The sequence below is a fragment of the Streptomyces sp. NPDC048172 genome (assembly GCF_043202595.1).
Classification (GTDB): Bacteria; Actinomycetota; Actinomycetes; order Streptomycetales; family Streptomycetaceae; genus Streptomyces.
On the sequence record NZ_JBIDAT010000007.1, the window covers coordinates 341,963 to 537,885 of the forward strand.

General features: G+C 72.6%; 155 protein-coding genes, 4 tRNA genes and 2 pseudogenes. 82 read left to right on the forward strand and 79 right to left on the reverse strand.

All coding sequences use genetic code 11. From position 1 onward, the window contains the following. Window positions 1-144 precede the first annotated feature (144 nt). The 5 genes from ACGF3A_RS30985 to ACGF3A_RS31005 form a co-directional block, all read right to left on the reverse strand. Window positions 145-1,224, reverse strand: a complete 1,080-nt coding sequence (locus ACGF3A_RS30985; RefSeq protein WP_393733692.1) for a hypothetical protein — start codon at window positions 1,222-1,224, stop codon at window positions 145-147. 89 nt (window positions 1,225-1,313) lie between these two features. Then, window positions 1,314-1,553: a hypothetical protein gene (locus ACGF3A_RS30990; RefSeq protein WP_393733693.1), complete on the reverse strand. Its 240-nt coding sequence runs from the start codon at window positions 1,551-1,553 to the stop codon at window positions 1,314-1,316. 49 nt (window positions 1,554-1,602) lie between these two features. Then, window positions 1,603-3,276: an alpha-L-fucosidase gene (locus tag ACGF3A_RS30995; protein ID WP_393733694.1), complete on the reverse strand. Its 1,674-nt coding sequence runs from the start codon at window positions 3,274-3,276 to the stop codon at window positions 1,603-1,605. Window positions 3,277-3,375: 99 nt separating this feature from the next. After that, the gene (gene malQ / locus ACGF3A_RS31000; protein ID WP_393733695.1) at window positions 3,376-5,532 is read right to left on the reverse strand and encodes a 4-alpha-glucanotransferase; all 2,157 of its coding nucleotides are present in this window, start codon (window positions 5,530-5,532) and stop codon (window positions 3,376-3,378) included. Beyond that, window positions 5,532-5,813, reverse strand: a complete 282-nt coding sequence (locus ACGF3A_RS31005; protein ID WP_393733696.1) for a hypothetical protein — start codon at window positions 5,811-5,813, stop codon at window positions 5,532-5,534. The genes malQ and ACGF3A_RS31005 overlap by 1 nt, the downstream gene beginning before the upstream one ends. Window positions 5,814-6,307: 494 nt before the next feature. Between ACGF3A_RS31005 and ACGF3A_RS31010 the strand changes: the two genes are divergently transcribed. Further along, window positions 6,308-9,754, forward strand: coding sequence for a beta-N-acetylglucosaminidase domain-containing protein (locus tag ACGF3A_RS31010; protein ID WP_393733855.1), 3,447 nt, complete (start codon window positions 6,308-6,310; stop codon window positions 9,752-9,754). Window positions 9,755-9,800: 46 nt separating this feature from the next. Here the strand turns inward: ACGF3A_RS31010 and ACGF3A_RS31015 are convergent, their stop codons facing one another. Continuing rightward, a complete protein-coding gene (locus tag ACGF3A_RS31015; protein WP_344531857.1) occupies window positions 9,801-10,340 on the reverse strand; it encodes an HNH endonuclease in 540 nt (179 codons plus the stop codon). Between the two features lie 274 nt (window positions 10,341-10,614). Here ACGF3A_RS31015 and ACGF3A_RS31020 point away from each other — a divergent pair, with 274 nt between their 5' ends. The 7 genes from ACGF3A_RS31020 (at window position 10,615) to ACGF3A_RS31050 (ending at window position 18,520) form a co-directional block, all read left to right on the forward strand. Beyond that, complete coding sequence (locus tag ACGF3A_RS31020) at window positions 10,615-11,640, forward strand: mechanosensitive ion channel family protein (RefSeq protein ID WP_393733697.1); 1,026 nt, start codon at window positions 10,615-10,617, stop codon at window positions 11,638-11,640. 126 nt (window positions 11,641-11,766) lie between these two features. After that, window positions 11,767-13,008, forward strand: coding sequence for an ROK family transcriptional regulator (locus tag ACGF3A_RS31025; RefSeq protein WP_393733856.1), 1,242 nt, complete (start codon window positions 11,767-11,769; stop codon window positions 13,006-13,008). A gap of 63 nt (window positions 13,009-13,071) precedes the next feature. Continuing rightward, entirely contained in the window at window positions 13,072-14,421 is a 1,350-nt protein-coding gene (locus ACGF3A_RS31030) for an ABC transporter substrate-binding protein (RefSeq protein ID WP_393733698.1), read from the forward strand. Beyond that, entirely contained in the window at window positions 14,418-15,365 is a 948-nt protein-coding gene (locus ACGF3A_RS31035; RefSeq protein ID WP_393733699.1) for a carbohydrate ABC transporter permease, read from the forward strand. Before ACGF3A_RS31030 ends, ACGF3A_RS31035 begins: the two co-directional genes overlap by 4 nt. Before the next feature lie 7 nt (window positions 15,366-15,372). Then, the gene (locus ACGF3A_RS31040; RefSeq protein ID WP_393733700.1) at window positions 15,373-16,257 is read left to right on the forward strand and encodes a carbohydrate ABC transporter permease; all 885 of its coding nucleotides are present in this window, start codon (window positions 15,373-15,375) and stop codon (window positions 16,255-16,257) included. Next, entirely contained in the window at window positions 16,254-17,522 is a 1,269-nt protein-coding gene (locus tag ACGF3A_RS31045) for a 6-phospho-beta-glucosidase (protein WP_393733701.1), read from the forward strand. Before ACGF3A_RS31040 ends, ACGF3A_RS31045 begins: the two co-directional genes overlap by 4 nt. Then, window positions 17,513-18,520 carry an N-acetylglucosamine kinase gene (locus ACGF3A_RS31050; RefSeq protein ID WP_393733702.1) on the forward strand — a complete coding sequence of 336 codons (1,008 nt, stop codon included), beginning with the start codon at window positions 17,513-17,515 and terminating at the stop codon, window positions 18,518-18,520. The genes ACGF3A_RS31045 and ACGF3A_RS31050 overlap by 10 nt, the downstream gene beginning before the upstream one ends. Window positions 18,521-18,595: 75 nt before the next feature. Here ACGF3A_RS31050 and ACGF3A_RS31055 read toward each other — a convergent pair whose 3' ends face one another. The 8 genes from ACGF3A_RS31055 to ACGF3A_RS31090 all read right to left on the reverse strand — a co-directional run bounded on the left by ACGF3A_RS31055 (window position 18,596) and on the right by ACGF3A_RS31090 (window position 30,673). After that, window positions 18,596-19,849 carry an FHA domain-containing protein gene (locus tag ACGF3A_RS31055; protein WP_393733703.1) on the reverse strand — a complete coding sequence of 418 codons (1,254 nt, stop codon included), beginning with the start codon at window positions 19,847-19,849 and terminating at the stop codon, window positions 18,596-18,598. Window positions 19,850-19,901: 52 nt separating this feature from the next. Then, window positions 19,902-21,260, reverse strand: a complete 1,359-nt coding sequence (locus ACGF3A_RS31060; RefSeq protein ID WP_393733704.1) for a VWA domain-containing protein — start codon at window positions 21,258-21,260, stop codon at window positions 19,902-19,904. A gap of 106 nt (window positions 21,261-21,366) precedes the next feature. Further along, on the reverse strand, window positions 21,367-22,821 hold the full coding sequence (locus ACGF3A_RS31065) for a protein phosphatase 2C domain-containing protein (protein ID WP_393733857.1): 1,455 nt from the start codon (window positions 22,819-22,821) through the stop codon (window positions 21,367-21,369). 2 nt (window positions 22,822-22,823) lie between these two features. Continuing rightward, complete coding sequence (locus ACGF3A_RS31070; protein ID WP_393733858.1) at window positions 22,824-25,508, reverse strand: tetratricopeptide repeat protein; 2,685 nt, start codon at window positions 25,506-25,508, stop codon at window positions 22,824-22,826. Window positions 25,509-25,554: 46 nt separating this feature from the next. Further along, window positions 25,555-26,871: a hypothetical protein gene (locus ACGF3A_RS31075; protein ID WP_393733705.1), complete on the reverse strand. Its 1,317-nt coding sequence runs from the start codon at window positions 26,869-26,871 to the stop codon at window positions 25,555-25,557. Window positions 26,872-26,963: 92 nt separating this feature from the next. Beyond that, window positions 26,964-28,058: a glutamate ABC transporter substrate-binding protein gene (locus ACGF3A_RS31080; RefSeq protein WP_393733706.1), complete on the reverse strand. Its 1,095-nt coding sequence runs from the start codon at window positions 28,056-28,058 to the stop codon at window positions 26,964-26,966. A 14-nt stretch (window positions 28,059-28,072) separates the two neighbouring features. Next, on the reverse strand, window positions 28,073-29,515 hold the full coding sequence (locus ACGF3A_RS31085) for a hypothetical protein (RefSeq protein WP_393733707.1): 1,443 nt from the start codon (window positions 29,513-29,515) through the stop codon (window positions 28,073-28,075). 171 nt (window positions 29,516-29,686) lie between these two features. Further along, complete coding sequence (locus tag ACGF3A_RS31090; RefSeq protein WP_393733708.1) at window positions 29,687-30,673, reverse strand: methyltransferase domain-containing protein; 987 nt, start codon at window positions 30,671-30,673, stop codon at window positions 29,687-29,689. Window positions 30,674-30,744: 71 nt separating this feature from the next. Between ACGF3A_RS31090 and ACGF3A_RS31095 the strand changes: the two genes are divergently transcribed. The 6 genes from ACGF3A_RS31095 (at window position 30,745) to ACGF3A_RS31120 (ending at window position 40,510) form a co-directional block, all read left to right on the forward strand. Continuing rightward, window positions 30,745-31,473 (forward strand): ABC transporter ATP-binding protein, encoded by a 729-nt coding sequence (locus tag ACGF3A_RS31095; RefSeq protein ID WP_393733709.1) that lies wholly within the window; start codon window positions 30,745-30,747, stop codon window positions 31,471-31,473. Further along, the gene (locus ACGF3A_RS31100) at window positions 31,470-32,549 is read left to right on the forward strand and encodes an ABC transporter permease (RefSeq protein WP_393733710.1); all 1,080 of its coding nucleotides are present in this window, start codon (window positions 31,470-31,472) and stop codon (window positions 32,547-32,549) included. The genes ACGF3A_RS31095 and ACGF3A_RS31100 overlap by 4 nt, the downstream gene beginning before the upstream one ends. A 71-nt stretch (window positions 32,550-32,620) precedes the next feature. Beyond that, on the forward strand, window positions 32,621-33,022 hold the full coding sequence (locus tag ACGF3A_RS31105; protein WP_393733711.1) for a globin: 402 nt from the start codon (window positions 32,621-32,623) through the stop codon (window positions 33,020-33,022). A 97-nt stretch (window positions 33,023-33,119) separates the two neighbouring features. Next, a complete protein-coding gene (locus ACGF3A_RS31110) occupies window positions 33,120-36,590 on the forward strand; it encodes an FtsX-like permease family protein (protein WP_393733712.1) in 3,471 nt (1,156 codons plus the stop codon). 3 nt (window positions 36,591-36,593) lie between these two features. Next, window positions 36,594-39,431, forward strand: coding sequence for an FtsX-like permease family protein (locus ACGF3A_RS31115; protein ID WP_393733713.1), 2,838 nt, complete (start codon window positions 36,594-36,596; stop codon window positions 39,429-39,431). Then, window positions 39,428-40,510 carry an ATP-binding cassette domain-containing protein gene (locus tag ACGF3A_RS31120; protein WP_393733714.1) on the forward strand — a complete coding sequence of 361 codons (1,083 nt, stop codon included), beginning with the start codon at window positions 39,428-39,430 and terminating at the stop codon, window positions 40,508-40,510. The genes ACGF3A_RS31115 and ACGF3A_RS31120 overlap by 4 nt, the downstream gene beginning before the upstream one ends. Before the next feature lie 21 nt (window positions 40,511-40,531). Here the strand turns inward: ACGF3A_RS31120 and ACGF3A_RS31125 are convergent, their stop codons facing one another. From ACGF3A_RS31125 to ACGF3A_RS31155, 7 genes are all read right to left on the reverse strand, one after another. Continuing rightward, complete coding sequence (locus tag ACGF3A_RS31125; protein ID WP_393733715.1) at window positions 40,532-41,209, reverse strand: hypothetical protein; 678 nt, start codon at window positions 41,207-41,209, stop codon at window positions 40,532-40,534. Next, a complete protein-coding gene (locus ACGF3A_RS31130; RefSeq protein WP_393733716.1) occupies window positions 41,190-41,630 on the reverse strand; it encodes an acyl-CoA thioesterase in 441 nt (146 codons plus the stop codon). Before ACGF3A_RS31130 ends, ACGF3A_RS31125 begins: the two co-directional genes overlap by 20 nt. Before the next feature lie 5 nt (window positions 41,631-41,635). After that, window positions 41,636-43,300, reverse strand: a complete 1,665-nt coding sequence (gene ettA, locus ACGF3A_RS31135) for an energy-dependent translational throttle protein EttA (protein WP_393733717.1) — start codon at window positions 43,298-43,300, stop codon at window positions 41,636-41,638. 308 nt (window positions 43,301-43,608) lie between these two features. Beyond that, window positions 43,609-45,036 (reverse strand): TQXA domain-containing protein, encoded by a 1,428-nt coding sequence (locus ACGF3A_RS31140; RefSeq protein ID WP_393733718.1) that lies wholly within the window; start codon window positions 45,034-45,036, stop codon window positions 43,609-43,611. Window positions 45,037-45,247: 211 nt separating this feature from the next. Further along, window positions 45,248-45,733 carry a single-stranded DNA-binding protein gene (locus ACGF3A_RS31145; protein ID WP_393733719.1) on the reverse strand — a complete coding sequence of 162 codons (486 nt, stop codon included), beginning with the start codon at window positions 45,731-45,733 and terminating at the stop codon, window positions 45,248-45,250. 140 nt (window positions 45,734-45,873) lie between these two features. After that, a complete protein-coding gene (locus ACGF3A_RS31150; protein ID WP_393733720.1) occupies window positions 45,874-47,907 on the reverse strand; it encodes a GTPase in 2,034 nt (677 codons plus the stop codon). A gap of 320 nt (window positions 47,908-48,227) precedes the next feature. After that, window positions 48,228-50,000 (reverse strand): dynamin family protein, encoded by a 1,773-nt coding sequence (locus tag ACGF3A_RS31155; RefSeq protein ID WP_393733859.1) that lies wholly within the window; start codon window positions 49,998-50,000, stop codon window positions 48,228-48,230. Window positions 50,001-50,339: 339 nt separating this feature from the next. On the opposite strand from ACGF3A_RS31155, the gene ACGF3A_RS31160 reads away from it, so the two are divergent. Together ACGF3A_RS31160 and ACGF3A_RS31165 are read left to right on the forward strand one after the other, a co-directional pair. Continuing rightward, window positions 50,340-50,412 (forward strand) — tRNA-Arg (locus ACGF3A_RS31160). A 61-nt stretch (window positions 50,413-50,473) separates the two neighbouring features. Further along, a complete protein-coding gene (locus ACGF3A_RS31165; RefSeq protein ID WP_393733721.1) occupies window positions 50,474-51,241 on the forward strand; it encodes a TMEM175 family protein in 768 nt (255 codons plus the stop codon). Window positions 51,242-51,246: 5 nt separating this feature from the next. Here ACGF3A_RS31165 and ACGF3A_RS31170 read toward each other — a convergent pair whose 3' ends face one another. Next, on the reverse strand, window positions 51,247-51,993 hold the full coding sequence (locus ACGF3A_RS31170; protein ID WP_393733860.1) for a phosphotransferase family protein: 747 nt from the start codon (window positions 51,991-51,993) through the stop codon (window positions 51,247-51,249). A 144-nt stretch (window positions 51,994-52,137) separates the two neighbouring features. On the opposite strand from ACGF3A_RS31170, the gene ACGF3A_RS31175 reads away from it, so the two are divergent. Further along, window positions 52,138-52,647, forward strand: coding sequence for a hypothetical protein (locus ACGF3A_RS31175; RefSeq protein ID WP_393733722.1), 510 nt, complete (start codon window positions 52,138-52,140; stop codon window positions 52,645-52,647). Between the two features lie 12 nt (window positions 52,648-52,659). On the opposite strand, the gene ACGF3A_RS31180 is transcribed toward ACGF3A_RS31175, so the two are convergent. Then, window positions 52,660-53,595, reverse strand: coding sequence for a zinc-binding dehydrogenase (locus ACGF3A_RS31180; protein WP_393733723.1), 936 nt, complete (start codon window positions 53,593-53,595; stop codon window positions 52,660-52,662). 118 nt (window positions 53,596-53,713) lie between these two features. On the opposite strand from ACGF3A_RS31180, the gene ACGF3A_RS31185 reads away from it, so the two are divergent. Further along, the gene (locus ACGF3A_RS31185) at window positions 53,714-54,382 is read left to right on the forward strand and encodes a TetR/AcrR family transcriptional regulator (RefSeq protein WP_393733724.1); all 669 of its coding nucleotides are present in this window, start codon (window positions 53,714-53,716) and stop codon (window positions 54,380-54,382) included. Window positions 54,383-54,393: 11 nt separating this feature from the next. Here the strand turns inward: ACGF3A_RS31185 and ACGF3A_RS31190 are convergent, their stop codons facing one another. The 3 genes from ACGF3A_RS31190 to ACGF3A_RS31200 all read right to left on the reverse strand — a co-directional run bounded on the left by ACGF3A_RS31190 (window position 54,394) and on the right by ACGF3A_RS31200 (window position 56,523). Further along, complete coding sequence (locus ACGF3A_RS31190) at window positions 54,394-54,996, reverse strand: carboxymuconolactone decarboxylase family protein (RefSeq protein ID WP_393733725.1); 603 nt, start codon at window positions 54,994-54,996, stop codon at window positions 54,394-54,396. Between the two features lie 124 nt (window positions 54,997-55,120). Further along, on the reverse strand, window positions 55,121-55,963 hold the full coding sequence (locus tag ACGF3A_RS31195) for a DUF4097 domain-containing protein (RefSeq protein WP_393733726.1): 843 nt from the start codon (window positions 55,961-55,963) through the stop codon (window positions 55,121-55,123). Window positions 55,964-55,965: 2 nt separating this feature from the next. Continuing rightward, window positions 55,966-56,523, reverse strand: coding sequence for a toxin-antitoxin system HicB family antitoxin (locus ACGF3A_RS31200; RefSeq protein ID WP_393733727.1), 558 nt, complete (start codon window positions 56,521-56,523; stop codon window positions 55,966-55,968). A 90-nt stretch (window positions 56,524-56,613) separates the two neighbouring features. Between ACGF3A_RS31200 and ACGF3A_RS31205 the strand changes: the two genes are divergently transcribed. Then, window positions 56,614-57,528 carry a cation diffusion facilitator family transporter gene (locus tag ACGF3A_RS31205; protein ID WP_393733728.1) on the forward strand — a complete coding sequence of 305 codons (915 nt, stop codon included), beginning with the start codon at window positions 56,614-56,616 and terminating at the stop codon, window positions 57,526-57,528. Window positions 57,529-57,818: 290 nt separating this feature from the next. Further along, complete coding sequence (locus ACGF3A_RS31210) at window positions 57,819-58,556, forward strand: transglycosylase family protein (protein WP_393733729.1); 738 nt, start codon at window positions 57,819-57,821, stop codon at window positions 58,554-58,556. A 102-nt stretch (window positions 58,557-58,658) separates the two neighbouring features. Here ACGF3A_RS31210 and ACGF3A_RS31215 read toward each other — a convergent pair whose 3' ends face one another. The 11 genes and pseudogenes from ACGF3A_RS31215 to ACGF3A_RS31265 form a co-directional block, all read right to left on the reverse strand. Continuing rightward, complete coding sequence (locus tag ACGF3A_RS31215; protein WP_393733730.1) at window positions 58,659-60,251, reverse strand: VWA domain-containing protein; 1,593 nt, start codon at window positions 60,249-60,251, stop codon at window positions 58,659-58,661. A 159-nt stretch (window positions 60,252-60,410) separates the two neighbouring features. Beyond that, window positions 60,411-64,115: a hypothetical protein gene (locus tag ACGF3A_RS31220; RefSeq protein ID WP_393733731.1), complete on the reverse strand. Its 3,705-nt coding sequence runs from the start codon at window positions 64,113-64,115 to the stop codon at window positions 60,411-60,413. A gap of 64 nt (window positions 64,116-64,179) precedes the next feature. Next, window positions 64,180-64,638, reverse strand: coding sequence for a Tad domain-containing protein (locus ACGF3A_RS31225; protein ID WP_393733861.1), 459 nt, complete (start codon window positions 64,636-64,638; stop codon window positions 64,180-64,182). Window positions 64,639-64,787: 149 nt separating this feature from the next. Further along, window positions 64,788-65,189: a TadE/TadG family type IV pilus assembly protein gene (locus ACGF3A_RS31230; RefSeq protein WP_393733732.1), complete on the reverse strand. Its 402-nt coding sequence runs from the start codon at window positions 65,187-65,189 to the stop codon at window positions 64,788-64,790. Next, complete coding sequence (locus ACGF3A_RS31235) at window positions 65,189-65,569, reverse strand: TadE family protein (protein WP_393733862.1); 381 nt, start codon at window positions 65,567-65,569, stop codon at window positions 65,189-65,191. The genes ACGF3A_RS31230 and ACGF3A_RS31235 overlap by 1 nt, the downstream gene beginning before the upstream one ends. Before the next feature lie 121 nt (window positions 65,570-65,690). After that, window positions 65,691-65,948 carry a hypothetical protein gene (locus ACGF3A_RS31240; protein ID WP_344531902.1) on the reverse strand — a complete coding sequence of 86 codons (258 nt, stop codon included), beginning with the start codon at window positions 65,946-65,948 and terminating at the stop codon, window positions 65,691-65,693. Window positions 65,949-65,998: 50 nt separating this feature from the next. Then, entirely contained in the window at window positions 65,999-66,934 is a 936-nt protein-coding gene (locus ACGF3A_RS31245; RefSeq protein ID WP_393733733.1) for a type II secretion system F family protein, read from the reverse strand. Beyond that, a complete protein-coding gene (locus ACGF3A_RS31250; protein ID WP_393733734.1) occupies window positions 66,931-67,890 on the reverse strand; it encodes a type II secretion system F family protein in 960 nt (319 codons plus the stop codon). Before ACGF3A_RS31250 ends, ACGF3A_RS31245 begins: the two co-directional genes overlap by 4 nt. Window positions 67,891-67,911: 21 nt before the next feature. Beyond that, a complete protein-coding gene (locus ACGF3A_RS31255; protein ID WP_393733735.1) occupies window positions 67,912-69,225 on the reverse strand; it encodes a CpaF family protein in 1,314 nt (437 codons plus the stop codon). Window positions 69,226-69,624: 399 nt separating this feature from the next. Next, window positions 69,625-70,506 (reverse strand): annotated as a pseudogene (locus ACGF3A_RS31260) (hypothetical protein); the annotation flags it as partial. Between the two features lie 76 nt (window positions 70,507-70,582). Beyond that, the gene (locus ACGF3A_RS31265) at window positions 70,583-71,329 is read right to left on the reverse strand and encodes a hypothetical protein (RefSeq protein WP_393733736.1); all 747 of its coding nucleotides are present in this window, start codon (window positions 71,327-71,329) and stop codon (window positions 70,583-70,585) included. 391 nt (window positions 71,330-71,720) lie between these two features. On the opposite strand from ACGF3A_RS31265, the gene ACGF3A_RS31270 reads away from it, so the two are divergent. Then, window positions 71,721-72,563 carry a class I SAM-dependent methyltransferase family protein gene (locus ACGF3A_RS31270; RefSeq protein ID WP_393733737.1) on the forward strand — a complete coding sequence of 281 codons (843 nt, stop codon included), beginning with the start codon at window positions 71,721-71,723 and terminating at the stop codon, window positions 72,561-72,563. Between the two features lie 407 nt (window positions 72,564-72,970). Here the strand turns inward: ACGF3A_RS31270 and ACGF3A_RS31275 are convergent, their stop codons facing one another. Then, window positions 72,971-74,083 (reverse strand): PucR family transcriptional regulator, encoded by a 1,113-nt coding sequence (locus ACGF3A_RS31275; RefSeq protein WP_393733738.1) that lies wholly within the window; start codon window positions 74,081-74,083, stop codon window positions 72,971-72,973. A 232-nt stretch (window positions 74,084-74,315) separates the two neighbouring features. Between ACGF3A_RS31275 and nhaA the strand changes: the two genes are divergently transcribed. Beyond that, on the forward strand, window positions 74,316-75,659 hold the full coding sequence (gene nhaA, locus ACGF3A_RS31280; RefSeq protein WP_393733739.1) for a Na+/H+ antiporter NhaA: 1,344 nt from the start codon (window positions 74,316-74,318) through the stop codon (window positions 75,657-75,659). Between the two features lie 223 nt (window positions 75,660-75,882). On the opposite strand, the gene ACGF3A_RS31285 is transcribed toward nhaA, so the two are convergent. Continuing rightward, window positions 75,883-77,208 (reverse strand): hypothetical protein, encoded by a 1,326-nt coding sequence (locus ACGF3A_RS31285; RefSeq protein WP_393733740.1) that lies wholly within the window; start codon window positions 77,206-77,208, stop codon window positions 75,883-75,885. 397 nt (window positions 77,209-77,605) lie between these two features. Between ACGF3A_RS31285 and ACGF3A_RS31290 the strand changes: the two genes are divergently transcribed. The 5 genes from ACGF3A_RS31290 to ACGF3A_RS31310 all read left to right on the forward strand — a co-directional run bounded on the left by ACGF3A_RS31290 (window position 77,606) and on the right by ACGF3A_RS31310 (window position 81,759). Next, on the forward strand, window positions 77,606-78,241 hold the full coding sequence (locus ACGF3A_RS31290; RefSeq protein ID WP_393733741.1) for a DUF4360 domain-containing protein: 636 nt from the start codon (window positions 77,606-77,608) through the stop codon (window positions 78,239-78,241). A gap of 47 nt (window positions 78,242-78,288) precedes the next feature. Next, entirely contained in the window at window positions 78,289-78,951 is a 663-nt protein-coding gene (locus ACGF3A_RS31295) for a DUF4360 domain-containing protein (protein WP_393733742.1), read from the forward strand. Between the two features lie 124 nt (window positions 78,952-79,075). Beyond that, window positions 79,076-80,389, forward strand: a complete 1,314-nt coding sequence (locus tag ACGF3A_RS31300) for a hypothetical protein (RefSeq protein ID WP_393733743.1) — start codon at window positions 79,076-79,078, stop codon at window positions 80,387-80,389. Further along, window positions 80,386-81,183 carry an SDR family NAD(P)-dependent oxidoreductase gene (locus tag ACGF3A_RS31305; protein ID WP_393733744.1) on the forward strand — a complete coding sequence of 266 codons (798 nt, stop codon included), beginning with the start codon at window positions 80,386-80,388 and terminating at the stop codon, window positions 81,181-81,183. Before ACGF3A_RS31300 ends, ACGF3A_RS31305 begins: the two co-directional genes overlap by 4 nt. Before the next feature lie 117 nt (window positions 81,184-81,300). Next, window positions 81,301-81,759, forward strand: coding sequence for a VOC family protein (locus ACGF3A_RS31310; RefSeq protein WP_393733745.1), 459 nt, complete (start codon window positions 81,301-81,303; stop codon window positions 81,757-81,759). Between the two features lie 26 nt (window positions 81,760-81,785). Here ACGF3A_RS31310 and ACGF3A_RS31315 read toward each other — a convergent pair whose 3' ends face one another. After that, a complete protein-coding gene (locus ACGF3A_RS31315) occupies window positions 81,786-83,942 on the reverse strand; it encodes an FUSC family protein (protein WP_393733746.1) in 2,157 nt (718 codons plus the stop codon). Between the two features lie 89 nt (window positions 83,943-84,031). Here ACGF3A_RS31315 and ACGF3A_RS31320 point away from each other — a divergent pair, with 89 nt between their 5' ends. Both ACGF3A_RS31320 and ACGF3A_RS31325 read left to right on the forward strand, forming a co-directional pair. Then, complete coding sequence (locus ACGF3A_RS31320; RefSeq protein WP_393733747.1) at window positions 84,032-84,946, forward strand: DNA-processing protein DprA; 915 nt, start codon at window positions 84,032-84,034, stop codon at window positions 84,944-84,946. Window positions 84,947-85,032: 86 nt separating this feature from the next. Then, window positions 85,033-85,764 carry a phosphoribosyltransferase gene (locus ACGF3A_RS31325; protein WP_393733748.1) on the forward strand — a complete coding sequence of 244 codons (732 nt, stop codon included), beginning with the start codon at window positions 85,033-85,035 and terminating at the stop codon, window positions 85,762-85,764. On the opposite strand, the gene ACGF3A_RS31330 is transcribed toward ACGF3A_RS31325, so the two are convergent. From ACGF3A_RS31330 to iolC, 6 genes are all read right to left on the reverse strand, one after another. Then, window positions 85,761-87,770 carry a UvrD-helicase domain-containing protein gene (locus ACGF3A_RS31330; RefSeq protein ID WP_393733749.1) on the reverse strand — a complete coding sequence of 670 codons (2,010 nt, stop codon included), beginning with the start codon at window positions 87,768-87,770 and terminating at the stop codon, window positions 85,761-85,763. The two genes, ACGF3A_RS31325 and ACGF3A_RS31330, sit on opposite strands and share 4 nt — an antisense overlap. Window positions 87,771-87,858: 88 nt before the next feature. Then, window positions 87,859-89,364, reverse strand: coding sequence for a CoA-acylating methylmalonate-semialdehyde dehydrogenase (locus ACGF3A_RS31335; RefSeq protein ID WP_393733750.1), 1,506 nt, complete (start codon window positions 89,362-89,364; stop codon window positions 87,859-87,861). A 49-nt stretch (window positions 89,365-89,413) separates the two neighbouring features. Then, window positions 89,414-91,309 carry a 3D-(3,5/4)-trihydroxycyclohexane-1,2-dione acylhydrolase (decyclizing) gene (iolD, locus tag ACGF3A_RS31340; protein ID WP_393733751.1) on the reverse strand — a complete coding sequence of 632 codons (1,896 nt, stop codon included), beginning with the start codon at window positions 91,307-91,309 and terminating at the stop codon, window positions 89,414-89,416. Further along, window positions 91,306-92,220: a 5-deoxy-glucuronate isomerase gene (iolB, locus tag ACGF3A_RS31345; RefSeq protein WP_393733752.1), complete on the reverse strand. Its 915-nt coding sequence runs from the start codon at window positions 92,218-92,220 to the stop codon at window positions 91,306-91,308. The genes iolD and iolB overlap by 4 nt, the downstream gene beginning before the upstream one ends. Window positions 92,221-92,236: 16 nt before the next feature. After that, window positions 92,237-93,118, reverse strand: coding sequence for a deoxyribose-phosphate aldolase (locus ACGF3A_RS31350; protein WP_393733753.1), 882 nt, complete (start codon window positions 93,116-93,118; stop codon window positions 92,237-92,239). Between the two features lie 155 nt (window positions 93,119-93,273). Continuing rightward, complete coding sequence (gene iolC, locus ACGF3A_RS31355) at window positions 93,274-94,281, reverse strand: 5-dehydro-2-deoxygluconokinase (protein WP_393733754.1); 1,008 nt, start codon at window positions 94,279-94,281, stop codon at window positions 93,274-93,276. A 236-nt stretch (window positions 94,282-94,517) separates the two neighbouring features. Between iolC and ACGF3A_RS31360 the strand changes: the two genes are divergently transcribed. Next, the gene (locus ACGF3A_RS31360; RefSeq protein WP_393733755.1) at window positions 94,518-94,712 is read left to right on the forward strand and encodes a helix-turn-helix transcriptional regulator; all 195 of its coding nucleotides are present in this window, start codon (window positions 94,518-94,520) and stop codon (window positions 94,710-94,712) included. Between the two features lie 77 nt (window positions 94,713-94,789). Next, window positions 94,790-95,008 carry a heavy-metal-associated domain-containing protein gene (locus ACGF3A_RS31365; protein ID WP_393733756.1) on the forward strand — a complete coding sequence of 73 codons (219 nt, stop codon included), beginning with the start codon at window positions 94,790-94,792 and terminating at the stop codon, window positions 95,006-95,008. Between the two features lie 399 nt (window positions 95,009-95,407). On the opposite strand, the gene ACGF3A_RS31370 is transcribed toward ACGF3A_RS31365, so the two are convergent. Together ACGF3A_RS31370 and ACGF3A_RS31375 are read right to left on the reverse strand one after the other, a co-directional pair. Next, window positions 95,408-96,712 carry a citrate synthase gene (locus ACGF3A_RS31370; protein WP_393733757.1) on the reverse strand — a complete coding sequence of 435 codons (1,305 nt, stop codon included), beginning with the start codon at window positions 96,710-96,712 and terminating at the stop codon, window positions 95,408-95,410. A 133-nt stretch (window positions 96,713-96,845) separates the two neighbouring features. Beyond that, window positions 96,846-99,125 (reverse strand): ATP-dependent RecD-like DNA helicase, encoded by a 2,280-nt coding sequence (locus tag ACGF3A_RS31375; RefSeq protein ID WP_393733758.1) that lies wholly within the window; start codon window positions 99,123-99,125, stop codon window positions 96,846-96,848. 265 nt (window positions 99,126-99,390) lie between these two features. Here ACGF3A_RS31375 and ACGF3A_RS31380 point away from each other — a divergent pair, with 265 nt between their 5' ends. From ACGF3A_RS31380 to rbsD, 5 genes and pseudogenes are all read left to right on the forward strand, one after another. Continuing rightward, window positions 99,391-100,398: a LacI family DNA-binding transcriptional regulator gene (locus ACGF3A_RS31380; RefSeq protein ID WP_393733759.1), complete on the forward strand. Its 1,008-nt coding sequence runs from the start codon at window positions 99,391-99,393 to the stop codon at window positions 100,396-100,398. Further along, the gene (locus ACGF3A_RS31385) at window positions 100,395-101,954 is read left to right on the forward strand and encodes a sugar ABC transporter ATP-binding protein (protein WP_393733760.1); all 1,560 of its coding nucleotides are present in this window, start codon (window positions 100,395-100,397) and stop codon (window positions 101,952-101,954) included. The genes ACGF3A_RS31380 and ACGF3A_RS31385 overlap by 4 nt, the downstream gene beginning before the upstream one ends. Then, a pseudogene (locus ACGF3A_RS31390) lies at window positions 101,944-103,933 on the forward strand (substrate-binding domain-containing protein). Before ACGF3A_RS31385 ends, ACGF3A_RS31390 begins: the two are co-directional and overlap by 11 nt. Window positions 103,934-104,007: 74 nt before the next feature. Further along, complete coding sequence (locus ACGF3A_RS31395) at window positions 104,008-104,949, forward strand: ribokinase (protein WP_393733761.1); 942 nt, start codon at window positions 104,008-104,010, stop codon at window positions 104,947-104,949. Beyond that, window positions 104,946-105,335 carry a D-ribose pyranase gene (gene rbsD, locus ACGF3A_RS31400; RefSeq protein WP_393733762.1) on the forward strand — a complete coding sequence of 130 codons (390 nt, stop codon included), beginning with the start codon at window positions 104,946-104,948 and terminating at the stop codon, window positions 105,333-105,335. Before ACGF3A_RS31395 ends, rbsD begins: the two co-directional genes overlap by 4 nt. A gap of 188 nt (window positions 105,336-105,523) precedes the next feature. Here rbsD and ACGF3A_RS31405 read toward each other — a convergent pair whose 3' ends face one another. Genes ACGF3A_RS31405 through ACGF3A_RS31415 form a run of 3 tightly spaced genes read right to left on the reverse strand, consistent with a single transcriptional unit; the run spans window position 105,524 to window position 108,737 of the window. Further along, window positions 105,524-106,390 carry a sugar phosphate isomerase/epimerase family protein gene (locus ACGF3A_RS31405; RefSeq protein WP_393733763.1) on the reverse strand — a complete coding sequence of 289 codons (867 nt, stop codon included), beginning with the start codon at window positions 106,388-106,390 and terminating at the stop codon, window positions 105,524-105,526. Further along, window positions 106,387-107,583: a dihydrodipicolinate synthase family protein gene (locus tag ACGF3A_RS31410; protein ID WP_393733764.1), complete on the reverse strand. Its 1,197-nt coding sequence runs from the start codon at window positions 107,581-107,583 to the stop codon at window positions 106,387-106,389. The genes ACGF3A_RS31405 and ACGF3A_RS31410 overlap by 4 nt, the downstream gene beginning before the upstream one ends. Beyond that, the gene (locus tag ACGF3A_RS31415; RefSeq protein WP_393733765.1) at window positions 107,580-108,737 is read right to left on the reverse strand and encodes a Gfo/Idh/MocA family protein; all 1,158 of its coding nucleotides are present in this window, start codon (window positions 108,735-108,737) and stop codon (window positions 107,580-107,582) included. The genes ACGF3A_RS31410 and ACGF3A_RS31415 overlap by 4 nt, the downstream gene beginning before the upstream one ends. Before the next feature lie 279 nt (window positions 108,738-109,016). On the opposite strand from ACGF3A_RS31415, the gene ACGF3A_RS31420 reads away from it, so the two are divergent. From ACGF3A_RS31420 to ACGF3A_RS31430, 3 genes are all read left to right on the forward strand, one after another. Further along, window positions 109,017-110,207, forward strand: a complete 1,191-nt coding sequence (locus tag ACGF3A_RS31420) for a LacI family DNA-binding transcriptional regulator (protein WP_393733766.1) — start codon at window positions 109,017-109,019, stop codon at window positions 110,205-110,207. 48 nt (window positions 110,208-110,255) lie between these two features. Beyond that, window positions 110,256-111,053, forward strand: coding sequence for a sugar phosphate isomerase/epimerase family protein (locus tag ACGF3A_RS31425; RefSeq protein ID WP_393733767.1), 798 nt, complete (start codon window positions 110,256-110,258; stop codon window positions 111,051-111,053). A gap of 352 nt (window positions 111,054-111,405) precedes the next feature. Beyond that, entirely contained in the window at window positions 111,406-112,113 is a 708-nt protein-coding gene (locus tag ACGF3A_RS31430; RefSeq protein ID WP_393733768.1) for a hypothetical protein, read from the forward strand. Between the two features lie 63 nt (window positions 112,114-112,176). Here the strand turns inward: ACGF3A_RS31430 and ACGF3A_RS31435 are convergent, their stop codons facing one another. After that, window positions 112,177-113,601 carry a S28 family serine protease gene (locus ACGF3A_RS31435; RefSeq protein WP_393733769.1) on the reverse strand — a complete coding sequence of 475 codons (1,425 nt, stop codon included), beginning with the start codon at window positions 113,599-113,601 and terminating at the stop codon, window positions 112,177-112,179. Window positions 113,602-113,750: 149 nt separating this feature from the next. On the opposite strand from ACGF3A_RS31435, the gene ACGF3A_RS31440 reads away from it, so the two are divergent. Further along, the gene (locus ACGF3A_RS31440; protein WP_393733770.1) at window positions 113,751-114,233 is read left to right on the forward strand and encodes an NUDIX domain-containing protein; all 483 of its coding nucleotides are present in this window, start codon (window positions 113,751-113,753) and stop codon (window positions 114,231-114,233) included. A gap of 16 nt (window positions 114,234-114,249) precedes the next feature. After that, on the forward strand, window positions 114,250-114,474 hold the full coding sequence (locus ACGF3A_RS31445; protein ID WP_393733771.1) for a hypothetical protein: 225 nt from the start codon (window positions 114,250-114,252) through the stop codon (window positions 114,472-114,474). A gap of 66 nt (window positions 114,475-114,540) precedes the next feature. On the opposite strand, the gene ACGF3A_RS31450 is transcribed toward ACGF3A_RS31445, so the two are convergent. The 3 genes from ACGF3A_RS31450 to speB form a co-directional block, all read right to left on the reverse strand. After that, window positions 114,541-118,326 carry an ABC transporter ATP-binding protein gene (locus ACGF3A_RS31450; RefSeq protein ID WP_393733772.1) on the reverse strand — a complete coding sequence of 1,262 codons (3,786 nt, stop codon included), beginning with the start codon at window positions 118,324-118,326 and terminating at the stop codon, window positions 114,541-114,543. A 313-nt stretch (window positions 118,327-118,639) separates the two neighbouring features. Then, window positions 118,640-119,752: an esterase-like activity of phytase family protein gene (locus ACGF3A_RS31455; RefSeq protein WP_393733773.1), complete on the reverse strand. Its 1,113-nt coding sequence runs from the start codon at window positions 119,750-119,752 to the stop codon at window positions 118,640-118,642. A 584-nt stretch (window positions 119,753-120,336) separates the two neighbouring features. Next, the gene (gene speB, locus ACGF3A_RS31460; RefSeq protein ID WP_393733774.1) at window positions 120,337-121,359 is read right to left on the reverse strand and encodes an agmatinase; all 1,023 of its coding nucleotides are present in this window, start codon (window positions 121,357-121,359) and stop codon (window positions 120,337-120,339) included. A gap of 113 nt (window positions 121,360-121,472) precedes the next feature. On the opposite strand from speB, the gene ACGF3A_RS31465 reads away from it, so the two are divergent. Next, window positions 121,473-122,306 (forward strand): phosphatase, encoded by an 834-nt coding sequence (locus ACGF3A_RS31465; RefSeq protein WP_393733775.1) that lies wholly within the window; start codon window positions 121,473-121,475, stop codon window positions 122,304-122,306. 273 nt (window positions 122,307-122,579) lie between these two features. Beyond that, window positions 122,580-123,380 carry an ErmE/ErmH/ErmO/ErmR family 23S rRNA (adenine(2058)-N(6))-methyltransferase gene (gene erm / locus ACGF3A_RS31470; RefSeq protein ID WP_393733776.1) on the forward strand — a complete coding sequence of 267 codons (801 nt, stop codon included), beginning with the start codon at window positions 122,580-122,582 and terminating at the stop codon, window positions 123,378-123,380. On the opposite strand, the gene tesB is transcribed toward erm, so the two are convergent. From tesB to ACGF3A_RS31485, 3 genes are all read right to left on the reverse strand, one after another. Continuing rightward, complete coding sequence (gene tesB, locus ACGF3A_RS31475) at window positions 123,355-124,245, reverse strand: acyl-CoA thioesterase II (protein ID WP_393733777.1); 891 nt, start codon at window positions 124,243-124,245, stop codon at window positions 123,355-123,357. The two genes, erm and tesB, sit on opposite strands and share 26 nt — an antisense overlap. Window positions 124,246-124,266: 21 nt before the next feature. After that, complete coding sequence (locus tag ACGF3A_RS31480; RefSeq protein WP_393733778.1) at window positions 124,267-125,424, reverse strand: acyl-CoA dehydrogenase family protein; 1,158 nt, start codon at window positions 125,422-125,424, stop codon at window positions 124,267-124,269. Between the two features lie 96 nt (window positions 125,425-125,520). Further along, complete coding sequence (locus ACGF3A_RS31485) at window positions 125,521-126,132, reverse strand: TetR/AcrR family transcriptional regulator (RefSeq protein WP_393733779.1); 612 nt, start codon at window positions 126,130-126,132, stop codon at window positions 125,521-125,523. Between the two features lie 131 nt (window positions 126,133-126,263). On the opposite strand from ACGF3A_RS31485, the gene ACGF3A_RS31490 reads away from it, so the two are divergent. The 5 genes from ACGF3A_RS31490 (at window position 126,264) to ACGF3A_RS31510 (ending at window position 133,322) form a co-directional block, all read left to right on the forward strand. After that, window positions 126,264-127,925, forward strand: a complete 1,662-nt coding sequence (locus tag ACGF3A_RS31490; protein WP_393733780.1) for a carboxyl transferase domain-containing protein — start codon at window positions 126,264-126,266, stop codon at window positions 127,923-127,925. A 91-nt stretch (window positions 127,926-128,016) separates the two neighbouring features. Beyond that, window positions 128,017-130,113: a biotin carboxylase N-terminal domain-containing protein gene (locus tag ACGF3A_RS31495; RefSeq protein WP_393733781.1), complete on the forward strand. Its 2,097-nt coding sequence runs from the start codon at window positions 128,017-128,019 to the stop codon at window positions 130,111-130,113. Continuing rightward, window positions 130,113-131,111 carry a hydroxymethylglutaryl-CoA lyase gene (locus ACGF3A_RS31500; RefSeq protein WP_393733782.1) on the forward strand — a complete coding sequence of 333 codons (999 nt, stop codon included), beginning with the start codon at window positions 130,113-130,115 and terminating at the stop codon, window positions 131,109-131,111. Before ACGF3A_RS31495 ends, ACGF3A_RS31500 begins: the two co-directional genes overlap by 1 nt. A 2-nt stretch (window positions 131,112-131,113) precedes the next feature. Continuing rightward, complete coding sequence (locus ACGF3A_RS31505; protein WP_393733783.1) at window positions 131,114-132,277, forward strand: acyl-CoA dehydrogenase family protein; 1,164 nt, start codon at window positions 131,114-131,116, stop codon at window positions 132,275-132,277. 76 nt (window positions 132,278-132,353) lie between these two features. Then, entirely contained in the window at window positions 132,354-133,322 is a 969-nt protein-coding gene (locus tag ACGF3A_RS31510; protein WP_393733784.1) for a DUF4429 domain-containing protein, read from the forward strand. A gap of 21 nt (window positions 133,323-133,343) precedes the next feature. Here the strand turns inward: ACGF3A_RS31510 and ACGF3A_RS31515 are convergent, their stop codons facing one another. The 3 genes from ACGF3A_RS31515 to ACGF3A_RS31525 form a co-directional block, all read right to left on the reverse strand. Further along, on the reverse strand, window positions 133,344-134,951 hold the full coding sequence (locus ACGF3A_RS31515) for a beta-N-acetylhexosaminidase (RefSeq protein WP_393733785.1): 1,608 nt from the start codon (window positions 134,949-134,951) through the stop codon (window positions 133,344-133,346). Between the two features lie 182 nt (window positions 134,952-135,133). Beyond that, on the reverse strand, window positions 135,134-137,824 hold the full coding sequence (locus tag ACGF3A_RS31520; protein WP_393733786.1) for a M4 family metallopeptidase: 2,691 nt from the start codon (window positions 137,822-137,824) through the stop codon (window positions 135,134-135,136). A gap of 108 nt (window positions 137,825-137,932) precedes the next feature. Then, complete coding sequence (locus tag ACGF3A_RS31525) at window positions 137,933-140,602, reverse strand: M4 family metallopeptidase (RefSeq protein ID WP_393733787.1); 2,670 nt, start codon at window positions 140,600-140,602, stop codon at window positions 137,933-137,935. 273 nt (window positions 140,603-140,875) lie between these two features. Here ACGF3A_RS31525 and ACGF3A_RS31530 point away from each other — a divergent pair, with 273 nt between their 5' ends. Both ACGF3A_RS31530 and glmS read left to right on the forward strand, forming a co-directional pair. Beyond that, the gene (locus tag ACGF3A_RS31530) at window positions 140,876-141,154 is read left to right on the forward strand and encodes a hypothetical protein (RefSeq protein WP_393733788.1); all 279 of its coding nucleotides are present in this window, start codon (window positions 140,876-140,878) and stop codon (window positions 141,152-141,154) included. Between the two features lie 69 nt (window positions 141,155-141,223). Further along, complete coding sequence (glmS, locus tag ACGF3A_RS31535; protein WP_393733789.1) at window positions 141,224-143,062, forward strand: glutamine--fructose-6-phosphate transaminase (isomerizing); 1,839 nt, start codon at window positions 141,224-141,226, stop codon at window positions 143,060-143,062. A 305-nt stretch (window positions 143,063-143,367) separates the two neighbouring features. Here the strand turns inward: glmS and ACGF3A_RS31540 are convergent, their stop codons facing one another. Then, window positions 143,368-143,889, reverse strand: a complete 522-nt coding sequence (locus tag ACGF3A_RS31540) for a universal stress protein (protein WP_393733790.1) — start codon at window positions 143,887-143,889, stop codon at window positions 143,368-143,370. A 541-nt stretch (window positions 143,890-144,430) separates the two neighbouring features. Between ACGF3A_RS31540 and ACGF3A_RS31545 the strand changes: the two genes are divergently transcribed. The 4 genes from ACGF3A_RS31545 (at window position 144,431) to ACGF3A_RS31560 (ending at window position 147,361) form a co-directional block, all read left to right on the forward strand. Beyond that, on the forward strand, window positions 144,431-144,715 hold the full coding sequence (locus ACGF3A_RS31545) for a hypothetical protein (RefSeq protein ID WP_393733791.1): 285 nt from the start codon (window positions 144,431-144,433) through the stop codon (window positions 144,713-144,715). A 421-nt stretch (window positions 144,716-145,136) separates the two neighbouring features. Further along, window positions 145,137-146,552, forward strand: a complete 1,416-nt coding sequence (locus tag ACGF3A_RS31550; RefSeq protein WP_393733792.1) for a helix-turn-helix domain-containing protein — start codon at window positions 145,137-145,139, stop codon at window positions 146,550-146,552. Between the two features lie 28 nt (window positions 146,553-146,580). Beyond that, a complete protein-coding gene (gene orn, locus ACGF3A_RS31555; RefSeq protein WP_393733793.1) occupies window positions 146,581-147,186 on the forward strand; it encodes an oligoribonuclease in 606 nt (201 codons plus the stop codon). Window positions 147,187-147,288: 102 nt separating this feature from the next. Then, window positions 147,289-147,361, forward strand: a tRNA-His gene (locus tag ACGF3A_RS31560). A gap of 59 nt (window positions 147,362-147,420) precedes the next feature. On the opposite strand, the gene ACGF3A_RS31565 is transcribed toward ACGF3A_RS31560, so the two are convergent. After that, window positions 147,421-147,876: an SSI family serine proteinase inhibitor gene (locus tag ACGF3A_RS31565; protein ID WP_393733794.1), complete on the reverse strand. Its 456-nt coding sequence runs from the start codon at window positions 147,874-147,876 to the stop codon at window positions 147,421-147,423. A gap of 129 nt (window positions 147,877-148,005) precedes the next feature. Between ACGF3A_RS31565 and ACGF3A_RS31570 the strand changes: the two genes are divergently transcribed. Then, entirely contained in the window at window positions 148,006-148,590 is a 585-nt protein-coding gene (locus ACGF3A_RS31570) for a DUF6069 family protein (RefSeq protein WP_393733795.1), read from the forward strand. A gap of 28 nt (window positions 148,591-148,618) precedes the next feature. Here ACGF3A_RS31570 and ACGF3A_RS31575 read toward each other — a convergent pair whose 3' ends face one another. Further along, on the reverse strand, window positions 148,619-149,179 hold the full coding sequence (locus tag ACGF3A_RS31575; protein ID WP_393733796.1) for a M23 family metallopeptidase: 561 nt from the start codon (window positions 149,177-149,179) through the stop codon (window positions 148,619-148,621). 108 nt (window positions 149,180-149,287) lie between these two features. Further along, window positions 149,288-150,382: a LacI family DNA-binding transcriptional regulator gene (locus ACGF3A_RS31580; protein WP_393733797.1), complete on the reverse strand. Its 1,095-nt coding sequence runs from the start codon at window positions 150,380-150,382 to the stop codon at window positions 149,288-149,290. A gap of 191 nt (window positions 150,383-150,573) precedes the next feature. Between ACGF3A_RS31580 and ACGF3A_RS31585 the strand changes: the two genes are divergently transcribed. From ACGF3A_RS31585 to ACGF3A_RS31600, 4 genes are read left to right on the forward strand one after another with little or no spacing between them, the layout of a single operon-like run. Continuing rightward, window positions 150,574-151,917, forward strand: a complete 1,344-nt coding sequence (locus tag ACGF3A_RS31585; RefSeq protein WP_393733863.1) for an extracellular solute-binding protein — start codon at window positions 150,574-150,576, stop codon at window positions 151,915-151,917. Further along, window positions 151,898-152,917 carry a carbohydrate ABC transporter permease gene (locus ACGF3A_RS31590; protein WP_393733798.1) on the forward strand — a complete coding sequence of 340 codons (1,020 nt, stop codon included), beginning with the start codon at window positions 151,898-151,900 and terminating at the stop codon, window positions 152,915-152,917. The genes ACGF3A_RS31585 and ACGF3A_RS31590 overlap by 20 nt, the downstream gene beginning before the upstream one ends. Window positions 152,918-152,927: 10 nt before the next feature. Beyond that, window positions 152,928-153,785 carry a carbohydrate ABC transporter permease gene (locus ACGF3A_RS31595; protein WP_393733799.1) on the forward strand — a complete coding sequence of 286 codons (858 nt, stop codon included), beginning with the start codon at window positions 152,928-152,930 and terminating at the stop codon, window positions 153,783-153,785. 57 nt (window positions 153,786-153,842) lie between these two features. Next, the gene (locus ACGF3A_RS31600) at window positions 153,843-155,261 is read left to right on the forward strand and encodes a GH1 family beta-glucosidase (RefSeq protein WP_393733800.1); all 1,419 of its coding nucleotides are present in this window, start codon (window positions 153,843-153,845) and stop codon (window positions 155,259-155,261) included. Between the two features lie 130 nt (window positions 155,262-155,391). Here the strand turns inward: ACGF3A_RS31600 and ACGF3A_RS31605 are convergent, their stop codons facing one another. The 3 genes from ACGF3A_RS31605 to ACGF3A_RS31615 form a co-directional block, all read right to left on the reverse strand. Next, window positions 155,392-156,405 (reverse strand): chitinase, encoded by a 1,014-nt coding sequence (locus ACGF3A_RS31605; RefSeq protein WP_393733801.1) that lies wholly within the window; start codon window positions 156,403-156,405, stop codon window positions 155,392-155,394. 286 nt (window positions 156,406-156,691) lie between these two features. Continuing rightward, a complete protein-coding gene (locus tag ACGF3A_RS31610; RefSeq protein ID WP_393733802.1) occupies window positions 156,692-158,080 on the reverse strand; it encodes a sensor histidine kinase in 1,389 nt (462 codons plus the stop codon). Beyond that, window positions 158,077-158,784 (reverse strand): response regulator transcription factor, encoded by a 708-nt coding sequence (locus tag ACGF3A_RS31615; RefSeq protein WP_393733803.1) that lies wholly within the window; start codon window positions 158,782-158,784, stop codon window positions 158,077-158,079. Before ACGF3A_RS31615 ends, ACGF3A_RS31610 begins: the two co-directional genes overlap by 4 nt. Before the next feature lie 50 nt (window positions 158,785-158,834). Between ACGF3A_RS31615 and ACGF3A_RS31620 the strand changes: the two genes are divergently transcribed. Then, window positions 158,835-159,410 carry a hypothetical protein gene (locus ACGF3A_RS31620; protein WP_393733804.1) on the forward strand — a complete coding sequence of 192 codons (576 nt, stop codon included), beginning with the start codon at window positions 158,835-158,837 and terminating at the stop codon, window positions 159,408-159,410. Here the strand turns inward: ACGF3A_RS31620 and ACGF3A_RS31625 are convergent. Further along, window positions 159,400-160,617 (reverse strand): MFS transporter, encoded by a 1,218-nt coding sequence (locus ACGF3A_RS31625; RefSeq protein WP_393733805.1) that lies wholly within the window; start codon window positions 160,615-160,617, stop codon window positions 159,400-159,402. The two genes, ACGF3A_RS31620 and ACGF3A_RS31625, sit on opposite strands and share 11 nt — an antisense overlap. Before the next feature lie 72 nt (window positions 160,618-160,689). On the opposite strand from ACGF3A_RS31625, the gene ACGF3A_RS31630 reads away from it, so the two are divergent. Then, window positions 160,690-161,532, forward strand: a complete 843-nt coding sequence (locus ACGF3A_RS31630; RefSeq protein WP_393733806.1) for a LysR family transcriptional regulator — start codon at window positions 160,690-160,692, stop codon at window positions 161,530-161,532. A gap of 19 nt (window positions 161,533-161,551) precedes the next feature. On the opposite strand, the gene ACGF3A_RS31635 is transcribed toward ACGF3A_RS31630, so the two are convergent. Continuing rightward, the gene (locus tag ACGF3A_RS31635) at window positions 161,552-162,445 is read right to left on the reverse strand and encodes a spermidine synthase (protein ID WP_393733807.1); all 894 of its coding nucleotides are present in this window, start codon (window positions 162,443-162,445) and stop codon (window positions 161,552-161,554) included. 20 nt (window positions 162,446-162,465) lie between these two features. Beyond that, the gene (locus tag ACGF3A_RS31640; protein WP_393733808.1) at window positions 162,466-162,963 is read right to left on the reverse strand and encodes a hypothetical protein; all 498 of its coding nucleotides are present in this window, start codon (window positions 162,961-162,963) and stop codon (window positions 162,466-162,468) included. Between the two features lie 173 nt (window positions 162,964-163,136). Between ACGF3A_RS31640 and ACGF3A_RS31645 the strand changes: the two genes are divergently transcribed. Further along, complete coding sequence (locus tag ACGF3A_RS31645) at window positions 163,137-164,711, forward strand: tetratricopeptide repeat protein (protein ID WP_393733809.1); 1,575 nt, start codon at window positions 163,137-163,139, stop codon at window positions 164,709-164,711. Window positions 164,712-164,744: 33 nt separating this feature from the next. On the opposite strand, the gene ACGF3A_RS31650 is transcribed toward ACGF3A_RS31645, so the two are convergent. Beyond that, complete coding sequence (locus ACGF3A_RS31650) at window positions 164,745-165,338, reverse strand: histidine phosphatase family protein (protein ID WP_393733810.1); 594 nt, start codon at window positions 165,336-165,338, stop codon at window positions 164,745-164,747. Between the two features lie 199 nt (window positions 165,339-165,537). Between ACGF3A_RS31650 and ACGF3A_RS31655 the strand changes: the two genes are divergently transcribed. The 6 genes from ACGF3A_RS31655 to ACGF3A_RS31680 all read left to right on the forward strand — a co-directional run bounded on the left by ACGF3A_RS31655 (window position 165,538) and on the right by ACGF3A_RS31680 (window position 171,315). After that, window positions 165,538-166,548 carry a phosphatase PAP2 family protein gene (locus ACGF3A_RS31655; protein ID WP_393733811.1) on the forward strand — a complete coding sequence of 337 codons (1,011 nt, stop codon included), beginning with the start codon at window positions 165,538-165,540 and terminating at the stop codon, window positions 166,546-166,548. Window positions 166,549-166,567: 19 nt separating this feature from the next. Next, window positions 166,568-167,596, forward strand: a complete 1,029-nt coding sequence (locus tag ACGF3A_RS31660) for a hypothetical protein (protein WP_393733864.1) — start codon at window positions 166,568-166,570, stop codon at window positions 167,594-167,596. 250 nt (window positions 167,597-167,846) lie between these two features. After that, window positions 167,847-169,391: a hypothetical protein gene (locus ACGF3A_RS31665; protein WP_393733812.1), complete on the forward strand. Its 1,545-nt coding sequence runs from the start codon at window positions 167,847-167,849 to the stop codon at window positions 169,389-169,391. Then, on the forward strand, window positions 169,388-170,737 hold the full coding sequence (locus tag ACGF3A_RS31670; protein WP_393733813.1) for an AAA family ATPase: 1,350 nt from the start codon (window positions 169,388-169,390) through the stop codon (window positions 170,735-170,737). Before ACGF3A_RS31665 ends, ACGF3A_RS31670 begins: the two co-directional genes overlap by 4 nt. 42 nt (window positions 170,738-170,779) lie before the next feature. Further along, window positions 170,780-171,154, forward strand: coding sequence for a hypothetical protein (locus tag ACGF3A_RS31675; protein WP_393733814.1), 375 nt, complete (start codon window positions 170,780-170,782; stop codon window positions 171,152-171,154). 87 nt (window positions 171,155-171,241) lie between these two features. Next, window positions 171,242-171,315, forward strand: a tRNA-Lys gene (locus ACGF3A_RS31680). A 54-nt stretch (window positions 171,316-171,369) separates the two neighbouring features. Here the strand turns inward: ACGF3A_RS31680 and ACGF3A_RS31685 are convergent. Then, the gene (locus ACGF3A_RS31685) at window positions 171,370-172,641 is read right to left on the reverse strand and encodes a M6 family metalloprotease domain-containing protein (protein ID WP_393733865.1); all 1,272 of its coding nucleotides are present in this window, start codon (window positions 172,639-172,641) and stop codon (window positions 171,370-171,372) included. A gap of 376 nt (window positions 172,642-173,017) precedes the next feature. Between ACGF3A_RS31685 and ACGF3A_RS31690 the strand changes: the two genes are divergently transcribed. After that, window positions 173,018-174,838, forward strand: a complete 1,821-nt coding sequence (locus ACGF3A_RS31690) for a putative bifunctional diguanylate cyclase/phosphodiesterase (protein ID WP_393733815.1) — start codon at window positions 173,018-173,020, stop codon at window positions 174,836-174,838. A 151-nt stretch (window positions 174,839-174,989) separates the two neighbouring features. Here ACGF3A_RS31690 and ACGF3A_RS31695 read toward each other — a convergent pair whose 3' ends face one another. From ACGF3A_RS31695 to ACGF3A_RS31705, 3 genes are all read right to left on the reverse strand, one after another. Continuing rightward, entirely contained in the window at window positions 174,990-176,075 is a 1,086-nt protein-coding gene (locus ACGF3A_RS31695; protein ID WP_393733816.1) for an LLM class flavin-dependent oxidoreductase, read from the reverse strand. 89 nt (window positions 176,076-176,164) lie between these two features. After that, window positions 176,165-176,908: a decarboxylase gene (locus tag ACGF3A_RS31700; RefSeq protein ID WP_393733817.1), complete on the reverse strand. Its 744-nt coding sequence runs from the start codon at window positions 176,906-176,908 to the stop codon at window positions 176,165-176,167. A 56-nt stretch (window positions 176,909-176,964) separates the two neighbouring features. Next, the gene (locus ACGF3A_RS31705) at window positions 176,965-177,879 is read right to left on the reverse strand and encodes a decarboxylase (protein ID WP_393733818.1); all 915 of its coding nucleotides are present in this window, start codon (window positions 177,877-177,879) and stop codon (window positions 176,965-176,967) included. 288 nt (window positions 177,880-178,167) lie between these two features. Here ACGF3A_RS31705 and ACGF3A_RS31710 point away from each other — a divergent pair, with 288 nt between their 5' ends. Both ACGF3A_RS31710 and ACGF3A_RS31715 read left to right on the forward strand, forming a co-directional pair. After that, the gene (locus tag ACGF3A_RS31710) at window positions 178,168-179,166 is read left to right on the forward strand and encodes a D-2-hydroxyacid dehydrogenase (RefSeq protein WP_393733819.1); all 999 of its coding nucleotides are present in this window, start codon (window positions 178,168-178,170) and stop codon (window positions 179,164-179,166) included. After that, a complete protein-coding gene (locus ACGF3A_RS31715) occupies window positions 179,166-180,581 on the forward strand; it encodes an amidase (protein ID WP_393733820.1) in 1,416 nt (471 codons plus the stop codon). The genes ACGF3A_RS31710 and ACGF3A_RS31715 overlap by 1 nt, the downstream gene beginning before the upstream one ends. A gap of 82 nt (window positions 180,582-180,663) precedes the next feature. Here ACGF3A_RS31715 and ACGF3A_RS31720 read toward each other — a convergent pair whose 3' ends face one another. Further along, entirely contained in the window at window positions 180,664-181,185 is a 522-nt protein-coding gene (locus ACGF3A_RS31720; RefSeq protein ID WP_393733821.1) for a DUF3830 family protein, read from the reverse strand. Between the two features lie 126 nt (window positions 181,186-181,311). Here ACGF3A_RS31720 and ehuB point away from each other — a divergent pair, with 126 nt between their 5' ends. From ehuB to ACGF3A_RS31750, 6 genes are all read left to right on the forward strand, one after another. Beyond that, a complete protein-coding gene (ehuB, locus tag ACGF3A_RS31725; RefSeq protein ID WP_393733822.1) occupies window positions 181,312-182,238 on the forward strand; it encodes an ectoine/hydroxyectoine ABC transporter substrate-binding protein EhuB in 927 nt (308 codons plus the stop codon). Beyond that, entirely contained in the window at window positions 182,235-182,978 is a 744-nt protein-coding gene (gene ehuC / locus ACGF3A_RS31730; protein ID WP_393733823.1) for an ectoine/hydroxyectoine ABC transporter permease subunit EhuC, read from the forward strand. Before ehuB ends, ehuC begins: the two co-directional genes overlap by 4 nt. Next, window positions 182,978-183,628, forward strand: coding sequence for an ectoine/hydroxyectoine ABC transporter permease subunit EhuD (ehuD, locus tag ACGF3A_RS31735; protein WP_393733824.1), 651 nt, complete (start codon window positions 182,978-182,980; stop codon window positions 183,626-183,628). Before ehuC ends, ehuD begins: the two co-directional genes overlap by 1 nt. Then, a complete protein-coding gene (gene ehuA, locus ACGF3A_RS31740; protein WP_393733825.1) occupies window positions 183,618-184,442 on the forward strand; it encodes an ectoine/hydroxyectoine ABC transporter ATP-binding protein EhuA in 825 nt (274 codons plus the stop codon). Before ehuD ends, ehuA begins: the two co-directional genes overlap by 11 nt. 163 nt (window positions 184,443-184,605) lie before the next feature. Then, entirely contained in the window at window positions 184,606-185,397 is a 792-nt protein-coding gene (locus ACGF3A_RS31745) for an IclR family transcriptional regulator (RefSeq protein WP_393733826.1), read from the forward strand. An 88-nt stretch (window positions 185,398-185,485) separates the two neighbouring features. After that, window positions 185,486-185,559: transfer RNA gene (locus ACGF3A_RS31750), tRNA-Lys, on the forward strand. A gap of 73 nt (window positions 185,560-185,632) precedes the next feature. On the opposite strand, the gene ACGF3A_RS31755 is transcribed toward ACGF3A_RS31750, so the two are convergent. Together ACGF3A_RS31755 and ACGF3A_RS31760 are read right to left on the reverse strand one after the other, a co-directional pair. Then, window positions 185,633-187,339: an AMP-binding protein gene (locus ACGF3A_RS31755; protein ID WP_393733827.1), complete on the reverse strand. Its 1,707-nt coding sequence runs from the start codon at window positions 187,337-187,339 to the stop codon at window positions 185,633-185,635. 26 nt (window positions 187,340-187,365) lie between these two features. Next, entirely contained in the window at window positions 187,366-188,376 is a 1,011-nt protein-coding gene (locus ACGF3A_RS31760; protein ID WP_393733829.1) for a DUF3533 domain-containing protein, read from the reverse strand. Between the two features lie 223 nt (window positions 188,377-188,599). On the opposite strand from ACGF3A_RS31760, the gene ACGF3A_RS31765 reads away from it, so the two are divergent. The 5 genes from ACGF3A_RS31765 to ACGF3A_RS31785 all read left to right on the forward strand — a co-directional run bounded on the left by ACGF3A_RS31765 (window position 188,600) and on the right by ACGF3A_RS31785 (window position 195,707). After that, window positions 188,600-189,193 (forward strand): lytic polysaccharide monooxygenase, encoded by a 594-nt coding sequence (locus ACGF3A_RS31765; protein WP_393733830.1) that lies wholly within the window; start codon window positions 188,600-188,602, stop codon window positions 189,191-189,193. A 124-nt stretch (window positions 189,194-189,317) separates the two neighbouring features. Further along, a complete protein-coding gene (locus tag ACGF3A_RS31770; RefSeq protein WP_393733831.1) occupies window positions 189,318-190,430 on the forward strand; it encodes a winged helix DNA-binding domain-containing protein in 1,113 nt (370 codons plus the stop codon). Between the two features lie 178 nt (window positions 190,431-190,608). Next, on the forward strand, window positions 190,609-191,388 hold the full coding sequence (locus ACGF3A_RS31775) for a FadR/GntR family transcriptional regulator (RefSeq protein WP_393733832.1): 780 nt from the start codon (window positions 190,609-190,611) through the stop codon (window positions 191,386-191,388). A gap of 300 nt (window positions 191,389-191,688) precedes the next feature. Then, window positions 191,689-193,680, forward strand: a complete 1,992-nt coding sequence (locus tag ACGF3A_RS31780; RefSeq protein ID WP_393733833.1) for a glycosyltransferase family 2 protein — start codon at window positions 191,689-191,691, stop codon at window positions 193,678-193,680. Next, window positions 193,677-195,707 carry a galactose oxidase-like domain-containing protein gene (locus tag ACGF3A_RS31785; protein ID WP_393733834.1) on the forward strand — a complete coding sequence of 677 codons (2,031 nt, stop codon included), beginning with the start codon at window positions 193,677-193,679 and terminating at the stop codon, window positions 195,705-195,707. Before ACGF3A_RS31780 ends, ACGF3A_RS31785 begins: the two co-directional genes overlap by 4 nt. The last annotated feature ends 216 nt before the right edge of the window (window positions 195,708-195,923 follow it).

Below are 195,923 nucleotides of genomic sequence, written 5' to 3' on the forward strand. Positions count from 1 at the left end.
CGAGTGCGGGGCCTCGCGGGTCTGCGGGTGCGTGCGGGCGGCGTGGCGGGGCCCGGGGGGCCCCTTGCCGCCCGGGGCGGCCAGCCACACACTCAGCCGCGGTCCGCGACGCGCGGGAAGGGGCACCCCCTCCTCGCATCACGGCTAACGCGGAAGCACCGTCACCGCGGCGGCCGGCCCACGTTCGGCCGAGGTCATCAGCGCGGTTCTGACGACGGCGGCCTGCTGCTCCAGGGCGTCGCGGAGCTTCCGCGGCGTCACGTGGACGACGGTGAGGCCCAGCCGTTCCAGGTTCTCCCGCTTGCGGGCGTGCTCCGTCCACGCGGCCCCGTCGCCGCCCTGCGCCTCGCTCTCCTCCGCCGTGCGCGGCGCCCGGGTGTCGAGCTCGACGGCGACCGCGTGGTCGGGCCAGTACGCGTCCACGGAGCCCAGCCAGGGGCCGCCGGGCAGTCGCAGCTCGACGTTCCAGCAGGGGTCGGGGAGCCCGTACCGGACGACCATGTCGTAGAGCAGGCCCTCCGAGAGCGCGCGGCCCTCGGCCAGCAGTGCCTCGACGGCGTCCACCACGTGCGGGCGGCCGAGCAGTCGCGCCCGGGTCAGTTCGCGCACGACGGCCTGCGCCTCGCAGTGCCCGCCGCGCACCGACTCGGTCAGCAGACGGCGTACGGCCACCACGTCCGTGACGACGGAGACCGCGTCGGCCAGGGCGCGCGGCACGGGCGCGACGGGCAGCCCGGTGATCTCCACGGGCTCGGGAAGGCCGTGCGCACGGACGATGCGGGCCCAGCCGGCCGACCGGGGACGGCGTCCGCGCGGGACGAGCACGTCGACGCGGTCGAGCGCGCGCAGCGAGGGCGCGGCGGCGAAGTGGTGCAGGGCGAGTGCGGCCAGTCCGGTGATCATCACGTCGGAGGCGGAGGCGGAGGGCTCGGGGGTGGTGCCCGCCGGGGGACGGCGGCCGCCCTGCGAGGGGACCCGCTCACCCGCGCCGTACAGCAGCGCGGCGCGGAGCCGCTCCTCGCTGGTGGGGACGGAGCGGTGCAGGGCGCAGACGCCGGGGAGCAGCATCTGCCAGGGCCCGCCCGGGCCGCAGCGCTCGTGCGCGGTGGCGGCGGTGACGCCGTGCTCGTACAGCGCGCGGACGGTCATCACGCTGGGGTTGGCCTCGGAGAGGTGGCTGAGCGGGCGGGGGCGGGGCGGGAGCGGGGCGTTGTGGTGCGTCATGCTTCCGCGATTCCCCGGCGGTGCCCCGATGGCCACGCCTGTGACAGGGCTGTCGGCGAATCAGGACAGCCCTGTGCTCAAGTCGTCGGTCAGCTGCTCTTCTTGCGCGACTTGTCGCCGACCATGACGAGGCCCGCGATCACGAGGAAGAGGACGACGGGCGCGGCGACGTAGAGACCGAGGGTCTCGATGATGCTGAGGCCGGGGCCCGGGTCGTCGCCGTCGTCGCGGGTGAGCGCGAAGGCGGGGGACGACAGGAGCATCATCAGCGTCGCGCCGCCGGTGACCGTTCCGGCGCGCAGGGCGTTCTTGTTGACCTTGTTGCTCACAGGGTCAACATATCGGACGGGTGAACGACCCGCGCGCCGGGGGTGGCCGCTACCGCTGCGAGGCCTTACCGAGGTGCAGCGTCACCGGGCGCAGATGCGGCTTCGCGCGGCTCTCCTGGACCTTCACCCGTACGGCGTCCGCCGTCACGGGCGCGTCCAGCGCGAGGATGCGCCGGTGGCCGACGGTGGTGCCGTGGGCGATCTCCTTCCAGGTGCCGCCCGTTCTGGCCTCGACGGCGAACTTCTCGACGCGCTGTCCCTTGCGGACGTCCTCGCTGACGCCGATCCGGTCGAAGGTGTACGGGCCCGGGCCCTTCGCCCGCAGATCGGTGCCGTAGACGTCCCGTACGGAGTTGCCGAAGGCCGTCAGCTCGGCCATGTCCGCGTCATCGACACGGCCGTTCTTCGCGGGCGGGACGTTGAGCAGCAGCGAGGCGTTGCGGCCGACGCTCCGCTCGTAGAGCGACATCAGCTCGGCGGCGGACTTGGGCTTCTCCTCGGGGTGGTGGTACCAGCCGGGACGGTTGGAGACGTCGGCCTCGGCCGGGTACCACTGGAGGTACTTCACGGACGGGTCGAGGATCTTCTCGCGGGAGCCGATGTCGGGGTCGGTGGAGTCGTTGGGCAGCGGCGCGTGGGTGGTCCACGGGTCGACGGTGTGCGGGGTGACGCTCCACTCGCTCTCGCGGGCGATCCCCTTCTCGTTGCCGACCCAGCGCACGCCCTGCGGCCCGCCGAAGACGGGGGTGTCGGGGGCGAGCTTCTTGAAGAACTCGAACCACTCGGCGTGGCCGTACTTCTGGGTGATCCCGGCGTCCCGCCAGGGGTTGGCGCCGTCGAGCCACAGCTCGTCGACGGGGCCGTACTCGGTCATGACCTCGTAGACCTGGTTGAGGTAGTACGCGTCGTAGTCGTTGACCTTGACCTTGAAGCTGGGGAGCTTGCCGCTCTTCACGTCGTCCGCGCGGTCGTCGTTCTCCGTGAGGGTGGGGATGGTGCGCTCGGTGGGCTCGCTGCCGTTGCCGTAGCGGCCGTGGCCCTGGGGCGGGCCGCCGTCCTCCAGCGCGGTCCGCTCGACGGTCGTGAGCTCCTCGCCCGCGTCCTGCTTGGCCTCGATCTGCTCCAGCCACTTCTTGTGCCAGTCGTGCGGGAGTTCGGCGCCGTCGGCGGGCGAGAGATAGACGCCGACCTTGAGGCCCGCCTTGTGCGCGGCCTTCACGTAGGGGCCGAGGATGTCCTTCTTCCAGGGCGTGTTCTTGACGGAGTGCTCGGTGTAGCGGCTCGGCCAGAGTGCGAAGCCGTCGTGGTGCTTGGCGGTGAGCATCACCTGCTCGGCCCCGGCCGCCTTGTACGCGCGCATCCACTGGTCGAAGTCGATGTCCTTCGGCGCGAACTTCGCCCGGTCCTCGGCGCCCGAGCCCCACTCGCGGTTGGTGAAGGTGTTCATGCCGAAGTGCGTGAACGCGGTGACCTCGCGCCCCTGCCACGCGTACTGCCCCTTGGTCGGGACGATGTTCGCGGCCTTCTGGATCACGCGTTCAGGGGTGTCGCACTCCTCGATCCGCATCTGCGAGGCGGGTCTGACGGGGTCGTCGCACCCGGTCTTCTTCTGGGCGTGCGCCTGGAGGGGGATCAGCGCGGCGGCACCGGCGAGGGCCACCGCCAGCAGCAGCCTCGGATGCCTTCGGGGACGTCTTCCGGGATGCCGTCCGTTTCTCGCCATGGCTCCTCCCACAGTGATCGGATGTCTCGCGGGGACGCAGCGCATCCTGTCGCAAGAGAAGCGAGCTGGGAAGAGATCGGGACGAGAGAGGTCCCATCTTTACTGCGGGTCCAGCGCCTCCCGCAGCGCCGCGAAGAGCGCCAGGGCGCGCGGCGACGCCGTGCAGGACTCCAGCGTCATGGGCGTCCCGGAGGCGTCCGCGAGGGGCAGCTTCCAGTTGGGGTACTGCGCGCCGCCGGTCCCCGGCACGTTCTGCGCGCGGCGGTCGCCCACCGCGTCCGGCAGCCAGACGCCGACCATCCGCGCCGGAGTGCGCGCGAGGAACCGGTGCACGGCCTTGACCTCGCCCTCCTCGTCCCCGATGCCCTCCGGCAGCAGGCCCAGCTCGCAGAAGAGCGAGAGCCAGGTCTCCAGCTCGGCCGAGGCGGCGGCACGCTCGGCGGCGGGCGGGCGCTCCAGCAGGCCGAGTCGGGCCCGCAGCGCCACGTCCTCGCCGGTCAGCCGGGCCGCCGTACTGGGCAGGTCGTGCGTGGTGGCCGTGGCCAGGCAGTCGGCGCGCCACTCCTGCGGCGCGAGGGGACGGGGCCCGCGCGCGCCGTCGGTGGCGCCCCTCTCCTCCGTGTACGCCCGCTCGAACCAGAGCACCGACGTCCCCAGCACGCGCCGCTCCGCCAGGTCCTCGCGCACGCCCGGCTCGACGGTGCCCAGGTCCTCGCCGATGACGGCGGCGCCCGCGCGGTGCGCCTCCAGGGCGAGCACGCCGTGCATGGCCTCGGTGTCGTAGCGCACGTACGCGCCCTCGGTCGGCGGGCGGCCCTCGGGGATCCACCACAGCCGCGAGTGGCCCATCACATGGTCGACGCGGAGCGCGCCCGCGTGCCGGAACTGCCCCGCGAGGACCTCGCGGTACGGCGCGTAGCCCGCGGCGGCGAGCGCCTCCGGGTTCCACGGGGGCAGGCCCCAGTCCTGGCCGCGCGCGTTGAACGCGTCGGGCGGGGCGCCCACCGTGATGCCCTCGGCGAAGACGTCCCGCCGGGCCCACACGTCCGCGCCGCTCGGGTCCACGCCGACCGCCAGGTCGTGCACGAGGCCGACGGCCATCCCCGCGCCGCGCGCGGCGTGCTGGGCCTCGGCGAGCTGGGTGTCCGTGAGCCAGGCGAGCCAGCAGTGGAAGTCGACGCGCTCGATCTGCTCACGGCGCGCCCGGGCCGTACGCGCGGAGCGCGGGTCGTCGAGCCCCGGCGGCCACGCGCGCCAGTCGGGGCCGTGCAGCTCGGCGAAGGCGCTCCAGGTCCCGTGGTCCTCCAGCGCCTGGCCGCGCGCGGCCAGGAAGTCGCAGTACGCGGCGCGGCGGCCGGGGCCGAGCGGGACCCGGCGGACGAGTTCGAGCGCCTTCCGCTTGAGGTCCCAGACGGCGTCCCGGTCGATGTACGCGTCCTTGTGCAGCACGGCCTCACGGAGCGTGGCGGCGCGCGAGAGCAGCGCGTCGGTCCGTACGCGGTCGGCGCGGTCCAGATACGCGTACTCGGGCACGGCCTCGACCCGCAGGTGCACCGGGTCGGGGAAGCAGCGCGAGGAGGGCCGGTAGGGCGAGGGGTCCGTGGGCCTGCCCGCGGTGGAGGGTACGGCGCTGTGCAGGGGGTTGAGCTGCACGAAGTCGGCGCCGAGCGAGCGCCCGGCCCAGGAGGCCAGCTCGGCCAGGTCGCCGAGGTCGCCCATGCCCCAGGAGCGGGCGGAGAGCAGGGAGTAGAGCTGGACGAGCAGCCCGTGGGCGCGGCCCCCCGGCGCGCGGCCCCGCGGGACGGGCAGCCGGTCGGGGGCGACGATCAGGGTGGCGTGCGCGGCGCGCCCGTCGGGCACGTGCGCGCGCAGGCTGTGCACGCCGAGCGGCAGCTCGGCACCGGGGCCGGAGCCGGGGCCCCAGTCGAGGGTCTCGCCGTCCTCGGTGACGACACGCAGGACGGTGCCCTCGGGGAGCGCGGACAAGCCCCGTAACCCTCCCCGGCGCTCCGTGCGTGACTCTCCCCCGCATAACTCTCCCGCGCGCAGCACGACCGTGGGAGGCAGCGGAACGCCGCCGTCCCCCGTGTGCCGCTCCAGGGCCTCGCGGAGCGCGCGGGGCGTGGAGGCGTCCACGCCGAGCGCCGCGAGCACGGCGACGACCGTCTCCTCGGGCACCTCGACCGTACGGCCGGGCGCCGGCTCGTAGGAGACGGAGACCCCGTGCGCGGCGGCGAGCCGCGCGAGGCGGCTCATCAGATGTCCGAGGGCTCCGTGCCGAAGGCGGCACCGGAGGGCTCGCTGGTCAGCGGGGCCTCGGCGAGCGGGGGTTCACTGGTCAGGGGCGTGGCGTCGGCGAGGGGTGGCTCGCTGGTCAGGGGGGCTTCGACACAGCCGCAGGAGCACGAACCGTCGAGTCCGGAGTCGGGCACGGACACCTCGGACAGGGCTACCGGCTCGTGCGAGCGTTTGGAGTGGACACGCTGGCTGGGCAGCGGTGTCAGAGCGGACATCAGGAGTTCAGCGGACGCGGCCACGGGGGCCTCCGTTCGTTGACGTGTGAAGGGCCGGACACGAATCGCCCTACCCAGTCGGCACGCGCGCAGACGTGTCTGAGGGAGGAACGTGGTCCAGGTCACGTCGGTTCCCGCAGGCGATTCGCCGCCGGGAGGGCCTTCGCGAAGGAGATACGGCGCTCCCGCGAGGCTTCGGACGCCACTATTTCCGCCCCCGCCTCTCCCCTGCCGGGCCCGGACCGGAGGGCCGAAAGGACCGCGCGGCCGAGGGGCCCCAGCTCCTAGAATCTGGGCTCCGTACGCGCCGCCCGGCCGGGTCCGTTCCGTTTGTGGCACACCTGTGGCACTTCGCGGTGCCGTACGGGGGACGCGCGCGCCTAGGGTGCTGACGTGCCGACACCTCCGGTGTGCCGGAGGCGGGGAGCGGACAAGGGGAGGAAGCGGTGAGCACAGCGGCGCGCGACGGCGCTCCGGGAGCGGGCCCGGACGGGACGACCGCCCCGTCCACGAGCCGGATCCCCGGCGCCGGAACGGTCGGCTGGGGCCGGGTCGGCGCGGCGGCCGTCACGGCGGCGTTCGTCGGGGGGCTCCTCGGTGGCGCCCCCGCGGCACACGCGGCGCCACCGCCGCAGCCCGACGGGCCCGCCGCGGGCTCCCCCGACGAGGACGGACAGGGCGAGCGCGGGCTGCCTCCCGTGTGGCCGCGCCCCCAGTCGATGCGCGAGCGCGGCCCGTACGTGGAGGCGGGCCAGGAGGCCGTGCTCGTCGCCGACGAGGAGGCGGACGCCGAGGCGCTCGACGTGGTCCGCGAGGCGCTGCGCGACGCGGGCGTACGCCGGGTCCACCAGATACGCCCCGGGCGCCCGCTGCCCGCGCGCGGGCTGGTCGTCAGGGTCGGCACGGAGTCCGCCGAGGGCGCCCTGCGGGCGCTGCGCGCCCCCGCGCGCGGCGATCTCCCCTCCGGCGGCTACCGGCTGGCGACGGGCGCGCACGGCGGCCGGGCGACCGTGGCGCTCGAAGGGGCGGGCGAGGACGGCCTGTTCCACGCCGCGCAGACCCTCCGCCAGCTCGTCACCGACGACACGCGCGGCCGGGGCTTCCCCGGCGTGGTCGTACGGGACTGGCCCGCCGCGCCCGTACGCGGCACCACCGAGGGCTTCTACGGGCAGCCCTGGACGCACGGCGACCGGCTGGCCCAGATCGACTTCCTGGGGCGCACCAAGCAGAACCGCTTCCTGTACGCGCCGGGCGACGACCCGTACCGCGGCGCGGCGCGCTGGCGCGACCCCTACCCCGCGGCGCAGCGGGCCGACTTCCGCGAGCTGGCCGAGCGCGCGAAGCGCAACCACGTGACCCTCGGCTGGGCCGTCTCGCCCGGCCAGGGCTTCTGCTTCTCCTCCGCGGACGACCGCAAGGCGCTGCTGCGCAAGGTCGACGCGATGAAGGCGCTGGGCTTCGGCGCGTTCCAGGTCCGCTTCGAGGACGTCAGCTACAGCGAGTGGCACTGCGACGAGGACTCCGACACCTACGGCTCGGGCCCCGAGGCCGCGGCCAAGGCCCAGGCCGAGCTGGCCGACGCACTGGCGGAGCACCTCGCGAAGCGGCATCCGGACGCCGAGGCGCTCTCCGTCGTGCCGACGGAGTTCTACCAGAAGGGCCGGACGGAGTACCGCGCGGCGCTCGCGGACGCGCTCGACGACCGCGTCCAGGTCGCCTGGAGCGGCGTGGGCGTGGTGCCGCGCACCATCACCGGGTCCGAACTGACGCACACGCGCGAGGCGTTCCCCCGCCACCCGCTCGTCACCATGGACAACTACCCGGTGAACGACTACGCGCAGGACCGTCTCTTCATGGGCCCCTACCAGGGCCGCGACCCGGCCGTGGCGTCCGGCTCCGCCGCGCTGCTCACCAACGCGATGGAGCAGCCGGCGGCCTCCCGCATCCCGCTCTTCACCGCCGCCGACTACGCCTGGAACCCCAAGGGGTACCGCCCGGAGGCCTCCTGGCGCGCCGCCGTCGAGGAGGCCGCCGGAGGGCGGCAGGCCGACCCGGGGACGCGCGCCGCCGTCCACGCGCTGGCGGGGAACGACTCCTCGTCGCTGCTCGGCGGCGAGGAGTCGGCGTATCTGCGCCCGCTGACCGACGCGTTCTGGACGGCGTACGAGGGCGGCGAGGGTCCCCGGCTGGACCACGCGGCGCGGAAGCTGCGGGCCGCCTTCGGCACGATGCGCACCGCCGGGGAGAAGGTGCCGCCGGGGCTGGCCCGGGAAGTCCGCCCCTGGCTGCGCGAGTTGGGCCGCCTGGGCGAGGCGGGCCAGCGCTCCGTGGACATGCTGACCGCGCAGGCGCGCGGGGACGGGGCGCGGGCGTGGACGGCCGAGATGGACGTGCGGCGGCTGCGGGAGGAGAGCCGCAAGAGCGACGCCACGGTCGGCAAGGGCGTCCTCGCCGACTTCGCCGACCAGGCCCTGCGCGCCTCGGACGAGTGGACGGGGCTGTCCTCGGGCGACAAGAAGCGCGGGAAGAAGCCGGGGAAGCCGCTGCGCGGGGAGAAGACCGGGCGGTCCCATGCGCCGCAGCGGGCCGGTGAGGGCGAGGGGACCGGCGAGACCGGCGGGGGCTCCCGGAACTCCCCGAACTCCCCGGAGGCCCCGCGGAACGAGGAGGACCGCGCCCAGGGCACCCAGGACGGCAAGACGCCCAAGGACGGGAAGAGGGAACGTCCCGCCGGGAGCTCGCTCCCCGTGCGGGGCGGTCCCGACGGGCTGCCCGGCTCGCCCCTGTCGGCGGCGGCGGACGGCGACCCGTCCACGGCGTACCGGGCCGCGGGCGCGCCCGCCACGCGCCACTTCGCGCCGGACAGCCCGCCCATGCTCGTACCGCCCTCGCGCGCGGACGCCGCCTCCGAGGGGGCCGACGGCGCCCCGCCCGCGCTCTCCGTGACGCTGCGCTCGCGGCGCCCGCTGGACGCGGTCACCGTGCGCACGGGCCCGCACTCGGGCACGCGGGCGCGGGTGGAGGCCCATGTGCCGGGCAAGGGCTGGCAGCGGCTCGGGGCGCTCTCCGACAGCGGCTTCACCCAGCTCCGGGGGCGCGGCGCGGCCGCCGACGCGCTGCGGCTGGTCTGGTCGGACCGCTCGGCCGCACCCGTGGTCCACGAGGTCACGCCCTGGTACGGGGACGGCCCCGAGACCCGCCTCACGCTCCCCCGCCCCTCCGTCGACGCGGACATCGGCGGCGGCGTCGCCCGTACGCACGTACGCCTGACGGGGCACCGGCCGTCCGACGCGCGGGGCCGGGTCACGGCGGACGCGCCGCGCGGCATCACCGTGCGCGCGCCGCTGCGCACGACCGTGCGCCGGGGCAGCACGGTGGACGTGCCGGTACGGGTCGCGGTGGACGACTCGGTGAAGCCGGGCACGTACCGGGTCCCGGTCTCCTTCGGCGGCGAGCGCGCCACGCTCACCGTGCGCGCCTTCCCGCGCACCTCGGGCCCCGACCTCGCGCGCCGCGCCACGGCCAGGTCGTCGGCGGACGAGACGGAGGACTTCCCCGCCAAGGCCGTCAACGACGGGAAGCGCGGGACGCGCTGGTCCTCGCCCGCGCGGGACGGCGAGTGGGTGCAGCTGCGGCTGTCCTCCGGGACCCGGGTCGGGCGGGTGGTGCTGAGCTGGCAGGACGCCTACGCGAAGCGGTACCGCGTGCAGGTCTCGCCCGACGGGCGGCGGTGGCGCACGGCGGCGACCGTACGGGACGGCGAGGGCGGCCGGGAGTCGGTCCGCATGGACGCGCCGAAGGACACCCGCTACGTACGGATCCAGGGCGACGCGCGCGCGACGAAGTTCGGCTACTCGCTCTACGGGGTCGAGGTCTACGCCGTGGACGAGAACGACCGGCGCGGCGAGAACGCCCACCGCGCGGACCGCCCCGAGAAGGGCAGGCACGCGCGGCGGGCCCGGTAGTCACTCCCGGGACGGAGGCGTTCCGGACAACGACAACGCCCGGATCTCAGGCAGTGGATCTGCCGTCGATCCGGGCGAGGTCGTCGTCCGCGCCGTATGGCTGGAGGTAGGGCAGCCAGCGCGGGTCCCTATGCCCCGTGCCGATGATCCTCCAGGCCAGTCCGGAGGGCGGCGCGGGTTGGTGGCGCAACCGCCAGCCCAGCTCCGCGACATGGCGGTCCGCCTTCACATGGTTGCAGCGGCGGCATGCCGCGACGACGTTCTCCCAGGCGTGCTGTCCCCCGCGGCTGCGCGGAATGACGTGATCGACGCTGGTTGCGACGCCACCGCAGTACGCGCACCTGCCGCCGTCCCTGGCGAAGAGCGCGCGGCGGGTGAGGGGAACGGCTCCGCGAAAGGGCACGCGCACGAAGCGCTTGAGGCGGACGACGCTCGGAGCGGGTATGACGCGGGTCGCGCTGTGCATCAGGGCGCCGGAATCCTCCAGGCTGATCGCCTTCTCGTTGAGGACCAGAATGAGCGCGCGGCGTAGCGGTACGACGCCGAGCGGCTCGTACGACGCGTTGAGGACCAGGACATGCGGCACGGTGCCTCCTTGTACGTCGGCGGCGCGTGGCTCGCGCCGGGACGATCTCCCCTCAGTGTGTCTCCTGCCCTGGTGACTGCGCCACCACGACCGGCCAACCTGCGGGGCGTGTTTTCAACCACACCGACTGCATCCCCCGCGAGAACTCCCTCCTCCCTCGAACAGATCGGCCCATACTGCTTGATGGCCCCAATCGTGAAGGCCCTGCGCCGTTAGTGTGTTCACCGCGTCCGCGCGCACGCCGCGAACGTGTCTCGCACGGAAGGTCCCACCTGTGTACTGGCTGATCAGCGCCGCCACCCCGTCGCCCTCGCCCGACGGGCCGCAGACCCCGCGCTCCCTGAAGGACGCTCAGGACACCGCGGGTGAGGCAGCGGGATGGCTGGAGGAGAACTGGGCGGACTGGCTCGCCGCCGGTCTGCGGATCATCTTCATCATCGTGGTCGCGGTCGTGCTCCGCTATGTCATACGCCGCGCGATCACCAAGCTCATAACCCGGATGAACAGCCGCGCGGAGATCGTGGACAGCGGCAACGCGCTGCGCGGTCTCCTCGTCAACAGCGAGCGCAGAAGGCAGCGCTCCGAGGCCATAGGGTCGGTGCTGCGCAACGCGGCGTCGTTCATCATCCTCGGCACCGCGGCGCTGACCGTCCTCTCCGGGCTCGGCATCAACCTCGGCCCGCTGCTGGCCAGCGCCGGTGTCGCGGGCGTCGCGCTCGGCTTCGGCGCCCGCAACCTGGTGCAGGACCTGCTGGCGGGCATGTTCATGCTCCTGGAGGACCAGTACGGCGTCGGTGACCGCGTGGACGTCGGTGAGGCGTCCGGCGTGGTGCTGGAGATCGGACTGCGGGTGACGCAGCTCCGGGGCGACGGCGGCGAGATCTGGTACATCCGCAACGGCGAGATCAAGCGCGTCGGCAACCTCAGCCAGGGCTGGGCGATGGCGATGATCGACGTCCGGGTCCGGGCGAGCGAGGACATGGAGGAGGTCAGGTCCGTGATCCTGTCCGCCGGCGAGGAGATGGCGCACGACTCCCCCTGGGACGAGATCCTGTGGGAGCCCGTCGAGGTGCTGGGCCTGGACGAGGTGACGCTGGACTCGATGGTGCTGCGGGTCTCCGCCAAGACGATGGCGACCAAGAGCCTGGGCGTCGAGCGCGAGCTGCGCTGGCGCGTCAAGCGGGCCCTGGACCAGCGCGGCATCCGGATCGTCGACGAGGAGTCGCTGACCCTGGAGGCCGCCCGCGCCCCCGTGGACCTCGACAAGGGCGAGGGCATCCCCTTCCAGCAGCAGCGCTGAGCCCGGCTTCCCCGAGGCCCCGCCCGACAGGTCCTGTCAGCCCATTGACGCCTGTCGGACGGGGCCTTACTGTCCTGCGCATGAATGGGAAACCTTCCTAACAGTACGTGGGTGGAGGCAGCGGAAATGGCCGGGACGACACCGGGGACGCCCCGCGTACTGCGGGCGATGAACGACCGGGCCGCACTCGATCTGCTGCTCGCGCACGGGCCGCTGTCGCGCGGCCGCATCGGCAAGCTGACGGGCCTCTCCAAGCCCACCGCCTCGCAGCTCCTCGCCCGGCTGGAGGCCGCCGGGCTGGTCGTCGTGACCGGCACCAGCGAGGGCCGCCCGGGCCCCAACGCGCAGCTGTACGCCGTGAACCCGGCGGCGGCGTACGTCGCCGGACTCGACGTCTCCCCGACCCGGCTGCGGGCCGCCGTCGCGGACATCACGGGCCGCACCGTCGGCACCCACGAGGTGCCCACCCCGGGGCGGCGCTCGACCGGGGCCGTGCCGCTGGTGCTGCAGGCCGTCGACGGCGCCGCGAAGGCCGCGGGCGTCCACCGCGCCGACCTCCAGCGCGTCGTGATCGGCACCCCCGGCGCCTTCGACCCCAGCACCGGACGGCTGCGGTACGCCTCGCACCTGCCCGGCTGGCACGCCCCCACGCTGCTGGACGAGCTGGCGGCGGCGCTGCCGATGCCGCTGGAGTACGACAACGACGTGAACCTCGTGGCCGTCGCCGAGCAGCGCCAGGGCGCGGCGGGAGGGCACGAGGACTTCGTGCTGCTCTGGAACGAGGAGGGCCTCGGCGCCGCCGTCGTCATCGGCGGGCGGCTGCACCGGGGCTGGACGGGCGGCGCGGGCGAGGTCGGCTTCCTGCCCGTCCCCGGCACCCCGCTCGTACGGCAGCCCGCGCAGGCCAACAGCGGCGGCTTCCAGGAGCTGGCGGGAGCCAACGCGGTGCTGCGCCTCGCCCGCGAACTCGCCCTCCCGTACGACCCGCAGGCGGAGATGAAGGACACCGCGGCGGATCTGCTCTCCCGGGCCACGGCCGAGGCGCGGGGAGAGGAACGGGAAGAGGAGCGGGACCCGGCGCACGCGGCGGCGTACGACACCCTGCTGCGGCGCTTCGCCACCGGCCTCGCGACCGGGCTCGCCTCGCTCGTCACCGTCCTCGACCCGCAGCTCATCGTCGTCTCGGGCGGGGTGCTCGCGGCGGGCGGCGAGCCGCTGCTCGACCTGATCCGCGCCGAGCTGTCCGAACTGGCCGTGCCGCGCCCGCAGCTGGTGCTGGGCACGGTGACCGATCACCCCGTGCTGAGCGGCGCGCTGGAGAGCGCGCTCGCCACGACCCGCGACGAGGTGTTCGACACCTCCCGCTGACCCGATCCCGACCCCGTCCCCCCACCCCACTGCACCCCTTCACTGCCAAAGGGAGGCTCCGCCATGCCCGTACACGCGAGCGGATTCCGCAGGGCACCGGTCACACTGTCCGCCACCGTCGCGGTCGCCGCCTTGCTGGCGAGCGCCTGCACCGGGTCCAGCGGCACCGCCGCGAACGACGACCCCGACGCCAAGACCACGATCACCTTCTGGCACGGCTGGAGCGCGCCCAGCGAGGTGAAGGCCATCGACGCCAACATCGAGGCGTTCGAGAAGGAACACCCCAACATCACCGTCAAGACGGTCAAGAACGTCAACGACGACAAGCTCAACCAGGCCCTGCGCGCGGGCGGCGACAACGCGCCCGACGTCGTCTCGTCCTTCACCACCGACAACGTCGGCCGGTTCTGCTCCTCGAACGCGCTGGCCGATCTGGCTCCGTTCCTCAAGAAGTCCGGCATCACGCCGGAGAAGACGTTCCCGAAGACGATGCTCGAATACACGCAGTACGAGGGGAAGCGCTGCACCCTTCCGCTGTTGGGCGACGCGTACGGGCTCTACTACAACAAGGACGCGTTCCGGAAGGCGGGCATCGAGAAACCCCCGCGGACGTTCTCCGAGTTCGACAAAGTCGCGAAGAAACTCACCGTCGAGAAGGGCGACTCGTACGAGCAGCTCGGCTTCATGCCGAACTACCACGGCTACGAGACGACCGTCGAGCACTACGGCGGCCAGTTCGGCGTCAGCTATTTCGACGAGGAGGGCAAGGCCAACGGGGCGCGCGACCCGAAGATGAAGCAGATGTTCCAGTGGCAGCGGAACCTCGTCGAGGACCTGGGCGGATTCCGGAAGCTGGAGAGGTACCGGGCCACGTTCGGTGACGAATGGGGCGACAAACACCCCTTCCACACCGGCCAGGTGGCGATGCAGCTCGACGGCGAGTGGCGCGGCAAGATGGCGAAGGACGCGGACGTGGACTTCGAGGTCGGCACGGCGCCGCTGCCGGTGCCCGACGACCAGAAGGAGGAGTACGGAAAGGGCTATCTCGCCGGGACGGTCGTCGGCATCTCCAACTCCAGCCCCAGGAAGAACGCGGCCTGGGAACTGCTGAAGTTCATGACCACCGACACCGACGCGGTCGTCGACTTCGCCAACGGGATCCACAACGTGCCCTCGACGCTGAAGGCCATGAAGTCCCCGAAACTGGACGACGACCCGGGATTCCGTACGTTCGTGGACATAGCCAGGAACCCCCACAGCTCCCACGCGCCCGCGAGCCCCAACGGCGGCTCGTTCCTGCTCACCCTCCAGGACCTGAGCTACGACGTGGAGTCCGGCAAGCAGAAGGACCTGGACGCCGGGCTGAAGAAGGCCGACGACCAGATCGACAAGGACATCGCGAGGGCGCGGTGAGCGCGGCGAATCCCGGACTCGCGGCGCGGCGCCGCAAATCGGCGCTGCGCACGCTCGGATTCCTCTCGCCCTGGCTGATCGGGTTCGGCGTCTTCTTCGGCTATCCGCTGGGCGCGACCGTCTACTTCTCGTTCATGAAGTACGACGGGTTCACGGATCCGGTGTGGAACGGATTCGACAACTGGACGTACGTCTTCACCGACTACCCGTTCTTCTGGCCCGCGCTCGGGAACACGCTCTGGCTCGTCGCGGTGATGGTCTCGCTGCGCGTCGTCTTCGGCCTCGGGATCGGCATGCTCCTCACGAAGATCAAGACGGCGCCCGGCCTCTTCCGCACCTTCTTCTATCTTCCCTATCTGGCCCCGCCCGTGGCCGCGACCATGGCGTTCGTCTTCCTCCTCAACCCCGGCACGGGACCGGTCAACACGGTCCTGGACTTCTTCGGACTTCCGCAGCCCGGCTGGTTCAGCGACGCCGCCTGGTCAAAACCCGCGCTGACGCTCCTCGCGCTCTGGGGAATCGGCGACCTCATGGTCATCTTCCTGGCCTCGCTGCTCGACGTGCCCAAGGAGCAGTACGAGGCGGCGGAGCTCGACGGCGTGGGCCCCTGGGCCCGGTTCCGCTACGTCACGCTGCCGAACATCTCGCCGATCCTGCTCTTCGCCGTCATCACGGGCGTCATCGACACGCTCCAGTACTACACCCAGCCGATCGTCGCCTCGAAGGTCTCCAGCGGGGTCATCGGAGGGTCCGGGCAGCAATTCGAGCCCGGATATCCGGAGAAGTCCACGCTCACCGTTCCGCAGACCGTCTACAACCTGGGATTCCAGCGCTTCGACACCGGCGCGGCGAGCGTCGTCGCACTGGTCCTCTTCGTGATCGCCATGGCCTTCACGGCGCTGCTGATGCGCCGCCGCAGCGGATTCCTGACGGCGGAGGACTGAGAACACCATGACCGCACTCCCGCTCTCCAAATCCGCCAGGCCGCTGCGGCTCGCGACGCCCGTGGGCCGCAAGGCGATGCTGCGCTGGATAGGCGTCCACGCGCTCGCGATCGCCGCCGCGCTCTTCTTCGTCCTGCCCTTCGTCTTCGTCCTGCTGACCGCCGTGATGAGCGACAGCCAGGCCCTCACCCGCGATCTGTGGCCGAACACCTGGGAATGGGGCAACTTCCGCACCGTGTGGGAGACCCCGGGCTTTCTGACCTGGTGGCGGAACACGCTGCTCTACGCCGGTCTCGGCACCGTCCTCGCGGTCGGCTCCAGCATTCCGGTGGCGTACGCGCTCGCCAAGTTCCGCTTCCGGGGCCGGAATCTGATGATGATGCTCGTCATCGCCGCGATGATGCTGCCGCCGCAGGTCGTCATCGTCCCCATGTATCTGCTCTGGTCGAAGCAGTTCGGCCTCTCGGGGACGCTGTGGCCGCTCATCATCCCCTTCGCCTTCGGCAATCCGTTCACCATCTTCCTGCTGCGCCAGTTCCTGCTGACGATTCCCAAGGAGTACACGGAGGCGGCCAGGATCGACGGCTGCGGCGAATTCCGGGCCATGGTCAGGATCGTGCTGCCCATGGCGAAGCCGGGCCTCGCCGCCGTCGCGCTCTTCCACTTCTTCTACTGCTGGAACGACTACTTCGGCCCGCAGATCTACGCCTCGGAGAACCCCGGCGCCTGGACGCTGAGTTACGGACTGGAATCCTTCAAGGGCGCCCACCAGACCGACTGGAATCTCACCATGGCGGCCACCGTTCTGGTCATGGCCCCGGTGATCATCATCTTCTTCTTCGCCCAGCGTGCCTTCATCGAGGGCGTCACACTGACGGGAGTAAAGGGTTGAAGCTCGCAGTAGTGGGGGGCGGTTCCACCTACACCCCCGAACTCATCGACGGATTCGCGCGGCTGCGGGAGACGCTGCCGCTGAGCGAACTCGTCCTGATCGACCCCGACGCGGACCGGCTGGAGAAGGTCGGCGGCCTCGCCCGGCGCATCTTCGCCCGCCAGGGCCACGACGGCACGATCACCACCACGCACGACCTGGACGCGGGCGTCGACGGCGCCGACGCGGTCCTGCTCCAGCTCCGCGTCGGCGGCCAGGCGGCCCGCGAGCGGGACGAGACCTGGCCGCTGGAGTGCGGCTGCGTCGGCCAGGAGACGACCGGGGCGGGGGGCCTCGCCAAGGCGCTGCGCACCGTGCCCGTCGTCCTGGACATCGCGGAGCGCGTACGCCGCGCGAACCCGGACGCCTGGATCATCGACTTCACCAACCCTGTGGGAATCGTCACACGCGCCCTGCTGGAGGCCGGTCACCGGGCCGTGGGCCTGTGCAACGTGGCCATCCACCTCCAGCGGAAGTTCGCCGCGCTCCTGGAGGTCGCCCCCGGGGAGGTGCACCTCGCGCACTACGGGCTCAACCACCTCACCTGGGAGCTCGGCGTCTCCCTCGGCGGCCCGGACGGCACCGAGGTGCTGCCGAAGCTCCTCGCCGAGCACGGCACCCGGATCGCCGAGGACCTGCGGCTGCCGCCCGGCGTCCTCGACCGCCTGGGCGTCGTGCCCTCCTACTACCTGCGCTACTACTACGCGCACGACGAGGTCGTCGACGAGTCGCGCTCCAAGCCCTCCCGGGCCGCCGAGGTCGCCGCCATGGAGCGCGAACTCCTGGAGATGTACGCCGACCCCGCGCTGGACGAGAAGCCGGCGCTGCTCGCCAAGCGCGGCGGCGCCTTCTACTCCGAGGCCGCCGTCGCGCTGGCCGCCTCCCTGCTGGGCGCGGACGGGGGCGAGAGCGTCCAGGTCGTCAACACGTACAACAACGGCACCCTGCCCTTCCTCCCCGACGACGCCGTGGTCGAGGTCCCCGCGCGGATCTCGCGCGCGGGCGCGGCGCCGCTCACCGCGCCGCGGCTCGACCCGCTCTTCGCGGGGCTCGTCTCGCACGTGACCGCGTACGAGCGCCTCGCGCTGGACGCGGCGCTGCGCGGCGGGCGCGAGCGGGTGTTCAGGACGCTGCTGGCGCACCCCCTCGTCGGCCAGTACGACCGCGCCGAGCGCCTCACCGACCTGCTCCTCTCCCACAACCGGGAGCACCTCGCGTGGGCCTGACGAGCACCGGAGCCACGGGACCGGGCGTGTGCGTCGCCGTCGACGCGGGCAACAGCAAGACCGACGTGGCGGTCCTCGACGCCGCGGGACGCGTGCTCGGCGCGGCGCGCGGGGGCGGCTTCCAGCCGCCGACGGTCGGCGTGGCCGAGGCCGTGGGCGGGCTGGAGCGGACCGTGCTGAGCGCGGCGGACGCGGCCGGGGTCTCCCCCGCCCGCTTCGCCCACGTCTCCGCCTGCCTGGCCAACGCCGACCTGCCGAGCGAGGAGCGCGCGCTGGAGTCCGCGCTGCGGGACCTGGGCTGGGGCGGGACCACGCGTGTGGCGAACGACACGTTCGCGATCCTGCGCGCGGGGCTGCCCGACGACGGTTCCGTACGGCACGGCGCCGCGGTCGTGTGCGGCGCGGGCATCAACTGCGTCGGCGTCGCCGAGGACGGACGCACCCACCGCTTCCCCGCCGTCGGCCACCTCTCCGGCGACTGGGGAGGCGGCTCGGGGCTCGCCTCGGAGGCCCTGTGGCACGCGGCGCGCGCGGAGGACGGCAGGGGCGGCCCGACGGCGCTCGCGCGGGTCCTGCCCGCGCACTTCGGGCTGCCGACGATGTACGCGCTCATCGAGGCGCTGCACCTGGGCGAGCTGCCGATGGCGCGGAAGCACGAGATCACGCCGCTGCTCTTCGGGTGCGCGCGGGAGGGCGACCCCGTCGCGCTCTCCCTGGTGCGCCAGCAGGCCGACGAGATCGTCTCCCTCGCGGTCGTCACGCTCTCCCGGCTGGACCTGCTGGAGACGGACAGCCCCGTCTTCCTGGGCGGCGGCGTGGCGGCGGCCCGCCACGCCGAACTCGACTCCCGGCTCACGGAACAGCTCGCCCTCCGGGCCCCGAAGGCGACCGCCCACGTGGTCACGGCGCCGCCCGTGCTGGGCGCCGCGCTCCTCGCCCTCGACGAGGCGCGGGCGCCGCGCGAGGCCCACGCGCGGGTGCGGGAGCACTACACGTAGCGGGAGCGCGCGTACGTACGTGAGGGGCCCGGCGCGGTGTGCGCCGGGCCCCTCACGTACGAGGCGGGACCGGGGTCAGCCCCGGTGCAGCGTGATCGTCGTCCACGCGCCGACGTGGACGCGGTCGCCCTCCTTCAGGGGGACGGGGACGAACGGCTGGATCGGGTCCTCCGCGCCGTTGATCGTGGTGCCGTTGGTCGAGTCCTGGTCGACGACGGACCAGCTCCCGTCCGGCTGCTGCACCAGCACCGCGTGCTGGTGCGAGACGCCCGGGTCCTCCGGCTGACGGGCCAGATCGATGTCCGGCGACTCCCCGGTGGAGGCCCGGCGGCGGCCGATGGTGATCTGGTTGCCGGTCAGCTGGAGCGACTGCTGCGGCGAGTACGCGGGCAGATTGAGCGCCGCGGCCTCGGGACCGCTGCGGCCCATCATCGCCATGAAGTACTCGCGGTCGGGCGCGATCATGACCATCCAGGAGCTGGGCCCCTGCTGCCCGTAGTCGGGCTGGCCGTAGTCCGGCTGCCCGTAGTCCGGCTGGGGCGGCTGCTGGTGCTGCTGCTGCGGGAACGGCGGCGGGCCCTGGTGACCCGGCCCCTGCTGCCCGTAGTCCGGGTGCGGGGCCTGCGGGGCGCCGGGGTGCCCCTGCTGGCCGCCGGGCGGCGGGCTGAGCACCCAGTCGCCGCTCGGCTGCGCGGAGCCGGGCGGCGGGCCCTGCTGCTGGCCGGGGTCGCCGTAAGGCAGCGGCTCGGCGGGCCGGTTCATCTGCGAGGGCCTGGAGCGCTCGTAGTCGATCCCCGGGTCGTGCCCCTGGCCCGGGCCCTGCCCCTGGTCGTGGTGACCGGGGTACGGCTGCTGGCCGCCGGGCGGCGGGAAGCCCCCGGGTCCACCGGGTCCGGGCGGCGGCGGGCCCTGCTGGCCCGGTCCCTGGCCCTGCTGGCCGTGCGGCACGTACGTCGTGGGCGAGTGCGTCAGGAAGTTGTAGCGGCACTCCTCGCAGAACGGCGCCTGCACCTCGCGCGGCGTGCCGCACTGCGGGCACAGCTCGGGCCTGGCGCCCTGCTGCTCGTGACCGGGACCGGGCGAGCCGGGTCCCGGATAGCCGTACCCCTGGCCGGGCACGCCGGGGCCGCCGGGTCCTGGCGGCGGGGCCTGCTGGCCGGGACCGCCGGGCCCGGGATAGCCGTAGCCCCCCGCTCCGTGCGCGGGTGGCGGCGGAGGAGGTGGCGGTACGGCACCAGCGGGCGCGGCGGGTGCGCCGGACATGCGGTGACCGCACACCTCGCACCAGTCGTCGGCCGCCGACTGGTGACCGTTCGGGCAAGTCGGCATGGTGAGTGCCTCCCCCTCCGTGCTCCTGCTCTTCAGTACCTCTGGTACGTGCCTATTTCTTCACGCGGACCGTCTTGGTGGACCGCGTCTCCAGCGTCATTTCGTCCGCCTCGGCGACCTTCGCCTTCAATCGAACAGTACCCGCCGCCGCGTCCACGACGTCGACCACCTTCGAAAGCAATTTCGCAGTATCCGCGTTCCCCGATTCATTGGCCAGTTGTACCGCCCGCCCAAGTTTGGCGGTTGCGCCCGCTTCATCCCCAGATTTCCGCATATCCAGTCCCGACTGGATGGCCTGGGCGAGTTCGGCCTGTCCTGTGTAGTGCGCCACCTGCGGGTTGATCGACGTGGTGGCCACCATGTCGTCCGTCCACACGGCGCGGATCAGGCCCTGCGAGAGCGTCTGGGCCGGGCCGCCGTCCGGCGCCGGGAGGACGAGCGAGACGCGCGCCGCGAGCATCTCCTGCCCCACTCCGGCCGAGGGCACCTCCACGCACACGTGGTAGTCGCGGGACTCGTCGCCCCAGGAGCCCGTGGGGTAGTCGCCCGCGCGGGCGCCCGCCGGGGTGCGGCGGTCGGTCAGCTCCTCCATCGTCGGCGCGACCTGCTTGACGAACTTGATCTCCGAGCCCTGCGGAGTCCACAGGCGGAGCGCCACATCGGCGACCTCCTTGCCCATGGCCTTCTCCATCATCTGCGTGAAGTCCTCGGCGAGACCGCCCGGATCGGCCACGATGTCGGCGGAGCCGAGCATCGCCGAGGCGATCCCGGTCACCTCCTTGACCTCCCAGTCGGTGCCCACGCCGCGCGCGTCGCAGGTGAAGCGGCCCGCGCAGGCTTCGAGCGAGGCCCTCAACTCCTCGGGCTCCTCGTGCTCGTTGCGCCCGTCGGTCAGCAGGATGCCGTGCCGGATGGCGACGTCGGCGGAGTTGAGCAGCCGGTCGGCGAGCCGCAGCCAGGTGCCGATGGCGGTGCCGCCGCCCGCGCTCAGGCTGCGCAGCGCGTCCTTGGCCTGCGCGCGCGTGGTGTCGTCCGCGACGGCGAGGCCCCCGCCGCCGGGGAAGACCTCCTTGGCCTGGTGGGTGCCCGCGACGACCGCGAACGCGACGCCGTCGCGCACCGTGTCGATCGCGGCGGCCGTGGCGTCGCGCGCGTTGCGCATCTTGGTCGGCGGGTAGTCCATCGAACCCGAGCAGTCGACCATGATGACGACGGCCGCGTCGGGCCCGCCGGCGCTCACGCCGTCCCGCGCCGGGTCGGAGACCGGCAGGGGCAGCCCACCGGTCGTCCCGCCGCCCGTCGAGGTCACGGTGACGATCGCGCTGACCTCCTGCGCGCCCTCCGGCAGATACTCGTTCTGATACACCTCCGCCGAGAAACGCGGGGCGTTCGACTTGGAGAAGTTGGCCATGTGTTCCGCTCCTGCTGCTCTACAGCGACAAGTAGACAAAAGGGCGGGCGGAAGTGCGGTGTCTCGCGGTGCTTCCCCCCGGTTCTCTCCTAGGACCGTCCCGGCATCAGGCCGATCCTGCCCGCCCCGACGGCGCGGGGAACGGGACCACGGCCACTGTTACGTTGTCGTGGCCCCCGCCGTCCAGGGCGTAACCGACCAGGTGCTGCGCCGAGTGCAGCGGCCGGTTCAGCGCGTCCTGCGGCACCGCGGCCGCCATCTCGTCCGCCGACTCCGCGTAGTTCCAGAGCCCGTCCGTGCACACCACCACTACACCCGCCCGGTCGGGCTTGAAGGAAGCCGTGTGCGGGTCGAGTTCGTAGGCGTCGGCGCCGAGCCAGCCGGTGATGGCGTGCGCGCGGGAGTCCGCGTACGCCTCGGCCTCGTTCATCAGCCCCGCGGCGACCATCTGCGCCGCCCACGAGTCGTCCTCGGTCAGCCGCGCCGAGGCGGCCGTACGGTCGTCGGGGATCCAGTAGGCACGGCTGTCGCCGACCCAGCCGACGGTGAGGATGCCGTCGGCGGTCAGCGCGCCGACGATGGTGCACGCGGGCGCGTTCTTCGACGGCTCCGGAGGGCCGTCCTCCGCCAGCACGTTGACGGCCTCGGCGGCGGCCACGAGCGCGTCGTGCATCGCCTGCTGCGCGTGCGTGCCGCGCACGACGGCGTCGCTCAGCGAGGCGCTCGCGGCGACCGCGGCGGCGGCCGACGCCTCGTCGGGGCGGGTCGCGGAGGAGACGCCGTCGCAGACGACCGCGATCGTCGCGAGCACGCCGGAGGGGCCGGTCGTCTCGGTCACCGCGAAGTAGTCCTCGTTGCGGTGGTGGCGCAGCCCCCGGTCGCTGGCGGCGGCCACGGTGTCCAGCGCGCGCTCCATGTGGTCGCGCTCGCGGGGCTGCTTGTGGCCGCAGTGCTCGCAGTAGCCGTCGTCGTCGATGGTGCCGGTGCCGCACGCCACGCAGCGCGGACCGAGGAGTTCGGGCCCGCTCATCCCGCTGGGCACGTCGCCGAGCGGCGCGGGGCCCGCGCCGCGCACGGGCTCGCCGCCCACGTCGAGGAAGGCCGTCTCGTCACGGCCGTCGTGCCCGTCGTGCCCGCGCGGCCCGTCCTCGCGCAGCGCGCGCGGGTCGGAGGCGCGGGGGTCGGGGGACCCGGTCGCCTCGCGCGAGGCGCCGGGCCGCTCCTCGGTCGGCTCCGTCGGCCGCGCGGGCGGCAGCGTGAAGTCGCTGTCGGGGGACGCGAGTCCGGCCTCCGCCTCGCCGTACGGGGACTCGCCGCGCGCCGCCTCGCCGCGCGCCGCCTCCGCGGGCTGTCCCGGCGGGGGCGTGACGGGCAGCGACTCGCGCAGGCGCGCGCCGTTGACCGGCAGCGTGGGCCGGTCCCCGCCCGGCGCACCGGCCCCTGCCTCGGCGGCGCGCCGCGCTGCCTCCAGGTCGGCACCGCACGCGCCGCAGAAGCGGTCCCCCTCCTCCAGCGGCTCCGAGCAGCTGGGGCAGGCGGACAGTTGGTCGAGCTGTGGCATGGTCACACCCACGTCCTGGGGCGGAAACGGTTGGCCCGCTCCACCAGTTCGATCCTCTCGGTGCCCGTCTGCGCGAGCCGCGCGAGCAGCCGGTACGAGCGTTCCAGCCCGAAGCGCAGCCCCTCCTCGGTGAGCGGGCTGCCGAGCAGATGTCTGCCGGCCTCGGCCCCCGGCGGCGCGCCCCGCCGGCACAGCGTCCAGTCGAGGGCGCAGCCGAGCACCTCGGTGGTCAGCTCCTCCCGCCGCACCGCGTCGAGGCTCACGTGCTGGAGCTCCTCGACCTGCCGCGCGGCCGCCTGGAGGTCGTCCAGCAGCGGCTCCTGCGGCGAGCGCTGGCGCAGCCGGGCGCGTACGGCGGCGACCCGCGCGGCCGTGAAGTGGATGGACGCCTCGGGGACCGACTCCAGCGTCCGTACGGCGCCGGTCCTGTCCCCCGCGGCCAGCCGCACCCGGGCGAGGCCGAACGCGGCGCTCACGTACGCCGGGTCGGTGGCCCACACCAGGCGGTAGTACTCGGCGGCGTTGTCCAGCTGGCCCAGCACCTCGGCGCAGATGCCCAGGGCGAGCTTCGGCGCGGGCTCGCCGGGGAACGCGTCGTAGACCGCGTCGAAGGAGAGCGCCGCGGTCTCCCGGTCGCCGGTCACCAGCGCGGACAGGCCCCGGTACCAGACGACCCGCCAGTCGTCGGCGTGCTTGGTCTCCAGCGCCGCGAGGGCCTCGCCGGACGCGGCGGCGTCGTCCATCTCCAGCAGGGCGCGCAGCTCGCGCAGCCGCCGCTCGACCGAGTCCGTCGGCGCGCCCTCCAGCGCGGTCAGCAGATCGGCGGGCGCGGCGGCCATCAGGCCCGCCAGGAAGCCCGCGTTGGGGTCGGAGGGGTCGACGCGCGGCACGGGCAGCGCCATCGCGGTGGGCCGCGCCTGGAACGGTACGAGCGAGACCGTGCCCGCCGCCTCCTGGGCCGCGGACTCCCCGCTCCCGGGCCGCCCCGGCAGCTGTACGTGCGCCGGGGTGCTGCCGAACGAGCCGTGCTGGCCCCCGTTCGCGCTCTGCGCCATCAGCGTGGTGGCGGGCGGGGCGGCGGGCGGCGCCCCGGGGCCCGGCTGGGCCGGGATCGCGGGGGGCGCCTGCGGCGCGGGAAGCGCCGCGGGGGAGGCTCCCTTGCCGTTCCTGCCCCGCTTGCGCCGGGGCGCGGTCTCGCGCGCCCCCAGCAGCGAGGAGTCGCCCGTCACATGGGCGAGCAGCTGCGTGTCCACGACGCGCGGCTCGGGCCCGAACAGCGTGGACATCGCGGGCCTCGGCCGCCCCGTCTGGAGCGCGACGACCTCGCGCAGCACGCCCAGCAGCTGCTCGGCCATCTCCTCGGCCGAGGCGAACCGGCGCTGCGGGTCGGGGTCCGTCGCCCGCACCAGGAGGCGGTAGAAGGACTCGTACCTCTGGAAGACCTCGATGTTCTCGGGGTCGGGCAGGCTGTCCACGAACACGTTCGTGTAGCCCTGGAAGTCGAAGGTGAGGACGGCCAGCGTGCGCGCGACCGTGTAGAGGTCGGAGGCGACGGAGGCGCCCTCCTCGGCGACCTCGGGCGCCTGGTAGCCGACCGTGCCGTAGATCGCGCTGTCGTCGTCGTCCATCCGGCGCACCGCGCCCATGTCGATCAGCTTGAGCTGGTCGTCCTGCTGGATGGCGTTGTCGACCTTGAAGTCGCAGTAGAGCAGGTTGCGGCTGTGCAGATGGCCCAGGGCCTCCAGCGCCTCGATGCCGTACGCGCAGGCCTGCTCGACCGGCAGCGGGTCGCGCTTGCCGTCCTCGGTGCGGCGGCCGTTGGCGATCTCCTTGAGGGACTTGCCGCCGACGTACTCCATGACGATGTAGCCGTCGAGGCTGCCGGTGCGCTGGTCGAGGTGCTCGACGAAGTTGTAGATGCGGACGATGTTGGAGTGCTCGATCTCCGCGAGGAACCGCCGTTCGGCGATGGCCGCCGCCATCGCGTCCTCGTCGCCCGTGTCGAGCAGGCCCTTGAGCACCACCCAGCGGTCGGAGACGGCGCGGTCCACGGCGAGGTAGACCCAGCCGAGCCCGCCGTGCGCGAGACAGCCCGCGACCTCGTACTGGCCGTGCACGATGTCGCCCGCGTTCAGCTTGGGCACGAACGAGTACGGGTGCCCGCACTTGGTGCAGAAGCCCTCCGTACGCCCCGACTTGCTGCCCCGCGCGCGGCCCACGGGCGCGCCGCACTCGCTGCTGGAGCAGAACCGCTTCCGCTCGGGGACCTCCGGGTTCTCCAGGACGACCGAGGCCGGGTCGGGCTTGGGCACGTCCGGTATCTGCACGAGCCCCGCGCCCAGCCTGCCCCGCGCGGAGGAGCCCGCGGCGGAACCGGCGCTGCGCACCGAGACCGAGCGGGCCGAGGCCCGCCCCGACAGGTTCCGGGAGAGGCGCCCGGAGACCGAGCGGCGCGAGGACTGCGAACGGGAGGAGGCCCGCGAGGACGCGGAACCCGTCACTCCGGACCCGGTCGAGCCCGAGGAGCCGCTGTCGCGCCCCGCGCTCGTCATCCCCGTCGGCGCGGCCCCGAGCAATCCGCCCGGTGCGACGACGGGGGCGAGCCCGCACGTGTCGCAGTACAGCTCGCCGCCGCCCATGTCCTCGTACGTGCCCTCGCACTGGGGCCGCTGGCACGGTTTGTTCAGCACGCCCGACTGCTCACTCACTGCCTGATGCCCCCTCGGCCCTCGTTCACTGGGTCTCCGCGCCGGTCTGCCGCTGGCCCGGCACCAGCACCTCGCGGGCCGCCTGCTGGTAGCGGAGCACCGCGTCCTCCGCCGCGCGCAGATCGCAGGGCGCGCTCCACAGCATGCGGCGCGCCACGTCGTACCGCTCGATCAGCATCCGGTCCTCCGCCATGCCGTGCTGGGCGACCTTCGCCTTGTACGCGTCCAGCCTGCCGCGCAGCTCCGCGCGGACCGCCAGCGGGGCCGTCACCGCGGACAACTGCGCGCGGGCCCGCTCCAGTTCCTCCTCCGCGCGCCGCTCCAGGCTCTCCAGCAGCGGCGAGAGCCGGTGCCACTCGGCGCGGCGCCGGTGCTCGGCGGCGGCCGCCAGCTGCTCCTGGAGCACGGTCGGCGGGCCGCTCACCGCGGGCACCTCGGACGCGGCGATCTTCGCCAGGACCTCGCCGCGCGCGGACCGCGCCTCGGCGAGCGTACGGTCGGCGCGGGTGAGCAGGTCGCGGAGCTTCATCAGACGCTGCTCCGCGTCCTGCCGTACGGCCAGGACCGCGTCGATCTCGCGGCGCACCTCTTCCAGCGCGCGGGCCGCCGCGTCGTACCGCGTGATGTCCGGGCGTCCGCCGCCCGGGGCGCTGCTGCCGCCGGTGGACGTCCAGAAGGCGAGCGGGTCGGCGACCACCTCGGCGCGCAGCGAGGTCAGTTCGGCCGTGGTCCGCTCCAGGTCGTCGCCCGAGGGGTGCTCGCCGGGGCGGACGCCCACCGAGTGCGCCAGCGAACGGACGCGCTGGAGCTCGGCGGCGAGCAGGTCGATCCGGGCGGGCAGCGCGGACCAGACGGAGTCGGCGGCGGCGACGACGTCGAGCGCCTGCGCGTACCACTCGTTCATCCGCTCGACGAGCTGGCCGAGCGTCAGCTCCTCGGCCAGTCGCGGCCCCTCGGTCAGGCTCATCCCCGGGGCGCCCGCCGTGACGCCGGAGGAGAGGCCGCCGGAGACGGTGAGGGTGCCGCGCAGCAGCCTGGTCAGCTCGGTCAGGTCGTCGCGGCTGGGCCAGCGGCGCCTGGCGCGCAGCTCGCGGGCGGTCTCCAGGGTGCGGGAGTAGGTCTCGAACCCGTTCCACAGCAGGGTGATGGCCGCCTCGGCCTGCGCCCAGCGGTGCGCCGTGACACCGGAGAGCCGGGCGCCCTCCAGCAGGCGGCGCCCCGCGTGGTCCTGGAGCGCGAGCAGCGAGGACTCGACCGCCTCGTGCTCGGCTTCCAGCCGCTCCAGAGCACGGTCGGCCTCCTCCCGGCTCATCACCGGTCCGGTGGGTCCCGCGGGCCCCATCGATCACCTCGCTGTTCTCTCGTACGAACGCTCGGACCGTTCGCTTCCCTCAGCCCTGCCCGTTCAGTCCTCCCGGTCCTGTTACGGGCATCTCAGTCCCGGTACAGGGGCTTGGGGGGCGTGTCCCCGTCCTTCGTACCCCCCAAGTTCTTTTTCAGCCACTTGTCGTACGAGTCGTGCCACTGGTCCTTGCGGAAGTCGACCAGCACCTTGTTGACCCTGCGCACCAGGTCGTCGTCGTCCAGGTTCATCGCGACGCCGTACGGCTCGTTGGTGACCGGCTCGCCGATCAGCTCGACCGAGGGGTCCTGCGCGGCCTGTCCGGCGCCCAGCGCGCTGTCGGTCACGGTGGCGTCGGCCTCGCCGAGCTGCAGCCTGACCAGGCAGTCGAGCTGGTTGGGGACGACGACGGGCTTGGCGCCGAGCTTCTTGTAGCGCCCGGAGGTCATGAGCTGCTCGGCGGTCGAGCCGGAGGCGAAGCAGACGCGCTTGCCGTTCATGCTCTTGTCGAAGCCCTTGACCTTCGCGCGCTTCTTCGGCACCACGATCTGCTGCCCGGCTTCGAAGTAGGCGGTGGAGAAGTTCACATCACGCTTGCGCTCGCAGTCGATCGTCATGGTGCGGACGACCATGTCCACGTCGCCGGCCTTCAGCGCGGGGATGCGCTGGTCGGTCGGGATGGTCTTGAACGTGAGCTTGTCGGACCCGTCGCCGCCCAGCAGATCGCGGGCGATGGCGCGGGCCAGGTCGATGTCGAAGCCCTCGATGTCGCCCGTCGTCGGGTCGCGGAAGCCCCACTGGAAGCTGTTCTGGTCGATGCCGACGACCAGCTTGCCCTTCTTCTTGATCCGCTTGACCGCCTTGCCGTCGTCGCCGCCGCGGGGCTTCAGGCTCGCGGCGGCGGGCTCGCCGTCGTCGCACTTCTCCGGCTCGTCCGGCGCGGCGGGGGCCGCGGGTGCGGCGGGCTCGTGCTGGCGGGCGCCCCGGTCGGGCGACGGCGCGGCGCCGTCCGAGCCGCCCGACGAGAGCACGGTGGGGACCAGCACCGCGGCGACGACCGCGAGTCCGCTCGCGGCGACGGCGGCGGACCTGCCCGGCCTGCCCGGCCTTCCGGACCCGCCGCGTCCGCGGCCGTACCGCCGCTCGCGCTCCCCGGTCCGTTCCCCGGTCCGCTCTGCGCTTCCCATGTCCTGCTCCCCCCTCACCGGTACTCCGAGAGTCTGCGTCCGATGCCCCAGACCGCCGTGGCGGCGCCCGCCAGCGCGAGCACGAGGGCACCGATGGTCAGGCCGCCGAACCAGCCGCGTCCCCCGTCGGCCGCCTCTTCGAACTGCTTCTGCTCGTGGACGCTGGCCGCTTCGAGGCTCCTGTCGACCTCGTCGAAGCTCTGGCCCGTGGAGTCCTTGGCCCCGATGACCTTGTCGACGGACGCCTCGTACCCACCGTTGTCGTCCAGGTCGCGGGCCTTGGCGTGGCGCTTCTTCCACTCCCCGACGGCCGACTTGGCGTCCTCGACGGCCTCGCGTCCGGCGCTGTCGTCGGCGAGCGCGAGCGCCTCGTCGAGCTGGCCCCCGCCGCCGCGGTCCGCGCCGCGGCCGTTGCCCGCGACGTCGGTCATCTGCTTCTTGTAGCTCTCCTCGTACGTGGCTCCGCCGCCGCGCGCGACCAGCGTCATGTTCTCGTCGCCGCGCGCCTGGAGGGTGCCGATCCACGCGTCGTTGAGCTGCTGGAGGGAGCGGGCGCCCTTCTCGTCGGACTCCGCGAGCCCGGCGCGGGCCATCGCGTGCCCGCCGGTCAGCCACACCAGCACGGCGAGCGTGGCGGCGGTGGCGCCGACCAGGCCCGTGTTGAACACCCGGTTCGTACGGCGGTAGTTACGGCGCTGGGCCCAGACGAGCCCGCCCAGCGCGAGCACCCCGGCGCCGATCGCGAGGTACGGCCAGGACTTCGCGTCGTCGTAGTCACCGCCGAGCCGCGCGGTCTCCGCCGTGTAGAGCTTGCTGGCCGCCGGGAGGAGTTCGCCGCGCATCTTCTCGTTGGCGTACCGCAGATAGGCGCCGCCCAGCGGGAGGCCCTGGCGGTTGTTGGCGCGGGCCGACTCCACGAGGCCCGTGTAGCGCGGCAGTCCGCGGTTGAGTATGGCGATCTGCTTCTGGGCGCTCGCGGAGCTCTTGGAGTTGGCCGCCGCGTTGACCAGCAGCTCGGACGCCTGGCGGATGTCCCTCTCGTACCGCTCACGCACCTGCTCGCGTTCGTCGCCGCCCGCCAGGAAGCCGCTGGAGGCCGTGGTGTCGGCGTCGGCCAGCGAGCGGTAGACACGCGCCGCGTCGGCGCTCAGCGGCTGGCTGTGCTCGACCACCGCGTCCGCCGAGGACTTCCGGTCGGCGATCTGCCAGGCCGTCACGCCCCCGAACAGCACGACGAGCGCGGCCAAGGCCGCGCCGATGGTCCTGAGTCTGCCGGGTTCCGTGACGACAGCGGCCCGTATTCGGTACACGCCCTCGGCCCACGCGGTACGTCCGGGCGGCGCCGCCGGTGCGGGCGTGCCCGCCGGGACGGGCGGCGGGACCGGTGCCGGGGAGGCGGCGGCGGAGGAGGCGGGAGACGACGGTGGCGCGGGTGGCGCCGTCGGCGGCTGTGTCACGGCTTGGAGACCTCCCCCTGGGTCGCTGACATGGGCCCTTCCCCGATGTGCCCTCCGTGTGGTCTCACGTCGGGAACCGAGCCTTGGCCAGCAGTATGGCCGCAGGGCGCGGCAGACACACGGCTTTGGCTGGGATCTTGTTCGGATCGCGACCAGAGCGTACGCCCTCCATCACGCGCCGGGAGGTTCCGCGGTTCCCGCGCCGTTCCCGTCCGTACCGCCCAGGGGCCAGGTGTGCGGGCCGTACGGCTCGTCCAGCCAGGCCCACTGCCGTCCGTCCGCCACGGTGACCCCGTACCGCCCGCGTCCCGGGCGCCCCTCCTCGCGCCACAGGTCGTACGCGGCCTCCGGCTCCAACCGGCCGCCGGAGACTGCGAGAAGGAAGCGGAAGCTGTCGTCCCGGCGCGCGTGCGCGGGCACCCCCGGCGCGGACAGGGGCGGGTGCGGAGCGGCGGGCGTACCGCCGCGCAGCGGCACGAAGTAGGCGGGCGTCGGCGTGAAGTGCCCCGAGGACACGCCCTCCTGGTCGACGCGCAGGGCCAGCAGCCCGCTCGCGAGCGGGGCGAGGACCAGCGCGTCCTTGGCGCACTGACCGAGCCAGGCGGGCGGTACGGACGGCAGGGCGCAGGTCGCGATGATCCGGTCGTACGGCGCGTGCGCGGGGCAGCCTCTGGCGCCGTCCCCGGTGATCACCCGGGGGCGGTGGCCCGACGCCTTCAGATGGGCGCGGGCCGCCTCGGTGATGTCGGGGTCGAGGTCGACGGTGGTGACGCGGGCGTCGCCGAGGCGGTGGCAGAGCAGCGCGGCGTCGTAGCCCGGCCCGGTGCCGATCTCCAGGACGGTCATGCCGTCCTCGACCTCCAGGTACTCCAGCATCCGCGCCATCAGCGAGGGCTGGCTGCTGGAGGAGATCAGCGCTCCGTCCCGGATCCGGGTGGCCAGCGGCTGGTCCGTGTAGACCCCCTCCCGCCAGCGCGCCCGGCGCTCCGGGTCGGGGTCGTCGCGCCACAGCCGCTCGTACCCGCCGCCCCGCAGCGCCGCGTAGTAGAACGGCACGAACAGCTCGCGGGGCACCTCGGCGAAGGCCGCGCGCCACGCGGGGTCGCGGAGCGCCCCGCCGGCCACGATCTCCCGTACGAGATCACTGGGTGCAGCCATATTTCCAATGTGAGGGCAAAAAAGTGATCACGCGAGACCGGAATGAGATGTCTCGTGATTAGTGTCCCCTCATGGCCGAGAACGCGATCATGGCCGAGGGGCTGCGGAAACGCTACGGGGGGACTCAGGCCGTCGACGGCGTCTCCTTCACCGTGGAGAGCGGCGAGTTCTACGGGATCCTCGGGCCCAACGGAGCAGGCAAGACGACCACCCTGGAGATCGTCGAGGGGCTCCGCGAGCCCGACGAGGGCCAGGCCCACGTCCTCGGCTCCCCCTCCTGGCCCCGCGACCGGAAGCTGCTGCGCCGCATCGGCGTCCAGCTCCAGGCCTCCGCGTTCTTCGAGAAGCTGACCGCGCGCGAGCAGATCCACACCTTCGCCGCGCTCTACGGCGTCTCCGAGGAGCGCGCCGACGCGATGCTGGAGACCGTCGGCCTGACCGAGAAGGCGAACGTCCGCGACGACAAGCTCTCCGGCGGGCAGGCCCAGCGGCTCTCGATCGCCTGCGCGCTCGTGCACGACCCCGAACTCGTCTTCCTGGACGAGCCGACGACGGGGCTCGACCCGCAGGCCCGCCGCAATCTGTGGGACCTGCTGCGGCAGATCAACGCCGAGGGCCGCACCGTCGTCCTCACCACGCACTACATGGACGAGGCCGAGACCCTGTGCGACCGCGTCGCCGTGATGGACAACGGCCGCGTGCTGCGCGTCGGTCCGCCGCGCGAGCTGATCGCGGAGCTGGGAGTCGACTCGCTGGAGGACGTCTTCCTCCAGCTCACGGGGCGGGAGTACCGGGAATGAGAGCGTTCTGGAGCCTGTCGGCGGCGATGACGAAGGGGCTGCTGCGCGACCGGGCGGCGGTCTTCTTCACGCTGATCTTCCCGCTGATGTTCCTCCTCCTCTTCGGCGCCCTCTTCAAGGACCAGAGCACCCCGCAGGCCGAGGTCACCCAGGTCGGGGACGTGAAGGTGCTCGACGGCATCCCCGCCAAGGAGCGCGAGGGGCTGCGCGAGGTCCTGAAGATCGAGAAGACGGACGGCTCGGCCGCAGCCCGCAAGGAGGCCCTGGAGAAGGTCCGCAAGGGTGACACCGACGCGGCCGTCTTCCAGCGCGGCGACGGCGAGGTCGAGCTGCGCTACTCGGCCGCCGACCAGACGCGCTCGGGGAACGTGCGGGGCGTGCTCGACTCCCTCGTCCAGCAGGCCAACCAGCGCGCCACGGGCCAGCCGCCCGCCTACCGGCTGACGACACAGACCCTGGAGGACCAGTCGACCAAGCCCATCCAGTACCTCACCCCGGGGCTGCTGGGCTGGGCGGTCGCGATGGGCGGCGTCTTCGGCTCCTCGTTCAACCTCGTGAGCTGGCGCAAGAAACGCATCCTGCGCCGCCTGTGGCTCGCCCCGATCGGGCCGGGCGCGGTGATCGGCGCCCGGGTCGGCGTGAACCTGGCGATGGCCTTCGCGCAGACGGCGATCTTCCTGGGCGTCGCGCTGCTCCCGTACTACGGGCTGGAGCTGACAGGCCACTGGTGGCTCTGCCTGCCGCTGATCGCCTGCGGCACGCTCGCGTTCATGTCGATCGGCCTGCTCGTCGGCTCCTGGGCGAAGTCCGAGGAGGCGGCCAACGGGCTGGCCCAGATCATCATCCTGCCGATGGCCTTCCTCTCCGGCGCGTTCTTCCCCCTCGACGGGGCGCCCTCCTGGGTGCGCACCGTCTCGGACTTCCTCCCGCTCAAGCACCTCTCGCAGGCCATGCAGGACGTGCTGAGCCGGGGCGAGGGCTGGGGCGCGGCGCTGCCGGTGATGGGCGGACTGCTGCTGTTCGCCGCGGTCCTCTCCTTCATCGCCTCCCGCGTCTTCCGCTGGGACGCCGCGTGACCCTGCCGGGGCGCACGACCGGTCCTAGGCCCGGAGTCCTCCGCCGGGGCATCTGCGACCATGGAGAAGTGATGGAGATTCCGCGCGGCAGCCTGGAGACGCAGACCTTCTACGAGCAGGTCGGCGGCGAGGACACCTTTCGCCGGCTCGTGCACCGCTTCTACCAGGGCGTCGCCGAGGACCCCCTGCTGCGGCCCATGTACCCGGAGGAGGACCTCGGCCCCGCCGAGGAGCGGCTCGCGCTCTTCCTGATGCAGTACTGGGGCGGGCCCCGCACGTACAGCGACGCGCGCGGCCACCCCCGGCTGCGGATGCGCCACGCGCCGTTCAAGGTGGACCGCGCGGCGCACGACGCCTGGCTGCGGCACATGCGCGACGCGGTGGAGAGCCTGGAGCTGCCCGAGGCGCAGGAAGTCCGGCTCTGGGACTACCTCGTGTACGCGGCGGGGTCTATGGTCAACTCCGCGGACTGAGGGACCGCCCCGCCGCCGACCCCCTCCGGGCGCCGACCAGCCCTGTGACGGAGCGTGCCGGTGACGGTGCGTAGGACCTGGGGGACAGGGGGAAGGCTTGACGGGCTTCATATTCCTGCGGGTGCGCGCGCACCGGCTGCTGGTCGCCGCTGCTGTGCTGACCGTCGTGCTCGCCACCTCCGTCCTCGCCGCGCTGACCGCCTTCTCCTCCGCCATCGGCGACGCGGGCCTGCGCCGGGCCCTGCAGCACCAGTCGGCGCCGCGCACGGTCGTCGACGTCCGCTCCGATGTCACCCCGGAGAACGAGGACCGCACGGACGCGGCCGTACGGAAGGCCGCGCACCGGTCGTTCGCCGGGTTACCGGCCCGGGTCGCCGCGAGCACCAGCTCCGAGTCGTACGCGCTGCCGCGTGCGCTGCGCCCCGCCGACGCGGAGAAGAGCAAGGACGCCGACCTGACCCGCTTCGCCTCGCTCGACCGCGCGCGCGTGCGGATGACGGCCGGGAGCTGGCCCTCGGCGCCCTCAACGGCCGGGGACGGCACCGTGGTCGAGGTCGCCGTGCCCGAACCGGCCGCGAAGCGGCTGAAGCTGAGACCCGGCGACACCTTCCGCGTCACCAGCAGACTGAGCGGGCCGCCGCCCGTACGCGTCAAGGTCACCGGCGTCTACCTGCCCCGCTCCCCCGGCTCGCCCTACTGGCGCCTGGACCCGCTCAAGGGGCAGGGGACCGAGACCCTCGACTACACGACGTACGGCCCGCTCACGCTGCCCGACGGCGGCTTCGCGACGGCGGAGCAGAAGGAGGGCGCCGAAGCGGGGCTGCCCGTTCCGGCGGAGCGGCGCTGGCAGGCGCGCGCCGACTTCACCGGGCTGACCGCGGCCCGCGTCGGCGAGCTGCGCGACCACGTCAAGCACGCGGTGGCCTCCTTCGGCGACGCCCGCGACGCCCCCGACGCCGTCGCCACCAGCGAACTCCCCCGGCTGCTCGACTCCCTGGACCGCACCCTGCTCGTCACCCGGTCCACGCTGCTGATCGCCGGGCTCCAGCTCGTCCTGCTGACCGGGCTCGCGCTGCTGCTCGTCGCGCAGCTCCTGACCTCCGAACGGGAGGGCGAGACCGCCCTGCTGCGGGCGCGCGGCGCCTCCCGTACGCGGGTGTGCGTGCTCTCCGCGCTGGAGGCGCTGCTGCTGGCGCTGCCCGCCGCGCTGCTCGCGCCGCTCCTCGCGGAGCCCGCCGTACGGCAGTTGACCGGGCACGGCGCGCTCGCGCGCGCGGGCGTCGAGCCCGTCGTGCGGCTGCCCGCGGGGAGCTGGTGGGTCGCGGCGCTGACGGCGCTGGGCTGCGCGGCGGTCCTCGTGCTGCCCATGCTGCGGCGGCGCGGCGGCGCGGGCGCCGCCGACCCCGAGAACGGCGGCGAGGGCGCCGCCGACGGCGGGGCCCCCACCTCGCGCCGCCGCCGCGGCGCCGTGACGGCGCTGCGCGGCGGCGCCGACCTGGCGCTGGTCGGGCTCGCGGCCGTCGCCTACTGGCAGTTGGAGCGGCGCGCCGACGGCTCGGGCGTGCTCAGCGGCGGCACCGGGGACGGCGTCGGCGGCGCCCTCGGCATCGACCCCGTGCTCGTCGCCGCGCCCGCGCTGGCGCTGCTCGCCGGGACCGTGCTGGTGCTGCGGCTGCTCCCGCTGGCCGCCCGCCTCGGCGAGCGCCGCGCGACGCGCGGCCGGGGCCTGGCGGCGGCCCTCGCGGGCTGGCAGCTCAGCCGCCGCCCGCTGCGCGGCGCCGGGCCCGCGCTGCTGCTCGTCCTCGCCGTGGCCACCGGCGTGTTCGCGGTCGGCCAGGGCGCCAGCTGGGACCGCTCGCAGGGCGACCAGGCGGACTTCCGTACGGGCGCCGACGTGGCCGTCGACGCCACCGCGGCGGGCGCGCTCAGCCTCGGCGGGCTCTACGACGGGGTGGACGGCGTCCGCGGGGTCGCGCCCGTGGCCCGCTCGGAGATCACCGGCGAGGGGAACCGCACCGTACGGATCCTCGCCACCGACACCCGCGCGGCGGGCGACGGCGTGCTGCGCCTGCGCGACGACCTCGCGGACGAGCCGCTGCCCCGCCTCCTGCGCCCCCTCGCGGGCCCCGGCCGCCACGGTGCGGGCGCCGCGGCCCGCACCGGGATCGTCCTCCCCGAGCACACCACCGCGCTCCGCCTCCGCGTCCGCGCCGACGTCCTGCGCGAGGGCGGCGGCAAGGGGCACGGCGACGACGCCACGGATACCGGGGACACGCTCACGCTCACCCTGGAGGACCGCTACGGGGTGCCGTACCGCTTCATCCTGGGCGAGGTCCCCGCCGACGGGAAGGAGCACACCCTCACCGTGCGCCCCGCCACCCCCGGCGGCACCCCGGCGGGACCGCTGCGCGTCACCCGCCTCAACGTCGCCTATCCCGCGCCGCCGCGCGCCACCGAGCGGCGGCTCACCGTCGCCTCGCTGCGCGCCGAGGACCGGGACGGCGAGACCCGCTCCGTGCACCCGCGGCGCGCGGAACGCTGGCGGGGGACGTACCGCGCCGAGGACCCCGCGGCCGTGCTCGGCAAGGGCCCGTACGACACCCCGCGGGGCGGCACGGGGCACGCGCGCCGGGACGGGCCGCCGCTGGAGTTCCGCTACGGGACGGGCTCGGCGCCCGAGCCCGCCTACCCGGACGATCCGGCGCAGGTCTCGCTCGACCTCGTACCGGCCGCGAGAGCCGCCGCCTCCGCCCCCGCCCGCGGGAAGGACGCGCCGCTGTCCGTCGTCGCCACCGAGGCGTATCTGCGGGCCGGTGGCGCGAAGGTCGGCGACCGCGTCAAGGTGCAGATCTCCGGCGCCGAGCTGACCGCCCGTATCGCGGGCTCCGTACGCGAACTGCCCACCGTCGGGCACCCGGCGGGCGGCAAGGAGGACTCGGGGGCCCTCCTCTTCGACCTGGCAGCGCTCGACCGGACGCTCCTCGACCACGACAGCGACCCGCTGGAGCCCGACAGCTGGTGGCTCTCCACCCGCCCCGGCGCCGCCGGGGACGTCGCGCGGGAGCTGCGGGGCAACCCGGCCGTGGACAGCGTGCGGGTCCGCGACGAGCTCGCCTCGGCGCTCCGCGACGACCCCCTCGGCGCGGGCCCGCGCAGCGCGCTGACGGCCATCACCCTGGCCGCCGCCGCGCTCGCGGCCACGGGCTTCGCGGTCAGCACGGCGGGCGCGGCACGCGAACGCGCGGGCGAGTTCGCGGTCCTGCGTGCCCTCGGCGCCTCCCGCCGCCGGCTCGCCCGGTCGCTCGCCGCCGAACAGGGCCTGCTGGTCCTGCTGTCGCTCGCGCTCGGCCTCGCCCTCGGCGTCCTGCTGACCCGGCTGGTGGTCCCGCTGATCGTCCTCACCCAGAGCGCCACCCGCCCGGTCCCCGAGCTGCGGGTGACGCTCCCGCCGGGACAGCTGGCCCTGCTCCTCGCCGCGGTGGTGGCCGTACCGCTCGTCGTGGTCGCCGCGACGGCCTTGCGCCGCGCCGACCCCGTGGAGACCCTCCGCACGGAACGGGGTGAGTGAACGATGCGTTCCGGTTCCCTGACCCGGCTGGCCTGGCTGACCCGGCTGGTGCCCTGGTGGCTGCGGGCACGGTGGCGGGCGGCGCCCGGTGGGGCGCTGGCCTTCGCCGCGCTCGTGCTGGTCACCGCCTTCGCCGCCGCCGCGCTGCCGCGGGCCATGGACGCCTCGGCCGACGACGCGCTCGGCGCCGCCCTCGACCGCGCCCGCCCCGGCGACCGGCTGCTCAGCGCGACGACGGCCGTGGACTCGGGCCGTATCAGCCCCGGAGAGGCCCGTGAGCTGCTGGGCCCCGGCTCCGTGCGCGGCGCCGAGCGGGCGGTGCGGGACGCGGTGAAGCCTCCGCTGCGGGTGGACCGTACGGACGCGGCGTACGGCGTGCACAACGCCAACCCCGCCGACTCCGACAGCCCCGCGCTGCCCCGCCCCTCCCGCGACGTGGTCCCGAAGGCGACGCTGGTCGCCCAGGCGGGGCTCGGCGAGCGGACCAGGCTGACCGAGGGCAGGATGCCGGACGGCACGATGCGCGGCGGCGAGGGCAAGCGCCGCGTCCAGGCGGCGGTCAGTGCCGCGACGGCGCGCACGATGAAGCTCCGGCCCGGCGACACGTTCCGCCTGCCGTCCGGCTACGGGCATACGACGATCGAGGTGACCGGAGTCGTCAAGCCCCGCGGCACCCGGCAGGAGGTGCGCGACAGCGCCTTCTGGAACGCCGAGGAGAGCATGGCGCGCCCCACCCTCGTCACCGTCCCGCAGTCGGGCGGCTCCCCGAAGAAGTACTGGCACTTCACCGCCTACCTCTCGCCCCGCACCACCTCCGTGCTGCTCGACGTGCGGGGCGGGGCCGAGATGTTCTGGCACTACCCGGTCGTGAGCGGCGCGCTCCGCGGCCACCAGGTGCCCGCCCTGCAGCGGGAGCTGACGGCGCTGACGGACGGCGCGGCCGCCACCCGGCTCCAGGACCGCGCGGACGTCGGGACGATCACCTTCGACGCGGGGCTGTCCGAGACGTTCGGCTCGTTCCGGCGCGAGCGGGACGCGGTCTCGCCGCTGCTGATGATCGCCGCGCTGGGCCTGGCCACGACGGGCGGCACCGTGCTGCTGCTGGCCGGGGTGCTGGCGGCGGAACGGCGCCGGGAGGAGTGCTCCCTGCTGCGCTCGCGCGGCGCCTCGGTCGCGGGCCTCGCGGGACGGCTGCTCGCCGAGACCGCGAGCGTCGCCGTGCCCGCGGGCGCCCTGGGCGCGGGGCTCGCGCTGCTGGTCACGGACGGGACGCGGACCGGCTCCGCGCTGCTGGCGGCCGGGGCCGCCACGGCCGTCGCCGCGCTGGCGCTGCCGGTACGGGCGGCGCTCGGGCAGCGGCACGTACGCGTCACGGCGGCGCGCCAGGACATGACGCGCGCCCGGCCCTCGCGCCGCCGCACCGTCGTCGAACTGACCGTGCTGGCCCTGGTGGTGGGCGCCGTCGTCGCCGTACGGCAGCGTGGCACCTCGGACGGCGACGCGCTGCTCGCCCTCTCGCCCGTGCTGCTCGCGCTCGCCGCCGCGCTGCTGCTGGCGCGGTGCTATCCGGTGCCGCTGCGGCTGCTGAGCCGGCTGGCGAACCGGCGGCCGGGCCCGGTGGCGTTCCTGGGGCTGGCACGCGCCGGGCGCGCGCCGTCGGCGGCCGTGTCGGGGCTGGCGCTGGTCGCGCTGCTGGTGGCGCTGACGGTCGCCTCGTTCGGCGGGACGGTGCTGGCGGGCGTCGCGCAGGGCCGGGACACGGCGGCGCTGCGGGCCGTGGGCGCCGACGCGCGCATCGCGGCACCGGAGAACGCCGAGCTGACCTCCTCCTTCGCCGCCGAGGCCCGGAAGGTCCGCGGCGTGGAGGAGGCGACGGGCTTCCGCCTCAACAGCGAGGCTGAACTCACGGGCGTCGACGACGGGGTGACCGTCGTCCTCGCCGACGCGGAGTCCTACAGCCGCCTGGCGCGGGCCACGGGCCAGGGCGCGTTCCCGGCGGCGGCGCTGGGTGGTGAGAAGGACTCCGCTTCCGGGGACGGGGCCGTTCCCGCGCTCGTCTCGCCGGGCCTCCAGCGGCGCATGGGCAAGGAACCGGCCGATCTGGTGCTGCCGGGCCTCCAGTTCCCCGTACGGGCCGCGCTCGCGCGCGAGCGGACCCCGGCGGCGCTCAGCGGCACGTTCGTGGTGCTCTCCCGCGAGGCGGTGGCACGCGCCCACCCGGACACCCGGGGCACGGCGCTCCTCGCGCCCAACACCGTGCTGGTCAGCGGCGACACCCCGGACAGCCCGGACACGGGCGCGCTGCGCGCGCTCGTCCGGCGGAGCGACGCCGAGAACGACCTGCACGGCGCCAACAAGAGCGACCTCGCCCTCCGCTCCCACGAGCGCGCCCGGTACGCCGACACCGTCCTCCAGTCGGGCGCCGAACGGCTCTACACCGCCGCCGTCCTGGCCGCCACCGGATACAGCGCGCTCGCCGTGCTGCTGTCGCTCCTCCAGAACGCGCCCGACCGCATCGCCCTCCTCGCCCGGCTGCGCACCCTGGGCCTGCCCCGGCGGCAGGCGCGCGGGGTGCTGCTGCTGGAGAGCCTGCCGCTGTACGCCCTGACCGCGTGCGCCGGGGTGCTGACGGGGCTGGCCACCGTGCCGCTCCTCGAACCCGGCGTCGACCTCACGGTGCTCGCGGGCACACCGGACGACCTGCCCGTACGGCTGAGCGCCGACCCCGTCTCGCTCGTCCTGCCGCCGCTCGCGCTGCTGGCGCTGGCTGTCGCCGGGGCCCTGGTCCAGGCCAGACTGGCGGGGCGCGGGACCAACGACCTCCGCATGGAGCCGCAATGACGACCGGAACCGGAACCGGAACCGCACGGACGGCGGCGGACGCCGCGGGCACCCGCGCCAGCCTCACCGACCTGGAGCGGCGCGCGGCCGAGGCTGCGCGCGAACGCCCGTACGGCGAGGACGCGCTGATCGTCTGCGACCGCCTGGTCCGCATCTTCAGCACCGACGGCGTCGAGGTGCAGGCGCTCCAGGGCCTCGACCTGCTGGTCAAGGAGGGCGAACTGACGGCGCTGGTGGGCGCCTCCGGCAGCGGCAAGTCCACGCTGCTGAACATCCTCGCGGGCCTGGACACCCCCTCGGCGGGCAGCGCCACGGTCGCCGGGTACGACCTGCTGTCGCTGAACGCCAAGTCCCGGCTGCGCTACCGCAGGGAGACCGTGGGCTTCATCTGGCAGCGCACCTCGCGCAATCTGCTGCCGTACCTGACGGCCGCGCAGAACGTCGCACTGCCGATGCGGCTACGGGGCGGCCGGGGCCGGAATCGGAACCGGGACCAGGACCGGAGCCGGAACCGGGATCGGGACCGCGCCCTCGAACTCCTCGACCTGCTCGGCATGGCCGAGGCCCGCGACCGCCGCCCCGCCCAGCTCTCGGGCGGCGAGCAGCAGCGCGTGGCCATCGCGGTCGCGCTCGCCAACAACCCGTCCGTCGTCCTCGCCGACGAGCCCACCGGCGAACTGGACACCGCCACCGCCGAACAGGTCTTCGCCGCCCTGCGCCGCGCCAACTCCGAGCTGGGCACCACGATCCTGGTCGTCACCCACGACGACGGCGTCTCCACCCAGGTGAACCGCACGGTCTCGATCCGCGACGGCCGTACGAGCTCGGAGACGCTGCGCAGGACCGAACGGTCCGAGGGCGGCGGCGAGTCGACGGTCAGCCGCGAGTACACCACCATCGACCGCTCCGGACGCCTCCAGCTCCCGCCGGAGTTCACCGAGCCCCTCGCCATCCGCGACCGAGTACTCCTGGAACTCCGCCCGGACCACATCGAGGTCCGCCCGGGCGAGGAGAACAACGCGCACGAAGAGGACCGCCCTCAGCAGGAGGACGGTCCGGGACCCGCAGCGGCGACGTGAGCCCTGTCCGCGACGTGAGCCTTATACGGGCGTGACGCTCAGGCCCGCTCCCGCCGGGCCCGAGGTGCCCTTGCGGCGCACCACCACGGAACCGTACGCCGTGCGCAGCCGCTGCCAGTCGCCCGCCCGCAGCAGGGTCACCGGCTCCTCGCCGCGCAGGAAGCCCAGCGCGTGCGCGGCGTGCACGGCACGCAGCGGCAGCCCGGTGCGGCCCAGCGGCCGGGACCAGATCTCCTCGGCGAGCGCGTCCAGCGCCGGACGGGTCCTGCGGTCCTCGCTCAGCTTGTCGGCCCGCTCGCGGAACTCCCCGACGGCCGCCGCCGCGACCGTGCGCACCGCGGCCACCGGCACCGTCCCGAACTCGCTCCAGCCGCCGCGCGGCGGCAGCAGCCCCGCCCAGGACGGACCGGTCACGGCGCCCGGCGCGGAGACCGTCTCGCGCTCCTCGTCGATCCGCTCCAGCAGCTCACCGGCCGAGACGGTGACGTCCAGCTCGACCGGCTCCAGCAGCCTGCCCGTCCGCACGGCCAGCACCTCGAACCGCGCGGGCTTCGCGAACACGGCCGCCACGCCGCCGCCCGCCTGGATACGGACGGCCGCGTTCTTCTCCCAGCGCAGCAGCCTCCCGAGGAAGGCGGCGAGCCCCGCCGCCTCCCCGGGATCGGCGAAGACGAGCCCGCTAGCCGCTGTGGCTGTCATCGAAGTACCCCTCCAGGAAGGACTTCTCCTCGGCGGTGAGCCGCCGCGGACGCTCCTCCTCCAGGTCGTACGGCACCACGACCGTCTTGGCCCGCACATACGGCCGCCCGGCGTCGGCACCCTCCGACGCGTCCACGTCCTTGATCTCGTACGTGAACGTGACCGAGGCGGCCGTCAGCTTGGTCACCCACATCTCGATGGTGACCGGGTGGTGCTGGTGCGTCAGCGGGCGCAGATAGTCGATCTCGTGCCGCGCCACGACGGAGCCCCCGGTGAAGGCCGAGGGCGCCGTCTCCCGCGCCAGCCGCGACGTGAAGTCGATCCGCGCCTCTTCGAGATAGCGCAGATAGACCGCGTTGTTCACATGCCCGAAGGCATCCATGTCGGACCAGCGCAGGGGGCACTGGAAGCGGTACCGCACGCCGCTCAGCTCCGGGTCAGCTTCTTGTACGTCGCCCGGTGCGGCCGGGCGGCGTCGGGGCCGAGGCGCTCGATCTTGTTCTTCTCGTACGACTCGAAGTTGCCCTCGAACCAGAACCACTTGCTCTCGCCCTCGTAGGCGAGGATGTGCGTCGCGACGCGGTCCAGGAACCAGCGGTCGTGGGAGACGACCACGGCGCAGCCCGGGAAGTCGAGCAGCGCGTTCTCCAGCGAGGAGAGGGTCTCGACGTCGAGGTCGTTGGTCGGCTCGTCGAGGAGCAGCAGGTTGCCGCCCTGCTTGAGGGTGAGCGCGAGGTTCAGCCGGTTGCGCTCACCGCCGGAGAGCACGCCCGCGGGCTTCTGCTGGTCCGGTCCCTTGAAGCCGAACGCGCTGACGTACGCCCGCGACGGCATCTCGACCTGGCCGACGTTGATGTAGTCCAGCTCGTCCGAGACGACGGCCCAGAGCGTCTTCTTCGGGTCGATGTTCTCCCGGCTCTGGTCGACGTAGGAGATCTTGACCGTGTCGCCGACCTTGATCGAGCCGGAGTCCGGCTTCTCCAGGCCCTGGAGCATCTTGAACAGCGTGGTCTTGCCCGCGCCGTTCGGCCCGATGACGCCCACGATGCCGTTGCGCGGCAGGGTGAAGGACAGGTCGTCGATCAGCACCTTGTCGCCGAACGCCTTGCCGAGGTTCTCGACCTCCACCACGACGTTGCCCAGGCGCGGGCCCGGCGGGATCTGGATCTCCTCGAAGTCCAGCTTCCGGGTCTTCTCGGCCTCGGCCGCCATCTCCTCGTAACGCGTCAGACGCGCCTTGGACTTGGCCTGCCGCCCCTTCGCGTTGGAGCGGACCCAGTCCAGCTCCTCCTTGAGGCGCTTCTGCCGCTTGGCGTCCTTCTGGCCCTCGACCTTGAGGCGGGACTGCTTCTTCTCCAGGTACGTGGAGTAGTTCCCCTCGTACCCGATCGCGCGGCCGCGGTCGAGCTCCATGATCCAGCCGGCGACGTTGTCCAGGAAGTACCTGTCGTGGGTGATCGCCACGACGGTGCCCGGGTACTTCGCCAGGTGCTGCTCCAGCCACTGCACGGACTCGGCGTCCAGGTGGTTGGTGGGCTCGTCGAGCAGCAGCAGGTCGGGCTGCTCCAGCAGCAGCTTGCACAGCGCGACGCGGCGCTTCTCACCGCCCGAGAGGTTGGCCACGGACCAGTCGCCGGGCGGGCAGCCCAGCGCGTCCATGGCCTGCTCCAGCTGCGCGTCCAGGTCCCACGCGTTGGAGTGGTCCAGCTTCTCCTGAAGCTTGCCCATCTCCTCCATCAGCTCGTCGGTGTACTCGGTCGCCATCTGCTCGGCGATCTCGTTGAACCGGTCGAGCTGCCCCTTGGTCTCCGCGACACCCTCCTGCACGTTCTCCAGGACGGTCTTCGACTCGTTCAGCGGGGGCTCCTGGAGCAGGATGCCGACGCTGTACCCGGGGGAGAGCATGGCGTCACCGTTCGACGGCTGCTCGATCCCGGCCATGATCTTCAGCACCGTCGACTTACCGGCGCCGTTGGGACCCACGACACCGATCTTCGCGCCGGGCAGGAAGCTCAAGGTGACGTCGTCGAGGATCACCTTGTCGCCGTGCGCCTTGCGCGCCTTGCGCATGGTGTAGATGTACTCAGCCAAGAGGAACCGTCCGGCAATCTGTAGGTGTTGATGAGCGGCCGCGCCGCGGGGATCGCTGTACAGCCGAGCCGCGTATGGGCATACGCACCCCATCTTGCCGCACGCCCGGCCTGACCGGGAAACGGGATACCTCCCACCCGGCCGACTCCCGCCCCCGGCCCTCGACTCACGTGCCCCCGGAGGCGGATGGGACACACGGGGAGTCAACGCCCGGACACGCGGAGCGACATCTCCCGCGGGGGGCGCGGACCTGGGGCGTAGCCCGGGGCGCGGACCTGGGGCGTAGCCCGGGGCGTGAGCCTGGAGCGTCAGCCCTCCCGGCGGCGGACGGCGACGATCGTCGCGGCGCCTATCGCGAGGAACGCGAGCGCCGCGCCGACGATCAGCGAGGTGTCGCCGCCGCTGCCCGTCTGGGCGAGGTCCGTGGAACCGCCCATGGGCCGCTCCCCGCCGCCCCCGACCGTCGCGGGCCGCTCCGTCCCGGCACCGGCGCTCCGCTGCTCCAGCTCGCCCTGGGAGGTGGCGGGCGCGCAGTCGAGGACGCCGCTGAACGTCTTCTCGTACCCGTGCGGCCCGTCGACCGGGATCCGGTACGGCTGGTCCTCCTTCACCGGCACCGTGACCTTCCCGGTCCTCCCCTCGGCGACGTCCTTCCGCTGGCCGCCGACCCGGAGGGGGAAGGGCGCGTCGCCCTTGTTGGCGACGGTGATGTCGACGCCGCCCTTCGCGCAGTTCTCCGCGGCGTCCGCCGCGGGTATGGCTCCGCTGTCGGCCCAGTCCACCGTCGCCTCGGCCGAGACCGTCGACTGGCTCGACCCGGCGAGGATCTGGGCCTGGCTCCTCCCCCGCACGCCCGTGCCGGTGAACACCCGGCCCACCGGGACCTTCGTCGCGGCCTGCACGGTGAGCGAGGCGCCGCCCGGCTCGGAGTCGCGGGGCACGTCGAAGTAGAGACGCGAGCCGTCGCGCGCGGAGTCGACCCGCTTGCCCTTCTCGTCCACGATCCGCACGCCCTGCGAGCCGGTGTCCGGGCCGGGCGTGACGGTGACGCCGGGTGCGCCCGTCCGCACGGTCACCGGGCCGAGCCGGTCACCGCTCTTGCCGGACACCCCCGCGGGGTCGAGCGCCAGGGACGCCTTCGGCTCGGCGGCGCTCCTGGCCTTCTTCACCAGGAAGTCGGCCAGGCGCTCGGCCGCCGGGTCCACCGCGTCCACCCGGGGCGCCTCCGCGCCGCGGGCCGCCCGCTCGGAGAACCGCCATATCGCGACCTGCGTCCCGGCCGCCGCGGTCCGCGCGGTGAGCTTCTTGGCGCCCGCCGCCTTCGCCAGCGCGTCCAAGTCGTTCATCCGGGGGTAGGAGTGCTGGGCGATCCAGCGGATCTTGCCCGCGTTCCGATTGCCGTGCAGGGGCGAGGACTTCCAGTCCGTCTCCTGATAACGCGTCTGGTCCTGCGTCGGATTGAGCATGTCGACGCCGTACGTCTGGAGGGTGCCGCCGTCCTCGACCGACATCTCGAAGAGCCCGGCGCTGACCTCCTGCCGCTCGCCGCCGGAACGGACGACCGCCTCGCCGTAGGTCGTCAGCCCGTCGAGCGTGGCGGTGGCGCCGCCGCGCTGCTCAGGGCCGCCGCCGGCCACGGCGGTCCCCGCGCCGGCCGCCATTCCGGCGGCGAGCAGCCCGGAGGCCACCGCGACAGCGGTCAGACGGCCGGTCAGCCGTCCGCGTGCAGAAGTCATGGTCTTCCCCTCTTGGCGGGCGGCCGGTCACAGCCGCTTCTCCCGCCGCAAAGCTCTCAACCCCCGTGCCACCAACCCCCGTCGGTCTGCGAGGGATAGTAGAGAGCAGGCGCAACACAGTCCCCACGAATCCCGGCCATCAAGCATTCCGCATCAGAATCGTTATCACCGAATCCGGCGGACCGGGACGATCAAGGCGCACTCCTCCGATCTACCCCTGACCTGGAACGCTTCCCTCCACCCCCTCTCCGGCACCCGCCGCCACGGCCCCGCTCGCCGCCATCGCGTGGGGCGCGAACCCCGACCTGTCGGTTGCATCGGTCAAACCCGGCTTCGCCTGCGAGACCCGGACGAACGCGGTCGTCCCCCGCGACAGGTCGTGGCCCACCGAGGAGGCCGTCAGGTCGGCGGAGACATACCTCTTCCCGTCCCTCTCGTTCTCCTGCACCCTCAGCTGGCCCTGCACGATGACGGGCTCGCCGCGCGAGACCGACGACGCGATGTTCGTCGCGAGAGTGCGCCACGCCCACACCGTGAAGAAGCTCGTGAACGCGTCGGCCCAGCTTCTGCTCTGCTGGTCGAAACGCCGCACCGTGCTCGCGAGCCGGAAGCGCGCGACCGGCACCCCCGAGGCCGCCACCCGGTAGTCCACCGGGGTCGCCACATTGCCCACCACCGTCACATGCGACTCGTTCATCCCCGCTCGCCTCCCCCTCGGCCCGCCCCCGCGGGCCATGTCGTCCGAGATCTCCGCCGCCTCCGAGCGGCAGCGGAGATTCCAGACTGCCCCGCTCCGCCGGTCCCGGCGGAGATCAAGGTTTTTCTGTGGACAACCGGCTAGCTGGGGACAACTCCGTCACCCGCACGGGTTGGCCCGGGAGGGATCGCCGCGTCCGCCGTCACCGCTCCCGCCGCGATCGCGTACTGCTCACGCACCTCCCGGTAGCGCACCAGCTCGGCCGCGACCGGCTCCAGCACCCGCGACCGCCCGCAGGCCGCCGCCAGCCGCCGCAGCCTGCGCTCCTCCTCCTGCCCGTACGCCCGCGCGGGCCCGCGTGCCGCGACCATGCACAGCCATGCGAGGAGCGGCCCGCCCGCCGCGCCGACCACGATCAGCGCCATGGCGAGCGGCCACGCCGAAGCGCCGCCCGCCACCCCGCACACGGCCGCCACCAGCCACACCACGCCCAGCGCCTGCAACGCGAGCAGCAGTCCCTGCCCCGCCACGACGGCGCTGCGCCACGGCAGCCGGGGAATCTTCGCGTCCGCGCCCGCGGCCCCGCGCCCGTCCGGGGCGCTCGACTCACCCGCCCCGTCCGTCTCGTCCGTCTCGTCCCGCATCACCTCGTCGAGCGCCTCCGGCAGCCCGTCCGAGCCGCGCCGTGTGGTGTCCCGCACGTTCCGCGCCCACGCCTCGGGCAGGCCGCACGAGGCCTGGTCGGCGAGTTCCCGTACGGCCCGGGCCACCACCGGGCGTGTCGCGCGTGCGACGGTGCCCGGCGCGCGTACGCCCCCGGACTCCGCCGGAATGGCGCCCTCCACCGGAACGTCCGCGCCGTCCATGCCGTCCGCGCCGTCCATGCCGTCCATGCCGTCCATGCCGTCCGCGCCATCGGCCGTACCCGTCGGGGGCCCGCCGGTGCCGCCGCCCTCTCGCGTCCGCTCCCGCTGCCAGCGGCGGAGGCGGGTCCACGGGGTGGCCGAGGCGCGCTCGGCGTGGCGGAGCCAGGCGCGTTCCGCCGCCTGGCCGACGGCGGCGGCGCCGACCGCGAGGGCGAGCCGGTCCTCGAAGTCCTCCCGGACCTCGTCGGTGAGCCCCTGGGACGGGGACGGGGACAGGGACGGCGACGGCACATCGGCGTACGCGCCGCCGTACGCCCCGCCATAGGCACTGCCGTAAGCACCGGCCACCGGTCCGGGCCCCGGCTCGGCGTAGACCGGGCGCAGCCGGTCCATGGCGCCGTCGAGGTCGGCGGTGAGGCGGAGGGTCGCGGCGCGCCGGGAGGCGGCGAAGCCGCCCAGCTCCTCGCGCAGGTCCCCGACACCCTCGCCGGTGAGCGCCGAGGCCGACAGGACGCACGCGCCCGGTTCGCCGTGCTCGCCGAGGGCCATGCCGTCGTCGTCCAGCAGCCGCCGCAGATCGTCCAGTACGGCGTCCACGGCGTCCCCGGTGAGCCTGTCCTTCTGGTTGAGGACGACGAAGGTGACCTCGGCGTGTCCCGCGAGGCGGCGCAGATACCGCTCGTGGAGCACCGCGTCCGCGTACTTCTCCGGGTCCACGACCCAGACCACCGCGTCCACCAGCTCCAGCATCCTGTCGACCTGTTCGCGGTGGCCCTGGGCGACGGAGTCGTGGTCCGGCAGGTCGAGCAGTACCAGGCCGCCGAGTTCGGCGCCGTTCCTGCGGTGCCGCGCGTGCGGGGCGATGCCGAGACGGTCGAGCAGTCCGTCGGCGCCGTCCACGCCCTCGGCCTGCCAGGTGCAGGCGACCGGGGACGCCGTGGTCGGACGGCGCATCCCGGTCTCGGAGAGCTGTTCCCCCGTCAGGGCGTTGAAAAGGGACGACTTTCCGCTGCCCGTCGCGCCCGCGAGGGCCACTGTCGTGTACGCGCTGGGCAGTCCGCGCCGTGCCGCCGCCTCGTCCAGCACCCGACCGGCCTCGGCGAGCACCTGTGTGTCCAGCCGCGTACGGGAGAGGCCGACCAGTTCGCGCAGCGCCCCCAGCCGCTGCCGCAGGTTGTCCTCCGCCGCGTCCCGTTCCCGGGTGTCCTCGCGTACGTCCTCGCGTGCGTCCTCACGTGTCGTTCGCCCGTACGGAACGGACGTTGCCGGAAGGGATGCGTCGTTCCTGGCCAGAGGCGAATCCGTCACTGAGACAGGGAGAGGGGAGGCCGCGCCCTCTTCGTGCTTTTCTCGCTCCATAGGACGCACGGAAGTTTTCTCGGACCGTTTGGACGCTCCACGCCGCCCCGGCAGTACGGGGACCCTCCGTACGGCCCCTCTCACTCCCCCTTCTCCCGTGCCGTCGTCGGGCGGGACGACCGCGCGGCGGGCGATCAGCCCGTCGTCCCAGGAGGGGCTGACACCACGTACCGCCGCCGCGTCCGGCTGCCCCTCCTCCCCGCCGATCCCCTCGGCCCCTTCCGCCTCCTCCGGCATCGGGTCCATCGGGTCCATCGGATCCATCGGGTTCACCTCTCCCTCTGTCCGCCCGACGGCGAGAGTTCCTGCGCCGCGCGCTCGTCGTCCTCCGGCCGGTCCGGCCGGTGGGCCCTCGATGTCCTCGGGCCGGACACCCGTTCCGCGCCCACCCGGCTCAGCAGGGAGAACGCGGCGACCAGCTCCGCCTGCGGCTCCGGCCCCGCCTCCAGCGCCTCCAACGGGGCGACCCTCCGGTCCCGCTCCTCGTACAGCGCGCGGTCCACGCAGCCGTTCAGCAGCTGGGCGGCGCGGCGCCGCAGGCCCTTCACCCTCTTGTCGCCGAGCAGCGCGTTGAGCGCCCTGCGCGCGCCCCGGACCCGGCGGCCGCCCAGCAGCGTGGCGACGAGCAGCGCGGCCGCCCGTTCGGCGTCGTGCGCGGACGCGTTCTCCGCCGTGCGCGCCTCCTCCTCCGCCAGCTCCTCGACGCAGCGCCGCCACCGCCGTACGAGTACGCCCGCGCGCCCGTGCGGGTCCCTCTCACCGGCGTCCTCCGTCCCGCCGGACGGGTCGAGGAGGTCCGCGAACGGCCCGTTCCTGCGGGCCTCGGCGATCCGCTCGTCCGCCGCAGCGACGGCACCCGCGAGCAGCGCGGTCAGCCCGTCCTCGAAGGCGTCGAGCAGTTCCTCGCCGCCGCTGTCCCGGGGGAAGCCGCGCCAGCGCGCCGCGGCGTCCCCGGCGAGCAGCTCGCCGTCCGCAATCCTCTTGCGGGCCCGCGCCCCGGCCTCCTCGTACGCCCTGTCGGTCTGCTGCGCCAGGTGCAGCGCCGCGGCGTGCTGCGCGGCCGAGGCACCGGCCAGCGCGCCGATACGGGCGCGGAGCGAGCCGATCGCCCCGGCGGCGGTCCGTGCGGCGACGGCCTCCCTGGCCGCCGGGTCCTCGGCGCACCGTTCCAGCCATCCCTTGAGCCCGGACACGGCCGAGACGGGCAGCAGCCCGGACCCGCCCGCGGACTCGGGCAGCTCCGGGATGGTGAACCGGGGCACCTCGCCCAGGCCCTCACCCTCCAGCAGCGTCCCGTACTGCCGTGCGACCTCCGCCGCCATCTGGTGCGGCACCCTGTCGAGCACGGTGGCGAGCGTGACGTCGTACTCCTTCGCCGTACGCAGCAGATGCCACGGCACCGCGTCCCCGTACCGCGCCGCCGTCGTCACCAGCACCCAGATGTCCGCCGCGCAGATCAGTTCGGCCGCCAGGTCGCGGTTGCGGGCGACGAGGGAGTCGATGTCCGGCGCGTCGAGCAGCGCCAGTCCGGCGGGCAGCCCCACGTCCGTCTCGATGCGCAGGGCGCGCGGTCTCGCGCCCGCGCCCCCGAATCCGCCACCCCCCTCCCGTTCCTCCCGCTCCTCGTCCGCCGCCTCCACCGCGTCCGCCGCCTCCTGCGCGCTCTCCTGCCGGGGCACCCAGACCCGTTCCAGCCGGGGCAGCACGCGCTGTCCCGCGAACCACGGCCGGTCGTCCGGATGGCAGACCAGAACAGGCGTGCGCGTCGTCGGACGCAGCACCCCCGCCTCGGTCACCCTGCGCCCCACGAGCGAATTGACGAGGGTGGACTTGCCCGCCCCCGTCGATCCGCCGATCACCGCGAGCAGCGGCGCCTCGGGCGTACGGAGCCTCGGCACGAGGTAGTCGTCGAGCTGGGCGAGCAGTTCGGCACGGGACCGGCGCGCCCGTTCGGCGCCCGGCAGCGGCAGGGGAAAGCGTGCGGCAGCGACACGATCGCGCAGTGCGGTGAGCGCGTCGAGCAGTTCCGGCCGTACGTCCAAGATCGCCACATGTGCAGAATGCCCAATTTTGGGGCGTATTTGAAGCGTATTCACGGTACGGGGCACCGAAAATGGCAGCTTTCGCCGGTCAATGGCCCCTTTCGCCCCTCATGACCCACCCTGCAACCCCGCCGCAGCCATAACGAGTGCGCAACACCCTCACCCGGCGGCGCCAAAAGCGCTGCGGAAATCGCACCCGCCTGCGATTATCGGGATCGCTTCACTGAACCTCCACACGGCGTCGCGGACGTGAAGCGAGCAGGACGAGCCTCCCGGCCCCCTATCCTTGACCCCGCCATGGTCGCCCGGGGGCGCGCCCGCCGACCGCGACGAAGACCGGCCCCCGTAGCTCAGTGGATAGAGCAGGTGCCTTCTAAGCACTTGGCCGCAGGTTCGAGTCCTGCCGGGGGCGCTCTCCTCGGCCCTCCTTCGGGAGGGCTTTTTTGCTGTTCCGGGCCGCCTCTCCCCTCAGCATGACCACTCCAGGCCGTGCGGCCCCGGCGGCTGGAGGCCGTCCACGCCACGCCCCGGCCGTACGCGCCGAACGCCGCCTGACCTCGCGGGAGCTGTTCCCCACCATGACGACCCACACCAGCCCCACACCGGACGACGGCTTCGGCGAGGCGCGAGCGGTCGGCGCCGACCGGCTCACCGCATTCGTCGACGCGGCGGTCGCGATCGCGCTCACTCTGCTGGCGCTGGACCTCCCGGTCCCCACCGGCGACAGCACGGACGCCATGCTGCGTTCGGTGTCGGACCACAGCACGGAGTACCTGGCCTTCGCGCTCAGCTTCGTGGTGATCGCCGCGCACTGGCGCGCCCACCACGAGGTCTTCCGGTTCGTCGACTCGCTGAGCAACCGCCTGATCAGCCTCACTCTGGCGTGGCTGTTCATGCAGGTCCTGATGCCCTTCGCGACGCGGGTGCTCACCGCCGACGGCGTCTTCCCGCCCCGGTTCAGCCTGTACGCGCTCGTGCAGGTCCTGGCCTCCGCATTGATCGCGCTGATCATCCGGGAGATCCGGCGCGCGCACCTGTACCGCACGGCCGTGCCGCCCCGGGTGTTCGCCCAGAACCAGGTGCGCGCCGTCTGCCTGGCCGCGGTGTTCGCGGTGTCCGTGCCCGTCTCGTTCCTGACCACGAGCACCGGCGCGTACCTGTCCTGGCTCGCGGCCCCGGTCGTGCTCGCCGTCGCCCGCCGCGTCCAGGGCGCCCGCACCGTCGCTCCTCACGGCTTCTGACGGGCTCACATTCGGGATCTCAGTACGTCGACCTCGCAGCCCGGCGCGAACGCGTCGAAGCCGTGCTCGACCAGCCAGCGAACCCCCAGCAGGCCGCGCAGCGACCACCACGCCCGGATCACGTCGACGTCCACGTCGGTGCCGTAACCGGCGAGCACGTCGCCGAGGTGCTCCTCGTGTCCGAGCGTGAAGGTGGCGAGGTCGAACAGTGCATCGCCCCGGCCCGCTTCGGACCAGTCGAGGATGCCGGTGACCTCGTCGCCGTCGACGAAGACGTGCTCGATCTGCAGGTCGCCGTGCGTGAACACCGGGGTCCACGGCCGGATCGCGGCCTCGGCGACCTGGCGGTTGCGGGTGACCAGGTCGGCGGGCAGGATCCCGTGCGTCACGAGCGACTCGCACTCGCCGTCGAGTTCCGCCGCCAGCTCCCCGGGGTCCCGGCGGCGCCGGCCGGACCAGGGCGGCAACGGCGCCTCGTGCAGCTTCCGGATGGCGGCACCCGCCGCGGCCCACGCCGCCGGGGACGCGGTCGACGGCTCACCGAGGCGGCCGAGCACCGTCCCCGGGAGCGCGGCGAGCGCGAGCACCGGCGGCTTGCGCCACAGGACCTCCGGGGTCGGGACCGGCGCCAAGGCCATCGCCTCGACCTCGACATCGATGCGCGACTGATCGGCGTCCACCTTCAGGAACGCGTCACCGACGCGCAGCGTCGCGCGTTCGGAGTGGGCGACGACGACTTCGACCTCGTCCACCACGTCCACCTCGTGCACCTCGTGCCCCTCGTCCATGGGCGCCCAGTATCCCGGGCGGGCGGCCTCGTTGCGCCTTGGGCGGCCGGACACGAAGATGCTCCGCGACGCGCGACGAGGCGTGAACACGAGGGGCCGGAGGGGGAGATGGACCAAGGGGTGGCGGCGATCGCCGGGGCCGTGGTCGGGGCGCTGGCGACGGGAGGCACCGCCCTGGTCGCCGCGCGTTCCTCTTTCCGGGTCCAGAAGAGTCAGGCGCGGCGGGCGGCGTATCACGAACTCCTGCTCGCTCTCCGCGACCTGTACGGGCCCGCCCGGCGGTGTCTGCTGGAGTCCCTCGCCCGTACGGAGGGCGAGTACGCCGCGCTGAGCGATGAGGCGCTGGTCGCCCTCCGGGACGAGGTCAACGGGCTGATCCTGCCGGTGAGCCGGGCCTGTGTGGCGATCGAACTCGAAGGGCCGGACGCGCTCGTGGAGATCGCGAAGGAGGCCGCCGACGACGCGAAGTACCACGCCCACGCGGCCCTCTCCATGGCCTGGTCGGCCGACGCCGGGCGGGAGGTCACCGAGGCGGAGAAGCGGAACGCTCAGGACGCGTACGGCCGGACCGTCACCTCGACCAATCGGTTCTCCGAGCACGCCCGCAGGCAGCTGTGAGGTCAGGCGGTCTCAGGCGATCTCCAGCACCGCCTTGCCGTGCAGGCGGCGGGCGAGGAGGGCTTCGGCCGGTTCGGCGGCCCGGGTCCAGGGGCCGCGCCAGGTGATCTGGGGGTCCAGGGCGCCCGCCGCGAGCTCCGCGGAGAGCCAGGTCAGGTCGCGGGAGAGGCCGTGACAGGCGGGGAGGTAGAAGGTCGCGATCGTACGGTCGTGACGGCCCGCGTCGCCGAAGAAGGCGCCGACGGGGAAGCTCTCGCGCAGGTCGGGGGCGTGGCCCACGGCGACGAGGGTGCCGCCCTCGGCCAGGCGCTGGTGGGCCTCGACGAGTTGGGGGCCGCCGACCAGGTCGATGACGGCGTCCACCGGTGACGTGAGGGCCTCCGGGCCCTCTATCACCTCGTGGGCGCCCAGGGCGCGGAGGCTGTCGCCGTGCCGGGCCGGGTCGCCGGTCGAGGCGGTGACGTGGGCGCCGCCGCGCCGGGCGAGCTGGACGGCGTAGCGTCCGGTGCCGCCCGTGGCGCCGGTGACCAGGACGCGGCGGCCCAGCACGGGGCCCGCCCGGTGCAGCGCGCGGAGGGCCGTGGCGCCCGCGACCGGAACGGTGCTGGCCGCGCCGAGGTCCGCGCCCTCGGGGACGGTGCCGAGCAGGTCGGTGTCCACCGCGCGCAGTTCGGCCCAGGCGCCGCCGAGGGCGAGGGTCGTCACGGGGGTTCCGGCTGCGGGGCCCGTGCCGTCGGCGGCCGGGCGTTCGACGACGCCCGCCGCGTCCCAGCCCAGGACGGTGCCGTCGGGGGCGTTCTCCAGGCCGTGCTTGATCTCGCCGTAGTTGAACGAGGTCGCCGTCACCCGGACCAGGGCCTGGTGGGGCGCGGGTTCGGGGTCCGGGGCCTCGCCGAGGCGGAGGGGGAGACGGGCCGGGGTCGTGCGGTCTACCAGCAGGGCGCGCATGACGGCACCTTTCGGAGTGCGAGTACGAGAGATCGAGCCTCGCCCCTTTATGCCACTGAGTGGCACTTGCTTTCAAGTGGCGTTCGCTTCTCCATGGCGCCCCCGCTAGGCTGACGGCATGCCCGACGCCGTCCAGGACCGTGACCGACTGCCGCTCCGCGAGCGCAAGAAGCTGCGCACCCGGCAGGCGCTGATCGACACCGCCCTCGACCTGTTCACGGAGCGGGGCTTCGACGGGGCGACGCTCGACGAGCTGTGCGAGCGGGTCGAGGTCTCCAAGCGCACGTTCTTCCGCTACTTCACGAGCAAGGAGGACGTGGCGATGGCGCCGACCCAGGACATGTGGACGGCGCTGCTGGAGGACCTGGAGAGCGTGGCCCCCGGGGACCGCACGCTGCTGGAGACGCTCCAGGACGTGCTGCTCGACGCCATCGGGCGGATGCCGGACGACGGGGACGACGGATGGGCGCGGCGCGTCCGGCTCAGCCGCAGGCTCGCCGAGCGGTCACCGTCGATGGACGCGCACGGGCTGCACTTCTGCGACCGTACGGGGCAGGCCGCGATCGACGCGCTGCGCCGCCGGTTCGACCTGGGCGACACCTCGGACCCGCGCCCCCGGCTGGCGCTGGACCTGGTGACCTCCTCGTTCCACTGGGCCCTGCACACCTGGATCGCGCGCCCCGGCACCCCGGGGCGCGCACGGCTGGCGGACGATCTGCGGGACGTGTTCGCGGCCGTACCGGGAAGCCTGACGCTGAAGCCAGGCCCGGCTTCAGCGGCACGCTAGGGACCCCGCCCTCAGACGTCCCCGAACGACGGTGCGCCCGGCTCGGGCGCGAGGCGGGTGACGCGGGCCGTGAAGCTGATGGCGTGGTACCAGCCGCAGAGCATCAGCAGCTCCAGCGCCTGCTCCCGGGTGAACTCGGCCGTCAGGCGGTCCCACAGCGCGTCGTCCAGGTCGTGCTCGGCGTGCAGCGCGTCCGTCATGTCGAGCAGCACGCGGTCGCGCTCGTCCGTCCAGCAGGGATCGGCGCTCGATCCGTGCGTGAGGGAGCTGATCTGCGCGTCCGTCAGCCCCGCGCGGGTGGCGAAGCGCGCGACATGGACGCCCCATTCGTACGCGCTTCCGCACAGCGCGCAGGTGCGGTCGATGACGATCTCGCGCTCCCGTACGCCCACGCCGAGGCGGCGGCTGAGCTGGTACGCGCCCCAGCCGTGCGCCGCCTCGGCGAGCGGGACGCTGCGCGCGAGGGTGCGGAAGAGGGCGAGGGGGCGTTCGTCGCCGGGCATCATGCGGCGCAGCACCGCGTCGGCGTCCGGCGGGTAGGGGGCTTCCAGGGGTGGGACACGCGGAGTCGGAGTCGGAGTCGGACGCGGAGTCGGAGTCGGAGTCGACGTCATGGGTCAGGTCCTCCTTCGGCCGGGGCGGTCCGGCGTGATTCGGTTTTCGAAGCACGCCGCCGCGCCGCACGCTACTGCTTCTGTTTCCGAAGCACCAGCCCCCGGCCCCGAGCTCCCGGAGGGCCTACCCCCGCGCCCGGTGGACCTCGATGTCGCCGTAGCTCGTACGAGCGCGGATCTCGACCGTCTCCCCGCTGCCGGGGCCCTCCGTGGGTTCGAGGGAGCTGTGGACCGTGCCCGCCTTGGAGTTGACGTCCAGCCAGGCGGCCGTGCCGTCGCGGACGCCGATCTGGAGGTCGCCCGCCGAGGTCTCCAGGCCGATCGCGCCCCGGACGACCTCGCCGAGGCGGAACGAGCCGTTCGCGGCCCTGGCCGTGACGTCGCGGTGGGCGCGGCCGACGGTGGCGCCGCCGTTGGCGAGGCGGAGCCGCAGATCGCCGGTGATCTCACCGATATGAGTCTCGCCGTTGGAGTTCTTGACGACGGCCTCGCCGTCGATCTCCGCGATCCGCACCTCGCCCGAGCCGGTGGTGATCTCGGCGTGGCCCTCGACGCGGTCCGCGACGATGTCGCCGTACTGGGTGGTGAGCCGCACCGCCTCCGTACGGCCCAGCCGGATGTCACCGGCCGAGGTCTTCAGGCGGCACTCCCCCAGCGCGCCCTCGCAGACGAAGTCCGCGAGCGAGGCGACGCCGTCCAGCCGCGAGCCCTCCGGGAGCGCGATCTCGACGGTGACCGAGCCGGGCCTGCCGAAGAGGCCGCGCGCCTTGGGGGACCTGACCTGGAGCGTTCCGTCCGTGTAGGCCACCCGGACCTGCTCGACGGCCTTGCGGTCGGCCTCGCTCGCCTCGGAGCTGGGGCGCACGGTGACGGCGGTGTCGGCGCGCGCGGAGGCGTCGATACGGACGGCGCCGACCGTCAGCTGGAGCGAGACGGTGATCGGGCCGGGGGTCTCGAAGCGCTCCATGGTCAGCGCACCCAGCCGGTGAGGCTCTGCTTGCCGCGGCCCGCGCGCCCGCTGGACCCGCCGGGCCCGGTCTCGCGCCGGGCCGCGCCGCCCTCGGGGTCGAGCGCGGAGGAGAGGGCGCGGACGAGCCAGGCGTTGAGAGAGAGGCCCTCGCGCGTGGCGGCCTCCTCGGCGCGGACCTTGAGCTGGGCGGGCAGCCGGAGGTTGATCCGCGAGGTGCCGCCCTCGTCGGCGGCCATGGCCGCGGAGGCGGCAGCGGAAGCGGAAGCCGCCGGTGCCGTCCCCGGTTCCCCCGCGGACCCCTCTCCCTCACCCCCCGGCGGCGCGGTGACGACGAAGTCGGGGTCGAGGCCGCGCAGCCGTACGTCCACGGAGCCGGGGGCGAGTTCACGGGTGATCTCGCCCATGGCGTCGGAGAGCACGTTCAGCAGGGCGAGTCGGGTGGCCGACTCCAGCGGCGCGGCGAGGCGTTCGGCGAGGGCGCGCGCGTCCTCGCCCCCGGCCTCGGCGGCTACGGCCAGCTCGCGCCGGAGGTTGTCGACGTACGGCGTAAGGTCCATGGCGCCATTATGGCGCCACCCGCGCACTGTCCCACGCGCTCTCCGCGCGGTACGGCCGGAGGCGGCCCCCGCGCTGTTAACTTGCCGCGCATGGGCCACGACCACGGGCCTCCCGGCGGCGCGCTCTCCGCCGGGGGACGGCACCGCAGGGCGCTCACGATCGCGTTCTGTCTCACCCTCGGCTACGCGGGCGCCGAGGTCGTCGGGGGCATCGTCTTCGACTCGCTCGCGCTGCTCTCCGACGCCGCGCACATGGGGACCGACGTGCTGGGGCTCGGCATGGCCCTGGCCGCGATCACCCTGGCGCGCAGGCAGGGGCCGCGGCAGCGCACGTACGGCACCTACCGGCTGGAGGTGCTCGCGGCGCTCGCGAACGGGGTCCTCCTCTTCGGCGTCGCCGTCTACGTCCTGGTGGAGGCGGTGCGGCGGTGGGGCGAGCCGCCCGAGGTGCCGGGGCTGCCGCTGCTGCTGGTCGCGACCGGCGGCCTGGTGGTGAACCTGATCAGCTTCCGGCTGCTCTCCTCCGGCGCGAAGGACAGCCTCAATCTCAAGGCCGCCTATCTGGAGGTGCTGGGGGATCTGCTCGGCTCGGTCGCGGTGATCGTGGGCGCCGGGCTGATCCTGCTGACGGGGTGGCGCTACGTGGACCCCGTACTGGGCGTGGGGATCGGGGTGTTCATCCTGCCGCGCGCGGCGCGGGTGATGGCGCAGGCCGTGCGGATCCTGATGGAGGCGGCGCCGCCAGGCCTCGACGTGGCCGCCGTGGAGGGGGACATGGCGGCACTGCCGGGCGTGGCGGAGGTGCACGACCTGCACATCTGGACGGTCACCTCGGGCATGGACGCGGCGAGCGGCCATGTGGTGGCCGAGCCGTCGAGCCGCCCGACGGAGGTGCTGGAGAGGGTGCTCGCGCTGCTGGACGAGCGGTACGGCATCACGCACGCGACGATCCAGGTCGAGGAGCCGGGACAGCGGCGCGACGGGCGCGAACACCCGGAACATTAAGGGCAGATCGGACATCTCGCGAGCCGGGGGGAACCGGGCATTGCGCAGATCACATCCAAACCCCCCATTCCTGTGACGCTTGTCTCCGACGGCTATGTCACACCGGGCCCGCCGGTTTCACTCGTACTCGCACCACCTGCACAGACGCGACTCAGGGGTGTCAAGCGCCTTTAACGATCTTTGCTGGAGCTTTTGGACGCATCCGGACACGTGTGCTTACTGTCGCTCCGCTCGACCCGCTCGTCTCTTCCCCGTGGCGAGCAGCCGCGACTGTAAGGAAACGAAAGACCATGCTGTTCTCCGGCAAGGGCCGTCACCGCCGTCCCTCCAAGGCCGTCCGTATCGCCACCCTCACCGGTGTCGCGGGTGCCGCTGTCGCCGTTCCGCTCATGTCCGCCACCGGCGCCCAGGCCGCCTCGGTCGACACCTGGGACAAGGTCGCCCAGTGCGAGTCCGGCGGCAACTGGTCCATCAACACGGGCAACGGCTACTACGGCGGCCTGCAGTTCAACAACTCCTCCTGGGCCGCCGCCGGTGGCACCAAGTACGCCCCGCGTGCCGACCAGGCCACCAAGGCTCAGCAGATAGCCACCGCCGAGCAGCTGCTCAAGATGCAGGGCCCGGGCGCCTGGTCCTGCGCCGGTGCGGGCAACCTGTCCGCCGGTGGTCCCTCCGCCAACGTGAACCCGGGTGCCTCGCAGCAGCAGCAGAAGCCCGCGCAGCCGAAGCCGGCCCAGCCGCAGCAGAAGCAGCAGGCCGCGCCGAAGCCCGCGCAGCCCAAGCCCGCGCAGCCGCAGCAGCAGGCCCCGAAGCCCGTGCAGAAGCCGGTCCAGAAGCCCGTCCAGCAGGCCCCGCAGCAGGCGCCGCAGACCGGCAAGGGCAACTACACCGTCAAGGCCGGCGACACCCTGTCGTCCATCGCCGCCGCGCACGGCACCTCCTGGCAGAAGATCTACCAGGCGAACAAGGCCACGGTCGGCGGCGACGCCGACCTCATCCTGCCCGGCCAGAAGCTGCAGATCGGCTGACGCCGACGCGCCTCTGCCGCAGCGCAGACGTATCGCAGACCGCCGTGGTCCGCGCCCCTACCCCCGAGGGCGCGGGCCACGGCCTTTGCGTACCCGGACGTCCTACGTGAGCCCGTCCGCCCTGTCGATCGCCTCCGCCAGGGTCGAGACGGCCCCGTCGCCCGTCTCCTTCGCGAGGCCGCGTGCCTCGTCGCGCAGCTCGCGGAGCGAGGGTGCGCCGGGCAGCGCCGGGCCGGGGGCATCCGCGCGCAGCGCGTGCGCGAAGTACGCCGCCACCGCCGCGAGCCGGAGCCGGGGCGGCGTGCCCTCCGCGTTCTCGCCCCACAGCCCGTCGCCGGTGAGCGCGCCCACCCCGATCCGCCGGGTCCGCTCGTGCGGCGCGCGGGTTTTCGGGTCCTGCCACCGTACGGTCGCCCGCGCGGCGTTCCCCTCCGCGCCGTCCTTGAGGCGTACGGCGTAGAGCGCGGTCACGGTGTGGCCGGGGCCGATCTCGCCGCCGTCGACGGAGTCGTTCCGGAAGTCGTCGTCGGCCACGCGGCGGTTCTCGTAGCCCAGCAGCCGGAAGCCGTCGACCGTGTCCCGGTCGAACGTGACCTGCGCCTTGGCGTCCCGGGCGCGCAGCACGACGTTGCGGGGCAGCTGGTCGACGAAGACCTCGCGGGCCTCCTTCTCGCCGGAGACGTAGGCGGTGTGGCCGTCGCCCCTGTTGGTGAGGCGCTCCATCAGGTCGTCGCCGTAGTCGCTGCCGACGCCGACGCCGAAGAGCGTGATGCCGTGCTTCTTCCGGTTCTCGGAGACCTTCTCCAGGATCGAGCCCGCGTCGGTGCTGCCGGTGTTGGCGAGCGCGTCGGAGAGCAGCACGACGCGGTTGGTGCCGCCCTCGCGGATGCCGTCGGCCGCCTCCTCGTACCCCCGGGTCACGCCCGCGCCGAGGTTGGTGTCCTGCTGCGGCTCCAGTCCGCGGACCGCCTCGCGCAGCCGTTCGCGCCCGCCGCCGCCCAGCCGGGTCATGGGCAGCACGGTCTTCGCGGTGCCGCTGAAGGTGACGAGGGCCGCCGAGTCCTCCGCGCGCAGCTGGTCGGCCGCCATCCCCAGCGCCTTCTTCGCGAGGTCCAGTCGGCCCGGCTCGGCCATGGAGCCGGACACGTCGAGGACGAAGGTCAGCGCGGCGGGCGGCCGGTCGGCCTCGGGCGCCTGGTCCTGGGTGGCCAGCCCGACGCGCATCAGCGACCAGCCGGGCCGGGTGGTGCGCGCCCCGTCCGCCGAGACGGCGAAGCCGTTGCCCTCGGGGCGCGCGTAGTCCTGCTGGAAGCTGTTGACGAACTCCTCGGTGCGGACGGTGCCCGGCGCGGGCAGCCGTCCGCTCTTCAGGGTCCGGCGGGCGTAGCTGTACGAGGCGGTGTCCACGTCCAGCGCGAACGTCGAGCGGAAGTCCGGCCGCCGCGAGGGCTCCCCGGACTCACCGGACTCCCCGGCCGCGTCCTGCTCACCCCGCGGGCCCTCCTTCACGTAGCCGCCGCCCGGCCCCTTCGCGTCGGGCGCGGGCCGGGAGCCGCCCTTCTCCGCGTGGTCGGCCGAGTCCGTCCCGCCGCCGCCCGAACATCCGGCGGCCAGCAGCGCGGCGGCCGTCGCCGCCACCGCCCAGCGCCCCGCCGTCCGTACCCCCGCTTTCCGTACCTCCGCTGTACGCCTCATCCGTCCGCCCCCGATTTCCGTGTCCCGCGTGTCCCGCTCCTGACGGGAATGTGACGCACGACGGGCGTTTCCGGCCCCAGGACGAGGGTTGCGAAGACGTGACGATACGGACGCGGAGCGGCTCGTTCCGTACGAGCCGCTCCGCTACGGGACGTTCCGCTACGCGCGTGCCGCGGGCTGCCAGCCCGGGGCGAGTTCGTCGAGGAGCGCGGCGGTGCGGGGCGGCAGGCCGCGGTCGGCGCCGTGGAGCTGGGCGCTGCGCTCGGTCACCCAGGTCACGGCCTCGCCGAGGAGCGCCTCCTCGCCGGTCGCGTGGGCCGTGCGGAGCAGCTCCTCCCACAGCCGTTCGTCGGCGGGCGCGGTGCGCAGCGCCGACCGGACCGCGCCCAGGGCCCGGTCCGGCTCCCCGGCGCGGACGTGCTCGGCGGCCAGCGCGAGCCCGGTCTCCGCGACGATCAGCGGGTGCTGGGCCTCGGCGGTCTCGTGGGCGAGCCAGGCGTAGCGGCCCTCGGCACGGTCGGCGAGCAGCGGGCCGCGGGCCAGCTCCATGGCGTCGGCGAGCTGCCGCCCGCGTACGGCCGCCGACAGCGCGGCGCCGCCCGGTCCCGTGGTGCCGTGGTGCAGGGTGCGCAGCACGTCCCAGTCGGAGACGACCGAGGGGGAGAGCACCAGCCGTCCGTCGCCGTCCACGGTCAGCCGGGGTCTGCCGTCCGGGTCGTGGCCCAGCCAGTCGCGCAGCCGGGCGACGAGCGCGTCCCGTACGTCGTCGGTGACGCCCTTCGGCCACAGCGCGGAGGCCAGCACCCGGGGGTGCACACCCTCGCGGTGCAGCAGGAGCAGCGCCAGGGCCTCGTGCAGCTGCCCGCTGCGGGACTCCTCGGGCTCGGGCAGGCCGAGGATCTCGTACGGGCCGAGCAGGCGCGCGTAGACGGCGGGGCGCCCGCCGTCGCTGAGGTCCACCCGGAAGCCGGGCCCCCGCTCCTCCCCCGCGCCCCCGGCGGCGCTCTCCGTGGCGGCGAACAGCTCGACCACGGCGGCGCGCAGATGGTCGGGGAGGAGCTGGGCGCGCAGTTCGAGCCCCATCTGCGGCGCGCGCAGCACGCCGTCGGGCGCGATGTCGAACTCCCAGACGGCGCCGGGCAGCTGCCGCCGCGCCGTGCTGACCAGGAACCCTATGCCGAGCGGGTCGGAGGCCCCCGCGAGCGCCGCGAGGCGCGCGGCCTCCTCGGGCGTCGGCTCGGTGCCGACGACCACGAGGTGCGGCACCCACTGGTGGTCGCCCCGGGCCGTGCCCGTACGGGCGGCGAGCACGGTGTCCTGACCGGCGCCGCGCAGCGCGCTGCGCCGTACGCCCGACTCCGTCTCCAGCGCCTGCAGCAGCCCCGGCAGGTCGGCGACGTGCCGGACGCGGGCGGGCGCGAGCGGCGCGAGGTCCGCGCCGAAGCCGACGAGGGTGAGCGTCATCCGCTCCGCCCAGCCGCTGGTGGCCAGTTCGGCGACGAGCGAGGCCAGCATGGCGGAGCGCTCCTCGGCCTCGCCGGTGACGGTGACGAGCCCCGGCACCGACTCCAGGTTCAGCAGCAGCCGCGCGTCGCCGCGCATGCCGAGGCTGACGAGACCGGGGTACGGGGGCGCCACCGAGGCGTCGACGTCCACCCGGGTGTGCGCGCGCTGGATGCTCCAGAAGCTCGCGCTCTGCCCGAACCGCCAGGGGGCCGGGGGCTGTCCGCACTCCTCGGAGAGCTGGAGGTGCAGCTCCTGGTCGGTCAGCCAGGCCGCGTAGACGACCGGCAGGGTCCTGCCCTGCGCGCCCAGGTCCTCCGAGAGCCCGCGCAGCGCGCGGTCGAGGAAGCGGACGGCGCCCGGGTCGGCGCCCACGAGCAGCGCTTCCCGTACGACGGCGGCGGGCTCGGACGGCGGCGGGAAGTCGTGCGCGGGCGTCCGGCCGCCGCCTCCGGTGGCGGCCCTCCACAGCGCCTCCCGGCGCCGCCTGCCGAGCGCGGCCAGCAGCCCGGCGGCGAGCAGGGGCGCGCCGATGAGCGCCGCGGGCAGACCGATCGCGGGACCGCCGTCGTCCCCGCCCTGCCCCGCCTCGGCCTCGGGCGTGTGCTTCTCGTCGGCCCGTACGTCCGTCCTGGGGTCGGCCACCTCGGGCTCCGGCTCCGGCTCGGGCGCCGGGTCGGCCTCGGGGGCGGACGGTGCCTCGGACGGCGCCTCCGCCGTACGGTCGTGCCGCGCGCCGGAGTCGCGGTCCTTCGTGTCCTTCTCGCCGGTCGCCGTGTCCGGTGCCGGGCGCGCCTCCGCGTCGCCCGCCGTGTCGCGGTCCCGGTCCTCGCGGGGCGGGTCCTGGTCCGAGCCCGACAGGTCGGTGGACCCCTTGTCGCCGGTGCCGGGCACGCCCGCGTGCGCCAGGTCGGAGCTGGGGTCCTTCTTGCCGGAGCCGTCGCCCTTCTCCCGGTCGGGCTCGGGCTCGGGCTTGGGGGCGGGCTCCGGCTTCTCCTGTCCGGTGCCGCCGTCCCGTACGGCGTCGTCGTCGGAGCCGCCCTTGTCCCCGTCGGCCTTGTCCCGGCCGCCCTTCTCGGGGACGTCCTCGGCGATGTCGTCGGGCTGGTCGATGCCGGGGCCCGAGCCGTCCTTCGACTCGTCGGGCAGCGCGGGCTCCCGCTCCTCGCCCGGCCGCTCCGGGACGGACTGCTCCTGGCGGTCGGGGGTGTGCTCGGTCGGCGGGACGTCGAGCTTCTCCTCCTTGCCGTCCCGTTCCTCCGGCTTGTACGGCGACTCGGACGGGGTCTCCCGCTCCGCGCCGCTCCTGTCCGCGCCGCCCTTGTCCGCGCCGTCCGGCTGCGAAGGGGTGCCCGGGTCCCGCGTGCCGCCGTCCGGGCTCTGCGAGTCCCAGTTTCCGCCGTTGCCCTGGTACTCCTCGATCTGCTGGCGCTGCCGCTCGCTGATCTCCGGGGCCTCGTCGGGCATCTCGACCAGTTCGCCGCCGTGCGCGTCGGCGGGCATCTCCATGATCCAGCCGGGCCGGATGAGGCTGGCCTCGGAGAGCTTGGAACCGTCGGGCTGCACACGGTCCTTGTTGAGCCGGTAGACCTCCTTGTACCGGCGGCCGTCGCCGAGGTGGCGCTCGGAGATCTCCCAGAGCGAGTCGTGGTGACGGCCCTCGGGCGGCTGGATCCGGTAGAACTTCGTGGAGCCCTGCGTGCCCCCCGCCTTACGGGCCTCGCCCGAACCGCCGGTGCTGTACGAGGCCGGGGTGAGCTGGTCGCTGCCGCCCATCGTGCCCATGCTGGAGCTGCCCGAGCCGCGCCCGTCCGCGTGCCCCACGCCCGTACCGTGCGCGCCGTGCTGGCCCGGGAGGAGCTGGGCCGAGGCGACGGTGCGCCCGTCGTTCTGGTTCGGGAAGGACTGGCCGAGCTGGGCGATGCCGGGCGCGAAGCTCGCCGCGGTGGAGCCCAGCAGCAGCACGGCGGCGACGAGCTGGCGGGCCAGCATCTGGCTCGGCCCGGCGCCCGGCACGCGCGCGGGCAGTCCGACGCCCGAGACGGCGGCCTTGACCTCGACCAGCACGCACGCGGTGAACTGCGCCCAGGCCAGCCACACCACGACCGTCAGCACGTTGATGAACATCCCCGCGCTCACCTCGTCCTGGAACGCGTCCAGGGACGGCAGGCTGTGCGGCAGCGGCCAGCCGATGAAGTACGCGAGGGCGCCCGGCACGGCCACGAGCAGCACCGCCAGCGCGAGGAAGGCGAAGAACGCCTTCATCACGTCGCCGAACGTCCGCCGGGTCCGCACCTGGACGGGCGTACGCGAACGGGGCGTACCGGAGGGTCCGGAAGGTGTGGTGCTGCGGCGGGCCATGTCGTGTGCTCCCCGTGAGACGTCGTCGCTGATGCTGTGGAGTTCCTGCTGCTTCCCGTCCCGCCTATCCCGTCACGGACTCGGCCTTCGCCGTGCCGTGGACCTCGACCGGCTTGGTGTAGAAGAGGCCGGTGAGCACGGGCCGGTAGGTGAGCCGGATCCGCACCTCGACCTGCTGCGCGCTGGCGGCGACGCACCCCGAGGCGGCGACGTCGGCGCCGGACAGCCCGGACTGCTGCGCGAACTCGGTGACGCGTGGCTGGCAGTTCTCGTAGTTGATGGGCGCGTTCTTGCCCTGGCTCTCGCGCAGGGCCTCCTCGTCGATGTCCTGCGCCGCGTACCGGGCGGCCTGCTCGGCGATGTCGGCGGCGCGCTCGCGCTGCGAGATGGAGAGACCGCCGTCGACGACGAAGGCGGCCAGCACCATGAAGAGCACCGCGAAGAGGATCACGGCCCCGGCCCCGGACCCCCGGTCGCCTTCCCGTCTGTGCCACTCCCGCAGGGCAGCGAGCCGTGACTCCAGCGCCTGCCCGGCACGTCCTGCCCTCGCCCTGTCCGCGGCCGGGCACGGGCTGCCCGATGCCGTGCGTCGCGGACCGCCGGCGCGCGTCGCGCTGGGCGCGCAGTTCCCCGCGCCCCTTGGGGGCGCAGATGTGCGCGTGACGCGCCCGTTCACCCTGTCCTCCGGTACGGGTCGATCGGTGAGCTCGACTTGCCGGTGATGGTCTTGCCGATGTCGAGGCCCAGCATGCCGAGGCCGCGCACCTTGCAGCTCACCTCGACGGTGAAGATGCCGCCCGAGCGGTAGTCGCCGCCCGCCTGCACCTCGACGCCGTTGGCGCAGGTGTCCTGGAGGGTGGCCTCGGCCGCGTCGCGGGCGGCCGCCTCGGCGACGCCGAAGTCGCCGTGCTGGAGCGATCCCGCGCGCGCGGCGTCGCGGGCCGCGCCGTCCACCTGGCCACGCCCGTCGACCAGTTGGCCGAAGGCGACCAGCACCAGGATGAACAGCATCATGACGGGCGCGAGGATCACGACCTCGATGGTCGACAGCCCCTTGTCGTCGCGTACGTCCATCACCCACCCCCGTCCGGGACGAAGCGCTCGACGGGTCCCTGCGAGACGGCGTGCACGGTGAAGTCCAGCCCGGGGAAGACCGAGGGCACCTTGGCCTCGATCTCCACGCCGACCGTGTCCTGCTGCGGCTGGAGCGTCGTGACGTCCGGCTTCAGCACGAGCTGCGGGCCGAGCTGGTCGATGTACTCGCCCACCTTCGCCTGGGCCTCGCCGCGCCAGCCGCCCGCGTTGGCGTCGGCCTGCTGGCGGGCCTTGCGGGCACCCGCCTGGGCCGCTGCCTGGGCCACGTGGTCGGCGAAGAAGTAGAGCGCGAACTGCACGGTGGCGAAGATCAGGAAGAAGAGCACCGGCGTGAGGATCACGAACTCGATTCCGCTCATGCCGCGGTCGCCGCGGTCGGAGATCTCCTCCCACCTGCGGCGTACGCCCCGCACGAACCGCTCTCTTCGCACCTGCCGACGCCCTCGTCCTCGTCCCCGTCCCCGTTCCGGCCCCGCGGCCCTAGTCGCAGGTCCCGTTGGCGTCCGCGTCGTCGATGCAGTCGCTCACCTTGTCGGCGCCGTTCTTCAGCGCCATGTTGATGATCGCGGCGACCACGCCCACGATGGCGACGACGACCGCGGAGATGATCACCCACTCGACGGCCGAGGCGCCGCGGTCCAGCTCGCCGGAGCGGGCCCGCTGGATACGGCCGCGGAGGAAGGTCACCATCAGGTCGACGGCGGGGTGGCTCGTCGGTTTGAAGGGGTTCACCGGCATCGTTCTCGGTCCTTTCGGAAGAGGAGCAGTGGGGGGCAGGGAGGGCCCGGTCAGATCTGGAAGACGCGCATGGCCGCGGGAAAGATGAGAAAGACGAGAAAGCCGGCACACAGCATGAGCTGTGCGACGAGCATCGACTGCGACTTCTCCCCCGCGCTGCCCTCGATCTCCGCGAGCTCCCTGTGACGCATCGTCTCCGCACGCGAGGCGAGCGAGGCCCGTACCTTGGCGCCGTCGTCGGCGACCAGCGCCAGCGAGGCCGACAGGTCCTTCAGCTCGTCCACGCCCAGCCGTACGCCGAGCTGGCCCAGGGCCTGCCACTGGCTCTGCCCCGTGATCCGCGCGTCCGCGAGGGCGTCCTGGATCCGGCGCAGCGCCCAGCCGTCGCTGACCTCGCTCGCGGCCTTCAGCGCCTCGGGCAGACCGCGCCCGCCCGCGAGGTTCATGGCGACCAGGTCGAGATAGGCACCGACCACGCGCCGCAGGTCACGCCGCTTGTCGGCGGCGTCCCGCCGGACCTCCAGGTCCGGCAGCATGAAGAAGACCCCGGCGAAGAACAGCGCCAGCCACACCGGAATCAGCGGGCTCTGCCCGAACCCGGCGAGCCAGGCCAGCGAGAAGAGGAACGGGCCGAAGAAGAGCCCGGCCGCGGCCAGCAGCACCTTCGTCGCGAGGAAGTTCTCCCAGCCGCGCTCCAGCACGTCCAGGTCGGAGCGGAGGCTGCGCATCTCCCAGCCCTGCCGGATGTAGAACGCGGCGAGCCGCTCCCCCAGCCGGGCCCGGGACTCGGCGAACGGGCCCGTCAGTTCGGGCCCGGTGGCCGCGCCCGGCAGCGGCTGGTGCGCGGCGCTGCGGGCGCGCAGCGCGTCGATCTCGGCGACGGAGGCGACGGCGCCCTTCTTGCCGGGCGCGATGGCCCGTACGAGCAGGAAGAGGCCGATCCCTATGAGGGCACCGGTCAGCGCGGTCAGCGTGAACGTGTTCATCGGGGCAGCGCCTCCTGGGAGGAAGCGGGCACGCCGTTCGCCGAACCGGCGCCGGGCTGCTGCCCGTCCCGGGGCGTCAGCGAGCCCGGCTCGGCGCGGGCCAGGAACCGCTCGGGCGTCTCGATCCGCGACAGCTTCCGCAGCCACCAGAAGCCGCAGGCGAACATCGCGCACACGCACAGCAGGACGACCTGGCCGAGCGGGGTGCCGTAGGGCTTGACGAAGTCCCGGTTGAAGACGGCGAGGCCGAGGACGAACGCCACGCTGACGCCGACCACGATCTGCACGCTGCGGCGCGTCGAGGCTCGCTGCGCCATCACGCGCTGCCGCATGTCCACTTCCTCACGGGCCGACTTGGCGAGCGCGCCGAGCACCTCGCGCAGACCGGGGCCGCGCAGCCGCGAGTTGAGGATCAGCGCGGCCACCACGATGTCCGCCGAGGGGTCGTTCAGCTCGTCGGCGAGGTGCTGGAGCGCGTTCGGCAGCGGCGTACGGGCGCGCAGCCGGTCGATCAGCGCGTCGAGGTGCGGACGCAGCGAGGGCGCGGCGGCCCGCGCCGAGGCGGGGATGGCCTGTTCGAGGCCGACGGCGCCCGCGATCGTGTCACGCAGCGACTCGGTCCAGGCGGCCAGCGCCTCCACGCGGCGCATGGCCGCGCGCTCCTCGGCGGCGCCGCCGAAGAGCCGGTCCCAGAGGAAGACGAGCACTCCCGTGGCGATCGCGGCCACCGGCCAGCGCGTCAGCAGCAGCACGAGGAGCCCGCCGCAGACCGCGATCGAACCCCGCTTGCTCATGAACCGGGCCAGCTCGGAGGCGCGTTCGCCCGCCTCCTCCTTCTCCGCGTGCGACTTGGCGGGCAGCCCGCGCACCGCGACGATCAGCAGCGCGATGCCGCCGCCCACCGCGATGCCGCAGCCCAGCGCGTACAGCGTGTCCAGGGAGAAGATGCCGCTCATACCACCTGTGACAGGCACTTCTCACCCCCAGTTTCCGGTCGGCTTGTATCCGTAGACGGACAGCTCCTGCACGCAGGAGATCGGGGCGTGGGCCAGCAGCCGCCCGTCGGGCGACTCGGCGAACACCTCGCTGGAGAGCACCCGGCCGTCCACGCCGTTGATCTCCCGTACGGAGGTGACGGAGCGGCTGAGGCGCCCGCCGGTCTGGTAGGCGTTGCGCCGCTCGACGAAGACCACGAAGTTGATCGCCCCGGCCACCAGCATCTGGCTCGCCTCGATGGGCAGCCGCTCGTTGGCCTGGAGGGCGTAGGTCGAGATGCGGTTGAAGACCTCGCTGGAGCTGTTGGCGTGAATGGTGGACAGGGACCCGTCGTTGCCCTGCGACATCGCGTTGAGCATGGTGACGATCTCGTCGCCGAGGACCTCGCCGACGATCACCCGGGACGGGTTCATACGCAGCGACCTGCGCACCAGTTCGGCCATGGAGATGGTGCCCTGGCCCTCGGAGTTGGGCAGCCGCTCCTCGAACGCGACGACGTTCGGGTGCAGCTCCGTGAAGTGGTCGAGCCCCAGCTCCAGGGCCCGCTCCACGGTGATGAGGCGCTCGTGCGGCGGGATCTCGTTGGCCAGGGCCCGCAGCAGTGTCGTTTTGCCCGCGTTGGTGGCGCCCGCGATCATGATGTTCTTACGGGCGCGGACGGCGGCGGTCAGGAAGCTCCCGAGCTCCGGCGTGAGCGTCCCGTTCCCCACCAGGTCGGAGACGAAGACCTTGCCCATCCGGGCGCGGCGGATGGAGAGCGCGGGACGCCGCGTCACGTCCATCACGGCCGAGAGCCGGGAGCCGTCCGGGAGCCGGAGGTCCAGCTGCGGGTTCGCGGAGTCGAACGGGCGTGAGGAGAGGCCCGAGTAGGCGCCCAGTATCTGGATCAGCTCGACGAGCTCCTCGTCGGACTCGGCGACGGGCTCGCCGCGCGTCTCGTGCCCGTTGGCGTAGCCGATGAAGACCTGGTCGTAGCCGTTGACGTCGATGTTCTCGACCTCGGGGTCGTCCAGCAGCGGCTGCAGGCGGCCCACGCCGAAGAGCGCGGCGTGCACGGCCGCGGCGTACGCCTCTTCTCCGCGCGCGTCCGGAGGGGTGCGCCCGGCGGTGATCTCCGAGCGCGCGTACTCCTCCAGGATCTGCGCGATGACGGCCCGTGCGAACTGCCGCTCGTCCTCGGTCGTCATCGCCGCGACGCCGGACGCCTGATCGATCCTGCGCTGCTCCGCGATCCGGTCCCCGGCTTCTTGCCGGAACCGCTTCACCAGGGTGTGGTCGACGGTGGTCTCACTCATCGCGGCATCCCCCGCTCCCTGCGGTAGTGCCGGGCAGGGGCTGCCCCTTGCTGTGCGTTGCGGGGTGCGCCGTGCGCGGTGGCTTGTCGCGCAGTTCCCCGCGCCCCTCGCTCTTCCACTGCGCTTGGGAGGTCTGCGCAAGGCGCAGGGCTGGCAAGCGCAGCCCCGATGCCGGGTGCGTGGTGTTCACTGACCCGCCCCTTCTGCCCTCGGCAGTCGGAACTGCTGGGTCTCGTCGGGAGTGGGCTGGGGCTGTGCCTGGGCTCGCGCCTGGAGGTTGTTGCCACCCTGGAGACGCCGGGCACGCGCCTGTTCCAGGTCCTGGGAAAGAGGACGAGGCTGAGGCTGCGCCGGTGCCGGGTTCTGCGGCATGGGCTGAGCCGGAGGCTGAGGCTGAGGCTGGGCCGGGCCCTGCGGGAGCTGGCCCGCGGGGCGCTGACCGGCGGTCAGCTGATCCGGCGCAGAGGGAGCGGGCGTCCACGCCGCCCCGTACTGCCGGTGAAGGTCGACGGCGACCTTGCGCACCGACCGTACGAGCATCGACTTGTCGACGCGCCCCCTCCGCCGCCCGGCCAACTGCGCCGCCCCGGCAGGGTCGTGCGCGAGCACACCCAGCACCTGGGCCCCCGCGCGGGAGGCGACCAGCATGTCGTTGACCTGACCGGCGATCTTGGCGCTGCCCTGCGCGTCGGCGATGAGCACCACCCCGATCAGCGGCTGGGCGAGCTGCGCCGCGCCCCGGTGCCCCCCGTGCAGCCGCGCGGCGAGCGTGGCGGCACGGTCCCGTACGCGCGCGAGCTGTTCGGGCTCTGTACGGGTGAGCAGCAGCACCAGCGCCGCGTGCTCGAAGAGCGCGACGGACGCCGCCTCGGGCCCGACGCGCCCGCAGTCCGCGATCACGTCGGCCGCCGAGGCCGGTTCCGGCACGTCGGCGAGCGTGGCGAAGGCGCGGCCGAGGGTGTTCCACTGCCCGGCGAGCCCCGCGGACTGCTCCGCGTTGCCGAGCCCGACGAGGACGTCGAGCCCGCCGGAGATCCGCTGGGTGTGCTCCCAGAGCTGCTGCGGGGCGAGGCCGCGGCGCGCGCTCGCGGCGAGCGAGAGCATGCCCGTGTTGGGTTCGAGCGGGCCCCCGTCCGCGCTTCCGCTCCGGTAGACGAGGTCGCCGCCGGCCGTGTCCACCTCGGCCAGCAGCGCGCGGCGCGGCCACACCGCGGACAGGGCGACCGCCGCCGTGGTGACGCCCGGAGCGCCCTTGTCCGCGGCGAGTGCGATCAGCGCCATCTAGCTCCGCACCTTCTTCCCGCTGTTCCCCGTTGCACTGCCATGCCCTCCGTCGCCGGTGAGAGCGGGAGCCCGGTCAACTGCCACTTCCGGACCCGGGTCCGAGAACCAGTGACACTTCCCCGCTGGAAGCGGCCGCGGTCAGATCGGCGGCATCGCTTTCGTCGACGACGACGGAAACCGGCAGATCTCCGCTGAACGAGGAATCCTCGGTGTTCTTCTTGATGGACTGCACCTTCGCGCCGTCGGTAATCAGCGTGTCGGTCCGGCTGGAACTCCCGCCGCCCGTGCCGCCATTACCGGAACCGCCCGTGCCGCCGCCGGTGGAACCCCGGTCGCCCACGCGGTACGCGGCGACGGAATCCCCTTCTTCGATCCTGGCCGGATACTGGCCGCTCTTCAGGGAGAGACCGACGACGACCTTTCCGTCCGCCAGCCCCTTCTCCTTGGTGAGCATGCTGCCCACGAGAACGGCGCCGTCGACGAGATCGCTGGCGGCGCGGTACTTCTTCAGCAGACCGCGCTGCTCCCAGCGGACGTACTTGATGTCGCTGTCCTCGGCCACCATCACCGATTTGATCGCCGAGTCCGGCACCGGCTGCCCCTGGGGCACCCGCTCCGTGACCGCGATCGCCTCGATACGGTCGCCCGCGCGCATGACCAGCACGGTCGCGCCGAGCGCGCCGAGCAGCACCAGCAGCACGGCCAGGGCGGCCAGCGCGGGCTTGCGCTCCCTGGGCGCCGAGGGCAGCCGGTCCCCCGCGAGGGCCGTACCCGTGGCCGCGCGATTCGCACCCGCGGCACTGCGCTCCTGGGTCTTCATATCACCACCCCCGTCACCATTTGCACCAACTAACCCCCGTCACCGCTATGTCGGACATACCCTCGTGAACCGACAGGTGACCACGCCTGGTAAATCCAAGGCACAGTATCAGCGCCCCACTCCCCCCTCAAGGCGCTTCCTGACGCCAGGAACGCCCTGCAGAACGGGAGTTCCCTGTGTCTCACGCGGGGACAGGAGGAACCGGTTCCACAATGCGCGCCACCTTCATGGATTCGCTCCGCGAAGATCTCCGCAAGGGCCCGTGGAAGATGAAAAGTTGACGATGCAACCGCGAACACGAAGTGCCGGAATGCGTCCGGCGCATGCGTGCCGGACGCCCCCGTGGTGCAGACAGAAGAAGAGGTGGAACAGGGGAAGGGGTGGGGCTCCGATGCTCAGCGGACACGGCGGACACGGCGGACTCGGCAGGGCGGAGAGGATCCGGTGGGCCGCGGCGCGCGGTCTGCTCGGGACGGTGGGGCGCGCGAGCGAGGGCGTCCGCCTCGGTCACCGGCACGGCTTCGGCAGCGGCACGCTGCTCGACCACGTGTACGCGGACAGGGCGCGCGGCGTCCTCGGCGTCGGCAGAGCGCTCGACCGCGCGTTCCTCGACGCGGTGGGCTGGCGCGCGGCCCGCGCCCGGTGCGAGCTGCTGGGGCGGATGCTGCGCGAGGAGATCGCGGGCAGGGGCGGCGAGATCGTGGTCCTCGACGTGGCCTCGGGCCCGGGGCGCTATCTCCAGGACCTGGTCGCCGAGGAGCAGCCGGGCGGCCAGCTCCGGGTGGTCTGCCGGGACCTGGCACCCGCCGCGCTCGCGCGGGGCCGGCGGCTGGCGCGGGAGCGCGGACTGCCGCGGGGCGCGCTGACGTACGAACAGGGGGACGCGCTCGATCCGGCGCCGCTCGCGGACGGGCTCCGCCCCGATCTCGTCGTCGTGTCGGGGCTGTACGAGCTGATCCCGGACGACGAGGTGGTCCGCGCCTCGCTGGAGCGGCTGCGGGAGATGCTCGCGCCCGGCGGAACGCTTCTCTTCACGACGCAGACCCGGAATCCCCCGCCGGGGCTCCTCGCGCGGATGCTGCCGGACCGGGAGGGCACGCCCTGGCGCACCCGGTGCAGGCCGGTCGGGGAGGCGGAGATCCGGGCGGTGAAGGCGGGCTTCGCGCAGGAGGCGGTGAGCAGCCGCCGGGAGGACGTCGGGCTCTTCACGGTCACGCGCTGCGCCACCGCGTGATGTCCGGGTACGTACGATCCCGGCAATCAGCACCCCCGCCCGCGCCCCGCGCGGACCGTCTCGGCGGCACGCGCCGAAGGACGTACGGAACGACGGAGAGCCGATGCCTCCACCCCCGTCGAAGGCATCGGCTCCCGTCGGACACCGCGTCTCCCCGTCGCGGTGTGCCGTCATCCTGACACTCGGCGTCGCGGCGGCACACTTCCTGATCCTGGCAATCTTTACGCCGCATTTACGTCCGGCTCGGGGTGGAACCGTGCCCGGTTCCAGCGGTGATCGACACCTGTGCCACGTCTCCGCCACGGAATGGGCACAGATCTCCGGGCAGGGAACGGGCGGACGAGACCGGGAAACGGGCGTACGGGATGTGGGAACGGGCGTACGGGAAACGGGGGCCGGAGACCGGGCTACACGCCGTTCTCCGGCCACCCCAGCAGCCGGGCGCCGAGCTCCGCCGTCTCCAGCGTGAAGCGCTGCAGCGCGTCGCCCGGGTCGTAGCCGGTGAGGGTGCGGATGCGCTCCAGGCGGTACGAGAGGGTGCGCACGCTCACCCCGAGCCGCCGGGCGGCCTCCGCGTTGACGTAACCGGCCGCGGCGCACACCTCCAGCGTCTCCAGCAGCGGCCGGGCCCCGCCGCGCGCCCGGGTGAGCGGCCCGAGGACCGTCCGTACGAGGTCGGCCATGGCCTCCCGGTCGCGCAGCAGCACGGGGAAGACGAGCATCTTGCCCGCGTGCACCCGCACGGCGGGGACGCCGATGCGGTCGGCGAGCCGCAGCGCCTCGACGGCCTCCTCGTAGCTGCGGACCACGCCGCCCGCGCCCGCGTGCTCGCGCCCGAAGGCCACGCGCTGCGCCGCCGCGTAGCCGCGCCCGGGGTCCTCGGCGAGCCGCGCGAAGGCCTCCATCACCGTGCTGTCGCCGCTGGCCGCGATGCACACGAGCCGCCCCTCCTTGGTGGAGAGCAGCACGTCGTGCTCCCCGAACCGGCCCAGCAGCTCGCGCTCCACGCGCCGCACGGTGGGGTGCACGTCGTCGTACTTCTCCGCCGCCGCGGCGACGGCCACCACGTGCCGGTCCGCCAGGTGCAGCCCGAAGCGCTGGGCGCGCTCGGCGAGCCTGCCCAGGTCGCTGCGCCCGTAGAGGAGGTCGTCGATGAACTCGCGTCGCTCCCCCTCCTCCTGCCGTACGGCCAGCCGCTGCGCCCGCTCGTGCCCCTCCCCCAGCGCGGCGACGACCGCGTCGACGGCGGCGAGCACGGAGTCGCCGGTACGGATGTGGCCGCGCGGCCCGATCGCGCCCGCGCCCAGCACGCCGGGGAGCGTGGCCCACAGGCGGCGGGTCTCGGTGAGATAGAGGCCGACGAGGCCGCGCAGCCCGTAGCCGCTCTCGGCGGCGCGCTCGCCCAGCTCGCGGAAGGCGTCGAGCTCGTCGCGGCGCGGCAGCCGCCCGGTGTCCGAGATCACCGCCAGCAGGCGGGGGTAGGAGCCCAGGAACTCGCTGGGTATCGGCTCGCGCTTCATAGGACCGGGTTCATGGGGCTCGCTGCATCTCCTCTTCGGCGGGGGCACAGCGTATGCGAGGGCCGTGCGCGAGGCCCCTTGCGCAGGTCCGTACACGGACGAGTACGGTGTAAGGGAGGCGTCAAGATCACGTCAAAGGTGTGCCGGGAAGTCTGGTCGGCGGCGCGGAACCCTCTCCTCCGGGGGCCACCGCGTCCCTGTCCGTCCCCGCACCCGCCCGGAGCTCTCTCCCATGACGTCCCCCTCCCCCTCCCCTTCCTCCCCCACGTCGCTGTTCGGCCGCCCGTCGGCCAAGGAGCGCAAGCACCTCACCGACGCGCTGCGCACCGAGACCGTGGGCGGGATGGTGCTGCTGATCGCGGCCGTCGTCGCGCTGGTCTGGGCGAACACCCCGCTGAGCGGCGTCTACGACGCGGTGCGGGACTTCCACTTCGGGATCCCCGCGCTCGGCCTGGACCTCTCCGTACAGCACTGGGCCTCGGACGGCATCCTGACGATCTTCTTCTTCGTCGCCGGGATCGAGCTGAAGCGCGAGCTGACCGTCGGCGAGCTGCGCCGCCCGGCCGCCGCCGCGCTGCCCGTGGTGGCGGCCGTCTGCGGAATGGTGGTGCCCGCGCTCTTCTACGTCGCGGTCAACGCCTCGGGCGGCGGCCAGGCGGACGGCTGGGCCATCCCGATGGCCACCGACATCGCCTTCGCGCTCGGCGTCCTCGCGGTGATCGGCACCAACCTGCCCTCCGGGATCCGCGCGTTCCTGCTCACCCTCGCGATCGTCGACGACCTGGGCGCGATCCTGGTGATCGCCGTCTTCTACACCTCGACCCTCAACTGGTGGGCGTTCGCGGGCGCCGTCGCCGGGCTCATCCTCTTCCGCGTGCTGCACATCAACCTGCGGGTGCGCGGCTGGTACGTCTACGTGCCGCTGGGCCTGGTCATCTGGGGGCTGATGTACAACAGCGGCGTGCACGCGACGATCGCGGGCGTGGCGATGGGCTTCCTCCTGCGGGTCTCGACCAGCGACCCCGACGAGGTCTCCACCGGCGAACGCGTCGAGCACCTGGTCCGGCCGCTGTCGGCGGGGCTCGCGGTGCCGGTCTTCGCCCTCTTCTCGGCGGGCGTGGCCGTCTCGGGCTCGGCGCTCGCGGAGACGTTCCGGCAGCCGGAGGCGCTCGGCGTGATGACGGGGCTGGTCGCGGGCAAGTTCCTGGGCGTCTTCGGCGGCACGTACCTCGCGGCGCGCTTCACCCGGGCCCGGCTCAACCCGGAGCTGGCGTGGTCGGACGTCGCGGGCGTCGCGATGCTCGCGGGCATCGGCTTCACCGTCTCCCTGCTGGTCACAGAGCTGGCCTTCACCGGCGGCGCGGTCACCGAGCACGCGAAGGCGGCGGTGCTCATCGGCTCGTTCTTCTCCGCACTCGTCGCCTGCGTCCTGCTGAAGGTGCGGGACGCGAAGTACCGGGCGATGTGGGAGGAGGAGACCCGCGACGAGGACGCGGACGGCATCCCCGACATCGACCAGGACGCCGACCCGGACCGCCGCCCAACGGAGGCGGCCCGACGGAGCGAGGGCGGCTGAGCCGTGTCCGGCGGCTCATGATTGCCCTCGTCTCAGGGCTGGACAGGGGTAGCCCCGTTTCCTTGCGTTGCAGACTGCGACTGCTTCGTGGCTTGGCGCGCAGTTCCCCGCGCCCCTGAGGCCTCAGGGGCGCGGGGAACTGCGCGAGCAACCACCCACCACCCGCAGCCTGCGACGGACAGGCCGGGGCAGCCCCTGCCCAGCCCTCCATGCCGGGTGCGGCCTACTTCCCCTTCGCGGGAGAAGTCACCAGCCGCAGAAACCGGGGCCGGTAGTAGGCCACGTCCTGGTGGATGACGCTGGAGTTGTTCATGACGTTCACGTCGTAGCTCATCAGCAGCTCGCCGGAGCTCGTGTCGAACTCGGCGTGCGCCTGCGGGTTGTACGGTACGGCGCCCGCCTCCTTGCCGCCCGGCGGCAGCGGCGGCACGGCGACCTTGGTGGGCCCGTGCCAGGGTCCGGTCGGCGTGCACGACCAGTACGAGACGACGTCCGTCAGCCCGCTGCCGCCCGCGTCCATCGTCATCAGCAGCCAGGTGTCGCCCCGCCGTACGACCGTGTACGTGCCGGTCGCGCCTCGCTGGTCCGTCTCGCCGACGAGTATCGGCACCGACTTCGCCGGGTCGCGCTGCCAGCCGAGCCCCTTGGCACCCGCGCTGGCCTTGCCCTCGGTGCTGCGCCCGGCGCCGCCCCAGTACTCCCACGCGTCCTTGTCCGCGAGCCGCCCCTCGGGGGCGCGCGCGACGTGGGCCCGGGACGGCTTGCCGCTCACGCTGCCCTCGTCGGCGCCGAAGACGTACGTCCAGCCGCCCTCGGTGATCGCCGAGGTGCCGTAGAGGACGCGGCGTTCGACGTCGGTGTGCTGCGGCTCGTAGATGGTCTCGATGTTCTCGACCTTCAGGTCGGGCAGCGAGAGCGTGGCGACCTCGCTCGCCCGCGGCACCCCGAAGATCCACGGCGGGCTCCCGGCCTCGCGCTGCCACAGCAGCACCCGTACGACCTTCTCCTTCGACCCGGGCGACCTCGGCTCGACCACGCCCTGCACGGGCCAGCGCCACGCCTCGCGCCCGTCGCCGGTCGCCGTGCCGGGGAAGAACGCGGTGGGCTGGCTCTCGCTGCCGCCGAGCAGGGTGCGCTGGAAGCGGCCCTCGGCGGACATCACCAGGCCGGAGTTGCGCACCCATACGGGGTTGGGCTTGCGGCTCTTGCCGCCGTAGACCTCGTCGAGGAAGGTGTCGGCCGACAGCCACAGCGTCCGGCCGTCCGGCAGCCGTACGGTCCGGGTGCCGTCGCCGCCCGTCCAGTCGTCGAGGCGCGCGTTGTCGTTCCCGTACCGCGTCAGCTCCGCGTTCATCCCCTCGGCGGCCCGCCAGCCGGTGACGCGCGCGCCGGCGCACCCACGGTCCTCGCCGCTCCCGGGCACGGACAGCATCACGGCGACGAGCAGCAGCGCCGCGGCCAGGCCGAGCCAGGCGGTCTTCGACGTGACGACGGCAGGGAGGGTGGGGGTGGTGGGGGGAGTTCTGCGGAACATTCTCCGACGCGGCATCACGCCACAGGCTAGGCCGCGCCACCCCTCTCCCGATTGTCACGCGCCTCACAAATCTCGGGGTTCCGCTGCGTTATGGTCGCATGCTTTCCGTGTCACCTCCTGCGGTCTACGCGCGCGCAAGACACCTGGCGGGACGCCAGGTCCTGGACAGGACGGGAGGGGCGTCGTGTTGCCGCATGTCACGACATCGGAGGCACACCGCGAATATGGCCTGAACACCCTTACATAAAGCTTTCGCGGACCTTTTTCGGAGAACGCTCTCAGCCGTACGCTTACGGCGCCGCAGCACCCGTCCCCAGAAATGCGCGGTCTGCTCCTCCTTTTCCTCTCTCCGCGTTTCTCTCCGGAATTCCCCGCGCGGCACTCCCTTGCCCCGAAAGGAGATGTCAGAGCTATGTTCGGTGCCCTGCTCACCGGCGGATTCGCGGCGCTTCTCGCGTCGACGGCCCCGGCACAGGCAGTACCGGCGGATTCCGAGATCCCGCCGCAGAAGATCGAGGTGTCCGTCCAGACCGTCAACGGCTCAGGATGCCCCAAGGGAACGACAGCCGTGGGCGTCTCGCACGACAACACGGCGTTCACCGTGACGTACAGCGACTATCTCGCGAGAGCGGGCGGCGACTCCGATCCGACCGACATGCGGAAGAACTGCCAGCTCAACCTCAACGTCCACGTACCGCAGGGATTCACCTACGCGATCGCCGCCGTGGACTACCGGGGATTCGCACACCTGGAGAACGGCGGAACGGGACTCCAGAAAGCGAGCTATTACTTCCAGGGATCCCCCGACACCACGCGCCAGAGCCATAAGTTCGCGGGCCCGCTCTCCGACAACTGGCAGACCAGGGACAGCACGGACTACAGCGCACTGGTCTGGGCGCCCTGCGGCGAGGACAAGAACTTCAACATCAATTCCGAGCTGAGGGTCAACGCCGGTTCGAGCGGCGCGAAGGACACCAGCTTCATGTCCATGGACTCGACCGACGGCAGCGTGAGCACCGTCTTCCAGCTCGCCTGGAAGAAGTGCTGAGCACCGAGCACCGAACAGCCCCATCCGCCACCAGAAATGAGGGAACCATGCCCGGTGCTCTTCTGGCCGGCGGCGCCTTGGCCGCCCTGCTCGCCTCGACGCTCGCCGGTACGACGGCCCACGCGGGCGGGCCCGTCTTCGAGGACCCGCCCGACGACGCGATCGTGATCAAGGTCGCCACCGTCAACGGCTCGGGGTGTCCCCAGGGCACCGCCGCGGTCGCCGTCTCGCCGGACAACAAGGCGTTCACCGTCACCTACTCCGACTATCTGGCCCAGGTCGGCAAGGGCTCCAAGCCCGTCGACTTCCGCAAGAACTGCCAGCTCAACCTGATCATGCACGTGCCCCAGGGCTTCACGTACGCCATCGCCAGCGTGGACTACCGCGGTTACGCCCACCTGGAGAAGGGCGCGTCGAGCATCTCCAAGGCGAGCTACTACTTCCAGGGCTCGTCCGAGACCACCACGCACACCCACAACTACGACGGGGCCTACGACGACAACTGGCAGGCCACCGACAAGACCGACTACGCCCATCTCGTCTGGGCGCCCTGCGGTGAACTCCGCAACTTCAACATCAACACCGAGCTGCGCGTCAACGCGGGCACCTCGGACACCAAGAACACCACCAGCTTCATGACCATGGACTCGACCGACGGCGACGTCAGCACCGTCTACCACTTCGCCTGGAAGAAGTGCGGGACCCGATGACCCCGTCACGGGCGGGCCCCGCGCCCCTCGGGCCCGCCCGTGACGGCTCCCTCCCGGCGTACGCATACAGTGCGGGGACACAGCGGTGGAACACACAGCGCGACGGCACGGGGGAGAGCTTCAGATGGTGGCGGGGGCGGCGGCGGGTGCGGGACAGCCCGGGGAACTGCTGCGGCGCGAGTTGGCCGGGCGGCACCTCTTCCAGTGGACACTGCTCGTCCTGGGGCTCTGTGCGGGCACCGGCATGATCTTCGCGGGCCTCCACGACCGGGCGCGGAACACCGCCACCAGCCCCACGGCGGCGCTCGGTTCGCTGATCGCCGGGATCGTCGTGACGCTCGCGGTCCTCGCCCTCTCCGCCCTGCTCGCCCTCCGCAGCCGCGACCGCGTCCAGCTCTTCCGCGCGCACGGCCCCGAGGGGCTCGCCGAGGCGCCCCCGCTGCGCGGGGCACGGGCCGCGTGGACCACCGTCTCCACGCTCGGACTGCTGCTGGGCGCGCTCTTCCTCGTCGCCGGGCTGATCGAGGCGTCCAAGGACGACCCGTACGAGGAGGCCGACCCGTACGTCTACGGCGCGCTGCTCCTGTGGGCCGTACTGATCTGCGTGGCGGGCGTCGCGGGCATCGTGAAGGCCCGGCGCTTCGCGTCCGCCGCGTCCTCCGGGCCGGGCCGCGCCCCCGTGGACCCCGTGGCCCCCTCCGGGCCCGACGGGCCCGACGGCGCGCGCCCGCCGCGCCCCACCGCGCCGCCCCTCTACGTACGGCTCGGCGGCGAGCCCCTCGCCCCGCACCGGCTCAGTCCGCGCCTGACCGCCCGTACCGCCGGGCTGTCCCGGGGCGCGGCCGTCGCGCTCGCGCTCGTCGCGACGCTGCTCGGCGGCGCGCTGACGGCGGCGACCGCGCTGCTCCCCGTGCACCTGGGGACGGGCACGTTCTGGCTGCTGTTCTTCGGCACCGCGCTCTATCTCCTCGTCCTCTTCCTGGAGTTGATCCACTACGGGCCGCGCCGCCGTTACGCGGTGCTCCTCGCCTGCGCCTGCGTCGGGCTCCTCGTCGTCGCGGGCACCGGCTTCAGCACCTCGGCCCTGCTGGACAGGGGCCGCTGGGTGGACACGACCGTGGAGAGCGTGCGGGACTCCTCGAAGGGCGGCCCGAGCTGCGCGCTGCGGCCGGAGGGCGAGGACACCGTGCTGAGCAGGCGGCTGAGCTGCGACGGACTCGACGTGGGCGACGAGGTCCGCGTCTTCCACGACCCGGACGGGGAGACCTCGCCGCGCCGTTCGGAGCCGGACGGAATGACGGGCTTCGCCGTCGCGTGGAGCGCCGTCACGGCCGTGACGCTCGGCCTGGCACTGGCCTCGGCCCTCTACGGCCACCGGCGCCGACGCGAACTCGCCGAGGAGCGCGAACCCGCCCCGGACCTGGGAGTTGCCTCATGACCACCGCACCCACCCCTCCCACTCCGCAGCCCCCGGCCGTCTATCCGGACCTCGCGGGGAAGGTCGCCGTCGTCACCGGCGGTTCGCGCGGGATCGGCGCCGAGACCGGACGGGCGCTGGCCGCGCAGGGCGTCGCCGTGTGCCTCGTCGGCCGGGACAGGGCCGCGCTCTTCTCCGTCGCCGAGAGCATCGGCAAGGCGGGCGGCCGGGCGACCGGGGCCGTCGCCGACGTGACGGACGCGCGGGCGCTGGAGCGGCTCGCCGAGCGCGTCGCCCGGGAGCTGGGTCCCGTGGACATCGTGGCCGCCTTCGCGGGCGGCCAGGGAGCGCCCGTGCCGGCGCTCGAACTCGGCGAGGACCGCTGGCGCCAGGTGCTCGACTCCGAGCTGACCTCTGCGTTCCTGACCCTGCGTACGTTCCTGCCGGGCATGGTCGAGCAGGGCAGGGGCTCGTGCCTGACGATGTCGTCGTCGGCCGGGCGGCGGCCCAGCGGCGCCAACCTCGCCTACGGGGTCGCCAACGCGGGCCTCACCATGCTGACCAGCCAGCTCGCCACCGAGGTCGGCCCGCACGGCGTCCGCGTGAACTGCCTGGCGCCGTCCTCGGTCCGCACCGAACGGGTCGCCCGGCAGATGCCGCCCGAGATCCAGCGGCAGGTCGCGGCCCAGCACCCGCTGGGGCGCCTGGGCGAGCCCGCGGACGTGGCCTCGGCCGCGCTCTTCCTCGCCTCGGACGCCGCGTCATGGCTCACAGGCCTGACGATCGACGTGGCGGGCGGCCGCGTCACCAGCTGAACGTGCTCTCCAACTGAACGTACTAGCCAACTGAACGTACTCTGCGGGCAGTTGCGCGGCGACAAGGCTCCGGCTAGAGAAGACACCGTTCCTCCGCACCAGAGAACGGACGCTGTCATGCCTCTCGACTGGAAGCTCGTCATCGACTGCGAAGACCCCCACCGCCTCGCCCACTTCTGGGAGCGGGCCCTCGGTTACACGGCCGAGGACAGCAGCGCCCACATCGAACGCCTGCACAGCATGGGCACGATCACCGAGGGCCAGATCGCCACGGACGACCGGCACGGCGGCCGCAAGGCATGGCGGTACGCCGCCGCGATACGCCACCCGCACGACCCCGTCGACCCCGACACCGGCGCGGGCCTGGGCAGACGCCTGCTCTTCCGCACCGTCCCCGGGGAGAGGCAGGGCAGGGACCGGCTCCACCTCGACGTCCACGCGGGGCCCGACGCGCGCGAGGCGGAGGTCAAACGGCTGGAGGCGCTGGGTGCGACCACGCTGCGCGTGGTGGTCGAGCCGGTCGGCCACCACGTGACGATGGCCGACCCGGAGGGCAACGAGTTCGAGGTCCGCTAGGCCCCTGCCCCTCTGTCCGAGGGGGCCTACTTCGGCCGGACCGCCTCCGCGAGGTCGTCCAGCGCGTCCGTCAGCAGGTCCGCCGTCCGCAGCCCGACGGGCGGCGGGCCCTCCCCCGCCCGCTCGTTCCACCGCTCCAGCGCGGCGTGCACCTCGCTGAAGTCCAGCGGCTCGCTCTCCCGTACGGCCGTGACGGCGGCGGCGAGCGTGGGCGCCAGCGCCGCGGCGAAGTCGGCCGCGCCCCGCGAGGGTTCCGCGTCCCGGCCCGGGATGTGCGCCTCCAGCAGCAGCCCGGCCCTGCCCAGGGTCACCAGCGCGGACTGCGCGGCCGTAGCGGACCGCTGGGAGAGACGGCCCCGGTGCCGTACGGGCTCGGCCTCGGCGCGGCTCACGGTCTGCTCCCACTCCTGGCGCGCCGCGCGCAGGTCGAGCAGGGCCTCGCGCACCTGGCGCGGGGCCCGTTCGGCGGGGTTGGCGAGGGTGGTGAAGACGGCGATGGTGTACCGCCCGGCGGACTCCAGCCAGTCGGCGAGCCGGTCGCGCAGCAGCGGGGTCTCCCAGGCGGGGAAGAGCGCGTAGCTCAGCATGGCCAGCACCCCGCCGGTCGCGGTCAGCCAGACCCGTTCGAACGCGGTCTGCGACCAGAGGGTGCCCGCGATGCCGAGCAGGAAGACGACGTACGCGCCGGTGCAGGCCGAGGTGATCGCGTACCCCGTGCCCATCAGCAGGTACATCAGCCCCACCGACACCACCGCGAACGCCGCGCTCAGTTCGGCGTTCGGCGAGAGCAGCGCCATCAGCACGCCCGCGACGCCGACCCCGACGAGCGTCCCGGCGAAGCGCGCGACGCCCCGCTCGTACGTACGGGAGAAGTCCGGGCGCAGCACCATCACGGCGGTCAGCGGGATCCAGTACCCGTGCGCGGGCGGCAGGGCCTTGCCCAGCAGATAGCCCGCCGAGGCGACGGCGCTGACGCGCAGCGCGTGCCGCAGGATCGGCGAGGACCAGCGCAGCTCGCGGTGGAAGGCGCGCAGCGCGACCGGCACCATCGCGGCGAGCGAGGGCCGGTGCAGATGCCGGGGCCGCTCCTTCGGGCTGGCCGGGTAGCCGTGCCCCTCCCACTCCCCGTCCTCCAGCGTCTGCCAGTTCTCGCGCGGCCGCAGCCCCGGCCTGCTCACCTCGACGGGCTCCTGCGCGGCCTCCACCGCGTCGTCGGTGAGCGCGATCAGCCGCAGCGCGGCCTTGCGCGCGGGGCCGGTCAGCACGCCGCCGCCCTCGGGCACCTGGAGGATCCCCAGCGCCTCCTCCGGGATCCGCACCCGCTCCCCGCGCCGGATGGCCCGCGCGCTCGCGTCCAGCACGGTCGCGGCGGCGCCCAGCAGCTCCCGCACCCGGTCCCGCTCGGGCCCCACCAGCGGCGCCCCGCCCACGACGGGGTCGGCGAGCGAGCCGAGCACGGGCCGGAACCGCTCGGCCATCGCCCGGTACCCGTGCAACTGCCGGGGCCTGCGCCGCGCCTGCCGCGGCGTCACGGCCGCCGCGCTGCGCGCCTCGATCAGCGGCTCGGGGTCGAACTCCGCCATCGGGTCGTGCCGCAGCCGCCGCGCGTAGTCCGCGACCCCCGCCAGCGCGTCGGCCAGCGCGTCCCGCCGCTCGCCCCACGGCCGTACGGGGAACAGCACGATCAGCCCCGCCTGCACCACCCCACCCAGCGCGATCAGCCCGGCGTGACTGAGCGCGCCCAGCACGGTGGTCGGCAGGGTGACGGTGATCAGCATGACGGAGACGTTGAACGCGGCGACGACGCCCGAGGTGGGCCCTATCCCCCACGCCATCCCCGCCAGGAACGCCCACACGGCGACCAGCAGCACGAACGCCGGTGTGGAGCCGATCAGCAGATACCCGAGGAACGTCGAGACGGCCAGCCCGCCCGCGGCCGCCAGCGCCAGCACGGGCCGCGGCCGCCAGCTCCGCTGAAACGTCGCCACCCCCGAGGCGAAGGCCCCGAACGCACTGGACACCGCCAGCTCCGGCGACCCCACCACCAGCGCGACCCCGATCACGATGGCCACCCCGCACGCCCCGCGCAACGCGATCAACGGCGTCATCGACGCCCGCTCCACACTCAGCCCGGAAACAGCCGTCTCCTTGAGCGCCCGGAGCCAGGGCAGAGGTGTCGCCATCACATTGCAAGAGGATACGGGGACGGCTGAGGTCCTCGGAGGCTCCCGTTCCTCTTGCCGTGCCTCTTCCGCTGGGTACGCTCGCCCTCATGGACAGCGACTCCGGGGCCGAGCGGGTGGCGACCGTGGCACTGCTGTGGGACGCACCGTCAGAAGAGGCCCGGCTGCGCCTCGTCCGGCGCGCGGTCGAGGCGGGCGGCGCTCTCCCCGCCCTCCGGGAGGAACTGGGCCAGCCCACGCTGCTCGGGGACCCGGTCGACACGGCGCTCGACGCCGCGCGCACGCGTGTGGGGGCGTGGGAGGCCGAGGGCATCACGGTGCTGGCCTTCGGGGACGCGCGCTATCCGCGGCGCCTCCAGGAGGTCCGCGACATGCCAGGAGTGCTCTTCGCCCGGGGCCGGGTGCGCCCCGACGACGTCGGAGTGGCGGTCGTCGGCTCCCGCCGGGCGAGCGAGCGCGACCGCCGTACGGCCCACGCGCTGGCCCACGTACTCGCCGAGCGCGGCGTCACCGTGGTGAGCGGGCTCGCGGCGGGCATCGACACGGCGGCCCATCGTGGCGCGCTCGCGGCGGGCGGACGCACGGTGGGGGTGATCGGCACCGGCATCCGTCGCGCGTACCCGCCGGAGAACCACGCGCTGCACGACGAGGTGGCCGACGCCGGTGCGGTGCTCTCCCAGTTCTGGCCGGACACCCCGCCGGACCGGTGGACGTTCCCCCTGCGCAACGCGGTCATGTCGGGGTACTCGCTCGCGACCGTCGTGGTCGCGGCGGGCGAGCGCAGCGGGGCGCGCATCCAGGCCCGCCGCGCGATCGAGCACGGCCGCCCCGTCGTCCTTCTCCGTTCAGTGGTCGAGCACACCTCCTGGGGCCCGGAGTTCGCCGGACGGCCCGACGTCCACGTCGCCCGGGACCCGGACGGGGTCGTCGCCCTGGTGGAGCGGCTCGTCGAGCGGCCCCGGCGGACGCGTTCCCTCCTGGACAGCCTGGCGGCGGGCCGGTGACCGCCGTGCCCGCTCCGGACGCCGGGGAAGCGGGAGACGCACAGAGCGAGTTACGTGCGCTGGTCAGGGCCAGGCTCGGCGCGGTGATGCGCAATCCGATACGCGAACGGGGCGTCACCTGCGAGGTCTGTCTCGCGCCCGTGTCCTCGCCGGGGTACGCCCGCTGCTGGCCGTGCGACCAGCAGATCTCCACCGGGCTGCGCCTCGCCGACCGCGTCGTTCCGCTGACGTACGCCGTCGACGGGAGGCAGTCGGGACGCGACGTGTACTGCTACAAGCGGTCCGTGGACGAGGAGCGGCGCCTGGCCGGGGACGCCTGGGAGCGGCTCTCCCTGCTGACGGCCGTGTTCGGGCTGTGGCACGCGGGCTGCCTCGACGCGGTCGCCCGTCGCCGGGTGACCGCGCTGACCACGGTGCCGTCGCTGCAGGGCCGGCCCGACCCGCATCCGCTCAGCGACCTGACGGGCTGTCTGCCGCGCGCGTGGCGCCCGTTCGAACTGCTCCCCTCGGGCAGCAGCTCCCGTTCCCAGGACCGGCGCCGACTCGACCCCGGCCACTTCGCCGTCCCCGGTACGGCGGACGTGGCGGGGGCGCACGTGGTGGTGCTGGAGGACACCTGGGTCTCCGGCGGGCACGCCCAGTCGGCCGCGGTGGCGCTGCGGGAGGCGGGCGCGCACGAGGTCACCGTCGTCGCGGTGGCGCGCAGGCTCGTGCCCGAATTCGGCCCGACGCGCGCCTTCCTCGCACACCGGCTCGACGACGGCCGGGAGTACGACCCGGAGACGTGCCCCGTCACGGGCGGGGCCTGCCCGGACTAGCCGTCGCTCTCCTGGCGGCGGACCGAACCGAGCCAGAGGGAGTCCCTGGCCCGGGTCATCGCGACGAAGAGCCGGTTGCGGTCGAGGTCCTCCGCCAGCCGCTCGTCGTAGCGCGGGAGATAGACGTGCTTGAAGTCCAGCCCCTTGGCCTTCACGTAGGTGCCCAGTTTGATCCTGTCGTCCGGCGTGCCGTCGTACTCGTGCAGCGGGCCGACCGGGATCCCGGCCCGGTGGAACAGCTCCCGGTACGTGTCGTTCAGCCCCGGGGGCAGGAGCACTGCGGAATCCGCGAGGCCGCCGCTCTGCCTGAGCAGCGCGACGAGCGCCTCGTCGTGCTCGGCGGTCCCGGTGAAGACGGCCTCGGTCACCGCGCCGTCGTGGCAGGAGAGTTCCACGTCGCGGGAGCCCTTGCCGAGGCTGCCGTCCAGGTCCTCGAAGGTGACGTCGGAGACCACACGCAGGGCGGCGCTGAGGATCTGCGGCGCGTTGCGGTAGTTCCGTCGCAGCACGACGCCCCGCCCGCCCCGTACGTCGACGCCCGCCTCGCTCAGCCGGAAGCCGCCGGGGTAGACGGCCTGCTGGCCGTCCCCCACCAGGAGCAGCCCGTTCGGCTCGTCACCGATGAGCGCGTGGACGAGCTGCACACCGATCTGCGGGAGGTCCTGGGCCTCATCGATGATCACCGAGGTGTACCCGGTCGTCCCCGTGCCGTCCTGCCGGAGGCGGGCCAGCGCGAGGGCGAGGACGTCGTGGAAGTCCTGCACGCCCCTGGCGTCGAGCAGCCTCTGATAGTGCGCGAAGAGCTGCCAGACCATCTCGCGGCTCACGCCTGCGGGAAGCGGCCCCCGTCCGCGCCGGGGCAGGGCGCGGTAGCCCGCGAGGGTGGTGATCCCGCGCCCCTTGATGACGTACTCGATCTCGTCGTGCCAGTACTGGCCCGAGGAGTCGACGGCGTTCATGGCCGGGTGGTCCCGGCGCGCCTGGAGCCAGGCGAGGGCGAACTGGTTGCGGGCTCTGTCGCGGTCCAGGTGGTGTTCCACTCCCCTGTCCCGCAGCAGGCCCAGCACGAACTTGAACAGGCTGCAGAAGTCGACCCGTTCGCACACGTACGGCGACATGGTGCGCAGGAACGTCTCCTGGACGCGTGGCAGGTTGGCCGCGTAGGTCAGGTAGAGCACCCGCCCGCTCGTCCGCTGGGCCAGATACGCGGCCCGGTGGAGACCGACCACCGTCTTGCCCGTCCCGGCGGGGCCGCTGATGCGTGCCGGTCCCTGGAAGTCGCGGCGCACAAGGGGGAGCTGGTCCGGATCGAGATAGGTCATCCAGTTCTCGATGGGCGCCTCCAGAACCCGGCGGTCCGCCTCCTCACGCACCGTCTCCTCGCCGAACAGCGCGGAGTCGTCGTCGGGCTTCGCCGCCGCCGGGGCCTCGTCGTCCTCGCCCAGCTCGTGTTCGGCGAGGAAGGGGATCTCCTCGGCGATGTGGCGGGCGAAGTCCCGGCTGACCTTGGCCCGGAACCCGGGCCGGTGCTTCTGCCGGATGAGGAGCGAGGCGAGCTCCTTCGGGGAGGCGTGCCGCACCGGGCAGGAAGCGGGGCCCTCGTCCCCGTCCTGGAGGACGAGCAGCGGCTGCACCGTGGACGCCGACAGCCCCAGGCTCGATTCCACGGCGCGTTCCACGACATGCGCGGCGGCACGCACGCGCTCTCCGTCCCGCGCCGTCCCGACGCCGATCACCAGGATCCCGGGCGGTCCGACGACCACCGCGTCGGCCCTGGGGGCGCCCGCCCCGCCGTCCGGCGCCTCCCACCGGCGGCCGACGAGCAGATGCCAGCCGTTCGTCCGGGTCAGCGCCAGCAGATCGCCGAAGACCCTCCGCCGTCCCGGATCGGCGCCCGGCCAGCGGGCCTCAGCCGCCGCCCGCGCCGCTTCCCAGACGTCCCGTGCGGCCCGCTCACGCTCCCTGCTCCGCCCCGCGCGACGCGCTCCCCCTGCCCCGACCGGCACCCGATCCCCTTACGGTACGTGTCAGTTGACGTTGATTCTGTGACCGTAAGGGGACTCGGGGCCGGGCGCCAGGGCGCGTGCCCGGTGCTCAGTGGTTGCTGGGGAACCCGAGGTTGATGCCCGCGCTGTCGGACGGGTCGGGCCAGCGGGTGGTGATGACCTTGCCGCGGGTGAAGAACTGCACGCCGTCGTTGCCGTAGATGTGCAGGTCGCCGAAGAGGCTCTGCTTCCAGCCGCCGAAGGAGTGGTAGCCGACCGGGACCGGGATCGGGACGTTGACGCCGACCATGCCGGCCTCGACCTCCAGCTGGAAGCGGCGGGCCGCGCCGCCGTCGCGGGTGAAGATGGCGGTGCCGTTGCCCCACTTGCTGCTGTTGATGAGGGTGATCGCCTCGTCGTAGGTCTCGGCGCGGACCACGCACAGGACGGGGCCGAAGATCTCGTCCTCGTAGGCGGCCATGCCGGGGCGGACCTTGTCGAGGAGGGAGACGCCGGTGAAGAAGCCGTTCTCGTGGCCCGGCACCGTCAGGTCCGTGCCGTCCACCACGACCTCGGCGCCCTCCGCCGCCGCGCCCTTGACGTAGCCCACGACCTTGTCGCGGTGCTCGCGGGTGATGAGGGGGCCCATCTCGCTGGACTCGTCGTCGCCGGGGCCGATGCGGAGGGCCGCCGCGCGTTCGGCGATCTTCGCGACGAGCGCGTCGCCCGTGTCGCCGACCGCGACGACGACCGACACCGCCATGCAGCGCTCGCCCGCGGAGCCGTAGGCCGCGTTGATCGCGTTGTCGGCGGCGTGGTCGAGGTCGGCGTCGGGGAGGACCATCATGTGGTTCTTGGCGCCGCCGAGCGCCTGGACGCGCTTGCCGTTGGCCGTGGCCTCGGCCTGGATGTACTTGGCGATGGGCGTCGAGCCGACGAAGGAGACGGCCGCGACGTCCGGGTGGGTGAGGAGGCGGTCCACCGCGACCTTGTCGCCGTTGACTACGTTCAGGACGCCGTCCGGAAGGCCCGCCTCCGCGGCGATCTCCGCGAGGCGGTACGCGGCCGAGGGGTCCTTCTCGCTCGGCTTGAGGACGAAGGTGTTCCCGCAGGCGATGGCGAGCGGGAACATCCACATCGGGACCATCGCCGGGAAGTTGAACGGCGTGATGCCCGCGACGACGCCGACCGGCTGCCGGATCGAGGCGACGTCCACGCGGGTGGAGACCTGGGTGGACAGCTCGCCCTTGAGCTTCTCGGGGATGCCGCAGGCCAGTTCGAGGATCTCCATGCCGCGCGCGATCTCGCCGAGCGCGTCGGAGTGCACCTTGCCGTGCTCGGCCGTGATCAGCGCGGCGACCTCGTCGCGGCGCGCGTCGAGCAGCTCGCGGTACTTGAAGAGGAACGCGGTGCGCTTCGCGAGCGACGACTGCGACCAGGAGGCGAGGGCGCCCTTGGCCGCCGCCACCGCCGCGTCGACCTCCTCGACCGAGGCGAGCGAGACGCGGGTGGGCTGCTCGCCGGTCGCCGGGTCGTAGACGGGACCGAAGTTGCCGGAGGCGGACTCGGCGGGCTTGCCGCCGATCCAGTGGCCGAGGGTCTTGAGGGATGCCATGGGTGCGGGACCTTTCTCAGGGGAGTTCATGCGGAGCGTCGGCGGGCCTTCACAGGTGGCGGCGTCGGCGGGCGGCCTGGCGTTCGTACTCCTCGCGCGCCTCCCGGGCCGCCGGGCGGTCCGAGGTCTCGGCGACGACGACGTCCCACCACGCCTGCGCGCCGGGCGCCGCGACCTCGGAGGAGGTGTCGGTCTCGACGTACACGCACGTGGGCCGGGTCGAGGCGCGGGCCGTCTCCAGGGCTTCGCGCAGTTCGGCGTACGTACGGGCGCGGAGCACGTCCATGCCGAGCGAGGCGGCGTTGGCGGCGAGGTCCACGGGGAGCGGGTCGCCGGTGTACGTGCCGTCGGGCGCGCGGTAGCGGTAGGCGGTGCCGAAGCGCTCGGCGCCGGTCTGCTCGGAGAGGCCGCCGATGGAGGCGTAGCCGTGGTTCTGGAGCAGGATCATCTTGATGTCGATCCCCTCCTGCACGGCCGTGACCAGCTCGGTGGGGAGCATGAGGTACGTGCCGTCGCCGACGAGCGCCCATACGGGGCGGCCGGGCGCCGCCATCCGTACTCCGATCGCGGCGGGGATCTCGTAGCCCATGCAGGAGTAGCCGTACTCCAGGTGGTACTGGCGCGGGGAGCGGGCGCGCCACAGCTTGTGCAGGTCGCCGGGGAGGGACCCGGCGGCGTTGATCACGATGTCCGTGTCGTCGACGACGGAGTCGAGCGCGCCGAGGACCTGCGTCTGGGAGGGGCGCGCCTTCTCGTCGGGCACCGCGTACGCCGCCGCGACCACGCGCTCCCAGCGGGACTTGCCCTCCCCGTACTCCGCCTCGTACGCCGGGCCGACGTGGTGGCCCGCCAGCGCGTCGGTGAGCGCTTCGAGCCCGGCGCGCGCGTCGGCGACGAGGGAGCGCGCGCCCAGCTTGTGCGCGTCGAACGAGGTGATGTTGAGGTTGAGGAAGCGGACGCCGGGGTCCTCGAAGAGGGTCGAGGAGGCCGTGGTGAAGTCCGTGTAGCGGGTACCGACGCCGATCACGAGGTCGGCGGTGCGGGCGAGTTCGTCGGCGACGGCGGTGCCGGTGTGGCCGATGCCGCCCACGTCGGCGGGGTGGTCGTGCCGGAGCGAGCCCTTGCCCGCCTGGGTGGAGGCGACGGGGACGCCGGTCGCGTCGGCGAAGGCGCGCAGCGCGTCCTCGGCCTCGCTGTGGTGGATGCCGCCGCCCGCGATGAGCAGGGGCCTGCGCGCGGCCCGTACGGCCTCGGCGGCCTCCGCGACGGCGTCGGCCTCCGGCACCGGGCGGCCCACGCGCCACACGCGCTCGGCGAGGAACTCCTCGGGCCAGTCGTACGCCTCGGCCTGCACGTCCTGCGGCAGCGCGAGCGTGACGGCGCCGGTCTCGGCCGGGTCGGACAGCACGCGCATCGCCTGCAGCGCGGCGGGGATGAGCGCCTCGGGCCGGGTGACGCGGTCGAAATAGCGGGAGACGGGGCGCAGCGTGTCGTTGACCGACACGTCGCCCGCGTACGGCGATTCGAGCTGCTGGAGCACCGGGTCGGGGGCGCGGCTGGCGAAGGTGTCGCCGGGCAGCAGCAGGACGGGCAGCCGGTTGATGGTGGCGAGCGCGGCGCCGGTGACGAGGTTGGTGGCGCCGGGGCCGATGGAGGTGGTGACGGCCTGCGCGGAGAGCCGGTTGTGCTGGCGCGCGAAGCCCACGGCGGCGTGCACCATCGCCTGCTCGTTCCGCCCCTGGTGGTACGGGAGCGGGGCGTCCGGGCCCTGGCCGTTCTCGACGAGCGCCTGGCCGATCCCGGCGACGTTGCCATGGCCGAAGATGCCCCAGCAGGAGTCGACGAGCCGGTGGCGCACCCCGTCGCGCTCGGTGTGCTGCGCGGCGAGGAACTGGACGAGCGCCTGGGCTACGGTGAGCCGCACGGTGCGGTCGGCGGTGGTCACTTGGCACCCTCCTCGTTCTGGGAACCTACGGATTCCTTCGCCCCGTACAGCGGCAGCCTTGGATCCACCGGCGTATCGGCCCACGCGCCACGGATCCATGCGTGATCAGGATGGTCGCAGATAAGCCACGCGCGATCCACCCCCGGACCGGCCATCACATTGAGGTAGTACATGTCGTGCCCCGGCGCGGCGATCGAGGGCCCGTGCCAGCCGTCGGGGATCAGCACGGCGTCGCCGGTGCGCACCTCGGCGAGCACGTCGGTGCCCTTGCCCTGGCCGCTGGGGGTCACGCGCTGGTAGCCGAGGCCTTCGGTACGGCCGTGGGGCGCGATCTCGTAGTAGTAGATCTCCTCCAGCTCGCTCTCGACGCCGTCGCGGAACTCGTCGTGCTTGTGCGGCGGGTACGAGGACCAGTTGCCGCCGGGGGTGAGCACCTCCACGGCGATGAGCTTGTCGGCCTCGAAGACTCCCGCGGCGCCGAAGTTGTTGACCTGGCGCGAGCAGTTGCCGGAGCCGCGCAGCTCGACGGGGACGTCCTCGGCGGCGCCGTACCGCGCGGGCAGCCGCCGCTCGCAGCGGGCGCCGGTCAGCGCGAACCGGCCGCCGCGCTCGCTCGTGACCCGTACGTCCGCGTCGCGCGGCACGTACGCGAAGTCGCTCACGCCGCTGAAGACGGAGGCGCGGCCACGCAGCGCAAAGCTCTCGCCCTCGGTCTGTACGGTGCAGCCCCCGCTGAGCGGCAGCACGATCCACTCGCTGTCGCCGGTCGCGAACGTGTGCGTGCCGCCGGGCTCCAGCTCCAGGACGCGCAGCGAGGAGTAGCCCCACCCGGCCCGCTCGGGGTCGATGTCCAGCGCGTACGGCCCGGAGGCCGCGCTTCCGGCGGGAAGGTGGAAGTCGGTGTCCGTCATCTCTCCGTGGCCCCTTTCAGAGCAGCCCGACGGCCGTGTCCACGGCCGCGCTCACATCGCCGTCGGCGGGATAGAGCAGCGAGCGTCCCACCACCAGGCCGCGCACGGTGGGAAGGCTCAGCGCCTTGCGCCACTTCTCGTACGCCCCCTCCTGGTCGCCGTTCACCTCGCCGCCCAGCAGCACGGCGGGCAGCGTGGAGGTCTCGCAGACCCACGCCATGTCGTCCGGGTTCGCGGTCACCGGCAGCTTCAGCCAGCTGTACGCCGAGGTGCCGCCGAGCCCGGAGGCGATGGCGATCGACCGCGCGACGGCCTCCGCGCCCAGGTCGTTCTTCACCTTTCCCTCCACCCTGCGGGAGAGGAACGGCTCGATGAAAACGGGCAGTTCCCGCGCGGCCATGTCGTCCACGGCACGCGCGGTGGCCTCCATGGTGCGCAGCGAGCCCGGGTCGTCGTAGTCGATGCGCAGCAGCAGCTTGCCCGCGTCGAACCGCAGCCGCTCGATGTCCTGCGCCCGGTGCCCGGTGAACCGGTCGTCCAGCTCGAACGAGGCACCGGCCAGGCCGCCCCTGTTCATCGAGCCGAGCACGACCTTGTTCTCCAGCGCGCCGAGGAGGAGCAGGTCCTCCAGGATGTCGGCGGTGGCGAGGACGCCGTCCACGCCGGGGCGGGAGAGGGCGAGCGTGAGCCGCTCCAGCAGCTCGGCGCGGTTGGCCATGGCGAGCTTGTCGTCGCCCACGGCGAGCGCCCCGCGCGCCGGGTGGTCCGCGGCGACGATCATCAGCCGCCCGCTCTCGCCGAGCAGCGGACGCCGCTCCCGGCGCGCCGCCGCCTCGGCGATCGCCTCGGGATGCCGGGCCCGTGTGCTCACGAGCGAGGAAATACTGACGGAGTTCAACGGGGGCTCACTTTCAGGAGGGGCAGGAGATCGGGGCGCCCCGCAGGGGCGCGGGGAACTGCGCGAGCAACCACAACGCACGCGAGGACCGGAACGCACCGGCAGGGGCAGCCCCTGCCCGGCCCCCGGAACGGAGGTTCGCGGCAAGGCGCGGCTCAGCCACGAAGCAACTCCTCGACCTCGTCGGGGCGCGGCATCGCGGAGGAGCAGGCCAGCCGCGAGGCGACGAGCGCGCCCGCGGCGTTCGCGTACCGCATGATCCGCTCCAGCTCCCAGCCGGAGAGCAGGCCATGACACAGCGCCCCGCCGAACGCGTCCCCCGCACCGAGGCCGTTGACGACCTCGACAGGGTGCGGCGGCACCTCCGCGGACGTACCGTCGCGCCGCACGGCGAGCACGCCCTTCGGCCCCTGCTTGACGACGGCGAGTTCGGCTCCGGCCTCCAGCAGGGCCTCGGCGCACGCGCGCGGTTCGCGCGCGCCCGTGGCGACCTCGCACTCGTCGACGTTGCCGACGGCGACGGTCGCGTGGGCGAGGGCCTCGCGGTAGACGGGGCGGGCGGCCTCCTTGGCCTCGTCCTCGGTGAGCGTGCCGTCGGGGCCCGCGCCCCAGAACATGGGCCGCCAGTCGAGGTCGAAGACGGTGGCGACGGCCGTACCGCGCGCGGCATCGCGCACGCCGCGCTCGGCGTCGCGCGCCGCTAGCGCGGCGAGGGTCGCCGCGCGGCTCGGCTCCTCGGAGAGGCCCGTGCCCGTCATCCAGAAGATGTCCGCGGCGGCGATGCCGTCGAGGTCCAGCTCCTCGGGGTGGATCTCCAGGTCGGGCGCCTTGGGACGCCGGTAGAAGTACAGCGGGAAGTCGTCGGGCGGGAAGATCTCACAGAAGGTGACCGGGGTCGGATACCGCCGAACGGGTGTCACCCAGCGGTCGTCCACGCCGAAGTCACGGAGTGCCTCGTGGCAGTACGTGCCGAACGGGTCGTCCCCCGTCCGGCTGACGACCGCGGTCGTACGGCCGAGCCGCGAGGCCGCCACGGCGACGTTGGTGGCCGAGCCGCCGAGGAACTTGCCGAAGGTCTCGACCCGCTGGAGCGGCACCCCGGTCTGGAGCGGATAGATGTCGACGCCGATGCGGCCCATCGTGACGACCTCGTGCTTGGCCATGGGTGGGGTGCCCTCTCTTCCGACGCGCAGTGGGATCCATCGTCCGCCGAGGCCGGGACCCCTGTCAATAGTTTGTCCTTACATACTGACGTAGCTATGAGTGGATGGTCACGAGCGTCACCGTTACTCGGGCCTCGCGTCACATCCGCACCACAAGCGCCCCCACGGGATCACTCTGCGTCGTTCACCGGGCACGGGCTGAGTGATCAACTGCCACCCCCTGGGAGGTGCGAGAGATGACCGACCGACGGCTCTGGTCGTACAAGGAGATCGCCGCGCACATCCGCGTCCAGCCGGACACGGTGCGCTCCTACAGGAAGCACGGCCTGCTGCCCCCGCCCGACCTCGTGGAGGGAGGGAGGCCCTTCTGGTTCGCGGACACCATCCGCGCCTGGGTCGCCCGGCGCCCCGGACACCGGGGAGGGAGGTGACTTGATACCTCCCGGGGGTATAACCTGGTGCGCGAGCACACCTCATGCCACACAGGAACGATTGCGAGGACCGGCCCATGAGCACCGTCACCACCGTCTACCAGGTCTCCGGAATGAGCTGCGCCCACTGCGAGACCGCGATCTCGGAAGAGGTCTCGAAGCTCGACGGCGTCTCGGCCGTGAAGGCCGTGGCCTCGGCGGGCGAGGTCACCGTGACCTCGGCGGCGCCGCTGGAGGACGAGGCCGTCCGCGAGGCCGTCGACGAGGCGGGTTACGACCTGGTGGGCCGGGCCTGACCCCCGGCCCCTCGGACCGGAGAGAAGACTCCGGACAGCGAAAAGCGCCCCGTCGCGCAGGTCCCCCCACGGGCCCGTCGACGGGGCGCTTCCGTTTCCCGGTCATGGATTCCCCCCACGGGATCCTGGCCGGGCGCTTGCTGGCTGCACGTACGGGCGGGAGGGCCGCTCAAAGCTCCCCGGGCACGTTCACCCTCTCTGCACACCACGCACATCCCCCAAGACGTACATGGTGACTGGCTCCAGCTCCGCCGGGAGGCCGTTGCCAACCGGTTAGACACGCGACCCCCGCCAATGGTTACCCCCCAAAAACTGTGATCTACGTCTCCCTCCTCATCCGCACATACGGAAGGCCCTGGTCCGCTTGGACCAGGGCCTTGAGGGAGGAAGGGATCGGGCTCAGCGGGCCTCGACCGGGACGTAGTCCCGCTCGACGATGCCCGTGTAGATCTGCCGGGGGCGACCGATGCGGGAGCCGGGCTCCTTGATCATCTCGTGCCACTGGGCGATCCAGCCCGGCAGCCGGCCGAGGGCGAAGAGCACGGTGAACATGCTCGTCGGGAAGCCCATGGCCCGGTAGATGAGGCCGGTGTAGAAGTCCACGTTCGGGTAGAGCTTGCGCTCGACGAAGTAGTCGTCGGAGAGGGCGTGCTCCTCCAGGCGCAGGGCGATGTCGAGCAGCTCGTCGCTCTTGCCCAGCGCGGAGAGGACGTCGTGCGCCGCGGACTTGATGATCTTCGCCCGGGGGTCGAAGTTCTTGTAGACGCGGTGGCCGAAGCCCATGAGCTTGACGCCGTCCTCCTTGTTCTTCACCTTGCGGATGAAGGAGTCGACGTCGCCGCCGGAGGCCTGGATGCCCTCCAGCATCTCCAGCACGCTCGCGTTGGCCCCGCCGTGCAGCGGGCCCCACAGCGCGTTGATGCCGGCGGAGATCGAGGCGAACATGTTCGCCTGCGAGGAGCCGACGAGGCGGACCGTGGAGGTCGAGCAGTTCTGCTCGTGGTCCGCGTGGAGGATCAGCAGCTTGTCGAGCGCGTTGACCACGACGGGGTCGAGGTCGTACTCCTGCGCGGGGACCGAGAAGGTCATCCGGAGGAAGTTCTCGACATACCCCAGATCGTTGCTGGGATAGGTGATCGGGTGGCCGACGGCCTTCTTGTAGGCGTAGGCGGCGATCGTCGGGAGCTTGGCCAGCAGCCTTATGGTCGACAGGTGGCGCTGCTGCTCGTCGAACGGGTTGTGGCTGTCCTGGTAGAACGTCGACAGGGCGCTGACCACGGAGGACAGCATCGCCATCGGGTGGGCGTCACGCGGGAAGCCGTCGTAGAACCGCTTGACGTCCTCGTGCAGCAGGGTGTGCGAGGTGATCTCGTTCTTGAAGCCGGCGAGCTGGTCGACGGTCGGCAGCTCTCCGTTGATCAGGAGGTACGCCGTCTCCAGGAAGGTGCCGCGCTCCGCGAGCTGCTCGATGGGGTAGCCGCGGTACCGCAGAATGCCCTGTTCGCCGTCGAGGTAGGTGATGGCGGATTTGTACGCGGCGGTGTTGCCGTAGCCCGAGTCCAGGGTCACCAGACCGGTCTCGGCGCGCAGCTTGCCGATGTCGAAGCCACGGTCGCCCACCGTGCTGTCGACGATCGGGTAGCTGTATTCGCCGTCTCCGTAGTTGATTACTACGGATTTCTCGCTCTCGCGGTGTTCGCTCACGTCATCCCTCACCGACGTAGTGCCTCTTCTTCGAGGTGCCCTGACTCTTTCCACTCTCCCCCATTTAGCGCAGTGCGGTGCACTCGGGGTCAGCCAGAGGGCTCCATGGTGGCACGGAGTGCCGCCCTTATAGCTATCCTGCACCCTCGAAGCCGCCGGGGTCACCCCCTGGAGCGCCGTCGCCCCCGGTACCACCCGTGAGAGCGCCGCTGAGACGGTGCGCGAGGGCCGTGTGCCGCCGCCCGGCGGAGACCGTGCGCACTGCCTGCGCGAGTGCCCTCCGCGAGCCCACCAGGACCACCAGACGCTTTGCCCTGGTCACGGCCGTATAGAGCAGATTGCGCTGCAACATCATCCAGGCTCCCGTGGTGACGGGAATCACCACGGCGGGATACTCGCTGCCCTGCGAGCGGTGGATGGTGACGGCGTAGGCGTGGGACAGCTCGTCGAGTTCGTCGAAGTCGTACCCCACCTCCTCGTCCTCGTCCGTGAGCACGGTGAGCCGCTGCTCGTCGGGGTCGAGGGCGGTGACGACACCCACCGTGCCGTTGAAGACGCCGTTCGCCCCCTTCTCATAGTTGTTCCTGATCTGAGTGACCTTGTCACCCACACGGAAGACCCGCCCGCCGAACCTTTTCTCCGGGAGGCCGGGGCGGGCCGGGGTGACCGCCTGCTGCAGCAGCCCGTTCAGCGTGCCCGCGCCCGCCGGGCCGCGGTGCATCGGGGCGAGCACCTGGACGTCGCGCCGGGGATCGAGGCCGAACTTCGCGGGGACCCGGCGCGCCGCCACGTCCACCGTGAGCCGCCCGGCCTCCTCCGTGTCGTCCTCGGCGAAGAGGAAGAAGTCGGTCATGCCCTGGGTGAGGGGCTGCGAGCCCGAGTTGATCCGGTGGGCGTTGGTGACCACGCCCGACTGCTGGGCCTGGCGGAAGATCCGCTGGAGCCGGACCGAGGGGACGGGCCCCTCCTCGGCGAGCAGATCGCGCAGCACCTCGCCCGCACCGACCGACGGCAACTGGTCGACGTCGCCGACGAGCAGCAGGTGGGCGCCGGGGGGCACGGCCTTGACGAGCTTGTTGGCCAGCAGGAGGTCGAGCATGGACGCCTCGTCGACCACCACCAGATCGGCGTCCAGCGGTCTCTCCCTGTCGAACGCCGCGTCCCCGCCCGGCTTCAGCTCCAGCAGCCGGTGCACGGTGGACGCCTCGGCGCCCGTCAGCTCCGCCAGCCGCTTGGCGGCCCGCCCCGTGGGCGCGGCCAGCACCACGCTCGCCTTCTTCGCGCGCGCCAGCTCGACCACCGAGCGCACGGTGAACGACTTGCCGCAGCCGGGGCCGCCCGTGAGCACCGCGACCTTCTCGGTGAGGGCGAGGCGCACGGCCTGCCGCTGCTCCGGGGCCAGTTCGGCACCGGTGCGGGAGGCGAGCCAGGCCAGCGCCTTGTCCCAGTCGACGTCCTGGAAGGAGGGGAGGCGGTCCTCGCCCGTGCGCAGCAGGCGGAGCACCTGCGCGGACAGGGAGAGCTCCGCGCGGTGGAAGGGGACGAGATAGACGGCGGTCTGCTCGCGCCCCGGCTCCTCCGGGTCGGGCACCTTCTGCCGGACCACGCCCTCGTCCCCGGCGGCCAGCTCGCCGAGGCACTCGATGACCAGACCGGTGTCGACCTGGAGCAGCTTGACCGCGTCGGCCAGGAGGCGCTCCTCGGGGAGATAGCAGTGGCCCTGGTCGGTGGATTGCGACAGCGCGTACTGCAAACCGGACTTGACGCGCTCCGGGCTGTCGTGGGGAATGCCGACGGACTGGGCGATGCGGTCGGCGGTGAGGAAGCCGATGCCCCAGACGTCGGCTGCGAGGCGGTAGGGCTGGTTCCGGACGACGGAGATGGAGCTGTCCCCGAACTTCTTGTAGATCCGCACGGCGATCGAGGTCGAGACGCCGACGCCCTGGAGGAAGACCATCACCTCCTTGATGGCCTTCTGCTCCTCCCACGCCTCCGTGATCTTCTTCGTCCGCTTGGGGCCGAGGCCCGGGACCTCGATGAGGCGGGCGGGCTCCTTCTCGATGACGTCCAGCGTGTCGGTGCCGAAGTGCTCGGTGATGCGGTCGGCGAAGACGGGGCCGATGCCCTTGACGAGGCCGGAGCCCAGATAGCGGCGGATGCCCTGGACGGTGGCGGGGAGCACCGTCGTGTAGTTCTCCACCGTGAACTGGCGGCCGTACTGCGGGTGGGAGCCCCAGCGGCCCTCCATCCTGAGCGACTCGCCGACCTGGGCGCCGAGCAAGGAGCCGACCACCGTGAGCAGTTCGCCGGCGCCTTTTCCGGTGTCGACCCGGGCCACCGTGTAACCACTGTCCTCGTTCGCGTAAGTGATCCGCTCTAGAACCCCTTCGAGCACCGCGCCTTGGAACGTCATGTCACAGACGGTAACGCCGCGTGCGGGATCCCCGGCACCCCTGTGGATAACTGACGGGAGATGGACGCGAGTTGTACGACGCGGGCACACAGCGTGACATGGTCACGATCTCGCATCGGCCCCTTGCGTTCTGCCGCACCCATCACTTCTCATTACCGATGTAATCGTTTCCACGCGAGCAACGGCACGTGCCTCAGGACCCGTCCGACTGCCGTACGCGCGGGGACACTTCCACCCCCCGTTCACCCTGGGATCCGGCACAGCAATGGCAGGCATCAAGGACGTGGCCGCACGTGCCGGCGTCTCCGTCGCCACGGTCTCCCGTGTCCTGAACGGCCACAGCGGTGTGCGCGCGGACACCCGCTCGCGCGTGCTGTCGGCGGTCTCCGAACTGCGCTACCGGCCCAACGCCGTGGCCCGTTCGCTGCGCACCGACCAGACGCGCACGCTCGGGCTGATCATCAGCGACGTACTGAACCCGTTCTTCACGGAACTCGCGCGCGCCGTCGAGGACGCGGCACGCAGCCGCGGCTACAGCGTCATCATCGGCAACGCCGACGAACGTCTCGCGCTCCAGGACCACCACGTCCGCACGCTCCTCGACCGCCGCATCGACGGACTGCTGGTCTCCCCCGCCGAGGGCGACTCGGTCGCGCTGCGCGAGGCGGCGCTCTCGGGGATCCCGATGGTGTTCGTGGACCGCTGGATCGAGGGCATCGACGTCCCGGTCGTCCGCGCGGACGGGCGCGCGGCGGTGCGCGAACTGGTCGGGCACCTCTACGCGCTCGGCCACCGCCGCCTCGCGATCATCACGGGCCCGGTCGCGACCACCACGAGCAACGAGCGGGTGGAAGCCTTCCGTTCGGCGCTGCGCGAGTACGGGCTGCCGCTCCCCGAGGCGTACATCGGGCAGGGCGACTTCCAGACCGAGAGCGGCAGGCGGGTCACGAGCGCGTTCTTCGGGCTCGGCGAGCCGCCCGAGGCCGTCTTCGCCACGGACAACCTGATGGCGCTCGGCGTGATGGACGAGCTGCGCCTGCGCGGGCTGCGCGTGCCCGACGACATGGCGCTGGCGGCGTTCGACGACATCGCCTGGTTCCCGCACACCGATCCGCCCATCACGGCGATCGCCCAGCCGACGCCCGAACTGGGGCACCGCGCGGTCGCCGCGCTCACCGACCTCGTGGAGGGCCGGAGCGCGGACTCCGTCACTCTCTCCGCCCACCTCATACCGCGCCGCTCCTGCGGCGAAGACGAAAGGAGCCGCCGTTGACCACCCCCGATCCTCCCCCGGCACGGGAGTTGCTGCGCATGGAGGGCATCAGGAAGGTCTTTCCTGGCGTGGTCGCCCTCGACGGCGTGGACTTCGACCTGCGCGCGGGAGAAGTGCATGTGCTGCTCGGCGAGAACGGCGCGGGCAAGAGCACCCTCATCAAGATCCTCTCGGGCGCCTACCGGGCCGACGCCGGGCGGATCCTGCACGGCGGCAGGCCGGTGCGGATCTCGGACGCGGAGTCCGCTGAGAAGCTCGGCATCGCCGCCATCCACCAGGAGTTCAACCTGGTGCCCCATCTGTCCATCGCGGAGAACATCTTCCTGGGCCGCCAGCCTCGCCGTATGGGCCTGGTGGACCGCAAGAAGATGGAGGCCGACGCCGCCGTCCTGCTCGGACGGGTCGGCGTGAACGCGCCGCCGCGCACCCCGGTGAAGGACCTGGGCATCGCGGGGCGCCAGATGGTGGAGATCGCCAAGGCCCTCAGCCTCCGGGCGCGCGTGCTCATCATGGACGAGCCGACCGCCGTGCTGACCGCCGAGGAGGTCAACCGGCTCTTCGCCATCGTGCGCAAGCTGCGCTCCGAGGGCGTCGGCATCGTCTTCATCACCCACCACCTGGAGGAGATCCCCGCCATCGGCGACCGGGTCACCGTGCTGCGCGACGGGAGCACGGTGGGCCAGGTCCCGGCGCAGACCCCCCAGGACGAGCTGGTGCGCCAGATGGTCGGGCGCAGCATCGAGCAGCAGTTCCCGCGCGACACCGGCCAGGTCGCCCCCACCAACCAGCCGCTCCTGCGGGTGCGGGGGCTGCGCAGGGCCGGGGTCTTCCAGGACGTCGGCTTCGAGGTGCGCGCCGGTGAGGTCGTCGGCATCGCCGGCCTGGTCGGCGCGGGCCGTACGGAGGTGGCCCGCGCCGTCTTCGGCGCCGACCGGTACGACGCGGGAACCGTCGAGGTCCTCGGGCGGAAGCTGCCGGGGAACGACGTGTGGGCCTCGCTCGCGGCGGGGCTCGGCCTCGTCCCCGAGGACCGCAAGGGCCAGGGGCTGGTGCCGGGCGCCTCCGTGCAGGAGAACCTCGGCCTGGTCACGCTGCGCAAGGCCACGCGCGGCGGCTTCGTCGACCGGGCGGGGCAGCGGCGCGAGGCCGGCCGTATCGCCGACCGGCTGGGCGTGCGGATGGCCGGACTCCAGCAGCAGGTGGGCACGTTGTCCGGCGGCAACCAGCAGAAGGTCGTCATCGGCAAGTGGCTGCTCGCGCAGTCGCGCGTGCTGATCCTCGACGAGCCCACACGCGGTATCGACGTCGGCGCCAAGGTCGAGATCTACCAGCTCATCAACGAGCTGACGGCCTCGGGCCACGCGGTACTGATGATCTCCAGCGACCTCCCCGAGGTGCTGGGCATGAGCGACCGGGTCCTGGTGATGTCCCAGGGCCGGATCGCGGGAGAACTGACCGCGCGGGAAGCCACCCAGGACGCCGTGATGGCCCTGGCCGTCGGCACCTCCGCGCCAGGAGCGAACGAGACGATGGAGGACTCTCCCCGTGGCCATTGACACGCAGCCGGGTCACCGCCTGGACAAGCGCCCCGGCAGCAACGGGCCGCCGCAGCTGATACGCAAGATCCTGCTGGACAACGGCGCGTTGAGCGCGCTCGTCGTGATGGTCGCCGTCATGGCGATCCTGTCGGGCAACTTCTTCACCACGACCAACCTGGTGAACGTCGGCGTCCAGGCGGCCGTCACCGCGATCCTCGCCTTCGGTGTCACCTTCGCCATCGTCTCGGGCGGCATCGACCTGTCCGTCGGCTCCGTCGCCGCGTTCTCCGCGGTCATGCTGGGGTGGTTCGCCAAGGAAGGCACGCCCCTGTGGATCAGCGTCATCCTCGCGATCCTCGTCGGCACGGCGTGCGGACTCGTCAACGGCCTGCTGATCTCGTACGGCAAACTCCCGCCGTTCATCGCCACGCTGGCCATGCTCTCCGCGGCGCGCGGTCTCGCCATGGTCGTCTCGGACGGCACCCCGCTGCTGCTCCCCCAGGGCATCTCCTGGGTCGGTGAGAACCTCAACGACTACATCGCCACCCCCGTGATCATCATGGTGGTGATGGGTCTCGTCGCCGGGCTCATCCTGACCCGTACGTACAGCGGCCGCTCGATGTTCGCGATCGGCGGCAACGAGGAGGCGGCCCGTCTCTCCGGCATTCGCGTAAAGCGTCAAAAGCTCGTTATTTACGCGTTGGTGGGGGCCTTCGCCGCCATCGCCGGAATTGTGCTGGCTTCCCGGCTCGTCTCGGCGCAGCCGCAGGCCGCCACAGGTTACGAACTGGATGCGATTGCGGCCGTCGTCATCGGCGGTGCGAGCCTCGCGGGCGGCGTCGGAAAGGCCTCCGGCACCCTGATCGGGGCCCTCATCCTGGCCGTTCTCCGCAATGGTCTCAATCTTCTGGATGTGTCCGCTTTCTGGCAGCAGGTGGTCATTGGGGCGGTGATTGCGCTGGCTGTGCTTCTCGATACACTGCGTCGCCGCGCATGATCTTTGTGCGACGGGGGAGCACGCGTAGTTCATTCATCTGCCGACTGCAAGGAATGCAGCAATGAGCATGAGAAAGAGCACGTCCGCGGTCGTGTTGGCGGCGGCAGTCGCCCTCACAGTGACCTCCTGCGGATCCGACTCCAAGTCCGGGGACGGAAAGGAAAAGGTGAAGCTCGGCTTCGCCATATCCGCGCTGAACCAGCCGTTCATGGTTCAGATGAAGGAGGGCGCCGAAGCGGAAGCAAAGGCCCAGGGCGCCTCGCTGAGCGTCCAGGACGGGAACGACGACGCCTCGACGCAGGCGAACCAGGTCCAGAACTTCACCTCGCAGCAGGTGAAGGGCCTCATCATCAACCCGGTCGACTCGGACGCGGCAGGCCCGTCCGTGAAGGCCGCCGCGAACGCCAAGATCCCGGTCATCGCCGCCGACCGCAACGTCAACAAGGCGAAGACCGAGGCGACCGTGGTCTCGGACAACGTCGAGGGCGGCAAGATGGCCGCCAAGGAGCTCGCCGAGCAGATGGGCGAGAAGGGCGAGGTCCTTCAGCTCCGCGGCCAGGTGGCCACCTCCTCGGCGCGTGAGCGCAACAAGGGCTTCACCGAGGGCATCAAGAAGTTCCCGGGCATCAAGGTCGTCACCAAGCAGCCCGCGGACTTCCTGCGCGCCAAGGGTCTCGACGTCACCCAGAACGCCATGCAGGCGCACCCGAACATCAAGGGTGTCTTCGCCGAGAACGACGAGATGGCCCTCGGCGCCATCAAGGCGCTCGGTGCCAAGGCCGGCAGCGACGTGAAGGTCGTCGGCTTCGACGGCACCCCTGACGCCTTCAAGGCGATCAAGAAGGGGACGATGAACGTCACCGTCGCGCAGCAGCCGTCCGAGCTGGGCAAGATGGCCGTCCGCAACGCCATGCGCGTCATCGACGGCGCGACGATCGACAGCAAGATCAAGGTCCCGGTCAAGGCCGTGAACAAGAAGAACGTGGACCGGTTCGCCTGACCGGCGAAGCGGAGCACAAGGGGCCCTTAGGGGCCCGCACAGGGCCCCCGCACGGGCCCGAAAGGGAGCACCGGATGCACGATTACGACCTTCTGGTCGTAGGGTCCGCCAACGCCGATCTGGTCGTCGGAGTCGACCAGCGGCCCGCGGCGGGCGAGACGGTGCTCGGGTCGGATCTCGTCATCCACCCGGGCGGCAAGGGCGCGAACCAGGCAGCGGCGGCTGCCCGGCTCGGTGCCCGTACCACTCTGCTCGCGCGCGTCGGGGACGACGCGTACGGGCGGATGCTGGGGCAGGCCCAGAGGGATGCGGGCGCCGACACCACCGGCCTCCTGGAGGGCAAGGACGCACCCACCGGCGTCGCCCTCATCACCGTGGACTCCGCCGGTGACAACAGCATTGTCGTCTCCCAGGGTGCCAATGCCCGGCTCACGCCCGAGGACGTGGCCGCGGCACGCCCCCTGTTCCAGGCGGCGGCGGTCGTCTCCCTCCAGCTGGAGATCCCCTTGGAGACGGTCGCGGCGGCGGCGCACACCGCCGCCGGTTCGGAAGCGCGCGTCGTGCTCAACCCCTCGCCGCCCGCGCCGCTCCCCGACGACGTGCTCGGCCTCTGCGACCCCCTGGTGGTCAACGAGCACGAGGCCCGCCGCCTGCTGGAAGCCCGCACGGAGGGAGGTTCCGGGAACGACCTGCCCGGAACGCCCGAGGTGTGGGCCGAAGCCTTGCTGGAGCTCGGACCGCGTTCCGTCGTGGTGACCCTGGGCGCCGCGGGCGCCCTCGTCGCGGCGCCCGGGACCGCCACGGTCCGCGTGCCGAGCCCCGCCGTCGAGGCCGTGGACACCACGGGCGCGGGCGACGCCTTCACGGGCGCGCTCGGCTGGCGGCTGGGACGCGGTGACGACCTGGTGGACGCGGTGCGGTACGCCGTGCGCGTCGGCTCGTTCGCCGTGACACGGGCCGGGGCGCAGGAGTCGTACCCCAGCGCCGAGGAGATCGAGAAAGGCACGTTCACGTGAAGAAGTCCGGGATACTCAACCGCCATCTCTCCGGAGCCCTGGCCCGGTTGGGGCACACCGATCTCGTCGTGGTGTGCGACGCCGGTCTGCCGATCCCGGAGGGCCCCGCGGTCGTTGACCTGGCCTTCCGCGCCGGTGTGCCGTCCTTCGCCGACGTGCTGGACGGCCTGCTGGACGAGCTTGAGGTCGAGGGCGCGACGGCGGCACGCGAGGTGCGTGACGCCAACGCGGACGCGAGCGGTCTGCTCGACCGGCACTTCCCGGAGCTGGAGCTGATCTCGCACGAGGAATTCAAGTCCAGGACGCACCAGGCGCGGCTGGTCGTACGTACGGGCGAGGCCAGCCCGTACGCCAACGTGCTGCTGCGCTGCGGCGTGCCGTTCTGACGGGGCCGCCCCCGACCAGGGTGGCGCTCAAGGGTGGTCCGAAGACTCGAAGGGCCCGGTCCACAGGACCGGGCCCTTCGTATTACCCCCCTCGGCTCCCCCCTCGTTTCCCCCCGGGGAGTACCGATACAGGTTTGACCCACGTCCCCCGGGAAGGGTTGTACCGGCTCGGGCGAATTCCTCCGGACTCAGCCGAGCACGTGCCGGACGTACCGTTCCGCCGTCTCACGCAGCACTTCCGCCCCGTCCCGTTCCCACAGCGCGGGGTTGAAGATCTCGACCTCGACGGCGCCCTCGTACCCGGCGGCGTCGACCGCGCGGCGGAAGGCCCGCAGGTCCACCGCGCCGTCCCCGAGCTGCCCCCTGCCCAGCAGCACGCCCTCGGGCAGCGGAGTGACCCAGTCGGCCACCTGGAAGGCGGCGATACGTCCGTCGGCGCCCGCGCGGGCGATCTGCGCGGGCACCCGCTCGTCCCACCACAGGTGGTACGTGTCCACGACGACGCCCACCTCCTCGGCGGGGAAGCGCTCCGCGAGGGCGAGCGCCTGGCCGAGCGTGGAGACGACGCAGCGGTCGGAGGCATACATGGGATGCAGCGGTTCGACGGCGAGCCGCACCCCGCGCTCGCGCGCGTACGGGCCGAGTTCGGCGAGCGCCTCGGCGACCCGTTCGCGCGCTCCCTCCAGGTCCTTGCCGCCGGGCCCCTCGGGCAGGCCGCCGGAGACGAGGACCAGGGTGCTGGTCCCGAGAGTGGCGGCCTCGTCCACGGCCGCGCGGTTGTCGTCGAGCGCCCGGCGGCGCGCTGCGGGCTCCTCGGCCGTGAAGAACCCGCCCCGGCAGAGCGAGGTGACGGTCAGCCCGTGCTCGCGCACGAGCCGCGCCGCTGCCTCGGGCCCGTACCGCTGGACGGGCTCGCGCCACAGGCCGACGCCGGGGACGCCCAGCCTGGTCAGCCCCTCGCACAGCTCGGGCAGGGAGAGCTGGCGGACGGTCTCCTGGTTGAGGGAGAGCCGCGCGAGATCACCGCTTCCGCTGTCGCCGCTTCCGGTCGTCACTGGGCCACCCCCTGGAGCGCCAGCAGGGAGCGCATACGGGCGGCGGCCAGGCCGGGGTCGGGGAAGAGGCCGACCGCGTCCGCGAGTTCGTAGGCCCTCGCCAGATGGGGCAGGGAACGCGCCGACTGGAGGCCGCCGGCCATGGTGAAGTGGCTCTGGTGCCCCGCGAGCCAGGCGAGCAGCACGACGCCCGTCTTGTAGTAGCGCGTCGGCGCCTGGAAGAGGTGCCGGGCGAGCGGGACGGTGGGGTCGAGCGCGGCGCGGAACGCCGTACGGTCGCCCGTGTCCAGTCGGCGCACGGCGTCGGCCGCGAGGGGCGCGAGCGGGTCGAAGACGCCCAGCAGCGCGTGACTGAACCCCTTCTCGTCGCCCTCGATCAGCTCCGGGTAGTGGAAGTCGTCGCCCGTGTAGCAGCGCACGCCGTTCGGAAGGCGCCGCCGCAGCGCGACCTCGCGCCCCGCGTCGAGCAGCGAGACCTTCACGCCGTCCACCTTGTCCGGATGGGCGGCGACGACGCTGAGGAAGGTCTCCGTGGCGGCGTCGAGGTCCGTGCTGCCCCAGTAGCCCTCCAGGGCCGGGTCGAACATCGGGCCGAGCCAGTGCAGGATCACCGGCTGTGCGGCCTGCCGCAGCAGGTGCCCGTAGAGCTCCTCGTAGTCCTCGGGCCCGCCGGCCGCCGCCGCGAGGGCGCGGGAGGCCATCAGGATCGCCTGTGCGCCCGTCTCCTCGACGGTCTGGAGCTGCCGCTCGTAAGAGGCGCGAACGGCCGCCAGGGAGTGGCCCGTGCCGGTCAGGTCGTCGGTTCCGGCGCCGCAGGCGAGGAGGCCTCCGACCGCCTTGGCCTCGGCCGCCGAGCGCCGGATCAGCTCCGCGGCACCCTCCCAGTCCAGCCCCATGCCGCGCTGCGCGGTGTCCATCGCCTCGGCGACGCCCAGCCCCTGGGCCCACAGATGGCGGCGGAAGGCGAGCGTGGCGTCCCAGTCGAGCACGGCCGGACCGTCCGGCGAGGTGTCGGCGAACGGATCGGCCACCACGTGCGCGGCGGCGAAGACCGTACGGGACGTGAGGGGCGCCTTCTCCGGCTGTACGGACGGTACGGACGGTACGGACGCCGTGGACGAGCGGTCGTCCGTACGGGGCGTGTACGCACGCGTCGTCCCGTCCGGTACGGGCAGCAGAACGGCCTCGCTCACAGCGTCAGCTCCGGCACGTCGTAACGGCGTCCCTCGGCGCTGGACTTGAGGCCCAGCTCGGCAAGCTGCACTCCCCGCGCACCCGCGAGGAGGTCCCAGGACCAGGGCTCGTCCAGGACGACGTGGCGCAGGAACAGCTCCCACTGGGCCTTGAACCCGTTGTCGTACTCCTGGTTGTCGGGCACCTCCTGCCACTGCTCGCGGAAGGGCTCGCCGGAGGGCAGGTCCGGGTTCCACACCGGCTTCGGCGTGCCCGCGCGGTGCTGGAAACGGCAGCCGCGCAGCCCCGCGACGGCGGAGCCCTCGGTGCCGTCCACCTGGAACTCGACCAGTTCGTCGCGGTGGACGCGCACCGCCCAGGAGGAGTTGATCTGCGCGACGACGCCGCCGTCCAGTTCGAAGACCCCGTACGCGGAGTCGTCGGCCGTCGCCTCGTAGGGCTCGCCCCGCTCGTCCCAGCGGCGCGGGATGTGCGTGGCGGCGAGGGCCTGGACGGAGCGCACCCGGCCGAAGATCCCGTGCATCACGTACTCCCAGTGCGGGAACATGTCGACGACGATGCCGCCGCCGTCCTCCGCGCGGTAGTTCCACGAGGGGCGCTGGGCCTCCTGCCAGTCGCCCTCGAAGACCCAGTAGCCGAACTCGCCCCGTACGGAGAGGATCCGGCCGAAGAATCCGGCGTCCACCAGCCGCTTGAGCTTGCGCAGGCCCGGCAGGAAGAGCTTGTCCTGGACGACGCCGTGCTTGACGCCCGCGCGGTCGGCGGCGCGTGCCAGGTCGAGGGCGGCGCCGAGCGCGGTGGCGGTGGGCTTCTCGGTGTAGATGTGCTTCCCCGCCGCGATCGCCTTCTTAAGAGCGTCCTCGCGGGCCGAGGTGACCTGGGCGTCGAAGTAGATGTCCACGCTGTCGTCGGCGAGCACCGCGTCCAGGTCGGTGGAGACGGCGGCGGGGTCGAGCCCGTACCGCTCGGCGAGGGCGGCGAGCGCCTCCGGGCGGCGTCCGACGAGGACGGGTTCGGGCCAGAGGGTGTCGCCGTTGCCCAGATCGAGTCCGCCCTGCTCGCGCAGGGCGAGGATCGAGCGGACCAGGTGCTGCCGGTGTCCCATCCGGCCTGTCACGCCGTTCATGGCGATCCGCACTGTCTTACGCGTCACGTGGGTCCTTCCCTCATCGCTCCGGTCATGTGGGATAGCAAGCGCTTTCTACGGGTCAAACTAGCCGCCAATGCGTCCCTTCAACAAGGGACTTGTCCGGCCGGTCTCGCGCCACGCGTCCCCCTGCGCTCAACGCTTCCCCCGCGCCCCCGCCGTGACCTGTTCCGCCGTGCGCGCGCCCTACGGGGCCGTCCGTACCGGGGTCACCGGGGCGCCGGGAATGAGAACATGACCCCGCTCCCAGGCAGACGACTACGGCAGATCACAACGGAGGACCCGATGGCTGTGACCCTCGCCGACGTGGCCGCGCGGGCCGGGGTCTCCGCGGCGACGGTCTCGCGCGTGCTCAGCGGCAACTACCCCGTCGCCGGCGGGACCAGGACCCGGGTCATGCGCGCCGTGGAGGAGCTGGAGTACGTCGTCAACGGGCCCGCGAGCGCCCTGGCGGCCTCCAGCTCGGACCTGGTGGGCATCCTGGTCCACGACATCGCGGACCCGTTCTTCGGCATCATCGCCGGGGCCGTCCAGAGCGAGATGGGCGACGGCGCCGAGGGAGGCGGCCGTAACGGGCGCAAGCTCGCCGTCGTCTGCAACACGGGCGGCTCTCCGGAGCGCGAGCTGACCTACCTCACGCTCCTCCAGCGCCAGCGCGCCGCCGCCGTCGTCCTCACGGGCGGCGCCGTCGAGCACCCCGAGCACAGCCCCGCGCTGGCCTCCCGGCTCCGCCGCCTCGCGGAGGGCGGCACCAAGGTCGTCCTGTGCGGCAGACCGCCCCTCCCGGAGCCCGGGGCCACCGCCGACACGAGCAGCGCCCCCGTGCCCGCGCCGCGCACCGCCCCGGACGAGTCCCAGGGCGGCGCGGGAGGGGGCGCACGGCCCGACGGGCACGGCATCGTCACCGTCTCCTTCGACAACAAGGGCGGCGCCCGGCGCCTCACCGAACACCTGCTCGCCCTCGGCCACCGCACCATCGGGTACGTGGCGGGCCCCGCCGAGCGCACCACCACCCGCGACCGCCTCGACGGCCACCGGCTCGCGCTGGGCGCCCACTCCCCCGGCCTGCTGGAGGACGCGGAACGGCTGACCGTGCACGGCGGCGCGTACGACCGCTCGTCCGGCTACGACGGCGCGCTCGAACTGCTGCGCCGCGCCCCGCAGGTGACCGCCGTGCTCGCCGCGAACGACACGGTCGCACTCGGCATCTGCGCGGCCCTGCGCGACCAGGGGTTGCGCATCCCGGAGGACATCTCCGTCGCGGGCTTCGACGACCTCCCGTTCAGCGCGGACGCGGCCCCCGCGCTCACGACCGTACGGCTGCCGCTGCACGACGCGGGCGTCCGTGCGGGACGGCTCGCCCTGGGCCGTCAGGCGCCGCCGCCGGGCGGCGTCGCGACCGTGCAGGCCGAGCTGATGGCCCGCGCCTCCACGGCACCGCCCCGTGCGGACCGAGACGAGCGGGACGAGGCGTAGGGCACCCGCACCTTGTCGGACAGGACAGTCATCTGGTCCTCTGTGCGCATGCGACTCGCCTTTTCCACCCTTGGCACCCCTGCCCTCCCTCTTCCCGATGTGCTCAGCCTCGCCGTGGACAACGGCTTCCACGGCGTGGAGCTGCGCGCGCACCCCGAGGAGCCGGTCCACCCGGGCATCGGGCTGACCGAACGGGTCGACGTGGTCGAGCGGTTCAAGGACGCGGGCATCGAGATCCTCGCCCTCGCCGGGTACCCGCGCATGGCGGAGAGCGGCGACGACGAACCGGTGCTCGCCCAGCTGCGCGCCCTCCTGGAGCTGGCGCGGGACCTCGGCGCGCCCTATGTCCGCGTCTTCCCCGGCGGGGGCGACTCGGGGATCGCCGAAAGCGACGCAACGGCCGTCCGCCGTCTGGGCAAGGCGGCACCCATGGCGGCGGATCTGGGCGTACGCGTTCTGCTGGAGACGCACGACTCGCACCGTACGGGGACGGATGTCGCCCGGGTGCTGAAGGACGTGGGCCATCCCTCGGCGGGGGCGCTCTGGGACGTGATGCACACCTGGCGGGGCGGCGAGGATCCCAGGAAGAGCTACGACGCGCTGGCCCCCTACCTCGGCTATGTGCAGGTGAAGGACATCCCCTCGGAGGAGGACACCACGCCGCTCCCGCCCGGCGACGGCGTGCTGCCGCTGGCCGAGACCGTCGCGCTCCTGCCTCCTGACGGGCCCTGCGAGTGGCTCTGCTGGGAGTACGAGAAGCGCTGGTACCCGGAGGTTCCCGAGCTGGCCGGGCAGCTGCCCCGGGTGCGCGCCCATCTGGAGCGCCTGCTCGCCGACCGCGCGTGACGCCTCGCGCCCGCGTGGCACGTCCCACCCGGGCGCGCGGGGTTCCGCCGCGCACCAACTCCCCCGATGCGGGGACTTGAGGGGAAAGAAGGAACCTTCTCCCCTCTTCGGTCGTCCCACCGGCGTACCGCCCGAGAGTCGCCGTGGCACGGTGTCGGCCTCGCTGCTGGCTGCGTCGCTGACCACCCTCTCCACCGCCCGCGGCCGGCGGTACGCCGCCACCGGTGCGCCCCTCCAACCGCGCTGGTGGCGGCTCACTCCTTCGACGTATGGCCCCTCGGCGCGCCGCAGGGGCAGGCTGGGGTCCCAGTTGGGTGGGGAGCAGGGATCGACCGGGGGGAGCCGGGCACACATGCGTATCCATGCGATGCGCGCTGCCGTGCTGGCCGCGGGGTGCGCGATGGTGCTCGCGCTCGCGGCCAACGGCTGCACGCAGTCGTCGGGTCCGGCGAGCGCGGACAAGGCCACGGAGGGCGCTCAGGGCAAGGACGGGCGCCCCGGCGTGGCCGCGTCACCGACGGCCGACGAGGGCGCGAGCGGGGGCCGGGGCGGGGGCGCGGGCGCGGACGACGACAGGACGTTCCTGGCGCGCGGCGAGTGCGCCACCGGCAACCGGCAGCGGGTCGAGGAGGTCGGCTGCGACACCGAGCGGGCGGCGGCCAGGGTCCTGGCGCGGCACGAGGGTTCCCCCGCGAAGGGGCCGCGCTGCCCGGAGCGTACGGACTTCGTCCTGCACATCACCGAGCGGCTGCCGGACGCCGACGAGGACGGCGACGGCGCGGTCCCGCGCGGCTACGCCTGCATGCGGAGCCTGGAGGCCCCGCACCCGGGCGACCCCGGGCACGGCGGCGGCGCCCGCACGGTCGTGGGCGACTGCGTGTACACGGCCTCGCGGGAGACCGAGGTGCGGGAGACCCCGTGCGCGCCCCGCGCGGGCAAGCGCGCGCCGGAGTTCAAGGTGGTGCGCCGGGTCGCCGAGCGGGCCGCGTGCCCGGCGGACACGGCGCTCTACGTTGACCTGGGCGGCGCGAAGCCGGTGGGCTGCGCGCGGCGCGTCTGACGCACGTGTGTCCGGCACCGCCGGAGCGGTGCCGGACACATGTGGCGTTACGACGTCACGACGTCACGGCCGCAGCGTCATCTCACGCTTGTCGGGCCGGTCGAGCTTCTTGTCGTACGACGTCAGCCTCTTGGGCTTCTCGCCCGGGTCGACGTCCACGTCCGCCCACTTCATGAGCATGCGCGTGGCCTTCACCCGGTCGTCCTCCGCCAGCTTTGCGATGTTCGAGCCGTGGTTCTGGCCGGGCGCGGTGAACAGGGCCGAGTCCTTGCTGCCCTTGCCCAGCCGGAACGGCTCGGCGCTCCACGGGTCGTTCTCACCGTTGACGAAGAGCATGCCCTTCGCGTGGTGGCGCACCCAGTTGTCGACGTCCCGCATGGCCTTGTCGTTCTTGTTGAACTTCATGGGGATGTCGCGGGGCACGTACGTCCGCGGCACGTTGATGCCCGGGTACTTGCGGACGTCGTCGAGCAGCGGCTCCTCGTAGTCCGGGGAGCCCATCTGGGTGCCCGCCTGGTAGTAGTACGGCGTGTAGGGCAGCATGCCCTGGTCCGTACCGGCCTCCCAGCCGCCGATCTCGTCGGCCCACTTGTAGAGCTCGTCCGTGGACGCGTCCTCACCGGGTACCGTGCCGCACTCGTCCTGCAGGTGGTACTGCCAGAAGCCCCACACCAGGTCCTGCGCGACGATCTCGAACGCCTTGTCGGCGCTGCCCGCGAGCTTGAAGGTGTACTTGTTCTCCTTCGCCCACTTCTCCAGGCGCGGCACCATCTCGTCGCGGCGCTCGAAGATCTCGTGCTGCGTGGTGTTCAGCTTGTCGCGGCACTCTTTGCTTCCGACGTTCTTGAAGAAGTCGTAGTAGGCGGAGTCTTCCTTGTTCCGCACGTCGTTGGGCGCGACGTACGCGACGGTGCCGTCCATGTCGTTCGGGTAGAAGCGGCGGTAGTACGTCGCCGTCATGCCGCCCTTGCTGCCGCCGGTGGAGATCCAGTTCTTGCCGTAGATCTTCTTCAGGGCCTTGAAGATGCGGTGCTGGTCGCTGGCGGCCTGCCAGATGTCGAGCTTCGACCAGTCGGCCGGGTCGGGCCGGGACGGCGTGAAGAAGCGGTACTCCATGGAGACCTGGTTGCCGTCCGTCATCTGCGTCGGCTCGCTGCGCGACGGGTTGGTGTTCAGCCCGTAGCCGGAGGTGAAGAAGACGGTGGGGCGGTCCTCTCCCTTGTGGAGGAAGGAGATCCGCTGCTTGAAGGTCCCCTTGGAGGGGTGCCGGTGATCGATCGGCTGCTTGTAGTTGAGGACGAAGTACCGGTAGCCGTCGACCGGCTTCTCCTCGATGAGGCTCATCCCCGGAATGGCGAGGATGCGGTCCTTGATGTCCTTCTTCGCGGCGGGCGCGTCCGTCGGCGCCGCGCCCGCGGTGGCGGCGCCGGCGCTGACGGTGCCTATGAGCACCACCAGTGACAGCAGCCATCTGAGCGTTCTTCGCATAAACCCTCCCCTGGGTTCACAAAAGTCGTCGTGAACCTATCTGCGCCGTCATGGCTCCCGCCAGACCCAGGTGTACGTATGCGGGAACGTGATGACCGCTGAGCGGTGACCCGGGCCGCCCTCCGGAGGCCCGGAGCTACCCTGCGGCCATGACCGACACCCCCGCTGATGCCTCTGCCCCCCTCGTGACCGGCCCGCGCGGCATGGCGCTGCTCTCCTTCCACCGGGAGCCGGAGGACGCCCGCTCCGCCGCCTACGTCCTGGTCGTCCTGCGGCACGGCGGACGGCTGCTCATGGTGTACGAACGGGACCGCGAGTGCTGGGAGTTGCCGGGCGGCGGCATCGAGCCGGGCGAGACGGCCCGCGCGGCGGCGGTCCGCGAGGTCAGGGAGGAGACGGGCCAGCGCGTACGGGAGGAGGACCTGCGGTTCGCCGGGTTCAGCCGCACCGCGCTCGGCCCCGAACGCGGCGTTCTGGAGGGCGCCCTGTTCACCGGCGAGATCCCGGACCCGGTGCCCTTCGCGCCGACCAGCGAGATCACCGCGATCCACTGGCGCGAACCGGACGAGCCCCTGCCGTACGGCCGTGTCCAGACGGTGGACGAATATCTGGTCGCCCTCTGCCAGAAGTGAGGCGTACGGTCGGCGCGTGCCGGCACCCCATGGATTCACGTACCAGGAACGGCCGGGCGGTTCCGTGACCGTCTCGCACCACGGCCGCCCGGTGACGACGCTGCGCGGCGCCCGCGCCGAGCGCTTCCTGACCGAGGTCCGCGCCGGCGAGGAGCAACAGGTCATGGCCCGCTGGACGGGCAACTACAAACGCGGCAACGAACGCACGGCCAAGAACCACCCCCGCAACCGCCGCGCTTGACTCAAGAGGGGCCGAAGGGGCACCCCCTCCTCCGAAGCGGAGAAGAGGGCACCCCGAACCGTCCGGTCAGGCACCCACAGGCTCGGCCTCGCCGGAGAACGTGCGCCACAATTTCGCGTACCGCCCGTCCAGGGCCAAGAGCTCCTCGTGCGTGCCGTCCTCGACCACACGCCCGTGGTCGAGCACCACCACACGGTCCGCCCGCGCAGCAGTCGTGAGGCGGTGGGCGACGACCAGCGTGGTGCGCGTCCCGGAGAGCTGGTCGGTGGCCTGGTTGACCAGCGACTCGGTGGCCAGGTCGAGCGCCGCCGTCGCCTCGTCCAGCAGCAGGATGTCGGGGTCGACGAGCTCCGCACGGGCGAGGGCTATCAGCTGGCGCTGGCCCGCCGAGAGGTTCCTGCCGCGCTCGGAGACGGCGTGCAGATAGCCGTCCGAGAGCGAGGCGATCATGTCGTGGGCGCCGACCGCGCGGGCCGCCGCCTCGACCTCGGCGTCGGTGGCGTCCATCCGGCCGTAGGCGATGGCGTCCCGCACCGTGCCGGGGAAGAGGTACGGCTCCTGCGGGACGACGCCCAGCCGGTGCCGGTAGGACGTGAGGTCGAGGTCGCGCACGTCCGTACCGTCGACGCGGACGGCGCCCTCCGTCGGGTCGTAGAACCGCGCGACCAGCTTGACGAGGGTCGACTTGCCCGCGCCGGTCTCGCCGACGAACGCGACGGTCTGGCCCGCGGGTATCCGCAGGTCGATGCCGGACAGGGCCGCTTCCTCGCCGGGGACGGCGTCGGCCGTCGCGTAGTGGAAGCGCACGTCGTCGAAGGCGATCTCACCGCGCGGGGCGGGGAGCTCGACCGGCTCGGCGGCCTGCGGGGTGCTGGTCTCCTCGCGCAGCAGCTCCTGGATGCGGCGCAGCGAGACGGCGGCCTGCTGATAGCCGTCGAAGACCTGCGAGAGCTGCTGCACGGGCGCGAAGAACAGCTCGATGTAGAGCAGATAGGCGACCAGGGCGCCCGCGGTCAGCGTGCCGTTCTCGATGCGGCCCGCGCCGACGACGAGGACGGCGGCGGTCGCGAGGGAGGCCAGGAGCTGCACGAACGGGAAGTAGACCGAGATCAGCCACTGTCCGCGCACCCGCGCCTGGCGGTATCCGTCGCTGCGCCGCTCGAACTGGTCGATGCCGCGCTCCTCGCCGCGGAACGCCTGCACCATACGGAGCCCGGCCACGGACTCCTGAAGGTTCGCGTTGACGACGCTGACCCGCTCGCGCGCCAGCTCGTACGCCTTCACGCTCTGGCGGCGGAAGAAGAACGTGCCAATCACCAGCAGCGGCAGGGTCGCGAAGACGACCAGCGCCAGCTGGACGTCGATGACGAGCAGCGCGACCAGGATGCCGAGGAAGGTGAAGGCCGAGACGACGGCGGTCACCAGGCCGGTCTGGAGGAAGGTGGACAGCGCGTCGACGTCCGTCGTCATACGGGTCATCACGGCGCCGGTCAGATGGCGCTCGTAGTAGTCGAGCCCGAGGCGCTGCAGCTGAGCGAAGATCTTGACCCGCAGCGAGTACAGCACGCGCTCGCCGGTACGTCCGGTCAGCCTGGTCGAGCCGAACTGCGCGGCCCACTGGGCGATCACGACGACCAGCGCCAGCACGGAGGCGGCCCAGACGGCGGACAGCGCGCCCTTCTCGACGCCGTCGTCGATGCCGTGCCGGATCAGCACGGGCAGCACCAGGCCGAACCCGGCGTCCAGGGCGGCGAAGAGCAGCGCGAGCAGCAGGGCGCCGCCGAAGCCGTGCAGCAGCCGCCGCAGCCCGTAGGACTCCTCGCGGCCCTCGGCGCGTGCCTCGTCGATGTCGGGGGTGTCCAGCGCGGGCGGCAGTGCCTCGACCTTGGCGAGCAGCTCGGGGCTGCCGGGCATTCCGGCCAGCTCGGAGGCGAAGGTGCCGGGGCGTCCGCTCTGCGCGGCCGTGCCCGCTCCCGCACCGCCGGAGGCGTCCGTACGGGCGCCGTCCGCGCCCTCGTCCTCGTCCCGCACCCACAGCTCGGGGGTGACGCCGTCGACGGTGCGGTGCTCGTCGTGCGCGGCCATGCCCGCCGGGTCGCGGTCGACCTCGCCCAGCTCGTCGGGGTCGGTCAGCAGGCGGCGGTACAGGGCGCAGCGGGCGGTCAGCTCCTCGTGGGTGCCCAGGTCGACCAGGCGGCCGTCGTCGAGGACGGCGATGCGGTCGGCGAGCGCGAGGGTGGACTGCCGGTGCGCGATGAGCAGCGTGGTGCGTCCGGCCATCACGCCGCGCAGGGCCTCGTGGATCTCGTGCTCGACGCGCGCGTCGACGGCCGACGTCGCGTCGTCCAGCAGGAGGAGACGCGGGTCGGTGAGGATTGCGCGGGCGAGCGCGATGCGCTGGCGCTGGCCTCCGGAGAGGGTGAGCCCCTGCTCGCCGACGGTGGTCTCGTACCCGTCGGGCAGGTCGGCTATGAAGCCGTCGGCCTGCGCGGCGCGCGCGGCGGCCCTGATCTGCTCGTCCGTGGCGTCGGGTGCGCCGTAGGCGATGTTCTCCCGGATGGACTCGGAGAACAGGAAGCTGTTCTCCGGCACGAGGCCGATCGCGGAGCGCAGGGAGTCGAGGGTCAGCTCGCGCACGTCCTGGCCGCCGACGCGGACGGCGCCGCCCGTCACGTCGTAGTAGCGCGGGAGCAGCATGGAGACGGTGGACTTGCCGCTGCCGCTGGTGCCGACCAGGGCGACGGTCTCGCCGGGCTCGATGCGCAGGCTGAAGCCGTCCAGGACGGGCTTCCCCGTCGCGTATCCGAACGTGACGTCGTCGAACTCGACGGACGCCTCGGCGTCCCGGGGCAGCTCGTGCGCGTCGGGGCTCTCGGCCATCTGGGGCTCGGCGTCGATCAGGTCGTAGACCCGCTCGACGCCCGCGCGGGCCTGCTGCCCGATGGTGAGCATCATGGCGAGCATCCGGACGGGGCCGACGAGCTGCGCCAGGTACGTCGAGAAGGCGACGAAGGTGCCGAGGGTGATCTGGCCGCGCGTGGCCATCCAGCCGCCGAGCGCGAGCATGGCGACCTGGCCGAGGGAGGGAATGGTCTGGAGGGCGGGGGTGTAGCGCGCGTTGAGCCGCACGGTGCGCAGCCGTCCGGCGAACAGCTTGCGGCTGATGTCGCGGAGCTTGCTGGTCTCCTGCGCCTCCTGCCCGAAGCCCTTCACCACGCGGACGCCGGTGACCGCGCCGTCGACCACGGAGGCGACGGCGCCGGCCTGCTGCTGCGCGTACCAGGTGGCGGGGAAGAGACGCTTGCGGCTGCGGTCGGCTATCCACCACAGCAGCGGGAAGACGGCGAGCGAGACGAGGGTGAGCAGCGGCGAGAGGACGACCATCACGATGAGCGCGACGAGGAACAGCAGAATGTTCCCGATCATCATCGGCAGCATGAACAGCAGGCTCTGCACGAGCTGGAGGTCGCTGGTGCCGCGCCCGACGACCTGACCGGTGGACAGCTCGTCCTGGCTGCGTCCGTCGAGCCGGATGATCGAGCGGTACATGTCGGTGCGCAGGTCGTGCTGCACGTCCAGCGCGAGCCGCCCGCCGTAGTACCGCCGGGCGTACGTGAGGACGTAGATCACCACGGCCGCGGCGATCAGCAGCCCGATCCACGTCCACATGCCGCCCTGGCCGCCGACGACCACGTCATCGATGATCACCTTGGTCAGCAGCGGCACGAGCGCCATGACGCCCATTCCCGCGAGCGAGGCGCCGAGCGCGAGGATCACCGCGCGTCTGTACCGCCAGCAGTATCCGGTCAGCCGACGTGCCCACCCCGGCTGCGTCTCCGTGCGACGACCCACGCCCCGTCCCTCCGCAATACTCCGTTCACAATTCCCTGCCGGAGGCGGCAACGCGCGGCGGTGTGCTTTTCATCCCGGTCACCGCTCCGAGATGCGAGAACGGACTTGAGACCTAGGACCTCACGCCCCTCCCGAGCGCTGGTGCGCCCCCGTCTGGGCCGTGTGCGGCGGATCATGGCTGCCCTCGTCTCGGGGCTGGGCAGGGGCAGCCCCGTGCCGTGCCTTGCAGGCCGCGGCTGGGTCGTGGCTTGTCGCGCAGTTCCCCGCGCCCCTGACGGGGCGCTCCGCTGACGGGACGCTCCGGAGAGCGCCCTCAAGGGGCGCCGGGAAGGCGGGCCGTGAGGGTGTAGAGCCGGGTGATCTGCCCGGCGCTCTCGTTGTCGTCGCTGGCGAGCAGGAGCCGCAGGCGGCCGCCCGGGGCGTGGCCGGTGACGGCCAGGGCCTCGATGTTGTCGAGCAGCGGGTTCTTCTGGGGCGAGGGGTTGGGCGCGCCGAGGTCGGGGCAGTCGGCGAGGTCGGCGAGCAGCCTCTTGTGCACGAGGCGGGCGCCGCTCGTCCCGGTGAGCTTCCCGACCCGGCTCACGTCGCTCGCGCGGCGCGGGTCGGCGAGGTAGAGCCGGACGGTGTTGCCCGTGCCCTTCTCCCAGCCGCGCTCCAGGACGAGCAGCCGTCCGTGGCCCGCGTCGGCGATCTCCGCGACGCCGAGCTTCGGGTCGACGGGGTAACCCCACTGCCGGGCGAGCCCGTACGCCCCGTGCCCGCCGCCCTGTCCCCCGCCGTGCCGCTGCCAGCTCTGGAAGCGCACCAGGGGGCGCCCGTGCGCGTCCTTCCCGTCGCCCGTCAGCTGGCCCTCCATCGACGCGACCAGGGAACGTCCGCCCTGCCGTGCGGTCAGCCCCTCGAACGTCTGGTTCTGCTGCGCCCTTCCGGCCGGGGCGACCCGCAGCGCGTCCGGTACGGGCAGCCGCTCGCCCGTGAACGTGCCCCGGCGGTCGTAGCGCCGTACGGAGGGCTCGGTCTCGGAGGTGACCAGGCGGGTGCCGTCGCGCTCGACGACGAGCCCCTCGGAGTCGAGCGGCCCGCCCTTCTCGTCGGCCAGGGGCGTCCCGGAGACCGTACGGGCGTCGGGCGTACCGTCGCCGCCGTGCGTCCGTACGTCGAGCGAGAAGAGCGCGGAGCGGTCGGACAGGGCGGCGATCCGCCCGTGCGTGTCCGGGGCGAGCGCGGAGAGACCGGCGACGGGGAGCCCGTCGTGGGTGGTCTTGTCCAGGGCGTCGGAGTACCCGCCGAGCGCGACGGACGGCGAGCAGGCGTTGCGGGGCGCGGCGCTTCCGGCCGTCTCCCCGGTCCCGGCCGCCGCTCCGGTGACGCAGGTGGCGAGGGCCGCGACGGCGGTCGCGGCGGCCAGCGGGATCCGGATACGCATCGACTGCCCCCTCAAGCGGCGCAACGGGCGTGCGCCACGGGCACGTTAGACGGCCCTCCCGGTGGTCGCCAGGGATGTCACCGGCCTCTCATGAGGCCGTCGCCGGGGGATCTTCCGCCGTTTCCGGAACGGCCACGCGTGCCCCGACCGCGCCCGGTGAGGGGCGCGGCCGGTGCGGTCCTGACGCGCGGGGCCCCTGGGACCGAGGGCGGCCCGGCGAGCGGACGGGCTCTGCCGGGACCGCCCTGGCCGGGCGGCGCGTTCCCTGGGTGCGGACAGGCGGGCACCCCCCACGAGGCCAGACCTGCCGCCTACCGCGCCGCCATCCCGCGGGACCGCGTTCCGAAGTCTGTCGAGATCTCTCCCGCAATGCACGTCGACCGATCAAAATTAGTAACGTCCCGTATTAAACCAGTGGCACATAGTGACGCCCCCGGAGGGATTTCGCCTTCCCGTCAAGCCCCGTCGACCAGCGGTGATCACTGGCGGAGACCGGGGAAGGCCCGGCACGGTGTGCGATCGGCCGAATACCGGGCGTCCCCAACACGACCGGAAACAGTGGTCAGAGGGGGGTCGGAAGAGGATCAGCGGGGCCCGGGAGCCGGTTCCGCTTCCCGCGCGGCGGCGATCTGCCGGGTCATGAGCGTCGTCAGCTCGTACGCCGTGTGCGAGGCGGCGACAGAAGTGATCTCCGCGTGGTCGTAGGCGGGCGCGACCTCCACCAGGTCGGCCGAGACCAGATTGCAGTCGGACAACCCCCGGAGGATCTCCAGCAGTTCGCGCGAGGTGATCCCGCCCGCCTCTGGCGTGCCCGTGCCGGGCGCGTGCGCAGGGTCCAGGACGTCGATGTCCACGGACACGTAGAGCGGCCTGTCGCCGATCCGCTGGCGGAGCTGGTCGGTGACCTCGTCCACGCCGCGGCGCATCACATCGGCCGAGGTGACGATCCCGAAGCCCATCCTGGCGTCCTCGTCCAGGTCCTTCTTCCCGTAGAGCGGCCCGCGCGTGCCCACGTGCGAGAGGGCCGAGGTGTCCAGCAGCCCCTCCTCGAAGGCCCGCCGGAACGGCGTCCCATGGGTGTAGGCCGCGCCGAAGTAGGTGTCCCAGGTGTCCAGATGGGCGTCGAAATGGAGCAGCGCGACCGGGCCGTGCTTCCGGGCCATCGCGCGCAGCAGGGGCAGCGCGATGGTGTGGTCCCCGCCGAGCGTCATCATCCGCGCCCCGCTGTCGAGGATCTCCCCCGCCGCGTGCTCGACCGTCTCGACGGCCTCGCCGATGTCGAACGGGTTCACCGCGATGTCACCCGCGTCGGCGACCTGGGCGAGCGCGAAGGGCGACGCGTCCTGCGCCGGGTTGTACGGGCGCAGCAGCCGGGACGCCTCGCGGATGGCGTTGCCCCCGAACCGCGCGCCCGGGCGGTACGAGACGCCCGTGTCGAAGGGGACCCCGACGACGGCGACGTCCGTACGGCCGCCGGTCTCGTCCAGGCGCGGGAGCCGCGCGAACGTCGCGGGCCCCGCGTACCGGGGGACACGGGAGGAGTCGACGGGGCCCTTGGGGGCGCCGTGCTGCGGCTCTGGTGCACTGCTGGTCAGGCTGCTGCTCATGCGCCTGAGGGTAGACGCGGGGACGCTGTCTCCCGTTGGACGGATCTGAGCGTGGGCGGGCCGCCTTTTGGACACTCCGTCCATCGAGCGGGAGTACGAGACACAATGGCCACATGTCACAGCCTCTGTCACTGCCCCTGCCGTTCCCGGCGGCCCCCGCCCGCGAAGCCCTCATAGAGCACCTGGTGCGCACCCGGATCTCCGGTGACGTGGCCACGCCCCGGGAGAACAACCTCTCCCACTACCGCAAGCTCGCCAACGGCGACCGGCACTACTGGCTCGGTCTCGAACTGGGCGACCGCTGGGAGGACGAGCAGGACGTGCTCGCGGTGATGGCCGAGCGCTGCGGCGTCAACGACGACCCGGACTACCGCACCGGGCAGGACACCATCGACCCCGAGCTGACCGTCGGCGCGCTGGACCGCGCGGCGGCCGAGCTCCGCAAGGCGGCCGAGGGCGGACGGCGCGTGCTGTTCGCGACGGGCCACCCGGGCGCGCTGCTCGACATGCACGGCACCCTCGCCATGGCCATGCGGCTGGCGGGCTGCGAGATCGTCCGCTCGCCCCTGGGCGTCTTCGCGGACGACGGCGTGGTCGTGCAGTTCCAGGGCGTCGCCGCCTACGAGCGCGGAGCCACCCTCTGGCACACCCACTCCCCCGCGCCCATGGCGGGCATCCTGGACGGCCTGGAGCAGGCCGGGGAGCCCCTGCCCGACCTCGTGGTCGCCGACCACGGCTGGGCGGGCTGCGCGGCGCAGCGCGGCCTCACGGCGGTCGGCTTCGCCGACTGCAACGACCCGGCGCTCTTCCTCGGCGAGTCCGAGGGCACCCTCTCGGTCGCGGTCCCGCTGGACGACCACGTGGCCGACCCGCGCTTCTACGAGCCGATGACGGCGTATCTGCTGGAGGCCGCCGGGCTGACGAGCCCCACGGAGCCCGCCGCGTAAAAGCGTTTGCGGCGGGTGGTGATCGCCCTTACGGTCACGCGCATGTCCGCATGCTTCGGCGCGTTCTCCGCGTGCTCCGCGTTCACGCGCCTGCGTCAGGCCCCGGCCCTCCGCCAGGACGCCTGACCGTTCTTCCACCCGCGCTCCCGCGGGCACTCTTCCGTCGCCACACACGGCGACGCGTCCTGCGCGCAGGGCCACCGATGTCTCCAGCGACTCGGGCAGGCCCTGGCTCCTCAGCTCCGGCCTGTCCTCGATCAGAGGACCTCATCCGTGGCACGCCGCCGCAAGACGCTCTCCCAGAACTTCCTGAACAGCTCGTCCGCCGTCGACCAGGTCGTACGCCTCTCCGGGCTCGGCCCCCGCGACCTCGTGGTCGAACCGGGCGCGGGCGAGGGGGCGCTCACCCTCGCCCTGGCCCGGCGCTGCCGCCGGGTCGTCGCCTACGAACTGGACCCCGCGCTCGCCGCCCGGCTGCCCGCACGCACCCGGCGGTTCCCCAACGTCCGTACGGTGCGCGGCGACTTCACGCGGGCCCGCGCGCCCCGCGAGCCCTTCGCCGTCGTCGGCAACATCCCGTTCTCCCGCACCACGGACATCGTCCGCTGGTGCCTCCAGGCGCCGTCGATGACCTCGGCGACGCTGCTCACCCAGTGGGAGTTCGCGCGCAAGCGCACCGGCGGTTACGGCCGCTGGACCCTGCTGACCGTACGGAGCTGGCCCGAGTACGAATGGCGGCTCCTGTCGCGCGTGGGGCGGCACCATTTCACGCCGGTGCCGCGGACGGACTCGGCGGTGCTCCGTATCGGGCACAGGGCCGCTCCCCTGCTGCCGCGTGAGGCGCTGCCCGCCTACCGGGCGTTCGCCGACCACGGCTTCACGGGCGTCGGGGGCTCGCTCTTCGCGACGCTCACACGGCGCCACCGTACGCGGCGGGTGCGCGCGGCCTACGCGTCGCTGGAGCTCGACGAGTCGGCCCCGGTCGGACTGGTACGGCCCGATCAGTGGCTGGACCTCTTCCGCGCCCTGGAGGGCGTGGACGGCGTGCCTACGTACGGTCGCGCGGCACCCTGACGACGCCTTCCTGGATGACGGAGACCACCAGCCGTCCGTCCCGGGTGAAGATGCGCCCCTTGCCGAGTCCCCGGCCGCCCTGCGCGGTCGGGGACTCCTGGTCGTACAGCAGCCACTCGTCCGCGCGGAAGGGGCGGTGGAACCACATCGCGTGGTCCAGGCTCGCGCCCACCACGTCGCCGACCGCCCAGCCGCCCCTGCCGTGCGCGAGCAGGATGGAGTCCAGGAGTGTCATGTCCGAGACGTAGGTGGCCAGGCAGATGTGGAGCGCCGGGTCGTCGAAATCGCCGTCCAGCTTGCCGTTCGTCCGGAACCACACCTGGGAGCGCGGTTCGCCGGGGCGGCCGACCCTGCCGAACGGGGGCTCCTCGACGTACCGCAGGTCCACCGCCTCCCGGGCTTTGAGCAGTCGCTCAGGCACCTTGGGGTCGCGGAAGAGGTCCGCGTAGCGCGGCAGGATCTCCTCGGCCGTCGGCAGCGTCTCCGGGTCGGGCGCCTCGGGCATCGGCTCCTGGTGCTCCAGTCCCTCCTCGTGGACCTGGAAGGACGCCGACAGATGGAAGATAGGCTGGCCGTGCTGGACCGCGACGACGCGGCGGGTGGTGAAGGAACGGCCGTCCCGTATCCGGTCGACCGTGTAGACGATGCGGGCGCCCGGGTCGCCGGGGCGCAGGAAGTACGCGTGCAGGGAGTGCGGCAGCCGTCCCTCCGGGACGGTGCGGCAGGCCGCGACGAGCGCCTGCGCGGCGACCTGTCCGCCGAAGACACGGGGGACGACGGACGCGCGGCTGTCGCCGCGGAAGATGTCCTGCTCGACCCGCTCCAGATCGAGCAGGTCGAGCAGGGACGTCAGTGCGTGGCTCATGGTGCTGTGGTCCGCCTCGGCCTAGAGACCCATCGACTTCGCGACGATGGAGCGCATGACCTCGCTCGTGCCTCCGTAGATGCGGGAGACGCGGGTGTCGGCGTAGAGCCCGGCGATGGGGTACTCCAGCATGTATCCGTAACCGCCGTGGAGCTGGAGGCACTTGTCGATGACCTTGGCGGCCAGCTCGGTGGTGAACAGCTTCGCCGAGGCCGCGTCGGCCGGGGTCAGGTCGCCCTCGTCCAGCGCTTCGAGCGCGCGGTCGACGACGGCCTGCATGGCGTCGACGTCGGCCTTGCAGTCGGCGAGGACGAACTTGGTGTTCTGGAAGGAGGCGACCTCCTTGCCGAAGACCGTCCGCTCCTTCACGTAGTCGTGCGCGAAGCGGACAGCCGCCGCCGACTGGGCGTACGCGCTGATGGCGATGCCGAGGCGCTCCTGCGGGAGGTTGTGCGTGAGGTAGGAGAACGCCTTGCCCTCCTCGCCGAGCAGGTCCTCCACGGGCACCTTGACGTCGGTGAAGGAGAGTTCGGCCGTGTCGGAGGCGCGCAGCCCCAGCTTGTCGAGCTTGCGGCCGACCGCGTACCCCTCGCTGCTCGTGTCCACGACGAGGATGGAGATGCCGCCGCGCCGGTCCTCGGGGGTCGGGGCCGCGGTACGGGCGCACACGAGGACGCGGTCGGCCTGGACGCCGCCGGTGATGAACGTCTTGGCCCCGTTGAGCACATAGTGCGTGCCGTCCTCGGAGAGCCTGGCGGTGGTCTTCATGCCCGCGAGGTCCGAGCCGGTGCCGGGCTCGGTCATGGCGATGGCCGTCATCATCTCGCCCGCCACGAAGGGGGGCAGCCAGCGGCGCTTCTGCTCCTCGTTCCCGTACTTGAGGAGGTAGGGGAGGCAGAGCGCGGTGTGGACGCTGGAGCCGCCGAAGCTGACCCCGGCCCGCGCGCACTCCTCGGAGATCACGGCGTTGAACTTGAAGCTCTCCTCGCCCGCGCCGCCGTACTCCTCGGGGACCTCGATGCCGAAGACGCCCAGCTCGCCCAGCTTCTTGTAGAGGTCCCGGGGGACGTAACCCTGCTCGGCCCACTCCTGGTAGTACGGGACCACCTCGGCCGCGATGAAGTCGCGGATCGTCTGGCGGAACGCCTCGTGGTCCTCGTTGAACACCGTGCGACGCACAGCTCGCCTCCCTGGATCCCTCTGCCCGGCAGCCCGCGACGCCCGTCGCCATGGGCTAAGCGCTTGCTCAGCACCTCGCCTCAAGCTACCCAGCGGTCATACGGGCTGTCCAGGCCCGGCGGCCGCCAGCGCGCCCCGCACGAGGCGGTGCAGCAGCGCCGCCGTGGTCTCCCGGTCGGGCATCGCGGAGGGGCCGCTCAGATGCGGCGTCGAGTTGAGCAGCCCGAAGACCGTGTGCACCGAGACGCGGGCCTCCAGCTCCGTGAGGTCGGGATAGAGGGCGCGCACGGCGTCCACCCACAGCTCCACGTACTGCCGCTGGAGCTTGCGCACCTGCTTGCGGTCCTCCTCCTTGAGCCGGTCCAGCTCGCGGTCGTGGAGGGTGATCAGGGCGCGGTCGTCGAGCGCGAAGTCGATGTGGCCCTCGATGAGCGAGTCGAGCACCGCGGCGGGCGGCAGCCCCGCGGCCGCTGCCTCCTCGGCGCGCCGCCTCCCGCCCTCGTGGAGCCGCTCGCTGATGCCGACGAGAAGCTCGGCCAGCATCGCGTCCTTCCCCGCGAAGTGACGGTAGAGCCCGGGGCCGCTGATGCCGACCGCCGCCCCTATCTCGTCGACCCCGACGCCATGGAAGCCGCGCTCGGCGAAGAGCCGAGCGGCCTCACGCAGAATCTGCTCGCGGCGCGTCAGCGCGGCCGTCCTGGTGCTCATGCGGACCATTCTAGACAGCCGCGTTAGTGAGCGTTAACCTGAAGGCGAGTGGTTAACGGTGACTAACTCACCGGTAGGTCATGCCTGCCCGCGGGGCAGGGCTGTCACGTCGGGCAAGGGGGCTCCGCGGGATGAACGAGCAGACAGCGCGTGCCACAGCGGCGCCCAGGCTGAAGAGCGCCGTGGACCCGGCCTCCGAGGCCGCCCGCGCCCACGAGGCCGCGCACCGCGAGCTGGCGGCGACGCTGCGCGAGAAGCTGGCCCGCGCCCGGCTGGGCGGCGGCGAGCGGGCCCGCGCCCGGCACACCGCGCGCGGCAAGCTGCTGCCGCGCGAGCGGGTGGACGCGCTCCTCGACCCCGGCTCGCCCTTCCTGGAGCTGTCCCCGCTCGCGGCCGACGGGATGTACGAGGACGCGGCTCCGGCGGCCGGGGTGATCGCCGGCATCGGCAGGGTCTCGGGCCGCGAGGTCGTCGTCGTGGCCAATGACGCCACGGTCAAGGGCGGCACCTATTACCCGATGACGGTCAAGAAGCACCTGCGCGCCCAGGAGGTCGCGAAGGAGAACGCGCTGCCGTGCGTCTATCTCGTCGACTCCGGTGGCGCCTTCCTCCCGATGCAGGACGAGGTCTTCCCCGACCGCGAGCACTTCGGCCGGATCTTCTACAACCAGGCGCGGCTCTCGGCCGCCGGGATCCCGCAGATCGCCGCCGTCCTCGGCTCCTGCACGGCGGGCGGGGCCTATGTCCCGGCGATGAGCGACGAGGCGGTGATCGTGCGCGAGCAGGGCACGATCTTCCTCGGCGGCCCGCCGCTGGTGAAGGCCGCGACCGGCGAGGTCGTCACCGCCGAGGAGCTGGGCGGCGGCGAGGTGCACTCGCGGATCTCCGGCGTCACCGACCACCTCGCCGAGGACGACGCGCACGCGCTGCGGATCGTCCGCGACATCGTCGCCACCCTCCCCGCGCCGCCGGAGGGCGACGCGCTCCCCTGGTCGGTGACGGCCCCGGAGGAGCCCGCGGTGGACCCCGCGGGGCTGTACGGGGCGGTCCCGGCCGACTCCCGCACGCCGTACGACGTGCGGGAGGTCATCGCCCGCGTCGTGGACGGCTCCCGCTTCCACGAGTTCAAGGCGGAGTACGGGACGACGCTGGTCACCGGCTTCGCCCATGTCCACGGCCACCCGGTCGGCATCGTGGCGAACAACGGGATCCTGTTCTCCGAATCGGCCCAGAAGGGCGCCCACTTCATCGAGCTGTGCGACCAGCGCGGCATCCCCCTCCTCTTCCTGCAGAACATCTCGGGCTTCATGGTCGGGAAGGACTACGAGGCGGGGGGCATCGCCAAGCACGGCGCCAAGATGGTCACCGCCGTGGCCTGCGCCAGGGTCCCCAAGCTGACGGTGGTCATCGGCGGTTCCTACGGCGCGGGGAACTACTCGATGTGCGGCCGGGCCTACAGCCCCCGCTTCCTGTGGATGTGGCCGAACGCGAAGATCTCCGTCATGGGCGGCGAGCAGGCCGCCTCGGTGCTCTCCACCGTCAAGCGGGACCAGTTGGAGGCACGCGGCGAGGAGTGGAGCGCCGAGGAGGAAGAGGCCTTTCGCGCCCCGGTCCGCGCGCAGTACGAATCGCAGGGGAACGCGTATTACGCCACGGCCCGGCTCTGGGACGACGGCGTGATCGACCCGCTGGAGACCAGAGCGGTGCTGGGCCTCGCGCTCACCGCGTGCGCCCGCGCTCCGCTGCCGCACAGGGACCCGGACGCGGCGCGCTTCGGCGTCTTCCGGATGTGAGACCGGCTCCCGATGCGCGACCCGGTCCCGAGCGTGGGACCCGACCGACAATCCCGACCCCAGGTGACCCAGGCAGGCAGGAAGTGGGCTGATGTTCGACACCGTGCTGGTGGCCAACCGCGGTGAGATCGCGGTGCGCGTGATCCGTACGCTCAGGGCGCTCGGCATCCGCTCCGTGGCCGTGCACAGCGACGCGGACGCGGACGCCCGCCATGTGCGCGAGGCCGACACCTCGGTGCGGATCGGCCCGGCCGCCGCAGCCGAAAGCTATCTCTCGGCCGAGCGGCTGCTGGAGGCCGCGCGGCGCGGCGGCGCCCAGGCCGTCCACCCGGGATACGGATTCCTCGCGGAGAACGCGGCGTTCGCCCGGGCCTGCGCCGAAGCCGGGCTCGCCTTCATCGGACCTCCGGCCGACGCCATCGAGCTGATGGGCGACAAGATCCGCGCCAAGGAGACGGTGCGCGCGGCGGGCGTCCCGGTGGTCCCGGGCTCCGACGGCAGCGGCCTGACCGACGCCGAACTCGCGGTGGCCGCGCGGGAGACGGGACTGCCCGTGCTGCTCAAGCCCTCGGCGGGCGGCGGCGGCAAGGGCATGCGGCTCGTCCGGGACGAGGCGGCCCTGCCCGACGAGATCGCGGCGGCCCGCCGCGAGGCGCGCGGCGCCTTCGGGGACGACACGCTGCTCGTCGAGCGCTGGATCGACCAGCCCCGGCACATCGAGATCCAGGTGCTGGCCGACGGGCACGGCGGGGTGGTGCACCTCGGCGAGCGCGAGTGCTCGCTCCAGCGCCGCCACCAGAAGATCATCGAGGAGGCCCCCAGCCCCCTGCTGGACGAGGCGACGCGCGCCGCGATGGGCGCCGCCGCGGTCGAGGCCGCGCGGTCCTGCGGCTACCGGGGCGCGGGCACGGTCGAGTTCATCGTCCCGGGCGACGGCTCGGGGAGCTATTTCTTCATGGAGATGAACACCCGCCTCCAGGTGGAGCACCCCGTCACCGAGCTGATCACCGGGCTCGACCTGGTGGAGTGGCAGCTCCGCGTCGCGGCGGGCGAGCCGCTCTCCTTCGGCCAGGACGCCGTCACGCTGACCGGGCACGCGGTCGAGGCCCGGGTCTGCGCGGAGACGGCCCGGCTCGGCACGGACGGCGACCGGGTGGACTTCCTGCCGTCCGCGGGCCGCGTACTGCTCCTCCGCGAGCCGGAGGGCGACGGCGTCCGTACCGACTCGGGCCTCACCGAGGGCACGGAGGTCGGGACGGTGTACGACCCGATGCTCTCCAAGGTCATCGCCTGGGCCCCCGACAGGACAGCGGCGCTGCGCAAGCTGCGCGGCGCCCTCGCGGGGACGACGGTGCTCGGCGTGGACACCAACGCGTCATTCCTGCGCGGGCTGCTCGCCGTCCCCGAGGTCGTCTCCGGCGAGCTGGACACGGGCCTGGTGGACCGCACGGCACCCGGACTGGTCCGGCAGCGCGTCCCCGACGAGGTGTACGCGACGGCGGCGCTGCTCCGTCACTCGGCCCTGGCACCGGCCCCGTCCCCGGCCGGGGAGGGCACGGGCTGGGTCAATCCCTTCGCGGAGCCCTCGGGCTGGCGCCTCGGCGGCGAACCGGCCTGGACGGTGCACCACTTCAGGGTCCCGGGCCATGAGCCGGTGGCCGTCCGGGTGCGCGCCCTCGGCGGCGGCGCGGCGGAGGTGAGCGTGGCCGGGGCCGAGGCGGTCCCGGCGAGGCTCGCCGAAGGACCGCGCCCGCGCCTGGAGTTCGACGGCGTCACCCACACCTTCGACCACGCGCCCTCGGACTCGGGCGACGGCACAGGACCCGGCACGGGCGGCGGCGTGTGGCTCGGGCGGGACGGCGAGGCCTGGCACGTGGGGCCGTTCGACCCGGTGGAGGCCTCGCTCAGCGACGTCGCCGGGGCGCACGGGGCCGACGCGCTCACCGCGCCGATGCCCGGCACGGTCACGGTCGTCAAGGCGGCCGTCGGCGACCAGGTGTCGGCGGGCCAGAGCCTGGTGGTCGTCGAGGCCATGAAGATGGAGCACGTCATCGCCGCGCCGCACGACGGGACCGTGATCGAGCTGGACGTCACGGCGGGCACCACCGTCGCCATGGACCAGCTCCTCGCGGTCGTCGAGCCGCACGCGGAGGCGGAGGACGAGGACGAGAAGGAGGCGCGGGACTGATGGCAGCAGCCGGATTGCCGATGGTCTTCCCCGTGGAGGGCCTGCCGCCCCGGGTCCGTATCCACGAGGTCGGCCCCCGTGACGGCTTGCAGAACGAGAAGACGGTCGTCCCCGTCGAGGTGAAGTCGGAGTTCATCCACCGCCTCGCCGGAGCGGGCCTGGGCACCATCGAGGCGACCAGCTTCGTGCACCCCAAGTGGGTCCCCCAGCTCGCGGACGCCGAGCGGCTCTATCCGCTGCTGGGCGATCTGCCGGAGGAGACCCGCCTCCCCGTCCTGGTGCCCAACGCGCGCGGGCTGGACCGGGCGCTGGAGCTGGGCGCCCGGGAGGTCGCGGTGTTCGCCAGCGCCACGGAGTCGTTCGCCAAGGCCAATCTCAACCGGACGGTGGACGAGGCGCTCGCGATGTTCGAGCCCGTGGTGGCCCGCGCCCGCGAGGAGCGGCTGCCGGTGCGCGGCTATCTCTCGATGTGCTTCGGCGACCCGTGGGAGGGCCCCGTGCCCGTCACGCAGGTCGTGCGCGTGTGCCGGGCCCTGGCCGACATGGGCTGCGACGAGCTGAGCCTCGGGGACACCATCGGCGTCGCCACCCCCGGCCATGTCACCGAGCTGCTGTCCGCGCTGCACGAGGCGGGCCTCCCGGCCCCGCGCCTCGCCGTCCACTTCCACGACACGTACGGCCAGGCCCTGGCGAACACGTTCGCGGCGCTCCAGCACGGCATCGCGACGGTGGACGCCTCGGCGGGCGGCCTGGGCGGCTGTCCGTACGCGAAGAGCGCGACCGGCAATCTCGCCACCGAGGACCTCGTCTGGATGCTGCACGGTCTCGGCATCGAGACCGGCGTCGACCTCGACCGTCTGTGCGCCACAAGCGCCTGGATGGCCGACCGGCTGGGCCGCCCCAGCCCCTCCCGCACGGTCCGCGCCCTCACCGGCGCGGACACCGCCGAGCCCACGAGCTCCACCGGCTCTTCCGGCCCCTCCCACAAGGAGTCCTGACCATGGCTCTCGACCACCGCCTCTCCTCCGAGCACGAGGAACTGCGCCGCACCGTCGAGGAATTCGCGCACGACGTCGTGGCCCCGAAGATCGGGGAGTTCTACGAGCGGCACGAGTTCCCGTACGAGATCGTCCGCCAGATGGGCAGCATGGGCCTCTTCGGCCTCCCCTTCCCCGAGGAGTACGGGGGCATGGGCGGCGACTATCTCGCGCTCTGCCTCGCCCTGGAGGAGCTGGCGCGGGTCGACTCGTCGGTGGCCATCACCCTGGAGGCGGGGGTCTCGCTCGGGGCCATGCCGCTGCATCTCTTCGGCACGGAGAAGCAGAAGCGGGAGTGGCTGCCGAGGCTGTGCTCCGGGGAGATCCTGGGCGCGTTCGGCCTGACCGAGCCGGGCTTCGGCTCCGACGCGGGCGGCACGGCGACGACGGCGGTGCGGGACGAGACCACGGGCGACTGGGTGATCAACGGGACCAAGGCGTTCATCACCAACTCCGGCACGGACATCACGGGCCTGGTCACCGTCACGGCCGTCACGGGCCGGAAGGAGAACGGGCGCCCGCTGATCTCCAGCATCATCGTGCCGTCCGGCACCCCGGGCTTCACGGTGGCCCCGGGATACTCCAAGGTCGGGTGGAACGCGTCGGACACCCATGAGCTCTCCTTCTCCGACGTCCGCGTCCCGGCGGAGAATCTGCTCGGCGAGGAGGGCCGGGGGTACGCGCAGTTCCTCCGCATCCTCGACGAGGGCCGGATCGCGATCTCCGCGCTGGCGACCGGGCTCGCCCAGGGCTGCGTCGACGAGTCCGTGCGGTATGCCAACACCCGGGAGGCGTTCGGCCGGACCATCGGGACCAACCAGGCCATCCAGTTCAAGCTCGCCGACATGGAGATGCGGGCCCACACCTCCCGTATCGCCTGGCGGGACGCGGCGTCGCGGATGCTGGCGGGCGAGCCGTTCAAGAAGGAGGCGGCGCTCGCGAAGCTGTACTCCTCGGAGAGCGCGGTGACCAATGCCCGCGAGGCCACCCAGATCCACGGGGGATACGGGTTCATGAACGAGTATCCGGTCGCCCGTATGTGGCGCGACTCCAAGATCCTGGAGATCGGCGAGGGCACGAGCGAGGTCCAGCGGATGCTGGTCGCCCGCGAGCTGGGCGTCGGCTGAGTGCGGGGAAGCGAGTGTGGGGAGCTGAGTCTTTCTGGGGGATGACCCCCGCTCCCGCAGCCGAAATAATCAGCCTATGGCGGAAATCCTCCAACGCGCCGGGAGCTGGGCCTTCGACGGAGAGACGGTCCGGATCGTCCCCGGCACCGACCGGAGCGTGCACCACCTGCGCAAGGCCCTCGGTGAAGTCGCCGTCCCGCTCCAGGCGGTGGCCGGTATCGCGTACGAGCCGGGCGGCAGAAAGGGCGGCAGGCTGCGGCTGAGGCTGCGTGACGGCGCGGACCCGCTCTCCCAGGTGGCGAGCGGCCGTCTGGCCGACGCCTCGGATCCGTACCAGCTCGCGGTGGAAAGGGACCGTACGGGCGTCGCGGAGTACGTCGTGGAGGAGGTGCGGAACGCGCTGCTGCTGGAGGAGGTGCCCGACACCCCCTGCGACCGCTATCTGCTGCCCGGCCCGCCCGTGCCCCTCACCGCCACCGGCACGGACGGCACGGTGACCTTCGACGGGGAGCGCCTCCACATCGAGTGGAACTGGATCGCGGAGGAGAGCAAGACCTCCGGCGGCCCGCGCCGCTTCGCGCTGCAGGACCTGGCGGGCGTGGACTGGACCCCGGCGGCGGGCTGGGAGAACGGCAGCCTCCGCTTCCGGCCCAAGGGCACGCACCCCACGCTCAAGCCGCAGCACGACCCCAACTGCCTGCTGCTGTGGGGCGTGCGGCAGGCCCGCGAGACGGGCGGCTCCGTGCTGCTCGCCGCCGCCGTGGTCGCCCGGCTCCCCCACCCGCTCGCACAGGGCGGGCAGGGGGGACAGGGCGGCCAGGAGGAGCCGGGCGACGCCCCGCCGCCCGCACTCCTCAAGGGCGGACAGGGCGGCCAGGGCGGCCAGGCTCCCGCCGTTCCGGGACCGGCGCCCGCACCCGCCGAAGAGGCCGATCACGACGGCCTCTTGCGGCGGCTGCGCGAGCTGGGAGAGCTGCGCGAGAGCGGTGTGCTCACGGACGACGAGTTCAGGATGGCCAAGAAGGCGATCCTGGACCGTTTCTGACCGGCGAAGCGCCCGGCCCGGTCACTTACCGGGCCACGGCACCTGCGGCGAGCGGTAGTACTCCACGCCCAACTGGTCCCAGCGCGGCGCCTGCTGCGACAGCCGTGCCTTGTACCGGTCCCAGTCGTGCGTGGACCGGGGCGACCAGCCCAGCTCGGCGATGCCGGGGAGCCGGGGGAAGGTCATGTAGTCCAGCGGCTCGTTCTCGCCGAAGGTCTCCGACCACATCGGCGCCTCGACGCCCAGCACCGAGTCGGCCGGGGCGCCCTCCAGATACGTCCCCGGGTCCCAGTCGTACGAGCGCTGCACCTCGACGAACCCGGCCCAGGAGAGGCCGTAGGGCGTGTCCTTGGTGTACTTGTGGTCGATGTAGGCCCGGTCGGCGGGCGAGAGGATGAGCGGCGTGCCCTTCTTCGCCGCGTTCACGACCTGGCCGCGTTCCTCGGTCGACGTGGCGTCGTAGCCCCAGTACTGGGCGACGGTGCCCTTGGCCGGGGAGGCGGTGATCTGGTGCCAGCCGATCGCCGTCTTCCCGTACTTCGCGACGACCGGCTGCACCCGGTCCATGAACTTCACGTAGTCCTCGGGGCTGGTGGAGTGCGCCTCGTCGCCGCCGATGTGGATGTACGGACCGGGGGTCATGGCCGCCACCTCGCGGATGACGTCGTCCACGAAGTCGTACGTCCGCTCCAGCGGCACGCACAGCGAGCTGAAGCCGACGTCGGTGCCGGTGTAGAGCGGCGGGGCCTTGCCGTCGCAGTTCAGCTCGGCGTAGGAGGCGAGGGCCGCGTTGGTGTGGCTCGGCATGTCGATCTCGGGCACGACGGTCATGTGCCGGTCGGCGGCGTAGTCGAGCAGTTCCTTGTAGTCGGCCTTGGTGTAGTAGCCACCCTTGCCGCCGCCGACCTCGGTGCTGCCGCCGTACGTCGCGAGCCGGGGCCAGGAGTCGATGGCGATGCGCCAGCCCTGGTCGTCGGAGAGGTGCAGGTGCAGGGTGTTGACCTTGTAGAGGGCGAGCTGATCGATCCAGCGCTTGACCTGGTCCTTCTCGAAGAAGTGCCGGGAGACGTCGAGCATCGCGGCGCGGTAGCCGTAGCGCGGCTTGTCGGTGATCGTGCCCCCGGCGAGCTGCCACGGGCCCGGCTTCTTCGTCCGTGACTCGACCTCGGCGGGCAGGAGCTGCCGCAGGGTCTGTACGCCGTGGAAGAGCCCGGCGGTCCTGGGCGCCTTGATCACGGCGGCGCGCTTGCCGATCTCCAGCCGGTACCCCTCGTCGCCGAGCTTCGCGCCGCCCTCGCCCAGCCGCAGCTGGATGCCGTCCTTGCCGGGGCGGGTGGTGACGGGGAGGCGGTAGCCGGTGGACGGGCGCAGCAGCGCGGCCAGTTGCTCACCGGTCCGCTGCGAGCCCTTGGTCACCCGGATCACGGTCTTCGCGGTGATCGTGTACGGCTTGCCCTCGGCGCGGGCCGAAGCGGGCGCCGGGATCACCTGGTCCAGCGGCCTCGGCCCGGTGGCGTCCGCGACGGGGGTCCCCTCGGGGCTTCCCCCGGTGTACGCGGAGGCGGCGGGGACGGTGGTCACGGCGAGGAGCGAGGCGCAGATGAGGAGGAGCGGTCTGAATCTTCGCACGGAGGATCCCTTCGACGGGCCGTTTCCATGGGAATAGCTGTTCGCATGGTGCATGCGGAGTACCCAGTGCCGGAAGAGGGCAGCGGGGGTGCGCCCCGTAGGGGCGCGGGGAACTGCGCGCCCAGCCACGACGCGCCCGCAGACTGCGAAGCACGGACCGGGGCTCCCACTGCCCAGCACGCCTAATCGCAGGACCCCACCGGATTCCGCCGCGTCACAAGATCCGTCTCGCTGCGCGTGCCGTCGATCCAGAACACCTGGGCGCCCTCACCAGCCGTGGGCTGCGCCTGCGAGCCCCGGTTGCAGGAGACCTTCACCGGAACGGCGCCGGAACTCCCGGAACCGCCGCCACCCTTCAGCGGGACCTGGAAGAGCTTCGGCAGCGACGCGTTGCCCCCCGCCGTCCAGTCGTCCACCCCCGCGGCGTACGTCACCGTCCCCCCGTTGGCCGTCAGGACGGCGGTCTGCGGGGCGTAGGGCGCGTCGGCGCGTACGAGGTCACGGGCGCGCGAGCCGTCCAGCGCGCCCGCGCGTACCGCCGTCCGCGCGCCCGGCTCCTGCCCGCGCTCGGTCCACAGGACGCGGTCGCCCGCCGTCTTCGTGCCGCCCGCCACCGGGGAGGTCTTCCCCGTCGTGTCCTTCGGCGGGTAACGCCCGGTCACCTCGCCGCTCTTGACGTCGTAGACGGTCGGCACGAACACGTAGCCGTCCGCCGCCTTCCAGAACTCGGTCCACACCAGCGTCCCGTCGCGCAGGTCCACGTCCCGCGCCTGGTGACCGGCGGGCAGCGGGATCCGCTTCGCGGGTTCGCCGCCGCGCGAGAGGTGGACCCCGGACGTCCCGTCCTCCAGGTCCAGCCCCGCGAACGCCACGTCGCGTCCGTCGACGGCGACATCGGCGGGCAGCACGGTCCCGGAGGAGAAGACGGACCTGATCGGCCCGCCGTCCAGCCGCCGGGTGAGCACGTCGTACGCCGTGCCGTCGTTGTCGCCGACCGACCAGGCGGCCCGTGTCCCGTCCGTCGAGGGGCCCTCGTGCCAGCCCTCGTCGTCGGCGCTCAGCCGCCGGGGCGGGCCCCCGCGGGTCGAACCGGTCCAGATGCCGGGCGCGAAGGTCGCGCGTTCGGGCTGCGCCACGACGTAACGCCCCTTGCGCACGTCCGGCCTCGGGTCGTACCCAACGAGGTCCGGCAGAACCGCCGTGGAGTCGAGGGAGATATGCCGCTCCCAGCCCTTCCGGATCCCGTGCGCGTCGAAGGCGGCGGTGATCGTCCGCAGGGCGCGGGCGGGCAGACCCATCGCCTCCGCCGCCGCGAGGAGCGCGTGGCGCGCCTCCACGAAGTCCACCGTCGGCGTCAGGTACTCGGTGAGCGCCTTGTAGACCAGCTTGTCGGCGGTCGCGGGGGCGAGCCGCTCCCGGATGTCCCACAGGGCGCCGGAGAAGATCGTGGAGTTGAGGTGGTTGCCGCCCGCGTCCTCGGCGATGGAGGCACCGACGTAGTCGTGCAGGGCGTCGCGCCCGTCGTTCATGTCGCGGAAGGCGCACTGCTCGGGGGTGCCGGTGGGGCAGGTGTCCTCGCCGAGCAGCCCGGCGCGGGGGTCGTCCATGTCCATGCCCTTGGTCTCGACGTCGACGGCGTTGCCGAAGTAGTCGACGACGCCCTCCTCGATGGCGCCGGTCTGGTTCACGGGAATCAGCTCGCCGACCTCCCTGACCAGGCCGTGGGACATCTCGTGCCCGGCGACGTCGGTCGAGGCGGCGTAGGAGTACTCGCCCGGGTCGGCACCGAAGATCACCTTGTCGGCCCACTGGGCGTTCTGGAACGGGCCGCCGTTCTCGGTGACGTTGACGACCGCGGCGATCGGTCCGCCCTTGCCGTCGATGCCGTCGCGTCCCAGCCGGGACTTGTAGAAGTCGAGGACCCTGCCGATGTTCCGGTGCGCGTCGACCGCGCCCGACTCCCCCGCCGAGGCCGGGTAGTCGGCTGTCGCGCTCGGCACCGGGATCATGCCGTCCGGTATCGGCCCCTGGAACTCGGAGACGTCCCGGCCCTCGGCGTCGTACGTATCGATGCGCGAGTCACGCGTCAGGTCCGACATCCGGTACGTGCCGTCGTCCTGCCGCGCCGCGTCGAAGGTGACCTTCGCGCCGCGCACGTCCGTCCCCGTGGCCTTCGCGGGGGTCTCGGCCCGCCGCGCCCCGTCGTACGCGAAGGCGACCGTCCCGGCCGTGGCGTCCACGTACACCTCGCGGACGGCCACTTCGCCGCCCGCGACGGCCCGTACGGTGTGGTGCCGCGCCAGCCGCCCTTTCCCCCGGGGCAGGACGACGAGCCCGTGGTCGCTCACCTTCGCCGCCGCGCGCTGCCGAGGGTCCCGCAGCACCGTACGGGCGACGGCCGCGCTCCGTTCGGACGGGACGGTGGCCTTCGCCGGGGCGTCGAGCCCGGTGAAGTACGCCCCGCCCACGCCCGTCACCTCGCGCCGCTCGCCCTTCCCCCTGAGGTGGACGAGATAGTGCGCGCCCAGCACCGGCACCCCGTGGTGCGTCTGCTGGAAACGGACGGTGGAACCCTCGGTGCCCAGCAGCGCGAGGTCCTTCTCGCCCGCCGCGACATGGAAGCGATCCCGCTCCCCGGCGAGGTACGCCCGCGCGGCCTCGGCGGCACCACCGCCCGGCGCCGCGTCCGAGAGCCCCGTCACCAGCCGGGGCGCCGCCGTGCCCTCCCCCACGACCCGGTCCGGCACGGGATCGGGTGGCGAGGCGGGGGACGGCCCCGCGAGCGCCTGCGGGACGGGCAGCGCGGCGGACAGCAGCGCGGCGACGGACAACGCCGCCGCTCTCTTCCTGATGCTCGTAGTGCTGGGACTCATCTCGGAGCCTCCTGCGATACGGGGAGGAAGATGATGCCGGAGGGGCGGCCGGGCCGACAGACCCGAGCCGCCCCTCTCAGCCCCGGACCGGGGACGTCTACGTCAGACTCAGGCGCAGGACCCCGCAGGAGACGTACGGGTCACCAGGTCCGTCTGACCGCCCGTGCCGTCGATCCAGAGCACGCCCTTGCCCTCGTCGGCCGCCGCCGCGGTCTGCGTGCCGCGGTTGCAGGAGAGCCGTACGGGCTTCTCGCCGCCCTTGAAGGGCACCTGGAAGAGCTTGCTGAGGTTCTCGTTGGCCCACTCCTGGCCGCCCTTGACGTCGAGGTAGGTGACCGCCTTGTCGGTGGCCGTGAACACCGTCGAGACCGGCGCGTACGGGGCGTCCGCCGGGACCACGTCCTTCACCTTGCCCGGGCCGCGCAGCGTGCCGGAGCGGATCGCCGTCTTCGCGCCCGTCGCCTGTGCGCGCTCGGTCCACAGGACGCGGTCGCCGGCCGTCTTCGTGTATCCGGCCAGCGGCGCCTTGTCGCCGTCCGACTGCTTCGGCGGGTAGCGCACGAGGACCTTGCCCCGCTCGACGTCGTACGCGGTCGGCACGAACACCGTGCCCTTCTCCGCCTTCCAGTACTCGGTCCACACCAGCGTGCCGTCGCGCATGTCCACGCTCCACGCCTGGTGCCCGGCGGACAGCTTGACCTTCTTCGCGGGCTTGCCGCCGCGCGAGAGGTAGACGTCGGAGACGCCGGTGGTGAGGTCGTAGCCGAGGAAGGCCACGTCACGGCCGTCGACCACGATGTCCTGGGGCTGGACCGTGGTGGAGGAGAAGACGTTCTTCGGCTTGCCCTTGGCCAGGCGGCGCGTGAGGACGTCGTACGACTGGGCGCCGTCCCGCTCGCCGATCGCCATCCAGGCGGCGTACGTCCCGTCCGTCGCGGGGAACTCGTGCCAGCGCCCGTCGTCCGGGCTCAGCCTCTTGGCCGCGCCGCCGCTGGTGGCGCCGGTGAAGACGGAGGGCAGCTTCGTGCCGGTCGCGTCGGAGTTCGAGACCACGTACCGGCCCTCGCGCGCCGAGGGCGCGGCGAAGGACGAGGTGATGTCCGGCAGCACCGTCTTCGAGTCGATGCCGAGGTGGTGCTCCCAGCCGGTGTGGATCATGTGGCCGTCGAAGGCGGCGGTCACCTTCTGGATGTCCTCCAGCGGCAGCCCCATCGCGTCGGCCGCCGCGACCATGGCGTTCCGGCCGTCCATGAAGCGGTCGAGCGGGGTCATGTACTCGGTGAGCGCCTTGTAGACCAGCTTGTCGGCGGTCGCCGGGTCGAGCTGCTCGCGGATGTCCCACAGCGCGCCCGAGTAGATCGTGGAGTTGAGGTGCACGCCGCCGGAGTCCTGGCCGACGGTGGCGCCTATGTAGTCGTCCATCGCGTTGCGGCCGTCGTTCAGGTCACGCAGGGCGCACTCCTTGGGCGTGCCCGTCCGGCACAGGTCCTCGGCGAGCAGGCCCGCCTCGGGGTCGGACATGGGCGTGCCCTTGGCCTCGACGTCCATGGCGTTGCCGAAGTAGTCGGCTATCGCCTCGTTCATGGCGCCGGACTGGTTCATGTAGACCAGATTCGCGCTGCGCTCGATCACGCCGTGGGTCATCTCGTGCCCGGTGACGTCGAGGGCCGCGGCGAAGGAGTAGTAGGCGCCGCCCCCGCCGTAGACCATCTTCTCGCCGTCCCAGAAGGCGTTGGCGAACGGCTTCCCGCCGGACGTGACGTTGACGACGGAGGTCAGGGTGCCGCCCTTGCCGTCGATGCCGTCGCGTCCCAGCCGGGACTTGTAGAAGTCGTACACGCGGGCCGAGTTGACGTGCGCGTTGACCGCGCCGGACTCGCCCGCCGAGGCCGGGTAGTCGGCGGTCTTGTTCTGGACGGGCACCATCCCGGCCGGCATCTGCCCGAGGAACTCGCCGTAGTCCCGGCCCCCGGCGTCGTACGTGTCGATCCGCGAGCCGCGCGTCAGGTCCGACATCCGGTACGTGCCGTCGTCCTGCCGCGCCGCGTCGAAGGTGACCTTCTTGCCGCGCACGTCCGTCCCGTTGGCCTTCGCTGGGGTCTCCGCCTGGCGCGCGCTGTCGTGCTGGAGCGCGACGGCGCCGAGCGTCGCGTCGACGTACACCTCGCGGACGACCGCCTCCCCGCCCGCGACGGCCCGTACGGTGTGGTGCCGCGCCAGCCTGCCCTTGCCGCCCTCGCCGCCGGGGAGGACGACGAGCCCGTGGTCGCTCACCTCCGCCGCCGCGCGCTGTCGCGGGTCCTTGAGCGCCGTACGGGCGACCGCCGCGCTCCGGGCCGCCGGGACGGTGGCCTCGGCGGGCGCGTCGAGCCGGGTGAAGTAAGCGCCGCCCGCGCCGGTCACCTCGCGCCGCTCGCCCTTGCCCTTGAGGTGGACGAGGTAGTGGGCGCCCAGCACGGGTATGCCGTGGTGCCGCTGCTGGAAGCGGACGGTGGAGCCCTCGGTGCCCAGCAGCGCGAGGTCCTTCTCGCCCGCGGCGACGTGGAAGCGGTCGCGCTCCCCGGCGAGGTACGCGCGCGCCGCGTCGGCGGCGCTGCCGCCGGGGGCGGCGTCGGAAAGGCCGGTCACCAGCCGGGGCGCCGCCGTGCCCTGGCCCGCGATCCGGTCCGGCACCGGGTCGGGCGGCGGCGCGGCGCCGTCCTGGGGCCCGGCGGACCCGGCGAGCGCCTGCGGCGCCAGCAGGGAGACGGCGAGGGCCGCGGCAGCCCACGCCGCCACGGCCCTCGCTCTGCGGTGTCCTGGGGGACGTCTGGAACCTGACACGGGGCCTCCACGGAGGATGGATGGGACGCGTGCGTTGCCTGACGGCCCCACATCCTGGAGGGTCTAGACCTTTTGGTGAACCCTGTGCGCACAACTGAGGCGCCTCAGGTCCGGACCAGACCGAAAATGCACCCTGCCCTGACCCGAACTCACCGCAACCGACGTGACCCCTGCCCGGAATCGGGCAGATTTCTTGCGATCGGCGTCCGGACCCCGCAGTATCGATCCGTGCTCGAAGCCCGTACGCCCGCTCATGACGACCTCATCGACCACCTGGTCCGCACGACGCCGCTGCAGCGCGGCGAGGCGGCCCGGGTCGTGCTCGACGTGCTGGCGTACTTCGACGAGACGACGACCGAGTTCGTCCGCCGCCGCCACCGCGAGATGCAGGCGAAGGGGATGACGAACGCGGAGATCTTCGACCGCGTCACCGAGGAGCTGCCGCACCGCGCCGTGGCGCCCCCGGAGCTCTCGCTGCGGCAGCTCCGCCGCATCGTCTACGGCTAAGGCCGGGCACACACAAGCACCAGCACCACAGCAGCAACGGCACCGACGGAGAGGCAGGCACGGGACAGCATGTGCGGAATCGTGGGATACATCGGGAAACGTGACACCGCACCGCTCCTCCTGGAGGGGCTCCAGCGCCTGGAGTACCGGGGCTACGACTCGGCCGGGATCGCCATCCACGCGAGCGGCAAGTCGGCGGGCGGCGGCGCCAAGGGCGGCCTGAAGACCGCGAAGACCAAGGGCCGCGTCCGCGACCTGGAGGACCGCCTTCCCAAGCGCTTCACCGGCACCGCGGGCATCGCCCACACCCGCTGGGCCACCCACGGCGTCCCCAACGACGCCAACGCGCACCCGCACCTCGACGCCGCCGAGCAGGTCGCCGTCGTCCACAACGGGATCATCGACAACGCCGCCGAGCTCCGCACCAAGCTGGGCGCCGAGGGCGTCACCCTCGTCTCGGACACCGACACCGAGGTCCTCGCCCACCTGATCGCCCGCTCCGACGCCGAGTCGCTGGAGGCCCGGGTCCAGGAGGCGCTGCGCCACATCGAGGGCACGTACGGCATCGCGGTGCTGCACGCCGACTTCCCCGACCGCATCGTCGTGGCCCGCAACGGCTCCCCGGTCGTCCTCGGCATAGGCGAGAAGGAGATGTTCGTCGCCTCCGACGTGGCGGCCCTGGTCTCGCACACCCGCCAGGTCGTGACCCTGGACGACGGCGAGATGGCCACCATCAAGGCGGGCGACTACCGCACCTACACGACCGAGGGCTCGCGCACCTCGTCCTCCCCCGAGACCGTCGAGTACGCCGCCGAGTCCTACGACCTGGGCGGCCACGACACCTACATGCACAAGGAGATCGCCGAGCAGGCCGACGCGGTCGACCGCGTGCTGGCCGGGCGGATCGACGACCGGTTCGCCACCGTCCACCTCGGCGGCCTCAACCTCGACGCGCGCGAGGCCCGCGCCGTGCGCCGGGTGAAGATCCTCGGCTGCGGCACCTCGTACCACGCGGGCATGATCGGCGCCCAGATGATCGAGGAGCTGGCCCGCATCCCCGCGGACGCCGAGCCCGCCAGCGAGTTCCGCTACCGCAACCCGGTGGTCGACCCGGACACGCTGTACGTGGCCGTCTCCCAGTCCGGCGAGACCTACGACGCGCTCGCGGCCGTCCAGGAGCTCAAGCGCAAGGGCGCCCGGGTGCTCGGCGTGATCAACGTCGTGGGCTCGGCCATCGCCCGCGAGGCCGACGGCGGCGTGTACGTCCACGCGGGCCCCGAGGTCTGCGTCGTCTCCACCAAGTGCTTCACCAACACGGTCGTCGCCTTCGGCCTGCTCGCGCTGCACCTCGGCCGGATCCGCGACCTGTCGGTGAAGGACGGCAAGCGGATCATCGAGGGCCTGCGCAAGCTGCCGGGGCAGATCGCCGAGATCATGAAGCTGGAGCCGCAGATCGAGAAGCTGGCCCAGGAGTACGCCGAGGCCCGCTCGATGCTCTTCATCGGCCGGGTCCGCGGCTACCCGGTCGCGCTGGAGGCCTCGCTCAAGCTCAAGGAGGTCTCGTACATCCACGCCGAGGCGTACCCGGCCTCCGAGCTGAAGCACGGCCCGCTCGCGCTCATCGAGCCCGCGATGCCGACCGTGGCGATCGTCCCGGACGACGACCTGCTGGAGAAGAACCGCGCGGCGCTGGAGGAGATCAAGGCGCGCAGCGGCCGCATCCTCGCCGTCGCGCACCAGGAGCAGGAGAAGGCCGACCGCACGATCGTCGTGCCGAAGAACGAGGACGAGCTGGACCCGATCCTCATGGGCATCCCGCTCCAGCTCCTCGCCTACCACACGGCGCTGGCCCTCGGCCGGGACATCGACAAGCCCCGCAACCTGGCCAAGTCCGTGACCGTGGAGTGACGTTCACCCCCTGACAGGGGGCAGACATGGGCGGGATCCCGCGCGGGCCACCAACCGCGCGGGATCCCGCCTCCCCTGTGCCGGCGTCGCCCATTACGCCGGCGGGTGGGCCGCCGTACGGGACCGTCACCTCCCGCCCGGCGGCACGCTGAGTCTGTGCTTCCTGTATGCCCCTCACAAACGCACAATGCACCCCTACGGCCGGGTAGGTTTGTCGCCGGTTCCGGCGAACGCACCGCTGTGCAGGGAAAGTTGACGCTGCCACGACAGTTGCCCGGGACAGGCGCCCCCGGGAGGGCCTGGCGTCAGGGAACGACCACGACGGGCCGCTGCGCGCGCCGCGCGAGCCGCCCCGCGACCGAACCGAAGATCCGGCCGACGAGCCCGTGGGTCGAGCCGACCACGATGGCGTCGGCCTCGTACTCCCGGCCGACCTCCTCCAGTTCGTGGCAGATGTCGCCGCCGCGCTCGACGAGGATCCAGGAGACCTCGGAGAGATGCTCGGCGCAGGCGAGCTCCAGCCCGAGCACCTCGGTGCGGTGGTCGGGGACGTCCACGAAGACGGGCGGCTCGCAGCCCGCCCACACGGTGGTGGGCAGCCGGTTGGCCACATGGACGATGATCAGGCCCGAGCCCGAGCGGCAGGCCATGCCGATGGCATAGGCAAGGGCCCGCTCGCTCGACATCGAGCCGTCGAAGCCCACGACGACACCGTGCTGAAACGCGGGGTCGCAAGAATGACGTGTTTCTTCCGCCGCCTCTGGCGTCGCCGTCGAATCGGCGATCTGCCTGCGGTCCGCTGGGTCAGGGATCTCGTGTCCAGCCATGTGTGTCTCGGCGAAGGGAGTCCTCTGTGCAGAGGGACGACGGACGGCTTGCTCTCTCTTCCGGCTCGCTCGGGTCTTCTCGGTGCCTGCGGGAATGACGACCGGGAATCGTCTTCCCAAGTCCCCTACCCCAAGGGTACGGCGGCACTCCCCACTTGCCCAGGGCATGAGAGGCGGTCACCGGACGCGCGCTGACCCCGGAGCATGCCTGAGCGCGGCGCGTATCGCAATGCCGCGTTACGCCCCTTACGACCGCGCGGCGCCCCTCGCCGTACGGGTGGGAGCGGTACCGCCGCATGGCCCACGTCCGCGGCACACCCCCCTCGCGGCCCAGTGACCGGCACCACAGGGGGGCGTTAGACACGGCGTGCCCGGCCCACCGCTCGCCCCCAGCGTTCCGTCCATCCCGACTACCGCACACACCGCACGTACGGCGTACGTCACACGGAGTGCTCCCTCCGCACACACCCGGCCCACCCCCGGCCCCTCCCCCACCGGCGCCGCGCCCCGCCGCGGGGAGGCCACCCCCTCGGCCGATCCGGTGAGCGACGTGGTGCGCTGGGCGGCCTTCAGCAGCGCGCTGGTCCCCGTGGTCCTGCTGGTGTGCGGCTCGTCCGTGGGGGGCGCACTCGGCACGGCCGTGGGGCTCGCCGCCGTCACGACGGCCTGCCGTGCGCTCTTGCGCCAGTCCGAGCGCGGTCACGCCCGGCTCGCCGGGGAGCAGGTCAGCCCGCACCGGGGCCGCCACAGCCGCACCGGCTCGGGCGCCCACCGGGGCGGACGCCATCCGCACCAGCGCGGGGAAACAGCACGCGGCCAGGCGTAACCATGCGTAGCTCGCGCCCCTGACGCTCCCCCTCATCACCCGCGTGCGCCCGTCGAGTGACCGGATCGCACAAAGATCCCCCGCGTTTTTCGGCCAACTTGCGGCCGAGTCCTAGCCCTTGCCGCGCCCCTCCTCCAACCCCCCTGCCACCAGGGACGAAAGGAGCGCGGCACGGGTGTGCACCCTACGGTGACGGGGCAGAGAGGGCATGCGCACTTCCCAGCAGAGCCACAGAGTGAAACGCTTCGTGATCGAATGCTTCACGCCAAGTTGCCTTGTCGACATAGCGTCGGGTGCCGAACTTGCACCGCCACCCACATCCGACACAGTAGATTCGATCTTGGCTTTCGCTGCGGGGGAAGAGCGGGGGAGATGTGCATGGACCGAGAGGAACACAACGATTGAGGGGGGCTTAGTTCCAATGAGCCAGGACTCCACGAACGGCCCAGTTGAGACGCGTAAGCTGGCCGCGCGCCGCCGGCGCGAGATCGTGGCGGTGTTGCTCTTCAGCGGTGGTCCCATCTTCGAGAGTTCCATCCCGCTCTCCGTCTTCGGAATCGACCGCCAGGACGCGGGAGTTCCCCGCTACCGACTGCTGGTGTGCGCGGGCGAGGACGGGCCGCTGCGTACGACGGGCGGGCTCCAGCTGAGCGCGCCGTTCGGACTTGAGGCGATCTCCCGTGCGGGCACGGTGGTCGTTCCCGCCTGGCGCTCCATCACCCAGCCGCCGCCGACCGCGGCCCTGGAGGCGCTCCGCCGCGCGCACGAGGAGGGGGCGCGCGTCATCGGACTCTGCACGGGCGCTTTCGTGCTCGCGGCGGCCGGCCTCCTCGACGGGCGCCCGGCGACGACCCACTGGATGTACGCGCCGACGCTCGCCAAGCGTTACCCCGCGGTGCACGTCGATCCCCGTGAACTCTTCGTGGACGACGGCGACATCCTCACCTCGGCCGGAACGGCGGCGGGCATAGACCTGTGCCTGCACGTCGTCCGTTCGGACCACGGCGCGGAAGCGGCGGGTGCCCTCGCCCGGCGCCTCGTCGTGCCGCCCCGGCGGGGCAACGGACAGGAGACCGGTGGCCACCCGCGCCACCTCGACCGCTCCTTACCAGAGGAGATCGGTGCCGATCCGCTCGCCGAGGTCGTCGCCTGGGCGCTGGAGCACCTGCACGAGCAGTTCGACGTCGAGACGCTCGCCGCGCGCGCGTACATGAGCCGTCGCACCTTCGACCGGCGCTTCCGCTCTCTTACTGGGAGCGCTCCACTGCAGTGGCTGATCACTCAGCGTGTCCTCCAGGCCCAGCGCCTGCTGGAGACGTCGGACTACTCGGTGGACGAGGTCGCGGGCCGTTGCGGCTTCCGCTCGCCCGTCGCGCTGCGCGGTCATTTCCGCCGCCAGCTCGGCGCCTCCCCCGCCGCCTACCGCGCGGCCTACCGCGCCAGGCGGCCGGAGGGTGACGAGGGCGACGACGCGGGCTCGCTGCGCCTGCCCGAGCAGCACCCGGCCGGGACGCCGTACGCGGCGGAGCCGGGCCCGGGCGGCCTCGCGGGCGCGCCGGGCGTTCCCGGAGCTCCGGGTGTGCCGGGCGCTCCGGGGGCCGCGGGCGCGCTCAGCGGCGCCCGCGCGGAGACGGTGCGGGAGCAGCGGGATCCGCGCGGGGCACGGGACGCACGCGACCACCGGGAGCGCAGGGAGCACCGCGAGCACCGGGAATACCGGGATGGAAGGGACGGAAGGGATGCGAGGGACCGGGACCAGCGTCCGGAGCCGGGCAAACCGGAGTCGGACGTCTACACGCCCCGGCTCCCGGGCCAGCGCGGGCGCGGTCAGGGCTGAGTGACAGGGGTCCCGTAGTGTGAGCCGCATGAACGATCGCATGGTGTGGATCGACTGCGAGATGACCGGGCTCTCGCTGTCCGACGACGCGCTCATCGAGGTGGCCGCGCTGGTCACGGACTCGGAGCTGAACGTACTCGGGGACGGCGTGGACATCGTGATCCGCCCGCCCGCCAAGTCCCTGGCAGCGATGCCGGAGGTGGTGCGCGAGATGCACACCGCCTCCGGCCTGCTCGACGAGCTGGACGAGGGCACCACCCTGGCCGACGCGGAGGCCCGGGTCCTGGAGTACGTGCGCGAGCACGCCCCGGACCCCGGCCGCGCGCCCCTGTGCGGCAACTCCGTCGGCACCGACCGCGGCTTCCTGGCCCGGGACATGGCGGAGCTGGAGGGGCACCTCCACTACCGCATCGTCGACGTCTCCTCGGTCAAGGAGCTGGCCCGGCGCTGGTATCCGCGCGCCTACTACAACAGCCCGGAGAAGAACGGCAATCACCGCGCGCTCGCGGACATCCGCGAGTCGATCGCCGAGCTGCGCTACTACCGGGAGGCCGTCTTCGTGCCGCAGCCCGGCCCGGACTCGGACACGGCCAAGCGGATCGCCGCCCGGCACGTGCTCCCGCCTGCCGAGTAGCCACGGGAAACGTGTGAGCGAGCACCCCCGGCGACCCTGTACACTCATGGAGGCCGATGCGGGGAGGCGTCCTTCGGGAAGTCCCCCTCAGCGCGGCTCATGGTGGTCGTAGCTCAGTTGGTAGAGCACCTGGTTGTGGTCCAGGAAGTCGCGGGTTCAAGTCCCGTCGATCACCCTCGCAGCGAGGCCCCCGTTCCGGAAGACCGGAGCGGGGGCCTCGTCGTTGTGGCGTACCTAACGGCTGAGGTTGAAGACGCCGCTGCTCCGGGCGCTCGCCTCGCAGGTGTTCGGATAGATCTGCGCGTAGAGCCTGGCCGTGCTCTTCCAGTAGCCCTTGGCCACGACGGTCACGGGCTTGTGGACCGTCGGGCACACGGCCTTCTGGGCGGGCAGCATCGAGAACTGGCCCCCCGCGCGCTCCATCATGCGGCACGCCTGAGCGGGCCGGGGGTGGGTGCTGCCCGTCGTCGGGAGACAGTTCAGCCGGGCCGAGCCGATGACCTTGCCACCGGTGCCCGCGCCCTCGTGCAGCGTGATCAGGAATCTGCCGACGGAGCGCGCCTCGGCGGTGTCCGTCGAGGCCGCGGCGGGGGTGGCGGGGGCGGCGGCGAGCAGGCCCGTACCGAGGGCCGCGGCGGCGAGGAGCGCGGGGGCGGCGAGGCGCCCGCGCGACGGTTTCGTTGAGTTCATGTTCACGGAACCAGACATTCCACGCCTTTCGGTCGGAGTGGCCGGTTTCCCTCTATGGGGTGAGCGCGGATGCGGAGTGCGGTGTACCCACAGAGCCTGGGATTCCGGCTCCACGGCAGGAGGCTCCCCATGCGCAGGAACACACCGGGCGGACAGGAACCGTACGACCCGTACGGACAGCCGCAAGGACAGCCCTACGGGCAGCAGCCGTACGGGCAGGACCCGTACGCACAGGATCCGTACCGGCAGGACCCGTACCGGCAGGACCCGTACGGCCAGGAGCCGCAGCGGAGGCGGCCGCGGGTCTCGGCGGGGCGGCTGTGGGCGGGCGGCCTGGCCGTCGCGCTGGTGGCGGCGCTCGCCTCGGTGGTGGTGCTGCTGCTGGTGCGCGGCGTGCTGGGGTGGCCCGTCTTCGCGCCCGAGCGGGACGGCGCCCTCGTCACGGCGGAGGGCGGCTCGCTCGCGCTGGGCGCGGCCCTGGCGGCGCTGGTGGCCACGGGGCTGCTGCATCTGCTGATGCTCTCGACGCCGCAGCCCGAGCGGTTCCTCGGCTGGATCGTCGCGCTGGCCACGGTCGCGGTGATGCTGCTGCCCTTCACCTCGGACGCGTCGTGGGAGGCGAAGGTGGGCTCGGCGCTGGTCTACCTGGTGATCGGTGTCGTCATCGGTTCGCTGCTGACGGCGGTCGGCCGCGGGGCCCGCAACGACGGCTGACCCCGCGGCCGGGACGGCCGGGGTGGCGTCAGAGCAGCCGCACGCCGTGCCGGGCGAGGTACCGGACGGGGTTGACGTCGGAGCCGTAACCGCGTTTGACCCGCACCTCGAAGTGGAGGTGCGGGCCGGTGGAGCGTCCCGTGTTCCCGGAGCGGCCGAGCCAGGTGCCCGCCCGCACGGCCTTGCCGCGTTTCACCGCGACGGTCGAGAGGTGCGCGAAGAGCGTGTACTTCTTGTCGCTCATCCGGATCGTGACGGCCTTGCCGTAGTCGCCGGACCGCCCGGCGAAGACCACCTTGCCGCTGCCGACGGAGCGGACCGGGGTGCCGGTGGGAACGGCGAGGTCGATGCCGGTGTGGTGACCGGCCGCCCAGTTGCCCTTGACGCCGTACCCCTGGGAGACGCGGGCGGCCTTGAGCAGCGGGCGGGACCAGGCGCTCGGCGGGCCCGCGGGGGCCGCGGCGTCGTCACGCGTGGGGGTCGTCGGGTCGGCGGCCAGGGCGGCCGGTGCGCCGAGCCCGCCTATGAGCAGGGCGGCGGTCAGGGCTCCGCTCGCTATGCGGCGGTTCGCTGTCGCTGTACGAGCCATACCAGTGAAGCAAAGGGCACGTCGGGCGCCGCCGCACGCGGAGGCGCCCGTAGGGGTGACGGGGTCGAACAGGCCGACGACCCGTCACACGCCCGGTCGGACGGTCCGTCACACCGAACGGCGGCACACCAGCTCCGTCGGCAGGACGCGGTGCAGCGGGTCCGCCTCCTCCGCACCGCCCGTACCGTCCGTACCGTCCGTGCCGTCCGCCGGCGGGTCCGTCTTACCGAGCAGCTCCAGCAGCATCCCGGCCATTTCCCGCCCGGTCTCCACGATCGGCTGGCGCACCGAGGTGAGCGGCGGGTCCATGTGCCGGGCCACCGCCGAGTCGTCGAAGCCGATCAGCGCGACGTCGTCGGGCACCCTCCGGCCCGCCTCGCGCAGGGCGATACGGGCGCCCGCCGCCATCACGTCCGAGGCGCAGAAGACGGCGTCGACCTCCGGGGCCCGGCCGAGGAGCTCCCGCATCGCGGCGTGGCCGCCCTCCTCGGTGAAGTCCCCGTGCGCCACGAGGCGTTCGTCGGTCGCACGGCCCGCGCCGCGCAGCGCGGCCCGGTACCCCTCCAGGCGGCACTGGGCCACGTACATGTCCACGGAGCCGGTGATGGTGGCGACCGTCGCGCGGCCGCGGGCGAGGAGGTGCTCCACGGCGGCGCACGCGCCGCCGACGTTGTCCGAGTCGACGTACGGAACGGTCTCCTCCGCCGAGCGGCGGCCGCCCAGGACGGCGGGCATGCCGCACTCCTCCAGCAGGTCGGGGAGCGGGTCGTCGGCGTGCAGGGAGACCAGCAGGACGCCGTCGACGCGGTGGGCCGAGGCGTACTGGGCGAACCGTTCCCTCTCGCGCTCGTTCCGCACCAGCGTCAGCAGGAGCTGCATGTCCGTCTCGGCCAGCGCGTCGCCGACGCCGTGCAGGATGCCGGAGAAGTAGGGCTCGGCGAAGAACCGGGTCTCGGGCTCCGGGACGACCAGGGCTATCGCGTCGGTGGACCCGGCGGCGAGGGCGCGAGCCACCCGGTTGGGCACATAGCCGAGCTCGGCGACGGCCGCCTCGACCGCGGCGCGGGTACGGTCGCTGACCCGCGGCGAGCCGTTGACCACCCGGGAGACCGTGCCCCGTCCGACGCCCGCGCGGCGGGCCACCTGCTCCAGAGTGGGTCCGGGCCTGCGTACCCCGGCGCGGCCGTCGCGCGCTGCTGCCATCGATGCCTCCCCGCTGCTCGTCTTCCGGCGCTGCGCCGGCGGGATCATTGAACTACACGTCGATCCGGGCCAGTTGCGGTCCGATGTCTTGACACCTCACTGGAACTTCCGGAAGCTTTCGACTCATGGCGATGGGAGCGCTCCCACTGCATCCCCCACATACATAACCCGAACGCTGGGAGAACGCAATGATGCGCATTCGCGGTACAACGTCCGTTTCCCTCCCGCCCCGTAGGCGCCTCGCCGCAGCGGGAGTCGCGGTCGTGCTCGTCGCCACGCCCCTCGCGGGCTGCGCCGACGACGGGGGCTCGTCCGCCGCGGCGGACAGCGGGGGCGGCAAGGGGAAGACCACCGTCTCGGTCGGCGTCTTCGGCGTCTTCGGCTACAAGCAGGCGGGGCTCTACAAGGAGTACGAGAAGCTCCACCCCGGAATCTCGATCAAGGAGAACTCCACCGAGCGCAACGAGGACTACTACCCCGCGCTCCTCAACCACCTCGCCGCGGGCAGCGGCCTCAGCGACATCCAGGCCGCGGAGATCGGCAACATCAACGAGCTGGCGACCGTCCAGGCCGACAAGTTCACCGACCTCGGCAAGGCGGAGGGCGTGCGCGAGGCCGACTTCCTCGACTGGAAGTGGGACCAGGCCAAGGCCGAGGACGGCAAGGTCATCGGGCTCGGCACCGACACCGGTCCCATGGCGATCTGCTACCGCAAGGACCTCTTCGAGAAGGCGGGCCTGCCGACCGAGCGCGGGAAGGTCGGCGAGCTGTGGGCGGGCGACTGGGGGAAGTACGTCGACACCGGCGAGAAGTACATGAAGTCGGCCCCCAAGGGCACCGCCTACACCGACAGCGCCGCCGGGCTCTACAACGGCGCCCTCGCCAGCCACACCGTGCAGAACTACGCCAAGGACGGCACGCTCGTCTACAAGAAGAGCAAGGGCGTCAAGGAGTCCTGGGACCTCGCGATGCGCGCCGTCGACGGCAAGATGACGGGCAAGCTGAAGCAGTTCGACAAGGCGTGGGACCAGGCGTACGCCAACGGCTCGTTCGCCAGCGTCATCTGCCCGTCCTGGATGCTCGCCTACATCCAGGAGAAGGCCGGAAAGGCGGGCAAGGGCAAGTGGGACGTGGCCGCCGCGCCCGAACCGGCCAACTGGGGCGGCTCCTTCCTGACCGTTCCGGAGAAGGCGAAGAACCGGGACGAGGCGATCAAGCTCGCGACCTGGCTGACGGCGCCCGAGCAGCAGGCCAAGGTCTTCGAGAAGATGGGCAACCTGCCCAGTTCCCAGGCCGCGCTCGACCTGCCGAAGGTCTCCGGGGCCAGGCACGCGTACTTCGGCGACGCGCCCATCGGGAAGATCTTCTCCGCCGCGGCCAAGGACGTGCCCGTCTCCGTCCTCGGCCCCAAGGACCAGCTGATCAAGCAGCACATGAACGAGGTCGGCATCCTCCAGGTCGAGCAGCAGGGCAAGTCGCCCCAGGAGGGCTGGGACGCGGCGGTGAAGAAGATCGATGACTCCGTCGAGGACTGAGACGACCCGGGCCCGCCCCCCGGAGGACGAGCGGCGGCCCCGCGCCTTACCCGTACGCGGCCCGCGGGCGGCGCGCGAGCCCGGCCCGCGCGCCCAGGCCCGGCGCAGCCGCCGCTACCGCAGGGACGCCAAGTGGAGTCCGTACGCGTTCATCGCGCCCTTCTTCCTCTTCTTCGCGGCCTTCGGCCTCTTCCCGCTGCTCTACACGGGCTGGGCCTCGCTGCACGCGGTCTCGCTGCACAGCCCGACCGAGATGGAGTGGGTGGGGCTGCGGAACTTCTCGCGGCTGCTGGAGGACGAGTTCTTCTGGAACGCGCTGCGCAACACCTTCACCATCGGCGTGATCTCGACCGTGCCCCAGCTCCTGATGGCGCTCGGTCTGGCGCACCTGCTCCACTACCGGCTGCGCGGCAGCGCGTTCTTCCGGGTCGCGCTGCTCACCCCGTACGCCACCTCCGTGGCCGCGGCGACGCTCGTCTTCGCGCTGCTCTTCGGGCGCGACTACGGGATGATCAACTGGGCGCTCGGGCTCGTCGGCATCGACAACGTCGACTGGGAGAACGGCACCTGGTCCTCGCAGATCGCGGTCTCCACCATCGTGATCTGGCGCTGGACCGGCTACAACACGCTGATCTACCTCGCCGCGATGCAGGCCGTCCCCGACGACCTGTACGAGTCGGCGGCGCTCGACGGGGCCTCGCGCTGGCAGCAGTTCCGGCACGTGACCGTGCCCTCGCTGCGGCCGACGATCCTCTTCACCGTCGTCGTCTCCACCATCGGCGCCACCCAGCTCTTCGGGGAGCCGCTGCTCTTCGGCGGCTCGCAGAACGGCGGGGGCTCGCACCAGTACCAGACCCTGGGGCTCTACCTGTACGAGCAGGGCTGGTTCAACTTCCACCTGGGCAGGGCCTCCGCCATCGCCTGGGCCATGTTCCTGATCCTCATCGTGATCGGCCTGCTCAACTGGCTGATCGCCCGACGGCTCCAGAAGAGCCACTGAGGGGTCCGCCGTGTCCGCCGTGCCGCACGTGAAGCACCGTACGTCCACGTCCCGACTCCGCGCGGGCCCCTTCGCCTACGCCGTCCTGGTCCTGGTCACCCTCGGCTCGCTCTTCCCGCTCGTCTGGACCGCGATCGCCGCGTCGCGCGACAACGAGCGGCTGGCCGGGACCCCGCCGCCCTTCTGGTTCGGCGGCAACCTCTTCTCGAACATGAGCACCGCCTGGAACGACGCCAACATGGGCAAGGCCCTCCTCAACACCACCCTGGTGGCGGGGACGGTCGCGGCCAGCACCGTGCTCTTCGCGACGCTCGCCGGGTTCGCCTTCGCCAAGCTCCGCTTCCGCGCGAAGAACACCCTGCTGCTCCTGGTGATCGGCACGATGATGGTGCCGCCCCAGCTCAGCGTCGTCCCGCTCTTCATGGCCGTCGCGAAGCTGGAGTGGACCAATCAGCTCCAGGCCGTGATCCTGCCGATGATGGTGAGCGCCTTCGGCGTCTTCTTCATGCGGCAGTACCTGACGAGCGCCCTGCCCACCGAACTCGTCGAGGCCGCGCGGGTGGACGGGGCGCACAGCCTGCGCGTCGTCTGGCACGTGGTCTTCCCCGCGGCGCGGCCCGCGATGGCCGTGCTGGGCATGCTCACCTTCGTGATGGCCTGGAACGAGTTCTTCTGGCCCATCATCGCGCTGACGCAGGACAACCCGACCGTGCAGGTGGCGCTGACCGGGCTCGGCCGGGGCTACATCCCGGACGAGTCCGTGATCATGGCGGGCGCACTGCTGGGCACGCTGCCGCTGCTGGCGGCGTTCGCCGTCTTCGGCAAGCAGATCGTCGGCGGCATCATGCAGGGCGCCGTCAAGGGCTGACGCCGCCTCCTCCCCTACTCCCCCTCTCTCCCCTACGGCACCTTTGGGAGCGCTTCCATGCACACGCACAGCACCGCCGCACGCCACTTCCCCGCCGACTTCGTCTGGGGCACGGCCACCGCCGCGTTCCAGGTCGAGGGCGCGCTGGGAGAGGCCCGCAGGGCGCCCTCGATCTGGGACACCTTCGCCCGCGTGCCGGGCAAGGTGCACCAGGGCGACACCGGGGACCGCGCCTGCGAGCACCATCAGCGGTTCCGCGAGGACATCGCGCTGATGGCCGGACTCGGCGTCGGCGCCTACCGCTTCTCCGTCTCCTGGCCCCGCGTCCAGCCGACGGGCGCGGGCCCCGCCGTCCAGCGGGGGCTCGACTTCTACCGGGCGCTCGCCGACGAGCTGCTCGACAAGGGCATCCAGCCCTTTCTCACCCTCTACCACTGGGATCTCCCGCAGGAGCTGGAGGACGCCGGGGGCTGGCCCGCGCGGAACACCGCCGAGCGCTTCGCCGAGTACGCCCGCCTCGTCGCGGAGGCGCTCGGCGACCGCGTCGAGCACTGGACGACGCTCAACGAACCCTGGTGCAGCGCCTTCCTCGGCTACGGCTCCGGCGTCCACGCCCCGGGCCGCACCGATCCGGTGGCGGCGCTGCGCGCGGCCCACCACCTCAACCTGGGCCACGGACTCGCCGCCCAGGCCCTGCGCGCCACGCTGCCCTCCCGGGCCCGGCTCATGGTCAGCCTCAACCCCGCGGTCGTACGCCCCCGTTCGGGCTCCGAGGCCGACCGGGAGGCGGCGCGGCGCATCGACGCGCTCGCCACCCGCGTCTTCACGGGCCCCATGCTGCACGGCCGTTACGACGAGGACCTGATCGCCGACACGGCGCCGCTCACCGACTGGAGCTGTGTCCGCGACGGGGACATGGCCGCCGTCCGGCAGCGCCTCGACGGGCTCGGGCTGAACTACTACACGCCGTCCGTGGTCTCCGCCGGAGGCCCGGTGCCCGAGCGCCACGACGGGCACGGCGAGAGCCCGCACTCCCCCTGGCCGGGCGCCGACCACGTCGCCTTCCACCAGCCGCCGGGCCCGCGTACGGAGATGGGCTGGGCCGTGGACCCGACGGGCCTGACCGAGCTGCTGCTCCGCTTCCACCGCGAGGCCCCGGGCACGCCGCTCTACGTCACGGAGAACGGCGCCGCCTACGAGGACAAGCCCGACGCCCAGGGCCAGGTGCACGACCCCGAGCGGATCGCGTACCTGCGCGACCACCTCGACGCCGTGCGCCGGGCGCGGGCCGAGGGCGCCGACGTACGCGGATACTTCCTCTGGTCACTGCTGGACAACTTCGAATGGGCGTACGGCTACAGCCGCCGGTTCGGGGCCGTCCACGTCGACTTCGACACCCAGGTCCGTACGCCCAAGTCCAGCGCGCGCTGGTACGGGCGGGTCGCGGGCACCGGGCGGATCCCCGACGAGGACTGACCCCGGGCGGGGCGCGGCGGCTGTGTGGGGGGAAGGAAGCCCGTCGCGCCCCGTCCGGGGGCCCGGGCCGGGGGTTCGGGGGTGACTCCCGGCCCTGGAGGGTGACGGTCCGGCGGCTGCTACCGGACCGTCACCTGGTCGTGAACGCCTTGGAGAACGTGTACGGCTTCTGCTCGATGCTGGAGCAGGTCGGGTCGGCCTCCTTCTTCGGACCGCCGGGGCACGCCTTGTCGCGGGTGCCGGACCACATCGAGACCCAGCCCATGCCCTTCTTGTCGGCGAACGCCTTGACCTGCTCGGCGTCCTGCGGCTTGAAGACCTCGACGACCACGTCGTTGACGCCGATCATCGGCGTGATCGCGACCGCCTTCCACGCCTTCGCGTCGCTCGTGATCTTGAGCGCCTTCTTGACCTGCTTCTGGGTGGCGGTGGCGGCCTTGGTGGCGTAGGTGCCCATGTCGCCGTCGTAGGACGGGCCGTAGTCCATGGCCATGACGTTCACGGCGCCGACCTTCACGCCGTTCTGCTTCGCGTTCTCCAGGAGCGCGACGCCGGGCTGGGTCAGGCCCTCGGGCATGACGGGCAGCGTGTACGAGACGTCGAGGCCCTTGTGCTTCTTCTGCAGGGCCGCGACGGCCTTGGCGCGCAGCGTGTTGGCCTTGGTGTCGGGAAGGGCGGCGCCCTCGATGTCGAGGTCGATCTTCTTCAGCTCGAAGGTGTCGATCACCTTCCCGTACGCCTTCTCCAGCTCGCCCGCCGACTTGCAGGCGAGGGCCAGCTCGGAGCCGTTGGCGCCGCCGAAGGAGACCCGGACGTCGCCGCCCTTGGCGCGCAGCGCGGCGATCTGCTTCGCGACCGGGTTGTCCTTCAGCTCCTGCGAGCCGCCCCACTTGGGGACGCAGCCGCCGTCCGCGCTGGTGACGAAGGCGAGGTTGTAGTTCTTGACGCCGGTCTTCTCCGCGCTCTTGAGCAGGTCGTAGGAGGGCTGGAGCGAGGTGTCGACGTACGGTGCGAAGGCGGTGCCCTTCGCCTTGGCGGCGGCCTGGTCCGACCCCTCGCCCGCCGTCGCGTTGCTGGCGAGCAGGAAGCCCCCGCCCGCCACGACGGCCGCGGCGGCCGTACCACTGATCAGCTTCTTCCTCATCGCGCTGGTGCCCTCGATCTGTGGGGGATGTGCGAACGACCAGCACGCTAACGGCGCCTGGAGCGCCGAATTCCCCACTTATGCCGCGCTTAAGAGAGCGAAAGGCTGCGCTTAGGCAACTTGAGACCTAGGGGCGCGGGGAACTGCGCGCCCGGCCACGACGGTGGCGCGGCCCGCGACGCACGGGTCGGGGCAGCCCCTGCCCGTGCCTCGCGGACCGCGGGTGCGCTGTGGTTGCTCGCGCAGTTCCCCGCGCCCCTGCGGGGCGAAGGCTGGGCCGGAAGCGCTAAGTGACCGCCCTGCGGCGGCGCATGCGGTGCCCGGAGTTGCGGGGGCGGCCGGACCTCGCGGGGCGGAGTGCCAGCCAGACCCGCACTTCCGTGCCGCCGAGGACCGACCGTCCGAGGCGGACGTCGCCGCCCGTGGACTCCGCGACGCGGCGGACGATGTCGAGCCCGAGGCCCGTCGAGCCAGGGCCACCGTCCCCGTGGCCGCGGCGCAGCGCGGTGTCCGGGTCGGCGATGCCGGGGCCCGCGTCGGAGACGAGGACGATCACGGCGTCCTCCCCGTTGTGCACGTCCACCGAGAAGGCGGTGCCCTCGGGGGTGTGCCGGAAGACGTTGCCCAGCAGCGCGTCGACGGCGGCCGTGAGTTCGGCCCGTGCGACCGGCACCCGTACGGGCCCCTCGACCCCGGCGACGCGCGCCTCGCGCCCCTCGTCCTCGGCGAGCGCGGACCAGAACGCCATGCGTTCCCGGATGACCTCCGCCGCGTCCGAGGCCGTGGTGACGTCGGCGCCGGGGGACTGCGCGCGCTGCTCGCGCGCGGTGCGGATGATCGTGTCGACCTCGCCCTCCAGCTGGGCCACGGCCTCCCGCGTCTGGTCGGCGGCGTCCCCCTCGCCGAGCGAGGCCGCGTTCAGCCGCAGCACGGTCAGCGGGGTGCGCAGCCGGTGCGAGAGGTCGGCGGCGAGCTCGCGCTCGTTGGCGAGGAGCTGGACGACCTGGTCGGCCATCGAGTTGAACGCGACGGCCGCCGAACGCAGCTCGGTCGGCCCCTCCTCCGGGACGCGCACGGCGAGCTCGCCCTCGCCCAGGTCGTGCGCGGCGCCCGCGAGCTGTTCGGCGGGGCGCACCATACGGGTGCCGAGCCGGTCGGCGACCGCGACGGAGCCGACGATCAGCGCGAGGCCGACGCCCGCGAGGAGCATCCAGGAGGTCGCGACCCCGTTGGTGACCTCGTCGTCGGGGACGAACACCTCGACGACGGCGACCTTGCCGCCGGTCACGGCGGTCGGCTGGAGCAGCGCGTACCCCCCGTCGACGCGGACCTTGGAGGCGCGGCCGAGGCGCTGCGCCGCCTTGAGCGCGGCGCGGGAGGCGCGGGGGCTGCCGACCTCGACGGGCGGGTGCGTGCGGTTGCCCCGCTCGACGGCGGGCACGTGCACGGCGATCCGCCCGGCGCCGCCCGCCTGGGTGCTGGCGACGGCGAACTTGAGCTGCTGCCGGTCCGTGGTGATCGCCAGCGCGGGCCCGATCGCGGAGGCCTGCCGTTCGGCGTTGGAGAACGCCCGGTCCTGCGCGGTCTCCTTGACCACCAGCGCGAGGGGGACGGCGAAGGCGACCACCACCATGACGGTCACGGCGAGGCAGACCTTCACCAGTGCCCATCTCATCGCGGCGGCTCCCCCCGGGGAGGCTCCAGCTTCACCCCGACGCCCCGCAGGGTGTGCAGATACCTCGGGCTGGCGGCCGTCTCGCCCAACTTCCGGCGCAGCCAGGAGAGGTGGACGTCGATCGTCTGGTCGTCCCCGTACGACTGCTGCCACACCTCGGCCAGCAGCTCCTTGCGCGGCACGACCACCCCGGGCCGCCCGGCGAGGAACGCCAGCAGGTCGAACTCGCGCCGGGTCAGGTCCAGGGCCGCGCCCTCCAGCTCGGCCTGGCGCCGCAGCGGGTCGATGGCCAGCCCGCCGACGCGGATGACCCGGTCTCCCCCGCTCTCGCCGGGCGCGACCGTACGCGCGCGGCGCAGCACGGCGGCCATGCGCGCGGAGAGGTGCTCCACGGAGAAGGGCTTGACGAGATAGTCGTCCGCGCCCGCGTTGAGCAGGCGGACGATCTCCGTCTCGTCGTCCCGCGCCGTCGCGATGATCACGGGGACGTCGGTGATGCCGCGGAGCATCTTCAGCGCCTCGGCGCCGTCCAGATCGGGCAGTCCGAGATCGAGGATGACCACGTCGAACCCGACCTGGGTGACCTCGCGCAGCGCCTCCAGGGCGGTGCCCACGCTCCGGACGGCATGCGCCGCGTCGGTCAGATGCCGGATCAGGGCTGACCGGACGAACTGGTCGTCCTCGACCACGAGCACACTTGCCATGCGCTGAACCGTACGTCATGCCCGTGACAGCGAACACTTAAGGTACTCGGGTGCGACGCGAGCTACGCCTGCGACTGGTGCCCGCCGGAGCCTGGACCCTGGCCACGGGCGCCGCCGTCGCGCTCTCGTGGTTCGGCGTGCACACGGTGCTCTCCGGCACGGACTACGAGCCGCCGCGCGCCCTCCCCGTCTCGGACGCCACCTCGCCCACCGCCGAGCCCCGTTCCTCCTCCACGCACCGGCCCAAGCCCTCCCCCTCCTCGTCCCCGCCCGCGCGCGACAAGCCGTCGCCGGAGAGGTCCACGAGGAAGCCGGAGCCGGAGCGGACGGAGAAGCCGGGGAAGAGCCCGCGTCCCACCCGTACCCCGAAGCCGGACCCCGAGCCGGAGGACCCCGGGAGCGACGGCAAGGTGAAGGGCGCCACGGTCACGGGCGGCCGCGCCGTCTTCGACATGGGCGAGAAGTCGGCGACCCTCGTCTCCGCGACGCCCAACGCGGGCTGGGACATGCGGGTCTGGGACTCGCAGACCTGGATCCGGGTGACGTTCACCAAGGGCGACGCCTCGGCCACGGTCTTCTGCCGCTGGAACGACTCCGAGCCCCGCATCGAGACCTTCAGCGACTGACCGCCGACTCCGCCTCGCCGAGGGGCGTACGGGCGCCGCGTGCGCGCGAACGGCGGGAGAGCAGCCGCCCCGTCAGCGCGGCGGCGAGCCCCGCCGCCCCGGCGGCCACGAAGCCGCCCGCCGGTACGGAGACGTCCACCGCGGCGCCGACGAGCGGCGTGCCGAGGGCGAACCCCGCGCTCGTCGCCGAGGACTGCAGGCCGGTCGCCTCGCCGCGTACGCGCGCGGGCGCGAGCCTGCTGACCGCGTCGGCCACCGTGGACAGCGTCGGCGCGACGAGCAGCCCCGCGAACGCGACGGCCACGCAGAGCCAGGGCCCGTCGGACGCCAGCCCGGCGGGGAGGGTCGCCAGCCCGAGCAGGCCGAGGAGCAGCCAGGTCGGCAGCGACCGGGAGAGCGCGCCGTACACGAGTCCGCCGACGACGGAGGTCACCCCGTACACGGCCACGACCGCGGCGGCCCAGGAGACCTGCCCGGCCTCTTCGAGGACGGCGACGATGGCCAGATCGGTGCCGCCGAGCAGCATCGTGGTGCCGAACGCCATCACGAGCACGGCGATCATGCGCGGCCCCAGCCACTCGCGCCGCCGGGGACGGTCCGCCTGCTGCGCCGCCTCCCCCGCCGCCTCGTCGGCCGTACGCAGCGGCGGGTCCAGCAGAGCGATCCCCACGCCGCCCGCCACGATCGCGGCGCCGACTCCCCACGCCACCGCGCCGGGAGAGGTCTGCGCCACGCAGAGGATCACGAGCGGCGGGCCCACGATGTACGAGAGCTCGCCCTGCACCGCCTCCAGCGCGAACGCGGCCCTGCGCTGTCCCGGCGCCGTCATCGCGGCGATCGCCTGCCGGGTCACCGGCTGCGCGGGCACCATCAGCAGTCCCGCCGCGAAGGCGGCGCCCAGCAGGAGCGCGTACGGCAGGACGGGGACGCTCAGCCAGAAGACGGCCTGCGCGACGACGGTGCCGAGCAGCACCGTGCGCAGCCCCCGCCGGTCGATCACGCGGCCCAGCAGCGGCCCGCCCAGCGCGAGTCCGGTGGTCAGCGCCGCGGCGACGCCTCCCGCCGCCGCGTAGCTCAGGTCCAGCTCCAGGACGACGTAGAGCGTCAGCGCCATCATGTCGGCCGTGATCGCGGCACGCGCGAGGAGCGAGACGCCCAGCAGCGCGGCCATCCCCGGCACGGCGAGCACCTGTCGGTATCCGGTCACGTATGTGACGCTAAGCCCTCCGCCCCGGCATAGGAACGGGTGAATTCGCTGGGGCTCGCATAAGGACCGGTTATGCCCAGAGAGCTGGAGACCGCGCTGCTGCGGTCGTACGTCACCGTCGTACGGGCGGGCAGCATCAGCCGCGCCGCCGCCGCGCTCGGCCAGACGCAGCCCGCGCTCAGCCAGCAGGTGCGCAGGCTGGAGAGCGCCGTCGGCCGCCAGTTGCTGCACCGCTCGCCGTCCGGCGTCTCGCCGACCCGCGCGGGCGAGGAGCTGCTGCCGTACGCGGAGCGCATCCTCGCGCTCTGCGCGCAGGCGCTCAGCGAGACCGGGCGCGTGCTCACCGGCCGCTGCGGCGTCGGACTGCTGGAGGACCTCGCCGCCTCGCAGCTCCCGCAGGCCCTCGCCGACCTCGCCCGGCTGCACCCGGGCGCGACGCTGGAGGTGCTGAGCTGCTCCCGCGCCGAGATGCGGGAGGCGTACGAGGCGGGCCGGGTGCAGCTCGTGCTCGACGAGGTGCCGGACGTGCCCGGGCCACCGCGCTGGACGGTGCGCCGCCCGCTGGCCTGGGCGGTCGGCCCGGGCGTGGACGTGGCCGCGGAGCCGCTGCCCGTGGTGCTGTTCTCGGAGACGTGCACCTGGCGGACGGCGACGCTGGAGAGCCTGGAACGCTCCGGCCGCCGCTGGCGCGTGGCGTTCGAGAGCAACAGCCTGGTCGGCATCCTCGCCGCGGTACGGGCCGGGCTCGGCGTCGCCGCGCTCATGCCCGCGAACCTCGAACCGGCCATGGTCTGCCACGCCCCGGACGCCCTGCCGCCGCTGCCGGACGTCGCACTCGGCCTCGCCCGGCACCCGCGCAGCGAGGGCGACCCGCTGATCGACGCCGTGGAGACCGCGCTCCGCCGCGCGCTCTGAGCCGGAAGCCGCGCGGGCGTCAGCGGAACGTGCCCTCCGGCGGCGCCGGGGACGCCACCGCCGAGGCGTCCGTCACCGGACGGGCCCCGCCCGTGAACGCGTCCAGCGCACGCCCGTGCTCGCACCGCCCCGGGTGCGGGTCCGAGGCCGTGCGGCGGGTGAGTTCGGCGACGGGCGGCTCGCCGTCGCCCGCGATCAGCACGCTGTTGCCGAAGCGCCGCCCGCGCAGCACGGCCGGGTCGGAGAGCAGGCACAGCTCGCCGAACACCGAGGCGGCGGTGGCCACTTGGGCCCGCAGATGGCGCAGCGGCGGACCGTCGGCGATGTTCGCCGCGTACCAGCCGCCGGGGCGCAGCACGCGCCGTACGGCCGCGAGGAACTCCACGGTGGTGAGGTGCGCCGGGGTCCGCGCCCCGCTGAAGACGTCCGCGACGACGAGATCGGCCCAGCCGGTGGGCAGTTTGCCGAGCCCGGCCCGCGCGTCCCCCTCGCGCACCCGGATCCGCCAGCCGCGCTCCAGCGGCACGTGCTCGCGGACGAAGCGGGTGAGTTCGCCGTCGGCCTCGACGGCCTGCTGCTCGGAGCGGGGGCGCGTGTGCGCGGTGTAGCGGGCGAGGGTGAGGGCGCCGCCGCCGAGGTGCAGCACCCGCAGGGGCTTGCCGGGCGGCGCGGCGAGGTCGAGGAGATGACCGATCCTGCGCTGGTATTCGAAGCCGAGATGGGCGGGGTCGTCGAGATCGACGTGGGACTGCGGGGCGCCGTCCAGCAGCAGCGTCCAGCCGCGGGGGCGGTCGGGGTCGGGCAGGAGCTGGGCGAGACCGCCCGCCACCGGCGTACTCAGCGCCTCACGCGAGCCGCGCCCACCACGCCGCCCGCCACCGCTGTCCCTGGTGCCCTTCGCTCTGCCCGCCACACGCCCAGTATCGGGCAGGGCTAGAGCCGCCGCCCCGCGGCCTCGATGGTGCGGGCGGCCTCGCCGAGGGCTGCGCGGAGCTCGGCGGGCTGGGTGGCGCGTGTGTAGGCGCCGCCGGGCGGTACGAGCCAGCCCGTACCGGCGACGGGGGGCTCCTCGTCGCCGCCCGTGGAGGCGGCACGCGGGGAGCCCGTGAAGGTCTGCGTGCAGGCGCTGCCCGGCAGGTCCCAGCCCGCCGCCGTGCCGGGCGGGACGAGGAAGCCGAGGGTGTCGCCCGCGTGGTCGTGCAGCACGGGCCCGACGCCGTCGCGCAGCCGCAGGATGTCGACGGCCTCCAGCCCGTGCCGCGCGGGCACGGTCACGAGGTCGCACGGCGCCTCGGCGGGGCCGGGCGGACCCGCCGGCTCGGCGGTGACCGGAGTGGGGGTGGTCTGCTGAGCGGTCAGGGCAGTCGGGACGGCAGCCCGGGAGCCGCTGGCGGTGATGCCTGTGCCGATGCCTACGCCGGTGTCCAACAAGGGGGACCCCTCCTCCGCGGTGTCGCTATGACCAGTTCAACGCCTGTACCTGTCAACGGCTACGGCGGCGGTGATGTGCGTTGGATGGCGTTTCATGGCAGAACCCGGGTGAGATATCCGGTTTGTAGCCAAACCTGGGGTGAGCGGTACGTCACAGCCGGTACGTTTCCGCCATGGCGTCGTCACCCTCAACGTCACCAGGTCAGCACTCCCGCCCCAACACCGCGTTCCGCGCTCTTCGGGGGCGACTCTCGCCGGGCGAATTCGCCGCCGCCGTCCGCAGGTCGGCGCGGGAAATCGGCGAGCAGGTCTCCTGCGACGCGCGGTACATCGGCCGCGTCGAGGCGGGCGAGATCCGGTGCCCCAACTACGCCTACGAGCGCGTGTTCCTGCACATGTTCCCCGGGTACTCGCTCGCGGACATGGGGTTCGCTCCTCGCGAGGCCGTCCGCGGTCGCGCGGCGCGCGTTCGTGGGGCGCGCGGCGGAAGCGGAGCGCCTCCCCAGTACTCGATGCGCTACGCCGATCCCGCCCCGCCACCCGGCCGTCCCGATGTCCCCGATGCCGTCAGCATCACCAACGTCACCGACATCACCGCCTTCTACGACGCCTGCGACGTCGCGGAGGGTTTCGGCCACCCCGAGGACCTCGACCTCCTCGGACACCCCGAAGCCGTCGATGTCGCCAACCACCCGTACCGGCCCGAGAGTCCCGAGAAGCACGAGGAGAGCGACGTGCTACGTCGCGCGTTCATGACGGGCGGCCCGGCCGCCCTGGCAGCCGCCTCCGTCGGCGGCGCCCTCGCGGAGGCACCGCCCGCCTCCGCCGCCGTCCCCGCCCCGCCCGCGTCCCGCGCCGGGGACGCCGAGGCCCGCGCCGTGGAGCAGGCCGTACGCCGGATCCGGGTGCTGGACGACCGGCACGGCGGTGCGGGGCTCTACCAGCGCGCGGGCGCGTCGCTGCGCGCCGCCTACGACCTGCTCGACGCCGGGACCCGGCGCCAGTCCGTCGCCGACCGGCTGCACGCGGGGGCGGGGGAACTGGCGATCTCCGTCGGCTGGCTGGCCCACGACTCGGGCCGCTACCACGACGCCCGTTCGCACTACGCCGAGGCGCTCGCCACCGCGCGGGTCGCCGGGAACCCGGCGCTGGAGGCGCACGCGTTCTGCAACTCCGCGTTCCTGGCGCGGGACGCGGGCCGCCCCCGGGAGGCCGTACGGGCCGCGCAGGCCGGGCAGCAGGCCGCGAAGAACCTGGGCTCGCACCAGTTGCTGTCGCTGCTCGCGCTGCGCGAGGCGGGCGGCTGGGCCGGGCTCGGCGACCGTTCCGGCTGCACACAGGCGCTCAGCCGGGCCCAACAGCTCTTCTCCCGGGGCGCGTCGGAGGCCGACCCGGAGTGGATGACCTTCTTCGGGGAGGCCGAACTGGAGGGCCTGGAGGCCCAGTGCTGGTCGGCGCTGGGCGACTGGGAGCGCGCGGCGGAGCACGCCCGGCGCGCGGTCGCGCTCCAGGACCCGCACTTCACGCGCAACCGCGCGCTGTTCACCGCGGAGCTGGCGGGCGACCTCGCCGCGCAGGGCCACGCGGACGAGGCGGCGGCGGCCGGTTCGCGGGCGCTGGACTTCCTGGGGCCCGTGCAGTCCACCCGGATCAGCAAGATGCTGGAGAACGCGGCGGGACGGCTGCGCGCCTACCGCCGCGACCCCTCCGTCGCGGGCTTCCTCGCCCGGCACGCCGCCACAGCCTGAACGCCCGTTCCCCGGCGGCCTGTTCGGTTCGGATCAGTCCAGGTGCCCGGTGTCGTTCCAGCGTTCGACGGCGGGCTCCCCGTAGGCCCAGCCCAGGATCGAGAGCGAGGCCGGGTCCAGGCGCAGCCGCGCGGCGAACGCCGGTTCGTACCCCAGCCAGCGGGCGCCGAGGACGCGCAGGATGTGGCCGTGCGCGAAGACCAGCACGTCGCGGTCGGCGGAGCGCGCCCACTCGACGACCTCGTCGGCGCGCGCGGCGACGTGCTGCAGCGCCTCGCCGTCCGCCACGCCGTCGCGCCAGATGAACCAGTCGTCGCCCGCGCGTTCCCTGATCTGCGCGGGCGTCAGGCCCTCGTACGCGCCGTAGTCCCACTCCATCAGCGCGTCCCAGCTGGACGCCCCGCCGAAGCCCGCCAGTTCGCAGGTCTCGCGGGCGCGGACGAGCGGGCTGGTGCGCACCTCGACGCCGGGCAGTCCGTCCCACGGCGCGCGGTGCAGCCGCTCCCCGAGCAGCTTCGCCATCCGGCGGCCCTCGTCCAGCAGCGGGACGTCGGTCCTGCCGGTGTGCTGCCCGGTCACGGACCACTCGGTCTGGCCGTGCCGGACGAGCAGGATGCGCGGTGCCATGGAAACCTCTCGAATGGTGCGGAAAGTCGCTCCCTCCCATTCTCGCTCAGGTGTTCATGGCGCGGCCTGCTGGGGCAACCTGCCGGGCCGGGACCGCGTCTCTTTGCTCTGCATACGCTGTACGGTCACTCGCCGTCCACGTCGTCCCACAGTGGGCCACGAGCTGCCGGGCCACCAGGAGCTTCGGGAGTGCGAAGAGATGCCGACAGACCGCCGTCCCCGGTGGTGGACTGAGCTGCCACTGATCGTCGCCGTGTACGCGCTGTACTCGGCGGGACGGCTGATCGCGCGCGGTGACGAGCCCGAGGCGGTCTCCCACGGGCTGGCCCTGCTCCGTCTGGAGCGGCGCCTGGGGATCGACGCCGAGACCCCGCTGAACCGGGCCTTCGTGGACCATTCCTGGCTCGGCGTCCCGGCGGATTTCGCCTACGCCTCGCTGCACTATCTCGTCACCCCCCTCGTCCTGGCCTGGCTCTTCCGCCGCCATGCCGCGCACTACCGCTTCCTGCGTACTTGGCTGACGTCCTCCACCCTGATCGGCCTGGTGGGCTTCACGCTGCTCCCCACCTGCCCCCCGCGGCTCCTGGACCTCGGCCACGGCTTCACCGACACCATGGCGCTCTACAGCAACTACGGCTGGTGGGGCACCGAGGCCAGCGCCCCGCGCGGACTGGGCGGGCTGACGAACCAGTTCGCCGCGCTGCCCAGCCTGCACGTCGGGTGGGCCCTGTGGTGCGCGGTCGCGCTGTGGCGCTGCGGGCCCCGCGCGCCGTGGTGCCGCGCGCTGGCCGTCGCCTACCCGCTCGCCATCTCCGTCGTGGTGATGGGCACCGCCAACCACTACCTGCTCGACGCGGTCGCCGGTGCCGCCGTGATGGGGCTCGGCTGGCTGCTCACCGGCCCCCTGCTGCGGTGCGCCGCGGCCGTACGAACGTGGGTACGGGCCCGGCTCCGGGCCCGCCGTGACCTCGGTACGGGCGGGACACGCCGGACCGCCGACGGCTCCCCTGCGGCCCCGGCTGTCAGCGCCGGATGCCAGACTGCGGCGGGTATCGCACCCTCCCCCGAGGCCACAGCCGATGACCCACCTTCCGGGCAGCCCCAGCGGCCCCGACAGCACGAGCAGTACGTCCGCCTCCCCCGGCAGCGCGGCGGCACCGCTACCGACGCAGACGCGGGCGACGCGGACGCCGCCCCCGCGCCTCGCTGAGCTGCGCGGCGGGCTGTCCGTGCCCCCGCGCCCGCTCGACGCCCGCGCGCTGGCGGCCCTCGCCGCGAACCCGGGCTGCCGCCGCAGGGCGCTGCTCGACGGCGCGGGCGTGGACAAGGGCGCGCTGGCGGAGGCGCTGGGCTCACCGGCCCCGTTCGGCCAGTCGCAGTTCGCCTTCGTCCGGGGCAACGCGTTCGAGGCCCGCGTCAAGGCCGAGGGCGGCTCCGAGCTGCTCGGCCTGCTCTGCGCCCGTACGGGCGAGGCGCCCCCGGAGGCCGACGCGGTCGCGCTCCCCGACCTGGCCGCCGACGGCCCCGCGGGGCGCGCGGAGCGGACCCGGCTGGCGCTCGACGAGGCGACCGGCCCGGGCTCCGGGAGCTGGACGCTGATGGACCACCCGATGCTCTCGCTGGAGGTCGCGGGCTCGACGGCCTATCTGGAGCCGGACGCGCTGGCGGTGCACCCCGACGGGCGGGTGACCGTCATCGAGATCAAGTCCTTCCCGATCCTGGACGGTTCGGCGGACCCGGCGAAGGTCGGCGCCGCCGCCCGCCAGGCGGCCGTGTACGGGCTGGCGCTGCGCGAGCGGGAGCGCGCGGTGCGGGACCACGCGCTGCTGGTCTGCCCCCGCGACTTCTCCAACCACCCGGCGGCGGACCTGATCGACTTCCGTCAGCAGATGGCCACCACCCGGCGCCAGCTGGCCCGGCTCACCCGGGTCGAGGAGATCGCCGCCGCCCTCCCCGAGGGCACGAGCTTCGCCCCCGACCTCCCCGCGGAGGCGCTGCGCTCCGCCGTCGAGTCGGTGCCCGCGGCGTACGCGCCCGAGTGCCTGGCCACCTGCGAGCTGGCGTTCCACTGCCGCGAACGGGCGCGCGAGCGGGGCGCGGTCGAGGCGCTGGGCCGCGCGGTGCGCGGCGAGCTGGGCGGCCTCGCGACGGTCGGCGAGGTCCTCGCCGCGTGCTCCGGCGACGCCGGTCACGACGACCCGGCCTCGTCCGCCCTCCGCCGCGCGGCGGCCCTCCGGGAGGAGGCCCTCGGCTCATGAGAGGGCTGCAACCGGGCTGCCCCGACCGGTGCGTCGCAGGCTGCCGCTGCGCTGTGGCCGGTCGCGCAGTTCCCCGCGCCCCTTCGGGGCACGCCTTCGCCTCGCCCCGAAAGGGCGCCCCGCAGGGGCGCTTGAGGGGCGCGGGGAACTGCGCGGGCGACCACCGACGCAGCGGCAGCCTGCGACGCACGGGACGGGGCAACCCGGTGGCAGCCCCGATGCCGACGGCGACGGAAAGGAGCGGCGAGGCATGTCGTTGATCAGCGCCCTCGCGAGAATGGAGGCGGCGGCGTCCGGAAAGGCGCGGCCCGTGGCGACCGTGAGGCACCGGCACTTGTCCGAACGGCCCCTCGTGTTCGTGCCGTTGACGACGGCCGGAGAGACCGGCGCCCCGCTGGGCGCCATGGTGGGGACGGACCGGGAGAAGCCCGAGCTGTTCACCGTGGCGCAGCCGCGCGACCGCGATCTGCGGTTCGCGTTCCTCGCCCGGCTCGCCGACGCGATGCTGCCGCACCTGGAGTCCTGCCAGGACGAGGTCGAGATGGTCGAGCGCAAGGAGACCGACCCCGAGTCGGGCAAGCGGGTGACCGTCCTGGCCGAGCTGTGCGCGGACGCGCCCCAGGTGCTCGTGCCGAGCGCGCCGGGCGTCGGCTTCGTACGGCTGCTGGGCCGGTCGATGCGGTTCCGCCGGACGGCGGAGGAGGCGCCGGACGAAGCGTACCCCGCGCCGCCCCGGGTCCCGCTGCTGGGCCGCTGGCTGACGCACTGCGCGGAGCGCTCCCGCGTCCCCGGCTCCTCCCTGCTGCTGCCCATGACGGGACTGCTGACCCGGCACTGGGCGACGGGCCAGAGCCATCTGGAGGACCAGCACTTGGGCGCGCTGCTCGCCTGGATCGCGCCGCCGGAGGGCGAGAGCGGGCAGGACGCGGCGCTCCGCGCCGAGCTGGCGCGCGACGCGGCGGGCCAGCTGCTGCGCCCGCCCGCGGGGCCCGCCACCGACCCGGCGTTCGACAACCGGCTGCTGGCCCCGGCCGTCGCGCGGTACGACGCGAAGGTGCCCGGCGCGGCCGAGGAGCTGGAGGAGCTGATCGCCTCCCAGCTCCGGCCGACGTGGGAGGCGGTGTGGCAGGGCGTCGACCTGCTGCGGACGCTGCCGGAGGCCGAGCACGTGCCCGACCGCTGGCGCCGCGACCGGCAGTCGTACACCCACCACCGCGACCGGCTGCGCGCGGGCGAGCCCCCGCAGCCGCGCCGGGACGACGCGGTGACGGCGGCGCGCAAGCTCGCCATGCGGGAGCAGCGGCAGGCCGAGCTGGACGCGCAGGAGGCGCTCGACGACCCGCTGGTGATGGCGGCGCGGCGGCTGGCGGGCGAGGCGTTCACGGCGGAGGTCACGGACGTCGAGATGGCGTACTCGGACGGCAAGCGCCCCACCCCGCGCCCCCTGGTCACCGTGCGTACGGGGGACGCGCCGCTGCTCGCCGAGGGCGCCAAGGTCCACCGCGCGCTGCCCGCCGGAGGCCAGCAGCAGGCCGCGGTGGTGGACGAGCCGGAGCCCGGCGTGCTGGTGGTGCGGCTCATGAACGGGATGGGGCGCGGCAAGGAGCCCGCGCCCGGCACCGTGCCCGAGCCGGGCGACCGGCTGTGCTGGACCCTCTTCGAGCACGCGCCGCGCGGCGGGCCGGGGCTGCCCGACCCGGAGGACACCCCCTGGACGCACGGCGGCCCGCCCGGCGAGGCGGCGATGACGACGGCCGAGGCACCCGACCCCGTGACCGAGGAGGACACGCTGTGACCGCCGTGACGGAAGCGGACCCGGCACAGGACCCCGGCGAGGCGGCGGCGCGGGCCACCGAGGCGATCCTGCGGGACACGCTGGAGGGCGCCCACCGGGGCGTCGTGGTCGACTCGCCGCCCGGCGCGGGCAAGTCCACGCTCGTGGTCCGCGCGGCCCGCGAGCTGGCCGCCTCGGGGCATCCGCTGATGGTGATCGCGCAGACGAACGCGCAGGTGGACGACCTGGTGGACCGTATCGCCACCGCCGACCCCGAGCTGCCCGTAGGGCGTCTGCACAGCAGCGACTCCCAGCCGTACGACCCGGTGCTCGACGGCCACCCCTCGGTGCGTACGTCCGCGAAACCGGCGGATCTGGCGGGCATGGACGTCGTGGTCTCGACCGCGGCGAAGTGGGCGTGGGTGAAGCCCGGGGACCCGTGGCGCTACGCGATCGTGGACGAGGCGTACCAGATGCGCTCGGACGCGCTGCTCGCCGTCGCGGGGCTCTTCGAGCGGGCCCTGTTCGTGGGCGACCCGGGGCAGCTCGACCCGTTCAGCCAGGTGGGCGCCGAGCAGTGGGCGGGGCTGTCGTACGACCCGTCGGCGAGCGCCGTGAGCGCCCTGCTCTCGCACAACCCGGGGCTGCCGCAGCACCGGCTGCCCGTCTCCTGGCGGCTCCCCGCCTCGGCGGCGCCGCTGGTCTCGGACGCCTTCTACCCGTACACGCCGTTCCGCAGCGGCACCGGGCCCGGCGACCGCACCCTCGCCTTCGCGGCGCCCTCCGACGGCTCCCCCGCCGACCGGGTGCTGGACGAGGCGGCGGAGGCGGGCTGGGGCCTGCTGGAGCTGCCCGCGCGGCGCACCCCGCGCACCGACCCGGAGGCGGTGGCGGCGGTCGCGGAGGTCGTACGGCGGATGCTGGAGCGCGAGGGCGCGGCCGTGAGCGAGCGGAGCGAGGAGCCGGTGCCGCTGACGGCGGCGCGGGTGGCGGTCGGCACGGCGCACCGGGACCAGGCGGCGGCCGTACGGGCGGAGCTGGCGGCGCGGGGCGTGGAGGGCGTCACCGTGGACACGGCGAACCGGCTCCAGGGGCGTGAGTTCGACGTGACGGTGGTGCTGCATCCGCTGTCGGGGCGGCCGGACGCGACGGAGTTCCATCTGGAGACGGGACGGCTGTGCGTGCTGGCCTCGCGGCACCGGCACGCGTGCGTGGTGGTGTGCCGCGCGGGCGTCGCCGAGCTGCTCGACGACCACCCCTCGACGGCGCCGGTGCAGCTCGGTGTCACGCTGCACGCGCCGGACGGCTGGGAGGCCCACCAGGCCGTTCTCGCGCATCTGTCCGAGCACGTTGTGCCGTTGCCCTAGGGCGCACAATGGAGGGCGGCCCTCAACCCTGGAGGTATCTGTATGTCCGAGCCGCAACCGGCTCCCGGCGAGGCTCCCCGGCACCGCCGTCCGGCTCCGCTGCTGTTCGAGCCCTCCGAGGCGCAGCCGGACGACGAGCACTTCTTCGGCCTGGAGTCCCTGGCGGACCCCCGCGAGCTGCTGGAGCGCTCCACCGAGCTGGTGCTGGCGTTCCGCGCGGCCGCCGACCGCGCGCAGGAGTACCAGGCGGCCGCGGCGGCCCAGCTCGCCGACCCCCGGCGCTTCGACCGGCTGACGGAGGCCGACCTCGCCGAGCGGGCGCGGTGGACGGAGGACTACGCACGCAAGATGGTCGAGTTCGGCCGCGACCTGATCAAGGACCGCGCCCCGGAGGAGCAGCCTCCGGCCCGTCCCTGAGCGGGTCTGCGCAGGTCGAGTGGGGTCCCGGCGATATTCGATTTTTGCTGGGGCCGGTGGTGGTGCTAAGGTCTACGACGTCAGCAGGCGCCGTTAGCTCAGTTGGTTAGAGCAGCTGACTCTTAATCAGCGGGTCCGGGGTTCGAGTCCCTGACGGCGTACAGACAGATTGAAGGCCCTTCGCAGAAGCGGAGGGCCTTCAGTCGTTCCCGGCCCTACTCCGCGCGATCCCCTCTGGTGATCTTCACGTCCCAGCCGCCGTCGGCCGTGCGCCCCGTGACCTCGACCCGGATCGCGTCCCGCTCCAGCGCCAGGCTCTCGCCCACGCCCAGGGGCGCGTCGGCGAGCGGCGGGTGCACCGAGGTGCCGCCGCAGGCGCTGGTGCGCGGATGGCCGTCCAGCACCTCGACGGGCCCCTCGGTCGAGGCCGTGTCGCCGCGCACCCGGTAGAGCAGCACGCCCTCGGAACAGACCCCCCGGTCGTTGCCCTCGTTGCCGCGTGCCTCGATGGCCAGGGCCTCGTTCTCGCCCGTACGTACGACCGCGAGGCGGGTCCCGTCGGCGCCGGGGCTGCCGTCCCGCGAGGGGGCGCTCAGGGTGCGGAGGGTGTGCATGGTGGTGCCGGGCGCGTCGGAGACGCAGTCGACGCTGCTCCCGTCGAGCCAGCCGAGCTTCCACTTGTGCCAGCCGAAGGGCTCGGGCGCGAGGCCGAACTGGCTGCCCATGAGGTCCCAGTCCCCCACCCGCGTGTCCCAGTCGGCCTTGCCGTCGGACGGGCGCTCGTACAGGTCGGGCAGGTCGAAGACATGTCCGGTCTCGTGCGCGAGGACGTGCCTGTCGGGCGGGCTCTGCTCGAAGACGGTGACCAGGCGGCGTACCTGGGTGCCGTCGACCTCGATCGGCTCGTCGAAGTTGACGACCTTCGTCGCGTCGGAGTTCACGCCGGGAGCGTCGGGGTCGGCGATCAGATAGACGACGTCGTAGCGGCTGAAGTCCACATGGCGGTCGGCGGCGGTGACCGCGTCGCGCATGTAGGCGGTGCGCAGCCCGGAGTCCCAGTCGCGCTGTATCCCGTACGCCTCCGACGAGGCCGGCATCTCGATCCAGCGGTCCACGACGTGCGGCCGGAGGGTGAGCTTTCCGTACGAGGCACGGCGGAAGAAATCGGTCGTGGCAGGGAAATGGTCGGCCGCTAGCTCGTCAGGGGTGGCCATCGGGGGCGCATCGGGGAAAGAAAGAAAGAGAAGGGCAGCGTCGAGCGTCCTGTCGGGGCGCGGATAGGAGGCATTCCAGGTGTCCAAACCCAGCGAGTGGTGCGCATCGGTGCGCGGCAGAGCGCACGACACGGACGCCGCCACAGATTTCATGGGCCCGGCGAACAGCGCCATGCCCATGAACGCGGTGAGGGCGGTGAGTACTGCGGCCAGCCGGTGGAGTCCCCCCGGACCCCCCGGCCCCGCGCGACGACTACGGCGCCACGCGGCCACCCCCTCGGGTATATGCGGCTGCGGCACGTCTCGACCTCACCGGATCAGGAATGCGGACCTTCCCCACACTGTCCCCATTTGGAGCGATTTGCACCGTTCCGGTAGGCCGGTCGAGTCAACCACAATATGACTACTCTTCGTAATGCTCGGTCGTAAGCGGTCACGGCGCTTTCAGCCCTCGTGCAGAAACGGTCACCCGCGTACCCGTCGCTCCGAGGCCGACGGGGAGACGTACGGAACCGGCAGCGGAGACACTGGCTCCGCTCTTGCGCCAACCTCTATGATCGGCACATTTCCAGCGCGGATCCTCTCTCGGGCTGCCCCCCGGCAGCCGGAGGAGCGGTCCGCACGAGACGAGCCCCCCGCGGAGCGATCGGTGAACGGACCCCTCGAAGGACCGGGCAAGAACTCCGGCGACACCATCGGAACGCAACCGCAAACCATCACGGAAAGTAATCACAAGCGCTGGCGACGGCGAGTGCCGGGCGGGCACGGCGAGCAGAGCGACTTCCGGGCCGCGTTCAACGCGGCACAGCTCGCCATGGCCATCGTCGACCGGGATGGCAGGGTGCTCACGGCCAACCGCGCGCTGGCCGCACTCCTCGGCGCCGACCCGCGCAGGCTGGTCGCGCGCCCCATCGCGGAGCTGGCCGGACTCGGTCTCGACGGCCGCGTCCGCAGCGCGTACCACGAGGCGCTCCAGGGCCGCACCGACCGGATGTCCTGCACCCGGCGGCTGAAACACGCGGACGGCCACACACTCTGGGCCGAGATCACCGTGACCCCCACGGCGCGCGGTGGCGAGGCCCTGCTGTCCATCGCGGACATCAGCGAGCGCCGCGACCTCCAGGAGCGGCTGCGCCATCTCCAGATGCACGACCCGGTGACCCGGCTCCCCAACCGCACCCTCTTCTTCGAGCGGCTGGCGACCGCGCTCTCCGACTCGGCCACCGGCAGAACCGGAATCTGCTACGTCGATCTCGACGGCTTCAAGGCGATCAACGACACCCTGGGCCACCGGGTCGGCGACACCCTGCTCGACGCGGTGGCGCAGCGGCTCACGCGGTGCGCCGAGGACGCCGGGTCCGTGGAGTGCGGCGGCCATCTGGTGGCGCGGCTGGGCGGCGACGAGTTCGCACTGCTGGTCGAGTCCTCCACCGGGACCGAGCAGCTCACGGCGCTCGCACAGTCGGTGCTCGCGGCGCTCCAGCGCCCGTTCGACCTCGCGGGCCAGCGGCTCGCGGTCTCGGCCAGCATCGGCGTCGTCGAGCGCGAGACCGAGGGCACCAGCCCGACGGAGCTGATGCAGGCCGCCGACACCACGCTGTACTGGGCGAAGGCCGACGGTAAGGCGCGCTGGACGCTCTTCGACCCGGAGCGGAACGCGCACCGGATGACCCGGCAGGCGCTCTCCAGCACGCTGCGGCGCGCGGTGGAGCGCGGCGAGTTCGTGCTGGAGTACCAGCCGATCGTGGGCTTCGCCGACGACGTGATGCGCGGCGTCGAGGCGCTCGTACGCTGGAAGCACCCGCGCTTCGGGATGCTCAGCCCCGACCGCTTCATCGGCCTCGCGGAGGAGAACGGGGCGATCGTCCCGCTCGGCCGCTGGGTCCTCGCTGAATCGTGCCGCCAGGCCCGGCGCTGGATGCTGGAGCACCCGGGACCGCCGCTCTACGTGAGCGTCAACGTGGCCGTGCGGCAGGTGTGGGACTCCGACCTCGTGCAGGACGTCGCGGACACCCTGGAGGAGACGGGCCTGCCCCCGGGGCTGCTCCAGCTCGAACTGACCGAGTCGGCCGTGATGGGCTCCGCGGGCCGCCCCCTCCAGGCGCTCCAGGCGCTCTCCGAGACGGGCGTCCGCATCGCGATCGACGACTTCGGCACGGGCTACTCCAACCTGGCCTACCTCAGCCGGCTGCCGGTGCGCGCGCTGAAGCTCGACGGCACCTTCGTACGGGGCTTCCGCACGGCCCGGCACCAGAACCCGGCGGACGAGACGATCGTGACGGCCCTGGTCCAGCTCGCGCACAAGCTGGGTCTGACCGTGACCGCCGAGTGCGTCGAGGGCCCGGCCCAGGCCGAACGGCTCCGCCGGATCGGCTGCGACACGGGCCAGGGCTGGCACTACGCCAAGCCGATGGAGGCAGACCGCATCTCGGGCCTGCTCTCCTCTTACCGCGGGGCCCAGTCGGCCTAGACCTCGCGTCTGCCCCCGCCTGTGCACTGCCGGGCGCGGCTGCGTCGTGGCTGGTCGCGCAGTTCCCCGCGCCCCTGACGGGGCGCACCTTCCCGTCGCCGGATCAGGATGCGCCGCCAAGGGGCGCGGGGAACTGCGCGCCGAGGCCCCCTCAGAGGGTGTACGCCTCAGAGATCAGCTCGTAGGAGCGGACACGGGCCGAGGGGCTGTGGGCCTGTGCTGTCAGCATCAGCTCATCCGCGCCGGTCCGCTTGACCAGGGCGTCGAGCCCTTCGCGTACCGCGTCCGGCGTGCCGTACGTGATGTTGGCGAGCCAGCTGTCCACGAACTCCCGTTCAGCCGCGCTGAACGGATACGCTTCCGCCTCCTCCGGAGTGGGGACCAGCCCAGGACGGCCCGTACGCAGCCGCAGCATGCTGAGTGCGCCGGAAAGGACCTGACGGCGCGCCTCCTTCTCGTCCTCCGCGGCGAGCGCGGCCGCGCCGATCAGCGCGTACGGCTCGTCGAGGACCTCCGAGGGGCGGAACGTCTCGCGGTACAGCTCCAGGGCCGGAATCGTGTTCGCCGCGGAGAAGTGGTGCGCGAAGGCGAACGGCAGGCCGAGCTGCCCCGCGAGCTGGGCGCTGAACCCGGAGGAGCCCAGCAGCCAGACCGGCGGACGGCCCACCTCCGCGCTCTGCACCTTGCCGGGCACCGCGTGGATACGGGCGTAACGGTGGCCGTCGGGGAAGTCGTCGTCGAGGAACCGGGTCAGCTCCGCGAGCTGCTGCGGGAACTCGTCGGCGCCCTCGCGCAGCCGCTCCGTGCGCCGCAGGGCCGCCGCCGTCGCGCCGTCCGTGCCGGGGGCGCGGCCGAGGCCCAGGTCGATACGGCCGGGGGCGAGCGCCTCCAGCGTGCCGAACTGCTCGGCGATCACGAGGGGCGCGTGGTTGGGCAGCATGACGCCGCCCGAGCCGAGGCGGATCCGCTCGGTGTGCGCGGCGAGGTGCGCGAGGATCACGGCGGGGGACGAGCTGGCGACGCCGGGCATCGAGTGGTGCTCGGCCACCCAGTACCGCGTGAAGCCCTTGCGCTCGGCCAGGCCCGCCAGCTCCACCGATGCCTTGAGGGCGTCCGTGGCGGTGAAGCCCTCGCCCACTGTCGCCAGGTCCAGGACGGAGAGGGGCACGGGGGCCGTGCCCTTGGCCTCGCCTCGTATGGGGTCGTTCACTGGTCGGCCTCGCCCTTCTCTCGCCATTCGTCCTACGAGAGAGGTCAACGCGTCAGGGGCCGTTCCTCTTCCCGGAACGGCCCCCTCGACGCCTCGGGCGCCCCGGGCGCCCCGGGTCAGGTGAAGAGCTTGCCCAGCGCGGGGCAGCTCACCTGCTCGTCGAGCAGGCCCAGGCCCTTCCAGACGGTGACCTGGTTCGCGGTGAGGACCGGCTTGCCCAGCTCCGCCTCCAGGGCCGGGATGTACGCGGCCGTGTGCAGGGCGGTGTCGGGGAGGAGGACCGCCTGAGCGTCCGGGTGGTCGCCGCCGCGGGCGAGCGCCAGGACCTCCTCCTCTCCCCAGGTGCCGACCTCGGCCGCGGTGATGATGCCGCTGCCGCGCATGGAGACGACCTCGGAGCCCGCCGCCTTCAGGAAGGCGGTGAACAGCTCGGCCACGTCCTCCGGGTACGTCGCCGCGATGGCGACGCGCTCGGCGCGCAGCGCCTGGACGGCCCCCGCGAAGGCGAACGACGTGCTGGAGGCCGGGAGCCCGGCCACCGCCGAGAGCTCGCGGACCTGCTCGTGCGCGCCGTCCCAGCCGAAGACGAAGCTCGCGCTGGTGCAGGCCCAGACGACCGCGTCGATCTCCTGGGCCTTGACCTCCTCGACCTTCGCGGCGAGCCGCTTGGCGGAGCCCATCTCCAGCAGGGCGTCCACGCGATGGGCGTCCTCACCGATGTCGGTATGGACGAGGGGCAGCCGGACGGAGGCACCTGCCTCCCCCAGGATGCGTTCCAGACGCGGGTAGTCGTCCTCGGCCGAGTACCCCGGGTACAGGAAGCCGACCGCCCGTGTCCGTGCCGCTGCCGCCTCTGCCATCTACTCCTCCTCCTGCTCGGACTGGTGCTTGATGTGCGTGTGGTTTCCCGGGCGGGTCATACCGGCGGCTGCCCGCCGGCGTCCCACTCGTCCCCGCCGGAGGGCGGGAAGCCGAGGTCGGTGCCCTCCAGGGGCTCGACGCTCTCCGTGCCGGCGCCCGCGAGGGCGGCCTCCGGCTCGGGGGGCGGCGTGGCCTGGGCGGGGGGCGAGGGGGCCATCGCGGCGGGGCCGCTTCTGGCGACCGGGTCGAGCAGGGCCTGGTACGGGCCCACGGCCTCCTTGCCGAGGCCTCGCAGCGCGGCCCACATGGTGACCTGGTTCGCCGAGAGGACCGGCATCCGCAGCTCCGCCTCCAGCTGCGGGATGACGTCGTACGTCGGGAGGTTGGTGCAGCTGATGAAGAGGGCGTCGGGGGCTCCGACGACCGCTTCCCTGGCCATGTCGACCACGTCGCGGTACGGCACGCGCCAGATCTCACGGGTCAGCCCGAGGTAGCTCCGGCCCGTGATCTCGATGCCCGCCTCGCCGAGGAAGTCCTCCAGCGCGTCGGTGACGGATTTCGTGTAGGGGGTGACGATCGCGATGCGGCGGGCGTCGATCTCCCGCAGCGCCGCGAGCATGGCTCCGGAGGTGGTCAGCGAGGGCATCTCGCCGGCCTGCTCCATCGCCGAGACCATGGCTTTCTCACCGGCGGCGCCTCCTACGAAGCTGCCGGACGTACAGGCGTAGGCCACCACTTCGGGGGCCACGGCGCAGAGTGCCCGCACACCCTCGCGGAGCGTCTCGTGCTCACTGACGAGACGGGCGAGGTCGAGGCTGACCTCGACGGGCACGAACGGGGTGCGGGTCAGGTGCAGGGACACGTCGTCCGGCACCCACCGCCAGAGCTCTCGGTCGAGTGCGAAGTCGAACGGCGCGACGATTCCGACGCCGCGCTGCGGCATCGGCCCACCAAGGAAGGAGACGTCCATTTTCGGGCCCCAAAAGAACGGAGGGGTGGCTGCTTGGCCGTAGCCAGAAGGCCCCTGAGTCAGACGGAGGTCAGAGGAATTGCAAAGCCGGTCAGAAGCCGGGACGCCGGGACAGATGTCTTTGTTGACGAAGGTAGTTTGTGCTCCCTACCGTGGTCAATCCTCGGCCAATCGTCGCATCTGAGGGCCGATCCCGCCTTCGTCCCACGTCGCTCTGTCTCGCTCGTCAAGTCTTCGTATAGCGCACCACAGTCAACCGTCCCCACGTTTCGAAATGGTTTCCTGCCAATGTCCGAAACATGCGTCCTTGTCCTTGATGCCGAGCCGCTGCCCCGGCTCGACCGGCTCCAGGGCCGTGCCCACGTGGTGCACGCCGACGAGAAGTCGCTCGCGAGCCAACTTGAGGCCGCCGATGTGCTGTTGGTCTGGGACTTCTTGTCCGACGCGGTCCGCGACGCCTGGCCCGGCGACGGGCCCAGGCCGCGCTGGGTGCACACCCCGAGCGCCGGTGTCGACCGTCTGCTGCCCGAGCTGGCCGACGGCCGGGACACCGTCATTACGAATGCGCGGGGAGTCTTTGACCAGCCAATTGCCGAATACGTCGCCGGACTCGTGCTGGCCATGGCCAAGGATTTCCGTGGCACCTGGGAATTGCAACGCCAGCGGAGGTGGCGGCACCGGGAGACATTTCGCGTGGGCGGCACCCGCGCGGTGGTGGTCGGTTCGGGCCCCATTGGCCGGGCAATTGGCCGTACGTTGATGGCACTGGGTGTCAATGTGGACCTCGTCGGCCGTACGGCGCGGGACGGCGACCCGGAATTCGGCCGGGTGCACGCCACGGCCGCGCTGGAGGGGTCCGACGGGCTGCTCGGCACGGCGGACTGGGTGGTGTGCGTGGCCCCGCTGACGGAGGAGTCGCGGGGGATGTTCGACGCCGCCGCGTTTGCTCGCATGAAGCCCGGGGCCCACTTCATCAACGTCGGCAGGGGGCAGCACGTCGTCCAGGCCGACCTGGCGGACGCGCTGCTCAAGCACCGCATCAAGGGCGCGGCGCTCGACGTCTTCGACCAGGAGCCGCTCGCCACCGACAGCGGCCTGTGGGACGTGCCGGGGCTGCTGGTCTCCCCCCACATGAGCGGCGACACGGTCGGCTGGCGCGACGATCTCGCGGAGCAGTTCCTCGACAACTTCGACCGGTGGGAGGCGGGCGAGCCGCTGCTCAACGTCGTCGACAAGGACCTCGGCTACGTGCCGACGAACCCCACTTCTCACCGGGAGGCCCCGTGATGTCCGATCTCACCGCGCTCAGTGCGACACAGCTCGTCGAGGGGTACGAGGCGGGGTCCTTCAGCCCCGTCGAGGCGACCCGGGCGGCGCTGGAGCGGGCCGCGGAGGCGGACGCGCGGGTCAACGCCTTCGTGCGGATCGACGCCGAGGAGGCGCTGGAGCAGGCGTCGGCCGCGGCGGGCCGCTGGGAGCGCGGCGAGCCCGCGGGCCCCGTGGACGGGGTGCCGGTCACGGTGAAGGACATCCTGCTCCAGCGCGGCGGCCCCACCTACCGGGGCTCGTGGGCGGTCTCCGACGAGGGCCCGTGGGACGAGGACGCCCCGGCGGTGGCGCGGCTGCGCGAGAGCGGCGCGGTGTTCCTGGGGAAGACCACGACGCCGGAGTTCGGCTGGAAGGGCGTCACGGACAGCCCCCGGCACGGCGCGACGGGCAATCCGTACGACCCGTCCCGTACGGCCGGCGGCTCCAGCGGGGGCAGTTCGGCGGCAGTCGCGCTGGGCGCGGGGCCCCTCTCGCTGGGCACGGACGGCGGGGGCTCGGTGCGGATCCCCGCCTCGTTCTCCGGGATCTTCGCGCTGAAGCCCACCTACGGGCGGGTGCCGATCTACCCGGCGAGCGCCTTCGGCACGCTGGCCCACGTCGGGCCGATGACCCGGGACGCGCGGGACGCGGCGCTGCTGATGGACGTGATCACGGGGCCCGACGCCCGTGACTGGTCGCAGCTCGGTCCGGCCCCGCACAGCTTCCGGGGCGCGCTGGCCGCGGGCGCCGAAGGGGTGCGGGGGCTGCGGATCGCCTTCTCCCCCGACTTCGGCGGCCGGGTGGCCGTCGATCCGGACGTCGCGGCGGCGGTGCGGCGCGCGGTGGCGCTGCTCGCGGAGCTGGGCGCGACGGTCGAGGAGGCGGACCCGGGCTTCGAGGATCCCGTGGAGGCGTTCCACACCCTGTGGTTCAGCGGCGCGGCCCGGGTGACCGAACATTTCAGCCAAGATCAGCGCGAGAGCCTCGACCCGGGCCTCCGGGAGGTCTGCGAGGAGGGCGCCGCGCGCAGCGCGCTGGACTATCTCGCGGCGGTGGACGTCCGGATGGCGCTCGGCAAGCTGATGGGCGCCTTCCACCAGAAGTACGACCTGCTGGTGACGCCCACCATGCCCGGCACCGCCTTCGAGCTGGGCCCCGAGGTGCCCGGGGGCTCGGGGATGAGGCGGTGGACGGAGTGGACCCCGTTCTCGTACCCGTTCAACATGACGCAGCAGCCCGCCTCCTCGGTGCCCTGCGGGGTGGACGGCGCCGGACTGCCGATCGGGGTCCAGCTGGTGGGACCCCGGCACGCGGACGCGCTGGTGCTCGCGGCCTCGCACGCGCTCTTCGAGGCCGGTGTCGCCGCGGAGATGCCGCCCCCGATTTCGGAATGAGGCATTTTCGCGTACAGAAATGAATGAGGGGGCTGCCGCCGAATCCTGATGGAAACGGCGGCGGCCCCCTTATTCTCTTTGCTTACGCCCGGCGGAAGTTCAGCGATTCACCGAGAGCGCCCGCGCGCCAGAGGTCCTGGCACGCTTCCGCCATACGGTCGAGACCGTCGACGATCGTGCCCCAGACAATGCCGGGAACCCAGCCCGCATCGCCGTTGATGAGCAGGTTGTTGCGCTCGTAGAAGAGAGCGAGGTCGACGACCGTGTTGCGCTGCACATGCGCTGCCTGGCCGCCCTGCTGCTCGGCCGCGGCCTCATACCCGTAGGAGGCCGTGCTCAACTGCGTGTCCGTGAAGGTGAAATAGCAGAGGTCACCGGGAATGGGCGTGATGGTGGGGTTCTCCAGCGGCGGCTCCTCGGGCGCGAACGGCGGAATCAGGGTGTAGATCTCGTTACGCGCGTACTTGGCGTGGTAGACGTCGCCGCCGAGCGGCAGCGCGTCCCACACCGCGGCGCAGGTGATCGGGGCCCTGTCGTCGAGGAGCTTTGCCGTGCAGCTCACTCCCCGCTTGTCCAACGACACTTCAATGAAGCGCTCAGCCATCGTGCCTCCGCACACTGGTTGGTCATTTGCCCGTCAATAGTGACGCAAAGGTCAGCCTCAGCACGACCCCGTAAGGGGCCGGATTCGATCCGCATATTCTGAGTGAGTCTGGGTAGCCGCGCGCCCATGGCTCCACCACAAGGGAACAACACCGGAAGTGCCGGAAGAGGTTTCAGCCGACGCCTGCTGCTCGCGGGGGCAGCAAGCGTCGGTGCGGCGGGTGCGCTCGGGGCGACGACTGCTTGCAGCCGTGTGTCCAGTGCTGACACCGGAGACGGGGGCGATCTACTGGAACGACTGAAGGCACAGGGCACCGTCAGGCTGGGGCTTGCCGGTGAACAGCCCTACAGCTACATCGACAAGGACGGGGAGCTGACCGGGAGTTCCCCGGCGATCGCACGGATCATCTTCAAGCGGCTGGGCGTTCCGAACGTGCAGCCGTTCCCCACCGAGTTCAACTCGCTCATCCCGGGTCTGAACTCGCTGCAGTTCGACGTCGTGGCGGCGGGGCTGTACATCATCCCCGAACGCTGCGAGCAAGTGCTGTTCGCCGACCCCGAGTACGAGATGCGGGACGCCTTCATCGTGCGTAAGGGAAATCCCAAGAAATTGCGGACTTACGAGGACATCAAGAAGACCGGCGCCAAGATGGCGACGGGCACCGGATACGCCGAGATCCAGTACGCGGCCGAGGCCGGCATCAAGAAGAGCGACCTCCTCCTGCTGCCCGACCAACTGGCCGGTCTGCTCGCGGTCGAGCAGGGCAGGTGCGATGTCTTCTCGGGCACGGCGGTGACCGTGCGCAACGTCGTCAGGCAGACGAAGAGCACAAAGGCCGAGTTCACCGACGCGTTTATTCCGAAACTTGACGGAAAGCCCGATCTGGGCACCGGCGCCTTCGCGTTCAGGAAGGCCGAGGGGAATCTCAGGGACGCGTTCAACCGTGAGCTGCTCAAGATGAAGAAGAGCGGCGAGCTCTTCCGCGTGATGAAGCAGTTCGGCTTCGTCAAGGAGGAGATGACGACCATGACCGCGAAGGAGCGTTGCAAATGACGGACCTTACAGCGGGTTTGTGGGAACTGCTGCTGAAGGGCGTCTGGGTCACGGTCCAGCTCACGGTCTACAGCGCGCTGCTCGGCGCGGTCGTCGCCATGGTCGTGGGTGTGGCACGGACGAACAGACTCTGGATCGTCCGGTTCCTCTCCGGGCTCTACATGGAGATCTTCCGCGGTTCGTCGGCCCTGGTGCTGATGTTCTGGATGTTCTTCGTGCTCCCGGTCGCCTTCAGCCTCCAGCTCGTGCCCATGTGGGCGGCGGTGCTGGCACTCGGCCTGTCGTACGGCGCGTACGGCTCGGAGATCGTGCGCGGCGCGATCGCCGCCGTGGCGCCCGCGCAGCACGAGGCGGGGATCGCGCTGAGCTTCTCGCCGTGGCAGCGGCTCACCAAGATCACCCTGCCGCAGGCGTGGCCGGAAATGATCCCGCCCGCCAACAACCTGCTCATCGAGCTGCTCAAGGGCACGGCGCTGGTCTCGGTGCTCGGCGTCGGCGACATCGCCTTCGGCGCCTCGCTGGTGCGCAACGCGCTCGGTGAGAGCGCCCCTGTCTACACGATCATCCTGGTCATGTACTTCGTCCTGGCGTTCGCCATCACGCGCGGCATGCGCGCGCTGGAGCGGCAGGCCAAGTCCCGCATCGGCCAGAAACCGGAGAAAGCCGGGGTCATGCGCAAACTCAACGTCCGACAGGCGACCTTGACGTCGTCCTCCTCCCAGGGCGGAGGTGCGGCCTGATGGACTGGGACTGGAACGCAGTCGGCGACTTCATGCCGCGCTTCTGGGACGGCGTGCTCGTCACCCTCCAGGCGCTGGTCCTCGGCTCGCTGATCGCCTTCGCGCTGGGCCTCGTCTGGGCGCTCGCCCAGCGGTCGGAGTTCAAGGCCGTGCGGTGGCCGGTGAACATCGTCACCGAGTTCATCCGCAACACCCCGCTGCTGGTGCAGCTCTTCTTCCTGTACTTCGTGCTGCCCGAGTGGGACATCACCTTCTCGGCGCTGACCACCGGCATCATCGGTCTGGGCCTGCACTACTCGACGTACACCGCCGAGGTGTACCGCGCCGGGATCGACGGCGTGCCCGTCGGCCAGTGGGAGGCGTGCACGGCGCTCAGCCTGCCGCGCACCCGGGTCTGGGGCGCCGTGATCCTCCCCCAGGCGATCCGCCGCGTGGTGCCCGCGCTGGGCAACTACGTCATCGCGATGCTCAAGGACTCGCCGATGCTCGCCACGATCGGCGCGCTGGAAATGCTCGGTGAGGCCCGCCAGTTCAGCGCGGAGACCTTCCAGCCGACCGAGCCGATCACCGTGATCGGCATCGCCTTCATCGTCATCGCCTACCCGGCTTCCCTCCTCACGCGAGCCCTGGAGCGTCGTCTTGTCCGCTGACACCACACCGAACACAGAGCCGAACGACCACACGAACCCGGCGGTCGACGGCAGCGAACTGATCAAGTTCCACAACGTCACGAAGCGGTACGGCAGCAACGTCGTCCTCGACAACCTCTGTTTCGACGTCGCCTCCGGCAAGCACGTGACCCTCATCGGCCCCTCGGGCTCCGGCAAGACCACGATCCTGCGGCTCCTGATGACCCTGGTGACGCCGGACGAGGGCACCATCAAGGTCGCCGGCGAGTACCTCACGCACGAGGAGAAGAACGGCAAGCTCGTCCCCGCGAGCGAGCGGTACAGCCGCGAGGCCCGTAAGAAGATCGGCATGGTCTTCCAGCAGTTCAACCTGTTCCCCAACATGAAGGTGCTGCGGAACATCACCGAGGCGCCCGTGCACGTCCTCGGCCTCCCCAAGGACGAGGCCGAGCAGCGGGCCCGCGAGCTGCTGGAGATGGTCGGGCTGACCGAGCACCTCGACAAGTACCCGACCCAGCTCTCCGGCGGCCAGCAGCAGCGCGTGGCCATCGCCCGCGCGCTGGCCATGCGCCCGCAGATCCTCCTCCTCGACGAGGTCACCTCGGCGCTCGACCCCGAGCTGGTCGCGGGCGTGCTCGACGTGCTGCGGGACATCGCCCACACCACGGACATCACCATGCTCTGCGTCACGCACGAGATGAACTTCGCGCGGGACATCTCGGACGACGTGCTGATGTTCGACGCGGGCCGCGTCATCGAGTCGGGCGCGCCGGAGAAGATCTTCTCCGACCCCGAGCACGAGCGGACGCGGGAATTCCTGAGCGCGGTGCTGTGAGCCCCCGAGCCCGCGCCGACCGGCGCGGGCTCGTCTCCATGGCATATGCCGATAGCAGCAACAGCGCCTTTATGACACACGCTTGGCCGCTATCGTGGTACGTACTGCCGTGACCGCCTGGAGCGGACACGACGCAAACGGTCACAACCTCCAGGGGGACACCGTGGCGCTACTCCAACCTCCGGGGGGCCACTCCCCGGACCCCGGGCGGGAGCCCACCGCCCCGTTCCACTCCGTGCAGTACGCGCTGCGCGTGCTGGAAGCCGTCGCCCGGCGCCGCGACGGGGTGTCCGAGGAGACCCTGTCCCACGAGACGGGCCTGCCCGGCGGCCATCTCGCCCACCTGCTGCTGATGCTGCGCCGCGAGGCGTACGTGGAGCAGCTCTCCGACGGCTCGTACGTGGTGGGTGAGTCCCTCGTCCTGCTCGGCTCGGGCGTGGACCGGAAGCGGGCGCTCCGCGAGCAGCTGCAGCGCACCCTCACCGATCTGCGGGACACGGTCGGCGCCGCCATCTACTTCAGCCGGTACCGCGACGGCGAGCTGGACATCACGCAGTACGCGGACAGCCCCGAGGCCCCGTCCGTGAACGAGTGGGTGGACTTCCGCTCGGCGGTGCACGCCACCGCGATCGGCAAGTGCCTGCTGAGCCAGCTCGACCACGACGGCCGCCTGGACCACCTGGCCCGGCACCGGACGGCCCGGCTCACCTCGCGCACGATCACCGACGAGCGCCTCCTGCTGAACACGCTGGACCGCCAGCCGCCCACGGTCCCCACCCTGGACCTCCAGGAGTACGCGGTGGGCACGGTCTGCGCCGCCGTCCCCGTGACGGCGGGCTCCTCCGTGAGCTGCCTGGCCCTCTCCCTCCCCGTCGAGCAGGCGCACCGGCTGCGCCGCGCCGCCGAGGAGCTGAGCCGGAAGGCGGCGCCCGTGATGCTCTCGCTGTCGCTCTGAGGGCGGCCGGGTCGGCCCCGGGGCGGTCGGCAGCACCCCTCGGAAGGGGGTAGTATTTCTTCTCGTCAGCCGGAAACGGCCGACACAGGCGCCGTTAGCTCAGTTGGTTAGAGCAGCTGACTCTTAATCAGCGGGTCCGGGGTTCGAGTCCCTGACGGCGTACCGGCCGAAGGCCCCTCGCGAGAGCGAGGGGCCTTCGTCGTGTCCGGGTCCCCAGAGGCCGGGTCCCTCGCGTTCAGCGCCCCAGCAGCTCCTCCCGCCCGTGCTCCCGGTACCGGGCGAGCAGCTTCGCGACGTCCTCCGCCGTCAGCCTCCGGTACGCGGCGCCCCGCGCGGGCGACCACCACACCTCCCCCTCCCCGTGCCTGAAGCCCTCCCTGCGCAGCTCAGCGCGCCGGATCTTGTTCGTGGCCGTGACCGGCATCCGCGCCAGGACGCGCACGAAGCGGGGCGCCGCCTTGGTGGACAGGTCGGACTGGGCCGCGAGGAAGTCCGCGAAGGCGTCCGGCGCGAAGTCCCCGGGCCCGTCCAGCGCGAGCGCGGCCATGACCTGGTCCCCCGAGACCGGGTCGGGGACCGCGTAGACGGCGGCGGAACGGGCGGCGGGGAAGCGGGCGAGGATGTTCTCGACGACGGCCGCCGCCAGGTTCTCCCCGTCGACGCGCAGCCTGTCGTCGGCCCGTCCGGCGAAGTGGAACCAGCCGTCCCCGTCGCGGAAGAAGAGGTCCCCCGTCCAGTACCAGCCCGCGCGGGTACGGGCGGCCGCCGCCTCCTCGTTCTTCCAGTACCCCTCGAAGAGCGTGCGGCCCCGGTTGACCAGCTCGCCGACGGCCTCGCCGGGGTTGAGGAGACGGCCCCCGGTGTCCAGCCGGGCGCGCGGCCGTTCCTCCCCGGTCTCCGGGTCCACGACCGCGAGGTCCTCGCCGGGGCCCGGGCGGCCGACGGCGCCGGGGGGCGCGTCGTCGGAGTGCCGCAGCGCGGCGCCGCCCTCGGACGAGCCGTACCCCTCGACCAGCCGGACCCCGAACCGGGCGGCGAAGCGCCCGGCGTCCACGGGACCTGCCTCGGTGCCGAAGCCGAGGCGGAGCGGGTTGTCGGCGTCGTCGGGGCGCGCGGGGGTGTCGAGCAGGTACTGCACGGCGCGGCCGACATAGGTGAAGTAGGTCGCGCCGTACGTCCGTACGTCCGGGAGGAAGCCGGAGGCGGAGAAGCGGCGGCGCAGCGCGACCCCGGCGCCGCCCGCGAGGGCCGGGGCCCAGCCCGCGATCACGGCGTTGCCGTGGAACATCGGCATGCACAGGTAGTGGACGTCGTCGTCCCCCGTGCCGAACTGCCGGGCCAGCGCCTGCCCGGCGGCGGCCAGCCGCCCCTGGCTGACGATCACGGCCTTGGGCGCGCCCGTCGAGCCGGAGGTGAACGTCAGCAGCATCCGCCGCCCCGGGTCCGGCGGGCGTACGACCGCGTCGCCGGGCTCCGCCCCCTCGTACGGGGCGAGGAGCGCGGCGTACGCGGGCTCGTCGGTGACCAGGGTGCGGAGGGTGAGCGGGGGCAGGCCGTCGAGGAGGGGCAGGTGGGCGCGCTCCGTCACGAGCAGCGCGCACTCGGTGTGGCCGAGGTCTCGGGCCAGCTCGGCACCCCGGCGGGTGGGGTTGAGGCCCACCGCCGTGGCCCCGGTGAGGGCCGCGGCGGCGAGCCAGAGCGGGTACTCGGCGGTGTTGTCGAGCAGCAGCCCGACGTGGGGCTCGGCGCCGCGCGGCAGCAGGTCGGCCAGGAGCGCGGCCCGCGCGGCGGCACCGGCCGCGGCGGCGTGGTGGCTGAGGTCCGCGTGCGGCTCGCGGCAGCGGAGCCCGCCCGCGCGGTGGTCGCCCCACCGGGCACGGACGAGTTCGGCGATCGTACGGGCGTCGGCTCGGGCGCCCCCTGGGGAACGGCTCGCGCTCATGGCCGCGCACGATAGCTGACGTGGCGTCAGATCGGCAGGGACAGGTCGGGTTCCCTCCGCCGCATCGAGCCGATGAGCAGCAGGACGACCCCGGCGACGGCCCAGATGGAGAGCACCAGCATCGGGGAGGCCAGGGCGTTGCCGGAGAAGTAGACGGTGTTGCGGACGGCCGTGGTGCCCGCGCCCGCCGGGAGCCAGTCGCCGATGGCGCGCCAGAAGGGCGGGATGAGCTGCTTCTGGAAGGCGCCGCCCGCGCTGGGGTTGCCGAGCACCACGAAGATCACGACGGCGATGCCGATGCCGACCACCCCGAAGAACGCCTCCAGCGCCATCGTCACGGCCGCGGTGCCGAAGACGGTCAGGGCGCCGATCCACCATAGGGCCATGAAGTGCCCGTCGAGCGCGTGCAGCACGGGTCCGACGATGATCGCGGCGCCCAGCCCGGAGACCACCGAGTAGACGGCCACCCCCGCGAGCCGGAGGCCCGCCAGACCGGGGCGGGCCGGGCGGGTGCCGATGCTGACGCCGAGCAGCGAGGCCACCAGATAGCCGCCGACCAGCCAGCCGACGACGAGATAGAAGGCGGTCAGGCTGTTGTAGTCCTCGTCCCCCGAGGGCGAGATGTCCTCGACCTTCAGCTTGCGGTCCTGGTCGGCCGCGACCTTCTTGCCGACCTGCTTCACGGCCTCGGTGACCGGGCCCCCGCCGCCGGAGGCGACGAGCAGCGTGTCCTCGTCGCCCTTCGGGTTCATCACGTACGCGCCCTGCGCGTCGCGGTCCATGATCCGGGCGCGCGCGGCGCTCTCGTCCTTGACGGCGGTCACCTCGACGGGGCGCCCGGGGAGCGCGTCGATCCGCTGCGCGACCTTCTCGGGGGCGACGACGGCGAGCGGGACGCGCTGCGGGTCGGGGTGGTGGAACGCGCCGATGTAGGAGAGAAGGAAGCCCAGTTGGACGAGGAGCACACCGGCCACGAGGGCGACGACGCCGGGGGTGAGCGTGGCCCGCAGCCCGGCGTCAGGGGAGGAGTAACGCATGGAGTTTCCCTTGTGAGTGATTTTTTCCATGCATACCGCATTGCCCGCTTCCTCCCACCTCGGAGCGGCGAGGGAAGGTGAAGTTCCCCTTGCATTGGTCTGGACATGACCGTTCGGACGCCACTAGATTCGCGCCTGGTCTAGACCGCAGAACCCACCAGAACCGAGCAGTGCGCACTCCGATCCCACGATCGGTCCCCCCCACGATCCACCTGGAGCGAGCATGCGTAAGAGGATCGCCGCGGCCGCAGTCGGACTCTGTGCCGGCGGTGCGGCCATGCTGTTCACCGGCGGCTCCGCGCAGGGCCACGGCTACAGCCAGGACCCGATGAGCCGTCAGGCGTACTGCGCCAGCGGCGAGGCCAAGGACTGCGGCCCCATCCAGCACGAGCCGCAGAGCGTCGAGGGCCCCAAGGGCTTCCCGGAGAAGGGCCCCAAGGACGGCCTGATCTGCGCGGGCGGCAACGAGGGCTTCAAGCAGCTCGACGAGCCGCGCGACGGGAAGTGGCCCAGCACCAAGCTCAACGCGGGCGGGAACTTCACGTTCAAGTGGAACCTGACCGCAAGGCACTCGACCACGGACTTCTCGTACTACGTCACCAAGGACGGCTGGGACCCGAGCAAGCCGCTCACCCGGGCCGACCTGGAGTCCAAGCCGTTCCTGACGGTCCCGATGGACGGCAAGCAGCCGCCCGCCGAGTGGACCGCCGACGGCAAGCTTCCGGAGGGCAAGAAGGGCAAGCACGTCATCCTCGGCGTGTGGACCATCGCCGACACGGCCAACGCGTTCTACTCCTGCGCCGACGTCGAGTTCTGAGCCACCTCTCCGCCCCCACCCGGGAGGGCCGGTCCACGCACCGCGTGACCGGCCCTCTCGCGCGGGTGTCGGCCCGTACGCGTGTGCCATAGCGAGGACCGTCCTGATCGGCGAGACTCACCTCATGTCCGCCGCACCCCTCTCGCGCAGGGCGCTGGGCCGCGCCGTCCTCGCCCGCCAACTCCTCGCCGAGCGCGCGACGATGACCGTCCTGGAGGCGGTCGAGCACCTCGTCGGCCTCCAGGCCCAGGCTCCCAAACCGCCCTATTTCGGCCTCTGGTCACGGCTCGCCGGCTTCGACCCCGAAGAGCTGTCCCGGCTGCTCCAGGAGCGCGAGGTGGTCCGGATCGGCGTGATGCGCGGGACCGTGCACCTGATCAGCGCCCGGGACGCCGTCCAGCTCAGACCCCTCACCCAGCCGGTGTACGAGCGGGGGCTGCGCTCCAGCAGGCACGGCAAGGCCCTCGGCGGCCTCGATCCCCGGAAGGTCACCGACGCGGCGCGGGAGCTGCTCGCCCAGGGACCCCGCACCCCGAAGGAGCTGGCCGCCGGGCTCGGCCCGCGCTGGCCGGAGATCGACCCCGACGAGCTGTCCATGACGGCGCGCTATCTGCTCCCCCTCGTCCAGCTTCCGCCGCGCGGACTGTGGGGGCGCTCGGGAGGCCCCGTGCTCGACACCGCGGAGTCCTGGCTCGGGCGCCCGCTCGCGGTCGAGCCCTGCGTCGAGACCGTCGTGCTGCGCTATCTCGCCGCGTTCGGCCCGGCCTCCGTGCGCGACGCCCAGACCTGGTCGGGGCTCACCCGGCTGAGCGAGGTCCTGGAGCGGCTCCGCCCGCAGCTCCGGGTCTTCCGCGACGAGGGCGGCACCGAGCTGTTCGACCTGCCCGACGCGCCCCGCCCCGCCCCCGACACCCCGCTCCCGGCCCGCTTCATCGCCGAGTACGACAACCTGGTCCTCTCCCACGCCGACCGCACCCGCCTCATGGACGAGGAGGTCCGCGCCTCCCTCGCCAGCCGGAACGGCCAGGTGCCCGGCACCGTGCTGCTGGACGGCAGGGTCCGCGGCACCTGGAAGGCGGACACGTCGAGGAAGACCTCGGCCCGCCTGACCGTCACCACCTTCGGCCCGCTCTCGAAGCGGGAGCAGGCCGAACTGGAGGAGGAGGGCGAGCACCTGCTCCGCTTCACGGCAGGCGACGACCGCCCCCGCACGGTGGTCTTCGAGGAGACCCCGTGAGGCCGCCCCGAGAAGGCACTTCAGGGGCGCCCCGAGGAGGCGCTCCAGGGGCGCCCCGAAGGGGCGTCTCAGGGGCGCGGGGAACTGCGCGACCAGCCACAACGCACCCGCAGGCCGCAGCGCACGGCAAGGGGCACCCCGGCACCGCACGCGGAAAGAGCAGCGGAAAGAGCAAAGGATGACCCAGCGCAGAGCCCAATCGCTGCAGGAGCAGATCAAGAGGCTGATCATCGACCGGCGGCTCCCGAGCGGCGCACCGTTGCCCACTGAGACCGACCTCATGGAGCTGCTCGGCGCGAGCCGCAATTCCGTCCGCGAGGCACTCAAGGCGCTCCAGGCGATGGGCATCGTCGAGATCCGCCACGGTTTCGGTACGTACGTCGGCGCGATGTCCATGGCGCCGATGACCGAAGGCCTCTCCTTCCGCACGGTCGCCGGGCACTACCGGGGCGAGGACAGCCTGCTGCAGCTGCTGGAGCTGCGCGAAGCGATAGAGACCGGCCTGGTCGCGCGGCTCGTCGGCGACGGCACGGGCGGCGGCCCCGGCGGCGGTCCCGGGCCCGGCGAGCTGGCGGAGCTGGAGAGGCTGGTCGCGCGGATGCGCGAGGAGGCGGAGGCCGGGGGCGTCCACGCCGGTACGGACCGGGCCTTTCACGCCGCCCTCTACAGCGGACTGGGGAACTCGCTGCTCAGCGAGGTGCTGGACGCCTTCTGGGACGCCTTCCACCGCGTCCGTACCGACCTCGCCGACCTCCACCAGGACCCCATGGTCACCTGGCGCCAGCACGCCGACATCCTCACGGCCGTACGGGAAGGGGACACGCTGCGCGCGGAGAGCGCGGTGCGGGCCCACTTCGGGAACATCCGCGCGCGTCTACGCTCCACGCTCCCCGAGCAGCCCGTCTCCGATGACTCATCCGTCACACAGAAAACAGCCATACCGCCACAACAGTGCTGAACCGCCACTTTCGCCCTTGCGATCAAGTGCCGAGTCGGGGAACCTAACGTGGGGTCACTGGTCTGTGCACGAGTCGAAGACGCCCAGGTGAGAGCCGAATTGCGGCAAGTGTGAGAGCTCACCGCGGGGGCGCCGCGCCGTGCGGAAACCGTGACCTCCATCATGGAACCGGAAGATGGCCCGCCGAAGTCTCAGCACCCGGCGGCCGAAGCATGCCGCGCCCGAGTCGAGGGGGCCGAGGACGCGGGTCAGCACGAGGTCACGCGGTGAGACCGCCGCGTGCGGGGGGATGGGACATACATGACGTCGACGCCGCCGACGGGTGGCCGGCAGCCTGAGCCACAGCAGCCGCCCGGGCAGGACCCGACGCAGACGGCGCAGTTGCGCATCCCGCGCCAGCACCGGCAGCGCAACACGAACGGCCGGGGCATGCGCTGGAGCAAGAAGGCCCTCCCCCGGTACGACTACGAGCACTACAGCCGCCTCGCCGGTCCGCTCTCGCAGCCGGACCCGAGCAGGCCCTACCGCGTGCAGTTCCGCAGCCTGCTCTCCGACGAACCGCACCGGTTCCGCGCGGGGTTCCTGCTGGTCCTCGCGCCGATCCTGTCCGCGGGTCTGCTGGTGTGGCTGATGCAGCCCCAGCACTGGACCAAGCGCGACTCGGGCGAGGTCTCCGACCTGGTCCTGAAGCTGGACATCGTGATGCTCGTGGCCATCGGCCTCATCGAGCTGTTCCGCACGATGAACGTGATATCCAACTCGCACGCGACGCTCGTCGCGCGCGATCCGATACCCGTGGTGCCCGAAGCCGGCACCCGCGTCGCGTTCCTCACCTCGTTCGTGCCCGGCAAGGAGCCGATCGAGATGGTCACCAAGACCCTTGAGGCGGCCGTCAAGATCAGACACCGCGGCACGATGCACGTCTGGCTCCTCGACGAGGGCGACGATCCCGATGTGAAGGCCGTCTGCCAGCGCCTGGGCGTGTATCACTTCTCCCGCAAGGGCGTCGCCCACTGGAACACCAAGAAGGGCGCGTTCCGGGCCAAGACCAAGCACGGGAACTACAACTCCTGGCTCGACGCCCACGGCGACAACTACGACTTCTTCGCCGGTGTCGACACCGACCACGTCCCGCTCCCCAACTACCTGGAGCGGATGCTCGGCTACTTCCGCGACCCGGACGTCGGCTTCGTCATCGGCCCGCAGGTCTACGGGAACTACGACAACTTCGTCACCAAGGCGGCCGAGTCCCAGCAGTTCCTCTTCCACGCGCTCATCCAGCGCGCGGGCAACCGCTACGACGCGCCGATGTTCGTCGGCACCAGCAACGCCGTCCGCATCAAGGCGATCAAGGGCATCGGCGGCCTGTACGACTCCATCACGGAGGACATGGCCACCGGCTTCGAGATGCACCGCGCCCGGAACCCCGAGACCGGTCAGAAGTGGCGCTCGGTCTACACCCCGGACGTGCTCGCGGTCGGCGAGGGCCCCAACGCCTGGACCGACTTCTTCACCCAGCAGCTCCGCTGGTCGCGCGGCACCTACGAGACCATCCTCAAGCAGTTCTGGCGCGGCATCGGCACCATGCCGCTCGGGAAGCTCTTCAACTACACGATGTTGATGATCTTCTACCCGATCTCGGCCATGAACTGGATCCTGGCCGCGCTGTCCTGCGCGCTCTTCCTCGGTATGGGCGCCTCCGGCGTCCAGATCGACCCGACCATCTGGATGGCGCTGTACGGCAACGCCTCCGCCCTCCAGATCGGCCTCTACATCTGGAACCGACGGCACAACGTCTCCCCCCACGAGCCCGAGGGCTCCGGTGGTCTGGCGGGCATGCTGATGTCCGCGCTGTCCGCCCCGATCTACGCGCGCTCTCTGTTCGACACCGTGCTGCGCCGCAAGAGCAAGTTCGTGGTCACCCCCAAGGGCAACTCAGCCAGCCCGGACACGCTCTTCGGCACCTTCCGCGTCCATCTTTTCTTCATCATGATCTTCGGTGGTTCGTTCGTCGGCTCGCTCTATCTGGGCCACGACCACCCGGCGATGCTCACCTGGGCCGCGCTCGCGCTGCTCATCACGGCAGCGCCGATCATCGGATGGCGCTTCACCGTCCGCGCGGAGAAGAAGAAGCGCAAGCAGCAGAGGAAACGTGGTTCCTCGCAGGAGCCTCCGGCCGGCGGGCCGGACGGCGGTACGCCGCCGGGTGGACCCCAGTCCGGGCAGGGCCCGAGCTGGGCCGCCTCTCCTGACGAGACCATGCAGATCGCCCTTGGGGGACGCAAGCAATGAACAACCGGCCTAACCGCCGATACCGGCCGAGCAAGCGGGCGCAGCGCATCACCATCGGCACCGTGGTCGTGCTCGCCATCGCGGGGTTCAACGGACCCGCCCTGTACGGTTTCGCCTCGGAGAAGTATCACAACTACAAGATCAACCAGCCCGAGTACAAGGCCGACAAGGGCCACTGGCAGTACGTGGACGTGCCGGAGAAGTACAAGATCAACACGATCCACGCGGCGCTGCTCAACACCGGCAAGGTGCTGCTCGTCGCGGGCTCGGGCAACAACGCGAAGAACTTCGACGCCAAGTCCTTCCGCACCGTGCTGTGGGACCCGGTCAAGAACTCGTTCAAGAACATCCCGACGCCCAACGACCTCTTCTGCTCCGGCCACAACCAGCTCCCCGACGGGAAGCTGCTGGTCGCGGGCGGCACCCAGAGATACGAGACGCTCAAGGGTGACGTGAAGAAGGCCGGCGGCCTGATGTTCCTCTACAACGAGAGCCCCGACAAGGCGAAGACCATCAAGAAGGGCACCCGCTTCACGGGGCGGGAGAACGGCAAGACCTTCGTCGCGCAGAACAACACGATCATTCCGCGCGCCAAGAAGAAGATCGACCCGGCCACCGGCAAGGCCAAGGTCACCGCGAGCCTCGCCCGCGTCTACTCCGAGGCGGAGAAGAAGGGCCGCAAGTACTCGACGGGGTCCCAGGACCAGTACCGGGTCAGCGGCCTGAAGGGCGCCGAGAAGAAGAACATCTACGGCATCGCCCAGAAGATGTCCTTCGACAAGAAGGACTTCCAGGGCATCAAGGACTCCTACGAGTTCGACCCGGTCGCCGAGCGCTACGTCACCGTCGACCCGATGCACGAGGCCCGCTGGTACCCGACGCAGGTCACCCTCCAGGACGGCCGCGTGCTGACCGTCTCGGGGCTCGACGACATCGGCCAGGTCGTGCCGGGCAAGAACGAGATCTACAACCCGCAGACCAAGAAGTGGAACTACCTCCCGAAGACCCGCTTCTTCCCGACCTACCCGGGCCTGCACCTCATAGGTGAGAACCGGATCTTCTACAGCGGTACGACCGCCGGATACGGCCCCGACAACAAGGGCCGCGTCCCCGGCATCTGGAACATCGAGTCGAACAAGTTCACCAAGATCCCGGGCATGGGTGACCCGGACACCTTGGAGACCTCGATGTCCGTGCCGCTCCCGCCGACCCAGTCCCGGAAGTACATGGTCCAGGGCGGCGGCGGCGTGGGCGAGTCGCCCAAGAGCTCCGACAAGACGCGGATCGTGGACCTCAAGGAAGGCTCCCCGCGCTTCCACGACGGCCCGAAGCTCTATGAGAAGGTCCGCTACCCGTCCAGCGTGATCCTGCCGGACGACACGGTGCTCACCACCAACGGCTCCGGCCAGTACCGCGGCAAGAGCGACAGCAACGTCCTCAAGGCCGCGATCTATGACCCGAAGAAGAACGCCTACAAGGAAGCGGCGGAGCCGCTCGTCGGCCGCAACTACCACTCCGGTGGTCTGCTGCTGCCCGACGGCCGCGTGATGACCTTCGGTTCGGACTCGCTCTACTCGGACAAGGCCAACACCAAGCCGGGCAAGTTCGACCAGCGCATCGAGATCTACACCCCGCCCTACCTCAACAAGGAGGGCAAGAAGCAGCCCGACCTCCAGGACGTCGGCAAGAGCCGCAAGACGCTCTCGCTGGGCGACAAGGTCTCCTTCAAGAGCAAGGACGCCAAGAAGGTCGAGAAGCTGCGCCTGGTGCGCCCGGGCTCCTTCACCCACGTCACCAACGTCGAGCAGTCGTCGGTGGCGCTGAAGATGAAGAAGGGCGCCGACGGCACGATGTCGACGGCCATCCCGGACGACCCGTCGCTGGTCACCCCGGGCTGGTGGATGGTCTACGCGATCGACAAGGACGGCATCCCGTCCAAGGCCAAGTGGCTCAAGGTCAACGTCGACGCGAACGCCCAGCACACCACCACCACGACGGGCGACCCGATCGTGAACCCGAAGAACTGACCGTGGACAGCTGAGCGAAGGCATACGAGAGGGGGGGGGGGGGGGGGGGGGGGGCCCCCCCCCCCCGGGGGGGGGTGTTGGGGGGGGGGGGGGGGGGGGGGGGGGGGGGGGCCCCGCCCCCCGCGCCCCCCCCCCCCCCCCGGGCCCCCCCGGCCCCCCCCCCCCCCCCCACCGCCCCCCCCCCCCCCCCCGCCACCGGGCAGACGGGACTTTGAA

Coding starts and splice junctions, on each gene's coding strand:
- ACGF3A_RS31195 (WP_393733726.1), bottom strand. CDS start 55,963: ATGGAGCGCTTCGAGACCCCCGGCCCGATCACCGTCTCGCTCCAGCTG.
- ACGF3A_RS31430 (WP_393733768.1), top strand. CDS start 111,406: ATGCGTATCCATGCGATGCGCGCTGCCGTGCTGGCCGCGGGGTGCGCG.
- ACGF3A_RS31550 (WP_393733792.1), top strand. CDS start 145,137: ATGAGCCAGGACTCCACGAACGGCCCAGTTGAGACGCGTAAGCTGGCC.
- ACGF3A_RS31120 (WP_393733714.1), top strand. CDS start 39,428: ATGACGACCGGAACCGGAACCGGAACCGCACGGACGGCGGCGGACGCC.
- ACGF3A_RS31190 (WP_393733725.1), bottom strand. CDS start 54,996: ATGACGTCGACTCCGACTCCGACTCCGCGTCCGACTCCGACTCCGACT.
- ACGF3A_RS31585 (WP_393733863.1), top strand. CDS start 150,574: ATGCGCATTCGCGGTACAACGTCCGTTTCCCTCCCGCCCCGTAGGCGC.
- iolC (WP_393733754.1), bottom strand. CDS start 94,281: ATGGCCAAGCACGAGGTCGTCACGATGGGCCGCATCGGCGTCGACATC.
- ACGF3A_RS31185 (WP_393733724.1), top strand. CDS start 53,714: ATGCCCGACGCCGTCCAGGACCGTGACCGACTGCCGCTCCGCGAGCGC.
- ACGF3A_RS31145 (WP_393733719.1), bottom strand. CDS start 45,733: ATGAACGAGTCGCATGTGACGGTGGTGGGCAATGTGGCGACCCCGGTG.
- ACGF3A_RS31785 (WP_393733834.1), top strand. CDS start 193,677: ATGAACAACCGGCCTAACCGCCGATACCGGCCGAGCAAGCGGGCGCAG.
- ACGF3A_RS31305 (WP_393733744.1), top strand. CDS start 80,386: ATGACCACCGCACCCACCCCTCCCACTCCGCAGCCCCCGGCCGTCTAT.
- ACGF3A_RS31025 (WP_393733856.1), top strand. CDS start 11,767: ATGGCCGGGACGACACCGGGGACGCCCCGCGTACTGCGGGCGATGAAC.
- ACGF3A_RS31245 (WP_393733733.1), bottom strand. CDS start 66,934: ATGAACACGTTCACGCTGACCGCGCTGACCGGTGCCCTCATAGGGATC.
- ACGF3A_RS31360 (WP_393733755.1), top strand. CDS start 94,518: ATGACCGACCGACGGCTCTGGTCGTACAAGGAGATCGCCGCGCACATC.
- ACGF3A_RS31215 (WP_393733730.1), bottom strand. CDS start 60,251: ATGAGGCGTACAGCGGAGGTACGGAAAGCGGGGGTACGGACGGCGGGG.
- ACGF3A_RS31100 (WP_393733710.1), top strand. CDS start 31,470: ATGAGAGCGTTCTGGAGCCTGTCGGCGGCGATGACGAAGGGGCTGCTG.
- ACGF3A_RS31630 (WP_393733806.1), top strand. CDS start 160,690: ATGCCCAGAGAGCTGGAGACCGCGCTGCTGCGGTCGTACGTCACCGTC.
- ACGF3A_RS31675 (WP_393733814.1), top strand. CDS start 170,780: ATGTCCGAGCCGCAACCGGCTCCCGGCGAGGCTCCCCGGCACCGCCGT.
- ACGF3A_RS31265 (WP_393733736.1), bottom strand. CDS start 71,329: ATGAAGACCCAGGAGCGCAGTGCCGCGGGTGCGAATCGCGCGGCCACG.
- speB (WP_393733774.1), bottom strand. CDS start 121,359: ATGAGCAGCAGCCTGACCAGCAGTGCACCAGAGCCGCAGCACGGCGCC.
- tesB (WP_393733777.1), bottom strand. CDS start 124,245: ATGAGCCACGCACTGACGTCCCTGCTCGACCTGCTCGATCTGGAGCGG.
- ACGF3A_RS31425 (WP_393733767.1), top strand. CDS start 110,256: ATGCGACTCGCCTTTTCCACCCTTGGCACCCCTGCCCTCCCTCTTCCC.
- ACGF3A_RS31590 (WP_393733798.1), top strand. CDS start 151,898: ATGACTCCGTCGAGGACTGAGACGACCCGGGCCCGCCCCCCGGAGGAC.
- ACGF3A_RS31165 (WP_393733721.1), top strand. CDS start 50,474: ATGACCACTCCAGGCCGTGCGGCCCCGGCGGCTGGAGGCCGTCCACGC.
- ACGF3A_RS31700 (WP_393733817.1), bottom strand. CDS start 176,908: ATGGCAGAGGCGGCAGCGGCACGGACACGGGCGGTCGGCTTCCTGTAC.
- ACGF3A_RS31315 (WP_393733746.1), bottom strand. CDS start 83,942: ATGGCGACACCTCTGCCCTGGCTCCGGGCGCTCAAGGAGACGGCTGTT.
- ACGF3A_RS31320 (WP_393733747.1), top strand. CDS start 84,032: ATGGACAGCGACTCCGGGGCCGAGCGGGTGGCGACCGTGGCACTGCTG.
- ACGF3A_RS31645 (WP_393733809.1), top strand. CDS start 163,137: ATGGCGTCGTCACCCTCAACGTCACCAGGTCAGCACTCCCGCCCCAAC.
- ACGF3A_RS31765 (WP_393733830.1), top strand. CDS start 188,600: ATGCGTAAGAGGATCGCCGCGGCCGCAGTCGGACTCTGTGCCGGCGGT.
- ACGF3A_RS31490 (WP_393733780.1), top strand. CDS start 126,264: ATGAACGAGCAGACAGCGCGTGCCACAGCGGCGCCCAGGCTGAAGAGC.
- ACGF3A_RS31420 (WP_393733766.1), top strand. CDS start 109,017: ATGGCTGTGACCCTCGCCGACGTGGCCGCGCGGGCCGGGGTCTCCGCG.
- ACGF3A_RS31755 (WP_393733827.1), bottom strand. CDS start 187,339: ATGAGCGCGAGCCGTTCCCCAGGGGGCGCCCGAGCCGACGCCCGTACG.
- ACGF3A_RS31780 (WP_393733833.1), top strand. CDS start 191,689: ATGACGTCGACGCCGCCGACGGGTGGCCGGCAGCCTGAGCCACAGCAG.
- ACGF3A_RS31455 (WP_393733773.1), bottom strand. CDS start 119,752: ATGCGTATCCGGATCCCGCTGGCCGCCGCGACCGCCGTCGCGGCCCTC.
- ACGF3A_RS31500 (WP_393733782.1), top strand. CDS start 130,113: ATGGCAGCAGCCGGATTGCCGATGGTCTTCCCCGTGGAGGGCCTGCCG.
- ACGF3A_RS31180 (WP_393733723.1), bottom strand. CDS start 53,595: ATGCGCGCCCTGCTGGTAGACCGCACGACCCCGGCCCGTCTCCCCCTC.
- ACGF3A_RS31310 (WP_393733745.1), top strand. CDS start 81,301: ATGCCTCTCGACTGGAAGCTCGTCATCGACTGCGAAGACCCCCACCGC.
- ACGF3A_RS31075 (WP_393733705.1), bottom strand. CDS start 26,871: ATGGGGCCCGCGGGACCCACCGGACCGGTGATGAGCCGGGAGGAGGCC.
- ACGF3A_RS31235 (WP_393733862.1), bottom strand. CDS start 65,569: ATGAGCGGAATCGAGTTCGTGATCCTCACGCCGGTGCTCTTCTTCCTG.
- ACGF3A_RS31080 (WP_393733706.1), bottom strand. CDS start 28,058: ATGGGAAGCGCAGAGCGGACCGGGGAACGGACCGGGGAGCGCGAGCGG.
- ACGF3A_RS31395 (WP_393733761.1), top strand. CDS start 104,008: ATGCACGATTACGACCTTCTGGTCGTAGGGTCCGCCAACGCCGATCTG.
- ACGF3A_RS31250 (WP_393733734.1), bottom strand. CDS start 67,890: ATGAGCGGCATCTTCTCCCTGGACACGCTGTACGCGCTGGGCTGCGGC.
- ACGF3A_RS31285 (WP_393733740.1), bottom strand. CDS start 77,208: ATGCCGCGTCGGAGAATGTTCCGCAGAACTCCCCCCACCACCCCCACC.
- ACGF3A_RS31565 (WP_393733794.1), bottom strand. CDS start 147,876: ATGAACTCAACGAAACCGTCGCGCGGGCGCCTCGCCGCCCCCGCGCTC.
- ACGF3A_RS31200 (WP_393733727.1), bottom strand. CDS start 56,523: ATGGACCTTACGCCGTACGTCGACAACCTCCGGCGCGAGCTGGCCGTA.
- ACGF3A_RS31380 (WP_393733759.1), top strand. CDS start 99,391: ATGGCAGGCATCAAGGACGTGGCCGCACGTGCCGGCGTCTCCGTCGCC.
- ACGF3A_RS31580 (WP_393733797.1), bottom strand. CDS start 150,382: ATGGCAGCAGCGCGCGACGGCCGCGCCGGGGTACGCAGGCCCGGACCC.
- ACGF3A_RS31220 (WP_393733731.1), bottom strand. CDS start 64,115: ATGGCCCGCCGCAGCACCACACCTTCCGGACCCTCCGGTACGCCCCGT.
- ACGF3A_RS31060 (WP_393733704.1), bottom strand. CDS start 21,260: ATGGCCAACTTCTCCAAGTCGAACGCCCCGCGTTTCTCGGCGGAGGTG.
- ehuD (WP_393733824.1), top strand. CDS start 182,978: ATGGACTGGGACTGGAACGCAGTCGGCGACTTCATGCCGCGCTTCTGG.
- ACGF3A_RS31205 (WP_393733728.1), top strand. CDS start 56,614: ATGGGCCACGACCACGGGCCTCCCGGCGGCGCGCTCTCCGCCGGGGGA.
- ACGF3A_RS30995 (WP_393733694.1), bottom strand. CDS start 3,276: ATGGCGAGAAACGGACGGCATCCCGGAAGACGTCCCCGAAGGCATCCG.
- ACGF3A_RS31720 (WP_393733821.1), bottom strand. CDS start 181,185: ATGGCTGAGCGCTTCATTGAAGTGTCGTTGGACAAGCGGGGAGTGAGC.
- ACGF3A_RS31615 (WP_393733803.1), bottom strand. CDS start 158,784: ATGGCAAGTGTGCTCGTGGTCGAGGACGACCAGTTCGTCCGGTCAGCC.
- orn (WP_393733793.1), top strand. CDS start 146,581: ATGAACGATCGCATGGTGTGGATCGACTGCGAGATGACCGGGCTCTCG.
- ACGF3A_RS31775 (WP_393733832.1), top strand. CDS start 190,609: ATGACCCAGCGCAGAGCCCAATCGCTGCAGGAGCAGATCAAGAGGCTG.
- ACGF3A_RS31610 (WP_393733802.1), bottom strand. CDS start 158,080: ATGAGATGGGCACTGGTGAAGGTCTGCCTCGCCGTGACCGTCATGGTG.
- ACGF3A_RS31435 (WP_393733769.1), bottom strand. CDS start 113,601: ATGCGAAGAACGCTCAGATGGCTGCTGTCACTGGTGGTGCTCATAGGC.
- ACGF3A_RS31510 (WP_393733784.1), top strand. CDS start 132,354: ATGGCGGAAATCCTCCAACGCGCCGGGAGCTGGGCCTTCGACGGAGAG.
- ACGF3A_RS31065 (WP_393733857.1), bottom strand. CDS start 22,821: ATGCCACAGCTCGACCAACTGTCCGCCTGCCCCAGCTGCTCGGAGCCG.
- ACGF3A_RS31240 (WP_344531902.1), bottom strand. CDS start 65,948: ATGCCGGTGAACCCCTTCAAACCGACGAGCCACCCCGCCGTCGACCTG.
- ACGF3A_RS31440 (WP_393733770.1), top strand. CDS start 113,751: ATGACCGACACCCCCGCTGATGCCTCTGCCCCCCTCGTGACCGGCCCG.
- ACGF3A_RS31275 (WP_393733738.1), bottom strand. CDS start 74,083: ATGAAGCGCGAGCCGATACCCAGCGAGTTCCTGGGCTCCTACCCCCGC.
- ACGF3A_RS31575 (WP_393733796.1), bottom strand. CDS start 149,179: ATGGCTCGTACAGCGACAGCGAACCGCCGCATAGCGAGCGGAGCCCTG.
- ACGF3A_RS31095 (WP_393733709.1), top strand. CDS start 30,745: ATGGCCGAGAACGCGATCATGGCCGAGGGGCTGCGGAAACGCTACGGG.
- ACGF3A_RS31040 (WP_393733700.1), top strand. CDS start 15,373: ATGACCGCACTCCCGCTCTCCAAATCCGCCAGGCCGCTGCGGCTCGCG.
- iolB (WP_393733752.1), bottom strand. CDS start 92,220: ATGACGGACACCGACTTCCACCTTCCCGCCGGAAGCGCGGCCTCCGGG.
- ACGF3A_RS31115 (WP_393733713.1), top strand. CDS start 36,594: ATGCGTTCCGGTTCCCTGACCCGGCTGGCCTGGCTGACCCGGCTGGTG.
- ACGF3A_RS31140 (WP_393733718.1), bottom strand. CDS start 45,036: ATGACTTCTGCACGCGGACGGCTGACCGGCCGTCTGACCGCTGTCGCG.
- ACGF3A_RS31030 (WP_393733698.1), top strand. CDS start 13,072: ATGCCCGTACACGCGAGCGGATTCCGCAGGGCACCGGTCACACTGTCC.
- ACGF3A_RS30985 (WP_393733692.1), bottom strand. CDS start 1,224: ATGACGCACCACAACGCCCCGCTCCCGCCCCGCCCCCGCCCGCTCAGC.
- ACGF3A_RS31300 (WP_393733743.1), top strand. CDS start 79,076: ATGGTGGCGGGGGCGGCGGCGGGTGCGGGACAGCCCGGGGAACTGCTG.
- ACGF3A_RS31125 (WP_393733715.1), bottom strand. CDS start 41,209: ATGACAGCCACAGCGGCTAGCGGGCTCGTCTTCGCCGATCCCGGGGAG.
- ACGF3A_RS31715 (WP_393733820.1), top strand. CDS start 179,166: ATGTCCGATCTCACCGCGCTCAGTGCGACACAGCTCGTCGAGGGGTAC.
- ACGF3A_RS31290 (WP_393733741.1), top strand. CDS start 77,606: ATGTTCGGTGCCCTGCTCACCGGCGGATTCGCGGCGCTTCTCGCGTCG.
- ACGF3A_RS31770 (WP_393733831.1), top strand. CDS start 189,318: ATGTCCGCCGCACCCCTCTCGCGCAGGGCGCTGGGCCGCGCCGTCCTC.
- malQ (WP_393733695.1), bottom strand. CDS start 5,532: ATGAGCCGCCTCGCGCGGCTCGCCGCCGCGCACGGGGTCTCCGTCTCC.
- ACGF3A_RS31210 (WP_393733729.1), top strand. CDS start 57,819: ATGCTGTTCTCCGGCAAGGGCCGTCACCGCCGTCCCTCCAAGGCCGTC.
- ACGF3A_RS31105 (WP_393733711.1), top strand. CDS start 32,621: ATGGAGATTCCGCGCGGCAGCCTGGAGACGCAGACCTTCTACGAGCAG.
- ACGF3A_RS31655 (WP_393733811.1), top strand. CDS start 165,538: ATGCCGACAGACCGCCGTCCCCGGTGGTGGACTGAGCTGCCACTGATC.
- ACGF3A_RS31485 (WP_393733779.1), bottom strand. CDS start 126,132: ATGAGCACCAGGACGGCCGCGCTGACGCGCCGCGAGCAGATTCTGCGT.
- ACGF3A_RS31270 (WP_393733737.1), top strand. CDS start 71,721: ATGCTCAGCGGACACGGCGGACACGGCGGACTCGGCAGGGCGGAGAGG.
- ACGF3A_RS31710 (WP_393733819.1), top strand. CDS start 178,168: ATGTCCGAAACATGCGTCCTTGTCCTTGATGCCGAGCCGCTGCCCCGG.
- ACGF3A_RS31705 (WP_393733818.1), bottom strand. CDS start 177,879: ATGGACGTCTCCTTCCTTGGTGGGCCGATGCCGCAGCGCGGCGTCGGA.
- ACGF3A_RS31375 (WP_393733758.1), bottom strand. CDS start 99,125: ATGACGTTCCAAGGCGCGGTGCTCGAAGGGGTTCTAGAGCGGATCACT.
- ACGF3A_RS31295 (WP_393733742.1), top strand. CDS start 78,289: ATGCCCGGTGCTCTTCTGGCCGGCGGCGCCTTGGCCGCCCTGCTCGCC.
- ACGF3A_RS31465 (WP_393733775.1), top strand. CDS start 121,473: ATGTCACAGCCTCTGTCACTGCCCCTGCCGTTCCCGGCGGCCCCCGCC.
- nhaA (WP_393733739.1), top strand. CDS start 74,316: ATGACGTCCCCCTCCCCCTCCCCTTCCTCCCCCACGTCGCTGTTCGGC.
- ACGF3A_RS31605 (WP_393733801.1), bottom strand. CDS start 156,405: ATGAGGAAGAAGCTGATCAGTGGTACGGCCGCCGCGGCCGTCGTGGCG.
- ACGF3A_RS31570 (WP_393733795.1), top strand. CDS start 148,006: ATGCGCAGGAACACACCGGGCGGACAGGAACCGTACGACCCGTACGGA.
- ACGF3A_RS31540 (WP_393733790.1), bottom strand. CDS start 143,889: ATGGCTGGACACGAGATCCCTGACCCAGCGGACCGCAGGCAGATCGCC.
- ehuB (WP_393733822.1), top strand. CDS start 181,312: ATGGCTCCACCACAAGGGAACAACACCGGAAGTGCCGGAAGAGGTTTC.
- ACGF3A_RS31760 (WP_393733829.1), bottom strand. CDS start 188,376: ATGCGTTACTCCTCCCCTGACGCCGGGCTGCGGGCCACGCTCACCCCC.
- ACGF3A_RS31335 (WP_393733750.1), bottom strand. CDS start 89,364: ATGGCATCCCTCAAGACCCTCGGCCACTGGATCGGCGGCAAGCCCGCC.
- ACGF3A_RS31695 (WP_393733816.1), bottom strand. CDS start 176,075: ATGGCGAGAGAAGGGCGAGGCCGACCAGTGAACGACCCCATACGAGGC.
- ACGF3A_RS31090 (WP_393733708.1), bottom strand. CDS start 30,673: ATGGCTGCACCCAGTGATCTCGTACGGGAGATCGTGGCCGGCGGGGCG.
- ACGF3A_RS31230 (WP_393733732.1), bottom strand. CDS start 65,189: ATGGACGTACGCGACGACAAGGGGCTGTCGACCATCGAGGTCGTGATC.
- glmS (WP_393733789.1), top strand. CDS start 141,224: ATGTGCGGAATCGTGGGATACATCGGGAAACGTGACACCGCACCGCTC.
- ACGF3A_RS31495 (WP_393733781.1), top strand. CDS start 128,017: ATGTTCGACACCGTGCTGGTGGCCAACCGCGGTGAGATCGCGGTGCGC.
- ehuC (WP_393733823.1), top strand. CDS start 182,235: ATGACGGACCTTACAGCGGGTTTGTGGGAACTGCTGCTGAAGGGCGTC.
- ACGF3A_RS31665 (WP_393733812.1), top strand. CDS start 167,847: ATGTCGTTGATCAGCGCCCTCGCGAGAATGGAGGCGGCGGCGTCCGGA.
- ACGF3A_RS31600 (WP_393733800.1), top strand. CDS start 153,843: ATGCACACGCACAGCACCGCCGCACGCCACTTCCCCGCCGACTTCGTC.
- ACGF3A_RS31650 (WP_393733810.1), bottom strand. CDS start 165,338: ATGGCACCGCGCATCCTGCTCGTCCGGCACGGCCAGACCGAGTGGTCC.
- ACGF3A_RS31365 (WP_393733756.1), top strand. CDS start 94,790: ATGAGCACCGTCACCACCGTCTACCAGGTCTCCGGAATGAGCTGCGCC.
- ACGF3A_RS31325 (WP_393733748.1), top strand. CDS start 85,033: ATGCGCAATCCGATACGCGAACGGGGCGTCACCTGCGAGGTCTGTCTC.
- ACGF3A_RS31175 (WP_393733722.1), top strand. CDS start 52,138: ATGGACCAAGGGGTGGCGGCGATCGCCGGGGCCGTGGTCGGGGCGCTG.
- ACGF3A_RS31520 (WP_393733786.1), bottom strand. CDS start 137,824: ATGAGTCCCAGCACTACGAGCATCAGGAAGAGAGCGGCGGCGTTGTCC.
- ACGF3A_RS31055 (WP_393733703.1), bottom strand. CDS start 19,849: ATGCCGACTTGCCCGAACGGTCACCAGTCGGCGGCCGACGACTGGTGC.
- ACGF3A_RS31505 (WP_393733783.1), top strand. CDS start 131,114: ATGGCTCTCGACCACCGCCTCTCCTCCGAGCACGAGGAACTGCGCCGC.
- ACGF3A_RS31255 (WP_393733735.1), bottom strand. CDS start 69,225: ATGAGTGAGACCACCGTCGACCACACCCTGGTGAAGCGGTTCCGGCAA.